Below are 225,523 nucleotides of genomic sequence, written 5' to 3'. Positions count from 1 at the left end.
ACGCAGGGGAGGCGGTTCTGCTCGGCGATCTCCTGGGCGCGCAGGTGCTTCTTCACCGTCATCGGATAGTAGGTGCCGCCCTTCACCGTCGCATCGTTGCAGACGATCATCACCTGCCGGCCGGAGACGCGGCCGATGCCGGCGATCATGCCGGCGCCGGGGACCTCGCCTTCGTACATGTCGCAGGCGGCGAGCTGGCCGATCTCGAGGAAGGGCGAGCCGGGATCGAGCAGCCGCTCGACGCGATCGCGGGGGAGGAGCTTGCCGCGCGCGGTGTGGCGTTCGCGGGCCTTGTCGCTGCCGCCGAGCGCGGCCTGGGCGACGTCGGCGCGCAGGCGCTCGACCAGCGCGCGATTGTGCGCGGCATTGGTGCGGAACTGCTCGCTGTCGGGGGAGAGGCGGGTGTCGAGGACGGGTGCGCTCATGGGCGGAGGTGCTAGCCGGGCCGGGGCGTTAAGGGAAGGCGGCTGGCGGTGTGTCTCGCGCGGGTGTAGCCAAGCGGCATCTGGAATTGCGGAGGGGACATCCTCAAATGAAACGTCTTGCCCTTGTCACCGCGCTGCTGCTCGCCAGCACCGCGTGCAACTCGTCCACCACCACCAACAACGCCAGCGTCGCCGCTGCCGGGACGCTCGCCGGCGTCGACCAGTCGGCGATCGACAAGAACGTGAAGCCCGGCGACGACTTCGACGCCTATGCCAACGGCGCATGGCGGGCGAAGGCGGAGATCCCGGCCGACCGATCGTCGACCGGCGCCTTCCTCGACGTGATCAAAGTGGCCGAGCAGCGCAACGCCGACCTCATCAAGAGCATCAGCGACGCCAATCCGGCGGCCGGCAGCAACGAGCGCAAGATCGCGGACTATTACGCCGCCTTCATGGACACGGCGGGGATCGAGAAGCGCGGCATCGCGCCGCTCAAGCCCGAGCTCGATGCGATCGCGGCGGTCGGCGACGTGAAGGCGCTGTCGTCGCTACTCGGCTCGCGGATGCGTGCGGACACCGATCCCCTCAACGCGACCAACTTCTCGACCGAGAACCTGTTCGGCCTGTTCGTGACGCAGGACCTCAACAACCCGACCCGCACCGTGCCCTATCTGATGCAGGGCGGGCTGGGGCTGCCGGACCGCGACTATTACCTGTCGCCGAAGCCCGAGATGGTTGAAATCCGCAACGCCTATAAGGGATATCTCGCCAGGATGCTGGGCCTGGCCGGCGTGCCCGACGCGGCGGCGAAGGCGGATCGCATCTTCGCGCTGGAGATGAAGATCGCAGCGGCGCACGCCGACATCCCGACCAGCCAGGACGCGCACAAGGCCAACAATCCCTGGAAGCGCGCCGACTTCGCCGGCAAGGCGCCGGGGATCGACTGGGATGCCTATTGGACGGCGGCGGGGCTGCCGGGCCAGCAGGACTTCATCGCCTGGCAGCCGGCGGCGATCGCCAAGCTGTCGGCACTGGTCAAGAGCGAGCCGCTCGACAGCTGGAAGGCCTGGCTGACCTTCCATTCGATCAACACCGCCGCGGCGACGCTGCCCAAGGCGTTCGACGACGCGCGTTTCGACTTCTACGGCAAGACGCTCTACGGCACGCCGCAGCAGCGCCCGCGCGACAAGCGCGCGATCACCGCGGTCAACAACGACCTCGGCGACGCGGTCGGCCAGCTCTACGTCGCCAAATATTTCCCCGCCTCGTCGCGGACCGAGATCGAGGGGATGGTGAAGAACATCGTCGCCGCCTTCGACAAGCGGGTGGCGGCGCTCGACTGGATGGCGGACAGCACCAAGGCCGAGGCGCGGCGCAAGCTCCAGGTGCTGAAGGTCGGCGTCGGCTATCCGGACAAATGGCGCGACTATTCGGCGCTGGAGATCCGTGCCGACGACCCGCTCGGCAACGCCCGTCGCGCCGAGCTCGCGGAGTATCGTCACCAGATCGCCAAGATCGGCAAGCCGGTCGACCGCGGCGAATGGTGGATGACGCCGCAGACGGTGAATGCGATCAACCTACCGCTGCAGAACGCGCTCAACTTCCCGGCCGCGATCCTGGAGCCGCCGTTCTTCGACCCCAGGTTCGACGCCGCCGCCAACTACGGCTCGATCGGTGCGACGATCGGGCACGAGATCAGCCACAGCTTCGACAATCTCGGCGCCGATTTCGATTCGAGCGGCAAGCTGCACAATTGGTGGACGCCGGCCGACCTCGCCCGGTTCGAGAAGGCGGGCGCGGCGCTGGCGGCGCAGTACGACGCCTATGAGGCGCTGCCGGGGCTGCACCTCAATGGCAAGCAGGAGCTGGGCGAGAATATCGCCGACGTCGCCGGGCTGACCGCTGCTTACGAGGCCTACCGTGCCTCGCTCGGCGGCAAGGAGGCGCCGGTGATCGACGGCCTGACCGGCGACCAGCGCTTCTTCCTCGCCTTCGCGCAGAGCTGGAAGACCAAGGTGCGCGAGAAGGCGCTGCGCGCCGCGATCGCTACCGACGTCCATGCGCCGGCGCAATGGCGCGTGCAGACGGTGCGGAACCTGGATGCCTGGTATCCGGCGTTCAACGTCCAAGCGGGGGAGAAGCTGTACCTGGCGCCGGACAAGCGTGTGAAGGTGTGGTAAGGCTTGCCGATCCTCCCCGGGCGTGCTCGGGGAGGATTGTTGTGACGGAGGGGGTGGTGCCGGTTGCAGGGATCGAACCCGCGACCTTCGGTTTACAAAACCGCTGCTCTACCAGCTGAGCTAAACCGGCGTCCGGCTCCCTTGCGTCATGTGATGCCGAAGGTCCAGCCCTCGGTGTGGGCGAGGGCGGGTACGAGGGCGGCCGGGCGCCAGAGTTCCTTGCGGCGGGCACAGGCGCGCAGCCAGGCGGCGGTGAGGAGGGCGTCGCTGCTGTGGTCGTCGATCGGGCCTGCACCGGGCACCGGAGCGCTGGCGATCGCCGGAGAGACGAGGGCCTGGTTGAGGGCTTCCATAGTCTTCATCTTAGTGCGGCCGCGCGGGCGGCCGGCGTCGCGGGCGGCGATGCTGGTGTAGATCTCGACGATGAGCGAGCCGGCGGCGGGGGCCGGATCGAAGGGCCAGATCGGCAGCGCATCCTTCAGCCGGTGGAGCAGGCGCATGCCGGTGAGGCTGGATTTGCCGACCTGGGCGGCGCCGACCAGATTGAGGTTGCTGTAGGGATTGAGGCCCTGCTCGCGCTGGGCGATCTCGGTGACGCGCAGGCGGCCGCGGCCCGGCTCGAACTGGTCGCCGGCGCGGCCCCCGTGGCGGCGGAAGTGGCGCGACGCCTCCGCATGATCGACGAAGCTGGAGGCGGCGAGGTGCGGGTCGGCCTCGCAGAGGTGGTCGACCAGCGCCCAGAGCGCGCGAGCGTCGGGCGGGCTTTCGCTCCAGCTAGGAAAGAAGGCGCCGCGGTCGGCGAAGGGCAGCGACATGCCGAGGTCGAGGCCGACCAGCGTGGCAGGCGGGAGGCCGTGCCTCAGCCAGTCGAGCACGTCGACGCGTGACCAGACATGGCCGGGGCGGACCAATGCGGGCGGACCGCCGTCGCGCGTGCACAGCGCAACCGCGATGCCGGGCTGGCGCGGGCCGACGGCGCCCGACCAGTCGATCGCGGCGAAATGGGTGAAATGATCAGGGACGTGGGCCAAAGGCGGTGCGTTGGGGCTTTTTCGCGCGGTCCCACCACGCGCGGCGGATGATGTTGGCGACGCGCTCGGGATCGGCCGAGCCGTAGCGGACGAGCAGGCCGGGCCAGTTCTCGTAATGGGGCGTCTGCCAGAAGGTGTCGGGGTCGGTTTCGAGCAGCACCGCCTTTTCCTCGTGCGGGCTCATCACATGAAAGCTGTCGGACTCCCGGCTGGGCGAGACAAAGGCCTTGGCGTTCACCTTGGGGCAGGGGGTGCCGTAGAAGGGCGCCAGTTCCACGTCGGGCAAGGCCAGGGCGAAGGCGGTGACGTCGTCCCAGCTGTCGAAGCGCTCAGCCATCGCGTTTCTCCCGGCGGAGCTGGTCCCAATAATCGAGCCGCTCGCGCAGACGCTTCTCGAAACCGCGGTCGGTGGGGGCGTAGAAGGTCTGCGGGCCCATCTCCTCGGGCCAATAGTCGGCGCCGGAGAAGCCCTCGTCGGTGTCGTGGTCGTAGGCGTAGCCCTTGCCGTAGCCGATGTCCTTCATCAGCCGCGTCGGCGCGTTGAGGATCGAGGCGGGCGGCATCAGCGAGCCGGTCTCCTTCGCCGACCGCCAGGCGGCCTTCTGCGCGACATAGGCGGCGTTCGACTTGGGCGCGGTGGCGCAATAGAGGCACGCCTGCGCGATCGCGAGCTCGCCCTCGGGCGAGCCGAGGAAGTCGTAGGCGTCCTTGGCAGCGAGGCATTGCACCAGCGCATTGGGATCGGCGAGCCCGATGTCCTCGCTGGCGAAGCGGGTGATGCGGCGCAGGACGTAGAGCGGCTCCTCGCCGGCGGTCAGCATGCGGGCGAGATAGTAGAGCGCGGCCTGCGGGTCCGAGCCGCGCATCGACTTATGGAGCGCGGAGATCAGGTTGTAATGGCCCTCGCGGTCCTTGTCGTAGACGGCGACGCGGCGCTGGAGGAAGCTGGAGAGGCCGGCGGGATCGAGCGGCTCGGCGATGTCGACCGAATAGAGCGTCTCGGCCTGGTTCAGGAGGAAGCGGCCGTCACCGTCCGCGCTCGCCACCAGCGCGTCGCGGGCGGCAGGAGTGAGCGGGAGCGGGCGCTCCATGATCGTCTCGGCGCGATCGAGCAGCTTCTCCAGCGCTGCGCGGTCGAGGCGGTGGAGGATGAGGACCTGGGCGCGGCTCAGCAGCGCGGCGTTGAGCTCGAACGAAGGGTTCTCGGTGGTGGCGCCGACCAGGGTGACGGTGCCGTCCTCGACATAGGGCAGGAAGCCGTCCTGCTGGGCGCGGTTGAAGCGGTGGATCTCGTCCACGAACAGCAGCGTGCGCTGGCCGGCGCGGGCGGCCTGGCGGGCCTCGGCGAAGGCTTTCTTGAGATCGGCCACCCCTGAGAACACTGCCGAGATGGCGACGAAGCGCAGCCCCACCGCGTTGGCGAGCAGGCGGGCGATGGTGGTCTTGCCGGTGCCGGGCGGGCCCCAGAGGATCATCGACGACAGGCGTCCTGCCGCGACCATGCGGCCGATCGCGCCCTCCGGGCCGGTCAGATGCTCCTGGCCCACCACGTCCTCGAGCCGCGCCGGGCGCAGCCGGTCGGCGAGCGGCGCGTCCGGCGAGGGCGCGTCGGCGGCGGGGGGCGGATCGAAGGCGGCGAAGAGGTCGGCCATGGCCTGCCAAGATAGGGGCGACGGGGGCGATGGGCCAGCGGCTGCTTTCGGGATGCCGCGCCCGAAAGTCACGAAAGTCGTACGTGCAATGGGGGTTGACTCATAAGACTCAAGATATATCTTAGAAGCATCATGAATCATCAGAGGAACATTTCAATGCATTTCGGACATCGTGGAGAAGGTCGCGGCTGCGGGCCGCGCGGATGGCATGGCGGCGGTCGCTGGGGCGGCCGGCGCGGGGGCGGCCCTTGGGGCCATGGCCCGTTCTTCGCCTTCGGCTGGGACATGGCGGGCGAGGGTGGCCGCGGCGGACGCGGCGGTCGCCGGCGCATGTTCGACGGCAACGAGCTGCGGCTCGTGCTGCTCCGCCTGATTGCCGACCAGCCGCGCCACGGCTACGACCTCATCAAGGAGATCGAGGAGCGCAGCGGCGGCGCCTATGCGCCGAGCCCGGGCGTGGTCTATCCGACGCTCACCATGCTCGCCGACATGGGCCTCACCGAGGAGCAGCAGTCGGAAGGCGCGCGCAAGCTGTTCGCGGCGACCGAGGCCGGCCACGCCGAGCTCGAGGCCAAGGCCGAGGAGGTGGCGGCGCTGCTGGCGCGGCTCACCGAGCTCGGCGAGGAGCGCGAGCGCACCAGCGGCGGCGTGATCCGCCGCGCGATGGGCAATTTGCGCTCGGCGCTCGGCGAGCGGCTGTCGCAGAGCGACGTCGACGACGAGACGCTGCACGCGATCGCCGACATCCTCGACGAGGCTACCCGTCGCATCGAGCGGCTGGAGCGTAAGTGAACTGTCTTCAACTTCTGTGCCGGTGGCTGGACTATACGCCACCGGCACAGCTTTTCAGGGAGGAACCGCGAATGACGATCAGCGCGATCGCCAAGGTGCCGACGGCGCAGGCGAGCAAATATCTCCAGCAGCTGTGCAAGCACTGGCAGCATAACCTCACTGTCGTGTTCAACGCCGAGCATGGGACGATCGTCTTCCCGCGCGACGCGCGCGGCGCCGACTGGCCGGGTGATGCGCTCGTGACGCTCGCCGCCGGGCCCGAGACGCTCGATGTGCGGATCGACGCCAGCATCGAGGGGCAGCTCGAGGCGCTGAAGGACGCGGTGGCGCGGCACGTCGACCGATTCGCTTTCCGCGAGGCGCCGCTGGCGTTCGCATGGGTTGAGAGCCTGGCTTAAGAAGCTAGCAGAATTAGCGGCCTACATTGTTTGCGATCGTCGCCTGGCTTTCGGATTGGGCCTTGGCCATGCTTTTGGCCAGGGCTATCGCCCTCTGCCGTTCGCTGATCTTTTGCTGAAGTTTGACCATCTCCAGCTCGGAGCTCGGCTGCGTGGCGGTTGCTGCGCGGGAGGTGGGTTGGGTTGCCCGGAGCTGTGGAGCCGCCACCGACGTCTTGGCGTGTGTCCCGGGGCGCGGCCGGCCGGTATCTCCCGGCGCCGCGTTTTGAGCTGGTGCGGAGGACGCCAGGGTAACCGCGAGAAAGCAGCCACCAATCAAGCGGCCCGGCATCAGTCCGTGATGTCCGATCGACATAAGAGCACTCCCCGTCAGTTATCGACACATCGACCAACGGCATGCATTCGCTGCATAGAAACACAGGCCGGCGAGGATTGCCAGCATGCAGTTTTCCTATCGCTGCAGCATTCCGGCCCTTCGACTGCCTGCCAAGGCAGGCGCTCAGGACAGGCTTCGCGGGAATGGCAGCGATCCAATCTCACCGGAAAGACCCTAGGTCCCAGCCGCTTGTAGACGCACGAAGGCTGAGGCGGCGTCGCGAGCCCGACGCCCGGCTTCCTCCGCCGACGGCGGTTCGACGAGGCGAAGGAGCAGACCGATCATGAGGTCGCCCCAGAGCAACGCCAGGAACCGGATCGCCATGTCAGCGGGGTCTCCTCCGCGCAAAAGGCCGTGTCCCTGCGCCTTTTCGAGCAGGGTCACCAACTCTCTCCGCGCCGCCGCTCGGCCGATCGCATCCAGCGCGCGCCCGATCTCCGGCGTCCGTTCGGCTTCGGCAATCGCCAGCCGGAAGACGCCGAGGACGATCGGGTCGCTGATCTCGCGCAGGAGCCGTTTCCCAAAGGTCGCCAACGCATCGAAGAGACTATCGTGATCGCGAGGCTCGGGAATGTCGGCCGGCGCGCGCAAGCGCCCCGCTCGTTCCGTGATGCAGGCGACCAGCATGTCGTGCTTGTTGCCGACCAAGGCATAGAGCTCGCGTTTGGAGACTTTCGCGCGGGTCGCGATCTCCAACATGCTCGTCTGCGAATAGCCGCGCGCGCTGAAGGTTTCGAACGCGGCATCGATGATGCGCATTCGGGCGGCGCCAGCCCCCCTATCCATCGGCGATGGCGGAGCTCCGGTTGTCATCCTCACATTTTGTCCCTTGACTATGGTACCCATCGGTACCATGCATAGCACGCGATACGCCCGAATCCATCATCGAGCCCGTGCGGGATAGTCCCGACAGGAGGTGCATATGGCGCCGTCGACCATTTTCGGAATCCAGATGATCCTTGGCTATGTGCCTTGGCTCCTCCTCGGCACCTATGTGCTGCCCAGGCTGAAGTCGATGGACCCTGTCGAGGCGCAGCGGGCGATTGCCACGCTGCACAGCTTCCGCTTCTTCGGCCTAGCCTTCATCCTTCCAGGCGTGGTCGGCCGGGAATTGCCCACGGGCTTCGCGGTGCCCGCCGCCTATGGCGATTTCGTCGCCGGGGTCCTCGCCATGCTGGCGCTGCTGACCGTCCGGGTGCGTCCGCTGTTCTGGCTGCTCGTCGTGGCCTTCAATGCGGTGGGAACGGCCGATCTTCTCATCAATTATTATCACGGCGCCCAGGTTCGCTTGCCGGAACTGGCAGGGGAATTGGCGGCGACCTACTGGATTCCGATCCTCTACGTGCCCGCGCTGATGATCACGCATGTCCTCGCATTCTATCTGCTGGTGCGGTCTCGGCCCAGGGCGGCGCAAACGCTCGCTGCCGGCGCGGCGTCTTGACGATCGCCGTCCTAGGACCGATCGACATTCAGATACCGGCGGCGCGGCGGCGTTGTCCCAAAATCCTCCCCTGCAAGGGGAGGGGGACCATTCGCCGTCAGGCGAATGGTGGAGGTGTGTGACAGGGGGGACACCCCTCCGTCAGCCGCTGCGCGGCCGCCACCTCCCCTTGTAGGGGAGGATTTGAATGTCGATCGGCCCTAGCCCCGGTGGTCCGTGCCGAGCGCCCGGGTCAGCACCGGCTGGCCCAGCGCGACGATCGACAGGGCCGTCACGGCGGCGCCCACCGATACCAGGAAGCCGCTGCGCGCGCCGAATTCGTCGACCACCCAGCCGGAGACGAACGCCCCCAGCGCCATGCCGATGCCGATGCCGGTCGTCACCCAGGTCACGCCTTCGGTGAGGACCGCGGACGGGACGCTGCGCTCGACCAGGCCGAAAGCGGTGATGAAGGTCGGCGAGACCGCGACGCCGCTGAGGAAGATGGTCAGCGCCAGCAGCGGGACGGAATCGGCCAGCAGCAGGGGGAGCGTCGTGATCAGCAGCACGGCGAGCGCGGCCAGCAGCTGGCGCTGCAGCGGCGCCTTGAGGTTGAGCGCGCCGACGATCACGCCGACGACGAACGATCCGGCAGCATAGACGCCGATCACCAGGCTGGCGGCGCCCGGCTGGCCGAGATCGCGGGTGAGGGCGACGGTGCTCACCTCCGCGGTCGCGAAGATGGCGCCGACGAACACCAGCGTCAGCGTGACGAGCTGGACTGGCCGCAGCAGGATTGCGGACTTGCCCGGCCCCGATCCGGTGCGGCGGACCGGCGGCTCGGTGCCGCGCTGCAGGACGAAGGCCGTGGTGCCCAGCGCGAGGAAGAGGGTCGAGGCGAGCACTCCTGCCTCCGGGAACAGGGCGACGCTCAGCCCGACCGACAGCGAGGCGCCGGCGATGTAGACCAGCTCGTCGGCGGCGGATTCGAAGGCGAAGGCGGTGTTGAGCTCAGGCCGGTCGCGGAACAACTCGGTCCAGCGGGCGCGGACCATCGCCGGGATGCTGGGCATCGCCGCCGCCGCCAGCGCCGCAGCGAACAGCGTCCAGGCCGGCCATTGCCGGTGGGTCGCGATCATCAGTACGGCGAAGGCCAGCACCGCGATCGTCGTGGCCGGGACCAGCAGCCGGAACTGCCCGAGGCGGTCGACCAGCCGCGAGATCTGCGGCGCGGCGACGGCGTTGGTGAGGGTGAATGTCGCCGCTACCGCGCCAGCCAGCCAATATTCGCCGCGGCTCTGCGAGAGCATGGTGACGATGCCGATCGGCGCCATCGCGATCGGCAGCCGGGCGACGAAGGCTGCGGCAGCGAAGCCCTTCGCACCCCGCGCCCGGAAGATCGCTGCATAGGGATTGGTCATGCTCGTGCCCTCTCGGCTTGGCCCCCTCGACTTGGCGACGTCGGTCGGATGGCTTACATACGCGTCGTATGTGAAATAGGTGGTGACATACGACGCGTATGTCAACTGCCTGGGCGGAGCGAATTACGATGGCGGCGAAATCCCGCGCGGAAACGGCGGCAGAGACCCGCGCCCGGCTGATCGCCGCGGCGCGCAAGGCGTTCGGCGAGAAGGGCTATGCAGAGGCGTCGATGGATGACTTCACCGCGGAGGCCGGGCTGACGCGCGGCGCGCTCTATCACCATTTCGGGGACAAGAAGGGGCTGTTCGAGGCGGTGCTGCTTGAGATCGACGCCGAGATCGCGGTGCGGCTGAACAAGGTTTCGGCAAAGGCCGCTTCCCCCTGGGAGGGCTTCGTCGCCGAGAATATCGCCTATGTCGAGCTGGCGCTGGAGCCGGAGATCCAGCGGATCATGCTGCGCGACGGACCGGCGGTGCTCGGCGATCCGTTCCGTTGGTCGAACACGGAAGGCTGCGTCGCCGCGCTGCGCGCCAGCCTGGAGCGGCTGCAGGCCGAGGGGCTGGTCGAGCCGGTCGATGCCGAAGCGACCGCGCGGCTCGTCTGCGGTGCCTCGACCTATGCGGCGCAGTGGATCGCCAATGCCGATGATCCTCGGGAGGCATCGCGGAGGGCGATTCCGGCGTTCCGTGCGTTGATGGAGGGCCTGCTGCGCCGTTCCGGGACAGCGTAGCGCCGATCGCCGATCGCGCGTCGATGGCCTTCCGCGCAAAAGGAGGGCAAGGAGGCGCCGATGCATCTCCAACCCCATGAAAATACAGGCGATCGACAGCGGCTCCACATGGGGTATGCGCTGATCCTGCTGCTCATCGCCTTTGCGTTGCGCTTTCCCCTGTTCGGCAATCCGGTGATCCACAGCGACGAGCAATTCTACCTGCTCGTCGGCGACCGGATGCTGCACGGAGCGCTGCCGTTCGTCGACATCTGGGACAGGAAGCCGATCGGACTGTTCCTGATCTTCGCCGCCGCCAGGTGGATCGGCGGCGGGAACGGGATCATCGCCTGCCAGGTCGCCGCGACCCTGTCGGCGGCGGCGACGGCGTGGCTGGTCGCTTGCATCACGTCGCGGCGAACCGGTGCCGTGCCGTCGGTCGTGGCGGGCGTGGTCTATCTCGTCTGGCTGCTGATCTTCGATGGAGCGGGCGCGCAGGCGCCGCTGTTCTTCAACCTCGCCATGGCCGGGGCGGCGCTGATCATGGTCGACGTAGTGAGCGACGCGAGCGGCGCATGCGCGCGCTGGCGTGGCGTGACGGCGATGGCGCTGGTGGGGATCGCCATCCAGATCAAATATACCGTGCTGTTCGAGGGGCTGCTCTTCGGTTTGGCGCTGGTCTGGCGGCGGCATCGCAGCGGGGCGACGCTGCCCGGCCTGGCGGGCGACGCGGCGCTGTGGGCGGGTACGGCGATGCTGCCGACGCTGGTCGCCTATGCCGGCTATGCCGTGGCGGGACACGGCGCCGCCTTTGCCTATGCCAATTTCGTTTCGATCTTCGACCAGGAGGCCGTCGATACGGCGGTCGAGAGGATCACCTATGTGGCGCTCGCCGTGGTCGGGCTGCTGCCGCTGCTCGCCTGCGCTGCAGTGAGCGTTCGGCGCCGACCGGCGACATCACCGGCGGAGCGGCGGGCGATGAGATTCGTGCTCCTGTGGCTGGGAGTCGCCATCCTGGCGGTGCTGCTGGGGAAATCGTTCAAGGCGCATTATTTCCTGCCGGTGCTGGTGCCGCTGAGCGTCGCCGCAGCGCCGATGTTCGCGCGGGCGGGGCAGGCGCGGCGGCTCGAGTGGCGGATCGTGGTGCCGCTGCTGCTGTTGGGGCTGGTGCTGGCGGGGCTTACCGTCCGTGATCATGTGAAGCGGCGCGGGAACGCGAAGGCGATCGCCTCGCTGGTGCGGATGATCGGCGATCGGCCGGCGGGGTGCATGTTCGGCTTCGGGGCGGAGCCGATCCTTTACCATCTCACGCGCTCGTGCACGCTGACGCCCTATCTGTTCCGCAGCCATCTGAGCCAGACCCGCGAGGCGCGGGCGATCGGGGTCGATCCGCTGATGGAGCTGCGGCGCGTGCTGGGCCGCTGTCCCGGCACGATCGTGGTGCGGGCGGCCAAGGACAACAGCAACCCCGCCGCGGTGCGCGAGGTGGAGCGGGTGCTGGCAGAACGCTATCGGGTGGTCGGGGCAGTGCGGATCGGCTCGCTGCCGCAGCGCGTGTACCGGCTGCGGCCGGAGATGGCGGGTTTTTGCCCCTTGCGGGGTGAGAGCGTCCTTCCGGCGGAGTGAGGGATCAGCCCCGCGTCCTGCGCGCCATCACCTCCAGATAGGCGTCGAGCACGACCTGGTTGACCGCATCCCACACATAGGCGGCCGCCTTGGCATGACCCGCTGCCCCGGCGGCGCGGCGGGCTTCGCCGTCACGGACGTAGTGGGCGATCGCGTCGGCATAGGCGCCGACGTCGCGAGGGGGGACGAGATGGCCGTTGACGCCCTCCTCGATGAGGTCGACCGCGCCGGTCGCGCGTGCGGCGATGACCGGGACGGCCGCCGCCATCGCCTCCAGCGTGACGTTGCCGAAGGTCTCGGTGACGCTGGGATTGAACAGCATGTCCATCGAGGCGACGGCGCGGCCGAGATCGTCGCCGCGCTGGAAGCCGGCAAAGGCCGCGTCGGGGACGCGCTCGGCGAACCAGTCGCGCGCCGGACCCTTGCCGACCACCAGCACGCGATGGGGGACGCCGCGCGATTTCAATTCGCGCGAGACGTCGGCGAAAATGTCGAGCCCCTTCTCCAGCACCAGCCGGCCGAGGAAGCCGATCGCCACCTCGTCGTCGGCGATGCCGAGCGAGCGGCGCCACTCGAGGCTGCGACGCGCGGGATTGAAACGGTCGTGATCGACGCCGCGGGACCAGATGCCGATCGGGGTGGTGACGCCCCACGACCGGATGATATCCGCGGTCGACTGGCCCGGGGTCAGCACCTGGTCGACGCGGTTGTAGAAGCGCGTCAGCGCGCGGATCGCCAGCGGCTCGAGGAAGCCGATGTGATAGTAGCGGAAATAGGTCTCGAACCGGGTGTGGAGCGAGGCGACGACGGGAATGCCGCGGCGTCGCGCCCAGCTGATCGCGCGATGGCCGAGGATATCCGGCGCGGAGACATGGACGAGATTGGGTGCGAAGGCGGCGAGGTCGCGCTGCGTCCGGGCGGGAAGGCCGCGCGCGACGCGATATTCCTTGCGGCCGCCCGGCATCGTCCAGCTCGGCACGCTGACGAGGTCGCCGGTCGGCGGAAAGGCGGGCGGATCGATCGTCGGCGAATAGACGCGCACCGCGGCGCCCCGCTCGAGCAGATGGCCGACCAGCAGGTTGAGGGCCTGGTTCGCTCCGTCGCGGGTATAGTTATAGTTGCCGCTGAACATGGCGACGCGAAGGTCGGAAGGGTGCATGGCGCGCGCCGATAGCGCCCGCGCCGCGCGAACTCCACCCCGAAGCGCGGGCAGGTGCCGCGCCGGCGAGAGGGTATCGGGTGGGGCGCGCCGCGCTATGTCGATGGTCCTGCGACCGATCGCCCTATCGCCGGGCGAGCTCGACCGGCTCTCCGCCGGGCCGAGGCCGGGCTGCGCCGGCCTGATCGGCGGGAACAAAGCCGTCGTCGGTCAGCGTCATCGCAGGCAGGTCGATCCCCATGCCGTGCGCGCCCTGCACCGCGGCCCGGCTCACCGCGTCCAGCTGCGCGCGGTTGCCCTTCGACTGCTCGACGGCGCCTGCCAGCAGCACCGCCTGGATGAGGAAGGATTCCGCCATTTCCTGCTTGGCGGCGTCGCCTGCGCCGCGGAATGCCGGCGTCGCGGCCATCGCCTCGGTCACCTGACGGCGCACCGAAGCGGTGGCGGCATCGCTCACGTCGCCGGACAGGCCGCGGCTCGCCTGCCAGGCGTTGATCCACCACACGGCATAGGCATCGGCGACGTCGTCGACGCTGAGGCCATGTTTCGCCAGCTCCGGCCGTATCCGCTCGATGATGTCGCCCTGGGCGAACAATTGCGCGAGCCCGTCCGCGCCCTTCGGATCGATCGCCCGGCTCCTTTCGACGAAGCGGGCGAGGTTGGCGGCGCGGCGCTCGCGCGAGGGCGCATAGCGGAAGGTCGCGACCGGTGCCTTGGCGACCGGGCGCCGCTCCTCGCGCTGCGCCGGGCCCGTGCGATCGGCGTGGTTCATCCTGTCGCGCAGGTGCAGCCCGAGCGTGTCGGTGCCGGTGTAGGACGGGACGAGCACGCTCCATCCCCAGACGTCCTGCGCGTTCGCCGCCGCCGGCGAGAGACATAGGGCAAAGGCCAGGATCGACCGCATGACGCTCTCCCTGAACGAGCGTGCGGTGCATAGCCTACCCCTGCCGGGCTGAGAAGGTGCCGCTTTGCCATGTTCCCTTATCGTTCCGGTTCGGCTAAGCCGCTCCGCATGGCCAAACCCCAGAAGCGCTACGTCTGCCAGCTGTGCGGATCGGTCTCGTCCAAATGGGCCGGGCAATGCGCGGATTGCGGAGAGTGGAACACGCTGGTCGAGGATGCAGGCGCGGTGGTGACGCCGTTCCAGGCGCGCCACAACCTGCAGTCGGGCGGGCGCGCGATCGAGATGAGCGGGCTCGACGCCGCGATTCCCTTGCCCGAGCGGATGGCAACCGGGATCGCCGAGCTCGACCGGGCGCTGGGCGGGGGCTTCGTCGAAGCGTCGGCGACGCTGATCGGCGGCGATCCGGGGATCGGCAAATCGACGCTGTTGTTGCAGGCGGCGGCGCGGCTGGCGCTCGCAGGGCGTGCGGTTGCCTATGTGTCGGGCGAGGAGGCGGCGGATCAGGTGCGCCTGAGGGCCCAGCGGCTGGGGCTCGGGCGCGCGCCGGTGCGGCTCGCGGCGGCGACGTCGGTGCGCGACATCCTGACGACGCTGGGAGAGGGCGCGGCGCCGGCGCTGCTGGTGATCGATTCGATCCAGACGATGCATTCCGACCTGATCGAAGGCGCGCCGGGGACGGTGAGCCAGGTGCGCGCCTCCGCCCAGGAGCTGATCCGCTTCGCCAAGGAGCGGGGGACGGCGCTGGTGCTGGTCGGGCATGTCACCAAGGACGGCACGATTGCGGGCCCGCGCGTGCTGGAGCACATGGTCGATACCGTGCTCGCCTTCGAAGGCGAGCGCAGCCACCAGTATCGCATCCTGCGTGCGACCAAGAACCGCTTCGGTGGCACTGACGAGATCGGCGTGTTCGCGATGGAAGCGGGCGGGCTCAGCGAGATCGCCAATCCCTCCAGCCTGTTCCTCACCGCGCGTGACGAGACGGTGGCGGGGACGGTGGTGTTTCCGGCGCTGGAGGGGACGCGGCCGGTGCTGGTCGAGGTGCAGGCGCTGACGGTACGGCTCGCCTCCGGCGCGACGCCGCGGCGGGCGGTGGTCGGCTGGGATTCGGGACGGCTGGCGATGATCCTGGCGGTGCTGGAGGCGCGGTGCGGGCTCAGCCTCTCGTCATGCGAGGTCTATCTCAACATCGCGGGCGGGTATCGCGTGCAGGACCCGGCGGCGGACCTGGCGGTGGCGGCGGCGCTGGTCTCCGCCTTGAGCGAGCGGCCGATCGAGGCCGACGCGGTGGCGTTCGGCGAGATCGCGTTGTCGGGCGAGGTGCGGCCGGTGGCGCATGGCGCGCTCAGGCTCAAGGAGGCCGCGAAGCTGGGATTCGGCCGGGCGCTGGTGCCGGCCAAGCAGGGAAGCGAAGGCGCGGCGGTGGAGGTCGCGAGCTTCGGCAACCTCGGGCGGTTCGTTGACCATCTGCTGGGGCGGGGATAGCGGACCGGGAAAGCCGGTTCGCGTGGCGCGGGCGGCGGGGGACGGGAATCGATCATATGGGCCTGACCGCACTCGACATCGTTGTGCTGATTGCCGTTGGCGGGGCAGCGGTGTTGGGACTGCTGCGCGGCTTCGTCACCGAAGTGCTGTCGCTGATGGCGTGGATCTTCGTCGTGTTCGCGCTGAAGCTGTTCCACACGCCCCTTTCCACGCTGTTCGCCGGGGTGGTGGGAACCGCGGCGGGGGCGGCGACGCTGGCGTTCGCGATCATCGCCGGCGTGACCTGGTTCGGCGGGCGGCTGGTGGCGAATGCGATCGGATCGCGGACGCGCAGCTCGGTCCTGGGGCCGGTCGACCGCGCGCTGGGGTTCGGCTTCGGGGCGCTCAAGGGCCTGATCCTGGCGAGCCTCGGCTTCCTGCTGGTGGTGCTGGTGATCGACACGATCGGCGGCGGCGCCAAGCGCCGGCCCGCGTGGATCACGACGTCGCGCACCTATCCGCTGCTCAACGCGACCAGCGCCAGCATCGCGGATTTCGTCGACAAGCGGCGGCGGGGCGAGCCGGTGTTCGAGGCGTCGGGCTTCAGCGCGTCGGAGAATGCGGGTGCGGCGAAGAATTCGGATTGAGAGGCGAGAAGTGTCCTGAGGTGCCGGCCATGCCGGTAAAGAGGGGGTGATGGGACTGCTGAATATCGCTTTGGCTTTAGCGGGTGTCGTATCGGCCGTGGGCGCGGACGCACAGGTGTTTTCGCCGTCCCCGATCGTCGCGCCGGCGCCGGTCGCGGCTGCGGCGCTCCAGCGCTGGACAGCAGGCGACGTGCGGTGCGGCGACCTCGCGATCCCGGCAGCGCAGTTGCGGCGGCCCTATTCAGCCCTGCTGTGGGGCGAGACCAAGCCGACGTCGCAGACGTATCGCTTCCGCATCGATGCGGATGGGCGGCCGTTGTCCATCACCCATGTCGGGAGCAGCTGGGCGCCCGGCGCGGAGGATCTGGCGCCGTCGCTCGCGGCGTCGCGGCTCGACATCGCCGGGGCGCAGGGCGCGTGCGAGGTCACCTATACCGCCGATGCGGTGCCGCTGGCCGAGGCGCCGGTCGGCGACCTCATTTCCTATTCGTTGGCGCCGCTCAACGGAAAGCTGCCGGAGGCCGGCTGGGACCGTATCCGTCCTGCGGGCGCGGACTGCGCCCGGGCGCCGCGGCCGCGTTGGCTGGTCGCGGTCTCGCCGGATTACGCGCGGCTGCCAGCAGCGCCCGGCGCGCGCGACTGGACGCTGCTGTCCTATGACTTGGATGCGCAGGGCAGGCCGAAGCGGATCGCCAAGATGAGCGGCAACGGCAACGCCGCGCTCGATCGCGCGGCCACGGAGGCGCTGTCGCAGTCCCGCCAGACGGAGGGTCCCCGCCGCGGCTGCCTCAGGCCCTATGTCCGCGCCGCCACGCGCCTGGCCGCGCCGGAAAGCCCGGGGCCTGAGACGTTGAGGCCGAAGGATGCGACCTGCCCCACGGACGGTGGGTGGGAGAGGAAACCCGTCCTCACCTATCCGCGGAACTGGCGCCGCCGTTCGATCGAAGGCTGGGCGATCGTCACCTTCGACGTGGCGCCGTGGGGGGAGACCGGCAATGCGAAGGCGGTCGCGAGTTAGCCCTCGGAGGACTTCGGCCGGGCGGCGACGGCGATCATCTCCATGGCGCGGAAGCCGGCGTCCTCCACCGGATATACGGGGTGCGTCGAGCGCGTGCGGTTCGTCATGGACGGCAATACCTTTGAGCCGGAACCGGCCGAGGAGTGAGCCTCGTCATCGAGGGCGTCCGAGGCGATGCCGTCGCGGACTACTCTGGGGAGACGCCGAGCGATGCCGGTCCGCCGCTCTCGAATCGGATCGGCGGTCCCGCCGCCTCCAGCTGGTGATTGACGATGCGGAAGACGTGGAGCGACTGGTCGCCGATGCTCTCGGCCACCAATGTCGTGCCGTTCTCGACGAACGCCACGCCCTGTGACCAGGCGCCGATGTCGGCCTCGGCACGGCGGATCAGGCGGCGGTTCTCGATCGAGAGGAGAAAGACTTTGCTGACCGGCGCGTAGCGGGGATTGCTGCTCGGGACGGTGCTCATGTTCTGGATCGCGGCGGCGACGCGGCGGCCGTCGGGTGAGCAGGCGACGCCCTCGGGCGCGGGGCCGACCGTCGCGGTGTCGATCACGCGCGGGCGGTCGCCGGTGAGGTCGATGAGGCTGACGGTGTCCGCATCGCCGCTCACCACGCCATAGTTGGCGACGACGGCAAGGCCGCTGGTCCCGCAGACCGCGAGCGCGGCTGGGTAAACGCCCGCGCTGAGTTCCGTGAGCGGTTCCGGCTTCAGGCGTCCGGCCTCCACCGCGAACAGGCGGGTGACGTTCTGGCCGGCGAAGGTCATCAGCACGCGATCTCCCGCGGGCACGAAAGCCGCGGAGAGCGGGCGCGCGCCCTTGGCGAAGCGAACCCGCTCCACGATCGCGGCGCGTCCGCCGGTCACGCGCAGGATGGTGGCGCTGTCGTCGTCTGCGTGCGGCACGACCAGCATCGAGCCGTTGGGGCTGAGGGCAAGCGATGCGGGGGAGGCGCCGAGATGCAGGGTCTGGACGACGCGCGGCTGGTTTCCGGCAAGATCGACGACGATGAGCAGGTCCGCCGGGCCGATCTTGTCCGGCTCGGCGGGCGTGCGGCCGGTCGCCGCGGTGACGAAGGCGGTTCGCCGGTCTTGCGTGAAGGCGATTGCCGAGGGTGGTCCCTGGAAGCTGATCGGTACCTCGACCTCACGGCGATTCAGGGCGCGGCCGTCACGGAACTCCAGGAAGACCACGCGATCCGGTGGAGGTGCCGGGGGCGGCACGACCTCTCCGTCCACCATCCGCGCATCAGCGTCCAGGCCCACAGCCACAAGCTGCGCCTGTGCGGGAAGCGGCGTGCACAGCAGCCCTGTCAGCAGCCAGCGCAATCTCATCGTCATCCGCTCCCTCGACCCTTCGTGCGCAAGAGGTAGATCGACGGGCAGGAGCGTCAATCTCCGTTTCATGATCGCAGCCGGATGAGGGGCTGGGCGGCGGCGGATTTGCCGCCTACATGGCGGATGTGAACGCGCCGCTCTACAACACCGAAATCCTTCGCCTCGCCGCCAGCGTACCCTTTCAGCAGCGGCTGGAGGTGCCGATGGGGTCGGCCGAGAAACGCTCGCCGATCTGCGGGAGCCGGGTGACGGTCGAGGTCGACATAGGCGGCGATGGCCGCGTCTCGGCGATCGGGATGGTGGTGAGGGCCTGCGCGCTGGGGCAAGCCTCCGCTTCGCTGATGGCGAGCCATGCGGTGGGGCGGTCGGTCGCGGAGCTGGAGGAGGCGCGCGATGCGCTGACCGCGTGGCTTGCCGGCGAGCGTGAGACGCCGCCGGACTGGCCGGGGCTCGACCTGCTCGCGCCGGCGCTGCCGCATAGCGCGCGGCATCCCTCGATCCGTCTGGCCTTCGAGGCCGTTGCCGAGGCCGCCCGCCAGGGCGCCGGCCGATGAGCGAAGGGGCGCACGCCACCGCCGGACTGCTGCGCGACATGGTGCCGATGTTCGGCTTCGCGCTGGTGTTCGTGCTGATCTTCCGCCGGCTCGGGCTGGGGGCGACCCTCGGCTATCTGGTCGCGGGCGCGGTCGTTGGGCCGCAGCTGCTCGGTCTCGTCGGCGGGGCCGAGACCAAGATGGAGTTTTCCGAGCTCGGCATCACCCTGCTGCTGTTCCTGGTCGGGCTCGAGCTCAACCCGTCGCGGCTGTGGCGGATGAAGCAGGACATATTGGGGCTCGGGCTGCTCCAGGTCGTGCTGTGCGGGCTGGCGATCGCCGCGATCATCGGATTCGGCGCGAAATTCTCGGTCGCGGCTGCGTTCGCGCTGGGCCTGCCGCTGGCGCTCAGCTCGACCGCGCAGGTGCTGCCGATGCTGCAGTCGGCGGGGCGGCTGCGCACGCCATTCGGGGAGCGTGCCTTCTCGATCCTGCTGTTCCAGGACCTGTCGATCGTGCCGATGATCACGATCATCGCCGCGATGAGCCGTAACCCGGCCGATGCCACCGGGCCGCCGGGGTGGGTGCTGTTCGTCTATACGGTCGCGGCGATCGTCGGGCTGGTGCTCGCCGGTCGCTTCCTGCTGCGTCCGTTGTTCCGGCTGATCGGCAATCTGGGCGAGCGCGAGATGTTCGTGTTCGCGGGGCTGTTCACGGTGATCGCGAGCTCGGCGATCATGCAGATGCTGGGACTGTCGACCGCGCTCGGCGCCTTCATCGCGGGCATGATGCTCGCCGATTCGCCCTATCGGCACGAGCTGGAGGCGGACGTCGAGCCGTTCCGGTCGATCCTGCTCGGCCTGTTCTTCGTGACCGTCGGCATGACGCTGGACCTCACCGCGATCGCCGAGCGGCCGCTGTTCGTCGCGGCGATGGCGCTGGCCCTGGTCGCGACCAAGGCGCTGGTGATCTTCCTGATCGGCATCGCCTTCCGCATGAGCTGGCGCGGGGCGCTCGCGCTGGGGCTGCTGCTGAGCCAGGGCGGCGAATTCGGTTTCGTGCTGTTCGCGCAGGCGCAGAACGCCTGGCTGATCGAGCCGCAGGCGGCGAGCCTGTTCGGCGCGATCGTGACGCTGTCGATGGCGACGACGCCGTTCCTGATGATGGCGACGCGGCGGATGCGCGCGGAGCCGATCGTGCAGGAGGAGCGCGAGGGCCCCACGGCCGACGGCTCCAACGCGATCATCGTCGGCTATGGCCGGTTCGGGCAGACGGTGGCGCAGATGCTGCTGGCGCAGGGGATCGCCGTCACGCTGGTCGATACCGACATCGAGATGATCGACGTCGCCGGCGAGTTCGGCGCCAAGGTCTATTATGGCGACGGCACGCGCGTCGACCTGCTGCGTCAGGCGGGCGCGGGCGAAGCGGAGCTGATCCTGTTCTGCATGGACGGCGACAGGGTCGATGCCGAGCTGGTCGAGGCGGTGCATGAGGCGTTTCCCAACGCCGCCATCTTTGTGCGTGCGTTCGATCGGCGGCAGCTGCTCAAGCTGCGAGGCTCGCCGACGCGGGGTGTGGTGCGCGAGTTGATCGAATCGGCGATCCGCATGGCGCGCGAGGCGATGGCGGCGGTCGGCGTCGACGAGGAGGAGATCCGGCGGACGGAGGACCTCTATCGCGCCCGCGACCGCGAGCGGCTCAAGATTCAGTTCGAATCGGGCGACATCCGCGCGGCGCGCGACACGATGATCGTCACGCCGCGCAACCTGCGCGACACGCTAGGGGAGGATTGCGGATGAACCTGGTCTCGGTTCTGGCGGCGCTGTCGGGCGCGCTGGCGGTGGCGGCCGGCGCGTTCGGTGCGCATGGCGCCGAGGGGCAGGCGGCGGAATGGCTCAGGACCGGCGGCCAGTATCAGCTTATCCACGCGGTCGCGGCACTGGTGGCGGCGCGGATGGCGGCATCGGGGCCGGCGTGGTGCTTCGTGCTGGGCGGGGCGGTGTTCGCGGGCACGCTCTATGCGATGGCGCTCGGCGCGCCGCGCTGGCTGGGCGCGGTGACGCCGATCGGCGGCGCGGCGATGATCGCCGGGTGGCTGTGGTTGGCGTGGAGCGCGGGGCGCGCCTAGGCTCAGATCATCAGCGAGATCGAGTTGCCGAAGTTGTGAAGCAGGACGGGAAGCAGCAGGCTTCCCGTGCGCAGGCGTAGCCATACGGCGATGAACGAGGGTAGTGCGGTCAGCGCCATCGTCAGCGGATCGAACGAGAAGCTGCCGTCGGAGAAGCCGAAGGCATGGGCGAGGCCGAACAGCGCGCACGACAGCACCGCGCCCCAGCCCCAATCCACCCCCAGCAGCCGCACTCGCCTGGTGAAGGCGCGATCGAGCGCGAGCAGGAGGATGCCGCGGTAGAAGGGTTCCTCCTCCAGCCCTGGCATGGTGAGCTGGAAGGCGACCGTCTCCCGCGATGCCGGACCGTCGGGGAAGGTGAGGGCGATGCCGACGAAGAACAGGCAGTAGACCAGCGCGACCGGTATGCTGGCGACGAGGCTCCCTCGTGCCTGGCGCAGCGTGAAACCTGATGCGCGCCACCCGAACGCCGGGAGCGCGGCGATCGCCAGCGTGGCGGCGAGCGCGAGAATCTTGCCCTGCCAGTTCCACTCGGCGGGGATGACGTCCGGCAGCAGCCCGTAGCAGCGGGTCAGCAGCGCGTCGTTGAGCAGCACCAGCACGGCGGCGACCAGCAGCCAGCGTGGCGAGAAATGCTTCCGATCGATGAGGCCGAGCACGCCGCCTGCCGCCAGCAGCAGCACGATCACGCCGACGATCCCGATCACTCCGTTCACCATGCCCCCCTTGTTGCGTCTGACGGAGATCAGGTGGCGCGGTGCGCGTCGAGGAACGTCGCTACCGCCGCCAGGTCTACCGTCTTGTCGAGGTAGGTCCGCCCGATCCCGCGCGCGAGCAGGAAGGGGAGGGTGCCCGCATCCATCTTCTTGTCGTGAAGCATGTGTGCGACCAGCGTCTCGCCGTCCGCATCGATGCCTGCCGCCGCCGGGCTGTCGGGGAGGCCGACCGCGCGCAGGTGCGCGGCGACGCGCTCGGCGTCCTGGCCAGGAGCGATGCCTTGGGCCGCGGAGAAGGCGAAGGCGAGCGCCATGCCCGCCGCCACGCCCTCGCCGTGGAGCAGGCGATCGGAGAAGCCGGTCTCCGCCTCCAGCGCATGGCCGAAAGTGTGGCCGAGATTGAGGAGCGCGCGCGTGCCGCTGGTCTCGCGTTCGTCGGCGGCGACGATGCGGGCCTTGGCGGCGACCGAATGGGCGATCGCATATTCGCGCGCCGCCGCGTCGCCGGCGAGCAGCTTCGGCGCGTTGGTCTCGCACCATTCGAAGAAGGCGAAATCGTCGATCAGGCCGTATTTGACGACCTCGGCATAGCCGGCGCGCAGTTGGCGGGCCGGGAGCGTGTCGAGCACGTCGGGATCGATCAGGACGAGGTTCGGCTGGTGGAAGGCGCCGATCAGATTCTTGCCGGCGCGGGCGTTGATCGCGGTCTTGCCGCCGACTGACGAATCGACCTGGGCCAGCAAGGTGGTCGGCACCTGGACGAAGCCGCAGCCGCGCTTGAGGATGGCGCAGGCGAAGCCGACGAGGTCGCCGATCACGCCGCCGCCGAGCGCGATGACATGATCGCCGCGCTCGACGCCCAGCTCCAGCAGGCGGTCGGTGAGCGATTCGAGGCTCGCCCAGCTCTTGGTCGATTCGCCCGGTGGGAGGACGATCGGCTCGCTGGCGACGCCGTGCGCCGCAAGGCTCGCCTGGAGCGTGGCGAGATGCGGGCGGATGTTCTCGTCGGTGACGATCGCCATCGGACGGCGGCGGGAGAGCGGGGCGAGGCGCTCGCCGGCGCGTCCCAACAGACCGCTTTCGATGACCACGTCATAGCTACGGTCGGCGAGGTCGACGCGGACGATCGTCACAGCCCCAGCGCCTTCAGGATCGCCGTGACGGTATGCTCGTGGGGGGCGTTGTTGCTGGGCACGCGGATGGGGGCCATGGCGTAATAAGGATTCCTCTTGGCGGCGAGGTCGGACAGCACGTCGTGCGGGTCGCGGCCCCGGAGCAGCGGACGCGTATCGCGGCGCGCGACGCGATCGGCAAGCACCTGCGGCTGCGCATCCAGCCACACCGCCAGCGCCTGATCGAGAATCAGCGCACGCGTGTCGTCGTTGATGAAGGCGCCGCCGCCGGTCGCGATCACCTTGGGCGTGCCGTCGATCAGGCGCGCGATCACCCGGCGCTCGCCGTCGCGGAAATAAGGCTCGCCGAAGGTGTCGAAAATCTCGGTGATCGTCATGCCGGCGGCAGTCTCGATCTCGCTGTCGGCATCGATGAAGGGCAGGCCGAGCCGCATCGCGAGGCGGCGGCCGACCGTCGACTTGCCGGCGCCCATCAGCCCTACCAGTACGATCGGCTTGCCCGTCCAGAGCGGTTTGCGAGGTGGGGAGTGCAACATCGTCGGCGGGGGCTATACAGCGAGGGTGCCGGTCGGGCAAAAGGCCCGTAACAAAAGTCCGCAAAGGTTGGTCATGTCGCGTTCCCTGGTCATTCTCCTCCTCATTCTCGTCGTGCTCGTAGGCGGCATGTTCTGGCTGGCGGGACGGAATAGCGAGAAGGCTCCGGTGAAGGTCGAGAAGGCGGTCGCGCTTGAAAACCTCAGCTAGCGTCGGGCTCGGCGCGCTCGCCCTGGCGCTTGCGGCGGGCGCGGGATTCGCCAGCAGCCGCCAGAACGCCCCCGAATCGATCCTGCCGCCCGGCTTCAACGAGCCGGCCGCGCCCGCGCCGACCCCGGCGCCGGGACCGGCACCCGCGTCGCGGCCCGCGCAGCCGGGTACGCCTGCGCCTGCTCCGGCGGTGGCACCGCCGCCGGTCGAGCTGCTGCCGCCGGGCGCCGTGCCGACACCTACGCCGACGCCCACCGCGACGCCGACGCCGGTCGACCTCTCTGCCTATGAGCTGCCGGCCTATGCCAAGCGGCCGCTGAACCAGCTCGGCGCGATCGGGCCGAACAGCGGCGGCGTGGATCTGAATGCCTTCGGGCGTGCGAATGGCCGCACGATCGAGCTGCTGATGCGGCGGCTCGACGCGCCGTTGCCGTCACGCTGGCTGTCGATCGCGCTGCGCCGCGCGCTGGCGTCGCGGCTGGCGCCGCCGCCGGGCGTCAACGGCGCCGACTTCGCCGCCGAACGCGCCTGGCTGCTGCTGCGCATGGGCGAGGCCGATGTGGCGCGCGCGGTGGTGCAGAGCGTCGATACCGAGGATTATACGCCCAAGCTGTTCCAGGTGGCGATGCAGGCGATGCTCGCCACCGGCGATCCGGCGGGTCTCTGCCCGCTGGCGGAGCCCGCGTCGGGCGTATCGAACGAACGCGGCTGGGCTTTCGCCAAGGCGATGTGCTCCGCGCTCGCCGGCAAGCCGCGCGAGGCGGGGCAGCAGCTCCAGTCCGCGCGGCGCGGCATGGGGCGCACCCTCGACGCGCTGCTGGCGGAGAAGGTGGTCGGCGCCGGCGGCGGCCGTTCGGTGACGATCGAGCCGACCGAATGGAACGGCGTCGACCGGTTGACGATCTGGCGCTACGGGCTCGCCACCGCGACCGGCGTGGAGATCCCGGCGGAGCTGTTCGGCACCGTGGGGGCGCAGGTCGCCTCGTGGCGCGCGACGTCGCCGATGATCGAGCCGGCGGATCGGGTCGGCGTCGCCGACATGGCGGCCGCGCAGGGCGTGCTCTCCAGCCTGGCGCTGGCTGATCTTTATGGCGAGATCGCTGCCGGCGGCGAAAGTACCTCGGCAGCGGGCGCGCGGGCGAACGATCTGCAGACCGCCTTCACCGGCGCGACGCCCGAGGAACGGATCGGCGCGCTGCGGCAGATCTGGGACAGCGGCGAGACGGTGCGCGAACGCTTCGCGCGGCTGATCCTGACCGCGCGAGCGGCGGCACGGGTCGCGCCGGCGCAGGACCTCGCGGGCGATTCCGATCGGCTCGTGGCCTCGATGCTGACCGGTGGGCTCGATACCATGGCGGCGCGCTGGCGCGGCGTGGCGCAGCGGGCGGGCGATGCCTGGGCGATGATCGCGCTCACCGATCCGCGCGGAGGCCGGGTACGGCCCGGCGACGTCGAGGATTATCGCAGCGGCGATCAGGATGCCGAGCGGCTGAAGGCACGGATGCTGCTCGCCGGGCTCGCCGGGCTCGGGCGGCTGTCCGAGGACGAGGCGCAGCGGCTCGGACGGTCGTTCGACGTGCGCTTCGGGCTGGAGAACAGCTGGACTCGCGCGATCGAGGCGGCGGCGGCGCGGGGCGAAGCGGGCACGGTGCTGCTGCTCGCCGGTGTGGGCATGCAGACGACGAGCTGGCGGGGGGTGCCGCCGGAAGTGCTGTTCCACAGCGTCGCGGCGCTGCGCGCGGTCGGCCTCGAAGGCGAGGCGCGGATGATCGCCGCGGAGGCGATCGCGCGGCTCTGATGCCTGCCGGTGAGGATCGGGCGCTGGTCGAGCGCTTCCTCGAGATGCTGGCGGCGGAGGCCGGGGCGGCGGGGAATACCATCGCCGCCTATCGCAGCGACCTGATGCTGGCATCGGAAGTGCTGGGCGGACGGCTCGGCTCCGCCGACGCGGAGGCGTTGCAGCGGCTCGCGGGCGGCTGGGCGGAGCTGGCGCGGTCGACCGTGGCGCGCAAGTCGGCGGCGCTCCGGCGCTTCTTCGCTTTCCTGGCCGATGAGGGCCTCAGGAGCGACGACCCCGGCGCCGCGCTGCCCCGCCCGGGAACCGCGCGGCCGCTGCCCAAGGTGCTGTCGACCGCCGATGTCGATGCGATGTTCGCCGCGGTCGAGGCACGGATCGCGCGGGTGCCGGCCGATCCCAACGACCTGAGGCTCGCCGCGCTGGTCGAGCTGCTCTACGGATCGGGGCTGCGCGCGAGCGAGCTGGTGTCGCTGCCGCGCAACGCGGTGCAGCCCGACCGGCCCTATCTAATCCTGCGCGGCAAGGGAGGACGCGAGCGGCTGGTGCCGATCTCCGATCGCGCGCGCGCCGCCGTGGCGGTGTGGCGGGACCATGTCGCGAGCGATCGCGCGTGGCTGTTCCCGTCGGGCAAAAAGCATCTCTCGCGGGTCAGGCTCTACCAGATCGTCAAGGGACTGGCGGCGGAGGCCGGCATTCCGCCCGAGCGGGTGAGCCCCCACGTGCTGCGCCACGCCTTCGCCACGCACCTGCTGGAGGGCGGCGCGGACCTGCGCGCGCTGCAGGCGATGCTGGGCCATGCGAGCATCGCCACCACCGAGATCTACACCCATGTCGACAGCCGGCGGCTCGTCGAGCTGGTCAACCAGCGCCATCCGCTCGTTGACGTGCCGCTCCGCCGGGCCTAACCGCAGGCGCGCTCATGGCAAACTTCCTGGACTTCGAGAAACCGATCGCCGAGCTGCAGGGCCGGATCGACGAGCTGCGCGAGAGCGCGGCGGACAGCAGCATCGACATCGATGCCGAGATCGCCAAGCTGCAGGCCAAGTCGGACAAGCTGCTGCGCGACACCTATGCGCGGCTGACGCCCTGGCAGAAGACGCAGGTCGCGCGCCATCCCGACCGGCCGCACTACAAGCATTACATCGCCGCGCTGGTCGATGATTTCATGCCGCTCGCCGGCGACCGTGCCTTTGCCGACGATCAGGCGATCATCGGCGGGCTCGGCATGTTCCGCGGCCGCAAGGTGATGGTGATCGGCCACGAAAAGGGCGACGACACCGCGAGCCGCCTCAAGCACAATTTCGGCATGGGCAAGCCCGAGGGCTATCGCAAGGCGATCCGGCTGATGAAGCTCGCCGACCGTTTCGGCCTACCGGTGCTGACCCTGGTCGATACCTCGGGCGCCTTCCCCGGCGTGCAGGCGGAGGAGCGCGGCCAGGCGGAAGCGATCGCGCGTTCGACCGAGGCGTGTCTCGAGCTGGGCGTGCCGCTGATCGCCGCGGTGGTGGGCGAGGGCGGCTCGGGCGGCGCAGTGGCGCTGGCGACGGGCAACAGCGTACTGATGTTCGAGCACGCGGTCTATTCGGTGATCTCACCGGAGGGCTGCGCGTCGATCCTATGGCGTACGGCGGACAAGGCGGCCGAGGCGGCGGAGGCGATGAAGGTCACGGCGCAGGACCTGAAGGCGCTGGGTGTGATCGACCGTATCGTCCCCGAGCCGCTTGGCGGCGCACACCGCGATCCGGCGGCGGCGATTGCCTCGTTGGGGGATGCGCTGTGGGAGGAACTGACGGCGCTCGACGGGCAGGAGCCGACGGCGGTGCGCGCGGCGCGGCGCACGAAGTTCCTTAAGATCGGCCGGTTTTAGGGTCGACCGCGATTATCTGTCGAATAGCAAAAGAAGGGCAGTGGAGCCGGAACTCCACTGCCCTTTTCCTTGGATGTAGGCCTTAGATTAGCCGGTCTTGGCGTTCATCTGACCCGAAACATTGTTGAAGGTCTTGCTGAGCGAGTTGCCCAGACCCTGCATCGCGGCGATCGCGGCAACGGCGATGAGCGCGGCGATCAGACCGTACTCGATGGCGGTCGCGCCCTTGCGATTCTTCAGGAAGTTGCGAATCTTCTGCATGTCGGTTTCCCCAATTGGAAGCTTCAGTCACCCGGCCGCCCCGGGTGACCCCTGGACAGCGGTCGCAGATTAGGGGGCGGGAGGTTGAGAAAGGTTTAAGGCGTCGGAGAGTTTTGCTGCGTCAGCCCATGACGGAGGAAACGGTATCCGATACCATGCCCCACATGCCGGTGGTCGCATCGGCCATGGCACGCAGGGCGACGATCATCGCGATGACGATGAACGCCAGGATCAGGCCATATTCGACGGCCGTCGCGGCCTTGCGGTCGCCGACGAGCCGGCGCAGGGCGGTCATGATGATGCGCATTCGCGATCGGTCTCCGGTCGATCGCCCGTGAAGCTAAAGGCGGAGGATTAACGAAGTGTCATTGGGGGGCGCGGAGTTGTTCCATGTCGCGGCGGCGGCGCTGATCGATGCCGACGGGCGCGTGCTGGTGCAGCAACGTCCACCGGGCAAGCCGATGGCGGGCCTGTGGGAATTCCCCGGCGGCAAGATCGAGCCGGGTGAGACGCCGGAAGGAGCGCTGATCCGCGAGCTCGCCGAGGAGCTGGGGATCGGCGTGGAAGCGGCCTGCCTGGCCCCGGCCGCCTTTGCCAGCGAGCCTCTCGGGGAAAAGCATCTCCTGCTGCTGCTCTACGTCTGCCGAAAATGGTCGGGCACGGCAGAGCCGCGACATGCCGCCGCACTCAAATGGGTCCGGCCGGTGGAGTTGCACCGGCTGGAGATGCCCCCCGCCGACAAGCCGCTGATCGGGCTGCTCGACGCGCTTGTCTGATCTGGCGTCTAGTTGGAACGAAGTGCTGCGGCGAGGCTGGCAGTTGCGCTGCCGCGGCGGGCGGGCTTGGGTTGCGAGGGATCGGGCGCCCAGCCGGTCAGGAACACGATTTCGAAGCGCTCGGGCGTGCGGCCGTCGGGATCGGCGCGGTCCATGAACACCTGAGCGGCGCGGGCAAGCGTCTCCCGGGTGAGGGGCGTGCGGTCGACGAGCAGGTTGGTGGAGGCCGTCGCGCGCAGGTCGGCGAACAGCTTGAAGATGCTGGCGTAGCGAACGTCGAGCCGCTCGGTATCGGCGACCGGCAGCGCGAAGCCGGCGCGGACGAGCAGGTCGCCGGCCGAGCGCACGTCGATCTGCGGGTGGAGCCGGGCGACGCCGGGCTCGGCCTCGCGCAGCACCGCGCGCAAGGTGGCGAGGCTGCCGGCGCCGGCGAAGGCGCCGAGGAACAGCCCGTCCGGCCGCAGCACGCGCCGGATCAGCGCGAGCGCGCCAGGCAGATCGTTGACCTGGTCGAGCACGCCGGCCGAGACGACGAGGTCGAAGCTCGCGTCGGCGAAGGGGAGGCGATCCTCGTCGGCCTGCACGCCGCCGCGGGCAAACAGCGCACCGGGATCGCAGCGGACGACGCGGGCGCCAGGCAGGGCGAAGCTGTGATCGGCCGCACCCAGGTCGAGCACTTCGCCGAAGCTGCGCGTCACCGCCCCCAGCCGGTCGACGATCCCCTCGAGCATGAAGTCGCGCAGGAAGCCGTCATAGCCCCGCGCAGCACGGTCGCGGCGCAGGCGGCGGAGGCGGCGGTCGAAGATTTCGGGCGTGTCCACGCCGGCGCTTGTGCGGCGGCGCGCGGGCGGCGACAAGGGGGCGTGATCGCGAATGTCGCCCGGCCGCTCGCCCTCGTCGCCGCGCTGGCGCTGCCGCCGCGTTGTCCAGGGTGTGGTGCCGTGGTCGAAGCGGACCACCGCTTCTGCGCCGCCTGCTGGGCGTCGTTCGATTTCCTGGGACCGCCGTGGTGCGCGGGCTGCGCGCTGCCGTTCGAGTTCGATCGCGGCGAGGAGGCGCTGTGCGGCGCCTGCCTGGCCGATCCGCCGCCTTATGCCGGCGCCCGCGCCGCGGTGGCTTATGGCGAGATCGCCAAGACGGTGGCGCTGCGGCTCAAATATGGCGGGCGCAGCGCCTTTGCCGAGACGGCGGCGCGGCAGATGGCGCGGCTGCTGCCCGGTGATGCGCAGCTGATCGTGCCGGTGCCGCTCCATCGCTGGCGGCTGTGGTCGCGCGGATACAACCAGGCGGCGCTGATCGCCGGCGGGCTGGCGAAGGGGAGCGGCATCCCGCATGAGCCACGGCTGCTGCTGCGCGCCAAGGCGACGCCGGTATTGCGCGGACTGGGGCCGCGCCAGCGGGCGAAGGCAGTCGCGGGAGCGTTCGCGCTGGCCGACGGGGCAGGGGAGCGGCTCAGCGAGAAGCATGTCGTGCTGGTCGATGACGTCTATACCACGGGCGCGACAGTGGCCGCCTGTACCCGCGTCCTGCTCAAGGGCGGTGCGGCGCGGGTGACGGTGCTCGCCTGGGCGCGGGTGATCGAGCGCCAAGCAAATGATTGACAAGACGGGCTTCCGCCCACACCTCTCCGCCATCATGGCGAAGGTCGAAATCTACACCAAGGCATTCTGTCCCTACTGCACGCGCGCCAAGCGGCTGCTCGGCGAGAAGGGCGTGGCGTACGAGGAGTTCGACATCACCATGGGCGGCCCCCGCCGCGCCGAGATGATCCAGCGCGCCGATGGGCGGACCACCGTGCCGCAGGTCTTCATCGACGGGCGCCATGTCGGCGGATCGGACGATCTGGCCGCGCTCGATCGCGAGGGATCGCTGGATCGGTTGCTCGCGGCATGAAGGCGGCCCTGCTCCAAATGACCAGCGGGATCGACCCCGCGGCGAACGCGCGCACCATCGTATCGGCAGTGGCCGAGGCGAAGGCGGCCGGCGCGGCGATGCTGTTCACGCCGGAGATGTCCAACCTGATCGATCGCGACCGCGATCGGGCGGCGGAGTCGGTCGTGCGCGCCGAGGACGATCCGGTGCTGGCGGCGGTGCGCGGCGCGGCGGCGGAGCAGGGGCTGTGGGTGCATCTCGGCTCGCTGGCGGTGCTGGCGGACGATGGGCGCTTCGCCAACCGCAGCTTCGTGATCGACGATACGGGCGCGATCCGCGCCACCTACGACAAGCTCCATCTGTTCGACGTCGATCTGCCCACCGGCGAGAGCTGGCGCGAGTCGGCCGCCTATGCGCCGGGCGAGCGTGCGGTGACGGCGGAGACGCCGCTCGGCACCTTGGGCCTGTCGATCTGCTACGACCTGCGCTTTCCCGCGCTCTTCCAGGCGCTGAGCGGGGCGGGGGCGACGATCCTGGCGGTGCCGGCGGCGTTCACGGTGCCGACGGGTATGGCGCACTGGCATACGCTGCTCCGAGCGCGCGCTATCGAATCTGCCGCTTTCGTGGTCGCCGCGGCGCAGGTCGGCAATCACGACGACGGCCGCGCCACCTATGGCCATTCGCTGGTGATCGATCCCTGGGGCGGTGTGTTGCTCGACATGGGGAGCGAGGCGGGACTGGGCTTTGCCGAGATCGATCCGGCGCGTGTGGCCGACACCCGCGCGCGCATCCCGGTGCTCGCGCATCGCCGCGCGATTCCTCCGGTGGAGGCGGCGCGATGATCGCGTTCGACCTCAAATGCGCCAGCGGCCATGTGTTCGAGGCGTGGTTCGCCTCCAGCACGGCCTATGAGGAGCAGCGCGCAGGATCGCTGATTGCCTGTCCGATGTGCGGCGTCAGCGACGTAGCGAAGGCGGTAATGGCGCCCAACGTCGCGTCCAAGGGCAATCGCCGCGACGCCCGGCCGACGCCGGAGGCGGTGAAGGCGGCGCTGGCGGCCATCGCGGCCGAGCAGGCGGAGGCGCTCAAGACCTCGCAATGGGTCGGCATGGCCTTCGCTGACAAGGCGCGCGCGATGCATCTCGGCGACGAGCCGGCCGGGCCGATCCACGGCCAGGCGACTCCCGACCAGGCGAGGGCGCTGGTAGAGGAAGGCGTGCCGGTGGCGCCGCTGCTGGTGCCGGTGGTCCCGCCCGAGACGCTCAACTGAGCGCATGCGATTGACCCTTGGCGGCGCGCCTACTACCAGCCTCTCCAGCGCCCTCGTAGCTCAGCAGGATAGAGCAACGGTTTCCTAAACCGCAGGTCGGAGGTTCGAATCCTCTCGAGGGCACCATCGCCCTTCAGCCATCCCGCCCGTACACGTCGTTGCGAAAGGCCAGGCCCGCGTCCGTCGCGGTCGCGGTGATGTAGGTCAGGTAAACCGGGGTCGGCACCGGAAGCGGCACCGCCTGTTCCGGCGTCTTCGCCGTCCCGAGCGGCTTCTGGAGCAGCCAGCGGCCGAGTTCCGCCGCATTCTCCAGCCGGATGCAGCCGTTGCTGAAATGGCGGTCGTCCTTGCGCAGCAGGTCGCGCTTGGGCGTGTCGTGCAGATAGATCCCCTCCTTGTTCGGGAAGAGGAACTTGACCTTCCCCATCGAATTGGCCGGGCCGGGCAGCTCGCGCAGGCGCACTTCCTCTTCGCCGGCCGCCACCGCGTGCCAGTCGATCGCCCTGGAATCGAGCGTGCGCGGCGAGGCGCTCCAGTCGGACAGCGCCTCCATCTTCATCGAGGCGAGCGAGCGGCCGCCCAGCACCTTGGGCGCGATGTCGTTGCGGGCGAGATAGGTCGGCACGTTCCAATAGGGATTGAGGATCGCCCATTGCAGCGTGCCGGCGAGCATCGGTGTCTGCGTCTCGCGTGCGCCGACAACGACGCGCATCGTCCCGACCTGCTTTCCCGCCTCATAATACCAGAGCCGGCCGGAGGAGGCATCGACGACGACATGGCGGGTCCAGGGACCCGGAAGCAGCCGTGCGCGATCGAGATTAAGGCGCAGGCGTTCCATTTCCTGCTCGGATGCGCCGACCTTGCGGGCCCGCGCCGCCAGTGCGCGCAGGCGGACGTACTGGTCGCTCATCCAGCCCATGTCGGCGACATAGTCGCCGAACGACTTGGGGAAGGCGGCGGCGCGTAGGACCGTCTCGGTGCGGAGCTTTTTCGGCTTCAGCTTGCGGTCCGCATAGATCATGCCGACGTCGCGCGGTCGGCGCTGGTCCTGGACGTAGCGCGCGAAGGCTTCCGAGAGCGCGAGCTCGGCGCGAGCGACCGCCCGCGGGTCGCCGCTGCGCGCCTGGCCGACGAGATCGCGGAGCTCACCGACATCGTAGGATGAAGGCTCGAGCCCGTCGAGCTCGGCCGAGTTCAGATAGCCGATCAGCGTGTCAGTGGCGCGTCCGAACCGGCCGTCCGGCGCCCATAGCGGCCGGAAGCCGCGGCTGGCGTAGAAGCGCTTGAGCGAGCCATTGGCTTCCTCCCGAATGGCTGACACGATCGCGTCGGATATGGCCGGGACGCGGGCGGAGCGCGCGGTCCTTTGTCCTGCCGGTGCCGCGGCGGTCGCCTGGCCGGCGAAGAAGGCAGCAATCGCGATGGCGAGGCAGAGGGGAGTGCGGCGCCGCCGCACTCCCGGAAGCATGGTGGTCAGCCCCGTTCTCCCAGACGGGTCGGTGCCGGCGGAGGCGGCGGCAGGGCCGGCGCGGCGTTGGGATGATAGATGCCGTCGGCGGTGTAATAGCCGTCGACGATGCCGTCGCCGTCGCGGTCCGCCGCGGTGCTGCCCGGAACCGCTCCGGGCGGTGGCGGCGGCGCCGACGCGACCTGTTCCTCCTTGGCGCAAGCCGCGAGCGTGAGCGCGCCCAGGCTCGCCAGCATGATGGGTCGGAAACGCATATGTCACATCCCTTCAAGCGCGTCCGGTCTCTGAGGCCGGTACGCATGGTCACCCCCAGCGGAAGAGGAACTCGCCGGGAGCTCGCCCGCCATCCCGGGAGCGACCAACGGTGCGCGATGCGCGACGACCTGCGACGGATGTGGCGGCGATGTCGGCGATCAGCTCTCGGCGATACGCCGCTCGTCGTCGCTCGCCACCGAGAGCTGCTTCCAGTCGAGCTCCTCCTGGAGCTGGAGATAGGCATCGGCGCCGACGCGGTTCTCGGCGCGCAGGCGGTCGAGCCGCTCGCGCTGGGCGAGCACTGCCGCGAGCGCTAGGCCTTGGCGGCGATCGAGCGACGGCGAACTGCGCCGGCCGTCGCGGAATTGCTCGTAGAGATCGCGCAACTGCCCAGCCTCTTCGCCGGGCTCGTCCTCGAGCCGTTCGAGCGCGGCGCCGGCGAGGGCGATGCGCGCCTGGACGATCTCGTTCTCGGCCTCGGCGGTGCGGCTGATGCCGAAGAAGCGGATGAAGGGCGCGAGGGTGGCTCCCTGCACGACCAGCGTCACCAGCACGACCGCGAAGGCGGCAAGGACGACGGTGTTGCGCTCGGGAAAGTCGGCCGGAAGCGCGAAGGCGGTGGCGAGGGTGACGAGACCTCGCATTCCCGTCCAGCCGAGCAGGAAGGTTTCGGCGCGGGAAAGACGCTCGGTCTCCTCGCCGTGGCGAGGGGTGACTGCCCAGCGATAGCCGAACGAGATCACCAGCCGCACCACGATCGCCGCCAGCACCACCGCGCCCGCGAACCAGGCGGCGCGGGCGAATTCGGCGGCGTCCATCGCCGCCACGATGCGCCGCGCCTGCAGGCCCATCAGCAGGAAGGCGAGGACGTTGAGCAGGAAAACCACGGTCGTCCACACCGCGAAGGAATGGACGCGCATCCGCGGGGAATCGCTCGCCCTGGCACGGGAAGCGATCGTCATCGCGCTCGCCACCACGGCGAGGACGGCGGACAGGTGCAGATGCTCGGCGATGATCCAGGTGAGGAAGGCGTGGACGAACTGGAGCAACGTCGCGCCCACGGTATTGCCGACCAGCGGCTGCAGCCGCGAGACGAGCCAGCCATAGGCGATGCCGAACAGGATGCCGCCCGGCGCGGCGAGGGCGAGCTGCGCGGCCGTGCCGCCATCGAGCCCGCCGCGCTGCTGCACGGTCAGCGCGGCGGTGAACAGCAGCAGCGCGGTCGCGTCGTTGAACAGGCTCTCGCCCTTGAGCAGCGCGTCGATGCGGCGCGCGACCGGCAGGTTGACGAGGACCGCCGTCGCCGCGGCGGCATCGGGCGGCGCGACGATCGCACCCAGGGTCAGCGCGGCGGCGAGCGGCAGGCCGAGCATCCCGACGCCGATGCCGGCGACCGCCAGCGCCGTCACGATCACCGCAACGACGGCATAGACGACAAGCGGCGCCAGCAGCTTGCGTGCGGCGCCGATCGGGTAGTCGTATGCGGCATCGATCAGCACCGGCGCGAGGAACAGCGCGAGCGCGGTTTCCGGCGCGATCAGGATCGACGGCGCGCCCGGGATCATGCCGACCGCGACTCCCGCGGCGGCGAGCAGCGTGGGGTAGGGGAGTCCGAGCCTGCGCGAGACCTGCAGCAGCAGGACCGCCACCAGCATCAGCGCGAGGAGGCTCTCGAAGAAGGTCACGCGCCGGAGCCTAGATCAAGACTCCGCTTTCGCAACTATCAACCCGGAGTGCCGTAGCTTGAGCGCGGCCTCCCTTCCACGTCATTCCCGCGAAGGCGGGAATCCATTCTGGCTGGCCGTCGTGAGTCTCACCAACTGCAGCGACAATGGATTCCCGCCTTCGCGGGAATGACAAAGGATAGGGTCGTCGCGGCGATCAGTTCAGCCCGCCGCCCAGCGAACGATAGAGCTCGACCAGGTTGCTCGCCTGGGTGAACCGCGTCGTCACGAGCTGCTGCTGGGTCGCATAGGCGGTGCGCTGCGCGTCGAGGGTGGTGAGGAAGGAATCGACGCCCGCCCGGAAGCGTGCATCGGACAGCCGCGCGGCGACCTGCGCCGCCTCGACCCGCGCGGTCTGCGCCGAGAGCTGGTCGCCGATCTTGCCGCGCTGGGCGAGCGCGTCGGAGACCTCGCGGAAGGCGGTCTGGATCGCCTTCTCATAGGTCGCGACCGCCACCTGCTGCGACGCCTTGGCATAGTCGAGGTTGCCCGCCCGGCGTCCGCCGTCGAACAGCGGCAGCGACGCGCTCGGCTGCGCATTGTAGGTGAAACTGCCGCCCGAGAAGAGGCTCGACAGCGCGGTGCCGATCGTGCCGATCGTCGTGGTCAGCGAGATCGTCGGGAAGAAGGCGGCGCGCGCCGCGCCGATATTGGCGTTCTCGGCGATCAGCTGATGCTCGGCGCGCAGCACGTCGGGACGGCGCAGCAGCACCTCCGACGACAGGTTGGCAGGCAATGCGTCGCGTGTGACCGGCTCCGCGCCGAGGCTGGTCGGGAGCTGCTCGGCGGGCACGGTAGTGCCGACCAGCAGGTTGAGCGCGTTCTGGTCCTGCGCGATGCGGGTCTCCAGCGTCGCGATGTCGTTGCGGGCGGACTGGTAGTTGGTCTCCGCCTGCCGCACCTCGAGCTCCGAACCGACGCCGACGCGGAACTGCTCGCGGGTGAGGCGGAACGTCTCCTCGAAGGTGCGCAGCGTGTCGCGCGAGAGGCGGAGCTGCTCCTGGTCGGAGGCGAGGGTGAGCCACGCGGTGGCGATCTCCGCGATCAGGCTGATCCGCGTCGAGCGCTGCGCCTCCTCGCTGGCGAACACCTGCTCCTGCGCCGCCCGCGTCAAGTTGCGGATGCGGCCGAACAGATCGAGCTCGAAGGCGGAGAAGCCGGCGTTCAGCGAGTAGAATTCGAGGTTCGACGAAGTCGCGCCGGCACCTGCGCCCGCGCCTGCTCCGGCACCCGCACCCTGGATGTTGTTCGTATAGGTGCCGCTGCCCGTCACCGTGGTCGTCGGCACCTGGTCGGCACGCTGCGTGCGCAGCTGCGCCCGCGCCTGCAGCACATTCGCCGCCGCCACGCGCAGGTCGCGGTTGTTGTCGAGGCCCGTCTCGATCACCTGCCGCAGCCGCGGGTCGAGGAAGAAGTCCCGCCAACCGATCGCGGTGACGTCCGGCGCGTCGGACGCGGCGCGCGGATAAACACCGCCCTCCGGCAGCGCCGGCGGGACCGGGCTGGCGGGACGGGCGTATTTGGGCGCGAGATTGCATCCGGTGAGCATCGTCGCGCCCATCAGGAGAGCGAGAAGCGGCTTGGTCATTGCAATCAGGCTCCCTGCGGCGCGACGCCGCCATCATTGGGCCGGGGCTCGCCTTCGGGCGGGCTGGTTCGCTTGTCGACTTGGCCGTGGCCGAACAGCCGGCTCACCACCACGAAGAACATCGGCACGAAGAAGATCGCCAGCACCGTCGCCGACAACATGCCGCCGACCACCGCACGGCCGATCGCGTTCTGGCCGCCGGCACCCGCGCCGGTGGTGATCGCGAGCGGCAGCACGCCGAACACGAAGGCGAAGCTGGTCATCAGGATCGGTCGCAAGCGCAGCCGTGCCGCCTCCATCGCCGCGTCGAACGCGGTCCAGCCGGCGCGCACGCGTTCCTCCGCGAACTCGACGATCAGGATCGCGTTCTTGGCCGAGACGCCGATCGTCGTGATCAGGCCGACCTGGAGGTAGATGTCGTTGTTGAGTCCCGTCAGCGTCGCCGCGAGCAGCGCGCCGAGCACGCCCAGCGGCACCACCAGCAGGACCGCGATCGGCACCGACCAGCTCTCGTAGAGCGCGGCGAGGCACAGGAACACGATCAGCAGCGACAGGCCATAGAGCGCGGGCGCTTGGCTTCCCGACAGCCGCTCCTCATAGGAGAGGCCGGTCCAGTCGAGCGCGGTGCCGGGCGGTAGCTTGGCATGGATGCCCTCCATCGCCGTCATCGCGTCGCCGGTGCTGACGCCGGGTGCCGCGCCGCCCTGAAGCTGGAGCGCGGGCTGGCCGTTGTAGCGGGTGAGCTGCACCGGCCCATTGACCCAGCTGAGATCGGAGAAGGCGGTGAACGGCGCCATCGTCCCGCTCGCCCCGCGCACATAGAGGTCGCCGATGCTCTCGGGCGACTGGCGATAGGGCTCGTCCGCCTGGAGGTAAACGCGCTTCACGCGGCCGCGGTCGATGAAGTCGTTGACATAGGCCCCGCCCCAGGCGGTTGCAATCGTCGTGTTGATCGCGGCGAGGTCGAGGCCGAGCGCGCCGGCCTTGTCCTGGTCGACGTTGACCTTGAGCTGCGGCGCGTCGTCCAGGCTCATCGGGCGCACCTGCGCCACGCGTTTCTCCTGCATCGACATCCCGAGCATCATGTTGCGCATCTGGGTGAGTTGCGCATGGCCGAGGTTTGAGCGGTCGACGAGCCATGTGTCGAAGCCGGTGGCGTTGCCGAGCTCCTGCACCGCGGGCGGCAGGAACGCGAACATCATCGCGTCCTTATATTGCATGAAGCTGCCCATCGCGCGCCCGGCGATCGCCTGCGCCGAGTTCTGCGCACCCTTGCGATCCTTCCAGTCCTTGAGCTGGATGAAGGCGATGCCGGCGTTCTGCCCCTGGCCGGCGAAGGAGAAGCCGGCGACCGTGAAGATGCCTGTGACGTTCGCCTTCTCGTCCTTGAGGAAATGGTCGCGCACCACGTCCAGCGCCTTTTCCGTGCGCGGCAGCGTCGCGCCCGACGGGCCCTGGACCATCGCCATCAGCCATCCCTGATCCTCTTCGGGCAGGAAGCTGGTCGGCAGCCGATAGAACAGCGTGCCCATGCCCACCACGATCAGCAGATAGACCAGCGCCGAGCGCTTCCAGCTGCGCGTGGTGCCGCGCACGCCCTTGTCGTACCTGTGGCGGCCGCGATCGAACCAGTCGTTGAACCAACGGAAGAAGCGGGCGAGGGGGCCGTTGCCCTCGTGCTTGTTGGGATCGTGCGGCTTCAGGATGGTGGCGCACAGCGCCGGGGTCAGGATCAGCGCGACCATTACCGACAGCGCCATCGCCGAGACGATGGTGATCGAGAACTGGCGGTAGATCACGCCGGTCGAGCCGCCGAAGAAGGCCATCGGCAGGAACACCGCGGACAGCACCGCGGCGATGCCGACCAGCGCGCCGGTGATCTCGTCCATCGACTTGCGCGCGGCGTCCTTGGGACTGAGCCCCTCGTCCTGGATCAGGCGTTCGACGTTCTCGACGACGACGATCGCGTCGTCGACCAGCAGGCCGATGGCGAGCACCATGCCGAACAAGGTCAGCGTGTTGATCGAATAGCCCGCGATCGACATCACCGCGAAGGTGCCGAGCAGCACCACCGGCACCGCGATCGTCGGGATCAGCGTCGCCCGCCAGTTCTGCAGGAACAGGAACATGACGAGGAAGACGAGGACCACCGCCTCGACCAGCGTCTCGACCACCTGCTCGATCGACAGCCGGATGAAGGGCGTGCTGTCGAGCGGGTAGACCACCTTGATGTCCGACGGGAACTGCTTGGCGATCTGCTCGACCTCGGCCTTCACCGCGTCGACCGTGTTGAGCGCGTTGGCGCCCGGCGCCAGCATCACCGCGAAACCCGACGCAGGCTTGCCGTTGTAGAGCGGAGCGAAACCGTAGACTTCCGCCCCGAGCTCGAGGCGCGCGACGTCGCGCAGCCGCACGACCGCGCCGTCGGACGAGGTCTTGAGGCGGATCGCACCGAACTGTTCGGGCGTCTGCAGGCGCGACTGGACCGAGACGGTCGCGTTCAGCATCTGCTCCTTGGGCGCGGGCGGCGCGCCGATCTGGCCGGCGGAAACCTGCGCATTCTGCGCCTGCAACGCGTTGCTGATGTCGCCGATGGTCAGGCTGTAGTTGGCCAGCTTGATCGGATCGACCCAGACGCGCATCGCATATTGGCCGCCGAAGGTCTGGAGCGAGCCGACGCCGTTGACGCGGCTGATCGGATCCTGAAAGCGCGAGATGACATAGTCGGCGAGGTCGACCGAGTTGTGCGAGCCGTCCTCGGAATAAAGGCCGACGATCAGCAGGAAGGCGGCCGACGACTTCTGCACCTGGACGCCCTGGCGCTGCACCTCCTGCGGCAGCAGCGAGGTCGCTGCCTGGATCTTGTTCTGCACTTGCACCTGAGCGATGTCGGGGTTGGTCCCCTGCTCGAAGGTGAGGGTGATCGTCGCGCTGCCGGACGAGGAGGACGACGACGAGAAGTAGCGCAGGTGATCGATGCCCTTGAGCTGCTGCTCGATGATCTGCGTCGTCGTTCGTTCCATCGTCTCCGCGTCGGCGCCGGGGTAGGTGGCGGTGATGGTCACCGCCGGCGCCGCGATCGTCGGGAACTGCTCGATCGGCAGGCTGCGCAGCGCGAGCACGCCGCCCAGCATCAGGATGATGGCGATGACCCACGCGAAGATGGGCCGGTCGATGAAATAGCGTGACATGGCCGGTTACTTCGCCTGTGTCTGGTTGCCTTGCGGCTGATTGGCCGGAGCCTGACCGTTCTGGGCCTGACCATTCTGAGCCTCGCCCGCCGGCGCGGCGCCCTGCGGCTGCTGGCCGCCCGGCGCCTGGTTGCCGGCGTTCTCCTGGAAGGGAACGGCCTTGACCGGCGTGCCGGGCTGGAGGTTCTGCGCGCCCTCGACGACCACGCGGTCGCCGGGCTTGAGGCCCGCAGTGACGAGCCAGTTCTGGCCGACCGTCCGCGGCGCGGTGAGCGTGCGCGGCTGGAGCTTGCCGTCGGCGCCGACCACCAGCGCGGTGGCATTGCCCTTTTCGTCGCGCGTCACGCCGCGCTGCGGCACCAGCATGCCGTTGGACTTGATGCCCTGGACCAGCTCGGCACGAACATACATCCCCGGCAGCAGCAGGCCGCGCGGGTTCGGGAAGACCGCGCGGATCACCTGGCTGCCGGTCGTCGGATCGACCGTCACGTCGGTGAACTTGAGCGTGCCCTCGACCGGATAGGTCGAGCCGTCCTCGAGCTTCAGCCGCACGCGTGCGTTGCCGCCGGAGGCGAGCTCACCCGACATGATCTGCTGGCGCAACTTGAGTAGGTCGGCGCTCGATTGCTGGATATCGACGTAGATCGGGTCGAGCCGCTGGATGACCGCGAGCGCATCGGCCTGCGCGGCCGAGACCAGCGCGCCGGTGGTGAAGGCGGAGCGGCCGATCCGGCCCGAGATCGGCGCGCGGATGGTGGTGCGGCCGAGATCGATCTCGGCGCTGCGCAATGCCGCCTGCTGCGCTGCGACATCGGCCTGCGCCTGCTGGGCGCTGGTGATCGCGTTTTCCGCATCCTGGCGGGAGATGGCGTTGATCTTGACCAGCTCGCCGTAGCGCCGCGCGAGCGCCTGCGACGAGGCGATCGCCGCCCGCGCCCGGGCGAGGCTAGCGCGCGCGTTGGCGACCTGCGCCTCATAGGGCTTGGGATCGATGCGGTAGAGCGGCTGCCCCGCACGCACATAGTCGCCTTCCTCGAACAGGCGGGCGAGGATGATGCCGTTGACCTGCGGACGCACGTCCGAGGTCTCATAGGCGCTGGTGCGGCCCGGCAGCTCGGTGCTGAGCGTCACCGGCTCCTCGCGCACCGTCACGACTCCGACCTGGGGCGGACCGGACGGCGGTTGCTGCGGTGCACCACCACAGCCTGCGAGCAGCAACGTGATTCCGATCGCGGAAGCGATATTTTTCATGGACTTACCTGCAGGCTGTGATTATATGTGAACGATCATTCACTTGTGTGTCGGCGCCGACTAGTCCGCCGGCAGGGTCGTTGTCAAGCCGGAGGGAAAGATACAGATGAACACGGCGCTCGTCGAGAATGCGGCGCGTGCGAGCCGGGCCGACGTGCGGCGCCGGCATGTGATCGAGACGGCACGGGCGCTTTTCATCGAGCATGGCTTTCACCGCACCGGCGTCGCGCAGATCGCCGCGGCGTCGGGAATCAAGGTCGGCCAGATCTACCGCGACTTCGAGAGCAAGGAGGACGTGATCGCCGCCATTTGCGAGGAAGGGGTCGCGGAATGGATCGAGGAGGATGTCCTCGCCCAGGCCGTCGCCAAGGGCGATCTCCCGGCGATCCGCAGCTGGATCAAGCGGTTCGGCTCGGTCGACGACACGGCCGAGAAGTGCCGGATGATGACCGAGATCCTGGCCGAGGCCGGCCGCAACGAGCGCGTCGCGGCGATCATGCGCACGATGGACGCGCGTATCCGCCGGAACCTGTCGGCCGCGCTTGCCGCGCTCGCTCCGGCGAAGGAGCGGACCGACAAATGCGCGACGCTGATCGACTTCATCCTGGCGCAGGGCTTCGGCGTGATGGCGCGCATGGTCGTTCATCCCGACATGAAGACGGAGCCGCTCGGCCATTACATTACCGCCGTTATTGAGCGTGAGATCGACGAGCTGGCGGGTTAGCCATCACTGTCCCTCTCCCGTTGGGAGAGGGAAGGAGCAGCGAAGCTGCGGGAGGGTGAGGGTGACTGCGGCCAGCGATGGTCGCCCTCACCCTCCCACTCCCGCTCCCAATGGGAGAGGGGATTCCGGGCAGAATCTGGACCGATCCGGATCAAATCGTCATCCCGGCGAAAGCCGGGATCTCAGGCGGCTGTCGTACTATAGCCTTGGGAGATCCCGGCTTTCGCCGGGATGACGGCAATCGAAAACAAAAAAGCGCCGGCCGCTCTTGGCGTCCGGCGCTTTCCCCCTTTCGGGATGCCCTAACCGGGCTCTGTGACGGTTCCGCGTCAGGCGTTGGCGGCCTCGATCGCCGAGGCCGGCACCGGCGCGTTACCCTGCTGCGCCTGCTTGGCGAACAGATCGCGCATCAGGCTCAGCGAGAAGAGATGGGCATAGACCAGCGGCAGCATCCCCGACTGCACCATCTTGCGCAGCTGGTCGCCGCGCAGCTCGGTGAGCTTCTTCTCGTCGACCATCTGGAAGCCGCGGTAGATGAACGGCTGCGCCGCGCCGTCGGGCTGGATCTGAACCTCGCCGTCGATCAGCAGCTCGAGCTGCTTGAGCTCGGCCATGAACTGCGACGTGCGCTGGCCGGCCTGCTCGAACTGCTCGGCAAAGCCCAGGATCGCCTTGGTCACTTCGGTCGGCTCGCCGTTCTCGAACAGCTTCTCGCCTTCATCGAACGCACCGATCGTGTCCGACGACGGGTCGAAGCACAGCGACAACTCGTCCGCATCCGGACGCAGGCGCGCCAGCATATAGGGATAGCGGCGGATATAGGCCGGGACGTAGGTCTCCTGATCGCGCAGCTTGCCCTCGCTGTCGATGAAGACGTTGACGCCTTCGTTGAGGCCCATGAGCGCGAGCGGGATCGGATCGTCGCCGACCGAGAACACGATCGGCATGCGGCGCTGGACCAGCGGGAACTCCTCGACCGTCAGCGGCACGGCGTGCTGGGCGGCGAGGAACGGCGCGGCATTGGTCTGGCGCACGCGCCAGTCGGCATGGGTCTGGCTCGAGAGCGGCTGAAGGTCGTTGTAGAACAACGGAAGCTGGGCGGCCGGATTGGTGGCCATCGAAGGTCTCTCCTGCGGGAGTTGGAATCTTTGCCGCCCGGCGCACGCTGCGTCTGACGATCACCGCTTACTAGGCGGAGCGCGGGGCGGCCGCAAGCTGTTGAGAGGGGCGGACTTGGCTTTGGAAGCCTTTGTGGCCGCGCCACGGCCTGGGACGGCCTAAATCGTCATGCCGGACTTGTTCCGGCATCCACGTCTCCACAAGGAATGGCGCTGCGGTTTCGGCTGGAACCGCGAAAGCTACGCTTGGTTGCCCGTGGACCCCGGAACAGGTCCGGGATGACGGTGGAGGGGGCGGACATGGTCCAGTCCCCTCAATTTGCCGGCGCCGCGCGCCCGGCAGGCGGTCCGGCGGCGAGGGTATCGCCGCCGGGCGCTTGGGCTCACGCCTTGACGTGGCCGCTGATGTGCTTGTTCATCTCGAACATCGTGGCCTTGTCCTTGCCGAAGATCTTCTTCAGCTTGTCGTCGGCCAGGATCTCGCGCTTGTTCGCCGGGTTCTGAAGGTTGTTCGCCTTGATGTGAGCCCAGATCTTGCTGACGATCTCGCTGCGCGGCAGCGGGCCGTTGCCGACGATCGCGGCGAGCTCCGGAGACGGAGTCACCGGCGCGGTGATCCCCCCACGAGCGCCGCCGGACTTCTTGGTGGCTTCCTTTGCCATGTTCTTCTCCCACTCATCGCGAGGGGCCTACCCCCGCGTTCATTCCTTGATAAGCGCCGACGGCCTGGCGCTGCCTCCCGCCGTTGTCGCTTCGCGTGATGTATTGCGGATTTTCGCCGGATGCACGCGTCTTGTGACGGTTATCCACGTATTTGGAGCCTGTTTCTTCGTCGATATCCCTTGCCATGTGCCGTCAAGGGATTTCCAGCGGACCCGGCCGCGCTTGTGAAGCGCTTTTGGTACAGTCGCCCGCTCCGGTGCGGTGAAGCGTCCGTCCGGTGCGGTCGACTGCATCGAGACGGCGAGAAAAAGGGGCGGGCGCCGTGCACCCGCCCCTTCTCCTCCCCTCCGCCGATCAGAAGCGGAAGCCGGCAGCGATGCCGTAGCGCCGCGGCTCGATCGTGAAGACGTTGGTGTAGAGACCCGACGCCTGATCGCCGGTATATTGGCCGGTGACCGCGTTGTTGTTGGTCAGGTTCTGCACGAAGCCGCGCAGATACCACCGGTCGTCGGCGCCGTTCAGCGTGATCTGCGCGTTGATCACCTCATAGGCGGGCAGGCGGTCCATCTGGCGGTTGAACACGCTGGCGTAGCTGTTGCCGGTGAAGTTGAGGTCGGCGCGCGGCACCAGCGACATGCCGTTGGCGAAGTCGATGGTGTACTGCGCGCCCACCGACGCCTTGTAGGTCGGCGCACCGGGCAGCTTGTTGCCGCGGATGTTCACGTCGACGCCGCTGCCGAGCATGGTGAAGGGCAGGGCGCCGGTCGGCACGCCGAACAGCGCGCGGAGCGGCGCCGACGGATTGGCCGCGGCCGCCTGCAGCGCCGAGCAGACGCTGAATGCGCCGGTGGTGTTGGTGCCCGGCACTGCCGTCGGTCCGCGGAGGCCGATGGCGGAATTGACCGCCGTGACGAAGGTGTTCACCGCCACGGCGCTGCCCGTGTTGGACAGGATCGCACAGTTCGCCGCGTTCGAGATGTCCTTGATGATCACCGCATCCGACCGGCCGCCCGAAGGGTCGCGTGGATCGGCGATGAACTTGTCGCTCGACACCTTCGAATGCAGGTAGCTGAAGTTCGCGTTGACCACGAACTTGCGGACCGGGCTGATGATCGCCTCCGCCTCGACGCCGTAGATGTCGGCGTTGACGTTGTCGTTGACCGCAGTGCGCGAGACGATGCGGCTGAGCTGCAAGCTGTTGTACTTGTAGTAGAAGCCGGTGACATTGAGCCGCAGCTTCCCGTTGCCGAAGGTGTTCTTCGACCCGATCTCGAACGCGTCGACCTTCTCCGGATCGAACGTAATCGGCACCGCAAACGACGGCGACAGCGGCGGGTTGATGCCGCCCGACTTATATCCGCGCGAGTAGGATGCGTAGAGCAGGTTGTCGGGCGTGATGCGATAGTCGAGCACCGCGCGGCCGGTCAGCCGGTTGAACTTGACCTTATTGATCGCGAAGTCTTGCGCGCCAGGCGTGTTCGCGTCGAAATCGAGATTGGCGTAGTTGACTGCGTCGGTGAAGGAATCGCTGCCATAAGGGATGAACACCCCTTGGCCGATCGCGTCCGAGAGCAGGGTGCTGCGCGCCCGCACATATTTCTCATCGTGGTTGTAGCGCAGGCCCAGCGTCAGTTTCACCTTATCGTTGAATTCGAAATAGGTCTCGCCGAACACGCCCCACGACTTCAGGTGGAAGAAGTCGGTGTTGTTCCGGAAGAACGGCGAGGCTCGGTAGACCGCGGGATAGGTGACGTTGCCCGCCGCCCGCTGGCCGATCGTCTGCCCGGCGCCGAGGATCGCTGCGGCATAATCCAGGCCGAAGCTGTTGACGTAATAGCTGTTGTTATAGGTCTTGCTGTCGAAATAGATGCCGCCGAGCAGGAAGTTGAACATCCCATCGAAATGGCTGTCGATGTGCGCTTCGGCGGAATATTGCTTCACCTTCTGGCTCGATTCGTCGAAATCGAGGCTGGTCGGATAGCAGCCGATCGACGCCCCACCGAACACGCCGAGGTTATTGGGATCGGGCGCCGACTGGCACAGGCCGCCGGTCGGACCATTGGGGATCAGCGTGTTGCGGATCGCCTGGAAGAGCGGTTGGTACGGCGACGGGTTGCTTGCATAGAGTTCCAGCGCCTGAAGCGCGGAGGTGGAGAAGCTGCTGACCGCCAGGTTGTAGTCGGTACGCGAGCGGACCTCGTTCTCCATGTAGCCGCCGGTCATGTTGAGCGAGACCGAACCGAAATCGTGGAAGAACTTGGCGGTGTACTGCTGCTCCTTGGCGAAATAGGTCGGCTCGAAATCGATGTCGACCGTGCGCATGCCGCGCGGGTTGACGACGCCGGCATAGGCGTCGTTGGGGTTGTAGAGGCTGCCGGTCGAAAGCGGCCGGAACAGCCCTGCCGCGGCGCCGAAGTTGAGGTTGATCACCTCGGTCGAGGTGAAGATCGTGTTGAGCAGCGAGTTGCCGTTGGTGGTCTCATTGGCCAGGCGGTCGGGCAGGCAGCCGAGCACGCCGGTCGGGTCGCGGTGGCAGAGCTGCTTCTGGATGCGGGAGCGGTCGTCCTTCTCGTGGAAATAATAGCCGATCAGGTCGAGCCGGGTATTGGGATCGGGTTCCCACGAGATGGTGCCGCGCACCGACCACAGGTCGCGGCCGTCGATGCGGTTGCCGGTGTGGAGGTTCTTCGTATAGCCGTCGCGGTTGAGCCACATGCCGGCGACGCGCACGCCCAGCGTGCTCGCAAGCGGCACGTTCAGCATCGCCTTCGCCTGCTTGGAGTCGTAATTGCCGTATTCGAACTCGCCCGCGGCATGGATACCCGAGAGGTCGGGCTTGGCGGTGATGAAGTTGACCACGCCCGACGTCGCGTTGCGGCCGAACAGCGTGCCCTGCGGCCCGCGCAGCACCTCGACGCGCTCGAGGTCGTAGAACTCGCTTTCGAACAGGCGGCTGCCGAGCAGGGGCATGTCGTTGACGTGGATCGCGGTCGCGCTGTCGCAGGTGACGCCCACGCACAGATCGCCGATGCCGCGGATGGTGAAGCTCGAGCTGGTGAAGTTGGTCTTGGTATAGGTGATGTTGGGCAGCGTCTGCTGCAGCGCGGTCGGGTTGACGATCTGCTGCTGCTGAAGGTTCTCGGCGGTGAAGGCCGACACCGCGATCGGCACGTCCTGGAGCCGTTCGGACTGGCGCTGCGCAGTGATGACGATGTCGGCGACGCCGCCCTGATCTTCGTCCGCCGTCTGCGTCGCCGCGGCTGGCGGCGCTTGCGTTGCGGCGGTATCCTGGGCGAAAGCGGGCGTGGCGGCGACCAAAGTCAACGCCGAAGCCGCAAGCAGCTCGAACTTCTTCATGGACATCCCCTCTCTTGTCCGCCGCCGGTCTTCGAGCCGGTCTAACGGGGTTGGAAAACCATACCGGAGATACTAACGCCCACGATTCTGAAGCGTCAATTGCATTTAACTCAGCTTTTCCGCGGTTTTTCCGGGCTGTGGCCAAGGTGAAACAGTTTCAATACAAGACCGATATTTGGAAAATCGCGACTGCCGTAACGGAAATCCGGCGGAAGCGACGCAGGAGACGAGAACGGACATGCATGGCGACGAACCCGACGACGGCGATCTGGTCGCTTCCGCCCCCAAGATTCCGGTGCCCGACGAGGTCGCGGAGGCGGTGCGGACGCTGATCCGCTGGGCCGGCGACGATCCGAATCGCGAAGGGCTGCTCGACACGCCGAAGCGCGTCGCGCGCGCGTGGAAGGAATATTGCCAGGGCTATGGCGAACACCCCTCGGAGCATCTGAGCCGCGTGTTCGAGGAAGTGGGCGGCTATGACGAGATCGTGCTGCTCAAGGACATTCCGTTCCAGTCGCATTGCGAGCATCATATGGCGCCGATCATCGGCAGGGCGCACATCGCCTATCTGCCGCAGGACCATGTCGTCGGCATCTCGAAGCTCGCGCGCGTGCTGCACGGCTTCGCGCGGCGGCTGCAGGTTCAGGAGCGGCTGACCGCCGAGGTCGCCGACTGCATCTGGGACAATCTCAAGCCGCGCGGCGTCGCGGTGGTGATCGAGGCGAGCCACGCCTGCATGACCGCGCGCGGCGTGCGCACGCCGGGCGTGGCGATGGTCACCAGCCGGATGATGGGCGTGTTCCGCGAGGACGATCGCAGCCGCAAGGAAGTGCTGGCGCTGATGGGGGTCAGGGACTGATGAACGGGACGGGACCGGCCGCCATGTGACAGCCGGTCCCGAACCTCTCCTCGCGTGGATCAGCGATAATAGCCGTAGCCGTTCCACCCGCCTCGGTCGTAATCGCGATAGTGGCGATGATGGCGCCGTTCCCGTGCCCAGCGGCGGCGCTGCTCCCAGCGATAGCGGTCCCACCGGCTCCACCGGTCGCGGCGATCCCAGCGATCGTGATGGCGATAGTCGCGGCGGCCGTCATAGCGGGGGCCGTCATAATAGCCGCGGCCGTAATATCCGCGGCCATGGTCATAATATTGCGCCGACGCGACACCGGGCACCGCGATCGCGGCGGCGGCGGTGAGGCCGAGCAACAAGGTCTTCAGGGTCATGTCCGATCTCCTGCGGGTCTTCGCATCATCGGCGAATAGTGCAGGCCGGCTGAGGCGGCGCTGAACCCGATCGGCAGCCGAGGTTCAGGATCGGTGAGCACGGGATGTAGAATACCCGCGCCCGGAGCAGTTGGCGGAGAACTGACCCATCCGTCACTCCGGATTGGCCCGGTGCGTCGTCACCGCTCCTTCGTAGTCGGCGATGATGCCTGGGCCGTTGACCCCCGTCCGATCGGCGGTCGAGGGCGGGTAGTTGTCGCGCAGCGACCGCGTCATCGCCTGGTCGATCGCCTCGCCGATGTCGGTGAGCTGTCCCATCGCGTCGCTGACGTCCTGTTCGGCGCCGGCTTCGGCGCTGCTGCCGAGATGATCCCAGAAGGCATCGACGAGCTGACCGCCGAACGCTTCGCCGAGCGGACCGGTCTTGCCGAGCACCTGATCGGTGAGGAGATCGGTGATGGTGCGGATCGATTCGATCTGCTGGTCGGCGCTATCACGGGTGCTCTTGACGTAGGACGCCGCGGCGCCCTGCATCGAGCCGAGCAGCGTGCCGAACTGCATCGCCGCCTCGGTGCGCTGCGCCTCGTTGGGAGCGCCCGCGCCGGGGCGCGCGCCGACGATGTTGCCGAGCCGCGCCATCTCGTCGCCGATCGCCTGCTGGGTGGCGGCCTTGCCGTCGAACTCGCTGTTGAGCATCACGTTGCGCATGAAGCGCTCGGTGAGCGAATGGTAGGGCGTCGGCGGCTTGGCATCACCGCCGCGGTCGTTCCAGCTTCCCGCGTAGGTGGTCTCCTGGTTCAGCCGGCTGAGGTTGCGGTCGAAGTAGGCGCCGAGGTCGTTGAGCCCCGCGGAGCGGTCGAGCACGTTCGATTCGCCACTGAGATCGACCATGGCGCTGAAGACCTTGTCGAACTTGGCTTGCGCGTAGAGGTTGTTGGTGCCGGCGAGCGCGGAGGCGACCGCGTCGAAGCCGCCGCGGCCCGACGGCGGGTTGCCGTAGGCGTTCATCGGCAGCCGATCCATCAGCTGGATCAACTCGCCGGGATTGGGCTGGTCGGCGATATGGGCCATGATGCCGTTGGCCGCGGCCGAATAGCCGTGTTTCGCCGCCATGCCGGCGATATCGGCGGCGGCGGTCAGCGCCTGGACGCCGCGCATCCCGTTCTGGGTGTTGATGTCATAGCCGTTGCGCCCGGCATCGGTGCGCAAGTCGTAGGCGACCTGCTGCAGCACTGCACCGTCGGTGGCAGTGCTGAGCAGCTGGCGCACCCCGTCCGACGCTGGATTGCGTGACGGATCGACCAGCGAATAAATCTGATCGGCGTCGAGCCGGCCCGAATCGATGTTGCGGCCCATCGCCGCGGTCACCTGCTCGCGCAGCTCGGGCGTGGCGGGATCGGTATAGGCGACGCCGATCTGCTCGAGCGCAGTCACCAGCTCGCCGCGTGCGCGATCGTCGAGCCCGCCCGCCTGGGTGCGGAAGCCGGAGTCGGAGCCACTCGCGAGATCGACCACGCGGGCGATATATTCGTCCTTCTGTGCCTGACTGAGATCGGGATCAGCCATGGTCTGCTGGATCACATAGGCCGGGTCGCCGTGATATTCCTGGGCAAAGCGTGCGGTCTGCTGGACTGCCTGCTCGACCTTCGGGTCACGGGCGCCGTTCTGGCTCGGCGCCAGCTGTTGCGCCTGCGTCGCGGAAACCGCACCCGAACCGCCTGCTGCATCCAACATCCGAACTTCTCCTGCGCGAAATGGTGCTTGGCGCAGGAGTCTTTCAGCAACGGCCGGAACCGTCACTAAACGATTCGATTAGATGCAGGCTCAGCCAGCCGCGTTCGCCGCCCCGATCGCCGCCCGGACCGAAGCCGTCGCCACGTCGCTGTCGATGCCGACGCCCCACACGGTGCGGCCGTCGGGCGTGCGACATTCGAGATAGGTCGCCGCCTGCACGTCCGTCCCATGGCCGATCGCGTGCTCGTTATAGTCGACCACCTCCAGCGCCTGGCCGGTCGCTTCCGCCAGCGCGGCGACCACGCCCGAGATCAGGCCGTTGCCGCGGCCGGAGATCGAGCGCTCGGCGCCGTCGACGCGTACCCGGCCTATGAAAAGCCGGTCGCCGGGCTGGCCGCTCTCCTCATAGTCGGTGAGGGTGATGCGATCGCCTGCGCCAGGCAGGTAGGTCGTCTCGAACAGCCGCCAGATGTCGGCGGCATCGAGCTCGCGGCTGGTCTGGTCGGCGAAGGCCTGGACGTGGCGGCTGAAATCGGCCTGCAGCCGCTTGGGGAGCTTGAGGCCCTTGTCCTGCTCCAGCACCCAGGCGACGCCGCCCTTGCCCGACTGCGAGTTGACGCGGATCACCGCCTCGTAGTCGCGGCCCAAGTCCTTGGGATCGATCGGCAGATAGGGCACGTCCCAGAGATCGTCGTTGCGCGCTTCCTGCGCCGCGAAGCCTTTCTTGATCGCGTCCTGGTGCGATCCCGAGAAGGCGGTGAAGACCAGGTCGCCCGCATAGGGGTGGCGCGGGTGGACGGGGATGTTGTTGCAATATTCGACCGTCTTGATGACCTCGTCGATGTCCGAGAAATCCAGGCCCGGGTCGATCCCCTGCGTGTACATGTTGAGCGCGACCGTCACCAGGTCGACGTTGCCGGTGCGCTCGCCGTTGCCGAACAGGCAGCCCTCGACGCGGTCAGCGCCGGCCATCAGCCCCAGCTCGGTCGCGGCGACGCCGGTGCCGCGGTCGTTGTGGGTGTGGAGGCTGATCACCACGCTGTCGCGGTCGCGGATGTGGCGGCCGAACCATTCGACCTGGTCGGCATAGACGTTGGGCGTCGCGCACTCGACCGTCGCCGGCAGGTTGAGGATCAGCGGCTTCTCCGGCGTCGGCTGCAGCACGTCCATCACCGCCTCGCACACCTCCAGGCTGAAATCGAGCTCGGCGGTGGAGAAGGTCTCGGGGCTGTATTCGAAGCGCCAGTCGGTGCCGGGATAGGCCGCGGCCTGGTCGCGCAGCACCTTCACGCCGTCGACCGCGATCTGCTTGATCTCCTCGCGGCTCATGCCGAACACGATGCGGCGCCACGACGGCGAGATGGCGTTGTAGAGGTGGACGATCGCGGTGGGCGCGCCCTCCAGGCTCCTGAAGCTGGTCTCGATGAGGTCGCGGCGCGATTGCGTCAGGACCTGGACCGTCACGTCCTCGGGAATGCGGTCCGAGCGGACCAGGCTCGAGATGAAGTCGAACTCGGTCGCGCCGGCGGCGGGGAAGCCGACCTCGATCTCCTTGAGGCCCACTTTGACCAGCAGGTCGAAAAATCGGGTCTTCTTCTCCGCGTCCATAGGATCGATCAGCGCCTGATTGCCGTCGCGCATGTCGGTGGAGAGCCAGCGCGGCGGCTTGGCGATGACCGCCGACGGCCAGCGCCGGTCGGGCAGGTCGATGGTGGGGAAGGGGCGGTACTTGGTCTCGGGATTGCGCAGCATGGGTCGTCTCGCGGGTCTTCGCGGTTGGCGGTCGGGTCGGTCTGGCCCTTAGGCGGGTCGCGGCGCCCGCGGGCGCACGGCGAGGGTCGCGCCTAAGGGCGCGTAAGTCGAAGAAGCAGCGAGAGGCGAAGCGCCTGCGTCATGCGCCCAGCGTTAGCCACAGCAGAGGGGTGCTGTCCAGCGTCTATCGCGCGAAGAGCCTGTCAAGCGGTCCGTACGGCAGGAACCACAGCACCGCGACCAGCGCGGCGGCGGCGACGCCGAACCAGGGCGAGACGAAGGTGAGCAGGGCGCCGGCAATATAGATCAGCGTCGCCACGATCGCCTTGCGGATGGTCTGGCGATGATAGGTTTCCGCGGCCTCGCCCTGCCGGCCGGTGACGCGGATCACCCGCTGGAGGAAGGTGTAGGCGATCGCTGGGAACAGCATCGTCGCCAGATAAACCCAGGTCGCCTCGCGGCTGAAATGATGCTCGCCGAGATAGCTGGTCGAGAACGGCACCAGGCTGAGCGTGAACAGCAGCAGCATGTTCCACCAGATCAGCCCGTTGGTGACCCGCGTCGCATGGCCGAACAGGCGATGGTGGTTGACCCAGTAGATCGCGACATAGGCATAGCTCAGCACATAGGCGAGGAACACCGGCCACAGCGTCCACAGCCGGTCCATACCCTCGGCGACGGGCGGGTGGAGCTCGAGCACCATGATGGTGACGATGATCGCGACCACACCGTCGGAAAAGGCCTCGACCCGGCCGACGCCGGGGCGGCCTTCCTCACCTTCCTCCGCCATGCCGTCTTACTTCGCGAAGGCGGCAGCGATGTCGAGCTTGACCTCGTCGGAGACGAGCGGGATGCCCATCGTCACGCCGAAATCGCTGCGCTTGATCGTGCCGGTGGCGGTGAAGCCGACGTTCTCCTTGCCGCCCATCTGCTCCGGCATCTTGCCTGCGCCGTAGAATTCGGCGGCGAGCGTCACCGGCTTGGTGACGCCGTTGAGCGTGAGGTTGCCGGCGATCGTCGCCGACTGGCCGTTGACCATCACGCTGGTGGAGACGAAGCGCGCATCGGCGGGCGAGGGGCCGAAGAAATCGGGCTTGCCGCCGTCCTTGCCGGGCCGGAGCAGATGCGCCGTCAGCGCTTCGTTCGCGGTCGTGACCTTGGCGACCGGGATGGTCACGTCGACCTTGGCCGCGCCGGGGTTCTTGGGATCGAGCGTCAGCGTGCCGGCGGCACTGCCGAAGATGCCGAAATAGGGCGTGAAGCCGAGGTGGTCGACCTGCCAACGCACCAGCGTATGGCCGGGATCGACCTGATAGGTGCCGCCGGTGATCGCGGCGGGGTTCTTCGATCCCGGCGCCTGCATCCCCTGCTGGGCGACGATCGGCGCGGCGACTGCAACGGTGGCGATGACGGAAGCGAGCACGATACGGCGCATGAGCGACTCCCCTGAAAGTCGATGCGCCATCCTCGCGTCGAAACGACGCGTCGTCAAACGCCTCGTGCCGGGGAATGAAATCTGCGTCGCTTTTCATCGTCATCCCGGCGAAAGCCGGGATCTCATGCCACAAACACCGGGCTCGTGGCTCAAGATCCCGGCCTGCGCCGGGATGACGACTGGCGTCCTGACGACGCCGATCGTCAGTTCTTGTCCTTGTCGACCAGCTTGTTGGCGCCGATCCACGGCATCATCGCGCGCAGCTCCGCGCCGACCTTCTCGATCGGATGCGCCGCGGCCAGCTTGCGCGCGGCCTTGAGCTCGGGCTGGCCCGCGCGGTTGTCGAGCACGAAGTCCTTCACGAACCGCCCGCCCTGGATGTCGGCGAGCACGCGCTTCATCTCCTTCTTGGTCTCCTCGGTGATGATGCGGGGACCGGTGGTGATGTCGCCGTACTCGGCGGTGTTCGAGATCGAGTAACGCATGTTGGCGATGCCGCCCTCGTACATCAGGTCGACGATCAGCTTCACCTCGTGGAGGCACTCGAAATAGGCCATCTCGGGGGCGTAGCCCGCCTCGACCAGCGTCTCGAACCCGGCCTGGATCAGATGGGTGAGGCCGCCGCACAGCACGACCTGCTCGCCGAACAGGTCGGTCTCGCACTCCTCGCGGAAATTCGTCTCGATGATGCCGGACCGACCGCCGCCGACGCCCGAGGCATAGGCGAGCGCGAGGTCATGGGCGTTGCCCGACGCGTCCTGATGCACCGCCATCAGGCAGGGCACGCCGCCGCCGCGGACATATTCGCTGCGGACGGTGTGGCCGGGGCCCTTGGGCGCGATCATGATCACGTCGATGTCGGCGCGCGGCTCGATCAGGCTGAAATGGACGTTGAGGCCGTGCGCGAAGGCGATCGCCGCGCCGGGACGGAGATTGGCGTGGAGATCGTCGGCATAGATTGCCGCCTGATGCTCGTCGGGCGCGAGCACCATCAGGATGTCGGCCCACTTCGCGGCGTCGGCGTTCGCCATCACCTTGAAGCCGGCATCCTCCGCCTTCTTCGCGCTCGCCGAGCCGGGACGAAGCGCGATCGCGACCTCCTTCACCCCCGAATCGCGCAGGTTCTGCGCATGGGCATGGCCCTGGCTGCCGTAGCCGAGGATGGCGATCTTCTTGGCCGTGATCAGGTTCAGGTCGGCATCGCGATCGTAATAGACACGCATTCGGTTGAAACTCCTATCGTTTAACTATTCCTCTGGCGCTATCGATCAGGGTGGCTAGGATACTGGGGATCATAAAGATCAGCCCAGGAGCCACGAAGAGTAATGCGCCATACCAAGGCCAATTCCAAACGTACATTGCTCCAAGAAAAGCAAAAATGGTGATTGGAAGCGAAAATCTAAGTAAGATGCACGCCGCCATCATTAGAATTGGCCAAAAATTTCCTGTATAATATTGCATCCCAATATATGCCGCCCATAGCTGGGCAATACCGATCGCGGCAGACACTAAGCAGCCAATAAATCCCATATCCCCCTCCCTAGAATTGGAGGTTTCGTATGGGCCGATCAATCATCTGTAAAGCTAGGCCGCCTCCGCCCCCCGCGCGATGGCGACGATGCCGGTGCGGGCGACCTCGACCAGGCCGAGCTCGTCCATCAGCTCGACGAACTTGTCGATCTTCTCGGTCGCGCCGGTCACCTCGAACACGAAGCTGGCGGTGGTCGCGTCGACCACGCGGGCGCGATAGACCTCGGCGAGGCGCAGCGCCTCGATGCGATGGTCGCCCGTGCCCTTCACCTTGACCAGCGCCAGCTCGCGCTCGACGTGGGGACCGAGGGCGGTCAGGTCCGTCACCTTGTGCACCGGCACCAGCCGCTCGAGCTGGGCGATGATCTGCTCCATCACCGGCGCCGAGGCGGAGGTGACGATGGTGATGCGGCTGATGAGATCGTCCTCGCTGATCTCCGACACCGTCAGGCTCTCGATATTGTAGCCGCGGGCGGTGAACAGGCCGGCGATCCGGGCGAGGATGCCCGGCTCGTTGTCGACGATCACGGCGAGCGTATGCCGCTCGCGCTGCTCTTCCTTGATGTGCATGGCTCTTCTCAGATCCTCCCCGGGACGGGGAGGGGGACCAAGGCGCGGAGCGGCTTGGTGGAGGGGGTGGGCGGCAGGCGGTGCAGCAGGTGGAGGGCCCCCTCCACCATCGCTCCGCGATGGTCCCCCTCCCCGTGCCGGGGAGGATTTATATGTGCCATCACACCAGCGCCTTGGCTTCGTCGTCCATTTCGCCGGACACCTCGGCGGCCTGGAGGAGCATCTCGGTATGGGCGGCGCCCGACGGGATCATCGGGAAGCAGTTGGCGAGCTTGGCCACGCGGCAGTCGACGATCACCGGCCCATCGTGCGCCAGCATCGCGGCGATGCCGTCGTCCAGCTCTGCGCGGCTCTCGATGCGGATGCCCTTCCAGCCATAGGCCTCGGCCAGCTTCACGAAGTCGGGCAGCGCGTCGGAATAGCTTTCCGAGTAGCGCGACTGATAGGTCAGCTCCTGCCACTGGCGGACCATGCCCATATATTCGTTGTTGAGGATGAAGATCTTGACCGGCAGGCGATACTGGGTCGCAGTCGCCAGTTCCTGGATATTCATCTGGATGGACGCCTCGCCGGCGATGTCGATCACCAGCGCGCCCGGGTTGCCGAGCTGCGCGCCGATCGCGGCGGGCAGGCCATAGCCCATCGTGCCGAGCCCGCCCGAGGTCAGCCACTTGTTCGGCGCCTCGAACCCGAAATGCTGCGCGGCCCACATCTGGTGCTGGCCGACCTCGGTCGAGATGATCGGCGCGCGATCCTTGGTCGCCTCGTAGAGCGCGCGGATCGCGCGCTGCGGCATGATCGTCTCGCCGCTCTCGGCGAAGTCGAGGCATCTGGCCGCGCGCCAGCCGTCGATCCGCGCCCACCATTCGGACAGGTCGGGCTTGGGATGCTGACGCGCCTTCCACAGCTTGACCATCGCTTCCAGCGCATGGCCGGCGTCGGCGATGATGGGGAGGTCGATCCGCACCGTCTTGTTCACCGAGGAACGGTCGATGTCGATATGGACCTTGCGGCTGTTCGGGCTGAATGCGTCGAGCCGGCCCGTCACGCGGTCGTCGAAGCGCGCGCCGATCGCGATGACGAGGTCGGCCTGGTTCATCGCCCAGTTCGCCTCGTAGGTGCCGTGCATGCCGAGCATGCCCAGCCATTGCGGCGACGAGGCGGGCAGGGCGCCGAGCCCCATCAGCGTCGAGGTGACCGGCGCGCCGGTGATCTTCGCCAGCTCGCGCAGCATCTGCGACGCCGCCGGACCCGCGTTGATCACGCCGCCGCCGGTGTAGAGCACCGGGCGCTCGGCGGCGGCGAGCATGTCGACCGCGGTCTCGATCGCGGGAAGGTCGGGCTTCACCTGCGGGCGATAGGTCTTGTGCTGGATCGGGCCCGGCCTTTCGTAGCGCGCGGTGGCGACCTGGACGTCCTTGGGGATGTCGACCACCACCGGGCCCGGACGGCCGGAGGTGGCGATGTGGAACGCCTCATGGATCGTCGCGCCGAGCGTCGACGGGTCCTTCACCAGATAATTATGCTTGGTGCAGTGCCGCGTGATGCCGACGGTGTCGGCCTCCTGGAAGGCGTCCGTGCCGATCAGCGCCGTCGGCACCTGGCCGGTGATCACCACCATCGGGATCGAATCCATCAACGCGTCGGTGATGCCGGTGACCGCGTTGGTCGCGCCCGGGCCCGAGGTGACCAGCACCACGCCCGGCTTGCCGGTCGATCGCGCATAGCCTTCGGCGGCGTGGGTCGCGGCCTGCTCGTGGCGCACCAGGATGTGGCGGATCTTCTTCTGCTTGAACAGCGCGTCGTAGATCGGAAGCACCGCCCCGCCCGGATAGCCGAACACGACCTCCACGCCGAGATCGCCGAGCGCCTCGACCAGGATATCGGCTCCGCTTTTCTCGGCCACGGTTCGGTCCTTTCTTCGCAGGTGCAACAGCACCGGGGGGAGGTGGCCTGCTAATCGCAGGAAAACTACGTGTCAACGCTTATTGTAGTAATCTTATTTCAAATTCACTCACTAGAGTGGATGTTTGTGTCTCGCTTGTGTGGCCCCAGTCGGCCGGCGGCTGATGGCGGAGCCAGGTATATTGCCGCTTGGCATATTGCCGCGTCGCCGCCTGGGCGCGAGCAACCGCTTCTTCGCGCGTCGAAAGCCCAGCCAGCCAGTCGCCGATCTCCCGCACCCCGATGGCGCGACGGACAGGCGCAGTTTCGGGAAGGTCGCGGGCGAGCAGCGCCTCCACCTCCTCGACGGCACCTTGGTCCATCATCGCCTCGAACCGCGCATCGCAGCGTGCCGTCAGCCAGGTACGGTCGGGCAGCAGGACGAGCGGGACGAGGCGATGATCGCCGGCGATCCCGCCGGCACGCTCCGCCTGCCATGCCGCGAGCGAGCGGCCGGTCGAGCGGATTACCTCGAGCGCGCGGGCGACGCGGGTGGTATCGGTGGGGCGAAGGCGCGCGGCGGCGGCGGGATCGGCGGCGGCGAGCGCGGCATGGGCCTCCGCGACCGGCAGCGCGCGGACCTCGGCGCGGATCTCCGGATCGATCTCGGGCACCGGCGCGATGCCGTCGAGCAGCGTGCGCAGATAAAGGCCGGTGCCGCCGATGAGGATCGGAAGCCGCCCTTCCGCAACCGTCTCGCCGATCGCCGCCTTCGCCTCCTCCGCCCAGCGCGCGGCGGAATAGCCGAGGTCGGCGCCGTCGACATGGCCGAACAGCCGGTGCGGCGCACGCGCCTCTTCCTCCGCGCTCGGGCGGGCGGAAAGGACGCGCAGGTCGGCATAGACCTGGCTCGCGTCGGCGTTGATCAGCGTGCCACGATGCCGCTCGGCCAGCGCCAGCGCGAGCGCCGACTTGCCGCTCGCGGTCGGTCCTGCGATGAGCGCCAGCAGCGGGAGGTCAGGCGTGTTCATTGCGACGTTGATAGCAGCCGGAAAGCTTTCGGCGGGAGATTTGTCGGAAGCCGCCGATCGGCTCGCCGCTGCCGGCTGCGCGCCGGGGGCACGGCGATGGCTCGACCAGGGCGACGCCGCCGACCTTCCGTTCGCCCACAATCCCGAAATCGCCCGCGGCGCGCTGGAAGGCGCCTTTGCCGCGACCGACATCGTCGTCCAGCCGGCGGAGGGCAGGGCCAAGGCACTGCTGGTCGCCGACATGGATTCGACGATGATCACCGTCGAGTGCATCGACGAGCTCGCCGACTATGCCGGCATCAAGCCCCGGATCGCCGAGGTGACCGAGCGGGCGATGCGCGGCGAGCTCGACTTCGCCGCGGCGCTCGATGCGCGGGTGGCGCTGCTCGAGGGGCTGGACGAGAGCGCGATCGACCGCTGCCTTGCCGAGCGGGTGCGGATCATGCCGGGCGCCAGGGCGCTGGTCCGCACGATGCGCGCGCGGGGCGCCCATACGGTGCTGGTGTCGGGCGGCTTCACCCGCTTCGCCGAGCCAGTGGCGGCGGAGATCGGCTTCGACCGCGCCATCGCCAACCGGCTCGTCATCGCCGAGGGCAGGCTGAGCGGCAAGGTGGAGAAGCCGATCGTCGATTCCTCGACCAAGGAAACGACGCTGCTCGGTGCGATCGCCGAGCACGGCCTGGCCCCGGAGGCGACCCTGGCGGTCGGCGACGGCGCCAACGATCTCGCGATGATCCGCCGGGCCGGCCTCGGCGTCGCCTATCACGCCAAGCCGATCGTCGCCGCCGCGGCGAGGGCCCGGATCGACCATGGCGACCTGACGGCGCTGCTGTGGGCACAGGGGATCGGCCGGCGGGATTGGGTAGAGGGTTAGGATTGTCGCCGGCGGCGCTTCACCCTAACCTTGGACGACAAGCGGAAGAGGGGCGCAATGGAAACCGATCGCAGGAGTGTTATGACGATGATCGCAGCTGGCGGCGCGGCCGTCGCAGCAGGCCCCGGCGTGGCGGCGGCAACGCCCATCTCCGCGACTCTGGTCCACCATGTTCTGTTCTGGCTGAAGAATCCCGATTCCGCCGAGGATCGCGATCAGCTGATCGCGGGCCTGCGGACGCTTGCCGGCATCGAGGCCATCCGCGGCCTCCATATCGGCGTACCCGCGCCGACCGAGGCGCGCGACGTGGTCGATGCCAGCTATGACGTGTCGGAGCTGATGTTCTTCGACAGCGTCGCCGATCAGAAGATCTATCAGGATCATCCCATCCATCAGCAATTCGTCGCCAAGTGCAGCCACCTGTGGCGCAAGGTGGTCGTCTACGACACGCTGAAGGCCTGAGCGGCGCGACCAGCCGCTATCTCCGCACCGGCACGCACTCGCTGCCGGCGCGCTTGATGGTGCTGCAGGCCTGGGTTGCGGCGGCGCTGCTGGGGAAGGGGCCGACCTGGAGCTTGGTCAGCTCGCCTGCCTTGACGAAATAGGGCGTGAGCCCGCCGACCGCGCCCTTGCGCTGGAGCGTGGCGAACAGGCCGTGCGCATTGCCGGTCTCGCGGAAGCTGCCGAGCTGTACCCGCCAGCCGCCGTCGACGCGCGGGGCAGGGGAGGGACGCGACGCATCCCGCCTGACCGGCGGCGCGGGGGGCGGACTCGGCCGCCGAGTGTCGTTCGCCGCGACGCGCTCCGGAGCCCGCGTCGCCGGCACCGGCGCGGCCTCGATCGGACGGACGGGCCGGTCCTCGCTCGCGGCAAGCGCGCTGGTCGTCTGCGCGCGCTGGGCCTGCGCTTCATATTGCCGCGCCAGCTCGGTGCCGCGCTGGCGGTCGGCGAGGCTGATGGCACTGTCCATCTGCGCCAGCGCGCTCGACGCCTGCGGCAGCCCGGCGGCGGAGGCGCGTGTCACCAGCGCATAGGCCTTCACCCAGTCGCGCCTCACCGTGTCGCCGTTGAAATACATGGTGCCGAGCACATACTGCGCCCGCGGCTCGCCGCGGCCGGCGGATTTCTCCAGCCACGGCAGCGCCTGGTCGCGCTTGTTGTTCTGGAACAGCGCGAGCCCGTAATTGTCCTCAGCCTGCGGATGGCCCTGCTGCGCGGCCTTGCGGTACCATTCCTCGGCCATCGCCAGATCGACCGGCACGCCGCGCCCGAGCTTGTAGGCCTGACCAAGATTGAACTGCGCATCGGGATCGCCGGCCAGCGCCGGGCCGCGCCATTCCTCGACCGCCTTCTTGTATTCGCCGCGCCCCCAGGCATCGACGCCCGCCTTCACGTCGGCGGCGGCCGGCACTGCCAGACCGGCGGCCAGCACCGCCGCACCCAACCATGCATGTCTCATCGCCTGCGTCTCCTGGCTCAAGGGATATGCCCTTTGGCCGGCAATTGGCAAAGCTTCCGTTAACCACGGGCCCGGCCGCCGGAAATCGCCTCCCGGCCCATTAACCAGTTCTTATTGGAAGGCATGGCACTGCCCGCATCCAGGAACAGATGGGCTCAGGGGTGGCAATGCGCGTACTCGCGATGGCATCGCAGAAGGGCGGGTCCGGAAAGACGACGCTTTCCGGGCATCTCGCCGTGCAGGCGCAGATGGCGGGCGCAGGCCCGGTCGTGCTGATCGACATCGACCCGCAGGGGTCGCTCTCCGACTGGTGGAACGAGCGGGACACGGATTTCCCGGCCTTCGCCCAGACCACGGTCGCACGGCTCGCCGCCGATCTCGAAGTGTTGCGCCAGCAGGGCTTCCGCCTTGCCGTCATCGATACGCCGCCGGCGATCACCATGGCGATCCAGAGCGTGATCGCGGTCGCCGAGCTGGTCGTGGTCCCGACCCGGCCGAGCCCGCACGACCTGCGCGCGGTCGGCGCCACCGTCGACCTGTGCGACCGCGCCGGCAAGCCGCTGATCTTCGTCGTCAACGGCGCCACGCCTAAGGCGCGCATCACCAGCGAAGCCGCGGTCGCGCTGTCGCAGCACGGCACCGTCGCGCCGGTGACGCTGCACCACCGCACCGATTTCGCCGCGTCGATGATCGACGGCCGCACGGTGATGGAGGTCGATCCCAACGGCCGCTCCGCCGCCGAGGTCGAGGCACTGTGGACCTATGTCTCCGACCGGCTCGAGAAGAATTTCCGCCGCACCGTCTTCGCCGCGCCGACCCAGGGCGTCGGCTTCCCCGCGGCGCGGCCTCAGGGTGGCTTCGGCCGCCGGGTGGTGAGCTGACATGGCCGCGATCGGAAACAGCAAGCCGCTGGCCTCGCTCTCCTCGGGGCTGCTCGCACGCAAGGGACAGGCACGGCCGGCGATGCGGCCGCAGGGCTTCCACGGCACGGGCCTCAGCCTGGAGGATCTCGGCTGGAACGACATGGGCGACGCGCCGGAGTTTGTCGCGCCCGCGCCGGTGCAGCCGCTGCTCTCCTCGATCGAGCCGCCCGCCGAGGCGCCGGTGCCGCCGGTGCTGGTCGAGCGCCGGGCGCTCCGCCGGGAGTTCGACGAACCGGTCGCCGAACCGGCTCCCGCCCCTGCCGCCCATGTCGAGGAGGAGGTCCGCCCCGTCTCGATCGCGACCGCCGCGCGCATCCAGCGCGAGGTCCGCGCCGGCAAGCCCAGGGCGGCATTCACGCTGCGCCTCGACCCCGAGCGCCACCTGCGCCTCCGCCTCGCCTCGGCGTGCCGCAACCGCTCCGCGCAGGCGCTGGTCACCGAGGCGCTCGACGCCTTCATCGCTTCGCTTCCGGAGGTCGAGCCGCTGGTCGGCCAGCTCTCCCGCCCCGACAATGCCTGAGGGGATAACATGACGTTCCGCACCACCATCGCCGCTGCCGCGCTCGTCGGGGTGACGCTCGCCGGCAGCATCGCCGCCACCGCCGCGAGCGACACCGGCGCCCCGCGCCGCGCCGCCGAGCAGGCTGGCATTGCCGCCAAGGCGCTGGCCAGGCACAAGGCCGGGCAGGCGGTGACGGCGGCGGAGGCCGCGGTGGCTCTGCAGCCGCGCGAGGCGAGCTATCGCACGCTGCTGGGGCAGGCCTATCTGATGGCCGGCCGCTTCGTCTCGGCCGGCGAGGCGCTCAAGGACGCGCTGACGCTCAATCCCGCCGACGGCGCCGCGGCGCTGCACCTCGCGCTCGCGCAGATCGGCACCGGCGACTGGGGCGGCGCGCGCGAGACGCTCGATGCGCACCGCGACAGCATTTCCGCGGCCGACCGCGGCCTTGCGATGGCGTTGGCCGGCGATCCGGTCGGCGCGGTCGAGCTCCTGATCCCGGCGGCACGCGCGCCCGAGGCGGATGCGAAGATCCGCCAGAATCTCGCGCTGAGCCTCGCGCTCGCCGGCCGCTGGAGCGATGCCAAGACCGTCGCCGCGCTCGACGTGTCGCCGGCAGAGGTCGACAAGCGCATCGTGCAATGGGCCGCCTTCGCGCGCCCGAGCTCCGCATCCGACCAGGTCGCCGCGCTGCTCGGCGTGACGCCGGTCAAGGACGCCGGCCAGCCGCAGCAGCTCGCCCTCAGCGTGACGACGCGCGCCGTGGCCGCCGTCGCGCAGGTGGTCGATCCGGTCGACGCCTTCATGCCCGGCACCGGTGAATCACCCAAGGCTGTTGCGGAAGCTCCGGCAGCCCCGTCGGTGAGCGAGGGTGCCATGCCCGCTCCGGCGCCGGCGCGGGTCGAAACGGTCGCCGAAGCCGCTCCCGCGGTCGGAGTTTCGTTCGCGCCGCGCCAGGAGATCGTCCAGCCGATCCCGGTCGCGCGGGCCGCCCAGGCGCGGCCCATCGCCACGCGGAAGCCGGCTGCCATCGTCAAGGCCCAGCCGCCCAAGGCTTTCGCGCCCGCCACGGGCAGCTACTTCGTCCAGCTCGGCGCCTATGAGAATGCCGCTATTGCCCAGGAGAAGTGGGGAGGCCTGAGCCGCCGCGTCGCCGCGCTCTCGTCGCTGCAGCCGCAGGGGATGCAGGCGACGGTGAACGGCGCCAGCTTCTACCGCCTGTCTGTCGGCGGTTTCACCCGCGCCGATGCGACGCGGCTCTGCGGCAACGTCAGGCGTATCGGCGGCCGCTGCTTCGTGCGCGGCGCGGTGGGCGAGACGATTGCGAGCTGGTCCAGGCCCCGCACCGGCGGCGGCGTCCAGCTGGCCGCGCGCTGACTTCAAGCCCCTCCCCTTCAGGGGAGGGGTTAGGGGTGGGGCAGTGCGGCAGGCGATATCGCTTGGGAGCCAGGCCCCACCCCAACCACTCCCTGAAGGGGAGGGGCTAGGTTGTGTCTCTAGCCCAGGATCTCCTTCCCGCCCTTGAACATCCGGAGCACGCGGCCCTGCACCGGCAGGCCGTCGAACGGCGTGTTGCCGAGCGCCTCGGCGTCGATCTGCCACGGCGTGTCCGGGTCGAACAGGATCAGGTCGGCGGGGCGGCCGGGCTCCAGCGTACCCGTCTCCAGCCCCAGCACCCTGGCCGGATTGGCGGCGAGCAGCGCGAACAGCCGGTCCGGCGGCATCTCCGCATCACGCGCGAGGCCGAGCGCCAGCGCGAGCAACGTGCGCGTGCCTGCCGCCCCCGGCGCCGAATCGGCGAAGGGCAACCGCTTCTCCTCGGGTCCGCGCGGATCGTCGCCGGAGGCGAGCACGTCGATCGTGCCGTCCCTGAGCGCGGCCAGGCAGGCCCGGCGATCCGCCTCGCTCCGCAGCGGCGGCGACAGGTGCGCATAGGTACGGAAATCGCTGACGGCGATGTCCGACAGCAGCAGGTGCGCCGGTGTGATCCCGCAGGTGACGGCGACGCCGCGCCGCTTGGCCGCGCGGACCAGGTCGAAGCCCGCTGCCGTGGTGACCTGCCGGAAATGGATTCGCGCGCCGGTCTCCTCCGCCAGCATCAGGTCGCGCGCGATCGCCAGCGCCTCGGCGATCGCGGGCGCGGAGGGAAGGCCGAGCAGGGTCGCGGTCAGCCCGTCGGTGGCGACCGCCTCGCCAGTGAGGCCGGTATCCTCGGCGTGGCTCACCACCGCCAGGCCGCAGTCGCGGGCATAGGCGAGCACTTTGCGCATCAGTCCCGAATCGGCGATCCAGCGCCGTCCCGTCGCCACCGCGCGCGCGCCGGCCGAGGCGTTGATCGCCATCTCGGCAAGGTCGGTGCCGGCCAGCCCCCTGGTTGCGGCACCGAGCGGATGGACCCACAGCTCCGGCTTGCCCATCGTCGCGGCGCGGCGGACGATGCCGGGATCGTCGAGCACCGGCGACTGGTCGGGCATCAGCGCGACGCGGACCACGCCGCCGTCGCGGCACGCCGCCTTGTCGACCGCGAAGGCGCCGAGATCGACGATGCCGGGCGCGAGCGTCTTGCCCGCGCAGTCGATCACTGTGGCATCGGCGGGCACATCCTCGCCGGCGGCGATCGTCTCGCCCTCGATCAGCAGCGTGCCGTGGCGGATGCCGTTCGCCGGGCAGACGATGCGGGCGTTGGTGAAGGCGATCCGGCTCATGCCCAGCCCTCCACGCCGCGCTCGGCTCGGGTCAGCACGTCGAGGCAGGCCATGCGCACCGCCACCCCCATCTCGACCTGCTCGGTGATCGCCGAGCGGCTCGGGTGATCGGCCACGCTCGAAGTGATCTCGACCCCCCGGTTCATCGGCCCCGGATGCATCACGAGCGCGTCGTCCTTGGCCCGCGCCAGCCGCTCGGGCGTGAGGCCGTAGCGTGCATGGAACTCGCGGGTCGAGGGGATGAAGCCGCCCGACATCCGCTCGTTCTGGACGCGCAGCATCATCACCACGTCGGCCCCCTCCAGCGCGGCGTCGAAATCGGTGAAGGGCGTGACGCCGAATGCCTCGATCGCCGGCGGCATCAGCGTCGAGGGCGCGCACACCCGCACCTCCGCCGCCAGCGCGGTCAGCGCCAGGATGTTCGACCGCGCGACGCGGCTGTGGAGCAGGTCGCCGCAGATCACCACCCGCTGCCCCTCCACGCGCCCGCGCCGCCGCCGGATCGTCAGCGCGTCGAGCAGCGCCTGCGTGGGGTGCTCGTGCCGCCCGTCGCCCGCGTTGAGCACCGGACAATCGACCTTGTCCGCGATGAGCTGCACCGCGCCCGAGCTCATGTGGCGGATCACGATCACGTCGGCGCGCATCGCGTTGAGCGTCACCGCGGTGTCGATCAGCGTCTCGCCCTTCTTCACGCTGGACTGGGCGGCGTGCATGTTGACGACGTCGGCGCCCAGCCTTTTGCCCGCGATCTCGAACGACAGCAGCGTGCGCGTCGAGTTCTCGAAGAAGGCGTTGATCTGCGTCAGCCCCGCCAGCCGCCCGTCGCCCTTGGCGCGGGTGCGGTTGGCGTCGATCCACTGCTCGGCCTCGTCGAGCAGGAACATGATCTCGTGCGGCTGGAGGCCGGCGATGCCGACCAGATGCCTGTGCGGGAACGCCTCGCGTCCCCTGAGGAGCGCGGCGGGTCGGTGATCGGATGCTGGCATTAAAGCCGACCGCTAGCGCGTGGGCCGGCGCCGGGCAAGCCTGGCGACGGCTCCCTTGCCGGCTCGTTGTTGTGACGGTACGAATCGGCGCGGGCAGCGGATTTCGATTCGCGCCTCGCGGATTAACCAATCGTTTACCATCGGCGCGGCACAGTCCCGGCAGGGAGGGAGGCGGCATGGCTTCCAAAGCGGTGCATATGGCGGATGAGGCGGCGCCGGTCGAACGGCGCGCGGCGCGGCGCGTGCCGACGCCGATCTCCTGCGTCAGCATCCATCGCGTGATGGGCGAGCCGCGCGAGGCGATCCTGCGCGATCTCTCGATCTACGGCTGCCGCATCGAGGGCGACCGTCCGCGCAAGCCCGGCGCCTCGGTCCAGCTCAGCCTCGACGGCAGCGATCCCGTCGCCGCGCGCGTGGTGTGGCGCGACGGTGCGATGATGGGCTGCCGCTTCGATACCCCGATCGACCGTTCGCTGCTCCGCGCGATCGTCCTCAAGCTCGTCTAGGTATCTGACTCTGTTCCCCGGCGAAGGCCGGGGCCCAGTTGCAAGACAACTCGGGTGGCGGGATACCACCTCCCCTTCACCGATACTGGACCCCGGCCTTCGCCGGGGAACGGCTTGCTTCAATCCGGCAGGATCACCTTCTAGACGTTCACCAAAGCATCGATCGCCGCCTGCAGGATGTGCGCGGCGGCGAGGCTGTCGACGCGCTCGGCCCGCTTGGCGCGGGAGAGATCCTGTTCGATCATCGTCCGCTCGACCGCCACGGTCGACCAGCGCTCGTCCCACAACAGGATGGGTAGCCCCCAATCCTCGACGTTCCGGGCAAAGGCGCGCGTCGATTGGGTGCGTGGGGAATCGCTGCCGTCGAGATTGAGCGGAAGCCCGATCACCACCCCCTTCACCGCCTGCGGCCCCAGCATCGCCGCGAGCGCCGCCTTGTCCGCGGTGAACTTGGTGCGCCGGACCAACGGGGCAGGGGAGGCGAAGCTCCAGCCCGCGTCGCACAGCGCCGTGCCGATCGTCTTCGTCCCGACATCGAGCCCGAGCAGGCGACCGCCGTCCGGTAGCGTCGCATGGAACTGTGTTGGATCGGTGGTGATCATATCCCTACCCGTCATGCCGGACTTGTTCCGGCATCCACGGTGCCGCCAATCCTTCGGCTGCGGAACTTGCTGCACAGTGGATGCCGGAACAAGTCCGGCATGACGGATAAGTTACTTCCGCGCCTGGAACGCCTTCAGCCGCCGCGCCGCATCCGCGCGCACGTTCGCCCAGAACAAGCTGTAGTCGAACACATGATAGTTATTCCCCGGCAGCACATAGGGCCCGACCTCCGGCCCGCTTCCGATCAGCAGGAACCCGCGCCCGTCGCACCGCGCCGGCACCCGGCCCGGCTGCAGCGTCGCGCCGCTGAGATCGGCATTGGGGAACAGCGTACCGAGGTTGGCGCTCGCCGGCGCCGTCGCGCCGGGCGTGCCGGTCAGTGGGTTGGTGCAGATCATCGGCGTTCCCTTGCGCGGCGCGCCCGTGAACCCCTTGGTCCCGTCGAAAGTGTCGACGATCAGCGACGGATCGGCCGGCTCGGCAAAGCTCTGCCAGGACAGGATGCAGCCGGCCTGGTCGGCCGCGGCGCACTCCGGCAGGCCGAGTGCCGGCAAGTCGGCGGTGCGCGACACCGGCCAGCCGACGACATAGGCCGCGACGATCCGCTTCGCGAGCGGCGTCCCGGCGATGCGGTCGTGCAGCAGCCGCGTCAGGTGCAGCGCCCCCTGGCTGTGGCCGGCCAGGATGATCGGCCGGTCGCCCGCTTCCTCCAGGAACCGGTCGAACGCGAGCGTCACGTCGCGATAGGCGAGGTCGAGCGCTTTCTGCGCATCCGCCTGGTTGGTCAGGAACGCCCCGAACGTCGCCTGGCGATAACGCGGCGCCCAGATGCCGCCGACGCCGTTGAATGCGCTCGCCTGCCCCCGCAGGAACAGCGCGGCGCGATCGTTCGCTTCCCTGTTGTCGAGCGGCGCGTTCCAGCGCGCCCGGTCGAGATAAGACGTCGGATGGATGAAAAACACCGCCGCCGGCAGATTTTTGGCAGGCGCCATGCCGGCCGGCGTCCACAGCGCGGGATTGCCCGGCAGGTCGGGCCGCGCGATCCACATGTCGCGCCGGGCATAGATGCCGCGCGCCATCGCCGGCTGCGCCTGGAACGACGTGCCCGGCACCATCGCCTGCCTGAGCAGCTGCACGCCGAACAGGCGGTAGGCAAAGGTGGCGGCGATGGCGAGCACGATCAGTCCTGCGATGACATAGAGGAATTTCCTGGCCACCCCGGCGACTCCATTGTGCAGTGCAGCATATTCGTAGCGGCTGCAATCGCAACCGCCGTGCCCCATGGTTGCTCATTGCGCAATCGCCCCATGCTTCTGTCAGTGCGCATCCGAGGTTGCGCTGCGGCGGGGCCGGGTGCTAGCCGCGCTCCCCATGTCCATCGACATTGCCACCGTGAAGAAGGTCGCGAGCCTGGCGCGCATCGCGATCACCGAGGAGGAGGCCGAACGCCTCGCTCCCGAGCTTGCCAACATTCTCGGCTGGATCGAGCAGCTGGGCGAGGTCGACACCTCGTCCGTGCAGCCGATGACCGCCGTGATCCCCAACCACCTGCGCCTGCGCGACGACGTCGTCACCGACGGCGGCGTGCGCGAACAGGTGCTGGCGAACGCGCCCCAGGCCGAGCATGGCTTCTTCACCGTGCCGAAGGTGATCGAATAATGGCCGAGCTCACCGATCTCGGCGTCGCAGCGATCCGCGACGGCGTCCGCGCGGGCGATTTCTCCGCACGCGAGGTGGCCGATGCCTTCATTACCCGCGTCGGCGCGGCCAAGGCGCTCAACGCCTTTCTGGTCGAGACTCCCGATCACGCGCTCGCCGCCGCCAAGGCCACCGACGACGCGCGTGCGGCAGGGGAGGAGCTCAAGCCCCTTGCCGGCGTGCCGATCGGCATGAAGGACCTGTTCTGCACCGCGGGCGTGCCAGCGACCGCGGCCAGCCACATCCTCGAAGGCTTCACGCCGACCTACGAATCGACCGTGTCGGGCAATCTCTGGCGCGCGGGCGCCGGGATGCTCGGCAAGCTCAACATGGACCAGTTCGCGATGGGCTCGTCCAACGAGACGAGCCATTTCGGCAACGTCATCTCGCCATGGCGTCGCAACGACGGCGGCAACGCTCCGCTCGCGCCGGGCGGGTCCTCGGGCGGAAGCTCGGCGGCGATCGCGGCGCGGCTGTGCCCGGGCGCGACCGGAACCGACACCGGCGGCTCGATCCGCCAGCCGGCCGCCTTCACCGGCATCTCGGGCATCAAGCCGACCTACGGCCGCTGCTCGCGCTGGGGCGTGATCGCCTTTGCCTCCTCGCTCGATCAGGCGGGGCCGATGGCGCGCGACGTGCGCGACTGCGCGATCCTGCTGGAGGCGATGGCGGGATTCGATCCCAAGGACGCGACCTCGCTCGACCTGCCGGTGCCGCAGTGGGAAGCGGGATTATCAAGCGATCTCAAGGGCAAGCGGATCGGTATTCCCAGGGAGTATCGGGTCGACGGCATGCCCGCCGAAATCGAGGCGCTGTGGCAGCAGGGCATTGACTGGCTGAAGGACGCCGGCGCCGAGGTCGTCGAGGTGTCGCTGCCGCATACCCGATACGCCCTTCCGGCCTATTACATCATCGCGCCGGCGGAGGCGTCGTCGAACCTCGCCCGCTACGACGGCGTGCGCTACGGCCAGCGCGAGCTGCCCGACGGCGCCGGCCTGCAGGACATGTATGCGGCGACGCGCGCGGCCGGCTTCGGCGACGAGGTCAAGCGCCGCATCATGATCGGCACCTATGTGCTCTCGGCCGGCTTCTACGATGCCTATTACACCCAGGCGCAGAAGGTCCGCACCCTGATCGCGCGCGATTTCGAGCAGGTGTGGGAGATCTGCGATCTGCTGCTGACCCCGACCGCGCCCTCGGCCGCCTTCGCCCTGGGCGAGAAGAGCGCCGATCCGATCGCGATGTACCTGAACGACGTCTTCACCGTGCCGTCGAGCCTCGCCGGCCTGCCGGCGATGAGCGTGCCGGGCGGCCTCGACGCGGGCGGCTTGCCGCTCGGCCTCCAGATCATCGGCAAGCCGCTCGACGAGCAGGGCGTCCTCGACGCCGGCCTGGCGATCGAGCAGCGTGCGGGCTTCACGGCCCGGCCGGATGCCTGGTGGTAGGATGATCCGGCCGATGCGCTCGGCCGGATCGTCAGGAGCCGTTCGTCCGGCAGCGTGACGGGAATCTGCGCTCCTCTCTCGCGCAGCGAGAAAAATATAATTCCTTGGTACTACCTCTATTGGAGTAGGCAGGTAGTTATCGCTGCTTTTCCTGAAGCAATGGATGCAAACCAGGCATTTATAGACTATAATCGCCGTACAGCGTGCCCAGTTGACGCGGGAAACGGGGAGCCGATGGATCGAGCGACGTATTCGACTGCTCGACGGATGCTACACAAGATCGCGGGCAGGACGATCGAATTTGCCTTGGCGAAGAACAAGGCCGGCGTGATCCGGATGCGTTACCTTGCAAGACAGATCTACGATCTGATGCCCTTTCAACAGGTACCTCGTATCACGCACCAACCGACCCGCTCCGCCCAGTCGAAGACGGCGCAGCGCACCGGGAAATCGCGTAAAAGGCGTTAGCTGTGCAAATCCGAGGCGTTCTGCAACGCGTGGCGTAGCAACATGCTCAGCTCAGCGACTGCGTCTTCATCATCATTCAATGACGAAATGCAGAGCTGTTCCAGGAGGGCCGCTACCGCGAACTCGGTCGCGTCATCAGCCTCGGCAGGCAATTCTTGGCGCCGCGCCTCGTTCCCGGTCATGCCTTCCGCCTCGTCAGGTCACTGGCCTGGGTAGCCATAATATCAACGGTGCCGGTCTCGGCGCAAGCACAATAATGCAATATCATCACTTCGCTCTCATCTGAAATTCGCCGATCTTCGCCTCTCCGGATCTGAATGACATGATCTTCGCCATGTGAATATTCGTGGTGCGACGCCAAACGCTCCCTAAAACTGCTCCATCCGCCGGATCAGCGTCGTGATCGGCCAGCGATAGTGCATGTCGTGCGTGCGCGGCAGCGGATTGTCGCGGAACGGCAGTTCGATCACCATCCGCCTGATCCTGCGCGCCAGGTCGAAGGGGATGCGCGCGGTGATCTCATGCTCCGATCCCTCGATGTCGATCTTGAGCAGATCGATCTCGCCATGCCGCTCGACGATCTCGGCCAGGACGCGGTTCGAATCGACCGCCGGCACCGTCATCTGCCGTGCCGAGGCATAGCCGATCCCGCCATAGCGTCCGGTCGGCTCCCATCCGAACTGCGCGGTACCGTCATGCTCGGCCACCGCGGCCTCGGACAGGTGGTAGCGATCCTCGAACCCGCGCAGATTCTGCCGCAGCCGCGCGACGTTTTGCGGCAGCGGCTCGTGGCAATAGAGGGTGGAATAGGGATTGCGCGTCAGGAAATAGAGGCTCGATATCCCGACGTTCGACCCGAAATCGACGACGATCCGGTCGGTGCGCGATTGCCCATAATCCTTCCAGAAGAAAATCTCGTTGATCGTCAGAATATCCTCCGGCGAAAAGGCAGTCACGCCGACCGGTCCGATCGGTGTCCTGAGGTCGATGGTCACGGGGTAGGATCCCTGGCCGGTAACGTAGCGCTTAAGGAAATTGATCGGGCTATAGCAATGGAGTAATACTTTCAGGGTACCGGAGTAACTTTGGTAACGCAGCGCCGCCTTCGCCGTCGAGGTGAAGGATCGTTTATGGTGGAAGCCATATTGCAGCCCCGCGGTCGACATCAATTCGACTCCGCTACTTTACTGCACAGTTGCACGGCCCTTCGGCCCTCGCAAGACCGCTGGACCGGGCTTTCCAACGATCCGTCGACGCCATATGGGGGCGGCATGTCTGCAGAATATCGCATCCAGGGCGCCACGGGTGAGTGGGAGGTCGTGATCGGCCTCGAGGTCCACGCCCAGGTCACCTCCAACGCCAAGCTGTTCTCGGGCGCCTCGACCGCTTTCGGCGCCGAGCCCAACACCCAGGTCAGCCTGGTCGACGCGGCGATGCCCGGCATGCTGCCGGTACCCAATAAGGAGTGCATCCGTCAGGCGGTGCGCACTGGCATGGCGATCGACGCGCAGATCAACAAATGGTCGCGGTTCGACCGCAAGAACTATTTCTACGCCGATCTGCCGCAGGGCTATCAGATCAGCCAGCTCTACCATCCGCTGGTCGGCGAGGGCGCGGTGGAGATTGAGGTCGACGACGCGACCAAGACGGTCGGTGTCGAGCGCATCCATGTCGAGCAGGACGCCGGCAAGCTGATGCACGACCAGCATCCGACCCGCAGCTACGTCGACCTCAACCGCTCGGGGGTGGCGCTGATGGAGATCGTCAGCCGCCCGGACATGCGCTCGCCAGCCGAGGCTGGAGCTTATCTCCGCAAGCTCAGATCGATTCTGAGATATGTCGGCAGCTGCGACGGCAACATGGAGGAGGGCTCCATGCGCGCCGACGTCAATGTGTCGGTCCGCAAGCCGGGCGAGCCGTTCGGCATCCGCACCGAGACCAAGAACGTCAACTCGGTCCGCTTCGTCATGCAGGCGATCGAGCATGAGGCGATGCGCCAGGTCGACGTGCTGGAGGCGGGCGGCCGCGTGGTGCAGGAGACGCGGCTGTTCAATCCGGACACCGGCACGACGCGGTCGATGCGCTCCAAGGAGGATGCGCACGACTATCGCTATTTCCCCGACCCGGACCTGCTCCCGCTCGAGCTCGACGACGCCTTCCTCGAGGAATGCCGCGCCAGCCTGCCCGAGCTGCCCGACGCCAAGCGCGCGCGCTACGAAGCGCTGGGGATCACCCCCTATAATGCCGGCGTGCTGACCGCCGAGGTCGAGACCGCGCGCTGGTTCGACGCGCTGCTCGAGGCCGGCGCCGCGCCCGTCCAGGCCTCCAACTGGGTCGCTTCCGAGCTGTTCGGGGCGCTGAACCGCCTCGGCAAGGACATCACCGAATCGCCGGTCTCGCCCAATCAGGCTGCCGAGCTGCTCGGCCTCGTCGCCGACGGCACGCTGTCGGGCAGCCTCGCCAAGCAGGTGTTCGAGGTGATGCTGGAGACCGGCGGCGACCCGGCGAAAATCGTCGAGGAGCGCGGCCTCAAGCAGACGTCCGACACCGGCGCGATCGAGAAGGTCATCGCCGATGTCCTCGCCGCCAATCCCGGCCAGCTCGAACAGTATCGCGCCGGCAAGCAGCAGCTGTTCGGCTTCTTCGTCGGCCAGACGATGAAGGCGATGGGCGGCAAGGCCAACCCAGGCGTCGTCAACGAGCTGCTCAGGAAGGCGCTGGGCGGTTAGAAGCCGCCTTCAGCTGCGCCGGATCGGAGACAATATCGTTGTCCGATCGCAACAAACTATCTTGCAACTAGCCGGACCGGAGTTACCCTCCAACCGCGCGCCGATGGGGGTTTGATTCGGCGCGCAAAGGGGGGACATAATGTTCAGGGGGATTGCGCTCGCCGTAGCGGCGGCGTTGTGCCTTGTCGTCGTTCCGGTGGCGGCACAGGAGAAGTCCGCTGTCCGACAGGACTTCGAGCTTGCCAGCAACAGCGGCAAGAAAATCCTGGTCTTCCACCCATCGGTGCGGGTCGGATCCCAATCGACCGGCGGGATATTCGAGCCGAACGCGGAATGGACGGATCGGGCCAGAACGAACATTCAGGCTGCGCTCGAGAAATATCAGAAGCAGCTCGGCAATGCGGTGATCACCGCACCCGAGGCCTATGGTGAGGATGCCCGGAATCTCGAGGAGCACATGCAGCTCTTCGGTGCGGTTTCCCAGGCGGTGATCGAATATCAGTTCTTCGTCGGCAATCGGCTGCCGACCAAGAAGCGCGACAATAAGGCGAATATTTTCGATTGGTCGTTGGGCGCCAGTGTCGCCGACCTTCCCGGCGCAAAGGATGCCGATTACGCGCTGTTCATCTACAACAAGGACGCCTTTGGATCGACCGGACGGAAAGTGCTGCAGATATTGGCGGCGGTCGGACCCGGGATCGCGGTCAAATCGGGCGAGCATCAGGGCTTTGCCGGGCTGGTCGACCTCAGGACCGGCAACCTTCTCTGGCTCAATGCGGACGGACAGATGGGCGGCGACCCCAGGGAAGTCGACGGCTCCGAGAAGCGCGTGCGCCAGCTGCTCGAGGATTTCCCGGGCAGCAATCTCGACAAGGATGCCGACAAGTGAGGCGCGCCGGCGCGATGGTCGCCGGCGCCCTGGCGGCAGTTCTCGCCGGGCCGGCGATGGCAGAGGTCGCTCCGCCGCCGCCGCCCTATGTCGGCGCCTACCAGCCGCAGGGCGTCGACGAGATCGGTCTGTGGCGGGAGTTTGACGAGTCCGAACGCAGGCTCGCCGCCTCCGAACTGGTCATTCGCGACGAAAAGCTGAACGCCTATGTCCGACATGTCCTGTGCGACACGGTCGGGACCGATCGCTGCAAGGCGGTGCGCGTGTACATCATGCGCGAACCCACGTTCAACGCCAACATGTCGTCCAACGGCACGATGCGGGTCTTCTCCGGCCTCCTGCTGCGGATGCGCAGCGAAGCCGAGCTGGGCGCCATCCTCGGCCATGAGTTCGGGCATTATGAGCAGCGCCATGGCTTGAAACTTTTCAAGGCCAGGCGGACGGGAACCGATCTGCTGGCATGGAGCGCGCTGCTCGCCAGCATGGCGCCGAGCTATAATGTGAGGCGGTCGTACGCTGATGTCCAACTCTCCGTCTACGGCAATTTGTTCCGGTACAGCCGGGACAATGAGCGCGAGGCCGATCGGCTGGGGGTCGGATATCTGAACACCAGCAAGTTGAGGCCGCAGGCCGCCTCCGCGGTCTGGCAGAATCTCATGGCGGAGATCGAGGCATCGTCCCGCAGCAAGGGGCTCAGCAAGCCGAGATTCAATGCGATCGCGTTCACGGCGTCGCATCCTCCCGAGGGCGAGCGGGCCTTGACGATGGCGGCGCTGGCGGACCCCGACGGTGCTTCCCGCGACGACGGCGCCGATCGTTACCGGGAGGCGATGGCCCACTGGTTGCCGATCTTCCTCGACGATCAGATCAAGCTGAACGATTTCGGGGCCAGCGACTATCTGATCCAATCGCTTGCCGCGTCGGGGTGGACGGCGCCGCTCTGGTTCGCGCGCGGCGAGCTGTATCGGCTGCGCGGTCAGCAACGTGACCTGGTCAACGCGGCCGAATTCTACGAATCGGCCATTCGGCTCGACACCGCGCTGGCCGATGCGCATCGCGGGCTCGGCCTTTCCCTGATCAAGACCGGCCGCCCGACGGATGGGCAGGCCGCCTTGCGCAAATATCTCGAGTTGAAACCCGAAGCATCGGACGCCGCCATGATCCGGATGATGCTTACCAAGGAAGGGGTGACCAATTGATGTCCCTGCACGCACGACCCGTGCTCGCCCTGGCCCTGCTGCCGGCGCTTTTGCTGACGACAACCGCCTATGCCCACAAGCTGCGCGAGAAGGGGGTGACGGTGACGGTGGCCGATTCAGCGGTTTCGGTGACGCCGTCCCGCGATTGGAACCGCCTTGGCGTGAGCGCCGGGAAGAATACCGAAACCTGGACGCTCGACGGCGATCAGCTCAACGACGTCACCTTCTACGGCGGAATCGCTGCCGGCAAGCCGCTTATCAAGGAGCGGAGCAAGAAGAAGGAGCCGCTTCCCAAATTCACGAAGGACACGCTGATCGTCGAGGTGCCGGAACTGCTGGAATCCACCTATCGCGCCTACAAGCAGATCGGGACGTTTTCAGTTGCGTCGACCGAGCCGGCGGAATTCCTGGGCCATGAAGGCGTGCGATTCACCTACACCTATACCGATTCGGACAATTTGCCCCGCAAGGGCGAAGCGAGCGCCGCGATCATCAAGGGCAGTCTTTACATGATGACGTTCGATGCGCCGCGGCTCTACTATTTCGATCAGGCGGTTGGCGATTTCCGCGCCTTGGTGAAGTCCGCCATTCTCACCTGACCTCTCGCTATCCGCGGAGCGCCCTTCACCTGGGCAGGAAGAAGCGCTGGAGGACAGCGCCCATGATTCCTGCAGAAGATGATGTTCGGGCACTACTGCCCTGCATCCTCCTGATTCTTCACCGTCCCGCCGGCACCACCGGCAGTGTCGACCGACACCGTTGGTTCTAGCGGCGAATCGGTATCGGCGCCGCGGCGCTTGAGCTCGTCGCTGCGGCTCTCGACCGCCTGCTCGATGTCGCTGCGCTCGTCGTGGTCATCCTCGGGCAGGCTGTCGGGATGTGGATCGCGATTCCGGTCGCTCATGACGTAATTCCTCTCAGGCAATCGGCTGGATAGGCGGCGTGCTCGGGTCGCTCCCCGGCGTCGGCACGTCGATGTCGGGTCCCGGCGGATCGACCTCCGGCGGCGGCGCGTCCGGCCGCCCCGGCGCCGGCTGCGGCGGGGTTTCGGGCGGCGGAGTGGTCGGCTGGCCCGGCTGCGGCGCCGGCGGCGGCCCGGGCGGGGGCGGGGCATCGGGGCCGGGGATCGGCGGTTCGACGGGCATTTCGGGCATCTCCTTCGCCCATCCAACGTTTGCCTGCCCGTCGCGGTTGCGCCCGCGCGCGCCTTTGCTATAGAGCCGCGCGCACACCGGCGGTGTCCCGTATGCGGGCGTGGCGGAACTGGTAGACGCGCTGGATTTAGGTTCCAGTATCGAAAGATGTGGGGGTTCGACTCCCTTCGCCCGCACCAGCCCCTTCCACGCACGCGCTGGCAGGACGCCGCCTGACGGATTCCGATTAGAGAACGAGAGCAACACCGACCCATGCAGACTGTCGAGACGCTGAACGAGGGCCTGAAGCGCGCCTATACGCTCAAGATCACTGCCAAGGACATCGACAAGAAGGTCGATGCCGAGGTCAAGCGCGTCGCGCCGCAGGTGCGCATGCCCGGCTTCCGCCCCGGCAAGGTGCCGGCGAACCTGGTCCGCAAGATGCACGGCGAGGCGCTGGCGCAGGACGCGCTCAACAGCTCGATCCAGGACGGCGTGCAGTCGCTGGTCAGCGAGTACAAGCTGCGCCCGGCGACCCAGCCTTCGGTCCGTCTCAACGACGATTATGAGGCCGGCAAGGACGCCGAGATCACCATCGAGCTCGAGGTGCTGCCCGACGTGCCGACCCCCTCGATCGACGGGCTGAAGCTCGAGCGGCTGACGGTGCCCGTCGACGAGGCGAAGATCGACGAGCGCCTGGCCGAGCTCGCCGGCCAGTCGAAGAGCTTCGACGAGGCGCCCAAAACCTACAAGGCCAAGACAGGCGACCTGGTGGTGATGGACTTCGCAGGCAAGGTCGACGGCGTCGCCTTCGACGGCGGCACCGGCACCGACATGTCGATCGAGATCGGCTCCGGCCGCCTGATCCCGGGCTTCGAGGACCAACTGGTCGGCGTCAAGGCGGGCGACGAGAAGACGGTCGAGGTCGCCTTCCCCGAGGACTACCCTGTCGAGAATCTGAAGGGCAAGCCGGCGACCTTCGACGTCAAGGTCACCGCGGTGAAGAAGCCCGGCGAGACCAAGATCGACGACGACCTCGCCAAGAACCTGGGCCTGGAGAGCCTCGAGCAGCTCCGCGGCATCCTCAAGGGCCAGGCCGAGCAGGAGCTCAACGGCCTCACCCGCACCTATATGAAGCGCAAACTGCTCGACCAGCTCGCGGCGGGCCACGATTTCCCGGTGCCGCCGACGATGGTCGAGCAGGAGTTCGACCAGATCTGGCACCAGCTCCAGCACGAGGCCGAGCATGAGGAGGACGTCGAGGCGGCCAAGGCCGAGCTCGAGGCCGAGAAGGACGATTACCGCGCGATCGCCGAGCGCCGCGTGCGCCTGGGCCTGCTGCTCTCGGAGATCGGCCAGGCCAACGGCGTCGAGGTGACGGCGCAGGAGATGAACATGCTGATCCAGCAGGCGGCGTCGCAGTACCGCCCGGAGGATCGCCAGCGCTTCGTCCAGTACATCCAGCAGGAGCCGCTCGCCGCCGCCCAGCTGCGTGCACCGCTCTATGAGGACAAGGTCGTCGACTTCCTGTTCGACAAGGCCGACATCACCGATCGCGAGGTGACCCGCGAGGAGCTGGAAGCCGCGATCGAGAGCGACGATGGCTTCGCCTCGGGCACCCACACCCACGACCACGACAACCACAAGCCGCGCAAGTCGTCGAAGAAGGCTGCTCCTGCCAAGGAGAAGGCTCCGGCGAAGAAGGCTGCCGCCAAGAAGGACGAGTCGCTGAGCGAAGCGGTCGCCGAGGCCGAACTGGTCGCCGAGGAGCCGGTCAAGAAGGCCGCGACCCGCAAGGCGCCGGCGAAGAAGGCCGAGGCCGCCGAGACGGAGGCCAAGCCCGCCGCCAAGAAGGCTCCGGCGAAGAAGAAGGCGGAAGCGTAACCTTTTCTTCCCTTTCCCCTTGTGGGAAAGGGTTGCGCAGCCCCGGATCAAGTCCGGGGCGGAGCTGGGTGAGGGGAAGGCGATCGCGCTTGCGACCGCGCGGCTTCTGGGAAGCCGCTTACCCCTCATCCAACCTCCGTTAAGCGGCTGGCGCCGCTAAGCTACGGTATCCTTCTCCCACAAGGGGAGAAGGTTTGGGGGGCTTCGCGATTTGAATCAGCCACGCATCGCCGTCCTGCTGCCCTGCTACAACGAGGAAGCCGCGATCGCGCAGACGATCGCGGGCTTCCGCGATGCGCTCCCCGGCGCCGCCATCTACGTCTACGACAACAATTCGCGCGACCGCACCGTCGAGGTGGCGAGGGCGGCCGGCGCGGTCGTCCGCTCGGAACGCATGCAGGGCAAGGGCAACGTCGTCCGCCGCATGTTCGCCGACGTCGACGCCGACGTCTATGTGATGGCCGACGGCGACGCGACCTACGATGCCAAGGCTGCGCCGAAGATGGTCGCGCGGCTGCTGGACGACGGCCTCGACATGGTGGTCGGCATCCGCGTCCACGAGGCGGTCGAGGCCTACCGGCGCGGCCATGTGCTCGGCAACCGGCTGATGACCGGCATTCTCGCCCGCCTGTTCGGCCGGACTTTCACCGATATCTTCTCGGGTTACCGCGCCTTTTCGCGGCGGTTCGTGAAGAGCTTCCCGGTCCTTTCCGGCGGGTTCGAGATCGAGACCGAGATCAGCGTCCACGCGCTGGAGCTCAAGATGCCGGTCGGCGAGGTCGAGACACCATACTTCGCCCGCCCCGAGGGCTCCGCGTCGAAGCTCAACACCTATCGCGACGGCCTGCGCATCCTCAGCACCATCATCACTCTCTACCGAATCGAGCGGCCGATGCTGTTCTTCGGCCTGATCGGCGGCCTGCTCGCGCTGATCGCGGTGCTGCTCGCGATTCCCCTGGCGATCACCTATGCCCAGACGGGCCTGGTCCCGCGCTTCCCGACCGCGATCCTGGCGACCGGCCTGACGATCCTCGCGTCGCTGAGCGGCACCGCGGGCCTGATCCTGGACACCGTCGTCCGCGGCCGTCGCGAGGTGCGTCGCCTCGCCTACCTCGCCGTGCCGGGACCTTCGACATAGCCCGCGACCGAAGTGGAAACGGGTGCCGCGCGATCCGTCCGCATGATGTTCACCTTGTTCTCCTCTTGCACCGGGAATGTCGAACGCCGATGTAAGGCGTCCACCTTTCAGAGCGGACTGTCATGCACGATCCTATGAGCGCCCTTGTCCCCATCGTCATCGAGCAGTCGAGCCGCGGCGAACGCAGCTTCGACATCTACTCGCGCCTCCTGCGCGAGCGGATCGTGTTCGTGACCGGCCCGGTCGAGGACCACATGGCCTCCCTCATCACCGCCCAGCTGCTGTTCCTCGAATCGGAGAATCCGAAGAAGGACATCTGGATGTACATCAACTCGCCGGGCGGCGTGGTGACCGCGGGCATGGCGATCCACGACACCATGCAGTACATCCGCCCGCGCGTCGGCACGGTGTGCATCGGCCAGGCGGCGTCGATGGGCAGCTTCCTGCTCGCCTCGGGCGAGCCCGGCATGCGCGTCGCGCTCACCAACGCCCGGATCATGGTCCACCAGCCCTCGGGCGGCGCCCAGGGCATGGCGTCGGACATCGAGATCCAGGCCAAGGAGATCCTGCGCATCCGCAAGCGGATGAACGATCTCTATGCCAAGTACACCGGCAAGGAGCTGACCGAGATCGAGCGGGCGATGGATCGCGACACCTTCCTCGAGGCCGAGGAGGCGAAGGCCTTCGGCATCGTCGACGAGGTGTTCGACAAGCGCCCGACTCCGGCCGAAGACGCCGCCCAGGCCGCTTGAGCCGGGTAGGTGGATCGGCCGGTGGGTAAGTATCTCGCTGCCACTGGCCGATCCCGCCGCTTCCGCCGATCGCGGCGGGGCTTCACGCGGTCAAGCCGGGCTTGTGCACCAGACCGCGGGTCTCCATCTCAAGAAGGAAGGAAGCGGTCGACGAAGTTGCGACGCCGCGATCCCCAGTTGAGATGACCCAACGGAATTTTCATTGTGGGTTTACGTGGGTGCGCTAGGATGCGTGCCCGAATGTTGGACGCGCCTGTATGAGCTGCGCGCAAGAGGTGATTGAATGACCAAGCTGAGCGGTGGCGACTCGAAGAGCACCCTCTATTGCTCCTTCTGCGGCAAATCGCAGCACGAGGTGCGCAAGCTGATCGCGGGCCCCACCGTCTTCATCTGCGACGAGTGCGTGGAGCTGTGCAACGACATCATCCGCGAGGAGACCAAGTCCGCGCTGGTGTCGAAGAAGGACGGCGGCGTCCCCACGCCGCAGGAGATCTGCGACGTCCTCGACGATTACGTGATCGGCCAGAGCCGCGCCAAGCGCGTGCTCTCGGTGGCGGTGCACAACCACTACAAGCGCCTCAACCACGGCGCCAAGGGTGCCGAGGTCGAGCTCTCCAAGTCGAACATCCTGCTCGTCGGCCCGACCGGCTGCGGCAAGACGCTGCTGGCGCAGACGCTGGCGCGCATCCTCGACGTGCCCTTCACCATGGCCGACGCGACCACGCTGACCGAGGCGGGCTATGTCGGCGAGGACGTCGAGAACATCATCCTCAAGCTGCTCCAGGCGTCCGACTACAATGTCGAGCGGGCGCAGCGCGGCATCGTCTACATCGACGAGATCGACAAGATCAGCCGCAAGGCCGAGAATCCGTCGATCACCCGCGACGTCTCGGGCGAGGGCGTGCAGCAGGCGCTGCTCAAGCTGATGGAGGGCACAACCGCCTCCGTTCCCCCGCAGGGCGGCCGCAAGCACCCGCAGCAGGAGTTCCTGCAGGTCGACACGACCAACATCCTGTTCATCTGCGGCGGTGCCTTCTCGGGCCTCGACAAGATCATCGGCGACCGCCTCCAGGGCAAGTCGATCGGCTTCGGCGCGCACGTCGCCGCGCCCGAGGAGCGGCGCACCGGCGAGGTGCTGAAGAACGTCGAGCCGGAGGACCTGCTCAAGTTCGGCCTGATCCCCGAGTTCGTCGGCCGCCTGCCGGTGATCGCGACGCTCGAGGATCTCGACACAGAGGCGCTGGTCAAGATCCTGACCGAGCCCAAGAACGCGCTGGTCAAACAGTATCAGAAGCTGTTCGACATGGAGGAGGTGAAGCTGGGCTTCACCGACGATGCGCTGGTGGCGACCGCCAAGAAGGCGATCGACCGCAAGACCGGCGCGCGCGGCCTGCGCTCGATCCTGGAAGGCATATTGCTCGACACCATGTTCGACCTGCCCAGCATGGACGGCGTCGACGAGGTGATGATCGACAAGGACGTCGTCGCCGGCACCAAGGAGCCGGTGCGCGTCTATGCCAAGAAAGAGAAGGAAAAGGCCGGCGACGCGGCCTGATTCGGCCGTTGGCTGGTTTGTCCGGATGAAATTGAACCGTGCTTCTGCGAAGGCAGGAGCCCTGGATCATGAGTACATCGCTTGCGGCCTGAGCTCCTGCCTTCGCAGGAGCACTGATACTGCTTTCTAAGTCCGCACCGTCAGGCCGAAGGTAAAGCGCGGCGGCAGGTTGGTCTCGCGCGCGACGAGCAGGTCGACGTCGATCCGGCCCGGCTTCGGCGTCCAGCGCAGCCCGCTCTGGACGCCGGTCGCCCCGCCGAGGCGATACGCCTCCACCATCACCGCCAGCGTCTCGTTGACCGCATGCTCGACCTGTGCGCCGTAGAATGCGGCGTCGCGCCGGCCGTTGCGCGTCCATCCGGCATTGAGGTTGAGCCGCGTCCGGCCTGACAGCGTGAACGTCACCGGCGCGATCACGGACGCAGTGGCAATAGCGCCGGAGCGGGTGTCGATCGCGGCGGTGCCGACCAGCGCAAGCGACGGCCCGTGAGACGGAGCGGCGAGCAGCAGCTTGATGCTGGGGCCTGCCAGCGTGCGCGCATCCTCGCCCCGCAGCCATTCGCGCTGGAGCGCACCGCCGAACTCGATGCGCGGCAGGATACGGAAGGTACATGCCGGCGCGCTGTTGACGAGGACCCCCTGCCGCCCAGTCCGGCTGACCCAGCTTTCCAGATGGCAGGTGCCGACGATCTCCACCGCCGCATCGTCGACCACATGCGCGCCGCCGCTCGCCGCCGCGGGCAACACCCAGACGGCGGCAACCACCAGGACACCTGCGCGGATCACAGCCACCCCCGGCGCGAGAAATAGGCGAAGGGGATCGCCGCCGACAGCACCATCAGCACGATCGCGAACGGATAGCCGAGGCTCCATTTGAGCTCCGGCATCATCTCGAAGTTCATGCCGTAGAGCGACGCGATCAGCGTCGGCGGCAGGAAAGCGACCGAAGCGACGGTGAAGATCTTGATGATCTGGTTCTGCTCGAGGTTGATGAGCCCCAGCGTCGCGTCGAGCAGGAAGTTGACCTTGGCCGACAGGAAGCCCGCATGATCGGTCAGCGACAGCACGTCGCGCTGGACGGTCTTGAGCCGCGCCCGCGCCTCGCGCGCCGGCTTCGAGGTGGCGGCATGGGCACCGTGGAAGCTGAGCAGGCGGTTGAGCCCGACCAGGCTCTCGCGCAGCCGGGTAAGCAGGTCGCCCGCGCGGCCGATCTGCTCGAGAATGGCCTGGAGGTCGCGGGTCTTCGCGGTCGGGTTGCTGGGACCGCCCGCGAACACCTCGCGCGACACCCCGTCGAGCGTCCCGCCGATCTGCTCCAGCGTATCGGCGATGCGGTCGACGATCGTCTCGACGAGGCCGGTCATCACCGTCTCGGCGCTCATCGCGGCATCGGCGGCGAGCGGCCGGTGCACAAAATTGCCGAACGGCGTGGGATCGGCATAGCGCACCGTCACCAGCACCTCGCGGCCGAGCGCGAAGGTGACGGGCGACTTGCCGTCGCCGCCGGTCGCCACGGTCACGGTCATGAACGCGACGCCGTCCTCGCGATAGAGGCGCGAGGACGGCTCGATGTCGTCCATGTCGGAGCGGCTCGGGACGGCGATGCCGAAGCGTTGCGCGACGAGCGCCGCCTCTTCGTCGGAGGGGGCGTCGAGGTCGATCCAGAGCGGCGCAGCGGCGCCGGGGGTGTCTATGTCGATGGGAACGAGCCGGTCGTGATGCCGGCCGAAGGCTGTCAGCATGGGTCTGTCCTTCCGGTTGCTGCGGCCGCAGCACCGGTCGGACCAGGAAGGTCAGCCGGTTGCTGCGCGGGAGTTCGGGCTAGGTTGACTGTCGGGGTCCATTGCGGTCTCCAGGGGCGGCGGCGTCACGCGGCCTTGTTCTCGAGGGTCAGCCGCATCACCGTCTCGGTGAGCGCGTCGATCTTCTCGTGCAGCGCCTCGATCTGCGCCTCGGCGCGCAAATTGGTCTCATAGTCGAGCCGCGCGTCGAACCGGTCCTTCGCCGCCTGGCGGTTCTGGCTCATCATGATGATCGGCGCCTGCAGCGCGGCGAGCATCGACAGCATCAGGTTGAGGAAGATGAAGGGGAAGGGGTCGAACGCCCGCATCCCGAGCAGGACGGTGTTGGTCACCGCCCACAGGCCGAGGAACAGGCCGAACCCGATGATGAAGCCCCAAGAACCGCCGATCGCGGCGACGCGGTCGGCCAGGCGCTCGCCGAAGGTCAGGCGCTCGGCGAACAGCTCATTGGCGTCGCGGCGCACGCCGTCGCGGCGCCAGGACTGGGTGAGGAAACGGATGGTGGTGTTCATGGCTCACCTCGCTTGCGACGGCCCGCTCGGACCGTCGCGGTGAGCCGACAGGATCAGCTCAACGGCGAGGCCCGGCGGGCAATCTCGATCGACTTTGGTCGTTGTTGGACATGATCCCCTCGGGGGTTCGGACTACGGACGCTGCTGTCCGCGGGTGGCCATGTAGGCGACGATGCTGCGCTGCGCAAATGACAAATGCGTCATGGTGCGCCGTGCGAGCGGCATCGGAGGAGCTAGGCGGGCCTATGTGCCTCAGGTTGGCCGAACCATCGCAAAGCGGCCCGAGCGGCGTCCTCATCGGCGGCGGCGGCCTCGCTGGCCCAGGCGACGAAACCGTCGGGGCGCACCAGCACGGCGCTCAGGCCGAGCCGATCCTTGGCGTCGGCCGCGATATAGGCGATCCGCCCCTTCCAGCGCCTTGCGAGGGCTTGAAGCGGCGCGCGAGGGTCGAAGTCCAGAAACAAGCCTTTCCCTTCGGTCAGCAGATCGCCGACCCTCGTCCCGTCGGCCAGTTCGAAATCGGGGACGCTGCGGCCCACCAGCGGATGGTTGCCGCCTAGGTCGTAGCGGAGGGAAACGCCCCACACGCGCTCGGCGAAGTAGGTCGCGCCGTCACGGGTCTCGATGAGATCGCGGATGATCGATTCGAGCGCACGGGTGCTCGGCGTCGGCCGCATGAGCGCGACCTGGGCCCGCGACCAGTCGAGGACCTGGGCCCCTACCGGGTGCCGCTCGGTCATATAGCTGTCGAGCAGGCCGGCCGGTGCGTCGCCGCGGATCGTGGCGGCGAGCTTCCATCCCAGGTTCATCGCGTCGCCGAGCCCCAGATTGAGCCCCTGGCCTCCGAGAGGAGAATGGATATGCGCGGCATCGCCCGCGAGCAGCACCCGTCCCCTGCGATAGGCCGTCGCCTGGCAGGCACGATCCGTCCAGGTGGTGGCGAGCCGGAGGGCCGTCAGGGTAATATCCGTGCCCGAAACGCGGCGCAGCACTGCCTGCACATGGTCAAGCGTGACCGGACGGGTTCGGTGGAAGGCGCCGCCGTCGAAGTCTACCATCGCGATCACCCCTGGCCGTGCATAGGTATACATGCCCGTCGGCGTATAGTGGCGCCCCGGGCGAAGCCCGTCCGGATCGGCCATCTCGACATCGATGGAATAGCCGGTGAACTCGGGATCGGTGCCGGCGAATCCGAAGCCGCCCGTTTTGCGCACCGTGCTGCGGCCGCCGTCACAGCCGACGAGCCAGCGTCCCCGGAAGGTCTGTCCGGCGGCGCGGACGGTCACCTCCTCGTCCGAAGGATCGAAGCCCTCGACGGCCATGCCGCGCCGGATCTCGACCCCCATCGCAATGGCTCGCGCGGCCAGAACGGATTCGAGTGTCTCCATCTCGACCGCCATGCCGGTGCCGGCCGGGCTCGGCAGGCGATATCGCCATGCCGAAGTATCGATGTCGTCGTGATAGAACTGGATGCCGGCGAAATGGCCTCCGGGACGGCGCGGCTGCTGCATCCAATGTGCCTCAGCCGGGGTGCGGCCCCCCGCGTCATCGTTCGCGCGCTGGGCTGTGACGATGTCGTCCAGCAATCCGCGACGGTAAAAGGCTTCGAGGGTGGGCGCAGAAAGGCCGCGCATCCCGAACGGAAGTCGCTTCAAGGGAGAGTGCGGGTCCTCGCCTTGCTCCAGAATCAGGACCGAGAGGCCGGAGAGGCGCAGCTCACAAGCGAGAAACAGGCCGACGGGGCCGGCTCCGGCGATTACGACATCATAGGGGTCGGGATAGGGATCGTGCATGAAACGCTCCTTCGTCGATGTTCGACCGGAGCGTTCCTCGGATGCGAGTCCCACACGGACGAACATGGGGGCGCCGGGCGGCGTCCGATGTTCGTCGTGGGGATCTCATGCACGAGGCCAGAGACCAGAGCTTTCGTTACCGAAAGGACTTGGGCTTACCAAACCAAGTCTGCCTTTTCCGACGCGGGCGATATAGCGGCGCAGCGATCGGGCCGCAACGGGAAGGGATGCGGCCCCCTGGATGAGGTGGAATCGTGCTCCTGCGAAGGCAGGAGCCCTGGATTGCCGGGCGTGCCGCTTGCGGCCTGAGCTCCTGCCTTCGCAGGAGCACCGACTCGGCCTCCATCCGAGCAGGATGGCTGCCAACGGCAGCTGATGGCGGCTCACCCAACCTTGAAGACTATTGCGCCTCCGCCTGCCGCTGCGCCTGCACGGCCTCGATCGCGAGCGAGCGGCGGAGGATCTTCGCGGCGGGATCGATGATGATGTGCTCGCCAGCGGGAACCGCCAGCGTGCCGCTGCCGCCGGTCATCGGCACGACCTTGACCGGTCCGTCCAGGCCGATCTGCACCTCGACCGGCATCGGGAAGGGGCGGTCGCCCGGCGTCTTCCAGGCGAGCGTCAGCGCGTCGCCACTGCGGCTCTCGACCAGATCGGGCAGCGCGGCCTCGCTCAGATAGACGTCGAAGAACCAGCCATAATCCTTTCCGGTCACCTCGTTGACGATCCGGCGGTATTCCGCGGTCGATCCGAACCGCGGCTTGAAGTTGCCCGGCCGGGGATCGGGGCGGCCATAGACGGCGCGGGTGGTCACTTCGAAGAAGGCCTTGTCGCCGATCAGGTCCCTCAGCGTGTGGAGCATCCACGCGCCCTTGTTGTAGATGTCGCCGCCGGGACCGCCCTTGTCCTCGTCATAGACCTGTTCCTCGGTGCGGATCTGGCCGGAGACGATCGGCGCCTTGTTGCGGATGCCGGTGCGCTGGGCCGCCATCATCGCGGCGTAGCGGGCCTGGCCTTCGCGCCACAGGCCGTAGAGCGGCTGCATGTACGCGCCATAGCCCTCGTGCAGCCAGTAATCGTCCCAGTTGCCGGCGGTGAGCTGGTTGCCGAACCATTCGTGGCTGAACTCGTGCTGGAACAGCCAGTCGAAGCCCTCCGCCGCCTTCTTGTAGCCGTTGCCATAGGCGTTGATCGTCTGGTGCTCCATGCCGAGATGCGGCGTCTCGACCACCCCCATCTTCTCGTCGCCGAACGGGTATGGGCCGATCAGCGTTTCGAAGAAATCGAGCGTCGGTGCGAACTCGGCGAACAGCCCTTTGGCCTGCGCCTCCTCGCCCGGCAGATACCAATATTGCATCCTGATCGTGTTGCCGAAACGGCTCTTGTAGTCGCCCTCGATCAGCTCATAGGGCGCGATGTTGAGCGCGATCGCATAGGTGTTGGGGTGCTTGGCGCTCCAGTTCCAGGTGGTGCGGCCGTCGGGCAGCGTGTCGACCCCTTTGAGCACGCCGTTGGAGGGCGCCTTGAGCCCCTTGGGCACGGTGATGTGGAGGTCCATCCGCTCCGGCTCGCCGCTCGGCATGTCGAGGCAGGGCCAGAACAGGTCGCAGCCCGACCCCTCGCTGGTGGTGGCGATCCACGGCTGGCCGTCCTTCGTCTTCGCCCAGACGATGCCGTCGTCCCAGGGCGCGCGGATCGCGACGTGCGGGGTGCCGCCATAGGTGAGCTTGGCCGTGACCTTGCCGCCGGCGGGAATCGGCGCCGGCAGGGTGACGAACAGGCGCCCTTCCGGGTTGGTCCAGGCGCCGGGCTTCAGCGGCGTGCCGTCGATCTCGATCGCGCTGACCGGCAGGTTGCGGTCGAGGTCGATCAGCAGCCGGATCAGCGGCGCCTTGGCGGTGAAGGCGAGGGTGGCGGTGCCGGCGATCGTCTCCTTGTCGGGAAACACCTCGATCGCGAGGTCGACCGTGTCGAGCTGCAGCTTCGCCTGCTCGGGATCGACCGGCCCGCCCGATCGCTGGGTCAGCGCGGTGACCTCGGGCTTGCCCTTCTCGGCCGCGGCGAGCTGCGGGGTCAGCGAGGTGGTGAGCAGCGCCAGCGCGGCGAAGGAGCGAAGATGCATGGAGAAGGCTTTCGGTTTCAACGATGGTGGGCGCGAAGGCGCGTCATAGTTCTAACGGCGGATTGATGCGATCCGCATCGGCACCATATAAAGCAGGAAATCGGCCCGGTTCTGGGCCACCCGGAGTTTCCATGAAACAGTCCTACCCCGTTCTTCCCCTGCGCGACATCGTCGTCTTCCCCCATATGATCGTGCCGCTGTTCGTTGGCCGCGACAAGTCGGTCGCGGCCCTCGAAGCCGCGATGGCGGGGGACAAGGAGATCCTGCTGATCGCCCAGCTCGATCCGTCCGAGGACGATCCGGGCCGCGACGACCTCTATGATGTCGGCGTCACCGCGGAGGTGATGCAGCTCCTCAAGCTGCCCGATGGCACCGTGCGCGTGCTGGTCGCGGGCAAGGAGCGCGCAAAGCTCGAGACGCTGGAGGCGGCCGAGGGCTACCTCACCGCGACGGTGAGCGCGGTCGAGAGCGACGACACGCTCGAGGTGGCCAGCGCAGAGCTCCAGGCGCTGATGCGCTCGGTGGTCGAGCAGTTCGAGAATTACGCCAAGCTCAACCGCAAGCTGCCGGCCGAGACCGCGGTGCAGCTGTCCGAGCTCGAGGAGCCGTCGCGCCTCGCCGACGCGGTCGCGGGCAACATCGCGGTCAAGGTCGCCGACAAGCAGGCGCTGCTGGTCGAGACCGACCCACAGAAGCGGCTGGAGATGGTGTTCGCCTTCATGGAGGGCGAGCTCGGCGTGCTGCAGGTCGAGAAGAAGATCCGCTCGCGCGTCAAGCGCCAGATGGAGAAGACCCAGCGCGAATATTACCTCAACGAGCAGCTGAAGGCGATCCAGCGCGAGCTCGGCAACGAGGGCGAGGACGGCGACGGCAACGAGGTCGCCGAGCTGACCCAGAAGATCGCGACGCTCAAGCTGTCGAAGGAGGCGCGGACCAAGGCGACCGCCGAGCTCAAGAAGCTCAAGACGATGGCGCCGATGAGCGCCGAGGCGACGGTGGTGCGCAACTACCTCGACGTGCTGCTGGGGCTGCCGTGGGGCAAGAAGTCCAAGATCAAGAAGGACATCGCCGCCGCACAGGCGATCCTCGACGAGGACCATTACGCGCTGGAGAAGGTCAAGGACCGGATCATCGAATATCTCGCGGTCCAGGCGCGCACCAACAAGCTCAAGGGGCCGATTCTGTGCCTCGTCGGCCCGCCCGGCGTCGGCAAGACGTCGCTCGGCAAGAGCATCGCCAAGGCCACCGGCCGCGAATTTATCCGTCAATCTTTAGGCGGTGTGCGCGATGAAGCAGAAATTCGGGGCCACCGCCGCACCTACATCGGCTCGCTGCCGGGCAAGATCGTGACCAACCTGCGCAAGGCCGGCACGTCGAACCCGCTGTTCCTGCTCGACGAGATCGACAAGCTCGGCCAGGATTTCCGCGGCGATCCCGCCTCGGCGCTGCTCGAGGTGCTGGACCCGGAGCAGAACAACAAGTTCAATGACCATTATCTGGAGATCGACATCGATCTTTCGGATGTGATGTTCGTGACGACGGCGAACACGCTCAACCTGCCGCAGCCGCTGCTCGACCGCATGGAGATCATCCGGCTCGAGGGCTATACCGAGGACGAGAAGGTCGAGATCGCCGAGCGTCACCTGATCGCCAAGCAGGTCGAGGCGCACGGGCTCAAGGAGGGTGAGTTCACGTTGACCCAGGAGGGCCTGCGCGCGCTCATCCAGCGCTACACCCGCGAGGCGGGCGTGCGCACGCTGGAGCGCGAGATCGCCAAGCTCGCCCGCAAAGCGCTGCGCCGCATCCTGGAAGGGAAGGCGGAGAGCGTGACGATCACGCCGGACAATCTCGCCGAGTTCGCGGGCGTCCAGAAGTTCCGCCACGGCCTCGGCGAGGAGGAGCATCAGATCGGTGCTGTCACCGGGCTCGCCTGGACCGAGGTCGGCGGCGAGTTGCTGACGATCGAGAGCGTGACCGTGCCCGGCAAGGGCGCGATCAAGACGACCGGCAAGCTCGGCGACGTGATGAAGGAATCGGTCGAGGCCGCCTTCAGCTTCGTCAAGGCGCGCTCGCCGAGCTACGGCATCAAGCCGAGCCTGTTCGGCCGCAAGGACATCCACGTCCATCTGCCCGAGGGCGCGGTGCCCAAGGACGGGCCGTCGGCGGGCATCGGCCTGGTCACCTCGATCGTGTCGACTTTGACCGGCATTCCGGTGCGCAAGGATGTGGCGATGACCGGCGAGGTGACGCTGCGCGGCCGCGTGCTGCCGATCGGCGGGCTCAAGGAAAAGCTGCTCGCGGCGCTGCGCGGCGGCATCAAGACGGTGCTGATCCCGGTCGAGAATGAGAAGGATTTGGCGGAGATCCCGAACAACATCCTCGAAGGGCTCGAGATCGTTCCGGTCAAGCATGTCGACGAGGTGTTGCGTCTGGCGCTGGTCGAACCCGTCACGCCGATCGACTGGAGCGAGGCTGACGAGCTTGCTACGCAACCGCCGCAGGGCGTGCCGCCGGCGGGCGAGGCTTTGCACCACTGAGGATTTCGGCATCGTTTCGGCTCCGTTCAGCCGGAAAGATGCCGAAAATCCTTTGACTCAGCCGATGGCGCGAGCCTTATTGGCCGTTCGGCCAGCGGCCGCGATTCTTTTCCGCGTACCAGGTAAGGGGGATTCCAGGGCATGAACAAGCAGGAACTGATCGGACAGGTCGCCGACGCATCGGGTCTGGGCAAGGGCGACGCCAGCCGCGCGGTGGAAGCGGTATTCGACGCGATCGCGAGCGCGCTCAAGAAGGGCGACGAAGTGCGCCTCGTCGGCTTCGGTACCTTCTCGGTCAGCAAGCGCAAGGCCTCGACCGGCCGCAACCCGCGCACCGGCGAGCCGATGACGATCAAGGCCTCGTCCCAGCCCAAGTTCAAGGCCGGCAAGGGCCTCAAGGACTCGGTGAACTGATTTAATCGACGGGCCGCGCGGGCTGGGGGCTGGACAGCCGGTCGCCCCCCGCCTAAAGGCCCGCTTCCCGTTTCGGGCGCGTAGCTCAGTGGTAGAGCACTGTGTTCACACCGCAGGGGTCGCTGGTTCAATCCCAGCCGCGCCCACCATTTCTTCCCCTCGGAGTTAAGCCACTATCGGTAGCTCCGAGGGAGATGCTCTCTCCCTATCAAAGCGCGGCAGACGCGCGGATAGTGCTCCTGCGAAGGCAGGAGCTCTGGCCGCAAGCAACACGCCCCTGATCCAGGGCTCCTGCTTTCGCAGGAGCCCGATTCGGTGAGTCAGCGGGCGGAGGATCAGGTCAGCGCCGAAGGCCACCCGTCGGCGCTCCAGCTGAGTTCGGCGATGCGCAGGGTCGGGGCGGAGCCATGCTCGGTGTCATAGGCATGGTAGACGATCAGGTCGCGGTTCCCGTCGTGATATAGGCCGCAATGGCCGGGGCCACGCCAGCGTGAGGAGGCCCACGGCCGCTCGACGATCACCGCAGTGCCGTAGCCATCCATCATCGCCTTGCCGTCGCGGCCGACATAGGGGCCGGTCACCTGCTTCGCCCGGCCGACGGCGACGTAATAGTTGCTCGCTTCCTTCCTGCAGCAATAGTCGTAGCTGGCGAACAGATAGTACCAGCCGTCGCGGCGGATGATGAAGGCGCCCTCGATGGGATTGTCGCCGCCGGTGGGCGCGGGGCGATAGGCGATCGAGTGGATCGTCCTGTCACCGGGGCGGGGCTTGCCCGTCGCCTTGTCGAGCGGGATCAGCTTGAGGCCGCTCCAGTAGCTGCCGAACGCAAGCCAGTGATTGCCCTCGGCGTCGATCACGAAATTGGCGTCGATCGCGTTGTAGGTGCCGCCTTCGAAGGTCTCGATCACCATGCCGTGATCGGTCCAGCCATAGTCCGGCGAATTCCGATCGAGCGTCTTCGTCGTGGCGAAGCCGATCACCGAGCGCATGCTGCCGCCGGTCGAGACGGCGTAATAGAGGCGGAACCGGCCATCGACATAGGAAATGTCGGGCGCCCACATGCTCTCGGCCTTGGGGATCGCCGCCTTTGCCCAGGCCGGCACGGCGTCGAACGGATCGCCGTTGTCGCGCCAGTTCGCCAGATCCTTCGATACGCGCCATGTCACCGACGGCCGCTTGCTCCATCCGCCGGAGCCGAAGACGTGATAGGTGTCGCCTTCACGGATGATGACCGGATCATGGATTGGCGTCAGATCGCCGGTGAGCTTCGCGTTGAGCGAATTGGGCGACATGCTCTGCGCAAAGGCGAGGCCGGCTCCGCCCGCACCGAGGGCGGCACTGGCTCCTCCGATCAGCAGGCTGCGACGATCGATGTGCATGGTGGGCTCCTTGAATAAGCGACGGAGCAATTGCCGCGGCTCACTCGATCAGCGCGGCGAATCCGCTCTGTCCGTCATTTTGACCGGCAGGATCGATCCGTCGCTTGCATAGCGGATGGACTCGATCGCGACCTGGCGTTCGCCGCGATAGGGACCTTCGCCGGGCGGCCGTTCCCAGCGGTGATAGACGATCAGCCATTCGCCGTTGCGCTGGACAAAGCTGTGGTGGCCCGGTCCCTGATGGCTCTTGTCGCCGGTCAGGATCGGGCCCCGATAGGTCCAAGGACCGGTCGGAGAGGGCGCGGTGGCATAATGGACCGAATAACTCGGCCCATTCCATTTGCCGTGGCTGTAGGAGAGATAATAGAGGCCGTTCCGTTCATGCATGAACGCCCCTTCGGTGAACTGGGGCGGCTGTTCGACCGCTATCTCGCGCGCGATCGTCACCATGTCTGGCTTGAGCTCGAACACGCGGAGCGTGGCGCCAGCGCTGCCGCCTGCATAAAGATAGGGCGTCTGCGTCCTGGGATCGACGAACACCATCGGGTCGATCGCCTCGAACCCGTTGCCGCCGGTCAGCAGCGGCCTTCCGCTGTCCTGATAAGGTCCTTCCGGACGATCGGCGACGGCGACGCCGATCCGGCTCGGCGTCGGGTTCTGTGGACCCACCGAATAATAGAGATACCATTTGCCGTTTCGTGTCGCGACGGCCGGCGCCCACAGGAAATGCTCCGCCGCGCCGTCGTCGCCGATCCACTTGATCGCGTCGCGGCGGATCAGCACGCCGCGGCTCTTCCAATGGACCAGGTCGGCGCTGGACCAGGCGCCGAACCGGTCGGCGCTCCAGCTCCCGCTGGGGCCGCCGGTCGGGAACACCCAGAGTTCGCTGCCGATGATGATCGCATGCGGATCGGCGCCGCGAAACTGCGGATTGTCCGCATGAGCCGGGGTGGCGGCAAGAACTGCCGCCACCGCCATGCCCCGCCATCGCATCAGAAGCGCGCCCGGAAGCCGACCGCGTAGATGCTGTCGTCGGTACGCGTGTCCCGGATGAAATAGCTGTTGTTGATGTAGCTTTGGTAGCGGGAGCGTAGGACGTTGGTCCCCTCGACCGTCAGGGTGAGGTTGCGGGTCACGTCGACGCCCAGGCTGAAGTCCAGGCGGCCGTTGGGGCGGACGTAGTTCAGCCAAGTCTCCGTGCCGACCGGGCGCACGTCGCCTGCGCCGCTGCGGTCCTCGTCGAAATATTTCGAGCGATAGGTGTAGACCACGCGGCCGGAGATGCCGTGACGATCGTACAGCAGGCCCAGGTTGAAGTTGTACTTCGACACGCCCTGGAGCGGGAAGCCCGACAGGTCGTCGCCCACGCCGATCTCGCTGTCGGCATAGGTGAAGTTGCCGAACGCGCCGAAGCCGGCGAGGTCGCCCGGCAGGAAATCGAAGAAGGTCTGGCCGCTGACCTCGATGCCCTTGAGCTTCGCCCGGCCGACGTTGCGCGGCCGCGAGATGTTATATTCGATTCCGTCGATCGTCTCGACATCGACGCCGTTCACGATGCGGTTCTTGATCTTGCGGTAATAGCCGCCGATCGCGAGATAGCCCGAAGACCAGTAATATTCGAGCGTGGCGTCGAAGCTGTCCGACATCTGCGGCAGCAGGTTGGGATTGCCGCCCGAGCCGCCGTTGCGGATGTTGGGGTTGGTCGAGACGATGTAGTTGAGGCCGGGGTTGAGCGACCCGAAGGGCGGCCGCGCCAGCGTCTTGGCGTAGGTGAAGCGTGCCTGGAGGCCGCCGCCGAGCTTGATGCGGGCGCTGGCATTGGGCAGCCAGTCGGTGTCGCTGGTGCTCGCAGTCGTGGTCACAGGATCGCCGTCGACCAGGCCGGTGCCCGTGATGTCGCGATCGGTGCGCGAGTAACGGACGCCGATCTTGCCGTCGACGCCGATGGCGCCGCCGAGCGGGATCTCGTATCCGACCTGCGCATAGGCGGCATAGGTCTTCTCGTTCGCCTCGAACCGTCGTGTCGGATCGAACGGCGGCTGGCCCTCCGGCGCGCCGAAATAGTCGCGCAGCAGGGCCTGTCCCTCGTCGGACAGCAGATAGGAGCGGCTGGGGATCAGGAACGGCGCTCCCCCGTTGATCTGGGGAATGCCCGGCGCGCGCACGAAGAAATCGCTTGGAACGCCTGCCGCGGTGACCGGCACATTGCCCGAGCCGCCGGGGGCACCGACGCCGAGCTGCACCTGCTGGAACAGCGCGCCGCGATCGGCATAGCGGCCGCCGAACTCGATCGTCTTGATGATCCCGCCGACATCGTAGCTGCCGTCCAGCTTGGCGGCGAACAGGTCACCCTTCGCGCGCAGATAGTCCTGGAACAGGCCGTTGAAGAAGGTGTAGCCCGTCGGATCGATCATCGGATTGCCGGGTGCGGTCACCACCGGCGAATGATCCGACCGATTGAGGTCGAGCGACACGGAATCTACCTTCTTGCCGGTGTCGACGATGAACGTCTCATTGTTGACGATCGATTCCTGATAGGAAAGATCGAGCGCCAGATGCACCCGGTCCGCGTCATACTTTGCGCCGAACGCCGCGAGATAGCTGTCGGTCTTGTGGTTCTTCGCCTGCGTGCTGGTGAAGGAGTTGGTGTTGTGGAACTGACCGGACGTCAGATTGCAGAGCTGCTGGTCGGTGTATTCGTTGTTCAGGATCTGGCCCGAATTGGCGTTGAACCCGTCGCCGTTCACCCGTGCGGTGAAGCAGTTGTCGTCGGTGCCGATATTGGAAACGCTATCCGAATTGAACAGCTGATACTCGTAGAAGGCCGTCGAGAATTTGCCGCGATAGGCCGAATAGAGACCGTCCACATAGAGCTGCAGCTCCGGCGATGCCTGCCACTGGATCGAACCGTTGGCCTGCGGGCGCGAGTAGCTGCCGAACTCGTTCAGGCCGCCCGTCGAGATCGGAATCGCGTACCCATCGCCGCCATTCAGATGGTCGCCTGAGCGCCGCTCCGCGACATAGTTGACCGGGCGATTGAACTTCATGTCGTACCACGACACGTTGAGCAGCACGCCGATCTCGCCGATGCCGGTGTCCCAGCGGTCGGTGGCGAGCGCGCTGATCTGCGGGCTCAGCTTCTCGGCGTTCGACGCATAGTTGAGCTTGCCGCTGACCGCGAAGGTCGGGTCCTTGTAATTGAACGGCTTGTTGAGCCGCAGGTCGATCGTGCCGGCGACGCCGCCCTCGATCAGGTTGGCGGTGTTCGACTTGTAGACGTCCACGCGCGCCAGCGCCTCGGCCGGCAGGTCCTGGAACGCGAAGCCGCGCCCTTCGGCGGTGAAGATCTCACGCCCGTCGAGCGTGGTCAGGATGTCGTCGAGGCCGCGGATCCGCGGATTGACGATTTCGTTATTGGAGCCGACGGTCACCTGGATGCCGGGCACGCGCTGGAGCGCCGCCGCCGTGGTCGGATCGGGGAACTTGCCGATGTCCTGCGCGACGATCGAATCGACCACCTGCGCGGCGTCGCGCTTGATCTCGGCGGCGCGAGCAAGGCTGGCGCGGATGCCGGTGACGACGATGTCCTCGGACGTGTCCGCCTGATCGCCGGTTGCGGCGGGGGCGGGCGGGGGTGTCTGCTCGGTCTGCGCGAGCGCAGGAGCGGCCAAAGCGCACAGCAGCACTGCGGCCGAGGACGCGCCGAGCAACGTGGATTTGCGGATCATAATACTCTCCTCCCTACGGGGCCCGTTCGGGCCATTATGGATTCTCACTATGTCTTAAATTGATTTATATGACAAGTATTATTTATGGTTGGATGCGGGAGCGTCCGATTGAAATCGCTAGGACATGCAAGCCCCTCCTCTTCAGGAAAGGAATTGGGGTGGGGCCTATCCACGGGCGATCTGCTTGCGGCGCTGCCCCACCCCAACCCCTCCCCTGAAGGGGAGGGGCTTAGAAAAGTCGTGCGTGGGGGCCTGATCGAACTCGAGTGCACCTATTTTCGGGACGGGGACGGCACCACGCCCTTGGGCGCCGCGCTGTAGGCGCGCAGCATGTCGGCCTCGGCCTGGCGATAGGGCGTGCCGTCGGCGCGCAGCACCTCGTGGAACCAGACGGTCGGCTCGTCGAAGGTGTAAGGCTTCTTCCAGCTGTCCCACGGCAGCCGCGTCTGGGTCTTGCCGTCGACGAAGCCCCAGTTGACCATGCCGATGTCGAGCCGCTTGGCGATCGGCAGCGAGCCGTCGAAGGTCGATCCCGCGCCGCGCGCCATATATTCGGTGCAGATGACGGGCCGGCCGTAGCTCAGCATCTGGCGCGCCCGCTGCTCGAACTTCTCCGGCCAGTTGTAGTCGTGGAAGCTCAGCACGTCGGAGCGGGCGATCTGGATCTTTTCGACGGCGTCGAGCGTCTCCGCGCGGTCCCAGCTGTCGCCGATCCACAGCCCCGATGTCAGCGGCTGGCTGGGATTGGCCGACTGCGCCCAGTCGAACACCTTGCCGAGCAGGCCGGCGACGAGCTGCTTCTTGTTCGGCGTCGGCTTGTAATTGCCGCCGCCCTCATTGTTCGGCTCGTTCCACACGTCCCAGGCGAGCACGCGCTTGTCGTTGGCGAAGCTGCCGACGATGTCCTTCACATAGGCTTCGAGCTTGCCGTACTGGGCGGTGTCCGCGAGCCGCGCCGCGCCCGGGCCCTGCACCCAGCCCGAATTGTGGACGCCGGGGATCGGCGGATGCTGCTTGCCGGCGACCGGGTTCGGATCCCAGCAGCTGTCGAACAGCACGAACATCGGCTTGATCTTGTGCTTGGCCGCGATCGTCAGGAAGGTGTCGATGCGCTTCTTGAGGCCCTCCGGATCATTCTCCCACAGGAGGTTGTGGAGGAAGACGCGCATCGTCGTCATGCCCAGGCCTTCGGCCCAGCCGAGCTCCTTGTCGATCGTCGCGGGGTCGAAGGTATCGGCCTGCCACATCTCGAGCTGGTTGATCGCGGTCGCGGGTGCGTAGTTGGCACCGAGCAGCCAGGGCTGGGCGTCGTACCAGCGCTTCGCCTCGGCCTTGGTCCAAAGATCACGCGCGGCGGCGGGCGTGGCGGCGCCGAGCGCGAGCGCGGCGGTCGCGGCGGCGGCAAGCAAACGGATCGTCATCGGGCGGAACGCGGTCATCCTCTTGTCCTCTTTTCTGGTCAGTGGCTGTCGCGGGGCAGGCCGCGGGTCTGGGCAATGCGCTGATATTTGACGGCGCTCTCGATCACCGCGCCGGTGTCGAACTGGCCGACGATGTCGCGGTGGATTTCCTGCCATGGCGTCTGCGATTCGGGGATCAGGCGAGCCTCGACATCCGTCATCTCCGCGCGGCGGCGGATGAGTTCGGCCTCGTCGACCAGCATGTCGGCGCGGCGGTGCCTGAGGTCGATGCGGATGCGGTCGCCGGTGCGCACCAGCGCGAGCCCACCGCCGACGGCCGCCTCGGGCGCGGCGTTGAGGATCGACGGGCTGCCGCTCGTCCCCGACTGGCGGCCGTCGCCGATGCAGGGCAGGGCATGGACGCCGGCGCGGATCAGCGCGGCGGGCGGGCGCATGTTCACGACCTCGGCGCCGCCGGGGTAGCCGATCGGGCCGGCGCCGCGCATGATCAGGATGGTGCGCTCGTCGATGCCGAGCGCGGGATCGTCGATGCGCGCGTGATAGTCCTCGGGCCCGTCGAACACGACGGCGCGGCCCTCGAATGCCTCGGGGTCGGCGGGGTCGGAGAGATAGCGCGCGCGGAACTCGTCCGAGATCACCGACAGCTTCATCACCGCGCCGTCGAACAGATTGCCCGACAGCACCGTAAGGCCGGCCGCGGGCTTGAGCGGCGCCGCGAGCGGGCGGATCACCGCCTCATCCTCGATCCGCGCGTCCGCCACGTTATCCGCGACGGTGCGGCCGTTGGCGGTGAGCGCGGTGCCGTCGATGAGATCGGCGCGAAGGAGCTCGCCCATCACCGCGGGGACGCCGCCGGCCCGATAGTAATCCTCGCCGAGATATTCACCGGCCGGCTGGAGGTTGACGAGCAGCGGCACGTCGGCGCCATGCTCCTCCCAGTCGGCCAGCGTCAGCTCGACGCCGATGTGGCGGGCGATCGCGTTGAGATGGATCGGCGCGTTGGTCGAGCCGCCGATCGCCGAGTTCACCCGGATCGCGTTGAGGAAGGCGGTGCGGGTGAGGATGTCGGAGGGCTTGCGGTCGGCGTGAACCATCTCGACGACCCGGCGCCCGGTCTCCCACGCGCATTGCTGGCGGTCGCGATAGGGGGCGGGGATCGCCGCCGAGCCGGGCAGGGACATGCCGAGCGCCTCGGTCAGCGAGTTCATCGTCGTCGCCGTGCCCATCGTGTTGCAGAAGCCGGTCGAGGGGGCGGAGGAGGCGACCAGCTCGATGAAGCCCTTGTAGTCGATCTCGCCGGCCGCGAGCAGCTCGCGCGCCTTCCATACGATCGTGCCCGATCCGGTGCGCTCGCCCTTGTACCAGCCGTTGAGCATCGGCCCGACCGACAACGCGATCGCCGGGATGTTCATCGTCGCGGCAGCCATCAGGCAGGCCGGCGTGGTCTTGTCGCAGCCGATCGTCAGCACCACGCCGTCGATCGGATAGCCGTGGAGCGTCTCGACCAGGCTCAGATAGGCGAGATTGCGGTCGATGCCGGCAGTGGGCCGCTTGCCGGTTTCCTGGATCGGATGGGTCGGGAATTCGAGCGGGATGCCGCCGGCCTCGCGGATTCCTTCCTTCACCCGCTCCGCCAGCACCAGATGATGGCGATTGCACGGTGCCAGGTCGCTGCCGGTCTGGGCGATGCCGATGATCGGCTTGCCCGACTGCAGCTCGGCAAGGCTGAGGCCGTAGTTGAGGTAACGCTCGACGTAGAGCGCGGTCATGTCCGGATTGTGAGGGTTGTCGAACCAGGCACGGGACCTGAGCTTCGTGCCGCTCCCATTGCTGCCGTCGCTCATCACCTCTCCGTTACATCGATTCAACACCACGATTGCTCATTAAAAGCATATATATCTTATAAAAACAACCGACATAAGGATGCCCCTGGGGCCGTCACCCCGCGCAGGCCGGGGTCCACCGCGCAAGCGACGAGTTAGAGGATCGGGTCCAGAGCGTGCGGCTCGGTGGACCCCGGCCTGCGCCGGGGTGACGAGGGGTTGTAAATGCGCCGGCTCAGGACAGCTGTGCGCTCATCAGGAAGCGGGCGCGGCTTGCCTCGGACTTGCGGCGCAGTTCCTGGAGCTCGCGCTGCTCGGTCGCGTCGATCATCGCCTCGAGTAGCCGGCTGAAATGCTGGCGCATCGCGACGCGCGCCGCCTGTGGGTCGCGTGCGCGCAGCGCCTCGACGATCGCGACATGCTCGCGGTGCCGGGTCGGCCCGTCGTGGTGGCAGACGGTGGCGTAGGTGTTGCGCACCTCCGCGATCTCGGTGCGCATCCGCCACAGGGTGCTGATCACATGGATGATCGCCTGATTGTCGGACGCCGAGGCGATCGTCAGGTGGAAATCGCGGTCGGCATCGGTGGCGCGGCCGCTGTCCTCCTCGTCGTCCTCGGACATCTCGGCGAGCAGCCGCTCCAGCCGCGCGATCTGCTCGTCGGTGATGATCGGCGCCGCCAGGGCGGCTGCCTCCGCCTCGAACAGCGAGCGCGCCTCGGTGAGTTCGAACGCGGTGATTGGCGGGAACTCGCTCGTCCGCGTGGTGGCGGCGTCGGTGATGTAGACGCCCGAGCCGGTCTTGATGCGGACGAGGCCGGTCGCCTGCAGCGCGATCTCGGCCTCGCGGATGGTGACACGGCTGACGCCGAAGCGCTCGGCCAGCTCGCGCTCGCCGGGCAGGCGCGAGCCGGGCGGGAACTCGCCGCGATCGACCAGATCCGCGATGCGCTGCGCGATTTCCTGAAAGAGCCGGCGCTCCGCCATGCCTGTGATCGTCCTCCTATGCCTGGGCGCCTATGCCTGGGCGATTGTCATACCGGTGCGGGATCAAACATCAAGCAGGTGACAGACCAATTCCGCTCTCCCTCACAGGCGGACGCGGAGGCCGATGAAATATTTCGACCCGTAATAGTGATATTGGCGGCTGCTGCCGAGCACCGGCATGTCGGTGACCTTGGGCTCGTCGAACAGGTTGAGCGCCTCGAACCGCAGCGAGACGTTGCGGTTGATGTTGTACGAGGCGCGCAGGTCCAGCGTCTCGGACGACCGGACGAAGCGGAGCTGCGAGTTGCCGCCGACGAAGTCCTGGTAATAGCCCGAGCGGTAGTTGCCGATCGCCTGCAGCGACAGGCCGCCGATCTGGTAGTAGAGCTGCGCCGACAGCACGTCCCTGGAATAGCCGTTGAGGTTGGCGGCCGGGATCATGCCGGGCGTCACCGCGCCGGTCGCCGGATCGAGCAGGTCGCCGAGCCGGATGTCGTAGTTCTTGAAGTTCGACAGCGCGTGATCGTAGCTGATCTTGGTGCCGAGCCCGTCGAACGGCGCCGGCAGCCAGGAGAAGCGGTTGGCGAGCGTGATCTCGAGACCGTAGACGGTGCTCTTCGCGTCGCTGTTGGTGCGCTGGGTGACCGGCACCGTCACCGTCTCGCCGCCGATCTCGAAATCCTCGTCGATCGCGACCGGCAGGAAGCCGCCGGCGAAGCGCTTGTAGTAGACCGTGCCTGCCAGCATCGTATCCTTGTTCGGATACCATTCGAGCGCGAGGTCGCCGTTCCACGACATGATCGGCTTGAGGCCGGGGCTGCCCTCCGCGAGGATGTTGTCGATCGCGTCGGCGATATTGTCGAAGTCGGTGCCGTCCTCGAGCGTGATCGAGCGGCCGGCGGCGAGGTCGCTCGGCGCCGGACGCGACATCGCGCGATAGACGGCCGCGCGCAGGATGACGTCGCGGGCGAGGTCGAAGTTGGCGTTGATGCTCGGCAGCGCGCGGAAATAATGGTTGGTGAGGCGGACGCTGTCGAAGTCGCCGTTCTCCTCGAGGCGGATCGAGCCGTCGGGGTTCTGGATCACGTCGAGGCCGGCGCGCAGGCCGATCGAGGTGACGCGGGTGTCGATCAGGCGCACGCCGAAGTTGCCGCGCACGGGCAGGCTGCCGAGCGAGCCCTTGTACGAGGCCATGACATAGCCGGCCCAGACGTTCTCGCGCACGTCGGCGTTGGTGACCGAGCGGAGGTCGGCATTAGGGCCGGGATCCTCGGTGCCGAGATAGTTCCGGAACTGGCAGAGCGTGTCGTAGGTCGCCCAGCTGGTGATCGACTGGACGGGCGCGCCGGAGAGGTAGTCGCGCTGGGGGAACGGCCGGCGGCAGGCGAGGCTGACCGCGCGGTCGACGGCGCGGTCGTCCTGGGTCAGCTCGACGCGATCGTCATAGGCGGTGTAGCGGCGGTGCGAGAAGCGCAGACCCGCCTCGATCTTGCTGAGGAAGCCGTCGAGGTCGTAGCCAGCATCGAAGCGCGCGGCGATGATGTCGTCGGTCTTCTCCTCGTCGTCGCGACGGAAGCGGGCGTCGTCGCTGAACAGCGACCAATCGTTGGGGTTGAAGCGCGGATCGAAGCTGATCGCGGTCGCGAAGCCGCCGCGCGCGTCATAGACCCAGGGGATGCGCTGGTTGTTGATCGCCGTGCGCCGGCCGTCGAGGTCGAGCGGGTCGGTGCGCAGGCGCGTCGAGCGCTCGACCGTGCCGCGCTCGGTGCGCGACCAGGAGACATCGCCGTTCAACGTCAGCCGGTCGGTCGCCCGCCAGGTCACGCTGCCGCCGATGCCGATATATTTCTCGTCGCGCGTCAGATAATTGCCGTTCGCCTCCACCGACGAGGTGCCCTCGGCATAGAGCAGCCGGTGCTGGTCGTCGTACTGGACGTTGCGCAGGTTGTAGGTCGCCTCCGAGATGTTCAGGTCGTGGCGGTCCTCGGTGTAGTCGCGCTTCGAATATTGGAAGTCGAGGTTGATATCGAGCCGGCTCGACGGCTTCCACTGGACCGAGCCCATGACGGCGTCGCGCTTGTCCGCCTCGGTGATCTGGCGGAAGGTCGCCGAGTTCGGCGCGAGGTAGAAGTCCCGGCCCGCCGCCGCCTGCTCGCGGCTCACCTGGTTGCAGGCGCTGGTGCTGGGGCGCGTCGGATCGCAGGCGACCCAGGTCGAGCTCGCCGCATAGGTCTCCTCGGGATTGTTGACCTGGTTGCGCTGGACGCCGATCGCGATGCCGATGTCGCCGAGCGCGCCGGCGTGGAACTGGTCGACGTAGCTCAGCGTGCCGCGCCAGCCCCAGCCGCTCGCGCCGGTGATGCGGTCCTCATAGGGATTGTAGTTGGCCTTGACCTCGGCCTGGATCAGCCGCTTGCCATAGTCGAGCGGGCGCAGCGTGCCGAGCTCGATCGTGCCGGCGACGCCGCCCTCGATCAGGTTCGCCTGCTGCGACTTGTAGATCTTGATCCCGTTGATCAGCTCGGACGGGAACTGGTTGAAGTTGACCGAGCGGTCGCCGCTGCCGTTGGTCGCCTCGCGGCCGTTGAAGGTGGTGTTGCTAAGGAAGGAGCCGAGGCCGCGCAGCGCGATCTCGGTCGCGCCGCCCTTCTCGCGGTGGGTGGTGGCGCCAGTGATCGTCTGGATCGCCTCGCCGATCGACAGCGCCGGCAGGTCGCCGATATCCTCGGCGCTCAAGGCGTCGACGATCGCGGTCTCGGTGCGCTTGACGTTGATCGAGGTCTGGATGGTCTCGCGGATGCCGCGGACGACGATGTCCTGCTGCTGTTCCTCGGTGGGCTGATCGGCCGGGACCTGGCTTCCTGCAGGCGGAGCATCCTGCGCCAGCGCGGGCTGCGCCATAGCGAGGCAAGCGCCGGCAACCCCGGCCAGCAGCAACGCTCCAGACGAAATGCCGTCGTGCCGCACGATCCCGATCATCCATCCCTCCCGATTATGGTTATGCCTTCCGATGCGCCTGTGGCCGGCCAATTGTCAAGGTACTTATCAATACCTGTATATATACCAATTATGCTGGGTATGGCCGGCCAGTCGAGAAAAGGCCGGACCCGCCCCGGGGAGAGAACGGGTCCGGCAGGGGAGGAGATCAGGGAACGAGCTGGCCCCGCAGCTCCGGCACGACAGCGGCGAGGTCGTTGGCGACCATCGCCGAGAAGACGCGCGCGCCGGCATCGCCGACATGGGTGTAGTCGAACTTGCGCCCATAGCTGCCGCGCGGACCGTTGGGTGTCGGCGCCGGATCGGGGACGCGCGCTTCCTCCGCCGTGCGCGGCTTGAGCGTGGTGCCCGCTTTGGCGGCGGCAAGTTCCTCGGGCAGCGGCTCGGCCATCGCGAGCTTGGTCGCCTCGACCGGTCCGAGCTTCTGCACCAGCGCGGCGCTGTGCGCATTGAGATCGACGAGCGGCACCTGCATGGCCGCCGCGACCTTGCGCACCTCCGCCGCCCATGGCTCGAGCGTGTTGTCGAGCTTGCCGGCGCGGAATGCGCGGCGCGACAGCGGCGTGAGCAGCACCGGCTCGGCGCCGGCCGCGCGGACCTCCTCGACCATGCGCTTGAGGTTGGCGGGGAACTCCGTGGCCATGTCGGTCCAGCGCTCGGGCTTGTCCGACTGGTCGTTGTGGCCGAACTGGATCAGCACCCAGGTCTTGCGATAGCCGGGCAGCTTCGCCTCGGCGATCGCGAGATCCCATGATCCTTCCGCACGGTAGCTGCGTGTCGAGCGGCCACCGCGGCCGAGGTTGAGGCAGGCGATCGAGGATTTGACATGCTCGGCGCAGAACATCGACGCCCAGCCGCTGCCCGGCGCCATCGTCGAATCGCCGACCAGGATGACCTTATAGGCGCTGATCGGCGGCGCGTCGGTACGCTCGCGGGGCTGGGTCTGAGCTGCCGCGGTTCCTGCCACCAGCGAGAGAACCGCCGCCGTTGCCAGCATCGTCCTCATGCCGAACCTCCTCACGAGAAGAACAGACCGCCGTTGATGTCCAGGTTGACACCGGTCAGGAACGACGCGTCGTCGGAGGCGAGATAGGCCACCGCCGCCGCCACCTCGTCCGGATGCCCTTCACGTCGCAGCGGCGTGTTGCCGGCGACGGCGGCGCGGCCCTCGGGCTTGGAGAAGATGTCGTGGAAGCTGGTGCCGATCAGCCCGGGGCAGAGCGCGTTGACGCGGATGCCCTGCGGCCCGAGCTCCTTGGCGAGGCCGCGGGTGAAGCTCATCAGCGCGCCCTTGGCGGTGGCATAGATGGTCGCGCCCGGCCCGCCGCCGTCGCGTCCGGCGAGCGACGACAGGTTCACGATCGCGCCGCCCTGGCCCATGTGCGGCAGCACCGCCTTGGTCACCAGGAAGGCCGAACGCAGGTTGAGATCCATCACCGTGTCGAAGAAGGCGGCGTCCATCTCGGCCAGCGTCTTGCGCGCGACCATGCCGCCAGCGACGTTGACCAGCACGTCGATGCGATCGCCGAACGCCTTGGTCGTCGCACCGACCAGCGATGCCACCGCATTGGCATCGGTCACGTCGCCCTGGACGAGCAGCGCGGTGCCGCCGGCCGCCTCGATCTCCTGGACGGTCGCGGCCGCGGCGGCCTCGTCGCGGCGATAGTTGACGACGACGCGCGCGCCCTCTGCCGCCAGCCGCAGCGACACCGAGCGGCCGATGTCCCGCCCGCCGCCGGTGACGATCGCGACCTTGTCCTTGAGCTTCATGCGTCGAACCCTTTCGATGATGGTGAGATGGAAATGGGGGCAGGGCGGCTACGCCCGAGCAGCCACACCGCGAGCACGCCCAGCGGCACGATCGCCGCGCCCAGCGCGAAGATCGGCGCGTAGCCCTGCCGTGTCATGACCGGCACCAGCCAGGTGGTGATGAGCGTGCCCGCGACCGCGGCGGTGCCGCCGATCCCAGCGAGCGTGCCGACCGCGCCGCCGGCGAAATAGTCGCTCGGCAGCGTCTGGATGTTGTTGATCGCGATCTGGAAGCCGAACAGGATCACCGCGATCAGCAGCACCGCGTAGAGCGGGCTCGCCGCCGTCATCGTCAGCAGCAGCGCCGGCAGCATGATCGCGCCGCCGAGCGCGATCGCGACGAGCCGCGCGCGCAGCACCGGCCAGCCGCGCCGGATCAGCGCCCCCGACAGCCAGCCGCCGCCGAGGCTCCCCAGCATCGCGCCGACGAACGGCACCCAGCCGAACAGGCCGATCTGCTTCACGTCGAAATGGAAAGTCTCGGACAGGTAGATCGGCAGCCAGGAGACGAACAGCCACCACACGGGATCGAGGAAGAAGCGCGACAGCAGGATCGCCCAGCTCTGCCGGTAACGGAGCAGGCCGATGATGCCCGGCGAGCCGGCATCCTCGCTCGTCTCGCGGGGCGCGTCGCCGGCGATGTGGGCACGTTCGGCCTCGCTCAGCCAGGGGTGCGCATCGGGATCGCCGCGATAGAGCCACAGCCACGGCAGCAGCCAGGCGAAGCCGAGCAGGCCGACGACGAGGAAGGTCGCCTGCCATCCGAACAGCGAATAGAGCCAGGCGACCAGCGGCGCCGCGACGATCGCGCCGATCGCCGCGCCGGAGTTGAAGATGCCCTGCGCCAGCGCCCGCTCGCGCTGCGGGAACCAGAGGGCGTTGGCCTTGACCGCGCCGGGCCAGGTGCCCGCCTCGCTGACGCCGAGCGTCAGGCGCAGCGCCGTCAGCGCGCCGATCGAGCGCACCAGCGCGTGGGCGGCGATCGAGGCGGACCAGACGAAGATCGAGACGACGAAGCCCAGCCGCGTGCCGATCACGTCGAGCAGCCGCCCGAACAGCGACTGGCCGACCGCATAGGCGATCATGAACGCGGTCACGAGCAGCGCGTAATCGGCCTTGTCGGCGCCGATGTCCTTCGACACCGCCGGCCACATCACCGCCAGCGCGTTGCGGTCGATGTAGTTGATGACGGTCGCCAGCGCGATCAGGCCGATCACGAACCAGCGCAGGCCCTGGATCGGGCGCGTCATTTGGCGGTTCCGTCGAAGCGGGCGAAGTGTCCCTTCCACTCGACCGTGCGGCCGTCGATCGTCGCGCGGTGCATCGCCGCGGGATCGGCGGAGTCGGCGATGGCTAACGTGATCGTGCCGCCGCCGGCCAGGTCGATCGCGATCAGGTCGCCGTCGTCCCCCCGGGCATGGCGGAGCGCCGCGATCCGGCTGCTGCTGCCGACCGTGGTCTCGGCCGAGGGATCGTAGACGCCGTGCGGCTCGAGCAGGTTGACGAACTGCACGTCCTTGCCCGTCACCCGCTCGATCAGCAGCGGCTCGCGGCGCAGGTTGAAGTTGGGATCGTTGGCGCCGCTCTCGCCCAGGATCACCTGCGCGCCGGCGGGCGGCAACATGCGATAGGTGTAGAAGCGGTCGTCCGTCATCCAGGTGAGCGCTCCGCCGCCCGCGGGCAGCGTGCCGGTCGCATCGACCCAGATGTGCTGATAGCCGGCCTGCTTGCCGAGCACCGGCCGCTCCGCGACGTTGGACCGGATCGGGAAGCCGACGTCGGTGATGTGCCCGTTGTAGTGGAGCGGCAGGTCGTAGGTGGCCTGGCCGCCGCCCTTCACGCTCATCAGGTCGACGACGAGCGGGCTCGCCATGCCGGCGACGGGAAGCTGCACCAGCGTGCGGCGGAAGGTGACGCCCGGCCAGGCACCGGCGATCTCCCCGGTGCTGACCTTGGTCGGGCCGTCGCCCGAGAAGAAGACCTGCCTGGGCGCCAGCGTCTGGCCGACCTTCCACTTGCCGGCGAACTGGCTGGTCTCGTTCACCACCAGCGTGTTGTGGGCGACGCTCTGCTTCGCCCAGCTCTCGTTCTCCTTGAGGTAGCGGCCGCCGTCCTTGCTCTCGACGTTGAGGAAGCGCGCGGCGCCATAGTCGACGACGATCGGATGGCCGTTGTCGTAGAGGAGCCAGTTGAGCTTGTCGAAATGGCCGTGGCCCATGCCCATCGCGCTGTTCTTGGCGAGCAGCGTCTGGTCCTTGTCGCGCATCACGGCGAGCCCTCCCTGACCGCCGTCCGGCCCGTCGCGGAACAGCGCGGAGGCGAAGGCGAAGGGCTTGGCCTTGCCCGCGGCGACATCGCGCGCCACCGCGAGGCCGTCGGGGCTGAGCACGGTCCGCCCCTGCCACTCGGCGATCGAGAGCAGCGCCGGATCGTGCGTCACGCCGTAGCCGATCGCGACCGCCTGATAGAGCTCGTCGGTTTTGAGGCTCTTGTCGGGCATCGCATCGTTGATCGGGAAGAAATAGCCGTCCTGCGTCAGCTGGATCGCGGTGGTGATCGCCTTGACCAGCACGCCGTCGCGGTACTGGAAGATTTTGAGGCTTGGGTCATTCTCCGAGATCACCCGCGCGAACAGCACGAACGGGAGCAGGGCGTAGCGCTGGTAATAGGGGCCTTCGGTGTAATAGCCGTCGGGCGAGAACAGGAGATCGACCTGGCGCAGGAAGCCGGCCTTGCCGCTGAGGTCGCTGCCCTTCAGCGCCTTGTCGACCAGCGCGTGGTCGCGCAGCACATAGCCGATCATGCCGACCGCCGCGCACGACCAGGTCGCGTGGTTGTGGATCAGGTCGAAGACGCGGACCTGCTCCTCCGACAGGAACTTCGCCATCGGGCGGAAGACCTGGTCGTCGATCGCCTTGCGGTCGGCCGGCGTCAGCGTGTCGCGGATCGCGTCATAGCCCTGCACGGCATAAACCACCCACACGCTGTCGTTGAGGCTCTGCCAGAACAGCTTGCCATATTCCTCGTTCGAGGCGGCGGGGTGCTTGCCGAGCGTGGGATAGAGCCTGGCATAGGCGAGCAGCATGGTGCGGGCATAGTCGGCATAGGCGCGCTCGCCGGTGATGCGGTAGAGCAGCCCGGCGCCGTAGATCAGCGTGTAGTTGCGCTTGTGCTGCTCGTGGGTGAAGCCGCCGCCGGGGTCCTTCGGCACCGGCACGTCGATCGGCCGGCGCATCGCGGCATCGACCTCGGTGCGGACGCGGCGCAGCTCGGCGGCGAACAGCGGGTAGCGGGCGCCTTCTCCAGCCATCGCCGCCATGCCCTGCGCGTCGAGCAGCACCGGAGCGGCAGCCGTATTGGTTTGGCCCGTGGCTGTGGACATCGCCGTCGCCGGCACTGCCGTCGCGAGCAGCGCCAACATGATCGCCGGCCTCATCATGCGCATCAACTCTCCTCCCTTGTCGTCCCGGTCGTCGCCGGTTTCGGATACCAGTCCACCCCCACCGCCTCGCGGTCGAACGGGGCGAGGTCGCGCGGTGCGCCGATCGCCGCCAGTGCCGGGTCGGTGGGGTACAGAAGCCCATTGGCCTCGCGCTCGAGATGGACAGGGCGCGGAGCGATGCCGACCTCGAGCGGCCCACGCCGGCCTGCCTGCTGGACGTTGCCTTCGAAGCGGATACCGTCGATCGGCCCCTCCGCGCGGAAGGGGTCGTCGCCGTGGTTGACGATCAGGTTGGCGACGAAGCGCGTCGACCGCGGCGCCACGGTGCGCTCGCGGTCGGCGCCCATCGCCAGCGTGATCCGCGCCGCTTCGATCACGCTGTTGTTGGCGATCAGCGCGTCCTCGACCGGCGCGTAGCGGTTGAGCGGCGAGTTGGGCACGCCGTTCATCACCGCGATCGCGCTGGTGAAGCCGGTGCCGGCGAGCCCCTCCATGTAATTGCCGCGCACGGTCTGGCGGGCATTGATGACGCGCACGCCGCCGGTCCTTTCGACCCCGCGGCCGAGGAAGATGTTGCGCTCGACCAGGTTGCCGTGGCCGTGGCGGAGGACCACCGCGCCCTGCGATGCGACGAACATGTTGCGGCGGACGACGTTGCCGCCCGACTTGATCGAGACGATCTCGGCCTCGCCGTCGCAGCGTTCGAAATAATTGTCCTCGACGATCGTGCCGGAATCGCTCTGCGATTGCGTGCTGGTGCCGATGCGGATCGTCTCGCCGCCGTTGCGGCCGAGCGGCGGGCGCGGGCCGAAGTAATTGTGGTCGATGCGATGGCGGTTGGCGAGTGGCCATCCCGTGTCGCGCACCACCACCATCATCGCGCCGGCGTTGGCCTTGCCGACGAAATGGCTGTGGTCGACGCGGTTGTCGCTGCCGAACAGCGAAACCCAATGGTCGGCGCGGTCGCGGCGGGGCGGGTTGAAGCGGTCGATCACGATCCCGGTCAGCCGCACATGCTCCGCCCACCGCTTGCCGTCGCGCAGCTCGATCACCGACTCGCCGCGGGCATGGCCGTCGCGGAACACCAGTCCCGACACGACGAGATGCCGGCCCGCGATGCTGAGGCTCGACCGGCCGCTGAGCACGACCTTCCCCGGCGTCTGCGCGGCGAGCGTGATCGGCCGGTCGGCCGTGCCGGTGGCGGTGAAGCGGATGACGAAATCGCGCCATTCGCCGTCGGCGAGCAGGAGCCGATCGCCGGGGCTCAGGCGCGCGGCGGCCTCAGCATAGCCCTGGCGGTCACGCACCACCCAATCGCGAGCGGCCGCGGGAGGCGCCATGACACACGCTGCGATGCCCAGCCAAGTCGCCTTCATGTCCTCCGCCTACGATCTCGTTGAGCACTGGCCTAACAGTGACGTGCGGCATAGGCAAGGTGGTGTGTATGCCAATTTCAATATTTGGTCTAGAAATTGGTCTGTAACATCTCGGGTCGACCGCCGGGAGGGCGCGCGAGTTACCACGGAAGAATAGTTGAACGGGCCGGAGCGATCGATCAGGGTCGCCGACAATATCCGGCCGGATCGACGTACCGCGATCCTAGAAGGGTGGGGTGATGGCAGCAGATGATCGCGCCTTTTGTCGCCACTGCGGCAAGCAAATGGAGCTCGTTCTCGCCGACCTGGGGGATATTCCGGTCGCGAATGACTTCGTCGAAATGGCGGTTGCGGTCGAGGATGACCCGAAGGTTGCCCTCAAGGTGATGGTGTGCGGCGACTGCCGCCTTGCCCAGACCGTCGACTTGAAGGCCGCCGACGATCTGTTCCGCAACGACTATGCCTATTTCTCATCGGCGTCGACGAGCTGGCTCGATCACGCCGAGCGTTATGTCGATCGCATGATCGAGCGCTTTGGGCTGGCTCCCGGCGCCAGGCACGTCGAGATCGCGAGCAACGACGGCTATCTGCTGCAGTTCTCGATGCAGCGGCAGCTCGATACGTTGGGGATCGAGCCGTGCCGCTCGGTCGCCGATGCCGCGATCGCGAAGGGCATTCCGACGCGCGTCGACTTCTTCGGCCGCGCCTATGCGGATGGGTTGGTCGCCGAGGGCTGGCAGGCCGACCTCGTCACCGCGAACAACGTCTTCGCCCACGTGCCCGACGTGAACGACTTCGCCGCCGGCATCCGCACCCTGCTCAAGCCGGAGGGGGTGGCGACGGTCGAGGTGCAGCACCTGCTCCGGCTGATGCAGCGCAACCAGTTCGATACCATCTACCACGAGCATTTCTCCTATTACTCGCTGCTCGCCGCCAAGCGCGTGTTCGAAGCCGCGGGGCTGCGCGTGTTCGACGTCGAGGAATTGCCGACGCACGGCGGATCGCTGCGCTACTTCGTCTGTCGCCAGGAAGCGGGGCACCCGACCGGACCGGCGGTGGCACGGGTGCTGGCCGAGGAGATCGAGTACGGCCTCGATCGCGACGAGATCTATCACGGCTTCGCCGAGAATGTGGACCGGCTGAGGCTGGCGTTCCGCAGCCTGCTCCTCGACCTCAAGGCCGACGGCAAGCGGATCGCCGCCTATGGCGCCCCGGCCAAGGGGACGACGCTGCTCAACTATTGCGGGGTCGATCGCAGCGTGATCGAGTTCACCGTCGACCGCGCAGCGTCGAAGCAGGGCAAGTCGATCCCCGGCGTGCGCATCCCGATCGTCGCCCCGGAGATGATCGCCGCCGCCAAGCCCGATTACCTCGTGATCCTTCCGTGGAACCTGAAGGACGAGATCATGCAGCAGATGGCCGGAACGTCGGGCTGGGGCCTCCGGTTCATCACGGCGATTCCCTGGCCGAGTGTCGTCTGAACACCGCTAAACGGGGCAGCGGTGTCGGAAATGGGGGCAATATGGGCGCAGTCTGCGCGGTCGTCCTGACCTATAATCGCAAGGAGATGTTGACGCGCTGCCTGCTCGCGCTCTCGGCGCAGACGCGGCCTTGCGAGCGGATCCTGGTGATCGACAACGCCAGCAGCGACGGCACTCGCGAGATGCTGGCCGGCGTCTGGGCGGGGCGGGTGCAGACGCATTCGCTGACTACCAACCTGGGCGCGGCGGGCGGCTTCAACCTGGGGATGCGGCTCGCCTATGAGGGCGGCAGCGATTTCATCTGGGTGATGGACGACGACGTCATCCCCGAGCCGGAGGCGCTGGAGCGACTGCTCGACGCCCATGCCAAGCTGACGCTGCGCGGCATCGACCCGCCCTATCTGGTGTCGATGGCCCGCTCCACCAGCGGGTTGCTGACCGAGGTGCCGGATATCGACCGGACGCGCAACGCGCTCGGCTTCCCGAACTGGGGTGAGCTGCTGGAAGAGACGATCGTGCCGACCCTGGCCGCGACTTTCGCCTCCATCCTGCTGCCGCGAGCCACGCTCGGCCGCCATGGCCTGCCGATCGCGTCGATGTTCATCTTCGGCGAGGACCGCGAGTTCACCTTGCGTGTGACGCAGGACGGCCCGGGCTATGCGGTCGGGACCAGTCGGGTGCTCCACGCGCGCAAGCTCGAAGGCGCGCTCGATATCCGCACGGAGAAGGACCGGCGGCGGCTCGGCTATCACTATTATCTACACCGCAACACGACCTACTCGCTGCTCAAATATGACCGCCCGATATTGATCGCGCTACACCTGTGGCGTCAGGCCAAGACCTTCGCCGTGCTGACCGTGCGCGGACGCTGGCGCAGGGCAGCGATCGTTGCCCGAGGTACCGTTTCCGGCTTTGTCTATCGGCCGAAGATCGAGATGCTTGATGACAAGCTGGATCGTCCTGCCGTCACCCAGGACAGGGTCGCGGCGCCGTCCAGTCAAGCAGCTTGAACGCGGGCAGGGCGTCCGCCTCAGCCTGCCAGGTCCAGCTTGCGCGCGACCAGTTCCGCTATGGCAAGCGATGCGGTGAGGCCGGGCGACTCGATCCCGAAGAGGGTGACGAGATCGGGCGCGCCGTGATCGGCGGGTCCGCGGATCGCGAAATCGGCGGCCGGCTCGCCGGCACGGCTGAGCTTGGGGCGGATGCCGCAATAGCCTGGCGCGAGCCGCTCCGGGTCCAGTGCCGGCCAGATGCGCCGCGCTGCAGCCGCGAACTGATGGGCCCGGCCGGGATCGACGCTGTGATCGATCTCGTCGATCCACTCGACATCCGGCCCGAAGCGTGCCGCACCGGCAAGGTCGAGCGTCAGATGGGTACCCAGCCCGCCCGGAACGGGAACGGGATAGATCAGCCGGGTGAACGGCACTTTGCCCTGGTAGGTGAAATAATTGCCCCGGGCATAATGGACGTCCGGCACCCGATTCGCGTCGAGTCCCTCGGTGTTCAGCGCAAGCGCCCGCGCGCCGTGGCCCGCGGCGTTGACCACGCGGCGCGCCGACAGCACCGGCCGTGGCTCGCCCTCGATGTGAATCGCCCAGTTTCCCGCCGGCGTGCGCGTCAGCCGATCCACGCGCGTATGCGGTACGAGCGCCGCGCCGGCCGTCTCGGCATCGGCGAGCAGCGTCAGCATATAGGCATGGCTGTCGATGATCCCGGTCGAGGGGGAGAGCAGGGCGCTCGAGCAGTGCAGCGCGGGCTCCAGCGCCCGGACCTCGGCAGCGGACAGCCATTTGAGATCGGTGACGCCGGCGTTGCGCGCGCTCGCCGCGATCCGCTCAAGCGCGATTTCCTCCCGGGGTTCGAAGGCGACGATCAGCTTGCCGATCCGCCGGTGCGGGACGTGGCGCTGCTCGGCATAGCGGTAGAGCAGGCCGCGGCCGGCGACGCACAGCTCCGCCTTCAGCGGCGTGCCGTCATAGTAGAGGCCGGCGTGGATCACCTCGCTGTTGCGTGAGCTGGTCACGGTGCCGAAGCTCGACTCGCGCTCGGCGACGATCGTGCTGAGGCCGGCCGAGGCGAGCCTTCGCGCGATCGCGAGGCCGATCACGCCGGCGCCGACGACGAGGACGTCGATGTCAGCCACGACGTCCCGGCCTCCGCAGGAACGGCAGGATCACAGGGCGGGCGGCGCGTGCGGGTGGATCAGCGGCCATGCGAGGTCCCGCGGCGAGATGGCCGCCACCGGCAGCGGCCACTCGATCCCGAGCTCGGGATCGTCGTAGCGCAGCCCGCCCTGCGCGTCGGGCGTGTAAGGCGCCGAGATGAGATAGGTGACCTCGACATCGTCGACCAGCGTCTGGAAGCTGTGGGCGAAGCCCGGCGGCACGTAGAGCTGGTGTCCGTTCTCCGCATCCAGCCTGAATCCCTCCGATCGCAGATAGGTAGGGGAATCCTGGCGCAGGTCGAGGATGATGTCCTGGATCGCGCCGCGGACGCAGCGGACCAGCTTGGCCTCGCCATAGGGCGGGTATTGGAAATGCAGGCCGCGGACCGTTCCCGCCTTGGCGGTCACCGACAGGCTCTGCTGCACGAAGTCGCTGACGAGCCCGCGCTCAGCGAACTCGTCGTAGCACATGGTGCGCGCGAAATAGCCGCGATCGTCCACCCGCCGGTCGGGCCGGATCAGATAGGCATCCGCCAGCGATGTCGGCGCGAAAAACATGGTGCCGTCACGCCGCCAATGTGTTGTGCCCGAAGCGGCGAGACTGCTGCGCGTAGAGATTGTCGATCAGGCGATCCTTGGGCAGCGAGACGTCGGCGTAGGTGAGGACATGGTCCTTCGGCACCGGCCGGATCAACGTGGCATCCAGCGCGATGCCCATCGGCAGCAGCCGGTCGCGCTCGATCACGTCGTAATTCTCGGCGACGCCATAGGCTTCGAAGCCGCCGAACTCGGTGATCGTGTCGCCGGGGCGAAGATCCTTCTTCGCCGCCGCGACGACGCCGACGCGCGGGCCCGCGGTCGGCGCCAGCACCGAATCCCCGAACAGGCAGACGCGGGCGATCGAGTTCGGCACCTCGAAATGGCAGAGATGATAGGGCGTCTGGAAACAATAATAAGGCCCTGGCCCCAGCTTGTAGAGATTGAGGAAATGGCGCTGGCGCGGATCGTCGTGCCGGCCGATCACGAACACGCCGGGCGCCGGGCGGCAGCCGACGACATAGTCGACCAGCCCCTCGCCATGCTCCTCGATGATCTCGACGAGCTGCGGCAATGCCTCGTCGAGCGGGAACAGCGGCGCGGTCGGATCGCCGCCCGAGAAGTCCAGGCCGACCATGCCGCGCTGGGCGACGCGAAAGCCGGTGCCGTTGGCGACGATCGCCTGTTCGTAGGAAATCTTGCACCCGTCGGCGAAGGACGAGACCATCACCGGCTTCTGTCCCCATTTCTCGGCGAAGGCGCGCTGGGTTTCCGGAGTGCGGTGGGGATCGTGCAGTCCCTTGATGTTGCCGCACATCACCGGCGTGACGCCGATTCCCTGGACGAAGCGCAGCAGGTTCATCTGCACGCCCGGCTGGTCGCCGTCGCTGAAGGTGTAGGTGACGCCGGCCGAGCGCGCCTTGGCATAGAGGATCGGACCGACGGTGCCGTCGAGCTCGGCGTTCATCTGGACGACGTGCTTGCCGGCCGAGATCGCCGCCAGCACCACGCCCGCGGCATAGTCGATCGACCCGGTCACCTCGACCACGACGTCGATGCCGTCGGCGCTCGCCAGCGCCTCGCCGTCGCGGGTGACGGCGACATAGCCGGACGAGATCACGCGGCTGATCGCCTGCGCGCTGTCGCACAGCAAAGGCTCGATGCCGACATCCTGCACCGCCTGGATCGCGGTGGCGATGTGGCGGTTGGCGACCGCCACGATCCGCATGCCCTTCGTCGCCGTGACGATCTGCCGGACGATGCCCGCGCCCATGAAGCCGGTGCCGACCAGCCCGACGCGGATCGGCTTCCCTTCGGCCTCGCGTCTCGCGAGCGCCTGGTCGATGATGATCATGCCGACCGCCTCCACAATGCGATGTTGGATTCGGGTTCGTCGGACCACACTTTCCACGGCGGCGTGCCGCTCTGCCAGAGCTCCTCCAGCAGGTATTTGTCGCGCAGCGTATCCATGCTCTGCCAGAAGCCGGTGTGGACGTGCGAACCGAGCCTGCCCTGCGCGATCATGCGGTCCATCGGCGCGCCTTCGAAGACGGTGCCGTCCTCGTCGATGAAGTCGACCACCTCGGGCTCGCACACGAAGAAGCCGCCATTGATCATGCCGCCGTCGCTCGCCCCCTTCTCGCGAAAGCCCTGGACGGTGGCGCCGTTGTCCGCGAGCCGCAGCGCGCCGTAGCGGCCGGGCTGGGAGACGGCGGTGAGAGTGCACACCGCCTTTGACGCGCGGTGCCTGGCGATCAGCGCCGGGATGTCGACGTTGCTGACGCCGTCGCCGTAGGTCAGGCAGAAGGTGCCGTCGAGCAGGTGCCGTGCCCGGCGCAGGCGCCCCCCCGTCATCGTGTTGAGCCCGGTATCGAGGATGGTGACCTGCCAGTCCTCGGTGCTGCAATCGAGCCATTCGACCGCGCCGGATCTGAGGTTGATCGACAGGTCGCAGGTCCGTGCCATGTAGTTCAGGAAATAGGAGCGGATATACTCGACCTTGTAACCGCCGAGGATCACGAACTCGCGGATGCCGTAATGGGCATAGATCTTCATGATGTGCCAGAGCAGCGGACGCCCGCCGACCTCGACCATCGGCTTCGGCGTGACGGTCGTCTCTTCGCTGAGGCGCGTGCCGAAACCGCCTGCGAGCAGAACTGCTTTCATGCCTCGACCTCCTCGCGCCGGATCGCGATGCTTCGCGGTGCCCCTCTCGTCCATGTCAGGTCCTCGGACAGCTGGCCCTCGGCGATCAGCTGCTTCAGCGTCTGAAGCCGGATCAGTCCTGAGCTGCGGAAGTCGCGATCGGCGAAGCCGAGGTTGGAGAGGCCGGCGATCAGCTCCTGGACCGACGTCGCCAGGCTGACCTGTGGCAGGTGATCCGGCGCCAGCTCGGCGTAGCGGCTGAAGTCGACGCGATAGGACCGCGAGTCGACCGGCGCCTCCCGGTTCAGCGACACGGTGCAGCCCGGCACCGCCGCCGCCACCGCTTCCGCAAGGTCGCGGACACGGTAATTGGCTTCGTTCGCGCCGACGTTGACGATCAGATAGCGCCCGCCGTTCTCAGCCGGCCGCGTCGCCGCCCAATCGATGGCGCGGGCCATGTCCGCGGTGTCGATCATCGGGCGCCAGGGCGTGCCGTCCGAAAGGATCTCGATCCGGCCCTTGCTGAGCGCGGAGGCGACGAAGTCGTTGAGGACCAGGTCGAGGCGCAGCCGGTCGGACATGCCGCAGGCGGTGGCGAAGCGCAGGCAGGTGATCGTCATGTCGCCGTCGAGTGCGCTGAGCGCCTGCTCGGTGCCGACCTTGGACGCGGCATAGGCGGTGCGGGGATCGACCGGATCCTCCTCGCGGCGCGGCGGCCCGTCGGCGACGCCATAGACGCTGCAGCTCGACGCGAAGACGAGGTTGCGGACGCCTGCGGCGCTCGCGGCCCGGGCGATCGACACGGCGGCGTCCTGGTTGACGGCGCGCGTCACGGCGCTGAAGCGTTCGCCCATCGGGTCGTTGGAAATCGCGGCGAGCAGGATCACCGCGTCATAACCGTCGAGGTCGCTTCGCCGCACGTTCCGCACGTCGTCGAAGATCTGACAGTCGAGGCGCCGCTCGGGCATGCCCTCCTGCGTCGTCAGGCAGTGCGCGAAGAAGCCGCTGTCGTATCCGTGGATGACGGCGTCCGGATATCGCGCGCGCAGGCGGCGGACGACGGCAGGTCCGACATATCCCATGTTTCCCGTGACGAGGATCTTCATCGGCGCCCCCTTTCCTGCAAATGCAAGTGCGACCGGATTTCCTTGTCCCGAACTCCCACAATTGGCGGCGTTCTGTCGTGCTTTCTTTGGGTCATCATACTTCGTAGGCAGCGCGATCAGGCCGGGCGCCAACCGCAACCCATCCTGGATTGTAGTCGGATCTGTGTCCCGAAAAGGGACTTGCCCGATCATGCGGGTGGATGATGTCGAGCCCGCTCTTGGCCTCATCGCTCTCGGGCGAACGATGCGCAGGCTAGCGAATGACTGCAGGGCAAAAGCAAGTTATCGCCCACGTAATAGGGTTAAAGAACTAGGAGAAAAATTTGATCCATGTTAGAGCCGATCAGACTAGTATGTGACAATCTTGTGTACCGGGGGACTTAAGCTATCACATTGGGTTACCACAGAGTCGCCTTTGCGGAATCAAGGGGGAAGTTGATAGGTAATCTTGGTTACCGGAAAATCGGTTCGTCGATAAAAGGGCAGCACTGAAGAGGATGTTTCTGAGGGCTGCTAATCGGACTGGGGAGACCGATGATGAAATCGCCCGTAACCGTTGCACTGTTGGGCCGTAATCCAATCACGCGTGAAGGCATGGTACGCATCCTTGCCGAGCATGATTTCAAGGTCGTCGAAACCGCGGATGATCCAGCGCAGTTGGAAAGTTCGCGCCAGGCGACCGAGAGCGACACCCACCTCATCCTGGTGGAAAACTTCATCGACACGCATGGCGCCGAGTTCGTCGAGAAGCTGCGACGGGAGTTCCCCGCCGCGAAGCTGGTGCTGCTCGCCGACGAGTTCGATTTTGAGACAATGGCGGCCTCGTTCCGCGCGGGAGCGCAGGCCTATATCGTCAAGAACATCTCGGTCGAGCCGCTGATCGCCTCGTTGCGTCTGGTGGCGATGGGGGAGAAGGTGATGCCCTCCTCGCTGGCCGAGGTGCTTCCGGACATCGCCTCCGCCTCGGCACCGATGCATACGAGCCAGTCGATCGAAGGCGCGGGGCTTTCCAGCCGAGAGGTCGAGATTCTGCAGTGCCTGATCGCAGGCCAGCCGAACAAGGTCATCTCACGCCAGCTGAGCATCAGCGAAGCGACCGTGAAGGTCCATGTGAAGGCGATCCTGCGCAAGGTCGGCGTACAGAACCGAACGCAGGCCGCGATCTGGGCGGTGGGGGAGAAGTGGCCGGACACGGCGCTGCGCAGGATAACCGGCGCCATCAAGCGTCCGCCGTTCAAATATGGCGAGGTGGCGGCGGTCTGACACCGCGTCCCAGGCCGCCGCACCAGCCAGCAAAGGACGCGCGCCGGCGTCGATCGGAACGTACCAGCCAGGAAGCCCGGATGAAGTGGCCGGCTTCCCTTTGGGGGACGGTAGGTGCTGTTCAATTCGGACGAGTTCCTGCTCGTATTCCTGCCGATCGTCTTCGTCGGCTTCCTGGTGCTGGCAAAATTCCGGCAGCGGCGGCTGGCGGCGCTGTGGCTGACGCTCGCCTCGCTCGCCTTCTACAGCTGGTGGCGGCCGGCCAACCTGCCGCTGCTGCTGCTCAGCATCGCGGTGAATTACATGCTCGGCGGCGTGCTGATCCGCCGGCCGGACAAGTGGATCCTCGCCGGCGGCATCCTCTTCAACGTGGCGCTGCTCGGCTATTTCAAATACACAGTGTTCTTCATGACGACGCTGAGCGGGGCGCTCAGCCTCGACTGGCATATTCCGCACGTCATCCTGCCGCTGGCGATCTCCTTCTTCACCTTCCAGCAGATCGCCTACCTGGTCGACGCATTCGGCGGGAAGGTGAGCGAGCGCGATCCGCTCAACTATTGCCTGTTCATCACCTTCTTCCCGCACCTGATCGCCGGGCCGATCACGCACCATCGCGAGATGCTGTCGCAGTTCGGCAGCCCCGAGCGGTTCCGCCCGCGCTGGGACCTGATCGGCATCGGCGTCACGCTGTTCCTGATCGGGCTGTTCAAGAAGGTGATGGTCGCCGACCCGTTCGGCGCGATCGCATCGCCGATCTTCACCTTCTCCGCCGAGACCGGCGGCGTGCAACTCGTCCACGCCTGGACGGCGGCGCTGTCCTACGCCCTCCAGATCTATTTCGACTTCTCCGGCTACACCGACATGGCGGTCGGCCTGGGGCTGCTGTTCGGCATCGCGCTGCCGCCCAACTTCAACAGCCCGTACAAGGCGCGCAACGTGATCGAATATTGGTCGCGCTGGCACATGACCCTGACGCGGTTCCTGACCGCCTATGTCTATAACCCCATCGTCGTGACCCTCACCCGCCGGCGCGCGGCGAAGGGACTGCCGCTGCCGAGACGCGGGCGGATGACGCCGGGCACCTTCGTCGCGCTCGTCGCGCTGCCGACGGTGTTCACCATGTTCGTCTCCGGCGTCTGGCACGGCGCCGGCTGGCAGTTCGTGATCTTCGGTCTGCTGCACGGCCTCTACCTGGTCGTCGCGCATGGCTGGCGCGCGTGGAAGGTCCACCGGGGCCGCCCGCTCGATGCCGGCGGGCCGCTGGCGGTCGCGACATCGGTGTTGCTCACTTTCCTGTGTGTGGTCGTGGCGCTGGTGTTCTTCCGCGCGCCGAGCGTCGGCGCTGCGCTCGACCTGCTCGCCGGCATGGCGGGCCTCAACGGCATCACCCTGCCGCGTCCGCTCGCCGGCGTGCCGGGAGCGGAAGTCTTCGCGCAGCTGCTCGGCCTGCACTTCGCCTCGCTCGAGAATTTCGAGCTCAGCTATCCGCTCAGGATCGCCGTCTTCCTCGCGGTCGTGTGGACCCTGCCCAACGCCTATCAATGGCTGCGCGACTATCCCACGGCGCTGGACTTCCAGGCGCGGGCGAGTTGGTTTGGGCGGTGGCTGCCGGCATTGCACTGGCGTCCCTCGGCTGCGCTGGGGGTGGTGATGGGGGCGGTGTGCGCCGTGACCTTGCTCTATGCCCTGTCGGCCGCGCCGACAGAGTTCCTCTACTTCCAGTTCTGATGGGGGTGGCGCCGATGCAGATGCTCCCCTGGCTCCCGCAAGACCCCGATCTCTCCGGCGCGATCAAGGCGGCTCGCGGCATCGCCGATCCGCTCGCGCGGCTTCATGCTGCGATCGGGCTGGCCGGTCATGATCGGGACACGGTAGCGACGCAGCGGATCGACCGGCTGGCGGAAGGGTGCCTCGCCGAGCTCGGCGATGGCGGACTGACGCCGCTTCGCCTCGCGATCCTGGCGTCGCACAGCGTCGATCATCTCGTTCCCGCCATCCGCGTGGCCGGTCTGTCCCATGGCATCGCCGCATCGGTGCATGTCGACGGCTATGCCCAGTTCCGGCAGACTCTGTTGACCGGAGACGCCGCGCTGGAACGTTTCGATCCGCAGCTCGTCCTGCTGGCGCTCGATACCGCGGCGCTGCTGCCCGCCTTGCCTCTCAGCACCGACGAAAGCGAGGCGGATGAGCTCGTGCGGGCGACGGCGGCGGACGTGCGGCAGCTCTGGCGGCAGGCGCGCAATCGCTTCGGGGCACAGCCGGTGCACCAGACGCTGATCGGCCAGGCGCCGCCGGTGATCGGCTCCAACGAGCTGTTGCTGCCGGCGTCGCCCGCCAGCCTGTGCCGCCGGCTCGACCAGGCCCTGCGCGAGGCGGCGGTGGAGGACGGCGTGCCCGTCGTCGACATCGCGGACCAGCTGCCCGAGGCGATCGGCGACGACCGCCGCTACGACCCGGTCCGTTGGCATCAGGCCAAGCAGCTCATCAATCCCATATTCGCGCCGCTCTACGGCGATCTCGTCGCGCGCGTGCTCGCCGCTGCGGGCGGCCGATCGCGCAAGTGCCTGGTGCTGGACCTCGACAACACCCTGTGGGGCGGCGTGATCGGCGACGACGGCATCGACGGCGTCAAGCTGGGGCAGGGCAGCGCGGAAGGGGAGGCGTATCTCGCCTTCCAGCACCAGGTCGTCCGCCTCGCCGAGCGCGGCGTGATCATCGCCGTGTGCAGCAAGAACGATCATGCGGTTGCCGCGGCGATGTTCGAGCAGCATCCGGAGATGCACCTCCGGCAAAGCCACGTCGCCTGCTTCGTCGCCAACTGGCAGGACAAGGCCACCAACCTGCGCGAGATCGCCCGGCGGCTGAACATCGGCCTCGACAGCCTGGTGTTCGTCGACGACAACCCCGCCGAGCGGGCGATCATCCGCCGCGAGCTGCCGCAGGTGGCGGTGCCGGAGCTTCCCGACGACGTCGCCTATTATCCCGAGCGGCTGGCCGCCGCCGGCTATTTCGAGGCGGTCGCCGTGACCCACGACGATTTCGCTCGCGGGCAAAACTATGCCGCCAATGCCGAACGCGCCGCTGCGGTCGAGGCGTCGACCGACATGGACGGGTTCCTGGAGAGCCTCGACATGACGCTGACGGTCGGGCCGATCTCACCGGTGGACCGGCCGCGTGCGGCGCAGCTCATCAACAAGAGCAACCAGTTCAACCTGACCACCGTGCGCCGCGGCGAGCAGGAACTGGCGGCCCTGCTCGGCGATCCGGCGAACGTCGGCCTGTGCTTCCGGCTGCGCGACCGGTTCGGCGACAACGGCCTGATCAGCGTGATCCTCGCGCGGCCGGACCCGCAATGGGGCGAGGGCTCGCTGCTGATCGATACCTGGCTGATGAGCTGCCGCGTGCTCGGCCGCGGGGTCGAGGCGGCGGCGCTGCAGGTGCTCGCCGATGCGGCGCGCAGGTCGGGCGCGATCCGGCTGGTCGGCGAGTACCGGCCGTCCGGCCGCAACGCGATGGTCGAGGAACATTATGAGCGGCTCGGCTTCGTTCCGGTGGAACCGCCCGAGACGTGCAACGGTGCCGCACGCTTCTGGCACTTGCCGCTCGCCGATGCCGCGCCGCCGGCCCATCACATGAAACTGGAGATCCGCGCATGACGCAGCAGGACATCTACGCCGGTCTGACCGAGGTCATGCGCGACGTCTTCGAGGACGATGATCTCCAGATCGGCTCGACCACCACCGCGCAGGACGTGCCCGGCTGGGACAGCCAGGCGCACGTCCTGCTGATCGTCGCGACCGAGCAGCGGTTCGGCATCCGCTTCACCACCGCCGAGTTCGAATCGCTCAAGAACGTCGGCGAGTTCGCCACGCTGATCGGCGACAAGCTGGCGAGGCGGGGGTGATGGCCAGCCACGCGCCCGCCGACGCCCCGCGGGAAACCGCGCGGATGCAGCGCTATCTCGCCGGCTTCGCGTTCGGTGCCATCCTTACCGTCCTGTCGCTGGTGGGTGCGCTGGTGGGGCTGCGGGCCGCCGACAGGTTGCCGCCGCCGCAGATCGCGAACAGCCTGTGCATCGACGAGAAGCTCAACGGCATGCGCGCCCACCCGCCGCAGGAGCCCAATCTGCTGATTGTCGGATCATCGGTCGCCTGGCGCCATTTCAACAGCCCGGTGGCGATCGCGACCGATCCGGCGATACGCCCGTACAATGCCGGCTTCTGCGGCGCCCAGATCAGCCAGAGCGCGCGGATCACCGCCTGGCTGACGCAGCGCCTGCCGAGCGTGCGCCATATCGTGCTGATCGCCTCGCCGTTCGATTTCGAAGCGTGCGGGTTTGGCGAGGCCTCGCGTTTCGACACCGGTGAGGCGGATCGTTTCGTGTTCGGCCATGCCTCGCCCGCCTGGTTCTACGCCCGCTATTTCGATCCGCTGACGCTGGCGAACAATGCGCGCGGCATTCGTGAGGACCGCGCCAGCGCGGCGTCGACCAGCACGCTGGTGCAGAACCGGTGGGGCGACGGGCCGGCGGAGCCGCCGGTCTCGCGCGGCCTCCATTACGGCGACGTGCGCAAGCTCGACGCCGCCTGCTTCGCGTCGCTGCGCGGGATGGCGCGAGCGTTGGAGAAGCGTAACATCGCCTTCGACGTCGTGCTGATGCCGATGCAGTCGGAATGGAGCCGTCGCTATGGCGAACCCACGCTGAGGGCACTCGAGCACGACGCGCGCGCTGCCCTGGCCGGCACGCGCGGGGGGTTGCATGTCTCTCTGATCCGGCTGCCGTCGACCGCCTATTTCGATGCGATGCACCTGCGCTGGTCGAGCACCGGGCCGTTCACCCGCGCCCTGCTGCGCGAAACGGATGCATCTTCCCATCTGCATCCCGCGAGCGCCACCTGACCCGCGCCCAGGGTCCATCGGGGGTAAGCCGAACGCACCGGCCGGAGCCCCGCGTGCCGGTGATACAGGGGCGCACGATCCGTTCGGGGAAGCGCCATGATCATGCCTCACGTCTTTCCCGGCCCCAGCCGGACGCGTTGCGTCCCGGGACGGACGGCCCGGTGAGCGCACAGAGGCAGCTCGGCCGCAACGCGCTGTGGATCGTGCTGGGCCAGGGAGCGGGGCAGGGGCTGTCGCTGCTCGTCTTCCTGTTCATCGCCCGCTACGTCTCGCAGAGCAGCTTCGGCCTGATCGCGGTCAGCATCACCGTCGTCGAGTTCGTGCGGCGCCTGCTGATCGATTCGGTCACGATCGCGGTCTATTCCAACCCCGATGTCAGGGATGAGGACTACGACGTCTGCTTCACCATCGTCGCGGTCACCGGATCGGTGACGACGGCTGCGATGGTCCTGCTCGCCCAGCCCGTCGCCGACCTGATCGGCTCGCCCGAGGCGGGGGCGGCGCTTCGGATGATCGCGTTTCTGCTGCTCGGCTACGGCCTGTCGGGAACGCCCGCGGCGTGGCTCGCCCGGCGCATGGAGTTCCGTGCGCTCGCCGTCCGTTCGACGCTGTCGGTGGTCTTCGGCGGCGTGGTCGGGCTGTCGATGGCGGTGAACGGCTATGACCTGTGGAGCCTGGTGGGGCAGCAGTTCACCATCGCCGTGGTCAACGTCGTGACGCTCTGGATCAGCGCGGGCTGGCGGCCGCGGCTGGTGCGGTCATGGACGCGGGTGCGCGAGATACTGCGGCGCGCGCGGCACGTCTCGCTCGGGGCGCTGTGGACGGCGATCGCGAACGATTCCGACCTGATCTTCGTCAGCGGCTATTTCGGTCCTGCCGTCACCGGTCTCTACAACGCGGCGAAGCGGATCATGCTCGCCGCCAACCTGATGCTGGTGAACAGCGTGTCGACGCTGACCTTGCCCGCGCTCGCCAATCTCGAGACCGACGACCAGCGCCGGCTGGCGTTCCGCAGCGGCATGATGCTGACGAGTGCGTTGTGCGCCCCGGCCTTCGCCGGCCTGGCGATCGTCGCGCCCGAGCTGATCCGGGTGATGCTGGGGCCGAGCTGGCACGCCTCCGCGCCGATCCTGACCGCGCTGGCGGCGAGCGGCTATTTCCTGTCGCTCAGCCAATTCTCGAGCTCGGTGCTGGTGGTGGCGCAGCGCGCGCATATCGATTCGCTGTGCTCGGCGGTGCTCGCGGTCACCAACATCTGCGTCTACCTGGTCGCGGTCGCATTCGGACCGGTGGCGCTTGCCGCCGCTTTCTCCTGCACCACGATGCTGCTGTTCCCGCTGCGCCTGGGACTGGCGCTTCGCGAGGTGGGGCTGGGGTGGCGCACGATGCTGGCGGCGCTGTTGCCGTCGCAGGCGGCCACGGTCGTGATGATCGTGCTGTTGTCGACGATCCACAGGCTGCTTTCGGACGAGCTGCCTGCGCTTGCCGGCCTGGCATTGACCGTCGTCGGCGGCATCGTGATCTACGCCGTCGCGCTCCGTATCTGCGCGCCGAGGCTGTTCGGGCAGATCGTCCAGATCGCCACGGCAGTGGTCGGCCGCGAAAGGATCCGCGGGGACATCGCGCTTGCCCGCGGCGGCGACGCCTAGAAGCTGTAGCGGACCCCGGCGCGGACGCGGAACTCGTCGAAGCTCGCGGCGAACGGATCGCCCTTCACGTCGCGATTGACGTAGCTGGCATCCACGTCGAGCGCGAGTGCGCGGTTCGCCTGATAGCGGGCACCCGCTCCGACATCGACGATGCGGTCGAGCCGCGGCGAGGAGCGGAAGTCGTTGTGCTGGTAGGACGCCCGCACGTTGATCAGCAGCGATCGCAGCAGCTCATAGTCGGCGCGCACGCTCGCGCTGTCGCTGACGTAGCCGCGGGCGCTCTGCAGCACCGCCTCCTCGACCGTGCGCGCGGCCTGGGCGGAGATCGTCACCAATGGCGTCAGATAGTAGCGGACGTCGGCGTTGAGCGCGAAGCCGTTGATCGAACGGAGGCTGACGGCATCATAGCTGCGCCACACATAGCCGGCGCCGATCGATCCCACGAACAGGCTGCTGGGTCGAAATGCGACGCCGCCGAGCAGCGTGTATTCGGAGCCGCCGGGATTGGGGACTCCGGGCGCGACCTCGTCCTTGCGATAGTCGATCGACGAGCCGATGCCCTGGACGAACAACCCGATCGCCGGCGTCACCTCGAACTCGCCGCGCAGGCTGCCGCGGAGCGTGTGCTGGTCGCGCACGTCCTGGTCGATGCGGCCGACCACCGTGCCGTCCGCCGCCAGCGCGTCGGTGTCGCGATAGTTGAACGTCGTATAGTCCACCGTCGCCAGCCCGCCGAACTTGCCCGTCTGATAGCGGAAGGTCGTATAGAGACGCGTGCGCAGGAAGATCGAGGGCGCCACGCGGCCTCCCGGAAACTCGCTCGACTCGCGCCGCTCGACGAGTTGCTCGAAGTCGACGCCGCCTTCGATCGAGCTCAGCGACGACAGCTCGCGGCGCGCGAAGCCGGCGAGGCGGTAGGCATTCTCCTTCGCATGCGGCTGATCGGCGAAGCGGGCGAACCGGCCGCTGGCGTCCAGCGTCACGTCGAGCTGCGAGGAACTGAGCACAGCCGCCACCGCCGGCTCGAGCTGGAGGAAGCCGGCCGAGACGCGATCATCCTCGGAGCCGAACAGGTTGCTGTCCCAACCGGCGCTCAATGTTGCCGACGGATAGATCCGCCAGGCGCCCAGGGCGTGGCCGACGGGGTCGAGCTCCGGCCGGTGGCGTTCACGCACGTCGAGATCGACGCCGTCCTCGACGGTCACCGTCTCGATGTTCGCGAGGCGCGGCAGCTGGGCTTCCTGCGCGAAGGCAGGGGAGCAGGTCCCGCAAAGAATGGTCGAGGCCAGCAGCCATCTCGGCAACGGGCGGAACAGGGAGGACGATGCGATCATGCGAAGGCTCCTGCTGGAGGAGGGCGCGACGGCCGCGCTCAGGCCATTACGCTTTCGCCATCGAAGCGCCGGATCAGCTCGACCGTGTTGCGGATGTTCCGCTCGCTGGAGGCACCGAACAGGATGGACTGGACATAAGGTTCGTTCACGACCCACTCGATCGCTTCGGAAGCTGGAATTGCACCGGAAGCGAGTACCGACATGGCGATGACGCGCGCGGGCCGGCTGGCGAGCGCATCGCGATAGGCAGGGATTCCGCCGGACATGCGGAAGCCGATCTTGTTGACGTTCGCGCAGACGATCGGGTTGCGGATGCCGACCGACTCCAGCGCGGGCAGCAGTGCCGGCAGGTTCATGGTGATGAAGCCCGCCTCCGCCCCATAGCGGCGCTCGACATGATCGGCGAAGATGCGGAACGCCTCGAAGAAGCCGAGCCCGAGCAACAGGTCGGTGACGACATTCTGGAGGAAGACGATCGGCGTCTCCAGTCCCTCGAACGGCTTCATCTCGGCGTCGATCAGCAGCGTCGCCGCACTCCTGACGTCGCGGGTCAGCAGCGCCTTGCCGCCGCGCATCGCCGCATCGAGCATGTTGCCGCTCGGCATGAACTTTCGGAGCGCGTCGACATAGCCGAGCTCGGTGACGGCGTTCGCGTATTTGTGCGCGTACGGCATGCACGGGTAGAATTTCATGCCCTGCCAATCCCCCCGATTGGCGCGGACGATGTCCGCCACTTCAGCGACGCGATCGTGCGTCGTGCACATGAACACGTCAATCCCGGCCTTGTGCGCTGCCCGGAGGGTATCGACGATCGCGCTCACGTCGCGAAAGGCGATCGCCTGCTGCCGCGCCTTTTCCTCCGACATATGGTTGATGCCGAAGAACTGGTTGTCGCCGAACAGGATGCGGTCCATCGTCGTCGTCTCCTCAGCGCGGTGCGCGCAGATAGTCGCGGATCTTCGCGATCATTTCGGGCGGAGCATAAGGGGGCAGGGCGGCCCCGCCGCTGAGCGGGGCGGCGAGCAGCGTGCTCATCTCCGCCTTCAGCGCGTCGGTATCGCCGGCGACCCTCAGCCCGGGCGTGTCGCGGAAGCGCTCGATCGTATGGAGCTGATGGTCGGTGGTGTGCTCGCCGAGCCTCGCCAGCCGCGGCAGCATCAGGATCTGCTTGCCGATCTCCAGCGCCTGCACGATCGACCCGATCCCGGCGTGGGCGACGAACAGCCGGCACTGCGCCAGCCGCGCGGCATAGTCCTGATGCGGCAGGATGCGTGCACTCTCCGCATGGCGAGGTCGATAGGCGCCGTCGCCGATCTGGAGGAATACCGGGACGCCGGGGTTCGCCGCCGCCCACTCGTCCACCGCCCGCACGAAACGGTCGAACGGCAGCATCGAGCCTACCGATGCGAAGATCATGGCACTGCCTTCAGCGTCCCGCCGCGCCGGTCAGCGCAGCCCCAGCGTGCGGCTGAGCAAGGTTCGCCGCGGTGGAAAGGCGGTGGCGGTGCCGTTGACCGCCGCGGCGGGAGCAGGCTTATCCTCCGGTCTATCGGCGAGCCGGATCAGCTCCAGCGTGAAATCGGTATCGGCGGCGCTGGCGAAATCGTTGATCTGCTCCGCACCGGGCGAGGCCATCGCCATGGCGAACGCCTCGAGCTGAGCGGAATATTCCTCGCCGCGAAGGTAGAAGGCCGGGTGGGGCGTGAGCTCGGTGATGTACTTGACGTTCCAGCCGTGGAAGTATCCGGCCGGCGGCTGGCCGCGCGCGCCGATGAACACCGTCAGCTCCTGCCGGTCCGCGACGATCTTGCCGCCGTCGCCCATCACTGTGATCCGCGTCGTCATCTTGCGCGCGGTCTCGTCGGACCAGTTCACCGACACCTGGCCGGTGACGCCCTGCGCGAAGCTCAGATTGGCGTAGACCGCATCGTCGACCTCGGTCGACCACTGGCGGGTGAGCTGTCCGCCCGAGCAGGCGTCCGGGCGTCCGACGAACCAGTTCATCAGGTTGATGGGATGCGCGGCATAGTCATAGAGGCAGCCGCCGCCTTCGCCGGCCTTGCTCCGCCACGTCTTGGAGGCGGGCTTGAGGACGACCGGGCCATAGGCCTCGGCATGGACGTGACGGACGCGGCCGATCGCGCCGGCGTCGATCAGCCGCCTGGCCTCGCGAAACGTCCCGACGAAGCGGTTGTGATAGCCGACCTGCCCGACCAGCCCGCGTACCGCCGCCTCCTCGGCAAGATCGCTGCTGACGCGGTGCGACAGGGTCATCGGCTTCTCGCAGAAGACGTGGAGTCCGCGCGCCAGGGCGGCCCGGATCATGTCGGCATGGAGCCGCGTCGGTGCCGCGATGATCAGGCCGTCGATACCGGGAAGCTCGATCAGCTGATCGAATTTCGGGAGCACCGGGATTCGGCAGTATTTCTCGACCATGCTGCCGACCAGCGTGGAGCTGTCGCAGGCGGCGACGACCCTGAGGCCGGGCGTCGCGTTGGCGATTGCCAGGTGCGAGATACCCATCTTGCCCAGGCCGACGACGGCTATCTTTCTGTCGCTGCTCACTGGCGTCACCCCCTTGTGTCCGGCCAGGTTGCGGGCAGGGCGATGCCCGCGCCGGTGCGCATTGCGCAGCCGGCGGACCAACGCCCCCTCGCACTCGCCATGGTCCCCCGCCGCCTGCCTTGAGGCAGGTGCGGCGCGGGTAGGGATTGTCTCGCACAAAGCAAAACGGCGGAAAATTGTATCTAAGTATTATCCACAGTTAATGGGGGTTAATACTCGTAAGCAAGTTTGGCTCGGCCAAACCAATGATAAGCAAGGATGGCAACGGCTGACTGGCGTTTTTTCGTCGCCCGCGTGCGCAACACACTTGGATGATAACACCAAGGAGCTCGGGGAACTCTAAAAGTGGGTAGCCAGCCGCTCCAAAGGACATTGCACGATTGGATGATCGCTTTCCTGCTGGTCGGGGCGATCTCCTACAATGCCGTGCTCGCCTTCGTGAATGCGCATGGGCGGACGCTGTCGATGACCGAAGTCGCAGCCGCCGAATTCATCATCCTCGCGACCGCGGCCGCTGCCGTCCTGTCGCGTGGCCTGTCGCCGCGGGACGAGCCACCGGTCATCCTCGGCGTGGCGTTCCTGATGGGCGCGCTGTTCCTCTCCTTCATCAACGGCGCGCTGGTGGTGGAGGCGCTGCGCAACGTCGCCATCATCGTGCTGTTCACGATGCTGGGCCTTCGTTCGAGCGAGCGCGGCATCCGCCTGGCGTTCGCGCTCGCCATCGGCATCGTGCTGGCGGGGCTGCTGTTCGAGCTCAGCTCGCGCCAAGGCTATGCGACGTTCTTCCAGCCGTTCAACTACTACCAGAACACGCGCGGTCTCGGCGAATTCGACTATGAGGACACCGGCCTGTTCGGCAACGCGCTCGGCTTCGAGGGGCGGTTCAGTTTCGGCGTGTTCATGACGCCGCGAACCTCCTCGATCTTCATCGAGCAGACCTCGCTCGCCAATTTCGCCGGCGTGATCCTGATCTACCTCGTTGCGATGTGGAGGTCGCTGGGGCGGCTGGAGAAATGGCTCGGCGTCACCTTCGTGGTGCTGGCGCTCCTTTCCAACAACACGCGCATGTCGTCGGGCTTCGCGCTGCTCTCCGTCGTCGGCTATTTCGTCTACCCACGCCTCCCGCGCTATGCGACGCTGCTGCTGCCGCTCGTCATGCTGGGGCTGGCGATCGTGGTGGCAACCTTCCTTGGTCCGTCGAACGAGGACGACCTGGCAGGGCGGCTCGGCCAGACGATCTATCTCCTGTCGCTGACGGACCTGCCGGCTTCGCTGGGCGCGCGCGTCTTCGAGTCCGGTCAGTTTCCCGACAGCGGCTACTCCTATGTGCTCTATTCGAGCTCGATCGTCGGCGCGATCGCGCTGTGGATCTATGTCGCGCTGATCGTGCCGTTCGAATCCGATGCGCAGAGGCGCTGCGCATGGGGGATCGGCATCTTCTTCTTCATGAACCTGCTGGTGGCGGGGAATGCCATCTTCAGCATGAAGGTCGCCGCGCCGATGTGGCTGCTGGCCGGATTCATGCGCTCGCTTTCGGCGGTGCGGGACCGGATGGCCGCGGATCGCGCGCTCGGGCGGTTGCGGCCCGTGCACGCCCCTGCCGCAGCCGGCCGTCGGCCGATCGCCGGCCCCATTCGTCCCGGAGCATGGAGAGTTCGATGAAGAAGGATTCTCGCGGATGATCGCCGAGCAGACAGCGGACGCCATGTCCCTCGCCCCTGTCGAAACCCGCCGCGACAGCCTGTGGCGCCGCGCGCTGAGATGGCTGCTCGGCAAGCCGGAGGAGCGCACGGTGCAGACTGTCGCCGCGATCGCCCCGGAACCGCTAAAGCGGACGGCCGCCGGCGCCGGGCTCGGCAGCGGACGTCCCGCGGTCAATACCCGGCTCGCACCGGTCAGCGCGGCTGCGCGGATCATCGCGGCCTTCGATGCCGCGCATCCGGTCCGCCAGCGCCAGAATCTGTACGGCCGCGACGACAAGCTGGAGACGCTGTTCGAAGCGGTGCTGGTCGGGCGGCAGCACGCGATCATCCACGGGTCGCGCGGGTCGGGAAAGACGTCGCTCGCGCAGGTGTTCGGCGACTATGCCGATCAGGAGGGCGCGGTCGTCATCTACACGGCGTGCGAGGCATCGACCTCCTTCGCCGACCTGATCCGCCCCTATCTCGGCTTCATTCCCGATTCCTGCATCCCGTTCGTCGAGAAGCACGGTTTCCGCATCGAACGCGATGCGCTGCTCGCCGGCGATTTCGGGCCGCGGATGGTGGTGGATCTCTTCTCCCGCCTGACGCCGGACTGCCAGATCATCCTGATCCTCGACGAGTTCGACCGCGTCGAGGACGGCGAGGTGAACAGCCAGGTCGCGACGCTGATGAAGCTGCTGTCGGATGCACGGCTGCCGGTGCAGATGCTGCTGGTCGGCATCGCGCAGACGGTCGAGGAGCTGATCCTCTGCCATCCGTCGCTCAGGCGGCATCTGGTGCCGATCCCGATCGGCCGGATCTCGCGCGACGACACCTTTGCGCTGATCACCACGGGCGCGCAGCGCGCCGGCGTCACCTTCGACGAGGCGAGCCAGGGCGAGATCGCCGATCTCGCCTGCGGCTCGCCCTACCATGTGCAGCTGTTCTGCTATCTCGCCGCATTGGAGGCGGTGCGGCGCGATTGTGCCGCGGTCGACCTGGTCATCACCCGCGTCGCGATGCGGCGGGCGTTCGACACATGGGCGCTGCTCAATCCGGGCGATGCCGAGCTGTTCCAGCGGCTGGCGGCGGCCGACCTCGACAAGCGCACGCGGATCCAGCGCGCGGCGCGGGAGGCGGCGATGCGCGACAGCCTGAGTGCGGACGAAGAGATCGAGGGGCTGCTCGGCCCGGCGCTGCGCCGCGACACCGGGCGGAGCGAGCGGGCCTATTTCCGTGACGGCGCGGCGCCGCAGTTTCTGCTGACGATCCTCGCCCTGCATCAGGGCGCGCGGCTGAAGGCGGTTTCCGAGGCGGGCAACTGACGCAACGAAGGGGAGTCGAAGCGATGCTCCAATCAAACATGGCCCTGGCGCTGAAATCGCGCTGGCGACTGATCCTCGCGGTGTTCGCCGCAACCGTCGCGCTGGCTGCCGGCTGGCTCATGCTGGTGGAGCGCACCTATGTCGCGCGCGCGTCGCTGCTGTTCGACGATCGCGGCCCTGATCCCGAGCTGCGCAACTCGCAGCCGGTGCAGAACGAGAAGTCGATGCTCGGCACCCAGGCCGACCTCATCCGCAGCGATGCGGTCGCGCGGCGGGTGATCCGCGCGGAGGGGCTCGCCGCCGATCCGGACATGCAGCGCAAGTGGCGCAAGGCCGGCGAGCCGGGACGCTCGTTCGACACCTGGCTCGTGTCGGACGTGCTGCAGCATGTCCAGGTGGCGCCGGAGAGGGACACCAACGTGCTCGCCGTGCGCTATACGGCGAACGACCCGCGCACGGCGGCGCGGCTCGCCAACAGCTTCGCGCGCAACTTCGTGGCGCTGCGCATGGAGATCAGCACCAACACCGCCAAGCAATATGCCCGCTGGTTCCAGCAGCAGACCACGGAGGTCCGCGGCAATCTGGAGCGCGCGCAGGCCGCGGTCACCGATTTCCAGCGCAGCCACGGCATGGTCGACGGCAATGCCCTGGCGCTCGAGGCCGACCGGCTGAGCGCGCTGTCCTCGCAGCTGGCGTCGGCCGAGGGCGCCGCCGCCGACATGCGCGCGCGCGCCGGCAACCGCGTCTCGCAGTCGCCCGACGTGCAGTCGAGCGCGGTGATCGAGTCGCTGCGCCAGCAGGTCGCCGTGAGCGAGGCGAAACTCTCCGAGCTGGCGTCGACGCATGGCGACGCGCACCCGGATCTGGTCGCCGCAAGGGCGGAGCGTGACACGCTCCGTGCCAAGCTCCGCGCCGAGACAGGGGCCGCCAGCCAGACGGTCCGCGTCGCGAGCTCGGCTGCATCCTCGCGGGAGTCGCAGCTGCAGCGACTCGTAAATGCTCAGCGGGGACGGATGCTGGCGGTGACCGCCAATCAGGCGCAGCTCGAAGCGCTCCAGAACGAGGTCACCAGCGCGCAGAAGGCCTATGAGGCGGTCACGCAGCGGCTCAACATGATGCGGCTGCAGAGCGGATTGCCGACCACCAACGCCCAGCAGGTCGACCGCGCCACGCCGCCGCTGCTGCCGGCCACCCCGAACGTGCCGCTGCTGCTGCTGCTGGCCGCGCTCGGCGGTCTCGGCCTCGGCATCATCGCCGCGGTGGCGATGGAACTGCGCCGGCCGATCATCCGGACGGTCAGCAGCCTGTTCGAGAATACCGGCGTGCCGGTGCTCGGGACCTTCGATTTCAAGGCGCTCCCGCAGCTTAGGGAGCTCAAGGCGGGAGGGGTTTGATGCGGATACGATCCACCGAGCATGCGGTGCTCGTCCACGATGCGGATGCGGTCGACGAGGCGCCGCGAAACGAGGGCACGGCAGGGGAGGCCCTGCTGGCGCCGGAGGACGGGCGGCTGAGTCCGCTCGCCGTCGCGGCGTACGATCCGGACAACGCCATCGCCCGGCTCGCGCGCAGCCTGCGCCTGTCGATCTCGGCGCTGCCGCTGCCCGACGAGCCGCCGATCCGCTCGGTCGCGGTGCTCGGTGCGGGGGCCGGGCTGGAGGCATCGGTGCTCGCCGCCAATCTGGCGATCACCTATGCGCAGGGCGGAACGCCGACGGTTCTGGTCGACGCCAATCTCGAGCAGCCGTCGCAGCACCTGTTCTTCGGGCTGCACGAGTCGGCCGGGCTGGTGGCGGCGCTGTCGGGCGAAGCCGACGTGCGGACGCTCGTGCAGCCGTCGCCGGTTGCCGATCTCGTCGTTCTGCCCGGTGGCAAGACGGCCGCGAACGCGCCGGTGCTGCTCGACGGCCAGCACTTCCATCACGGCGCGATGCGGCTGCTGGAAAGCTACGGAATGATGATCGTCGACGCCGGGGTGCCGTTCGGCGAGCCTGCGGCCGTGTGCGAGGCCATCGACGCTGCGGTTGTGGTCGTCAGGAACAATACCACTTCAGTAGAAGAGATTGCGCACGTCATAAACCGTTTGAATGATATGAAGACCAGAGTGGTTGGTACAATCATGGCCACATAACTCACGATATTTTATAAGATAAATTTGTCATCTTTAGAGTTATACGCAGCGATATACCAATGATCCTGTTCGTAAACTTCTGATTAATTTCGACCACCTCCGGCGTCCTGTACCTCTAGTTCTCGAAAAGATCGAGCGAGGGCCTGGTCATGAGCGGGTACGGGACGGCGGTCGAGAGCGCTCCGGCGAACTTCTCTGAGGCTGCGCCGGTCCCGGTTCCTACGAACAGCCCTGTCCCGGTGCGGCCTGCGGCCTCGGCGCCTTCTGTCTCGACCATCGTCATCTCGCTGCCGACGGAAACGATACAGGCCTTCGCGACGCCGGCGGCGACGTCCTGGGCCAAGCGGGCGATGGACGTGAGCGTCGCGCTCCTCCTGCTGATCCTGCTGCTGCCGTCGTTGATGCTGATTGCATTGGCGGTGCGGGTGACGAGCCCGGGTCCGATCCTCTTCCGACAGAGCCGTACCGGGTTGAACGGACGCGTCTTCGCCGTCTGGAAATTCCGGACGATGCGCGTGCTGGAGGACGGCGACGGCATTGCCCATGCGACGCGCAACGACGCGCGCGTGACGCCGATCGGTGCACTGCTCCGGAGCACGAGCCTCGACGAGCTGCCGCAGCTGTTCAATGTGCTCGCGGGCGACATGTCGCTGGTCGGGCCGCGGCCGCATGCGGTCGCGCATGACCGCCGCTACGGCCTGCTGATCGGCGATTATGCCCGGCGCTTCCGCGCGAAACCCGGCATGACGGGCCTCGCGCAGATTCGCGGGTTGCGCGGCGAAATCCATGATCTCTCCTGCATGGAGGCACGGGTTCGCGCCGATTGCGAATATATCGAGCGCTGGTCGCTGTTCTTCGATCTCGCCATCCTGCTGCAGACCATCCCGCTGATGGTCCGCGACCGGAACGCGTACTGAGATGCGCACGCGTCTCGCCTCGCGCTGGGGAGCGGCGGCATGAGGATCGTTCATGCCGTCCGGCAGTACCCGCCCGGCGTCGGCGGGGTCGAGGCGACGGTATCGTCGCTGGCCGAGCGCCAGGCACGCGAAGGACATCAGGTACGCGTGGTGACGCTCAACCGCATCTTCTACAGCGATGGCCGGCGGTTGGCGTCCAGCGAGTGGCGCAACGGGGTCGAGATCGTCCGCGTGCCGTACCGCGGCTCGCCCAAATATCCCTTCGCGCCGGGGGTGTTGCGTCACATCGGTAATGCCGAGATCGTGCATGTCCATGGCGTGGACTTCTTCGCCGACTTTCTCGGCTGGCTGCGGCCGCTGCACGGCAAGCCGCTGATCCTGTCGACACACGGCGGCTTCTTCCACACCCCGTTTGCCCGCACGATCAAGCGGCTGTGGTTCCACGGGATCACGCGGGCGACGCTGCGCAATTATGCCTTCGTCGCCGCTTCCGGCATCGCGGATGCGGCGATCTTCGAGCGGATCGCCGGCAGCAAGGTGGTGGCGGTCGAGAATGCGGTCGATACCGCCAAGTTCGCCGGCCTGGCGGCACCGGGCGCCAGGACGATGATCTATTTCGGCCGGCTCGCGCCCAACAAGGGGCTCGACCGGCTGATCGCCTGGTTCGCAGGGCTGCGCGAGCGCGATCCCGCGTGGCGGCTGATCGTCGCTGGCAAGGAAATGGGCGTCTCGCTGGACCAGCTCCGCTCCTGGGCCCGGGCGGAAGGCGTCGAGGATGCCGTCGAGCTCCACGCGCTGCCGAGCGACGACGACCTGCGGCGCCTGATCGCGCGCAGCAGCGTCTATGCGTGCGCCTCCGCCTTCGAGGGGTTCGGTGTCGCGGCGGTGGAGGGGGTGGGGGCGGGTCTCTACCCGCTGCTCAGCGACATCGCGCCCTTTCGCCGGACCATTGCCCGCGTCGGATGCGGGACCGCGATCGCGTTCGAGCGGGGTAGGGACGTCGATCGCTTTCTCGCCGATCTCGCCGCCTATGAGGCGATCGAAGCCCGGGATGCGGCATTGGCGCCGCGTCTGGCCGGCTTCGGATGGCGCGGCGTGCTCGATCAGATCGAGGCGCTCTATGCCCGCGCGCTGAAGGCGGACCGCCGCCCCGTGCCCGAGACGATCACTCAAATCATGCAAAGCCAGGGTCAGGGAGGATCAGCATGAAGACGTGGACGAGAATTCGCATCATCTGCCTGGCGGCGGCCACCGCCGCTGCCGCCGGATGCAGCAACACGCATCTGCCCGACGGGCCGCCGCTCGCGGCGACGAGCGCCTATACGCTGGGGCCGGGTGATCGGCTGCGCGTGACCACTTTCGGCTTCAAGGATCTCAGCGGCGAATATGAGGTTGCGACCGACGGCACCATCTCGCTGTCGCTGATCGAGCCATTCTCGGTGCGCGGCATGACGCCGGCGGAGCTCGAAAAGGAGATCGCCGGCCGGCTGCTCGCCGCCAACATGGTCCGCAAGCCGCAGGTCAGCTGCGAGGTGCTCAAATACCGGCCCTATTATATTCTCGGCGAGGTGCGGAAGCCGGGCCAATATCCCTTCTCGAACGGGCTGACCGCGCTCAAGGCGGTCGCGACCGCCGAGGGCTTCACCTATCGCGCCAACGCCAAGACGATCTACATCACCCGCGACAATGCCAGCACCGAGATGCCGATACGTCTCACCGCCTCGACGCCGATCAATCCGGGCGACACGATCCGCGTGGGAGAGCGCTATTTCTGAGCCGGGGAGGAAGCCGCCGCAGGGCGGCATCAGCGTCGCCGGGCGTTCGCGTGGGGCCAAAGCGAACCAGCCGAGAATGCTGGTCGGGGCGTCCGGCGGCGGCCATTGGATCGAGTTGCAGCGCCTGCGGCCGGCCTTCGACGGCTTCGAGGTCGCCTATGTCTCGACCTTCCCCAGCTATGCTGAGCTCGTGCCCGAGCACCGCTATTACTGGGTGCCGGACGCCTCTCGCTTCAGCCTCAAAGGATTCGTGCCGATCTTCTGGCGCGCGATCCGCATCCTCCTCAGCGAACGGCCGCACGCCATTGTGACGACCGGATCGGCGCCGATGCTGCCGTTCGTGCTGCTCGGCCGCCTCATCGGCGCCAGGACGCTGTGGATCGACAGCATCGCCAATTCCGAGCATCTCTCCACATCCGGCCGTATTGCCAAGCGGCTGGCGCATCGCTGCGTGCCGCAATGGCCGGACGTCGCCAAAGCCGAAGGGCTCGAATGTTGGGGCAGAATCGTCTGAGAGAATCCGCCGGCCCAAGGTGCTACCGCGGGTGAAGTAATACTTTTGGATTATATAACATTTGTTATGAATCGACGTTGTGAAGCCTCAACGCGACAGGGCGTTGACTTACACATGTTGTTAAGCCGACTCCATCGGCTATAGGGGAATACGTCCAACGAGCTACTCCAGTGGAGGTCCCCTACCTAATTCGAACCATCCGTTTCGATAATTCCCTTCCCCGTCTTGTTCCTGTTCCTTCGAAAACTGCTGTCTGCGGTGAGGCTGCGCTTCTCCGCGTGATGCCCTGCAACTGAAGTCCCGGCGCTCCTGCGCGCGGGGTCAGAACAATAAACGCCAATCGAGAGGATGCGTGGAGCCTGATGGTTTCGCGATCGGCGAAATGCGTGCCTGCTGACGGGGTGGCTCTCCTGGATTTTGTTCAATAATACCAAGGTAGTATCAGTGAAGAATAGTGACACCGATTACCAAATATTAGCTGATGGCGGCTTTGATAATGGGGTGCATGACGATTCATCTCATATCCCGCTGCTTCGCGAGCTCGATCCGGTGAACCGGCGCCGGGCGATCCGCTGGCTGGTCGCCGGCGCGGGCGCGATCGTCGCCGGCTGCGGAGGCGGGGGTTCGTCGGCCGAGACCGGCGGGTCGATCATCACGCCGACGCCCTCGCCGACACCGACACCAACTCCCGCTCCGACTCCGGCGCCCACTCCCACGCCGACCCCTACACCGGCGCCATCGGGACAGGACTTCAGATACGGTGTCAATTTCGCCAGCCTGGAAGGCACGCCCGACACGCTGCCCGGCCGCCTGAACGGCGAGGTCTTCGTCACCCCGGACAGCCATTTCTCCTATTACAAGTCGAAGGGGATGGACCACATCCGCCTCCAGGGCGCCTGGGAGCGGCTCCAGCCGCGCACCTTCGGCGAGCTGGGCGAGCAGCTGCTGGATCACTATGCCGACCCGAACAACCCGCTGCGCAATACCGTCAACCTCGTCCGCCATTATCTCGATCGCGCCCAGGCGAACGGGCTCAAGGTGTTCCTCGACCTCTGCCATAACTACGGCTCGCGCTGGGTCGGCTACAACGGCAGCTGGTCGGCGAAGTCGAAGGCGCAGCTCGGTTCCTCCCAGGTGCCGATCTCGGCGTTCGTCGATTATTGCACGAAGCTGGTGCAGACGTTCGGCAGCCATCCCGCGGTCGTCGGCATCGAGCTGATGAACGAACCGCACGACCTGGCGATCGGCGAGGCCGGCTGGCGCGATGCGTGCCAGCAGTCGATCAACGCGATCCGCAAGATCAACAGCTCGCTCTGGATCCTGATCGACGGTTATGGCTGGGCCAGCGCGCAGATGTGGCCGCAGAACAACCCGACGATCCACACGCTGTCCGATCCGGCCAACCGCATCATGTGGTCGGCGCACCAGTATTTCGATGCGAACTCGAGCGGCGTCTACGGCGGCGGCAGCGAGAGCGCGCCGACCAACGCCAACATCGGCGTCCAGCGGCTCGCGCCGTTCATCGAATGGCTGAAGGCGCATGGCTTCCAGGATCGCGGTCACATCGGCGAGTTCGGTGCCCCCGATCGCACCGAATGGCAGACGATCGTGCGCAATTTCGTTCAGTCAGCCGATGCCGCCGGTCTCAGGCTGACGGCGCACCAGGACATCCCCTATCTGAACGATACCTACACGATGAACCTGTTCCCGCAGACGGACAGCTCCGGAAAGATCGTCGGGGCCGACCGCGGCGTCATGCAGGTTCTGCAGCAAGTGGCGCAATGATGCGCAGCCGCATTCGATAAAGAAGGGTGAAGGGCCGCCAGGGGGTGGGGGAGGCGGCCCTTCGTTCGTCCGGCGGGGGCCGGAACAACGGAAGCGAGGAATCGATCTCTCGGTACCGGTGGCTAGCAAGTCCGACGGCCGAATCGATCCCTGAAAGGGGATTAGCTCCGAAGAGCCTTCAGTGTTCCGATCAGGTGAGCCCGCGCAAAAACGGGTTCGATCAAGATGTTCTTTGATTCCCGCAGCGCGGCGGGATTAGCCTGTCCGTCATTCCAGCAGCAGGCCCGGGAATGCGTCATTGCCGTTATGGAACATAGATTTCTCCTCGGCCCTGGAGAACAGGACGGGTAAATACTTCATCGGGCGCGACATCATCTCCGATCACCGCGCGATGATCGGGAACGTATATTACTGGCGGAGCCGGCGTGGCGAGACGCCGAAGGGGGTGCGTGCCCGGACCCTCAAACTCGGTCTCAAGATCGAGATGCGTCTGGCGAGTCTGCTGGACGGAAATCCGCTGCCTCCTCGCCGCGGCCGCAATCCTACGCTCCATCTCGATCCCTATTCGGTGCTGCACAGCCGGATAGGGCCACAGGACATGGTGCTGGTGCACGACATGGGCCCGATCACCCATCCCGATCTGTTCCAACCCTGGCTTCATCGCCTGTACCGCAACGCCTTTCGCAAGATCGTCGCCGCGCGTGCACGGACGGTGTTCGTCAGTGCGGCGTCGCGCGACGCCTTTGCCGGCCTTTATGGGCCGGGCCCAGGGATGGCGGTGGTCTATCCCCAGATGCGGGAGGGCATCCGCCATCCGTGGCAGCAGCCGATCCCGGGCATCCAAGGCCCCTTCCTGCTGACCGTCGGCAGCCTCGGCCGGCGGAAGAACCAGCTCGCGACCATCCGCGCCTTCGCATGCTCGGGTCTTGCCGATCAGGGGTTCAGCTACGTGCTCTGCGGTGCGCGGGAACCCGGAGCGGACGCGGTGGAGCAGGCTGCCGCCCGGACGCCCGGCGTGCATCTGCTGCCCTATGTCTCCGATGCCGAGCTCACCTGGCTCTATGCCAATGCCGTCGGCTTCGTCCTCGTCAGCCGGCTGGAGGGCTTCGGCATGCCGGTGGCCGAGGCGATCAGCCATGGCGCGATCCCGCTGGTGACGGCGGCGAGCGTGCTGGAGGAGGTCGCCGGTCCCGGAGCGCTCACCGCCCGAGCCGACGATGAGGCCGGGATCGCGGAAACCATGATCCGACTCGCGACGATGACACCCGCCGAACGCTCCAGCCGCGCCGACGCGATGCGGCAATCGCTGGGCCGCTTCACCCGCGAGCGGTTCGCCGAGAGCTGGCGACAGGAACTGGAATGTTGACCGGGACTATTCCGGCCGCGCGTATCCGAAGGCGGCGCTGAGGTCGATCGCGGTCGACCCCACCGGCCCGGCGATCTCCGCGGTGACCTCGTCGGTCAGGTAATGCGCGGCGCTGGCGATGCTGATCGCCATGATGATCTGACCCTTCGCATTGCGCACCGGCGACGCCACCGAGCGGACGCCGTCGTCCAGCTCGCTCTCGTGCATCACCAGCTGGCGCCCGCGATGCACTTCCATCGCGGACAGGAACGCCTTCAGCTGCGCTTCGCTGGCATGCGGCTTCCCCTCGTAGAAAAGCCGTGTCAGCGACGAAGCGTCCTCGTCGAGCAGCAGCGCCTTGCCGAGGCCGGTCTCCGTGATGAAGCGCCGGTCGCCGGGCGCGGTGGAGACCCGGAGTCGCTGGCGGCCGGTAACGCGGTCGAGATGGCGCGACCAGTCGCCTTCGCGCTTGCCGATGAACACGCAGAAGCCGGTCTGCTCCGAAAGCTGCTCCATATGGGTCCGCGCGATCCGCAGGAAATCGGTCTGCTCGAGCGCCAGCGAGCCGAGCTGGAGCAGCTTCGGCCCGAGCGAATAGCCGTCCCGCGTCGGCGACAGATAGTCGCGCGACCGCAGCGCCTGCGCGAGGCGATAGGTGGTGGCGCGGCTGAGGCTCAGCTTCTGGGCGAGATCGGTGACCTTGGCCGGGCCCTCGATGATCTCGTCGAGGATATCGAGCGCGCGCATCAGGGTCTGCGCGCCCTTCGCGGCAGGGGCGCCCTTCTCGAGCGTCTCGTCTTGCATGGAATTCATCTCCTGGGATCCGGCGGCGTTTGTGATTGGGTCTTAGCGTATCGCGATGCGCCTCAATATGTGAATTATTCCGAGGATAGCCAGCCCGCCGCCTCGATCCGCTCAGCCCATGCCGTGCCGCCGCGACCAGGCGATGAACAGCTCGGGCCAGGGCGAGGTGGTGCCGTCCGGCAATTGCAGGGCGAAGCCGTGTCCGCCCGTCTCGAACAGGTGCATCTCCCGCGGCACCTTCTGCGCCTGCAGCGCGGAGAACAGCGCAAGGCTGTTCTCGACCGGCACGGTCGTGTCGTCGACAGCGTGGGCGAGGAAGGTCGGCGGCATCGCGCCGGTCACCAGCCGATCGGTCGAATAGGCGGCGATCCGTTGCTCGCTGGGCTGACGGCCGAGCAATTCGTTGCGCGATCCCATATGCGCGATCCCGTCCGCCATCGAGGCGACCGGGTAGAGCAGGCCGGCGATCGTCGGCCGTGCCGGCAGCGCGTCGGCGGCGTCGACCGCGGCATAGGTGGCGAGGTCCGGCTGCGCGGCGAGGCGCGCGGCAAGATGGCCGCCGGCCGAGAAACCGAGCACCCCGATACGCTCCCCGTCGAATCCGTCCCGCTTCGCGCGCGCGCGGATCAGCCGTATCGCGCGCTGCGCGTCCTGCAGCGGCGCGTCGGGGCCGGCGGCCCAGGCGTCGCCGGGCAGGCGGTAGAGTAGTATGAAGCAGGTGTAGCCCGCATCGGCGAAGCGCCGGGCGATGGCATGGCCTCCACGACCGATCGCGACGCGCCGGTAGCCTCCGCCCGGCACCAGCAGCAGCGCCGCGCCATTGGACTTCGCCGGCCTCACCACGGTGAGGGTCGGACGGGTGACGTGGGTGAAGGCGGTGTCGTCCGGCGGGCCGTCCGGCGAGCGGGGGCGTTCCTCCTCCACCGCCGTCATCTTTTCGCCGCCGGGTGCCGGTCCGGGCCAGATCGCGAAACGCTCGAAGCCGGGTGGGAGTGTCGACTGCGCTCCGGCGACAGAAGCGGCACCCAGCATGACGCCCCCGGCGAGCAGTGTCCGGCGGTCGATGTTTGAACTCATTGCGTGATCCTCGCGACGGGATTGCGGCCCCAGAGCTGCTCGTAGCGCCAGCCCGACAGGTCTTCGACGACTGCCCGGCTTTCCTCGCTTTCCGGGGCGGTGGCGCCGGCGCGCAGTCGCTCGATCTCGTGCATCAGCACGGCGTGGGTCTTCGGGTCGAGCCGGAAGCGCAGCGACACGAGGACGCCGAGCACGAGCACCGACAGCGTGCCGATCCCCAGCACCCAGGCGATCGTCTGGACTGCCTCAAGCGTCTGCACCGCCGCCTTGGACTGGAAGCCGCCCAGCTCCATGATGACGCCGACACCCGCGACCGCCGCCGCCTGGGTCGCCTTGCGCACGAAGGTCATCACACCGGCGAAGCTGCCCTCGCGGCGCTGGCCGGTGACGATCTCGTCGACATCCGCCATGTAGTTGTAGGTCGCCCACGGGATGTAATTGAGCGCACCGCGGCCGAGCCCGGCGAAGACGATCGGCACCCACAGCAGCCAGCTGTGCGCGGTGATCCCGGCCCACCAGCAGCCGAGCAGCAGCAGCACGCCGATTCCGAAGCTGAGCGCGGCGATGCGATAGGCGAGGCTGGGCGCTGCCCGCAGCGCGACGTTGATCGCCAGCATCACCGCGACTAGCTGAACGATGTAGAGCGGCCCCAGCAGGCCGGAGGTGAGCGCGGTCGAGCCGGCCAGCGCGAAGATCACGAAGAAGGTGAAGGCCGCGTTGAAGATGTCCTGGCTGATATAGCCGCCGAGATACATGCCGAGATGCAGGCGGAACGCCCGGATCCGCATCGTCGACAGGAGATTGCGATAGAGTCCGCGCAGCGATTCCCAGGCCGAACCGCCGGACTGCGATGCCGCCGCCGCAGGCCGCTGCCGTTCCCAGCTGAACAGGTAGAGCATCGTCGCCGTGGTCATGAACAGTGCGGTGAAGATCAGGCCCATGTAGAAGAAGGTATTCGGGCTCTCGCGGCCGAGGTAGTTGATGATCCACAGCGGCAGGAAGCCTGCCAGGATCGCCGAACATTGGCCGAGCAGGATACGCGCGCCGGCGAACTTCGCCTTCACCTTATAGTCGTTGGACATCTCGGCGGCGAGCGTCTCGTACGGGATGATCTCCATCGCGTAGACCATCTCGAACAGGACGTAAGTGACGAGGTAGTAGAGGAAGCCCTGCCCCGGCAGCCACATCAGTGCGAAGGCGGGCATCAGCGGGATGGCGGCGAGGATGAAGAAGCGCCGCCGCCCGAACTTCCTGCCGAGCCAGGTGCCGCCGAAATGGTCCGAGATGTGGCCGATCAGCGGGGAGGTGATCGCGTCGAGGATTCGCGCCACCGCGAAGATCGTCGCCGCCTGGCCGGCGCTGAGGCCGCAGACGGTGGTGTAGAAGATCAGCACCCAGCCCGAGATGACCGCCATCGAGCCCGCGCCGAGGAAGTCGTTCGAGCCATAGGCCAGATAGTTGATGAACCGGACGGGGCGCGCCGCGCCAGCCGATGGTTGTGCCTGCGGCTGCGCCATGATCCTCTCCCTCCCGCCGTCAGATATAGGTGCGGAGGAACTCCGCGAGCGCACAGATCGCCAGGCTCTGGCCATAGGGCATCGAGGTGAGCGGGATGTCCTTGTAGAACTGGAGCGTGTCGCCCATCGCGGTGCCGAAGCTCACCTGCTTGAGCTCGCCGTGCTCGTCGATGTTGGCGAGCACGCCCTCGATCGCCTTGATCCCCACCGCCTCATAGTCGGCGGAGATGTAGCGCTTTCTCACCGCCTTCAGGATGCCGTAAGCGAAGCCGGCGGTGGCGGAGGCCTCGAGATAGCTGGTCGGATCGGTGATCAGCGTGTGCCACAGGCCGCTCTCGTGCTGGTGCTCGGCCAGCGTCTTCACCTGCGTCGTCAGCGCGTCGATCAGGAAGGTGCGGAAGGCGTCGCCCTCCGGCAGGTCGAGCATCTCGATGATCTCGGGGATGGCGATCGTCACCCAGCAATTGCCGCGCGCCCACAGCGCCTCGGCGAAATTGTGGCGGCCGTCGAAGGTCCAGCCGTGATACCACAGGCCCGTCTTGCGGTCGGCGAGATATTTGACGTGGACGAGGAACTGGCGCTTCGCCTCCTCGACATAATGCGGCCGCCCCAGCAGCAGGCCGATGCGCGCGAGCGGCAGCACCGACATCATCAGCGTGTCGTCCCACAGCTCGCCGGGATTCTCGTCGTTGAAGACGATGTGCTGGAAGCCGCCCTCCTCGGTCTTGGGGAGGCCGTTCGGGGCCATCAGCCATTCGGCCCAGGTGTCGAGATAGGGGAGGTAGGTCTGGTCGCCGGTCTGCTCGTAGAGATTGGCGAGCGTCAGGAACGGCGCCATGGTGTTGATGTTCTTGGTCGGCGTGCCCGCGGCGAAGCGGTCACGGAACCAGTCGAGCATCACGTCGAGCGCTCGGTCGCTCCCGGTCTGCTCCCAGTAGCGGTAGAGGCCGAACAGGCCGACGCCGTGGGTCCATTCCCAGTCGTTCCATCCCTTGGTGTCGATGACGCGGCCGTCGTCGAGGCGCAGCAGGAACTCGCCGGTCTCGTCATGCAAGTTGACGAGATTGTCGATCAGCCGGTCGATCGCATCGATCACCTGGGATCGCGGGATCGAATGGGTCAAGGCTGCCATAAACTGTCTTTCACTCCTGAAGCTGTGCGGGGGCGCGGGCAAGGCCGCGGTCAATCCAAGTGGAACATCGGCACCAGCGGCCATTCGACCGGCCGGTTGTCGGGCTGAACCTCCATCAGCGGCGCCATGTGATCCCACCAGCGGCGCATCACCGGATGGTCGGGCAGGGCGTCGCGGCGGTTGTCGTCGGCGAGCTTGAGAACGGCGAACAGCGCCAGCGTCTGCTCGTCGAGGAAGATCGAATAGTCGTAGATGCCGGATTCGTGCAGTAGCTCGGCGAGCTCCGGCCAGATTTCGTCGTGGCGGCGGCGATACTCCTCGACCGTGCCGGGCTTAAGCTGCATGCGGAAGGCGTGGATGGTCATGGCTGTCCTCAAGCGGGATCGAGATGTACGGCGCCCGGCCAGAGCGGCGTGCGGGTGACGGTGAGGCGTGCGGCGTCCTGCGTCACGATCGCCGGGCGCGCGTCCGGGACGGCTGTCTCCATCGACAGCCGGTCTATCGTGATGCCCTCTGCATGACGCATCCATAGCCCCCAGGCGGGGAGGGGGCCGAACATGCTTGGTTCAGGATAGGCTTCCGCCTGATCCTCGGGTCGTGTCGCGGCCTCTGCGGCGGTGCCGCCGCCTGGAAAGGCGAGATGAATGTTACGAAGCGCGACGTCCCGCACCGGATGCCCCGGCAACCCCGCGACGATCGCCGGATAGCGGTGTTCGGACATGGCCGCATCGATATCCGCGATGACGATGCCGCGCGTCGATCCAACGCGAGTACCGGCTGGCCCCCTGCGGCGATCGCCGAGCCGCACGAAGATCGGCGCAGTGGTGACCTCGCGCATGGTGAGATCGCGCGCGATCACATCCTCCATCGCGCCGCCGTCGACCGTCTCCAGCGCCAGCCCCCGCGACCGCTCGAACCGGCAGCGCTCGATCAGAATGTGGCGATAGCCGCCGTTGCTCTCGGTGCCGAGCTTGATGCGCCCGGTCGGTCCGTCGCGGTCGGGCGCGAGCAGGGTAGTGCGCCCGCGCGTGCCGTCGATCATCGTGCCGACGTCGTAACCGGAGACGGTGCAGTCGCGCACGAGGACATGCTCGGTCGGCACGGCGCGGCCGAGCGCGAAGCTGCTCTTGAGCACGATCGCGTCGTCATTGGGCGTGTTGACGCGGCAGTTGGTGACGGTGGCGTTCCGCACGCAATCGAGGTCGATCCCGTCGCGCTGGGTGTCGATCGTCAGCCGATCGATCGTCAGCCCCTCGACGCCGGTGGCGAGGATGGCGAAATGCCCACCGAGCAGCAGCGTGAAACCGGAGAGACGGACGTTGCGAGCGTTCTTGAGCGCGATCGCCTTGTTGCCGAGGCCGCGCATCGCCTCGAATGCCGGTTCCAGCCGCGATATCTCGGTGGCGGACATGCCGGCCATCGAGTTCGGCCGCTCGCCCGCGCCGCGCGTCCAGCGGGCGCCGGGGCCGTTGCGGGTGAGACCCTTGCCGTGGATCATTCCGGGGCCGAGGATCGCGATGTCCTCGACGCCATCGCCCCAGATCAGGCTGTTGCGCCAGTGGCTGTGGCCGAAATCCTGGTAAAGGCCGTCCGAACCCTGCTCGGGATCGTCGTAGCGGCCGGGGTGGACGGCCGGATCGGCGCCCTCGATCACCGCGCCGGCGTCGAGCTGCAGCGTGACGCGGCTTTGAAGGCGGATCGAGAAGCACAGGTACCGTCCCGCCGGAAACACAACCGTCCCACCGCCGCCGCGGGACGCCGCAGCGATCGCGCGGTTCACGGCATCGGTGTCGAGCGTGACGCCGTCGCCCCGCGCGCCGAAGTCGCGGACGTCGTAGCGCTGGCCGGCGCGCGCAGGGAGCGGCAGGGCGGCAAGTCCCGCCGCGAGCGCACCGCTCACGTCCCGACGCGACAGCAGGGACGTCAACACCACGCCGTCCGGCCGTGTCGGCGCATCCTGCCACGCATCGCTTTCCCCTCTACGGACGACTATCCTGAGCGCGGTCGGTTGCGCCGGTATCCCACAATATGCTTTTATAATTCATATTATGCAAGAAAGATGCGCTCGGATGATTGCACTCCCGCGTCGCTCGCTGATCGGAGCGTTGGCTCTTGTACCCATACTCGCCGCCGCGCGGGATAGTGGGCGGGTGTTGCGCGATGATTTCCGCCGCGATCTCAGTCAATGGGCCGTCGAAGCCGAGCGCCCCGCCAAGGTGAGCGTCCGCGACGGAATCCTCGACATCGATGCGCCGGCGGGGATCACCTTGTGGTTCCGGCCGGAGCTGCAGGCGCCGGTGACGATCGACTATCGGGTGCTGGCGGTCGCCGAGGACGGCCCCAATGATGCGGTAAGCGACGTCAACGCCTTCTGGATGGCGACCGACCCGGCGGCGCCGGACGAATCGGTGCTCGATCGCCCGCGCAGCGGCGCCTTCGCCGAATATGATACGCTCCGCACCTATTATGTCGGGATCGGCGGCAATCGGAACACCACCACGCGCCTGCGCCGCTACGTCGGCCGCGCCGGTGACCGGCCGATCCTGCCGCAGCACGACCGCTCCGACCGGGCGGCGCTGCTCGAGCCCAATCGTTGGACGCATGTCCGCCTGATCGCCGACGGCCGGCATATTGCCGTCGAGCGCGACGGAAAGCTGCTGTTCGCACTCGACGATGCCGAGCCCTATCTGCATGGGCATTTCGGACTCCGCACGACCAAAAGTCATCTTCGGATCCGCGACTTCACCGTGCGGACCGCCTAGCCGCACGCGGCATTGCCGCGCGCGACCGCTGCGCCCGGATCGTTCGGGTGGATATGGCGCGAGATCGGCAGCCGCAGCTTTGCCAGCGCATTCGCGACGATGCGTGCCGTCGCCCGCGCGCCGAGCTCGTTGAGGTGGGTGGTGTCGTTGTGCCCTTCCGGAAAGCGCGCGACGTGATCGTCGGGGGCGTAGATCATGAAATAATGCGCCGATGCCGCCTCGCCCTGCTTGTCGAGGAAGGCACGGCTGTCGGCGTCGAGGTCGATCAGCGGCGTGCGAGTCGCGCGGGCGACAGCGATCACCGCCTTGGCATAGTCGCCGTGAGTCGGCTGGATATGCCCGTCGCGGAATTCGTGCCGGGCGACCGGAGTCACCAGGACCGGCCGGCCCTGTTTCGCTCGCACGTCGCGCACGAAGCGCTCGAGGTTCTCGCGATATTCGCCGTTCGCCTCGGTGTGGCGCTGGGGCTTCTTCAGGTCCTCGTCGTTATGGCCGAACTGGATCAGCACCGTGTCGCCGGGACGGATATCATCGAGCAGCGCCGACCATAGCCCTTCCGACAGGAACGTCCGTGTGCTGCGGCCGCCGCGCGCCCGATTGATCACCTCGCTGCCCGGATCGAGCGAGCAGCCGAGGAACATGCCCCAGCCCATCTGCGGGAACTGGTCGGATGCGTAGTTCGCCGCGGTCGAATCGCTCGCGATCAGGATGCGCGGAGGAGCGGAAGCGGCTGCCGTTGCCAGCATCAGCAATATCGCCGGAGCAGCCTTTCGCATGATCCCCTCCCGAAAGCCTAGAACTTGTACCGTGCGCCGAAGAAGAACTGCCGGCCCGTCGAGCTGTAGACCTGCTGATCGCGCCGGTCCTCGCCGTCCCAGTAGCTGGTGGGCTGGTTGGTGAGGTTGATCGCGTCGACGGTCAGCGTGAGCCTGTCGGTGAGCTTGTAGCTCGCCGAGGCGTCGATGTTGGTGCTGCTGTAGGCGCCGGCGGTGTCCGCGAGGCCGGCGCGCACTGGGATGATCCTCAGATACTCGTCGCGATAGGCGAGCGAGCCGCGGATCGAGAATTTGTCGTCCTCGTAATAGAGCGTCGCGTTCGCCGAGTTGGGCGAGACGTTGATCAGCGGAGCCTGCATCGTCGGACCCGAGGCGCTGGTCGTCAGCACGTAGGAGATGTTCGACTTGATGTGCGTGTAGTTCAGGATCGCGCCGAAATGCTTGAGGAAGCCGGGCAGGAAGGTGAACGGCTGCTGGTAGGAGATCTCGAAGCCGTCGATCTTGCCGCCCGCGGTGTTGCGGTAGGTGGTAATGTTGGTCGGCGTGTTGGGATCCTGCGTCGGCGAGAGCAGCGAGAGCGGCAGGCCGGCATCGGAATAGCCCATCGTCGTCGTGATCTGCTGGACGAAGTTGCTGATGTCCTTGTGGAAATAGGCGGCCGACAGCACCGCGCCCTGCTGGAAGTACCACTCGACGCTGACGTCGTAATTGTCCGCGAGATAGGGCTTGAGATAGGGATTGCCGACGGTCGCGGTGAACGGGATCTGCGCGGTGCCGATCGCGCCGCCCGGCGTCAGGAAGCCGAGCGAGGGCCGCGACATCGCCTTGGCATAGGCCAGGCGTGCGGTCAGCTTGGGCGTGACGTCGACCGCCAGGTTCACCGCCGGCAGCCAGTTGTCGTAGCTGCGGTTGACGCGCGTCAGCACGCCGGCGCCGACATAGCCGGTCGAGCTCTGGTCGGTATGGGCATAGCGCACGCCGGCATTGCCGCGCACGATCATGCCGTTGGCGAGGTCGAACTTATAGTCGAGCTGCGCATAGGGGCTGACGTCCTGCTCGATCACCGAGCGGTTGTCGCCCTGCGATCCCGTGCCGACGCTGCCCATGCGGAAGTCGCCGAACTGGTTCACGCATTCGCAGTCGACGTTGAAGGTCTGCATGATCTTGAAGATGTCGGGCACCACGAACGAGTTGGTCGACCCGTCGGGGATGCTGATGCCGTCGACCGTCACCACCTTGCTGATGTCGGCCATGGTCATGCCGGCGGGCAGCGGCGGGATCAGGTTCTGCGAGGCGATGCGCTGCTCGCGGGTCGAGGCGAACTTGAAGCGCTTGCCGGCGATGCCGGTCTTGAAGGTCAGCGCGTCATTGAGCTCGTACTGGAAATCGACCTTCAGCGTCTTGAATTGGTTGTCGACGGTCGCGCGGAACTGGCGGATGTTGTCGTAGCCGTTGGCATATTGCCAGTTGGCGGGATCGGTCGCGTCGAAGCCATAGTCGAGGATCGGCGTCTTCCGATTGTCCCGCGCATCATAGACGAAGCCGTCCCCGTCGAAGCGGCTGAAGGTGACGAGGCGGGAGTAGGGGTTGTCGAAGTACGAGCGCGACTGGCCGTAGAGGATGCTGAGCTTGCCCTTCTCGCCGACATCCTGGTCGATCCGGCCATTGGCCTGCCAGAAATAAGTCGAGGAGACGTCGTAGCTGTTGGTGACGCCGAAGTCGGTGTCGTCGAACAGGCCGTAGACGACTTCGCCCGCGTCGTTGATCTCGACGTCGCGGATCTTCATGTTCGGGCGCCCGGCGAGCTGTGCGGGCGTCCAAGGCGTGCCGGCGGGCGGCGAGCCGAGGCCGCGGTTGAGGCTGATCGGGTTGGTGGCGAGATCGGTCTTCTTCTGATCGAACCGCGAATAGGCGAGATCGATCGTGATCTGCATGTGATCGGTCGGCTTGAGCTGGATCGAGCCGGTCAGGCCGAGGCGCTCCTGATCGTTGAGGAAGCGGCCATAACCCGGCAGGCGGGCCATGAAGACGTTCGGCTGGTTGATCGCGTTGTAGGCGTCGGGCGTCGAGCCCGGATTGGGTCCCGAGGCGGGAATGCACTGCGAGGCGCGCGGCGCGGTGCCGACCAGCGGGTTGACGGGCGTCGTCGGCGTGCCCGGCACGATCGGGCAGAAGCCGTTGTTGATGTCGGTGAAGTCGGACAGGCTGGTGTTGGAATAGGCGTCCTCCTGCACGCTGCGCTTGTTCCAGGCGAAGGAGAACAGCACGCCGATCCGGTCGTCGGCGAAGGTGTCGCTGATCAGGCCGGCGATGCGCGGCGCCCATTTGTCGTTGATCGTGTAATAGGCCGCCTGCGCGGACAGCGCCGCCTGGAAGCCTGGCTTGTCGAACGGCCGGCCAGTGGTGAGATCGACGGTCGCGCCGAGCGAGCCTTCGTCGACCTCGGCGGACTGGGTCTTGTTGACCACCACCTGACTGAACAGCTCCGACGCGAACACGCTGTAGTCGAAGGTGCGGCCGCGGTTGATGCCGGCGCCGAGCGTCGAGCCGGTGGTCGCCGAGATCGCCTCCAACCCGTTGAAGCGGGTGCGGCTGAAGTCGCCGCCGAGCCCGCGCACCGTGATCGCGCGCCCCTCGCCGCCGTCGCGCTCGATCGAGATGCCGGGGACACGCTGGAGCGAGTCGGCGAGGTTGGCGTCGGGGAAGTCGGCGATGTCCTGCGCACTGATCGCGTCCACGACACCCGCCGAGCTCTGCTTGATGCGCAGTGCGTTCTCCAGCGAGCCGCGGAAGCCGGTGACGACGATGTCCGGGCTGGTGTCCTGCTGATCGGGGGCGGGAGCGGTCGCCTCCTGCGCACCGTCCTGACCGGCGGGAGCGGGGGGTGTTTCCTGTGCGAAGGCGGATGCGCTCGTCAGTCCGAGCACCAATGCCCCGATCGAGGCCGTGAACCGCAGTGCGCTGCCGCGGGCGGGTACGCTTTCACTCATCCCAAACCTCCCATTCACGCTCGCTCCGGCGTGTTCCTACCGGATCGCCTTAGTCCCACGATGTGGAATATAATATCACTAATTGGAGCGATGCGCCTTTGGGGCTAGCGGTGTCAAGCCCGTTAAAAAACATTGCCCCGGCCGTGCGCCGGACCGTGGCGGCAAGGCCACGCATTGCGGTCGGCCGCTTGCTGCCGGCCCGTCGCCATCATCGTCCGATAGAGCGCATCGCCGGCGCCAACCGCGCCTATTGCTGCGCCTTGGCGAGCTCGACCGCGTAGACCTGAGTCGGTCCGAACATGTTCGATCGGAACACCAGCCATTTGCCGTCCGGCGTGAAGTTCACGTTCGGCTCGAGCCGGTAATCGTGGTTCTTCATGTTCACGAGCCGCTCGGAGGTGAAATAGCCGGGGTGGATCAGCGAGCCCGAATTCGGTGCCCGGATGCCGGCGACATCGGGAATGCCGTTCGGCTTGAACAGGTAGAGCCACTTCCCGTCGGGCGCGTGCGCGACCATCTCGCTGTCGCCGCCGTCGCCGGCGAACATCGTGCCGTCGGGCGAGCTGTTGAAGTGCACCGACCATTCGTTGCGCTGGAGGTGGTACCAGTTGCGCTTGCCCGTCGCGATCTCAAAGCCCGCGACCCAGAAATCCTCGCCGCGCGGCGTCTGCAGGTCGTACCACACGGTCTTGCCGTCGTGGCTGAACCATTCGTGGCCGGCGATCTCCATGTTCATCGTGCGCTCGTGCAGCTTGAGCGGCTTGGCGTCGGGCTGGTCGACGCGGATCAGCCACAGCCGGTCGACCTTATGCCACGGCCCTTCGTGGCAATACATGAGCAGGCCCGGATCGGTCGGGGAGAACTGGAGGTGGTTGAGCCAATCGGTCGAGCCGTAGACCGTGCGCTGCTTGCCCGTCCGCGTGTCGATGACGAACATCGTCATCGGGATCTTCGACTCGAGCCGCTCGTTCATGCGGACTTCCTTCGATTCCGCATAGGTCATCGGCCGGCCGTCGGGCCACGAGGCGCGATAGTCCGCCTGGTCGTAGCGGGCGTCGCGCTGACGGAAATATTTGAGCGCCTCGGCGCTGGAATTGGGGTCGGTCTCGACCCCGCCGAGCAGCGTCTCGTCGGCGTTGATCGTCTGGATTTCGCCGTTCGGCACCTCGGCGATCTTGCGCACCTTGCCGGTGTCGACGTCCGCCGCATAGATCGTCTTGGGACCCGGTCGGCTCCCGTCAGGCACGACCTGGTAATAGACCGAGCGCGTCCTGTGGCCGGTGAAGAGCAGCCGGAACGGCCCCTTGATCGTCACCACGGTCGAGAGCTTGCGCGCCTTGAGATCGTAGGCGGCGATCCCGGTCGGGGTCGAGATCAGCAGCTTGTCGCCCTGCGGCGTATAGCCGTTGTAGTTGAAATAGAGGCTGGAGCTGCCCGGCTGGTCCGAGATACGGATCACGCGATGGCCGGTGTCGGGATCGATCCACTCGCGCGGCGGGTCCTGCGCCGGCGCCGCCCCGCCGCTGGTGACCAATATCAGCGCTGCGAGAAGCCCGGCGACACGCGAGCCAGCATAGCGACGTATCATCCGCACCTTTCCATCCTCCAGTGGGACCCAGATGTCCCATATTTTGGATATCGATACTGGAGAGTGAGATTTAACGTCAATCGCCCATGCGGTGAGCCGAGGACGCTTCCCGTCACCTGATTAAACAGATGTCCGGTTTGTTGAGTGATGCGGCGTCGATCTGGACCGCTGCCACCACGCTATCCTGCGCCGTCCGATAGCCGGCTAGTCGCGCAGGTGGCGATATGCGGCGAGACAGCTGCCGATCGTGAACGGCTAATATCCTGATAATAAGTCATTTTGCCGAAGGGATATGAGGTCAATTAAACATTAACATCAGTGTTATTTCATGTTGACATCAATGTACATAAGGGGAAGGCTCCATTCACCAGTCGCGACTCGACGGGTGGTGAAAAAGCGGCCGTCCGACAGAGCGAAGCCGTAACAGGGAGGGGTTGGAGGGAATGAAATCTAGGGGATTTCGTGCGCATCTGATCGTGGGCGCTTCGCTGGTGGCCATGACCTGTTCGGCGACGGCGCATGCGCAGGCGCAGACAGAAGGCGTTGCCGCCGCGACCCAGCAGGCACCGCAGCCGCCGGCCGACGAATATGATTCCGCCAACGACATCGTCGTCACCGCACAGAAGACGGAGCAGCGGCTCCAGGATGTTCCGATCGCGATCTCCGCCTTTTCGGCGCAGTCGCTCGCCGATCACAAGATCGAAGCCGGCTCGGAGCTGCTGCGCGCCGTTCCCAACGTCAGCTTCTCCAAGAGCAATTTCAGCATGTACAATTTCTCGATCCGCGGGATCGGGACCAAGGCGATCTCGGCGTCGACCGATCCGGCGGTCGCCGTGAGCTTCAACAACACGCCGATGATCCGCAATCGGCTGTTCGAATCCGAATTCTTCGACATGCAGCGCGTGGAGGTGCTGCGCGGCCCGCAGGGCACGCTCTACGGCCGCAATGCGACCGGCGGCGTGGTCAACCTGATCCCCGCGCTTCCGAGCGCCGAGTTCGAGGCCGAGGTGAAGGCGGAGGTGGGCAATTACGACAGCCGCCGTTTGTGGGGCATGATCAACGTGCCGGTCACCGACACGCTGGGTTTCCGCCTCGCCGGGCAGATGACCAAGCGCGACGGCTTCGACTACAACAGCTTCACGAAGAACCGCGTGAACGGCCGCGATCTCTGGTCGACGCGCGCCTCGGTGCAATGGGAGCCGAGCCACAATTTCCGCGTCAACGCGATCTGGCAGCATTTCGAGGAGGACGACGACCGCTCACGCACAGGCAAGCAGCTCTGCACGCGCGATCCGGGGCCGGAGCGGGTAGGGAATGTCAACGTCACCAGTCCGGTGACGCGCGGGCGCCTCAGCCAGGGGTGCCTGCCGGGATCGCTCTATGACGATGCAGCCTATAGTGCGCCCAATGGCAACAGCCTGGTATTCCTGGGGGTCGCCGGCGGTATCAACCTGGGCTATGTGCCGGGGCCCAATCCTCGCAAGGCCGTATATGCGGTCACTGCTGGCGATCCGTTTGCGGACGTGGTGCAATCGCGCAACCTGCGCGAGATATCCACCAGCTACGATCCGGTGTTTCGTGCGAAGAACGACATCTTCCAGTTCAACATGGAGTTCGAGCCGGCCAACGGGCTGAAGATGGTGTCGCAGACCGCCTATACGCGCGATCGCTATTACTCCTCGCAGGATTACAACCGCTTCGTTTCGGCACCGCTGTTCAACAGTTCCACGCAGCCACTCGTGGACGCTCTGAACCGGCCGATCGACACCACCGCTTTTCCGGGGCCGACGCCGGGCGGCCAATTCTGCGATCCGCAGCTGGGGTGCTCGGATAGGATGGTGTCCATCGACATCAGCCGCTCGCGCAATCGTCAATGGACGCAGGAATTGCGGCTGCAATCGTCCTATGACGGGCCGATCAACTTCAACATCGGAGCCAATTACCTCGATTTCAAATCGCAGGACGATTATTACGTATTCAACAATATCTTCACGCTGCTGTCGCAGTGGTTCTATAATAGGAATGGAAATGCCAACTCACTGCGCCCCTGCGAGCTCGGGTTCGAGGGGAGGGAGTGCGTCTACGTCGATCCCAATCCACTGAACGCGCTCAACGATCAGGGGCATAATTATTTCCTGAGCCGGAACCTGATCAGGACCAAATCATGGGCCGGTTTCGGCGAGCTCTACTGGAACGTCGCGCGGAACGTGAAGCTCACCGCGGGATTGCGATATACCCAGGACAAGAAGACCTCCTCCCAGATCCCCAGCCAGCTGCTGCTCGGCGGCGGAACCGAGACCGCCTTTCCGGGCGGGACCACGGGCGGTCGCGTGAACAGCGGCTATCCGGCCCTGCCCGATATCGAGCAGAAGTGGGACAAGTTCACGGGCCGGCTGGTGCTCGACTGGAAGCCGGAGCTCGGCTTCACCGATGATACGTTGGTCTATTTCTCCGCCGCGCGGGGATACAAGGGCGGTGGCACCAATCCGCCTCGCGTCGATTTCAACCCGTCCGTCGTCCAGTACTTGCCCCTGCCGCAAACCTTCCGGCCCGAATATGTCAACGCCTTCGAGATCGGAACCAAGAACAGCTTCGCCGGCGGGAAGTTCACGCTGAACGCCACCGGCTTCTTCTATGATTACAAGGATTACCAGATCTCCCAGATCGTCGATCGGATCGCCTATAACGAGAATTTCAACGCGACGAGCTGGGGCCTGGAGTTCGAAGCGGCATGGCGTCCGTCGCGCGCGTTCCGGATGGATGCCACGCTCGGCTATCTCCGGACGCGGCTGAAGGACGGCGCTCAATCGATCGACGTCATGGACCGCACCCAAGGCGATCCAAATTGGGTGGTGCTCCGCCCGTGGATCCAGGTGCCGTCCAATTGCATCGCGCCACGCGTCTTCGTCGAGCGGATCCTGGCCTCGCCGCTTCCGACCAGGGATGTCGCACTTGCCGCGCTGTGTCCGGGATCATCCCGCGTCGGAACCTTCAATCCCGCCGTGCCAGGGACGGTGCCCTTCGACAGGCTCTACGGCTTCACCTACAATCCTTTCGCGCCGTACAATCCCGATACGATCGGCCTGAACATCGCCCAAGGCGGCAGCGGCGCGCCGAATAGCGGACGCGGCTTCTATGCTGATCTGGGAGGCAACGAGCTGCCCAACTCGCCGCGCCTGACCTTCAATGTCGGCGCGCAGTACACGCTCTTCATCGACGATTGGGAGCTGACTCTCCGCGGCGACTATTATCGCCAGTCGAAGAGCTACGCGCGCATCTACAACACCGAATATGATCGTCTCAGGGCTTGGGACAACGCCAACCTGGCGGTGACGCTGAACCAGCCGAAATGGGACCTTTCCCTGCAGTTCTATGTGAAGAACGTCTTCAACAAGACCCCAATCACAGACTTCTTCACGAACAGCGATGATACTGGCCTGACGACCAACGTATTCACTCTCGATCCACGTATATTCGGATTTAGCGTTGCGAAGAGATTCTAGTATAAGTCGGTAACTACAAGGTCGATACAGAAATAATTCAGAGAACAATGTTTTCTGAAAAGGTGATTCGTGCACAGTAATTTTATATATCAAAAAACTTTCTTGACATCAGTGTAAATTTCAATGATTTTGTATTTGCCCTATTAGTGCAGGGGCGTTCTCCAATAATAACCTATGGTATTTAGGAGAGGAAACCATGAAGAAGATCGTGGCATTGTGCATGAGCCCGCTGGCGCTGTTGGGCGCGCAGGCTGCTTATGCCGACACCTACAGCCCGGATGGCACGGCCTATCCCAGCCCCTGGATCCTGCAGGGGACGGTGAACGTGAACAAGGGCATCGCATTGACTTGCGATCTCACGCTCGAGGTGACTGTCGCACCGGATGGACACAGCGCCACCGCCACGCCCAGCCTTTCCGGCGGGACGTTCGGTCTGTGCAGCACCATTACCTTCAACAACACGCCGTATCCGGTCACTTTCGACGGTGCGAGCAGCACGCTGTCGATCAGCAACGTCGATGTTTCCACGATCACGCCAGGCGGATGCTCCGGAACTATCGGCGGCATATGGAACAATGGGACCAAGGTCCTGTCGGTCAATGCGTCCCTGCCGGGTGGCGGCGGCTCGGCACCATGCACGGTGATCGGCGATGTCCATCTGATCTCGCCGTCGAACGGAAGCGTCGTCGATCCCTGATAGGCTTCCGCGACAGACTGGATTTTGCAACGGTACTCCCCGTGACTTGGGCGCCCATTGGGCGCCCAAATTTTTCAACGGAGCCGGTTGAAAGTGCTGATCTAAGGACATTGCGACAACAGCCTTGCCGTCGTCGCAATTGGTTAGAGAAATGCGAGCCTTATGCTCGAAGTGACCGAGTATCATTCGTCTAACCTGTCGACCGGTCGACATTGGCCGTGTGCCGATCGAAGGGCACAGATCGCGCGATGGTCGCGACGACCGATTGGCGCGCAACGGTGAGTTGGGCTCATTTGGCTGGACTGGTGATTCTAACCGTCGTCGTTGATCGTGCTTGTGCGCAAACGACGTTGCAAACCGGCGCAGCTCCGGATTCCGCGGATCAGGCGCAGGGAAGGGGGCAATCCGCTACCGTCTCCGGCGCGGCGGACGATATCGTGGTGACCGCCCGCTATGGCGACGCGAGCGTCGCACCGGAAACCGAGTTGAGCGAAAGCGACATCGAAATCTACGGCGCCGACAGCATCGGCGAGCTGATCCAGAACATCAAACCCCTGATCAACGACCAGCAGCCGGTCCTTCTCGTGAACGGGAAGCGGATCGGCACGGCGGCCGGCATCGCAGGCTTTCCTCCGGAAGCGCTCGCCCGTCTCGCGATCCTGCCCCCCGAGGCCGCTGCGCGATACGGCTATCCGTCCGACCAGCGTGTCGTGAACCTGGTGCTCAAGAAACAATTCGTCAGCTGGCACGCCGAAACAGGCGTGACTTTGCCGACGGCCGGCGGGCGCGACAGCGAACGATTGTCGGTCGGGCGGGTGGTGATTGATGGGCAGACGCAGTGGAATGCGCAGGCACAGGTCTCGCGCGACAGCAGTCTGCTCAAGAGCGAACGGCGGTCCCCACGTCGTACGCCGGTCGATCTCGCCGGTCACATCGAAGGCGTGAACGGAGGTGAGATCGATCCCGAGCTCAGCCAGCTGACGGGGCGGCCGGTCACCATCGCAGGCATTCCGCCAAGCGCCGTGTTCCAGCCGCCCGTGCTGGGCGATTTCGCCGCGACTGCGGATGCGGTCCGGTGGGGCGACCCGAACGACTATGAAACCCTGCTGCCATCGACGCGCTCATTGTCGTTCAACGCCGGCGTCACGCGGCCATTGGGATCGTTTTCGGGCTCGCTCAACATCAATGCGACCACCGGCAACAGCGCGCAGCTTCATGGGCTCGCGACGACTGCGGTCACATTGCCGGCGGGCAGTCCCTGGTCTCCCTTCGCCGATGATGTCGTGCTCGTACGCGGCCTCGAAGGCGCGCGGGCGCTACGCAACACGCAGCGGACCCAGACGCTGGGGATGTCGTTGTCGCTTTCCGGGGCGATCGGCGACTGGCAGACCACCGTCATCGCCAACTATATGCGCAGCCGATCCAACGGCATTTTCGAGCGCGGAATCGATGGCGCCGAAATTCAGGATCTGATCGACGGGAACGATCCTTCGTTCGACCCCTATGGACCTTGGCAAAAGGACCGTCTGCTCATCGACCGGAACCGTTCGAGGAGCGAGAGCCTGAATGTGCAGCTCAATGTTTCGAAGGCGATTTTCTCGCTTCCGGCCGGACAGGTGAGCTCCAATTTCTCGGCGGTCGCGAGCCGCAGCAATGCGGTGAACAGCCGCATCGACGATGCCACCGGCATGACTTCACGCAATGCTGCGCAGCGCGATCGGCTCAACATTCAGGAGCTGATCAGCATTCCGATCGCCAGCCGAAGCACCGGCGTGCTCGCACCGCTGGGGGACCTTTCGGCCGAACTGTCCGGCAGCGTCGAGACGGGTACGAACGTCAGGCCGCAGCCGCAATTCACGGGAAGGTTGATCTGGTCGCCATTCCCCATTCTCCAGCTCCGCGGGTCGTTCAGCTACGAGGAAATGGCCCCGAGCGTCGATCTGCTCGACGGACCGCGGGTCGAGACCGTCACCCAGATCTATGATTTCGTTCGTCAGGAGGTCGCCGATCCGGTCCTGATCACGGGAGGCAATCCGGACCTTCAGCGTGGAAGCCGCCGCAACCTTTCGTTCAACGGCATGTTGCGCCCGTTCGGCAGCCAGGTCGCGACGATCAACCTGGGGTATCAGCGGCAGGTCGCCGATGGCGGCGTCGCTTCATTCCCGACATTTACGCCGGCGGTCGAGGCCGTATTCCCGGAGCGGGTCACGCGCGATGCATCGGGCCGGCTCGTCGCCATCGACGCGCGCCCGATCAACATAATACGGGACCTGAGCGAGCAGCTCACCACATCGCTCGTGCTGCGCCTGTCGACAAAGGGCCGGGCGAACGGCGGGCGCCCCGGAACGGGCACGCTGCCGGCCAGGATAGCGGACCCGATCCAGCTGACCTTCTCGCTCAACCATCGTTGGCAGCTGCGAAGCGAGCTGCTGATCCGGCCGGGGCTTCCCGTGTTCGACCGGCTGGGCGGCGATGGCGCGCAACCGCGGCACACTGTCTCGATCCAGATGGTTGCGGGCAAGCGCGGCATCGGCGCGACTCTGAGCGGAAGCTGGCAAAGCGCCGCCTATGTCCGCGGTGCCGCATCGTCGAGCGGACAGCTCGATTTCCGTTATCCGACGATGACGCAGTTCAATCTGGGAATGTTCGTCGAGCCTGAACGTCTCCTGGGGCAGGCGCGCAAGGACTCGCTGCTCTCAAATCTGCGCATCACGCTGGACGTTCAGAATCTCTTCGACAGCTATCGGCGCGTCACGCTGAGCGACGGAAGTGTCCCTCCCGGTTTCAGCCGAGCCGAGATAGATCCTCTCGGCCGCACCATCCGGCTGGGCATCCGCAAGCGATTCTGACCGGCTCTTGCGCCTTTAGGCCCGCAGCCGCGTCTCGACCGCATCGTGGAAGATGCGGATGCCGCGTTCGAGACCGCCCAGCGTGATCCGCTCGACCGCGCCCGAGGCGAGGCCCTGCTGACCGAGCTCGGCCGCACGGAAATCCTCTGCGCCGAACACGCGGCCGTCGAGCAACGCCCAGCTCCGCTCCCAATGATCGCGGGCCTGATCCGTGACGGGGGCTTCGGGGATCAGCATGAAATCCTCGACCAGCACGCGGCCTTCGGACTGCGGCATCAGCACCATGAGGTTGATGTAGTCCGGGCTGGCGACGAGCACCGCGCCCGGGAACATCTGGTAGGTGAAGGTGATCGCGCGGCGCAGCTCCGCCCAGTCGCGGGAAGAGAGCGTTGCCTCGTCGGCATCGCGGCCGACCGCGGAGCGCTGGTGCGGCCCGATCGTGTCGGCAGTGGAGACGCCGTCCTTGAAGAACTTGCCGATCGTCTCCGAATGGAGACGGGCGACGTGGTAGCTCTCCAGGAACGCGTCCATGATCAGCTTCCAGTTGGCGGCGACGTCATGGGTGCGGCGGCGGAACAGGTGCTGGCCGGCAAGGTCGAATGCCTCGAAATCCTGCGCGAGCGCGCGCGGTTCGGCAAAGTCCGCGTCGTCGGCGAAGGAAAACCAGATCAGGCCACCGCCTTCGTAGGTCGGCAGGCGTCTCAATCCATATTCGGCCTTGTCGAGTCCGGGGAAGGTCTCAGGCCGCGGTACGCCGACCAGGCGGCCGTCGGTGGCGTAGGTCCAGGCGTGATAGGGACAGACGAGGCGTGGCGCCTTCACGCACTCCTGTCCCTCCACTAGTCTCGTGCCGCGATGGCGGCAGACGTTGAGGAAGACGTGCGCCTCGCCGTTGCCGTCGCGGGTGACGAGCAGCGGCTTGCCGAGGCCGTCATGCGGTACGGCCATGTTGCGGTCGGGCAGCAGGACCGAAGGCGCGATCACCAGTGGCACGCGGGCGAAAATGCGTGCGCGCTCCGCGGCGAACACTTCCGGCGAGGTATAGACGCTCGCCTCGACGTAGCTGATCGCATCGGCGGCGCGGCTGCCGCCTTCAGCGAGACGGGCGGCGAGCGCGAGCTGGCCGCTGGTGGGCGCGTTCATCCTTCCTCTCCCGATCTTTTGCGTTAGTGTCGTACGGTTACGGGTGGGGAGCAAGTGGATGGCGGCACGGGTCGACGGAAGTGCGGAAGGCGGGTGGCTGACGGCGATTGCGCCCTATGTTCGTCCCCGGCCGATCGCGGCCTTGCTGCTGGGCATAACGAGCGGGTTCCCGCTGGCGCTGCTGCTCGGCACGATGACCTTCTGGCTGGCGAAGGTCGGCATCGACAAGAAGACGATCGGCTTCGCCGTCGGCCTGACGACACCCTACACGCTCAAGTTCCTATGGGCGCCGCTCATCGACCGTGTGCGCCTGCCGCTTCTCTCGGCGCTGTTCGGGCAGCGGCGCGCCTGGCTGTTCCTGATCATGGCGCTGCTGTTCGGCGCCGTCTGGATGCTGGGAGCGAGCGCGCCTGAAAAGCATCTCGGCGTGTTCGCCTTCTGGGCGATCGTCACCGCCTTCCTTGGGGCGACCCAGGACATCGTCATCGATGCCTATCGCATCGAGATCCTTTCGGACGAGGAGCTTCCCTACGGCACCGCCAACAACCAGTTCGGCTATCGCCTCGGCGCGTTCTTCGCGGGGGTGGGGACGATCGCGATCGCCTCGCCCGAGGGCCTGGGGCTCGGTTGGGCGATGGCTTATGGATTGACCGGCCTTTGCGTGATTCCGGGGCTTCTAGCTGCGCTTTGGGCTGGACCGGGGCTGCATGAACGCGCGGTCGAGGCCGAGTCGCGCCGATCCTTCGCCCGGTGGCTGGAAGAGACCATCGTCGGCCCGTTCCGCGAATTCTTCGCCCGCCGCGGCGCCGTGCTGATCCTGCTGTTCGTGCTGATCTACAAGCTCGGTGATGCGATGGGGCAGGCGATGCTGAACCCGATGATCGTCGAGCTCGGCTTCACCGACACCGAGTTCGTGGCGATCAACAAGCTCGTCGGCTTCTGGGGGCTGATCGTGGGTGTCGCGCTGGCGCCACCGTTTATGGCCCGGCTCGGCATGGGGCGTGCCCTGTTTGCGTCCGGCGTACTCATGATGCTGAGCAACCTGACCTTTGCGATCCTGGCATCTCAAGGGCATTCGACCACCTGGCTTACCATCGCGGTCGCGACGGAGCAGGTGACGAGCGGCATGGGGCTCGCGGTATTCGTGACCTACCTGTCGGGGCTGTCGAACCTCGCCTATACCGCCACGCAGTTCGCGCTGCTGTCCTCGTTCGCATCCGTAGGGCGGACGTGGCTGTCGACGCCGGCCGGCTATGCCGCCGATACGCTCGGCTGGGTGGGCTTCTGGATCATGACCACGCTGGTGGCGGTGCCCGGCATGGTGCTGCTGTGGCTCCTGTGGAAGCGCGGCTTCGTGGTCGACAGCATTCGCCAGGTCGAGGCCGAGCCGCCGCCCGCATCCCGCGAAAGCGCCGGCGAAGCGCGAGAGGGGGCGCCGGCGTGATCCTCTGTCGAAGCGCGTCTCGCCGCGTGCACGAGGGCCTCAGGACAGGAGCCGGAAACCCGCGGAAAACCGTCGAAGGTCACGAAAGTCATAGGTAAAGCGGCCCCCGTCCGGATGGCGTCTTCCGGTATCGGGCATCCGAAAATGTTGACTAAGTTGACTCAGGTCGTGTGGCTGCGAGCCGGTCCGCCTTGAACGCTGCACGGACGCGACGGCGGCGCGTCAGGGACGCTACGGCAACGCGGCACAGGCGCTACGGCGACGCGACACGGACGCGGCAGGGGCGCGACATGGATGAGATCGACGGGATCAAAGAGCGGACCGGCGCTCGCGCGGCTAGGACCGGGCGAGCTCAGCAGGCGAAATCCTACATTGCAAGATGTCCAATGCCCCTGCGAAGACAGACACCCAGGCCGTAAGCGCCGCCTTCGCAGGAGCACGGGTTCGTTTCTCAGGACCGATCCTAGCCTCCGAGCGGCAGGCCCAAATCGGCGAAGGCGATCGCAAGGGCCGTCGCGGTGGCGAGCGGGCCGGCCGCATCGCGCGTGCCGAGCAGATCGGCGAGCAGCAGGCCTGCAGCGCGCTCATTGGTGAGGCAGGTCTGCAGCACGCTGAGGATGCCCGCTTCGGCCGGAGTCAGCCGGGCACAGCACCAGGGAGCGATCTGGATCGGTCCGGTCGTGGCGGACGACAGCTCCATCATCAGCGTGCGCAGCAGAACGAGCGGGCGGCGGAAATCCTTGCCGAACGCGGTCATGAAGCTGTGCGCGACGCAGGCGTCGTCCAGCCCGCGCGCGCCCATCTGGCGAAAGCCGAACAGGATCAGCCGCGCGGCGGGATCATCGGGCGGGAGCGGCTGGAACAACGCTTGGAAGGATTGGGTGGTCGTCATGGAATCGGCTCCGCTGATGGCGCCGATCCAATGTCTCTTGTCTGCTATTGCAAGTCAATCGCAATTAAACGGGTCACATGGGCGGCTCGTCGTTGAGTGCCAGAACGATGCCGGCGAGATAGAGCGAGCCGAGGATCAGCGTGGTGCCGGCGGGCGCCGCATCGAGTGCGGCGGGGACGTCCGGCGCGGTATCGGCAGGAATGCCGAACTCGCCGGCGAGTTCGGCGAGGACCTCCGGCGCATGATGTTCGTGGCCAGGAACCGGCACCGCCGTCAGCGAGGCGACCAGCGGCGCGAAGGGGGCGAGCAGGCCGGCGGCGTCCTTGTTGACGAGCATGCCGAGGATCAGGTGGACCTGGCCGTCGCCGAGCTGGTCGGCGAGCGCCGCGGCAACCGCGTCGGCGGCGGCGGGATTATGGCCGCCGTCGAGCCAGACCGGGCCCTTCGCCCGGCGGGTGAGCGGACCGTCGGCAAGGCGCTGCATCCGCGCTGGCCAGCGCGCGGCGAGCGGGGCGGCGCGCAGCGATTCCTCCGCGACGGGCACGCGATCCTGGTTGCGGATCATCTCGATCGCGAGGGCCAGATTGGCGTGCTGGTGCGTGCCGATCAGCGCAGGGCCTGGCGTGCGGATACTGCCGCGGCCGTCCTGGATCGAGAGGCTGGCGTCATCCTCGATGCGGAACGACCAGTCTTCCCCTTCGGCAACGATCTTCGCCTCGCCGGCGCCGTGCGCGATCGCGGCACGGATATTGAAGCTCTGGGAGTGGATCACCAGCGGACGGCCCGGCTTGCCGATGCCGGCCTTTTCATAGGCGATGCTCTCGATCGTGTCGCCGAGAAAGGCCTGGTGATCGATACCGAGTTGGGCGATGCCGCAGACGGCCGGGTCGGCGATGACGTTGGTGGCATCGAGCCGGCCGCCGAGGCCCACCTCGATCACGCAGGCGTCGGCCGGAGTCTCGGCGAAGGCGAGGAAGGCGGCGGCGGTGGTGACCTCGAAGAAGCTCGCGCCGATCCCTTCGGCATGGTCGAGCACGCGTTCGAGCAGCGCGGCGAGCGCGGCGTCGTCGATCAGCTTGCCGGCAAGGCGGATGCGCTCGTTGAAGCGGACGAGATGGGGCGAGGTGTAGACGTGGACCAGCTTATCGTCCGCCTCCAGCGCGGCGCGGAGGAAGGCGCAGGTCGAGCCCTTGCCGTTGGTGCCGGCGACATGGAACACCGGCGGCAGCGCGAAATGCGGGTCGCCGAGGCGCGCGAGCAGCTCCGTGACGCGGGAAAGGCCGAGGATGTCGGCGCCGGGGGACAATGCCCACAGGCGATCGAGCTGAGCCTGGACGGCGGGGTCTGTGGAGACGGCGAAATCCATCTATCTAACTCCCTCTCCCCGCCGGGGAGAGGGCCGGGGAGAGGGGCAGTGCGACAGGCAGGCGGTCTCGGTGAGACACCTTCCCCTCTCCCAACCCTCTCCCCAAAGGGGAGAGGGCTTTTGATTGTTCATGCCGCTTTCCGCTCCGCGCTGAGATAACCGACCAACCGCGCGAGAGACGCCTTAAGCTCCTTGCGCGCCACGACCATGTCGATGAGGCCATGGTCGAGATAATATTCCGACGTCTGGAAATCGTCGGGCAGCTTCTCGCGGATGGTGTTCTCGATCACGCGGCGGCCGGTGAAGGCGAGCGTCGCCTTGGGCTCGGCGATCTGGACGTCGCCGAGCATCGCATAGGCGGCCATCACGCCGCCCGAGGTCGGGTCGGTCAGCACGACGATGTAGGGCAGGCCTGCGTCGTGCAGCATCTCGATGGCGACGGTCGAGCGCGGCATCTGCATGAGGCTGAGGATGCCCTCCTGCATGCGCGCGCCGCCCGAGGCGGTGAAGACGATGAAGGGGGCATCGTTCGCGATCGCGGCCTCGCAGCCGGCGACGAAGGCCTCGCCCACCGCCTGGCCCATCGACCCGCCCATGAAGGCGAAATCCTGCACGCCGATCACCGCCTTGCGGCCGTCGATCATGCCGAGCGCGTTGACGAAGGCGTCCTGCTCGTTGGTCGCTGCCCGCGCGGCCTTGAGACGGTCGGTGTAGCGCTTCGAATCGCGGAAGCGGAGCGGATCCTCCGCGACTTTGGGGCTGGGCAGCACCTGCCAGCTTCCCTCGTCGAAATGATATTGGAAACGCAGCTGCGGCCCGATGCGCTCGTGATGCTCGCAATGCGGGCAGACGTAGAGGTTCTCCTCCAGCTCCTTGACGAACACCATCTGACCGCAGCCCTTGCACTTGTGCCAGAGGTTGTCGGTGGTCTGCGCGCCGCGGGTGACGACGGCGGAAATGGCGTTGCGGACGCGGCTGAGCCAGCTCATGCGGGTTCCTTCCTTGCGGCGCGGATCGCGGCCGCGAGCGACGCGATATAATCGCGGACCGGGCCGGATGCATCTGCGCCGTGCTTGGCGACGAGATCGACGATCGCCGAGCCGACGACGACGCCGTCCGCCACCGCGGCCACTGCGGCCGCCTGTTCGGGCGTGCGGATGCCGAAACCGACTGCAACGGGCAGGTCGGTGGCGGACTTGAGCCGGCCGACCGCCTCGGCGATCGAGGCTTGCGCGGCCTGCTGGAGACCGGTGATGCCCGCGACCGAGACGTAGTAGAGGAAGCCGCCGGCGTCGCCCAGCACCGCGGGCAGACGCGCGGCGTCGGTGGTCGGCGTGGCGAGGCGGATCAGCGCGACGTCCTTCGCCCGGAGCGCGGGGCCGAGCGCATCGTCCTCCTCGGGGGGCACGTCGACGCAGATCACGCCGTCGACGCCGGCCGCCGCGCAGGCGTCGGCGAACCATTCGGCGCCGCGGCGGAGCATCGGGTTGGCGTAACCCATCAGCACCAGCGGCGTGTCCGGGTGCCGCTCGCGGAAGCCTTTGGCGAGCGCGAGGATGTCGGCGGTGGTGGTGCCCGCCGCGAGGCTGCGCAGGTTCGCCGCCTGGATCGCCGGGCCGTCGGCCATCGGATCGGTGAAGGGCATCCCCAGCTCGATCACGTCGGCACCGCCCTCGACCAGCGCGTCGAGGATCGCCGGGGTGGCGGCGGGAGAGGGATCACCGGCGGTGACGAAGGTCACGAGCGCGGGACAGCCCTTGGCGAAGGCGGCGGAGAGGCGGGTCGCCGCTCCATGGGAAAGGGTCATATCCCCGCCCCCAGCGCTTCGGCGACGGTGAAGATATCCTTGTCGCCGCGGCCGGAGACATTGACGACGATGATCTGATCTTCGCGCATTTCCCGTGCCTTGGCTTCGAGAGCTGCCAGCGCGTGCGAGCTTTCGAGGGCGGGAATGATGCCTTCTGCGCGGCAGCAGAGCTGGAACGCGTCCAGCGCCTGCCGGTCGGTGATCGGAAGATACTCGACGCGGCCGCTCTCGTGCAGCCAGCTGTGCTCGGGGCCGATGCCCGGGTAGTCGAGCCCGGCCGAGATCGAATGCGCCTCGGTGATCTGGCCGTCCTCGTCCTGGAGCAGATAGGTCTTGTTGCCGTGGAGAATGCCGGGCGCACCGCCGGTGAGGCTGGCGGCGTGCTGGCCGGTCTCGATGCCGTGCCCCGCCGCCTCGACGCCGAGCATCGCCACGTCGGGATCGTCGAGGAAGGGGTGGAACAGCCCGATCGCGTTCGATCCGCCGCCGACCGCCGCGATCAGCAGGTCCGGAAGGCGCCCCTCCGCCTTCAGCATCTGCGCGCGCGTCTCCTTGCCGATCACGGCCTGGAAATCGCGGACGAGCTCGGGATAGGGGTGCGGGCCGGCGGCGGTGCCGATGATGTAGAAGGTGTCGTGGACGTTCGCGACCCAGTGGCGCAGCGCCTCGTTCATCGCGTCCTTGAGCGTCTGCGCGCCCGAGGTGACCGGCTCCACCTCGGCGCCGAGCAGCTTCATGCGGAACACGTTGGGCTTCTGCCGCTCGACGTCCTTGGCGCCCATGAAGATCGTGCAGGGCAGGCCGAAGCGCGCGGCGACGGTCGCGGTGGCGACGCCGTGCTGGCCGGCGCCGGTCTCGGCGATGATCCGCGTCTTGCCCATGCGGCGGGCGAGCAGGATCTGGCCGATGCAGTTGTTGATCTTGTGCGCGCCGGTGTGGTTGAGCTCCTCGCGCTTGAAGTAGATCTTGGCGCCCAGGCCGGCCGGCGCGCCCTCGCGGTAATGCGCGGTCAGGCGCTCGGCGTAATAGAGCGGGCTCGGGCGGCCGACATAATGCTCGAGCAGTCCGTCGAACTCCGCCTGGAAGGCGGGATCGTCCTTGGCCGCGCGATATTCCCGCTCGAGATCGAGGATCAGCGGCATCAGCGTCTCGGCGACGTAGCGGCCGCCGAACCGGCCGAAATGCCCGCGTTCGTCCGGTTGATTGCGCAGGGAATTGGGCAGGGAAGCAGTGTCGGTCATGTCTCTCTCACGGATTCAGGATGGCGTTCGCTGGCTCGGGGCAAGCGATCAGCGCCATCGAGAACCGATGCGGACGGGAACGGACAGCCTCAACATTGCGCCACCGCTTTAAGGAAAGCGGCGATCTTGTCCACATCCTTGACGCCCGGCGCGCTCTCGACACCCGAGGAGACGTCGACCAGCCGCGCGCCGGTGCGCCCGATCGCCTCGCCGACGTTGCCTACGTCGAGCCCGCCGGAGAGCGCCCAGGGCAGCGGATGCGCGAAGCCGTCGAGCAGTGTCCAATCGAAGCGCAAGCCCATGCCGCCGGGCAGCGCGGCGGTGTCGGGGGTCTTGGCGTCATAGAGGATTAGGTCGGCCGCGCCGCGATAGCCGCGTGCCGCATCGAGGTCGGCACCGGCCTTGACCGGAACCGCGACCCAGGTCTCGCGGCCATGGCGGGCGCGGATTGCGGCGGCACGCTCGGGCGCGACCTTGTGGAGCTGGAGCGCGTCGAGCCATGGGACGACGCTGTCGAGCAGCGCGTCGTCGGGGTCGACGAACACGCCGACCCGGGTCACGCGTGCCGGTACGCGCCCGGCCAGCGCCGCCAACCGTTCCGGCGGAACGTGGCGCGGACTCGGTGGGAACACCACGAAGCCGACATGGCTCGCCCCTCCGTCGACGGCGGCGGCGAGCGTTTCGGGCGTCGAGAGGCCGCAGATCTTGGCGCTGGCAGGCATCAGGCAAGCGGCTTTTCGAGAACCACCATGAACATCGGCGGATCGAGCGGAATGGGAAAATCGCGCCGCTCCCCGGTGAGTGCGTAGCCGCGGCGCTCATAATAGGCGATCAGCTCGGCGCGCGTGTCGATCACTGTCATCTCGATGCGATCGGCGCCGAATTCGCTGCGGGCGCAATCCTCGGCAGCGGTCAGCAGCAGCTTGCCGATGCCGCCGGCCTGGAGGCGCGGTTCGACGCAGAGCTGGCCGAGATAGGCGAGGCCGCCGCCGAGCCCCGTCACCGAGACGCAGCCGAGCAGCGTGCCGTCGCCGCGTTCGGCGACCAGCAGGCGCTGCTCCGGGCTGGCGATGATGCCCTCCAGCACGTCGAGGCTGGTGCGCGGGTCCTCGAGCAGGTCCGCCTCGTGCGTCCATCCCTCGCGCGCGCTGTCGCCGCGGTAGGCGCGCTCGATCACCGGATGCAGGCCGGGCAGGTCCCCGCGCGTCGCGAGGCGAATCATGAGGTCGGATGACATCGCGGCGGGATAGCTCGCGCGTTCGCCGCCGCAACGATGATTTTCCTGAGGCGTGGCAGATGCTAGGTTCTGGGTCATGGATATCGATCAGATCGTGCGCTTCTTCGAGCAGCGCAAGCGCCTGACGAACGCGCTGCTGGTGCTGGCGTCGGCCGTCGCCATCTTCCTCGCGGGAATGGAATTCGGCGAGTTCCTGGCGATCGTGACCGGCGCCGCCTGAACCGCGCTACAGCGTCGCCTCGATCGCCCGGGCCGCCTGGTCGGGGTCTTCGGCCTGGGTGATCGGGCGGCCGACCACCAGGATCGAGGCGCCCGAATCGAGCGCCTGACGGGGCGAGACCACGCGCTTCTGATCGGCGGCGTGGCTGTTGAGCGGACGCACCCCCGGCACCACGAAGAAACCGTCGTGCCAGAGCTTGCGTGCCGCGGCGACTTCCTCGCCCGAGCAGACGATGCCGTCGATGCCCGCCGAGCGCGCGAGCTCGGTCAGCCGCAGCACCTGTTCGTGCGGATCGGGCTTGAGGCCGATCGAGGTCAGGTCGTCGCCGTCGAGGCTGGTCAGCATCGTCACCGCGACGACCTTGGTGTCGAGCGGCGCGGCGGCCTTGGCATCCTCCATCATCGCGCGGCCGCCGGCGGCATGGACGGTGAGGATCGCCGGCTCCAGCGGGCGGAGCGCCTGGATCGCCTTGGCGACGGTGTTGGGAATGTCGTGGAGCTTGAGGTCGAGGAACACCGGCAGGCCGATGTCGGCCATCTCGCGCACTCCCGTGCGACCATTGGCCAGGAAGAACTCGAGGCCGAGCTTGATCCCGCCGACGTGGTTGCGCACCCGCATCGCCAATGCCTTGGCGCGGTCGAGGTCCGGCGTATCGAGGGCGACGAACAGCGGGCTCACAGCAGCGTCCCCGGAAGCGGCGAGGCGCTCTCCTCAGCCACGGGGGGTGGCGGTGGCGGCGTGGCGGTGGCCTGGCGCAGGTCGGCGACGGTGCGCTCGGTGGTGGCGAGGCGGTTGCGCAGCCGCCAGCGGGTGGTGAGCCAGGCGAGCCACATCGGGACCAGCCCGGCGAGGAAGCACACCAGCATCAGCAGCGGCAGGTTCACGTCGGCGACGAGGCCGCCCCACAGCGCCAGCGGCACCGTCGTCCAATTGTTGATCGCGAAGGCGACCCCGAGACCGACCATGAGGACGATCAGCAATGTCTTGAGGAATTGCATGAGCGTGGACCTTATGTGCGTCTGCGGCAAATGGCCACCCCGATCAGCCGATCTCCTGCCGCAGCTGTTCGAAAAGGCCCGGAATCGCGGTGAGGCGCGATTCCTCCGCGTCGAGGATGGCGAGGAAGGCAGCGCGCTTGATCGCGGCGATCCGTCCCGGTTTCAGGCTGACGTTGAGGGGCAGGGTGGAAACGACGATGTCGACCAGCCGGTCGGCGCCGTGGAGACGTCCCCACAGATAGTCGTTCTCGCGATAGGCACGGCTGAAGAAGGCGCCGAAATTGTTGAACTGGATGCCCTTCAGCGTCGCCGCGGCGCCGCCGGCGCGGATCGCCTTGGCATCATCCGGGGAGATGCGGTCGACCTTTACGGGATCGAACTCGTCGAGCCCCTCGCCCTGGAGCAGCGGCAAGGTGGCGATGTCGAAGAAGGGGAAGCCCAGATAGGCGAGCAGCAGCGGCCGGCGCAGCTCCTTGGGCAGCGCGGAAAAGCCCTCGGACAGGCGGCGATCGGTCTCGGCGTCGATGCCGGGGAGGTCCATCGCGGCGGCGAGCGCATCGAGCAGCGGGCCGGCGTCGTCGCCGAGATGGCGGACCTGGTCGCGCAGCGCCTTGTGCCGGTCGCTGTCCTGGAGATCGAGATAGCGGGCGAGGCTTTCGTAGAGCGCGTCGCGGAACGGCTGGAGCCGCTGGTCGTCGCCGCCCGTATCCATCTCGGTCAGCCGCCGCGCCAGCAGCCGCAGCCGACGGATGCGGAAGCCGAGGTCGTGCGCGCGCAGGAAATGGACGATCGCCGAGTTCACGGAGAGCTCGCCCGCGGTGGCCGGCGTAACGCCCCGAGCAGCGATCGCGGCGCCGACGCGATCACGCAGATGCTGCCGGCGATCCGGACTGGTTTCCCCCCCGGCGCGTTCGAGCAGGTCCGCCGTGAGTGCGGTCACATCGACCAGCTTGAGCCGGGCATAGGCCGAATAGGACAGGCCGGCATTCTTGGCCGCGGCGATCTGGGCGCGCCGTCGCCAAGCCGCGAGCCGCGACGTCGTCGGATAGTCTAGGAACAGCGTATAGCCGAAGATGCCCATTACCGCGCCCTCGACCTCGGCGCGTAGCCCCTCCAGGATCGCGTGCATCCGCTCGATCCGCTCGGTCCGCGCCGCGATCGCGTCGAGATTGTCGCGGATCGGCTGTTGGCGGGGGAGCTCGGAAAGTGCGCCGATGATGGTCTGGAAGAAACCGGGCTGCTCGGCGGCGGTCGAGCCCAGTGAGAAATGGAAGCCTGGTACCGGATCGACATAGACGAAGCGGCGGTCGATCTGGCGCTTGGCGGGACGATCGCGCAGCGCGTCGATCGCGGGGCGGAAAGGGGCATTGGCGAGCACCGATCCGTCGATCAGCACAGCGCTCTCGGCGGCGTTGGCGGCGGAATGGCGCGGCAATACGCGCTCTACGAAGGCCTGGCGCGTCGGCCATTCGAGTTTGCGCTCAGCCACCACCTCATCGATCTCGGCGAGGCGGAGCGGCGGGAAGGCTCCGGGGAAGCTCGAGGTCGCGCGTGCGGCGAAGGCGAGCTCGATCGGCTCGCCACAGCTTCCCTCGCCGTCGTCGGAGAAGGGGAAGATCAGCCGGTGCTCGGTCTCGACCACCTCCGGCGGCGAATTGAGCCGGAGCCGTTCGGGATGGCCGCGGAAATCGGTGACGGTGACGAACAGGTCGAGCGGCTGCCCCTCCGGCAACAGGCGCGGTCCCTTGGGGCCGGCGGCCATCGCGTCGAGCGCGTCGAACATCATGTGGGTGAAGCGCTTGCCGCCGAATGGCGGCTCGAACCAGCGGGCGCGGACGAAGCGCTGGAGCTTGCGGCCGACCTCTTCGCGGGTCGCCGGCTCGACCGTTTCGGCGATCGCATCGCGGCTGGCCGCCATCCAGGCGATCGGCGCCGCCCACAGCTTCGAGAAGGGATTGGGCGCGGCATCCGGATCGAGCAGCGCCTCGACATCGGCATAGTCGAACCACATCTGGGTGAGCGGATCGAGCGACTGGCCGGCGGCGATCGCTTGCGCCAGGAAGATGCCGTTGATCCCGCCAGCGCTGGCGCCGGCGATGATGTCCACCAGCACGCGCAGCCGCAGTTCGGCACTGTCGGCGATCTCCTCCAGCAGCGCATGATAGACGCCCTGGCTGCCGCCGGCGCGTTCGGATCCTTCATGAAAGGCATGGCTGGCGCGGATGAGGCGCCAGATCTCTCCGGTGATGCCATGCATGTAGACGGCGAGGCTGATGCCGCCATAGCAGACCAGCGCCAGCCTCAGTTCCTTCTCCCGCATGGCTTCCGGTTAGCCGTTCAAGGGCATCGAAGCCAGCATGGGATCAGGCGAGCTCGAGCTCGGCCCAGACGGGCAGATGATCGGAGGCGGTCCGCGACGCGGCGCTGGAATGCACGCCGCAGCCCGTCACCGTGAGGTCATGCGACACCATGATCCGATCGAGCCGGGCGACCGGCCGCCGGGCGTGGAAGCTGGGGCCGGTCTCCGCCGCGGTGAAGTCCCGGCTGAAGTCGCGCAGGCAACCGGATTGACGGCTCCATTCGTTGAGGTCGCCCATCAGTACCGTCGGGTGCTGCGTGGCGGCCGTGGCGACATGGGTGAGGATCGCATGCGCCTGCCGCCGCCGCCACAGGCCGGAAAGATCGAGGTGCATGCCGACCACGCGGAGCATGATCCCGTTCACCCTGACGTCGGCCATCACCGCGCCGCGCGGCTCCAGCGCGGGCAGGTGGATCGCCTCACAATCGGCGACGGTCGCGTCCTTGCGCACCAGCAGCGCGTTGCCGTGCCAGCCCATGCTGTGCGCGCGCATCCCGAACGGGACCGCCTTCCAGGGGCTGTGCTCCTCCAGGAGATGGAGCGAGATGACACCCTCGCGCCGGCCGAAGCGGCGGTCGGCCTCCTGCAAAGCGATCACGTCCGCATCGATCTCGCGCAGAACCTCCAGCGTGCGCTCGGGAAGGCGGCGGCGATCGGTGCCGATCGCCTTGCGCATATTGTAGCTCGCGACCTTGATCATCGCGGGCCGATGTAACGCAATCGGATCAGCGTTGCATCTCGCGCTGGCGCCGCGCTTCCTCGGCCGCCTGTTCGAGGTTACGGGCGGTCTGCTCCGCCGCCTCGGGAGTCATGGTGATCGCGACGCCGTCCGGTCCGTCCAGCACCACTATCCCTTCCTCGGCGACGGCATGACCCGCCTGCTGTGCCAATCTGTTCCCGTCGGGCATCTGCGTCCTCCACGGATCGTCGCGCGGGAACGGTCGAACGGCGCCGGAGTTGCGTCCGCGCCGCATTCATTTGCGGCGAAGCTCGATCGTGGCGACGAGGCCGCCGCCGTCGCGATTGGCGAGCGCGATCGTGCCGCCGGCCTCCTCGACGATCGCCCGCGCGAGCGCGAGGCCGAGGCCGATGCCGCCCGTCTCCCGGTTGCGCGAGCTTTCGAGCCGGGTGAAGGGAGCGAACACCGCGGCGAGCTTGTCCGGAGGAACGCCGGGCCCGCGGTCGAGCACCTCGATTCGTGCCCCCTTCGGCGTCGGGTTAAGTGTCACCTCTACGTCGGCGGCATATTTGACCGCATTTTCGATGAGGTTGCGCACCGCGCGCCGCATCAGTGCGGGCCTGAGCCGCATCGGCAGGCGCGGGAATTCCTCTGCCGTGACGTCATGACCGAGGTCGCGGAAATCCTCGACCACCGCGTCGACCAGCGCGGCAAGGTCGACCTCGACCGGCGGCTCGCTCGGACGGCCGAGCCGGGCGAGCGAGAGGATGTCGTCGAGCGTGCGGTTCATCTCGTCGATCGTGTCGGCCATCTTCGCGCGATCGGTGTCGTCCTCGACCGATTCGATCCTGACGCGCAGCGCTGCCAGCGGCGTGCGCAGGTCGTGGCCGATCGCGCCGAGCATCCGGTCCTTCTCGTCGAGCATCGCCGTCACGCGTTTGCTGAGCGCATTATAGGCCGCGATCACGGCGCGGACGTCGCTCGGACCCTGCTCCTCGACCGGCGGCGCGTTGTCGCCGGGATGGAAATCATGCGCGGCGGCGGCAAGGGCGCGGAGCGGGCGGGCGATGCGGTGCCCGATCCACAGCACCGCAAGCAGGACGATGCCGTAGAGGATCAGCGTCTGCGCGGCGAGCTGCGCGACCAGCCCGCGCTCGGTGCGCGGCCATGGGACGGAGAGCGTCAGCCAGCCCCGCTTCGGTGCCTCGACCGCCACGACCAGCTCGGCGCCGCTGTGAAGGAATCGGCGCGCCTGGTCCGGTCGCATACGCATAATACGCGGGTCGTTGGGAGAAACCGGCCTGACGCCGGTGACGATGCGGCCCGGTGAAACGCCGGCCTCGGCGAGGCCGGAGCGAATCGCGGACTCTATATCCTCGACGCGCGGCAATTCCCGGGGGATCGGATTGCCCGGAACGAGGCGGACGCGTCCGCGCGGGCGGTCGGAGAGGGGGCGTCCGCTGCCGAGCCGCTCGAAAGCGTCGATCAGACGGGTCACGGTCGGACCGGTGGTGCCGGCCAGCCGCAACTTGCTACGCTCGCGCAGCAGCAGGCCGAAGTTGATCGCCTGCGCGAGGAACAACGCGATCGCGACGAGCAGCGCGAGCTGGCCGGGCAGGCTGCGCGGGCCGAACCTCACAATTTGGTGACTTCGGCCGCGAGGGTGTAGCCGCCGCCCCACACGGTCTTGATGAGGGTCGGGGTCTTCGGATCGGTCTCGATCTTTTTCCTGAGGCGGCTGACCTGATTGTCGATCGAGCGGTCGAACGCGGCCGCCTCGCGGCCTTGAGTGAGATCGAGGAGCTGGTCGCGCGTCAGCACCTGGCGCGGGCGCGTGACCAGCGCGAGCAGCAGGTTGTACTCACCGGTCGAGAGCGGGACGGCGACGCCCTCCCGATCGATCAGCGTGCGCTCCGCGGTCTTCAGCACCCAGCCGGAGAAGGCGTAGGAGCCCGCCTCCGGCCCATGCTGGCGCACCCCGCCTGCGGCCACGCGCCGCAGCACTACGCGGATGCGCGCGGCAAGCTCGCGGGGGGAGAAGGGTTTCACCACATAGTCGTCGGCGCCCATCTCGAGCCCGATGATCCGGTCGGTCTCCTCACTGCGGGCGGTGAGCAGGATCACCGGCGTGTCGCTGGTCGCGCGGATGTGGCGGCACAGCGACAGCCCGTCCTCGCCCGGCATCATGATGTCGAGCACGATCAGGTCGATCGCATAGGCGTTGAGCCGCGCGCGGGCGCTCTCGGCGTCGCCCGACTGGGTCACGCGGAAGCCCTGTTTGGTCAGATATTGCGCGAGCGGCTCGCGGATCGAGCGCTCGTCGTCGACGAGCAGCAGATGGGGAAGTTCGGCGGACATCTCCATGGCAGTTACCATATCATCGCGTCATGGCCAGCGCCGGGCCGGACGAGGAGGGTGACCGGCCCGGCGCTGGCGTCCGCGCTCAGTTGCCCTCGGGGGCCGGCGGCGGAGGGGGAGGCGTGTCACCGCCGGGGCGGCCGCGGCCCATGCGCGACATCATCGCCTGACGCTCGGCCGCATCGATGAACCCGTCGCCGTTGGTGTCGAGCCGGGCGAAGCGCTGGTCGCTCTGGGCGTCATACTCGGCGCGGGTGATCACGCCGTCGCCGTCGGGATCCATCCGGCTCATGCCGCGCCCGCCGCGCCGGCCGCCTTCTGCGGCTGCGGAACGCTCCGCGGCATCGATCTTGCCGTCGCCGTTGGCGTCCAAGCGCGCGAACCGCTCGCCGGACTGGGCGGCGAACTCGGCCTTGCTGATCTTGCCATCCTTGTCGGTGTCGAGGCGGTCCAGCATCCGTCCGCCCATCCCGCGGCCCATCGGCGGGGGCGAATCCTGCGGCATCAGCCCAGGTGCCCCGCCGAAACGATGGCCGAACTTGCCGTGGCCGGCGTGCATCTCGTCGGGCGTGAGCACGCCATCCTTGTTGGTATCGAGCTTGGCGAAGCGCGCCTCGGCACCGGCGAGGAACTCGGCACGGGTCAGCTTGCCGTCCTTGTCGGTATCGCCCTTGAGCGGCTTGACGATGGTAGCGGCGGGTGCGGTCTGGGTGGCGAAGGCGGCGACGCCGGTCAGCATCGTGACGCCGAGCGCGGCCAGAAGCGGGAAGGGTTTCATTGCGGGCAATCCTTTCGCTGACGGGCCGGATCGGTCCCGCTGTCGGCGATATGGAAGGCCGGTGTCGCTGGCGTGTGTCACTGGCCGGCGAGATTGTCGCAACATGTCGCAGCTTCGCTAGCCGAACACCGCGACGCCCTGCATCGCCTCGACTACGGGCACGCCGTCGGCGTTCCACATCGTCATGCGCTGGCTCGAATAACCCCCGACCGCGCGATCGCTGCGGGTGTGGAGCAGCCACCAGCCGTCAATGGTGACAGGGCGGGGCTGGAGCAGGTTCACGATCCAGGTCATCGAGCTCATCGTCACCTGGTTGTCGCGGATCAGCGCGAAGGCGGCGGGCGGCAGCGCGTCGGCGACGGCGATCAGGTGCGTCTCGGGATCGAGCCCCTCGCGCTCGCGCAGCCGGCCCCAGCGCAGCCATTCGGGGCCCGAGACATGCGCCTTCATGTCGTAGAAGTTGAAGTTGCCGGTGAAGAACCCGGGCGGCCCGGTGTAGAGCTCGGCGTCGGCTGGAGGCGGGGCGTGCGGCGTCCGGCCGGTCTCGTCGTGGGCGATGCTGGAGGGCAGGTCGGCCATGAACACGAAGGTCGCGCGATAGCCCAATCCGGCTTCGGAGCGGATCGTCGCCTCGACGAAGGCGGCATTGCGGCCGCGACGGAGGCGTTCGGCGGTGACGGTCACCGTACCGGACAGCGGCCCGACGAAGGCGATCAGCGCCGAGCGCAGCGGCGGCAGATCGGTGTCGCTGAGCTTCGCCGCGTGCAGCGCCAGCGCGGAGGAGAGGCCGCCATAGGCGGTGCGGCCCTGGAGCCAGCTCGGCGGGACTTCGACGCGGAATCCGCCTTGAACCGGTTCTGCACCGGCCAGCAGCTCGGCGAGGGCGGTCATGCCGCTTCCCTGGCCGCCTGATAGCGATCGCGCAGCTCGCGCTTCAGCACCTTGCCGATCGCGCTGCGCGGCAGCTCGTCGAGCATTTCGATACCCCGCAGCCGCTGCGTCCTGCCGACGCGGGCGTTGACCCAGTCCATCACCGCCTGGCGGTCGGGCCGCGCGCCGGGCTTGGGCACGAAGAAGGCGACCGGCGTCTCGCCCCATTCCTCCGACGGCACGCCGGCGACGGTGCAGTCGGCGACGTCGGGATGCTCCGCCATCACCGCCTCGATGTCCGAGGGGTAGATGTTGAAGCCGCCGGAGATGATCACGTCCTTCTTGCGGTCGAGCAGCGTCAGGAAACCGTCCTCGTCGAACCGACCGACGTCGCCGTGGCGGATGAAGCGGTTGCCCTCCGCGTCGAACCATTCGACGGCGCTGGTCGCCCCGCTGCGTCCGTGATAGCCGGTCATCATTGCCGGCGAGCGGCCGACCACCTCGCCCATCTCGCCGACCGGCACCTCGCGGCCGTCGTCGTCGATCAGGCGGATGTCGTGACCCTCGATCGGGCGGCCGACGGTGTGGAGCTTGTCCGGGAATATGTTGGCGATCAGCACTGAGGTGCCGCCGCCCTCGGTCATGCCGTAATATTCGACGAGCAGCCCCGGCCAGCGCGCGAGGATGTCGGCCTTGAGTGCGGCGGAGAAGGGAGCGGAGGTGCAGGTCTTGAGCCGGAAGCTGGAAAGGTCGAAGCGGTCGAACTCCGGCAGCGCCATGATCCGGGCGTACTGGACCGGCACCAGCATGGCGTGGGTGGCACGGTGCCTTTCCGCCGCCTGGACGAACTTCAGTGCGTCGAACTTGCCGAGCAGCACGCAGGTGCCGCCCCAGCCGAGCGTCGGCAGGAAACTGACCAGCGTGGTGTTGGAATAGAGCGGCGTCGCGATCATCGTCACCGCCTCGCCGAACCCCGCCGCCGCATTGTGCGCGATATGCGCCCAGCGCATCCGGTGCGGCTGGACGATGCCCTTGGGCGTGCCGGTGGTGCCGGAGGAGTAGATGATGTTGAACGGATCGTCCGGCAGGATCTCGACCGGCTGCGGCTTGCTGCCTTCCGGCGCGATGAAATCCTCATGCGCCGCGCCGGCATCGCTGTCGTCGAGCGCGACGCGCTTGGCGGCTGTCGGCCTGTCGCCGAGCGTCCTGGCGGCATCGGCGTCGAGGTAGAGGATCGAGGCGCCGCTGTCAGCGATCATCGCTGCCATCTGTTCGCCGGTCGAGGAGGGAGCGATCGGCGCCGGCACCGCTCCGGCCCGCACGGCACCGAGGAACGCGCAGGCATATTCGATCGACATCGCCGCCACGATCGCGACCGCCTGGCGTTGCCGGACGCCTTCCCGCTGCAGCGCCGCGGCGACCCGGTCCATCACCTCGTCGAGCTCGGCGTAACTCAGGCTGCGGTCGCCCTGGATCAGCGCCGGCTTGTCGCCATGCTCGCGGGCATGGGCGGCGATCAGATCGGGCAGGGTGGCGAAATTGCTCCCTAGAATGTCCACGGCGGTCGGCATGGGCTCTCCATGGTCTTTTCGGTCGACAGCTAGGCGGAAGTGGTGGGGAATGCCATACGCGATCTTCGAAAATGGAGGATGGCATGACGGGAGAGGTTGCGGTGGTTACCGGTGGGGGCACCGGGATCGGGGCGGCGGTGGTGCGGGTGCTGGCGGCGCGAGGTGTTCGCTGCGTCGTCAATTATGCTTCGAGTCGTGAGGCGGCCGAGGCTTTGGCGGCAGAGGTGGGCAATGGGGCGATCGCGGTGCGGGCCGATGTCGTCGATGACGGCCAGTGCCGGGCGCTGGCGCAGGCGGCGGTCGAGGCGTTCGGGCGGATCGACTATCTCGTCAACAACGCCGGCAAGACCAAGTTCGCCGCACACGAGGATCTGGAGGCGCTCGACGCCGAGGATTTCATCGACATCTACCGGCTCAACCTGATCGGCGCCTTCCAGATGATCCGCGCCTGCGCCCCCGCGATGCGCGAGGGGCCGCACAGCGCGGTGGTCAACGTCGCCTCGGTCGCGGGCGTGCACGGGATCGGGTCGTCGGTCGCCTATGCTGCGTCGAAGGGTGCGCTGATTACCATGACCAAAAGCCTCGCGCGCGTGCTGGCGCCGAGGATTCGCATGAATGCGGTGGCGCCGAGCTACGTCGGCACCGGCTGGTTCGCCAACCGGCTGGGCGAGGAGGGGCTCAAGGCGCTCAATGAGCGGATCGCGGCGAGCGTGCCCATGGCGATGGCCGCGACGGCGGAGGATATCGCCGGCCCGATCGCGATGCTGCTCGATCCGGCGAGCCGCGTGATCACCGGCGAGGTGATCGAGCTCGACGCCGGCGCGCACCTCGACGTCGGGCTGTCGCGGCGGCCGGGGAAGGAGATTTAGCCCTCCCCCCGGCGGATCACGCGGCCGCGGGCGCCTCCTTCGGCGGCACGTGCCCCAGCACCTTCCACACGACCAGCGCGGTTGCGGTGAGGGTCAGCACCGCCGCCAGCGCGAAGGCCGCGCCGGGGAAGCTGTGGTCGATTCCGAACGCGAGCGCCTGCGTCAGCATCAGCGGGCCGAGGATCAGCGAGACGCTGCCCATGCTGCCCATGCCGCCCTGGAGCTGGCCCTGCCGGGTCGCGTCGACCAGGCGCGAGAGCAGGCCCTGGACCGACGGCATGACGAAGCCCTGGAGCGAGCTCACCACGAACAGCGCATAGGCCTGCCAGCCGGCGGTGATGAGGGTGTAGCCGATGAACGCGATCGCCGAGCTCGCCATGCCGATCAGCAAGGTGCGCCGCTCGCCGAGCGCCTTGACCGCGCGGCCGGTGAGCCCGGCCTGGACGATCACGCTCATGAAGCCGACGAAGGCGAGGCTCCAGCCGATCTCGCGCGGGCTCCAGCCGAAGCGTGCGGTGGCCCAGAAGCTCCAGGTCGAGGGATAGACCATGTGCGCGAGCTGGAAGATGAAGGTCGCCAGCAGCAGCGGCCCGGCGACGCCGGCATGGAACAGCGGGCGGAAGGCGCCGACGATGTGCGCGTCGGCCAGGCTGAACGGGCGGCGGTTCTCGGGCTTGAGCGTCTCGGGCATCGCGACCGCCATCACCAGCGCGTTCAAGAGCGCGAGCAGCCCCGCGACGATGAACGGCGCGCGCACGCCCCAGCCAGAGACCAAGCCGCCGAGCGCTGGGCCGAGGATGAAGCCGAGCCCGAAGGCGGCGCCGATCAGCGCGAAGGTGCCGGCGCGCTTCTCGGGCGGAGTCACGTCGGCGATCACCGACCCGGCCGGGCCGTAGACTGCGCCCGCCGCGCCTGCGATCGCGCGGCCTAGGAACAGCCAGCCGATCGTCGGCGCCCAGGCCATCAGTGCATAGTCGACGCCGAACGACAGCATCGAATAGATCAGCACCGGCCGCCGCCCGAACCGGTCGGAGAGATTGCCGAGCACCGGTCCGGCGAAGAACTGCACGCCCGCGAAGGCGACGAGCATGTAGCCGGCGACGCGGGTTGCGTGCTCGATGTCGGTATGGCCGAGCTGCATCAGCAGCGTCGGCAGCACCGGCATGACGATGCCGAAGCCGATCGTGTCGATCAGCACCGCCGCCAATGCGATCGGTACCGCGCGATGTTCGAAGCGCATGTGAAGTCTCTCCCTGGGGCCGCGTTCATGGCCGATTTGGCGCTGTGCGCCAACTATAAGGTTGAGTCCCTTCCCTGACGGGGAGGGGTCGGGGCGGATCGAAATTTGGGTTGCAGGTCTTCCGTAGCCCGATTCCCAACCGTCACCCCGGACTTGTTCCGGGGTCCACTGAGCCTCACGGGCGGGCCTGAACCCTCTTGTCCAGTCCCTGCCTCCCGGTGGACCCCGGAACAAGTCCGGGGTGACGCTGGGGAGAGTTGAGATGTCAGTCATCCTCTCGGATGTCGATCGGTTCTTAGAGACGGACCGGTGAGTGCGCTCTTGACGATGTGCTTTCCGTACCGCAGTTTCTAAACTTGATCCCGGTCGCGGTTGAGGCGGCAGGCGAAAGTAGAACATGTCGACGCCGAAGTTGTCACATGCACCGTTCGGCGGTTCCAAGGATGGGAGAGGCAATGGCGACCCTGGCTGAACCGGAGACGGCGAGTGCGTTGGACGAGTTCCGCGCGAGTGTCCGCGCATGGCTCGCGGAGAATTTCCCGCCGGCGCTCAAGGGCAAGGACAATGCGATGTCGGCGGTCGAGGGGCCGGCCGAGCTGTCGCCCGAGGAGGCCGCCTGGAAGAAGGCGATGGGCGAGAAGGGATGGGGCGTCCCGACCTGGCCCAGCGAATATGGCGGCGGCGGCCTGGGCCGGGCCGAAGCGAAGGTGCTCGCCGAGGAGATGGCGCGGATCGGCGCCTGGAACCCGATCGGCGGCATGGGCGTGATGATGTTCGGCCCGACGCTGCTCGAATATGGCAGCGAAGAGCAGAAGCGCGAGCATATCCCGGCGATCGCCCGGGGCGAGGTGCGCTGGTGCCAGGGCTATTCGGAACCCAATGCCGGGTCGGACCTCGCCAACCTGCAGACCTTCGCCGAGGACATGGGGGATCATTACCTCGTCAACGGGCAGAAGACCTGGACCAGCGGCGGGCAATGGGCGGACAAATGCTTCTGCCTGGTGCGCACCGACAAGAGCCAGAAGCAGGGCGGCATCAGCTTCCTGCTGATCGACATGAACGCGCCCGGCGTCGAGGTGAAGCCGATCCGGATGATCAGCGGCATGTCGCCGTTCTGCGAGACCTTCTTCACCGACGTGAAGGTGCCGAAGAGCGACCGCGTCGGCGAGGAGGGGCAGGGCTGGACGATCGGCAAGCGGCTGCTCCAGCACGAGCGCACCAACCTGTCGGGCGCGGGCGCGCGGCTGATGCCGGGCGGGCCGTCGCTGGCGGACCTCGCGAAGACATATGTCGGGACGGACAAGGACGGGCTGATCGCCGATCGCGAGCTGCGCGCGCGGATCACCCGGTTCGAGATGGACTGGCGCGCCTTCCTGCTCACCGCGATGCGGGTGCAGGCGGAATCGAAGGCGGCGGGCGGGGTGTCCGAGGTGTCTTCGATCCTCAAGACGATCGGCACCAAGCTGGGGCAGGAGCGCTCGGAATTGATCATCGAGATCGCGGGGCTGCAGGGGCTCGGCTGGGAAGGCGAAGGCTTCACGCGCGAGGAGATCACCGCCACCCGGGCGTGGCTGTTCGGCAAGGCGACCACGATCTACGGCGGATCGACCGAAATCCAGAACAACGTGATCGCCAAGCGCATCCTGGGGATGCTGGACCATCAGTGATTTGCGCCCTCTCCCCATCGGGGAGAGGGCAGACGAGCGTAGCGAAGTCGGGAGAGGGGCTGGGTCGAGAGGGTGGTGGGACACACTGCCCCTCTCCCCAACCAGTTTCAGGTAAACCGTGCCCCGCACGGTTTAGGATTGTCCGGGGGACAATCCGACCTGAAACTCCCCGGTGGGGAGAGGGAGTTTCGGTATGGCCGTTCTCAGCGAAGAGCAGACGATGCTGCGCGACATGGCGCGCGAGTGGACCAGCAACGAGAGCCCCGTCGGCGCCTGGCGCAAGGTGCGCGACGCGGACGAGGCGGCGGGGTACGACCCGTCGGTCTATGGTGAGATGGCCGGTATGGGCTGGACCGGGATCATCATTCCCGAGGCCTATGGCGGCAGCGATTTCGGCTGGCTGAGCCTGGGGCTGGTGATCGAGGAGACGGCGAAGACGCTCACCGCCAGCCCGCTCGCCGCGTCGGCGGTGGCGGCATCGGCGATCATCCTCGGCGGCAGCGAGGCGCAGAAGGCGCGGTTCCTGCCCCGGATCGCGAGCGGCGAGCTGGTGGCGACGCTCGCGGTCGACGAGGGGCCGCGGCATGACCCGGCGGCGATTGCCGCGCGGGTCGAGGGCGGCAGGCTGAGCGGCGTCAAGGCGTTCGTGGCTGAGGGCGATACCGCGGGGCTGTTCGTCGTCGCGGCGGTCGATGGGCTCTATCTGGTCGAGGAGGGGGAAGGGGTTGCCCGCTCGCGACGGCACCTCGCCGACTTCCGCAGCCATGCCGAGGTGCGTTTCACCGGCGCGGCGGCCGAGAAGCTGACGGAGGGCGGGGATGGCCTGCTCGATGCGGCGCTCGACCGCGCGGCGATCCTCGCCTCCGCCGAGATGCTTGGCATGGCAGGGCAGGCGTTCGAGACCACGCTCGCGTACCTCAAGCAGCGCGTGCAGTTCGGGCAGGTGCTGGCGACCTTCCAGGCGCTGCAGCATCGCATGGCCGGGCTCTATGGCGATATCGAGGTCATGCGCTCGGCGGTCGAGGCGGGGCTCCAGGCGCTCGACGGCGGTGGCGACACGCGCCAGGCGGCTTCGCTCGCCAAGGCCAAGGCCAATGAGGTGGGCAACCTGATGAGCCGCGAGCTGATCCAGCTCCATGGCGGCATCGGGATGACGGATGAATATGACGCGGGCTTCTATCTGAAACGGATGAGGGTGCTGGAGCAGATGTGGGGGACGGCGGCGTGGCACCGTGACCGGTTCGCGCGGTTGGGTGGGTATTAGAGAGAAGGCCCTCTCCCATTGGGAGAGGGAGGGGCCCGCTCGGCGTAGCCGAGTGGGAGGGTGAGGGTGCCCTCGCCGGCCGTAGTCACCCTCACCCTCCCGCGCCTTCGGCGCTCCTTCCCTCTCCCAATGGGAGAGGGACGGTAAGGGCTACCCCGCCGCCCTGTCGTCGAACAGGCCGAATGCCAGCGTCGATGCGTACATCGCCACCGCGCGCTCGCGGCTCATGGTGCCGGCCCATTTGCGCATGTCGAAGGCGGCGTTCTGCAGCGACATCAGCAGCTGGCTCGCGACCAGCGGGTCGACCGGGCGGATCGAGCCCTCGGCGATGCCGTCGGAGATCATGCCGGCGAAGCGGCGCGCGATGCGGTTCGAGCGGTCGATCATCGTCTGCCGCTCGCGCGGCGGCAGGCCCGACAGCGCGGTGGTGCGCAGGAGCGGGCCGTGCTCCGAGAACTGCACGTCGAGCAACGTCGCGATCACGTCCTGCAGCATCTGCCACAAGCTGCCGCCGCGCTCGTGCGCGAGGCGCTGGGCGTCGGCGATGGTGTCGAAGCTGCGCTTGTAGCAGGCGGTGACCAGCTCGTCCTTGGCGTCGAGATGGTGGTAGAAGCTGCCCTTGGTGACGTTGAGCTCGCTCGCGATCCTGTGCACCGAGGCGCCGCGGTAGCCGAGCTCGTTGATGAGGCGCGTCGCCGCGGTCAGGAAGGCGGCGCGGCCGGGCTCGCTTTCGTCGTGCGTCAGGTCGAGCAGCGCCGGCGCCCAGGCCGCGTCCTGGCGGGCGAGGCCGGTGCGGAACACGTCCATGATACGCTGCTCGACGCGCGGATATTCGTCGAGTTCGTAGCGGGTGAGCCAGGCCGACAGCCAGAAGCTGTTCTCGAGCAGCACGTGCGCGCGGGCGCCGTTGAGGTCCTTGATCGCGCGGGTCGCCGGCTCGCCCCACAGCAGGCGGGTGCGGCTGAACACCTCGCGCCAGCCGGCGAGGAGCTGCTCGCGCGCCGGCCCCTCCAGCGCGCGCAGGTCCGACAGCACCGCCAGCGGCTTCTCCTCCTCGCGGCGGATCGCGGCGAGGCGGGTCATGTTGATCTCGAGGAATTTGGCGACGCGCCGCTCCGGCGTCGGTTCCGCCATCGAGGCTGCCAGCATGTCCTGCAGCCGCTCGAGCGTATGCTCGAAGCAGGCGGTGGCGAGGTCCTCCTTGCGGCGGAAATAATAGGTGACGCTGGTGGTGTTGAGCCCGACGCGCGCGGCGACGTCGGCGAAGGTCATGCCCTTCGCGCTCTGTTCGTTGATGGCTTCGGCGGCTGCGGCGAGGATGGCGTCACGCTTCGCGCGGAACCGCTTCGTTCCCCCCTCCTCGGCCGCGCGGATCGGGTCCGGGGCGTTCATCTCCTCAATCTAGCAGGGGATTTTTGAAACCAAAGCGTCTTTTTTTGCGGGAGTGTTCGGCACGCTTGACAGGCCTTACCGAAAATCGGGTATGGCCGGAGCGGCAGAATGACGCGAGATTGAGGAGAGGCGGCCATGGACTTCACGCTGAGCGAGCGCGAGACCTATTTCCGCGACCGCGTGAGGGCCTTCATCGACCAGCACATCCGCACGCGGCAGGACGAGTATCGCCGCCAGCATGACGAGGGCGATCGCTGGAAGGTGCTTCCCGTCGTCGAGGAGGTGAAGGCAATCGCCAGGGCGCAGGGGCTGTGGAACTTCTTCATGCCGCCGCATTCGGGGCAGGCCCATGTCGACGACAGCTTCGAGTTCGAGGGCACGCAGCTCACCAATCTCGAATATGCGTTATGTGCCGAGGAGATGGGCCGGATCGGCTGGGCGAGCGAGTGCTTCAACTGCTCGGCGCCCGATACCGGCAACATGGAGGTGCTGCATCGCTACGGCACCCGCGAGCAGAAGGAGCGGTGGCTGCGGCCGCTGATGGATGGGGAAATCCGTTCGGCTTTTCTGATGACCGAGCCGGCGGTGGCGTCGTCGGACGCGACCAACATCGAGACTTCGATGGTCCGGGATGGTGATCATTATGTCATCAACGGGCGGAAATGGTGGTCGTCTGGCGTCGGCGATCCGCGCTGCAAGATCGCGATCGTGATGGGCAAGACCGACACGCAGGCCAAGCGCCATGCCCAGCAGAGCCAGATCCTGGTGCCGCTCGACGCGCCGGGTGTCCGGATCGAGCGGATGCTGTCGGTGTTCGGCTATGACCATGCGCCGCACGGGCATGGCGAGGTGGTGCTGGAGAATGTCCGCGTGCCGGTCGAGAACGTCCTCCTCGGCGAGGGGCGGGGGTTCGAGATCGCGCAGGGGCGGCTGGGGCCGGGGCGCATCCACCACTGCATGCGCACGATCGGGGTGGCCGAGGTGGCGATCGAGGCGATGGCGAAGCGGCTCTTGTCGCGCATCGCCTTCGGCAAGCGCATCGCCGACCATTCGATCTGGGAGCAGCGCATCGCGCGGGCGCGGATCGACATCGAGATGACGCGGCTGCTCTGCCTCAAGGCGGCGGACATGATGGACAAGGCGGGCAACAAGTCGGCACAGCTCGAGATCGCGATGATCAAGGTGCAGGCGCCGTCGATGGCGCTGCAGATCCTGGACGATGCCATCCAGGCGCATGGCGGGGGCGGGGTGTCGGGCGATTTCGAGCTGGCGGGTGCCTGGGCGAACGTACGGACGTTGCGCTTCGCCGACGGGCCGGACGAGGTGCACAACCGGGCGATCGCGCGGCACGAGTTTGGGAAATATGGGGAATATCGGGCGGATACGGCGTCGAGCGGGGATGTCGGGGTGTCGCGTTAGGCCCCAACCGTCATGCCGGACTTGTTCCGGCATCCACGGCTCAACAATTCATGCCGTCGCGGGTGGCGCGGTGGACCCCGGCACAAGGCCGGGGTGACGAAGGGAGAGGATGAAAGTGAAAGCAGCCGTCCTGTTCGAGCCGAAGCAGCCCCTCCGCATCGAGGAGGTGATCGTCGCCGATCCCGGCCCGCGCGAGGTGCTGGTGCAGACGGCGGCGTGCGGGGTGTGCCGGTCGGACCTGCATTTCGTCGACGGCGTCTATCCGCACGCGATGCCGACGGTGCCGGGGCATGAGGCGGCCGGCGTGGTGCTGGCGGTCGGCAGCGACGTCGCGCGGCTGAAGCCGGGGGATCATGTCATCAGTTTCTTCACCGCTTTCTGCGGCTCATGCGAGTTCTGCGTCTCGGGCCGTCCGTCGCTGTGCGTCGACGCGTCGGTGCGCCGGCCCGAGGGCGCCGAGCCGCGGCTGAAGCTGACCGACGGGACGCCGATCGCGCATTACCTCAACCTGTCCGCCTTCGCGGAGCGGATGCTGATCCACGAGAACGCCTGCGTCGCGATCGACAAGGCGATGCCGCTCGACCGGGCGGCGCTACTCGGCTGCGCGGTGATGACCGGTGCCGGTGCGATCTTCCACGACAGCGACGTGCGGCCCGGCGACAGCGTCGCGGTAGTGGGGGCGGGGGGCATCGGCCTCAGCGCGGTCAATGCCGCCAAGATCGCGGGCGCGCAGACGATCATCGCGATCGATCCGGTGCCGGAGAAGCGCGAAATCGCATTGAAGATGGGGGCGACCCATGCGCTCGACGCCAATGCCGACGACCTGGTCAAGCAGGTGCTGAAGCTGACCGACGGCGGGGTCAACTACGCAATCGAGGCGGTCGGGCGGGGGAACACCGCCGAACTGGCCTGGACGATCCTGCGCCGTGGGGGCACCGCGACGATCCTCGGCATGATCGCGCCGGGGGTGACGGTGAACCTGCCGGGGCCGACCTTCCTCAGCGCCAAGAAGATCCAGGGTTCGCTGGCCGGATCGACGCGCTTCCCGATCGACATGCCGCGGCTGGTGCGGCTCTACCTCGACGGCAAGCTCGACCTCGACACGATGGTCGCCGAGCGGATCAGGCTGGAGGATGTGAATGACGCGTTCGACAAGCTGCGCCAGGGCGACAGCGTCCGGTCGGTGATCGAGTTCGCATGATGGCGGAGCGGCGGACCGAACTGGAGCAGGTCGACGACCTTGATACCGGCCAACTGACCGCGTGGATGGAGGCGAACGTCGCCGGCTTCCGCGGACCGCTCCGCTACGCCAAGTTCCCGGGCGGCCAGAGCAATCCGACCTATCGTATTGATTCGCCGAGTGGTCCCTATGTGCTGCGGCGCAAGCCATTCGGACCGCTGCTGCCGTCCGCCCACGCGGTCGACCGTGAATATCGCTTGATCTCCGGCCTGCATCCGACCGGCTTTCCGGTCGCTCGGCCCTACGGACTGTGCGAGGACGAGAGCGTCATCGGCTCCGCCTTCTATGTGATGGAGCTGGTGGAGGGCGTCACCTATTGGAACGGCGCCTTGCCTGATCACACGCCCGAGCAGCGCACCGCGATCTATCACGAAATCGTCGACCGTCTCGCCCAGCTTCATAATATCGACTATGATAAAGTTGGCTTAAACGATTACGGAAAGCCGGGAAGTTACTTCGAGAGGCAGGTCGGGCGCTGGACCAAGCAGTACCGGCTCGCGCAAACCGACGACATTCCGGAGGCCGAGCGGCTGATCGAGTGGCTGCCGCGCACCCTGCCCGAGCAGAAACGCACCGCGATCGTCCACGGCGACTATCGCATCGACAACATGATCTTCGCCGATGGAGAGGCGCGGGTGAGGGCGGTGCTCGACTGGGAGCTGTCGACGCTCGGCGACCCGATGGCGGACTTCAGCTATCTGCTGATCAACTGGGCGATGCCAGCGAATGGGGCCGCCACCGTGGGCGGCCTTGCGGGGCGCGACAGCGGCATTCCGACGATCGAGGAGATGGTCGAGCGCTATTGCACTGCGACCGGGCTGGACGGGGTGCCGGATCTCAACTGGTATTTCGCCTTCTGCCAGTTCCGGCTGATGGGAATCGTGCAGGGGATCAAGAAGCGCGTGCTGACGGGCAATGCGTCGAATGCGCAGGCCGAGGAAGCGGGGGCGCGCGTGCCGATGCTGGCGAGGAGCGCATGGGCATTCGCGGAGAAGGCGGGAGGCATCTGATGGCGCGCTTTTCGGGCAAATCGATCATCGTCACCGGTGCGGGATCGGGCATCGGCCGCGCCTCGGCCCGGTTGTTCGCAGAGGAGGGTGGCCGGGTGATCGCCGCCGACCGGACCGAAGCGGTGCACGAGACGGTCGAGCTCATCGCCGCCGCGGGCGGGACGGCAACCGCGATCCAGATGGATGCCGGCAGCGAGGAGGGTGTCGTGCGCACCGTCGCGCTGGCGGTCGAGCGGTACGGCGGCCTTGACGTGATCTACGCCAATGCCGGCATCTCCGGCGGCATGGCCGGCATCTTCGAGTCCTCGGTCGAACTGTGGACGGAGGTGCTGCGCGTCAACCTGATCGGACCGTTCCTGGCGATCAAGCATGGCGCCCCGGAGATCATCAAACGGGGCAAGGGTGCGATCGTCTGCACCGCCAGCGTCGCCGGCATCCGCTCGGGCGCAGGTGGACCGGCCTATTCGGCATCAAAGGCGGGCGTGATCAACCTCGTCCAGACCGCGGCGCAGCAGCTCACCGGGACCGGCGTGCGCGTCAATGCGATCTGTCCCGGCTTGATCGAGACGGGCATGACGCAGCGCGTGTTCGACTATGCGCGCGAGGCCGGCAAGCTCGACAAGGTCGGCCGGCTCAATCCGCTCGGGCGCTATGGCGTGCCCGAGGAGATCGCGCGCACCGCGCTGTTCCTCGCGTCCGACGACGCCAGCTATATCAACGGTCAGGCGATCGCGGTCGATGGCGGCCTGTCGTCGAGCCATCCGGTGACGCGCCAGGAATTCGGCAAGCCGGCGGTGTAGCCGATCCCAGGCGATGGATCCGATCCGGTGCAGATTGTTAACGGACAGTAACAATCGGTGTCCATTCTTTGCCGAATGCTGTCAAAGCACGTCTCGACACCAGATACGATTCCGCATGGGCCGGCATTTTCGCGACCGGGCGTGTCGAATTCGGGATTTCGATCCGTAGCAAGCTTGTGGTGGAAGCTGCTTTGCGTTAAGCGAACCCCCGTCGTCTGGCTTGGGCTGGGCGTCGTTGCGACGGTCCGGCAGGGCCCGAGCCTGTAACTGCGTAAGCGATTTCATCCGAGTTATCACTCTCGAAAGGGGCTGTTTTTTATGCGCGCCAGACTTCTGACGTCAGCCGCCATTGCCATGTCTCTCATCGCCACCCCGGCGCTCGCGAATCCGGCGGCTCGCCTGTCGGTTGCCAAGGCGTCGCAGGTTCGCGCCTCGTCGCCCGCCGACAAGGCGTCGCACATCGGGTCGGGCGTGCTGATCGGCCTCGCGGCTGTGGCAATCATCGCCGGCATCATCATCATCGCCGATGACGACGATAAGTCGGACAGCAACTGATCTGACAGTTGCATGACATTGGCCGCGTTCACAGGCGCGGCCTGAGGGATCGTCCGGTGGGTGAAGGTTATCCTTCGGTCGCCGGGCGATTTTCTTTTGTCCAGTTAAGCTTGCGTTGGTATCTTAGTTGGGATATTTTGTGCGGTGCAGAAGATGACTGCACAGTGAGGCTCGCCCGGTTCCGTGGAACTCGAGTGGGCGAGTTGCGTTACGAATCGCCTTGAGGGTTCAACCGCCGAAGGGGTTACTTTATTATGCGTATCAGGCTTATGACATCCGCTGCGATCGCGCTGTCCTTGATGGCGACGCCGGCGCTTGCCAATCCGGCTGCGAAGCTTTCGGTCGCCAACGCGCCGCAGGTTCGCGCGTCGTCGCAGACCGACGGCAAGTCGCGGCTTGCTCCCGGAGCCTGGGCCGCTGTCGTCGGCGCCCTTGCGATCGGCGCCGGTGCGATCATCATCGCGGTCGATGACGACGACGATTCCGACAGCAACTGAGAATTCCGGTCATTGACCGATTGAGGCCGCCGGTTGTTCCGGCGGCCTTTTTCTTTTGATGGTCAGGGGCCGTCCTGTCCGAATGGAAATACTGCCAGTGCTCCTACGAAGGCAGGAGCTCAGGCCGCAAGCGAACGCTCCGAGATCCAAGGCTCCTGCTTTCACGGGAGCACAAGCTTCAGCCCGATGGAATTTTATCCGCGCAGGCGGATGAGGCCTTCCTGGGCGGTGCTTGCAACAAGGCGGCCACCGCGATCGTAGATCTTGCCGCGGTTGAAGCCACGGGCGTGGCCGGACCAGGGGCTGTCGGTGACATAGAGCAGCCATTCATCCGCGCGGGCCGGTTCGTGCAGCCACACGGCATGGTCGAGGCTGGCGGTCTGCATATTGTGCGTCATCCAGGTGACGCCGTGCGGCAGCATCGCCGTGCCGAGCAGCATCATGTCGGAGGCATAGGAAATCACCGCGCGATGCAGCGCGGGATCATCGGGAAGCGGTGCGATCGCGCGGAACCAGCTTTGATGGGCGGGTTCCGACTTTTCCGGTTTGTGCCAGGACCGGGGCGCCACCGGGCGGATCTCGATCGGGCGGCGGCGGAGGAAGAAGGGACGCAGCTTTTCCGGGATTTCGTCGATCGCCTCGCGGCGAAGCTCCTGCTCGGTCCTTAGCTCCTCGGGCGGTGGGACATCCGGCATCGCGTCCTGGTGGTGGAGCCCTTCCTCGGGAAGCTGGAACGAGGCAGCCATGTTGAGGATCGGCTGGCCGCGCTGCATGGCGATGATGCGGCGCGTGGCGAAGCTTCGTCCTTCGAAGTCGCGGACGACGCGGTAGATGATCGGATAGTCCTCGTCGCCCGGTCGCATGAAATAGGCGTGGAGCGAATGGGCGATCTTGCCCTCGCTGACCGAGCGCTGCGCGGATTGCAGCGCCTGTGCGATCACCTGACCGCCGAACACGCGGCCGCGTCCGCCGGGCTGGCGCGAGCCGCGGTAGAGGTCGGTGTCGAGTTCTTCGACCTCGAGCAGGGTCACCAGCTCGGCGACGATCTCCGCATCGGTGCGGCGGGGTTTGGGGAGTTCGTCGTCGGCCATTGTTACTTCCGTTCGTGCTGAGCTTGTCGAAGCACCGTTCTCTCTTCTCCCCTTCGATAGAAAGAAGGGCGGCCGTTGAGCAAGCTCGCCCTCCGGGTCGACAAGCTCAGGGCGAAGGGGGAAGGGTCAGTAGCCGGCATTCTTTGCCAGAATGTCGGCGTGGAAGTTTGCGTCGCCGAACATCTCCGCAAGCACGCGCGCCCGCTTCATGTAGAAGCCGATGTCGAACTCGTCGGTCATGCCGATGCCGCCGTGCATCTGGATGCCTTCCTGCACCGCGAGCGTGGTGGCGAGGCCCGTCATCGCCTTGGCGACCGACACCGCCTCCGCCGCCTTGTCGTCGCCGGCATCGAGTAGCTGCTGGGCCTTGAGCGTGGCGGCGCGGGCGACCTCCATTTCCGAATAGAGATGGGCGGCGCGGTGCTGGAGGGCCTGGAAGCTGCCGATCGGCAGGCCGAACTGCTTGCGTTCCTTCAGATAGCCGATCGTCATGTCCATCGCGCCGCCGCCGACGCCCAGCAGCTCGGCCGAGGCGCCGGCGCGTGCGGCGTGCATCAGGCGGCGCAGCGGATCGCGGCCGGCATCGACCTCGCCGATCACCGCGTCGGCATCGAGCTCGACGCCGTCGAAGTCCAGGCGGGCGGCGAGGCTGGAGTCGGCCAGGCGCTCGGGTGTCGCGGTGAGGCCGGCGGCGCCCTTCGGCACGGCGAACAGGGTGAGGCCGTCCTTGTCCGCAGGCGTGCCGGCGGTACGGGCGGCGACGATGATGAGGTCGGCGACGTGGCCGTGGGTGACGAATTGCTTCTTGCCGCTGAGCTTGAAACCGTTGCCGGAACGCTCCGCCTTCACGGCGAAATGATTGCGATGCTTTGGGCCTTCGTCGATCGCGAGAGCGGCGACGGTGTCGCCGGTAAGGATGCCGGGGAACCAGCGAGCGGCGTGGGCGGTGCCGTTTAGCACCTCGACCGCGGCGACGGCGGTGGTGAGGAAGGGGGATGGGGAAAGGTTGCGGCCGACCTCCTCCAGCACCACGCCGGCTTCGACATGGCCGAGGCCCAGGCCGCTGTCCGTCTCCGGGATCAGGATGCCCGTGAAGCCCATCTCGGCGAACTGCTTCCACAGGTCGCGGCTGAAGCCGGTGGGGTCGTTCGCGTCGCGCAGGGCGCGGAGGTGGCTGACCGGGGCGTGCTCGGCGACGAAATCCTTTGCGGTGTCGCGGAGCATCGTCTGTTCGTCGTTGAGGTAGAGGGGCATTGCTATCTCCTGCTCCCTCTCCCCTTTGGGGAGAGGGTTGGGGAGAGGGGCGGTGCCGCGGGCGCTGGTCTCGGTGAGACCCCAACCCCTCTCCCAACCCTCTCCCCAAGGGGGAGAGGGCTTGTATATGTCACGCTCCGGGCAGCTCCAGGATCCGCTTGGCGACGATGTTGAGCTGGATCTCGCTGGTGCCGCCTTCGATCGAATTGGCCTTGGTCCTGAGCCACGCCCGGGCTGCAGCGCCGTGGTGCGAGGCATCGCTTTCCCATTCGAGCGCGTCGGAGCCGCCCGCGGCCATCATCAGCTCGTGGCGCGTCTTGTTGAGCTCGGTGCCGTAGTATTTCATCATCGAGGGCTGGGCGGGATGCGCCTTGCCCGCCTTGAGCTCGTCGATGAACCGCTCGGACATCGCGGCGAACGCCTTCGCCCGCACCTCGAACAGCGCGATCTGGGCGCGCAGCAGCGGGTCGGCGAGGCGGCCGTCGGCGTCGAGGCCGATCGTCGCGATCGCGCCCTCGATCAGCGGATTGCCACTGCCGGAGCCGAGACCCATGCCCGAGATCATCTCGCGCTCGTGGCCGAGCAGGTATTTGGCGACGTCCCATCCCTTGTTCTCGTCATGGACGCGGTTCGCCTTGGGCACCTTCACATTGTCGAAGAAGGTCTCGCAGAAGGGCGAATAGCCGGAGATCAGCAGGATCGGCCTGGTCGAGACGCCGGGGCTCTCCATGTCGAACAGGAGGAAGCTGATGCCGCCCTGCTTCGATTCCTTCGAGGTGCGGACTAGGCAGAAGATCCAGTCGGCCTTGTCGGCGTAGCTGGTCCAGACCTTCTGGCCGTTGACGACATAATGGTCGCCTGCGTCCTCGGCCCAGGTCTGGAGGCCGGCGAGATCGGAGCCGGCGTTGGGCTCCGAATAGCCCTGGCACCAGCGGATTTCGCCGCGGGCGATCTTCGGCAGGTGCTCGAGCTTCTGGTCCTCGGTACCGTATTTGAGCAGCGCCGGGCCGAGCATCGAGATGCCGAAGCTGTTGAGCGGGTTGCGGCACTTGAGACGGGCCATCTCCTCGCGCAGGATCTTGGTCTCGGCCGGGGAAAGGCCGCCGCCCCCGTACGCTTTCGGCCAGTCGGGCACCGTCCAGCCGCGCTCGGCCATGCGGTCCATCCACAGCTTCTGATCGGGGTTCTTCGAGTAATCCGCCTTGCGGCCGCCCCAGTTGATGTCGGCTTCGCCATGCGCCGGCTCACGCATCGACGGCGGGCAGTTCGCCTCCAGCCAGGCGCGGGTCTCCGTGCGGAAGGTGTCGAGGTCGGTCATCTCTCAGTCCTCATCAGGTCGTGCGCGGCCTTGGCCACGGCGATCGCGGTGTGGTCGGCGAGCGTGTCGGCGATCACCTGAACGCCAATCGGCAGGCCGTCGGGATCGACGGCGATCGGCACGCTGGTCGCGGGCAGCATCGGGAAGGTGGCGAGGCCGGGGAAGGCGAACTGCGCGCCGAACGGCGTGGGCTCGCCGTCGATCACCAGCTGGCGTTCGGCGAGCGGGGTCGGGTCGTGCGGGAAGGCGGTGATGCCGAGCGTTGGCGTGATCACCGCGTCATAGTCGGCGAACAGGCGGTTCCAGCGGCGGCGGTTGCGGGCCTGGTGGTCGTTGAGGCCGAACCATTCGGCCAGCGTCGGCGCCGGCTTTCCCTCGGGCGGGATGCCGCGGGTGATCGCGATGTTCAGCATGTGCATGTAGTGGCGGTGCTGCTCGGCGAGGTCGGGGAGCAGCGGGCTGTCGCGGTCGATACGCGCGCCGACGCGCTCGAAGGCGCGGGCAAGGGCATCGAGCGCGTCGCGGATCGGGGCGGCGACCTTGGCGGAAGGGTGGCCGTCAAGGATCAGCACGCGCCATTCGCCAGGCTCGCGCGGAGCGGGTCTGGGGAGCGGCTGGCTGGCCAGGATGTCGAGCGCGAGGGCGAGATCGTCCGGATCGCGCGCCAGCGGGCCGATCACCGCCATCGCCGCGCGGGCGCCGTCGGTACGGGGGAAATGATGGCCTTCGGAGGAGAGGGCGGCATAGGTCGGCTTGTGGCCCCAGACGCCGTTGAAGGCGGCGGGGACGCGGATCGAGCCGCCGATGTCGGAGCCCAGTTCCAGCGCGACGTAGCCGGCTGCCAGCGCGGCCGCCGAGCCGCCGGAGGAGCCGCCCGCGACCCGCTCGGGATCGTGGGGGTTGTTGGTGCGGCCGTAGACAGGGTTGTCGGCCTGGAGGTCGGCGAGCGCGGGGGGCACGTTGGTCTTGCCGAGGATGATCGCGCCGGCGTTCCTGAGGCGCTTCACCGCCTCCGCATCGGCCGTGGGCACATAGTCGCGATGCTCGACGAATCCCCAGCTCGTGGGGAGACCGGCGACGTCGAAGCTTTCCTTCACCGTCATCGGCAGGCCGAGCAGCGGGGTGCGCTCGCCCTCCATGATGCGGCGGTCGGCCGCGTCGGCGGCGGCGCGAGCGCGGTCGAAATCGCGGACGACGACGGCGTTGATCGCGGCGTCGCCGGATTCGATGCGGGCGATGGCGGATTCAACCTCGGCGCGGGCGGAGGTTTCGCCAGCGGCGATGGCGGCGACGGTTTCGCGGGCGGTTTTCATCACTTAGCCCTCTCCCCTTTGGGGAGAGGGTTGGGAGAGGGGTGGGGGTCTCGCAGAGACCATCGCCTGCCGCACTGCCCCTCTCCCAACCCTCTCCCCGGAGGGGAGAGGGCTAACCGTGACACCTCCATCAGAACCGTTCCCCCTTCTCCGCCTTCTCGCGCAGCAGCGGGGCCACGTCGAAGCCGTGCTTCTCCAGCCCGTCGACGATCGCCTTGAGCCCCACCGTGTTCGCCCAGAACATCGGCCCGCCGCGATAGACCGGCCAGCCGTAGCCGTAGATCCACACCACATCGATGTCCGACGCGCGCTGGGCCATCCCTTCGGCAAGGATCTTCGCGCCCTCGTTGACCATCGGGTAGAGCGTGCGCTCGACGATCTCCTCGTCGGTCACCGCGTGTTGGGGCGTGCCGGTCTTCTTGCGGAACTCCTCGATGATCTCGGCGACGCGCGGGGACGGCGTCGGATTGCGCTTCTCGTCATAGTCGTAGAAGCCCGCGCCCTTCTTCTGGCCCCAGCGGCCCTCGGCGCAGAGCGCGTCGCGGATGCTTTCGATGCGGGTCGGGTCGCGGTGCCAGCCGATGTCGACGCCGGCGAGGTCGCTCATCTGGAAGGGGCCCATCGGCATGCCGAACTCGACATGGACCTTGTCGATCTGCTCGGGGCTGGCGCCCTCCATCAGGAGCTTGTTGGCCTCGATCTGACGCGGCATCAGCATGCGGTTGCCGATGAAGCCGAAGCAGACGCCGGCGACCACCGCGACCTTGCGGATCGTCTTGGCGAGCGCCATCACCGTCGCCAGCACGTCGGGTGCGGTTTTCGCCCCGCGCACGACCTCGAGCAGCTTCATCACGTTGGCGGGCGAGAAGAAGTGCATCCCCAGCACATCCTCAGGCCGTGAGATGGCCGCGGCGATCTCGTCGATGTTGAGGTAGCTGGTGTTGGAGGCGAGGATCGCACCGGGCTTGGCTACATGATCGAGCTTGCCGAACACCTCCTTCTTGACGTCCATGCTCTCATAGACCGCCTCGATGACGAGGTCGCAGTTGGCGAGGGCGTCGAAGTCGAGCGTGGGAGTGAGCAGGCCCATCGCCTTTTCGACCTGCGCGGCGGTGATGCGGCCCTTGGCGGCCGTGGCCTCGTAGTTCTTGCGGATCGTGGCCGTGCCGCGATCGAGCGCCTCCTGCGCCATCTCGACGATCGTCACCGGGATGCCGGCGGACAGGAAGTTCATGCTGATGCCGCCGCCCATCGTGCCGGCGCCGATCACGCCGACCTTGCGGATGTCGCGCAGCTTGGTGTCCTCGGGCACGTCGTCGATCTTCGAGGCCTTGCGCTCGGCGAAGAAGATATGGCGCTGGGCGGCCGATTGGGTGCCCATCATCAGCTTCATGAATTCCTGCCGCTCGAAGGCGATGCCGTCGGCGAAGCTCGCGCCGGACGCCGCCTTCTCGACGCAGGCGATGTTGGCGAACGGCGCCTCGAAGCCGCGGAAGCGGCGGGCGTTGGCTTGTCTGAATGCCTCGACCGCCTCGGGATCGGGCGTCACGCTCTTTTCCGAGGCGCGGGGCAGGGGGCGCCAGTCGGCGACTTCGCGGGCGAAGGTGACCGCATCGGGCTCCAGGCTGTCCTCGCCGGCGAGGCGGTCGATGAGACCTGCGTCGAGTGCCCGTTCGGCGGAGATCGGGTCGCCGAGCGCGGTCATCTCCAGCGCCAGCTTGACGCCGGCGATACGCGGAATGCGCTGGGTGCCGCCCGCGCCGGGGAGCAGGCCGAGCTTGACCTCGGGCGTGCCGAGCTTCGCCGAGGGCACGGCGATGCGGTAATGGCAACCGAGCGCCACCTCGCAGCCGCCGCCGAACGCGGTGCCGTGGATCGCCGCCACCACCGGCTTGTCGAGCGCCTCGATCGCGTCGACCACGGCGGGCAGCCAGGGCTCGACCGGGGGCTTGCCGAACTCGGTGATGTCGGCGCCGGCGAAGAAAGTGCGGCCGTCGCAGCGGATCACTACCGCCTTGATCGCCGGATCGGCGGCGGCTTCCTTGATGCCGGCGTCCAATCCCTGGCGCACCCCGGCGCCGAGCGCGTTCACCGGCGGGTTGTCGGAGATGATGACGAGGACGTCGTCGTGGCGTTCGGTGCGGACGGGGGTAGCGGCCAAGGTGGTGGACATCTTCTTCTCCTCTGGTGCTCCTGCGGAAGCAGGAGCTGTGGCCGCACGCGTCGGCCCGGTAACTCAGGGCTCCTGCTTCCGCAGGAGCGTGGGAATTAGGTCAACGCCGAGTAGATCAGCGTCTTGAGCTCGCGCCGGATCGGATAGGTATTGGAGGGCGACATCTGGGTCATGAAGACCATGGTGACGCGCTCGACCGGATCGATGAAGAAGGCGGTTGAGAACATGCCGCCCCAATAATATTCGCCGACGCTGCCCGGGATCATCGACTTCGCGACATCCTGCGTCACCGCGAAGCCGAGGCCGAAGCCGGTGCCGGCGTTCTGGGTCTCGCTGAACAATGAGCGCGACATGGTGGCGAGGTCGGATTTGCCGGGCAGGTGGTTGAGCGTCATCAGCTCGATCGTCTTGCGCGAGACCAGCCGCACGCCGTCCAGCTCGCCGCCGTTCAGGCACATGCGGCAGAAGCGGTGATAATCGAGCGCGCTCGACACCAGCCCGCCGCCGCCCGAGGTCAGCGTCTGGGGCCTGGCCCAGGCCGACTCCTCGCCGCGATCGTACATGATGCGGCCCTTGTCGGGCACGAAGGTGTAGCAGTCGGTCAGCCGGTGGAGCTTGTCCGCCGGCACCTGGAAGAAGGTGTCGTCCATGCCGAGCGGGGCAAAGATGCGTTCGCGGAAGACCTCCGGCAGCGGCTTGCCGGCGATGCGCTGGACGACGGCGCCGAGCACGTCGGTCGACACCGAATAGTTCCATGCCTCGCCCGGGGAGAATTCGAGCGGCAGCTTAGCCAGCGCGGCGACGAAGCCGTCGAGATCGAGGTTGTCGTACCATGCCTCGAGCTTGCTCGCGCGATAAGCGGCATCGACGTTGGAGCGGTTCTGGAAGCCATAGGTGAGGCCGGAGGTGTGGCGGAGCAGGTCGACCATCCGCATCGGCTCGGCGGTCGGTTTGGTGACAAAGGGCACGCCGCCACCGCCGCCGTCGTAGACGCCGATGCCCTTGAACTCGGGCAGGATGTGGTGGACCGGCGTGTCGAGCGCGACCTTGCCCTCCTCGACCAGCATCATGAAGGCGATCGAGGTGATCGGCTTGGTCATGCTGGCGATGCGGAACAGGCTGGTCTCGTCGACCGGCGCGCCGCCCTCGCGCGCGGCGCCGAGGCTGGCGAAATGGACGATCTCGCCATCGCGGGCGATCAGGATCTGGGCGTGGGGAAGCTTGCCGGAAGCGACGTAGCGCTCGTCGAGCAGCGCATCGATTCGCGCGAGGCGGGCGCGGTCGAAACCGTGATCCTCGGGCCGCGCCAGCTCCATCTCTCCTCCATACCACTGTTTCAAATCGTTGCTCCGGCCGTGTCCGGCAGGCGAGGCGCTTCTATTGCCTTGAGCGTCGCGTGAATCAACACTAACCTTTGTGAAAAGAGGCGGTCACGCACAAACCCGAGTTTCGAGTGACCCGGATTTCGAGTGGAGAGAGATGTGTCGACCGAACCCCTGATCGCGCTTCCCGCCGACTGGCCGAAGATGAGCATCGCGCAGGCCGACGCGCTGCTCACTGCTCCGGGCACCAAGTTCGAGATGGAGGCGGTCGACATCCGCGGCGTGCCGACGCGGGTGTGGAAACAGACGCCGCCGACGCTGGCGCTGCTGATCATGGCGTCGCAGCTGCACGGCGACCGGGTCTTCACGGTGTATGAAGGCGAGCGGGTCACCTACGCCGCCAATTTCAAGGCGGTCGCGCATCTCGCCGCGAAGCTGCAGGACATGGGCGTGCAGAAGGGCGACCGGGTGGCGCTGGCGGCGCGCAACCTGCCCGAGTGGCCGACGATCTTCTTCGCGATCACCAGCATCGGCGCGATCTGCGTGCCGCTCAACGCGTGGTGGACAGGCGGCGAGCTCGAATATGGCCTGGCCGACTCGGGCTCGAAGATCCTGTTCGTCGATGGGGAGCGGCACGAGAGGCTCAAAGATTGTTACGAGCGGCTGCCCGACCTGGAGCGCGTGATCGTCACCCGGGCGCGCGGGCCGCTCGACGGCGTCGCCTCGTCGCTCGACGAGCTGATCGGCCCGACTTCGGCGTGGCCGGACCTGCCGCAGGCGACGCTGCCGCAGGTCGAGCTGGCGCCCGACGATGACGCCACCATCTTCTACACCAGCGGCACCACGGGACATCCCAAGGGTGCACTCGGCACCCACCGCAACATCTGCACCAACATCCTGTCGAGCGGCTATTCGACCGCACGCTCGGCGCTGAGGCGCGGCGAGATGCCGGCGCAGCCCGAGCCGCGCACGGTGCTGACGGTGATCCCGCTGTTCCACGTCACCGCGTGCAGCGCGGCGCTGATGGGCTGCGTCGCCGTCGGCAACACGCTGATCTTCATGCGCAAATGGGATCCGGTCCTGGCGATGGAGCTGATCGAGCGCGAGAAGGTCCACCTGACCGGCGGCGTGCCGACGATCGCCTGGCAGCTGCTGGAGCATCCCGATCGCCACAAGTACGACCTCTCCTCGCTCGAATCGATCGCCTATGGCGGCGCGCCCTCGGCGCCGGAGCTGGTGAAGCGCATCTACACCGAGTTCGGCGCGCTGCCGGGCAACGGCTGGGGCATGACCGAGACGATGGCGACCGTCACCGGCCATGGCGCCGAGGACTATCTCAACCGCCCGACGAGCTGCGGCCCGGCCGTACCGGTCGCCGACCTCAGGATCATGACCGCCGACGACGAGGCTCCCCGCGAGCTGCCGGTCGGCGAGGTCGGCGAGCTCTGGGCCAAGGGACCGATGGTGGTGAAGGGCTATTGGAACAAGCCGGAGGCGACCGCGGCGACCTTCATCGACGGCTGGGTGCGCACGGGCGACCTCGCGCGGCTCGACGAGGAAGGCTTCTGCTATATCGTCGACCGCGCCAAGGACATCATCATCCGCGGCGGCGAGAACATCTATTCATCCGAGGTGGAGGATGTGCTCTACGCGCATCCGGCAGTGACCGATGCGGCGCTGATCGGCGTGCCGCACCGCACGCTCGGCGAGGAGCCGGTGGCGGTGGTGCATCTGGCGCCGGGCACGCAGGCGACCGAGGCCGAGCTCCAGCAATGGGTCCGCGACCGGCTGGCCGCGTTCAAGGTGCCGGTCGCTGTCCGCTTCGTGAAGGACACGCTGCCGAGGAACGCCAACGGCAAGATCCTGAAGAAGGAGTTGAAGGCGATGTTCGCGGGGCAGGAAGCGGCATAGGGTCGCTCAGCGCGCTCCCTCGATCACGCTTCGCACCGCACGCGCCCATCCGTCGAGCCGCGCTCGCCGCTCATCCTCGGCCAGCCGGGGCGTGAAGGTCTCGACCCTGCCGCGCATCGCCGCCGCCTCCTCGAGGCTCGCGAACAGGCCGCAGCCGACGCCCGCCAGCATCGCCGCGCCGAGCCCGGTGGTCTCGGCGAACGCGGGCCGCTCGACCTCGATCCCCAGCATGTCGGCCATGTCCTGCGCCATCCAGTCGTTGGCGACCATGCCGCCGTCGATGCGAAGGCACGACCAGTCGGCGCCGTCGGCGGCGAAGGCGGTCTTGAGGTCGTGCGCCTGGTGCGCCATCGCCTCCAGCGCCGCCCGGACGATGTGCGCACGCGTCGCGGTGAAGGACAGGCCGGACAGGCTGCCGCGCGCCTCCGGCTCCCACCAGGGTGCGCCGAGGCCGGAGAGAGCGGGGACGCAATAGACGCCGGCATTGTCCGCGACGCTCGCGGCCAGCGCCGCCGTCTCCTCCGCGGTGGCGATCAGGCCCAGGCTGTCGCGCAGCCATTTGATCAGGCTGCCGGCGACGAACACCGATCCCTCCAGCGCATAGGCGCGCCGCCCGCCGAGCTGCCAGGCGACCGTGGCGAGCAGCCGGTTGCGCGAGACGGGCACGCGCGCGCCATATTGGGTGAGCACGAAGGCGCCGGTGCCGAACGTGCCCTTGCTGTCGCCGGGCGCGAGGCAGGACTGGCCGATCGTCGCCGCCTGCTGGTCGCCGGCGAGGCCTGAGACCGGAATCTCGCCGCCGAACAGCGCTGTGGTGCCGAAGCGGCCGGCACAGTCGACGATCTCCGGCAAGGCCCGGCGCGGCACGTCGAACAGTTCGGTGAGCCCGTCGTCCCATTGCCCGCTGCCGAGCCCCATCAGCAGCGTGCGCGAGGCATTGGTGGCGTCGGTGACGTGGAGGCCGCCGCGAGTCTCGTTGGCGGTCAGCTTCCAGACCAGCCAGCTCTCGACCGTCCCGACCGCGAGCCGATCGCCGGCCTCGCGCAGCTGCGGCCATTGATCATAGGCCCAGGCGATCTTGGTGCCCGAGAAATAGGGATCGAGCAGCAGGCCGGTGCGCGCCTGCACGCCCGGTTCCTCGCCGCGCTCCTTGAGCCGGCGGCAGAGCCCGGCGGTGCGCCGGTCCTGCCACACGATCGCGGGCGCGAGCGGCTCGCCAGTGCGCTTGTCCCAGAACACGACCGTCTCGCGCTGGTTGGTGATGCCGATCGCGGCGATGCACTCGGCCCCGCCGGCGCGCTCGACCATCGCCGCGGCGCAGCGGGCGCTCTTGGCCCAGATCTCCGCTGCGTCATGCTCGACCCATCCGGGGCGGGGGTAATGCTGCTCCAGTTCCTCCTGCGCCATGGCGAGGCAGCGGCCGTCGGCGGCGAACAACATCGCGCGGGTGGAGGTGGTGCCTTCGTCGATGACGAGCAGGTGGTCGGTCATGAGAGGGAGGCTAAAGCATTTCCGGCTGATCCATAAATCCGAGGGGGAGCCAATCCCCGAGCCCGCTTTTCTCCGACGGGGAATTGCCGCTACAGTCCGCCGGAAAGGTGTGTTGCGTGAACGAGAAGCCGGCGAAGATCAGCAAAGCCGACGCCGACGCGATCGTCGAGGCGACTGCAGCGGCGGCGCCGCCTCCGTCACACGGCAAGGGAGACGCCGAGGAGGTCGAGGTCCTGCGGCGCGATCGCCTGCTCGCCGGACTCACGCTGATCGCCGGCGTCGGGCTCGTCGTCGCCTTGCCTTTCGCGCTCCAGGCGGGATCGTCGTTCTTCCTGCCCACCACCGCCGCGATCGTCGTCGCGATCGCGCTGGTGCCGTTGCTCGAATGGCTGGAGGAACATCATGTCCCCTCCGGCCTCGCAGCGCTGATCTGCGTGCTGCTGTTCCTGATCGCGGCCAATATCGCGCTCGCCTCGATCGTGGTGCCGGCGTGGCAATGGGTGCGGGTGCTTCCCGAGCGGATCGACAAGATCCAGACCAACATCGCGCCGGTGATCGATTTCTACTCGAACCTTGAGAAGCTGGTGAACAAGACGCTGCGCCAGATGGCGGAGGTCCCGGCCCGCCAGCCGGTGGTGGCGCCGACCGCGCCGCCGCGCTCGGTGGTCGAGCTGTTCGCGACCTCGGCGCCGTCGGCGTTCATCGAGATGTTCTACGGCGTGCTGGTGGTCTACTTCTTCCTGGCGGGCTGGACGCGGACGCGGCGCAAGTGGATCACCAGCCGCACCAGCTTCGGCGGCGCGCTCGCCACCGCGCGCGTGATCCAGGACGTGGTCGACGATACCTCCGCCTATCTCGGCACGATCACCGCGATCAACGTGTCGCTGGGGCTGATCGTCGCCGCGGCGCTCTATCTGATCGGGATGCCGACGCCGCTGATGTGGGGCGGCGTGGTCGCGCTGCTCAATTATATCCCCTATTTCGGGCCGATCCTGGCGGCGGCGCTGCTCGCGCTCGGCGGCCTGATGACCTTCGACGATCTGTGGCTGGCGCTGCTGCCGGCGGCGGTCATGGTCGGCTGCCACCTGCTCGAGGCGAATGCGGTGACGCCGTTCATCGTCGGGCACCGGCTGACCATCAACCCGATCCTGATCCTGATCTCGCTGAGCTTCTGGGGCTGGGTGTGGGGGACGCCGGGCGCGCTGCTCGCGGTCCCGCTGCTCATCATCATCCAGACGATCCTGAACGCCGCCGGCAAGCCCGACATCGCCGGATTCCTGTTCGAGCACGGTACGCTGGTGCACGGCGAGAGCGAGGGGCCGCGGCTGCGCGTGAAAAAAGGCGGCGAAACACCGGTTGACAGGGGGTAGGGCGGGCTCTAGGTGCCGCGCTCTCGCAGCGATACGCGGGTGTAGCTCAGTTGGTTAGAGCGCCGGCCTGTCACGCCGGAGGTCGCGGGTTCGAGCCCCGTCACTCGCGCCATTCCTGGTAATCGATACCGGGAATCAGGCGCGCCAGCGGCCCGTTTCCATCCAACGCAGCAACGGCTTCAGCGGCGCGATCCAGGCGATCCCGGCGACGAGGTAAATGACCAGCTGCAGCGGCCAGGCGAGCGCGCCGATCACGCCCGAGAAGCTGGCGACCAGCACCACCCAGACGGCGATATAGGCGAGCAGGGCGAACATGCCGGCGGGCTTGCGCCAGCTCGGCTTGGTTTCGGGAGTCACGGCAGCAGTCCTTGTTCGGTGACGACCGCGTGGAGCGGCACGTCCCAGGGATCGGTGTCGATCGCGAGCAGGCGCTGCACCGACCAGGCGATGCCGAGCCGCCACGCGTCGGGATAGCGGGCGAAGGCGCGGTCATAGTGGCCGGCGCCCTGGCCCAGTCGGTTGAGCGAATCGTCGAAGGCGACCAGCGGGGTCAGGATGATCGCGGGCGCCAGCTCCTCGCCGTTGCAGGCGGGCTGGCGCAGGCCGAACGGGCCGGGGTGGAGCGGGTCGCCGTCCCGCCAGGGGAAGAAACGCAGCTCGCCCCGCCGGTCGACGACATGCGGCAGCGCCAGCGTGGCGCCGGCGGCTCGGGCGGCGGCGGCGAGCGGGCTTGGGTCCGCTTCGCTGCCCATCGGGACGTAGGATGCGACGATCACGCCCGGTGCCAGCCGCGCGAGATATTCGGGCGGCGGCGCGATCACCGCGTCGCTCGCCATCGCGAAGGCGTCGCGCTCGGCGCGCATCCGGGCGCGCAGGGCGCGCTTCTCGTCGCTCATCGGACAGGCTCGGGGAAAGAGGTGGCGGGACCGCCGTGGCCGTATGCCACGATATCCTCTGACGCACAGTACGTCAGGTGGGGACCATGTACGACAGACCAGGATCTGCGCAGGGACAGCCCCCATGGATGATGAATAGCCTCAGGGATATTTGGAGGCTCGTACCGGGCAGTGCCCGCCGTTGCCCTATCTAGAGCTGCACGGGCCCGTTCTCAAGGGCTGTCGCGACCGATTCGAGCCGCCTGGCGATATGCTGCAGCACGGCGGCCACGTTTCCGTCTCCGTCGCCGCGCGTCCGCTCGGTCTCGGCGAGCTCGTCGGCGAGCATCAGCGCGATGAACAGCATCATCCGTTCGCCGCCCGCCGATCCGGCCGCACGGGCGGCGGCGTCGGCGTGGCGGTCGAGCCGGCGGCCTAGTGCCTCCAGTTCGGCCTCTTCGCCGTCGCGGCAGGCGACGGTGTGGCTGCGGCCGCCGATGATGAGCTGGACCTCGGCCATCAGCCTTCATCTTCCCGTGCGATGATCTCGTCGAGCGCGGCGATCGCGGCCTCGACGCGTTCGCGCAACCGCTCATGTCGACGTTCGAGGCCGGGGGTTCCGGTGCGCAGCCGCGCGGCGGCCGTTTCGATCCGCGCCAGCGCGTCCTCGATCCTGCGCAGTGCAATTTCAGGCGCTTGGTCCGCCATTCCGAAGATGTAGCCCCAACATTGCGGCGCGGCAAGTTCGCCCCGCGGTTGACGCGGCGGGGTTTGCTCGCGAAAGGCAGCGCGGCCGGTGAGTCGCCGGCATCACCCATTGCCAGGATCGCGCATGGATCAGATTTTCACCGCCCAGGCCAATGCCATCCGCGCCCTTTCGATGGATGCGGTCGAGGCGGCCAACTCCGGCCATCCCGGCATGCCGATGGGCATGGCCGACGTCGCGACGGTGCTGTTCACCCGCTATCTCAAGTTCGATCCCGCCGATCCCAAATGGCCGGACCGCGACCGTTTCGTGCTGTCGGCGGGGCATGGATCGATGCTGATCTATTCGCTGCTGTACCTGACCGGCTATGCGCGTCCCACCATCGAGGATATCCGCAATTTCCGGCAGCTCGGCAGCCCTTGCGCCGGCCATCCGGAGAATTTCGAGCTGCCGGGCGTCGAATGCACCACCGGGCCGCTGGGGCAGGGGCTGGCGATGGCCGTCGGCATGGCGATCGCCGAGCGGCACCTCAATGCCGGGTTCGGCGACGATCTGGTCGACCATCGCACATGGGTGATCGCTGGCGACGGATGCCTGATGGAGGGCGTCAACCATGAGGCGATCGGGCTTGCCGGGCATCTGAAGCTCGGCCGGCTGATCGTGCTGTGGGACGACAACAAGATCACCATCGACGGCCCGACCTCGCTGTCGACCGACGAGGACATCCCGGCGCGCTATGCCGCGACCGGCTGGCACACGGTCGAGTGCGACGGGCATGATCCGGCGAGCATCGCCGCCGCCTTCGACGCGGCGATCGCCGATCCGCGGCCGTCGCTGGTCCGCTGCCGCACGATCATCGGCAAGGGCGCGCCCAACAAGCAGGGCACCTCCAAGACCCATGGCTCGCCGCTGGGTAAGGACGAGGTCGCCGCGGCGCGGGTCGAGCTCGGCTGGACCGCGGCACCGTTCGAGGTGCCGGAGGACGTGCGCGAAGCCTGGCTCGCTGCCGGCAAGCGTGGTGCCGAGCCTCGCGCTGAATGGGAGAATCGGCTCGCAAGCTCCGACAAACGCGCGGAATTCGAGCGCCGGGTCGCGGGCGATCTTCCCGCCGATACCGGCATCGCCGGCCATATCGCCAAGCTGTTCGCCGAGCCGCAGAAGGTCGCGACGCGCAAGGCCTCCGAGCTGGCGCTGGACGCGCTCACCGTGGCGGTGCCCGAGCTGGTCGGCGGTTCGGCCGACCTCACCGGCTCCAACAACACCAAGACCGCCGCCACCGGTCCGCTGACCCGCGACGATTATGCCGGGCGCTATGTCTATTACGGCATCCGCGAGTTCGGCATGGGCGCGGCGATGAACGGCATGGCGCTGCACGGGGGCGTGATCCCCTATGGTGGCACCTTCCTGGTCTTCTCCGACTATGCCCGGCCGGCGATCCGCCTGTCGGCGCTCCAGCGGGCGCGCGTCGTCTATGTGATGACGCACGACTCGATCGGCCTCGGCGAGGACGGGCCGACGCACCAGCCGATCGAGCATCTCATGTCGCTGCGCACGATCCCGAACCTGGAGGTGTGGCGCCCCTGCGACGTGGTCGAGACCGCCGAGGCCTGGGCGGCGAGCCTGGAGAACGAGGGCGGCCCGTCGCTGCTCGCGCTCACCCGGCAGAACCTGCCGCAGCTTCGCCACGACGGCGAGATGCTGGCGGCGAAGGGCGCCTATCGCCTGAAAGCCGCCGAGGCGGAGCGCAGGGTGGTGCTGATCGCCACCGGCTCGGAGGTCGAGATCGCCGTCGCGGTCGCCGCCAGGCTTGAAGAGGCGGGCGTGGGTGCCGATGTGGTGTCCATGCCCTGCTGGTCGCGCTTCGACGCGCAATCGCCCGACTATCGTGCCGACATCCTGCCCCAAGGCCCGCTCCGCGTGTCGATCGAGGCTGGAACGACGATGGGATGGGAACGCTATACCGGCCTCGATGGGCTGCGTTTCGGCATCGACCGCTTCGGTGCCTCGGCGCCGGCGGAGGCGCTCTACGATTATTTCGGACTGACGGCGGACAAGATCGCGCCCCAGGTCCTCGCCAAAGTGAAGGAGTGGACGGCATGACGGTGAAGGTTGCGATCAACGGTTTCGGACGCATTGGCCGCCTCGTCGCGCGCGCGATGCTGGAGCGCGGCGACACGGGGCTGGAGCTGGTCTCGATCAACGACCTCGCCGACGCCAAGTCGAACGCCTGGCTGTTCAGCCGCGATTCGGTCCACGGCAAGTATCCGGGCGAGGTCGCGGCCGACGGCAACGACCTGATCATCGACGGCAAGCGCATCCACGTCACCGCCGAGCGCGATCCCGCCAAGCTGCCGCACGCGGCCAACGGCATCGACCTGGTGCTGGAGTGCACCGGCTTCTTCACCGACCGCGAGAGCGCGCAGAAGCACATCGACGCGGGCGCCAAGAAGGTGCTGATCTCGGCGCCGGCCAAGGGCGCGGACCTGACCGTCGTCTATGGCGTCAACCACGACAAGCTCACGGCCGAGCACACGATCGTCTCCAACGCCTCGTGCACCACCAACTGCCTGGCGCCGGTCGCCAAGGTGATGAACGATTCGATCGGCATCGAGCGTGGCCTGATGACCACGGTCCATGCCTATACCAACGACCAGAAGATCCTCGACCAGATCCACAAGGACCTGCGCCGCGCCCGCGCCGCCGCCATGTCGATCATCCCCACCACCACCGGCGCCGCCCGCGCGGTGGGCGAGGTGCTGCCGGAGCTGAAGGGCAAGCTCGACGGATCGTCGGTGCGCGTGCCGGTGCCGGACGGCAGCCTGATCGACCTCACCTTCACCCCCAAGCGCGACACGACCAAGGAAGAGGTCAACGCGATCCTCAAGGCCGCGGCGGAGAGCGGGCCGCTCAAGGGCGTGCTGGTCTATTCGGAGGACCCGCTGGTCTCGGTCGACATCGTCCATACGCCGGCGTCGTCGACCGTCGACAGCCTGGAGACGGCGGTGATCGAGGGCAAGCTCGTCCGCGTCGTCAGCTGGTACGACAATGAATGGGGCTTCTCCAACCGCATGGTCGACACCGCGGGCGCGATGGCGAAGCTGATGTAATGACCGGCGTGCTCGCCGGCATCGCCCGCCACGCGGCACCCAAGGCGCCGATGGAGACGCTCGACCGCACCGATGTGTCGATCGAGGGCGGCATCGCCGGCGACTTCCGCGGCGGCAGGAAGGGCGGTCCGTACAAGCGCCAGGTGACGCTGATCGAGCGCGGCGACTGGCACGCGGCGATCGCCGAGGTCGGCGCGAGCGTTCCGTGGCAGGAGCGGCGCGCCAACCTGCTGGTGGACGGCCTCGACCTGCCGCAGGCCGGCGGCACGCGGCTGCGCATCGGCGCCGACGTGGTGCTTGAGGTCACCGCCGAGACCGAGCCGTGCGAGCGGATGAACGCGCTCGCGCCCGGACTTCGCGAGGCGCTGACGCCCGGCTGGCGCGGCGGCGTCTGTGCCTTTGTCGTCGCCGGCGGCGCGATCGCCGTCGGTGACCCGATCAGGATCGAACCATGACCCGACCTTTCAAGACCCTCGACGATCTCGGCGACGTCACGGCCAAGCGCGTGCTGGTGCGCGAGGATCTGAACGTGCCGATGGACGGCGGCACGGTGACCGACGACACGCGGCTGCGCGCCACCATCCCGACCGTCACGGAGCTCGCCGACAAGGGCGCGATCGTGATCGTGCTCGCGCACTTCGGCCGGCCCAAGGGGCAGCGCAATCCCGAGATGTCTCTGGCGCTGGTCACCAAGCCCTATGAGCAGGTGCTGGGCCGCCCGGTGCGTTTCATCGACGACCAGGACGCGGCCGAGGCGATCGCGACGATGCAGCCCGGCGACATCGGCGTGCTCGAGAACACCCGTTTCGATCCCGGCGAGGAGAAGAACGCGCCCGAGACGATCGACCGCCTGGCAGCGCTCGGCGACATCTACGTCAACGACGCCTTCTCCGCCGCCCATCGTGCCCATGCCTCGACCGAAGGGCTGGCGCACAAGCTGCCCGCCTATGCCGGCCGGCAGATGGAGGCCGAGCTCGATGCGCTCGACAAGGCGCTCGGCAACCCTGAGCATCCGGTTGCGGCGGTGGTCGGCGGGGCGAAGGTCTCGACCAAGCTCGACGTGCTCAAGCATTTGGTGGCCAGGGTCGATCATCTCATCATCGGCGGCGGCATGGCCAACACCTTCCTCGCCGCGCGCGGCGTCGACGTCGGCAAGTCGCTGGCCGAGCACGACCTCACCGGCACCGCCGAGGAGATCATGGAGGCGGCCGACCGCGCCGGCTGCACCGTGCACCTGCCCTATGACGTGGTGGTGGCGAAGGAGTTCAAGCCTAACCCGCCGACCCGCACCGTCAACGTCCATGAGGTCGCCGCCGACGAGATGATCCTCGACATCGGCCCCGCCGCGACCGAGGCGTTGGCCGACGTGCTCAAGACCTGCCGCACCTTGGTGTGGAACGGCCCTCTCGGCGCGTTCGAGACGCCGCCGTTCGACACGGCGACCGTCACCCTGGCCAAGACCGCGGCGGCGCTCACCAAGGAAGGCTCGCTGGTCTCGGTCGCGGGCGGCGGCGATACTGTGGCTGCGCTCAACCAGGCCGGCGTCGCCGGCCAGTTCAGCTTCGTCTCGACCGCCGGCGGCGCGTTCCTCGAGTGGATGGAAGGGAAAGAGCTGCCCGGTGTGGCGGCGCTGGCGCGATGATCACGATCCAGGCCATCGACCACGTCGTGTTCCGCGTGGTCGACCTGGAGAGGGTGGCAGCCTTCTACATCGACGTGCTCGGCGCGCGCTGGGAGAAGAAGCAGGAGGCGGTCGGCCTCTATCAGCTGCGCGTCGGCACCGCGCTGATCGATCTGGTTCCGATCGACGGCAAGCTCGGCAGCCAGGGCGGCGCGGCTCCCGGCAGGGAGGGGCGCAACGTCGACCATGTCTGCTTCCGCGTGCTGCCGTGGGATGGAGAGGCGATCCTGGCGGAGCTCGCCGGGCATGGCATCAAGGCGGAGATCGTGTCGCGCTACGGCGCGGAAGGCGAGGGGCCGTCGATCTACCTCACCGACCCGGAAGGCAACAATCTCGAGCTCAAGGGACCGCCCTGGGCGCCGGTGCCGCGCTGAACCGTCAGCTCGCCGGCACCGGCTCCTTGAGCAGCGGCACCAGGATCGCGTTGAGCGCATCCAGGTTGAAGGCCCCGGCCTTGGCATAGCGCACGCGGCCGTCGCGGCCGATCACGAAGTTGGTCGGCACGCCGCCGAGCGAGCCGTAGGGGCCCTTGATGCCGCGCGCCGAAGGGATCGTCATCTTCGCGAACAAAGGCTTGAGCTTGTAGAGCGGCACCGATCCTTCGGTGGTGATCGCGAACACCTTGAGGCCGTGCGAGCGCTGGAGATCGTAATAGCGGTCGAGCAGCGGCAGCTCTTCTCGGCACGGCACGCACCAGGTCGCCCAGAAGTTGAGCACGATGACGTTGCCGCGCAGCTCGTCGAGCGTCACCTTGCTGCCGTCGATCAGCTTGAGCTCGAAGTTCGGTGCGAGCATCCCGACCTTCGGTTGCGAAGGCACGCGTTCCGGCGATGCCGCCGTGGCGAACAGGATGGCAGGCAGCGCTAGCCCGAGCATCGACAATGTCTTCATTGAGGCCCCCCTCGGCCGCCGATTGTGAGCGGGGGTCGGGCGGCCGTCAAGCGTCGGCGCGGCGGTCGAACGTCAGGAACAGCGCCAGCAGCACGGCGCCGATCCCGGCACCGATCAGCGCCGACAGGCCCCAGCCTCCGCGCTCGTAGCTCGCGGAGCCGATCAGCGAGCCCATCGCGCCGATCAGGAACATCACCGTCATGTAGGCGGCATTGATCCGTCCGCGCGCCTCGGGCGCGAGGCCGAAGATGATGCGCTGGCCGGTGATCTGGTTGAGCTGCACCGCCGCGTCGATCAGCACCGCCGTCACGGCGAAGGCGATGACGCTGCCCGCCGCCACGACCAGGTCCGCGGCGAGGAAGGAGAGGGTGAGCAGCAGCAGCGCCGCGAAGGTGGTCGCTTTGAGCTTGCCCTGGTCGGCGAGGTGTCCGGCGATCGGGGCCGCCAGCGCGCCGCCGGCGCCGGCGAGGGCGAACAATGCCACCTCGGCGTGGCTCGCGCCGAACTCCCGGTAGAGGGTGAGTGGCGCGGCGGTCCAGAACAGGTTGAAGGCCAGGAACAGCAGCGACTGATAGGCGGTGCGCAGCCTCAGCTGGCGATAGCGGCCGAAGGTCCCGAAGCTCGAGGCCAGGATCGCGCCATAGCTCATCCGCACCGCCGGCCGGCGCTGCGGCAGCTTCGCCGCCAGCACCGCGCCGATCGCCGCCATCGCGATCGCCGAGACGACGAACACCGCGCGCCAGCCCGCGACCGCGGCGATGAAGCCCGCCACCGGCCGCGCCAGCATGATGCCGGTCAAGAGGCCGCTCATCACCATGCCGATCGTGCGCCCCTGCCGCTCATGGCTGCTGAGGTGCGCGGCGAACGGGATCAGCACCTGCACGCCGACCGAGCAGGTGCCGACGATCAGCGATGCCAGCAGGAACAGCCCGGCATTCCCCGCGGCGGCCACGCCGATGCTTCCCAGCACGGCGCCGACGGTGGCGACGATCACCAGCCGCTTGTTCTCGACGATGTCCGACAGCGGCACGATCAGCGCCAGCCCGAGCCCGTAGCCGAGCTGCGTCAGCGTGACGATGCCGCCCGCGACCGCCGGCGACAGGCCGACATCGGGCGCGATCATCTCGATCAGCGTCTGGGCATAATAGAGATTGGCGACCATCACGCCGCAGCCGACCGCCATCAGCAGGGTGAGGGCGGGCGAGAGCTGATGTTGTTGCGGCGTGTGCATCCGCCGCAGATGCGCTGCGTCGCAGCAAAATCAAGCCGAAGCTTGCCGGTAGCGCGGAATTTCCGGTTTCGGCGCGTTGCGGACGGGCGAGGGGCTGACTATCAGCCGCGGCAAGGAACATAGAAGGGGAGACAATGATGACGCCGACCGTAAAGGCCATTCTCGCCAATTACGAATCCGACAACCCGGGCGTGAAGGCCAATCTGGCCCGCATCCTGATGCAGGGGCGCCTCGGCGGCACCGGCAAGCTCATCATCCTGCCGGTCGACCAGGGCTTCGAGCATGGGCCGGCGCGCAGCTTCGCGGTCAACGAGCCGGCCTATGACCCGCATTACCATTACCAGCTCGCGATCGACGCGGGCCTCTCCGCCTATGCCGCCCCGCTCGGGATGCTGGAGGCCGGCGCCGACACCTTCGCCGGGCAGATCCCGACGATCCTCAAGGTCAATTCGTCGAATTCATGGGCTACCGGTATCAACCAGGCGGTGACCGGCGGCGTCGACGATGCGCTGCGGCTCGGCTGCTCGGCGATCGGCTTCACCATCTATCCGGGCGCCGACGAGGTGTTCGATATGATGGAGGAGATCAAGGAACTGTCCGCCGAGGCCAAGTCGGTCGGCATCGCCACCGTGATCTGGTCCTATCCGCGCGGCGGCAAGCTCACCAAGGACGGCGAGCTGGCGCTCGACGTCGGCGCCTATGCCGCGCACATGGCGGCGCTGCTCGGCGCGCACATCATCAAGGTCAAGCTGCCGAGCGCGCACATCGAGCAGAAAGATGCGCAGAAGGTTTACGAGGGCACCGACTGGTCGAAGCAGTCGGACCGCGTGAAGCATGTCGTGAAGGCCTGCTTCAACGGCCGTCGCATCGTGGTGTTCTCGGGCGGCGCCGCCAAGGGCGAGGACGCGGTCTACCAGGACGCGCGCGACATCCGCGACGGCGGCGGCAACGGCTCGATCATCGGCCGCAACACCTTCCAGCGCGAGCGCGGCGACGCGTTGGCGATGCTCGACAAGCTGGTGCGCATCTACAAGGGCGAGGAGTGACCGCGGCATGACCGAAGACCGCTGGCGCGACGTCGACGACTATATCGCCGGGCAGCTGCTCGGTCCCGATCCGGTCCTCGACGCCACGCTGGCGGCGAACCAGGCGGGCGGGCTCCCGGCGATCGACGTTGCGCCGGTGCAGGGCAAGTTCCTCCACCTGCTCGCGCGGATGGCGGGTGCGAAGCGCATCCTGGAGGTGGGTACGCTGGGCGGCTATTCGACGATCTGGCTAGCCCGCGCGCTGCCGGAGGACGGGCGGCTGACCACGCTGGAGGTCGATGCGCATCACGCCGACGTCGCCCGCGCGAACATCGCCACCGCGGGCCTTGCGGACAAGGTCGAAGTGATCGTCGGCCCGGCGCTCGACAGCCTGAAGGGACTTATCGGCCCGTTCGATTTCGTCTTCATCGACGCCGACAAGCAGAACAACGCCGCCTATGTGCGGGCGGCGATCGACCTGTCGCGGCCGGGTACGACGATCGTGGTCGACAATGTCGTGCGCGAGGGTGGGCTGCTCGATGCGGACAGCCGTGACGAAAGGATTGTCGGCACGCGCAGATTATTTGAGACAGTCGCGGCCGAGCCGCGCCTTTCCGCGACTGCGATCCAAACCGTGGGCGTGAAGAAGTGGGACGGCTTTCTGATCGCGGTGGTCGACTAAACACCTCCGTCACCCCGGCGAAGGCCGGGGTCCACCGGGAGGCAAGCACAGAGCAAGCGGACCAAAGGACGGTATTGGAGGCTTGGTGGACCCCGGCCTTCGCCGGGGTGACGGATAGGGCAGGTTAGTGCAAAGCCTGTCGCGTCATCGCCTTCAGCGTCTGCGCGTCATGGATGGCGTCGGCGTGGGCGTCGTTGTTGAAATAGGCCCAGACGCTGCGGCCCTCGCGCGTCTGCATTATCATCCAGTCGGTCCAGTCGAGCAGTGCCTCGTCGGAATAGCGTCCCCAATATTTGCCGCCGCCGCCGTGGAAGCGGACATAGGCGATCGGCCCCGCCGCCCAGCGCGGCGTCGCGAGGTCGGGCATGTCGTGCGCGCAGAAGGAGGCGCCGTAGCGCTCCAGCAGCGCCAGCGTCTCGTCGGTGAGCCAGCTCTTGTCGCGGAACTCGAACGCGTGGGTGAGATCGCGCGGGAGCAGCTTCAGGAAGTCCTCCAGCCGCTCGAGGTTGAGCCGGAAACGCGGCGGGAGCTGGTAGAGGATCGGGCCGAGCCGGTCGCCGAGCCTGCGCGTCGGCGCCATCATCCGCGCGAGCGGTTCGGCGCAGTCCCTCAGCCGCTTGGCCTGGGTGATGTAGCGGTTGGCCTTCACCGCATAGCGGAAATCCCTTGGTGCCTGGTCCTTCCATTTGGCGAAGGTCTCGGCCGCGGGGAGGCGGTAGAAGCTGTTGTTGATCTCGACCGTGTCGAAATGTTCGGCATAGAAGCCGAACCAGCGGTTGACGGCGAGCCTCTCGGGATAGAAGGCGCCCCGCCAGTGCCGGTACATCCAGCCGGAGCAGCCGATACGGATTTCGGAGCGCGACATGCAGGCCCTTGGCGAAGACGACGACGGTTTCGACAACGCACTCGACCCGGATTTCGCCGCGCGCTTCGAACGCGACGACAAGAAGCCGCCGTGCCAACTTTACCTGATCTCGCCGCTCGACGTGGCGGGTGCCTTTCCCGACCGCCTCCTCCGTGCGCTGGAGGCGGGATCGGTCGCCGCCTTCCAGTTCCGGGTGAAGGACGTCGATCAGCATGAGGCTGCTCGGCTCGCCGAGCCGCTCCAGCGCATCTGCGCGGACCATGACGTCGCTTTCATCGTCAACGACAGCATCAGCCTCGCCAAGCGCCTCGGCGCCGATGGGGTGCATCTAGGGCAGGAGGACGGCGACCCGCGCGAGGCACGCCAGATCCTCGGGCCGTCGGCGCAGATCGGCGTGACCTGCCACGACAGCCGCCATCTCGCCATGGAAGCAGGGGAGGCCGGGGCGGACTATGTCGCGTTCGGCGCCTTCTACCCGACCGCGACCAAGGAGACGCGGCACCGGCCCGATCCGTCGATCCTGTCGTGGTGGTCGACCCTGTTCGAAATCCCCTGCGTCGCGATCGGCGGGATCACGCCGGCTAATGCCGTGCCGCTGATCGCGGCCGGCGCCGATTTCCTCGCGGTCTCGCATGCGGTGTGGGACGGTGACGAAGTCGCGGCGATACGAGCTTTTGCCGAGATACTTGGTTCGACCTGACGCAACGCCACTTGGTTTCGGGCGTTCAACGACTCGCTATTTAGGAGTGGAGTCAATTGGATGCGGGCGTTTGCGGTGATCCTTGCGCTATTGTGCGCCACGCCCGCCGCCGCCCAGACGCCATCGCTCGACCGCAGCATCCTCCATGTCCAGGTGATCCTCGACCACCTCGGTTTCTCGCCGGGCATCGTCGACGGGCGGGACGGGCAGTCGCTCAAGGCGGCATTGCGTGGCTTCCAGCAATCGCGCGGGCTCAAGGTCAGCGGCAGGATCGATCGACCGACCCTCCGGGCGCTCTATCCCCATCGAGCGATCCGGCCGGAGACGCGTATCGCGCTCACCGCGGAGATGCTCGCCGGGCCGTTCATCAATCCGACGCCGAAGGACTATGGCGAGCAGGCGAAGATGCCCTCGCTCGCCTATCGCTCGCCGATGGAGAAGCTGGCGGAGATGTTCCACACCTCGCCCGCGGTGCTGCTCGAGCTCAATAGCCCGGAGACGATGCTGCGGCCGGGGACGCCGATCGTCGTGCCGAACGTGCTGCCGACGTCCCGCGACTATCCCGCCGACCTCAAGCCCGAATGGCGCCGGACGCTCGGCGACCTCAACGTCGACGCACGCCAGCCGGGCGCGGCGAGGATCGTCGTCGACAAGTCGGAGGGCGTGCTCAAGGTGTTCGGCAGCGGCGACCGCCTCGTCGCCCAGTTCAGCGCCACCATGGGATCGGAGCATGATCCGCTGCCGATCGGCCGGTGGAAGATCAACGGCGCCGACACCAATCCCCGATTTCACTATAATCCCAAGCTGTTCTGGGACGCGAAGAAGGGTGATGACGCCGAGATGCTGCCCCCGGGGCCGAACGGGCCGGTGGGGGTAGTGTGGCTCGACCTGTCGAAGCCGCATTACGGCATCCACGGCACGCCCGAGCCGCAGAACATCGGCCGGACCGAAAGCCATGGCTGCATCCGCCTGACCAACTGGGATGCCGCACGGCTGGCGCTGATGGTGAAGCCGGGCACGCCGGTGGAGTTCCGGCCATGACCGCGACGCCGCTCTCGGACCGGGATCGGCTGGGGACTCGACGCAAGGCGGCGCTGCGCCTCATCCTGGCGTTCGTGCTGATGCTGGGACTTGCGCTGGCGCTGATGGTGAACTTCACCGACGGAACGATCGCGCCCGCGCCGCCGGCACCGGTTCGGTCGGAGGACGCGCCGGCGCTCGTCGTGCCGGTCGTCGGCGTCTCTATGACGCAGATCACCGACACCTGGGGTCAGTCGCGCGACAGCGGCGCTCGGCCGCATCAGGGAACGGACATCATCGCCCCTGCCGGGACGCCGGTGCTCGCCGCGGCTGCAGGGACGGTCGAGAAGCTGTTCGACAGCAGGGCGGGCGGCCATACCCTCTACATCCGCTCGGCGGACGGACGCTGGAGCTATTACTACGCTCATCTCGCCGGCTACGCGCCCGGCATTGCCGAAGGGAAGCAGGTGCGCGCAGGCGAGCCGATCGCCTTCGTCGGCGACACCGGCAACGCGGGGGCCGGCAACTACCACCTCCATTTCGGCATCTCGCGGATGAGTCCCGAGGATGGCTGGTGGCAGGGCGAGCCGGTCAATCCCTATCCGCTGCTTGTCGGAAACCGGCCGGGACGCTAAGGGGCGCCTCCACGGGCGCTTGCGGGCGCCCCTCGCTCTTTCCAGCAGGTAGATCCCCATGAAGATCAGCGGCGTGGACATCCGTCCCGGCAACATCATCGAATATGAAGGCGGCATCTGGCGCGCCGTGAAGATCCAGCACACTCAGCCCGGCAAGGGCGGCGCCTATATGCAGGTCGAGCTCAAGAACCTGCGCGACGGCCGCAAGAACAACGTCCGCTTCCGCTCGGCCGAGACGGTGGAGCGCGTGCGGCTGGACACCAAGGACTTCCAGTTCCTGTTCGCAGACGGCGAGCAGCTGGTGTTCATGGACAAGGACACCTACGACCAGATCACCCTGCCCAAGGACTTGCTCGGCGATGCCGCCGCCTTCCTGCAGGACGGCATGGACGTGGTGATGGAGCTCTACGACGAGGAGCCGATCAACGTCCAGCTTCCCGACACGATCGAGGCGACGATCGTCGAGGCCGACGCGGTGGTGAAGGGCCAGACGGCCTCGTCCAGCTACAAGCCGGCGCTGCTCGACAACGGCGTGCGCGTGATGGTGCCGCCGCATATCACCTCGGGCACGCGTATCGTCGTCGACGTGTACGAGCAGACCTACGTCCGCCGGGCGGACTAAAAGCCCTCTCCGTTCGGGAGAAGGTTGGGTGAGGGCGACGGGACGGTCCGCACTCACCCTCACCCTCCCAAAGCTGACGCTTTGGGCCCCTCCCTCTCCCGGTGGGAGAGGGGTTTTGGAGCATCGTTTTGGTTAGTCACTCCGGCCTCATCACGATCATGGAGCGCGCGGTCCGCAAGGCGGCACCGCGGCTTCGTCGTGACTTCAACGAGGTCCAGCACCTCCAGGTGAGCCGCAAGGGGCCCGCCGACTTCGTCAGCATGGCCGACAAGCGCGCCGAGGAGACGATCCTCGAGGAGCTCCACAAGGCGCGGCCCGACTGGGGCATCCTCGCGGAGGAGGGCGGCTCGATCGAGGGCGATCCCGACAAGCCGCGCTGGATCGTCGACCCGCTCGACGGCACCTCGAACTTCCTCCACGGCATCCCGCATTTCGCGATCTCCATCGCGGTCGAGGATCCACGGGGGGCGGGCGGCAAGCCCGAGATAACCCACGGCATGGTCTATCAGCCGCTCACCGACGAGGGCTTCTGGGCCGAGAAGGGGCGCGGCGCCTGGCTGCAGGGCCAGCGGCTGCGCGTGTCGGCGCGGCGGGATATGTCCGAGGCGCTGATCGCGACCGGCATTCCTTTCCTGGGGCATGGCGACTTCGCCGAATGGAGCCGCATCTTCGGCGCGATCGCGCCCGAGGTGGCCGGCATCCGGCGTTTCGGCTCGGCGGCGCTCGACCTCGCCTGGGTGGCGGCGGGGCGTTACGACGGCTTCTGGGAAAGCGGACTGCAGCCGTGGGACATCGCGGCAGGGGTGATCCTGATCAAGGAGGCCGGCGGCTTCATCACCGACTTCCGCGGCCAGGACCGCGTGCTCGAGCGCGGCCAGGTGCTCGCCGGCAACGACGCGCTCCATTCGCGGCTCCATAAGCTGCTCGGCGGCGCGCTGCGCTAAACTCCCTCTCCCGTTGGGAGAGGGAAGGGGCCCGCTGCCGAAGGCAGTGGGAAGGGTGAGGGTGACCTCACCTGGCGCAGTTACCCTCACCCTTCCGCCGCTTCGCGGCTCCCTCCCTCTCCCAACGGTGAGAGGGAACAAAGCGATCTAATTGCGAGTCATTCTCACGCCTCAAACCCTTGCCCGGCTAGGGGTCAGGGTCTAGGAGCCCCCCATTCCATTTCGCACCTGCGAGCAACGCCCTTGGTCGACCTGTCGCAATATCTTCCGATCCTCCTGTTCCTGGGAGTGGCGATCCTGCTGTCCGGCGCCTTTGTGGTCCTGCCGATGCTGGTCGCCCGCCTGACCGGCACGCACCAGCCGACGCCGGAGAAGCTCAGCGAATATGAATGCGGCTTCCCCGCGTTCGAGGATTCGCGCAGCCAGTTCGACGTGCGTTTCTACCTGGTCGCGATCCTGTTCATCGTCTTCGATCTCGAGGCGGCGTTCCTCTATCCCTGGGCGGTCACCGTGTTCGACCTGGGCTGGGTCGCCTGGGGGTCGATGATGGTCTTCATCGCCGAGCTCGCGCTTGGTCTCGTCTATGCCTGGAAGAAGGGAGCGCTCGAATGGGAGTGATCCTGTCGCCGTCGGAGAACGCTTTCCCGACCGAGAACGTCGCGCCGGATCAGGCGTTCTTCGACGACATCAACACCGAGCTCACCGACAAGGGCTTCCTGGTCACCTCGACCGAGGAGCTGTTCCAGTGGGCGCGCACCGGCTCGCTGTGGTGGATGACCTTCGGCCTTGCCTGCTGCGCGGTCGAGATGATCCACGTCAACATGCCCCGCTACGACATGGAGCGCTTCGGCGCGGCGCCGCGCGCGAGCCCGCGTCAGTCGGACGTGATGATCGTCGCCGGCACGCTCTGCAACAAGATGGCGCCGGCGCTCCGCAAGGTCTACGACCAGATGTCGGAGCCCAAGTACGTCATCTCGATGGGCTCCTGCGCCAATGGCGGCGGCTATTACCACTATAGCTACAGCGTCGTGCGCGGCTGCGACCGCATCGTGCCGGTCGACATCTATGTCCCCGGCTGCCCGCCGACCGCCGAGGCATTGCTCTACGGCGTGATGCAGCTCCAGCGGAAGATCCGCCGCATCGGGAGCCTGGAGCGGTGAGGGCGCCGGCACCCCGTTACCTGACCAACGACGGCGTGATCGAGGCGGCGACGGCCGCGCTCGGCGACAAGCTGCTGCACGCGCAGGACCGGGTCGGCGAGGTCGCGCTCTATGTCGATCGCGAGGCGCTGGTGCCCGCGATGACCGCGCTGCGCGACACGCCCGGTCTCGAGTACCAGCAGTGCATGGAGATCGCCGGCGTCGACTATCCAAGCCGCCCGGAGCGGTTCGAGGTGGTCTACTGCCTGCTGAGCCTCACCCGCAACCACCGCATCCAGGTCCGTGTCACCACCGACGAGGCGAAGCCGGTGCCGTCGGTCACCTCGCTGTGGCCCAACGCCGGCTGGCTCGAGCGCGAGGTGTACGACATGTACGGCGTGCTGTTCTCGGGCAATCCGGACCTCAGGCGCATCCTCACCGACTATGGTTTCCGTGGCCATCCGCAGCGCAAGGATTTTCCGCTGAGCGGTTATGTCGAGCTGCGCTATTCGGAAGAGGCGAAGCGCGTCGTCTACCAGCCGGTCAGCCTGGCGCAGGACTTCCGCAACTTCGACTTCATGAGCCCGTGGGAAGGCGCGGCCTACGTCCTGCCGGGCGACGAGAAGGCGACCGGCCCCGGCCCCGGCGACACGCCCCAGGGCAAGCCCGCGCCGACTCCGCCGCCGCCTCCCGCGCCTGCAGTGCCGCAGGAGAAGGGTGCGCCTTCGCCGGTGACCGCCGACGAGATTCAGAAGGCCGGCGCGAAGGCTTCCAAGCCCGCTACGCCCAAGGCCAAGCGCGCCAAGACCAAGGACAGCACCGCCGACACCGGCGCCGGCAAGCCCGAGGCCGATGCCAAGCCGAAGCCCCGCAAGCGCGCCGTCGTGCCGACCAAGGGCAAGGGGCAGAACCAGTGAGCGTAGCCCATGGCTGATACCGTCGACCAGATGATGGAGCAGACCGCCGATTCCGTGCGCGAGCCGGAGAGCGAAGGCGACGTCGCCATCCAGAACTACACGATCAACTTCGGCCCGCAGCATCCGGCGGCGCACGGCGTGCTGCGGCTGGTGCTGGAGCTCGACGGCGAGATCGTCGAGCGTGTCGACCCGCACGTCGGCTTACTCCACCGCGGCACCGAGAAGCTGATCGAGTACAAGACCTACGCCCAGGCGCTGCCGTACTTCGACCGGCTCGATTACTGTTCGCCGATGTGCATGGAGCACAGCTTCGTGCTGGCGGTCGAGAAGCTGCTCGACCTCGAGGTACCGATCCGCGCGCAGTATCTCCGCGTGTTCTTCGCCGAGCTGACCCGCATCTCGAACCACATGCTGAACCTCGGGTCGCACGTCATGGACGTCGGCGCGATGACGCCGAACCTGTGGCTGTTCGAGCTGCGCGAGGACTGCCTCAACTTCTTCGAGCGCGCGTCGGGCGCGCGGATGCACCACAATTACCTGCGCCCGGGCGGCGTCCACCAGGACGTGCCGCTGAAGCTCTTGACCGACATCGCCGACTGGCTCGACACCCGCCTGCCGCGCCTGTTCGAGGACGCGATCAGCCTGGTCGCCGAGAACCGCATCTTCAAGCAGCGCAACGTCGACATCGCGGTAGTGAGCCGCGAGGATGCGGTGCGCTGGGGCTTCTCAGGCCCGATGATCCGCGGCTCGGGCATCCCGTGGGACCTGCGCAAGTCGCAGCCCTACGACGTCTACGACCGGATGAACTTCGACGTGCCGGTCGGCACGCGCGGCGACTGCTACGACCGCTTCATGGTGCGCGTCGAGGAGGTCCGCCAGTCCGCGCGGATCATGAAGCAGTGCCTGAGCGAGATGCCGGAAGGTCCGATCGCCAGCACCGACCGCAAGGTGGTGCCGCCCAAGCGCGGCGAGATGAAGCGCTCGATGGAAGCGCTCATCCACCACTTCAAGCTCTACACCGAGGGCTATCACGTGCCCGCCGGCGAGGTGTACGTCGCGACGGAGAGCCCCAAGGGCGAGTTCGGCGTCTACCTGGTCGCCGACGGCTCGAATAAGCCCTACCGCTGCAAGATCCGCCCCACCGCGTTCAGCCACCTCCAGGCGATGGACTTCATGTCGAAGGGCCACATGCTCGCGGACACCACCGCGATCCTGGGCGCGATCGACGTGGTGTTCGGGGAGTGCGACCGGTGATCGGTCTCGTCGCCTTCGCCGCGTTCGCCATCGCGCAGCAGCAGGCCGCCCCGCCTGCGCCTCCACCCGCGCCGCCGCCGTCGGTGTCGATGGACGTCGCCCGCGCGCGCGTCGCCAAGGTCAAGACGCTGCTCGCGGTCGCCGCCAACGGCAACGGCGCCGCGCTCACGCCGATCGTCGCGCCGGGGGCCACCACCGACATCAACGGCATCATGGGCCTGCTCAAGCCCGACACGATCGCGCCGCTCAAGGGCTGCACGCGCGTCAAGCCGTTCGAGGTGAACGAGGATGCGGTGGTGCTCACCATGCGCTGCACTGGCGGCCTTCCGGCCGATACCACCACCGAGATCGATTTCGACGGCGAGCTGATCGCGAAGGTCAGCGCCGCCCAGACTGTCTATCGACCGGCGACGCCGCCCGCGCCGCCGGCCGCTCCCACGGAACCGCGTTGATGGCTGAAGCTGCCCATATTCCCGACGAGGCCGAGACCCGCGCGCGCTGGGGCGCGTTCGCGTGGACCGAGGAGAACCGGAAGAAGGCCGCCGAGATCGTCGGCCGCTATCCGCCGGGCCGCCAGCAGTCCGCCTCGATCCCATTCCTCGACCTCGCCCAGCGCCAGGTCGGCGCCGAGACCAATACCCAGGGCTGGCTGCCGGTCCCGGTGATCGAGTTCGTCGCGCGCGAGCTCGGCATGCCCTACATCCGCGTGTTCGAGGTCGCGACCTTCTACACCATGTTCAACCTGGCGCCGGTCGGCCGCTTCCACGTCCAGGTGTGCGGCACCACGCCGTGCATGCTGCGCGGGTCGGACGACGTGCTCGCCGCGTGCCGCAACTACGGCCTCGCCAAGGGCAAGACGACGCCGGACGGGCTGTTCACGCTCACCGAGGTCGAGTGCATGGGCAATTGCTCGTCGGCGCCGATGGTGCAGATCAACGACGACAACTACGAGGACCTCGACTACGACCGCATGACCGCGATCCTCGACGCGCTGGCGCGGGGCGAGCAGCCCAAGACCGGCACGCAGGAGCCGGGCCGCCACACCGTCGAGCCGCTCGGCGGTCCGACCACGCTCAAGGCGATGGTCACCGAGAACCATGATTATCGGGGGGAATGGTGATGGGTGCGATCATCGCGATCATCATCGGCATCATCGTGGTCGTGTTCGCGATCAAGGTGATCGGCGCCATCCTCGGCATCGTCGTCGGCCTCGCGGTCGCGGTGATCGCCTATTTCCTCGCCGAGAAGCTGGTGGGGCAGGGACGCTAGGCCATGCTGGCAGACAAGGACCGCATCTTCACCAACCTCTACGGCTACCAGCCGTGGAATGTGGACGCCGCCATCAAGCGCGGCGACTGGGACAACACCAAGGCGCTGCTCGCGCTCGGGCAGGACACGATCATCGACCGCATCAAGGCCTCGGGCCTGCGCGGGCGGGGCGGGGCGGGCTTCCCGACCGGCACCAAATGGTCGTTCATGCCCAAGGAGCCGCGCCCCGACCGGCCCAGCTTCCTGGTCATCAACGCCGACGAATCCGAGCCGGGATCGTGCAAGGACCGCGAGATCATCCGCCACGATCCGCACAAGCTGATCGAGGGCGCGCTGGTCGCCGGCTTCGCGATGCGCGCGCGGGCGGCCTACATCTACATCCGCGGCGAATATATCCGCGAGGCGGAGACCTTGTTCGCCGCGGTCGCCGAGGCCTATGACCGCGGCTTCATCGGCAAGAACGCGTGCGGGTCGGGCTACGACTTCGACGTGTTCGTCCACCGCGGCGCCGGCGCCTACATCTGCGGCGAAGAGACCGCGATGCTGGAGAGCCTGGAGGGCAAGAAGGGCCAGCCGCGCCTCAAGCCCCCGTTCCCGGCAGGTGCCGGCCTCTACGGCTGTCCGACCACGGTCAACAACGTCGAATCGATCGCGGTCGCGCCGACCATCCTTCGCCGCGGCCCCGAATGGTTCGCGAGCTTCGGCGCCGAGAACAACAAGGGCACCAAGCTCTTCCAGATCAGCGGCCATGTGAACAAGCCGTGCGTGGTCGAGGACGCGATGTCGATCCCGTTCCGCCAGCTCATCGAGGAGCATTGCGGCGGCATCCGTGGCGGCTGGGACAATCTGCTGGCGGTGATCCCGGGCGGATCGTCGGTGCCGCTGGTGCCGGCCGAGCAGATCATGGACTGCCCGATGGACTTCGACGGGCTGCGCGGCGTCGGCTCGGGCCTCGGCACCGCGGCCGTGATCGTCATGGACAAATCGACCGACATCGTCCGCGCGATCAGCCGCATCAGCTATTTCTACAAGCACGAGAGCTGCGGCCAATGCACCCCGTGCCGCGAGGGCACCGGCTGGATGTGGCGCGTGATGGAGCGCCTCAGGACGGGCGACGCCGACGTCAGCGAGATCGACACGCTCCAGCAGGTCACCAAGCAGGTCGAGGGCCACACCATCTGCGCGCTCGGCGACGCGGCGGCCTGGCCGATCCAGGGCCTGATCCGCCATTTCCGCCCCGAGCTGGAGCGCCGCATCGCCGAGCGTCAGGGCGCCGGCGCTGCCCCGATGCAAGAGGCTGCCGAGTAATGCCCAAGCTCAAAGTAGACGGTATCGAAGTCGAGGTGCCTGCCGGCGCCACCGTGCTCCAGGCCTGCGAGGCCGCCGGGAAGGAGATCCCGCGCTTCTGCTACCATGAGCGGCTGTCGATCGCCGGCAATTGCCGCATGTGCCTGGTCGAGGTGAAGCCCGGGCCGCCGAAGCCGCAGGCGTCGTGCGCGCTGCCCGCCGCCGACAATCAGGAGGTGTTCACCACCTCGCCGATGGTCAAGGCCGCGCGCGAAGGGGTGATGGAGTTCCTGCTCATCAACCACCCGCTCGACTGCCCGATCTGCGACCAGGGCGGCGAGTGCGACCTGCAGGACCAGTCGATCGCCTATGGCCGCGGCCATTCGCGCTACGACGAGAACAAGCGCGCGGTCACCGAGAAGTACATGGGCCCGATCGTCAAGACGGTCATGACCCGCTGC

The 225,523-nt window shown here is 67.5% G+C and carries 210 protein-coding genes and 5 tRNA genes (2 of these 215 cut by a window edge); 101 read left to right on the top strand and 114 right to left on the bottom strand.

Annotation, left to right across the window (positions count from 1 at the left end):
* Positions 1–425 carry the start of a carboxyl transferase domain-containing protein gene (locus LZK98_RS13590; protein WP_233782908.1) on the bottom strand. The gene continues 1,177 nt to the left of window position 1, outside the view, so 425 of the gene's 1,602 nt are visible here — the first part of the coding sequence; its start codon is at positions 423–425; the stop codon falls past the left edge of the window.
* Positions 426–532: 107 nt separating this feature from the next.
* On the opposite strand from LZK98_RS13590, the gene LZK98_RS13585 reads away from it, so the two are divergent.
* Positions 533–2,605 (top strand): M13 family metallopeptidase, encoded by a 2,073-nt coding sequence (locus tag LZK98_RS13585; RefSeq protein ID WP_233782907.1) that lies wholly within the window; start codon positions 533–535, stop codon positions 2,603–2,605.
* A gap of 54 nt (positions 2,606–2,659) precedes the next feature.
* Here LZK98_RS13585 and LZK98_RS13580 read toward each other — a convergent pair.
* From LZK98_RS13580 to LZK98_RS13565, 4 genes are all read right to left on the bottom strand, one after another.
* A tRNA-Thr gene (locus tag LZK98_RS13580) sits at positions 2,660–2,735 on the bottom strand.
* A 16-nt stretch (positions 2,736–2,751) separates the two neighbouring features.
* Positions 2,752–3,636 (bottom strand): hypothetical protein, encoded by an 885-nt coding sequence (locus LZK98_RS13575; protein ID WP_233782906.1) that lies wholly within the window; start codon positions 3,634–3,636, stop codon positions 2,752–2,754.
* Positions 3,620–3,973, bottom strand: coding sequence for an MmcQ/YjbR family DNA-binding protein (locus tag LZK98_RS13570; protein ID WP_233782905.1), 354 nt, complete (start codon positions 3,971–3,973; stop codon positions 3,620–3,622). The genes LZK98_RS13575 and LZK98_RS13570 overlap by 17 nt, the downstream gene beginning before the upstream one ends.
* Positions 3,966–5,288, bottom strand: a complete 1,323-nt coding sequence (locus tag LZK98_RS13565) for a replication-associated recombination protein A (RefSeq protein WP_233782904.1) — start codon at positions 5,286–5,288, stop codon at positions 3,966–3,968. The genes LZK98_RS13570 and LZK98_RS13565 overlap by 8 nt, the downstream gene beginning before the upstream one ends.
* A 156-nt stretch (positions 5,289–5,444) precedes the next feature.
* Between LZK98_RS13565 and LZK98_RS13560 the strand changes: the two genes are divergently transcribed.
* Positions 5,445–6,080 (top strand): PadR family transcriptional regulator, encoded by a 636-nt coding sequence (locus tag LZK98_RS13560; protein ID WP_233782903.1) that lies wholly within the window; start codon positions 5,445–5,447, stop codon positions 6,078–6,080.
* 71 nt (positions 6,081–6,151) lie between these two features.
* On the top strand, positions 6,152–6,478 hold the full coding sequence (locus tag LZK98_RS13555; RefSeq protein WP_233782902.1) for a DUF2218 domain-containing protein: 327 nt from the start codon (positions 6,152–6,154) through the stop codon (positions 6,476–6,478).
* 13 nt (positions 6,479–6,491) lie between these two features.
* On the opposite strand, the gene LZK98_RS13550 is transcribed toward LZK98_RS13555, so the two are convergent.
* Together LZK98_RS13550 and LZK98_RS13545 are read right to left on the bottom strand one after the other, a co-directional pair.
* Complete coding sequence (locus LZK98_RS13550) at positions 6,492–6,833, bottom strand: hypothetical protein (protein ID WP_233782901.1); 342 nt, start codon at positions 6,831–6,833, stop codon at positions 6,492–6,494.
* A gap of 195 nt (positions 6,834–7,028) precedes the next feature.
* Complete coding sequence (locus tag LZK98_RS13545) at positions 7,029–7,613, bottom strand: TetR/AcrR family transcriptional regulator (protein WP_233782900.1); 585 nt, start codon at positions 7,611–7,613, stop codon at positions 7,029–7,031.
* A 163-nt stretch (positions 7,614–7,776) separates the two neighbouring features.
* On the opposite strand from LZK98_RS13545, the gene LZK98_RS13540 reads away from it, so the two are divergent.
* Positions 7,777–8,295, top strand: coding sequence for a hypothetical protein (locus tag LZK98_RS13540; protein WP_233782899.1), 519 nt, complete (start codon positions 7,777–7,779; stop codon positions 8,293–8,295).
* Positions 8,296–8,495: 200 nt separating this feature from the next.
* Here the strand turns inward: LZK98_RS13540 and LZK98_RS13535 are convergent, their stop codons facing one another.
* Positions 8,496–9,695, bottom strand: a complete 1,200-nt coding sequence (locus LZK98_RS13535) for an MFS transporter (protein ID WP_233782898.1) — start codon at positions 9,693–9,695, stop codon at positions 8,496–8,498.
* A gap of 128 nt (positions 9,696–9,823) precedes the next feature.
* Here LZK98_RS13535 and LZK98_RS13530 point away from each other — a divergent pair, with 128 nt between their 5' ends.
* Both LZK98_RS13530 and LZK98_RS13525 read left to right on the top strand, forming a co-directional pair.
* On the top strand, positions 9,824–10,426 hold the full coding sequence (locus LZK98_RS13530; protein WP_233782897.1) for a TetR/AcrR family transcriptional regulator: 603 nt from the start codon (positions 9,824–9,826) through the stop codon (positions 10,424–10,426).
* A 108-nt stretch (positions 10,427–10,534) separates the two neighbouring features.
* Positions 10,535–12,031, top strand: coding sequence for a hypothetical protein (locus LZK98_RS13525; protein ID WP_233782896.1), 1,497 nt, complete (start codon positions 10,535–10,537; stop codon positions 12,029–12,031).
* 4 nt (positions 12,032–12,035) lie between these two features.
* Here LZK98_RS13525 and LZK98_RS13520 read toward each other — a convergent pair whose 3' ends face one another.
* Both LZK98_RS13520 and LZK98_RS13515 read right to left on the bottom strand, forming a co-directional pair.
* Positions 12,036–13,190, bottom strand: coding sequence for a glycosyltransferase family 4 protein (locus tag LZK98_RS13520; protein ID WP_233782895.1), 1,155 nt, complete (start codon positions 13,188–13,190; stop codon positions 12,036–12,038).
* Positions 13,191–13,314: 124 nt separating this feature from the next.
* On the bottom strand, positions 13,315–14,094 hold the full coding sequence (locus LZK98_RS13515; RefSeq protein ID WP_233782894.1) for a DUF6683 family protein: 780 nt from the start codon (positions 14,092–14,094) through the stop codon (positions 13,315–13,317).
* Between the two features lie 108 nt (positions 14,095–14,202).
* On the opposite strand from LZK98_RS13515, the gene radA reads away from it, so the two are divergent.
* From radA to LZK98_RS13500, 3 genes are all read left to right on the top strand, one after another.
* Entirely contained in the window at positions 14,203–15,576 is a 1,374-nt protein-coding gene (gene radA / locus LZK98_RS13510) for a DNA repair protein RadA (RefSeq protein ID WP_233782893.1), read from the top strand.
* Between the two features lie 56 nt (positions 15,577–15,632).
* A complete protein-coding gene (locus tag LZK98_RS13505) occupies positions 15,633–16,202 on the top strand; it encodes a CvpA family protein (RefSeq protein WP_233782892.1) in 570 nt (189 codons plus the stop codon).
* A gap of 115 nt (positions 16,203–16,317) precedes the next feature.
* Positions 16,318–17,220: an energy transducer TonB gene (locus LZK98_RS13500; protein ID WP_233782891.1), complete on the top strand. Its 903-nt coding sequence runs from the start codon at positions 16,318–16,320 to the stop codon at positions 17,218–17,220.
* A gap of 187 nt (positions 17,221–17,407) precedes the next feature.
* Here the strand turns inward: LZK98_RS13500 and LZK98_RS13495 are convergent, their stop codons facing one another.
* The gene (locus tag LZK98_RS13495) at positions 17,408–18,562 is read right to left on the bottom strand and encodes a YncE family protein (protein ID WP_233782890.1); all 1,155 of its coding nucleotides are present in this window, start codon (positions 18,560–18,562) and stop codon (positions 17,408–17,410) included.
* 122 nt (positions 18,563–18,684) lie between these two features.
* Between LZK98_RS13495 and LZK98_RS13490 the strand changes: the two genes are divergently transcribed.
* Genes LZK98_RS13490 through LZK98_RS13480 form a run of 3 tightly spaced genes read left to right on the top strand, consistent with a single transcriptional unit; the run spans position 18,685 to position 21,220 of the window.
* Positions 18,685–19,113, top strand: coding sequence for an iron-sulfur cluster assembly scaffold protein (locus tag LZK98_RS13490; RefSeq protein WP_233786587.1), 429 nt, complete (start codon positions 18,685–18,687; stop codon positions 19,111–19,113).
* Positions 19,110–20,891, top strand: coding sequence for a cation:proton antiporter domain-containing protein (locus LZK98_RS13485; RefSeq protein ID WP_233782889.1), 1,782 nt, complete (start codon positions 19,110–19,112; stop codon positions 20,889–20,891). The genes LZK98_RS13490 and LZK98_RS13485 overlap by 4 nt, the downstream gene beginning before the upstream one ends.
* Entirely contained in the window at positions 20,888–21,220 is a 333-nt protein-coding gene (locus tag LZK98_RS13480; RefSeq protein ID WP_233782888.1) for a DUF423 domain-containing protein, read from the top strand. The genes LZK98_RS13485 and LZK98_RS13480 overlap by 4 nt, the downstream gene beginning before the upstream one ends.
* 2 nt (positions 21,221–21,222) lie before the next feature.
* On the opposite strand, the gene LZK98_RS13475 is transcribed toward LZK98_RS13480, so the two are convergent.
* From LZK98_RS13475 to LZK98_RS13465, 3 genes are read right to left on the bottom strand one after another with little or no spacing between them, the layout of a single operon-like run.
* Positions 21,223–21,939 carry a CPBP family intramembrane glutamic endopeptidase, BDIM_20840 family gene (locus LZK98_RS13475; protein WP_233782887.1) on the bottom strand — a complete coding sequence of 239 codons (717 nt, stop codon included), beginning with the start codon at positions 21,937–21,939 and terminating at the stop codon, positions 21,223–21,225.
* 26 nt (positions 21,940–21,965) lie between these two features.
* Positions 21,966–23,069 (bottom strand): 3-dehydroquinate synthase, encoded by a 1,104-nt coding sequence (gene aroB / locus LZK98_RS13470; RefSeq protein ID WP_233782886.1) that lies wholly within the window; start codon positions 23,067–23,069, stop codon positions 21,966–21,968.
* Complete coding sequence (locus LZK98_RS13465; protein ID WP_233782885.1) at positions 23,066–23,542, bottom strand: shikimate kinase; 477 nt, start codon at positions 23,540–23,542, stop codon at positions 23,066–23,068. The genes aroB and LZK98_RS13465 overlap by 4 nt, the downstream gene beginning before the upstream one ends.
* A 136-nt stretch (positions 23,543–23,678) precedes the next feature.
* On the opposite strand from LZK98_RS13465, the gene LZK98_RS20540 reads away from it, so the two are divergent.
* Genes LZK98_RS20540 through LZK98_RS13450 form a run of 4 tightly spaced genes read left to right on the top strand, consistent with a single transcriptional unit; the run spans position 23,679 to position 27,478 of the window.
* Complete coding sequence (locus LZK98_RS20540) at positions 23,679–23,813, top strand: hypothetical protein (RefSeq protein WP_264757851.1); 135 nt, start codon at positions 23,679–23,681, stop codon at positions 23,811–23,813.
* Positions 23,797–25,611, top strand: coding sequence for a hypothetical protein (locus LZK98_RS13460; RefSeq protein ID WP_233782884.1), 1,815 nt, complete (start codon positions 23,797–23,799; stop codon positions 25,609–25,611). The genes LZK98_RS20540 and LZK98_RS13460 overlap by 17 nt, the downstream gene beginning before the upstream one ends.
* On the top strand, positions 25,611–26,516 hold the full coding sequence (locus LZK98_RS13455) for a tyrosine recombinase (protein ID WP_233782883.1): 906 nt from the start codon (positions 25,611–25,613) through the stop codon (positions 26,514–26,516). Before LZK98_RS13460 ends, LZK98_RS13455 begins: the two co-directional genes overlap by 1 nt.
* A gap of 14 nt (positions 26,517–26,530) precedes the next feature.
* Positions 26,531–27,478: an acetyl-CoA carboxylase carboxyltransferase subunit alpha gene (locus LZK98_RS13450; RefSeq protein WP_233782882.1), complete on the top strand. Its 948-nt coding sequence runs from the start codon at positions 26,531–26,533 to the stop codon at positions 27,476–27,478.
* An 87-nt stretch (positions 27,479–27,565) separates the two neighbouring features.
* Here the strand turns inward: LZK98_RS13450 and LZK98_RS13445 are convergent, their stop codons facing one another.
* Together LZK98_RS13445 and LZK98_RS13440 are read right to left on the bottom strand one after the other, a co-directional pair.
* Positions 27,566–27,739 carry a Flp family type IVb pilin gene (locus tag LZK98_RS13445; RefSeq protein ID WP_233782881.1) on the bottom strand — a complete coding sequence of 58 codons (174 nt, stop codon included), beginning with the start codon at positions 27,737–27,739 and terminating at the stop codon, positions 27,566–27,568.
* A gap of 121 nt (positions 27,740–27,860) precedes the next feature.
* A complete protein-coding gene (locus tag LZK98_RS13440) occupies positions 27,861–28,034 on the bottom strand; it encodes a Flp family type IVb pilin (protein ID WP_233782880.1) in 174 nt (57 codons plus the stop codon).
* 73 nt (positions 28,035–28,107) lie between these two features.
* Between LZK98_RS13440 and LZK98_RS13435 the strand changes: the two genes are divergently transcribed.
* Positions 28,108–28,515, top strand: a complete 408-nt coding sequence (locus LZK98_RS13435; protein WP_233786586.1) for a (deoxy)nucleoside triphosphate pyrophosphohydrolase — start codon at positions 28,108–28,110, stop codon at positions 28,513–28,515.
* Positions 28,516–28,523: 8 nt separating this feature from the next.
* Here the strand turns inward: LZK98_RS13435 and LZK98_RS13430 are convergent, their stop codons facing one another.
* A complete protein-coding gene (locus tag LZK98_RS13430; RefSeq protein WP_233782879.1) occupies positions 28,524–29,336 on the bottom strand; it encodes a class I SAM-dependent methyltransferase in 813 nt (270 codons plus the stop codon).
* 42 nt (positions 29,337–29,378) lie between these two features.
* Between LZK98_RS13430 and LZK98_RS13425 the strand changes: the two genes are divergently transcribed.
* The 5 genes from LZK98_RS13425 (at position 29,379) to LZK98_RS13405 (ending at position 31,783) form a co-directional block, all read left to right on the top strand.
* The gene (locus tag LZK98_RS13425) at positions 29,379–30,116 is read left to right on the top strand and encodes a ComF family protein (protein ID WP_233782878.1); all 738 of its coding nucleotides are present in this window, start codon (positions 29,379–29,381) and stop codon (positions 30,114–30,116) included.
* A gap of 34 nt (positions 30,117–30,150) precedes the next feature.
* On the top strand, positions 30,151–30,408 hold the full coding sequence (gene grxC / locus LZK98_RS13420; protein ID WP_233786585.1) for a glutaredoxin 3: 258 nt from the start codon (positions 30,151–30,153) through the stop codon (positions 30,406–30,408).
* Positions 30,405–31,229, top strand: coding sequence for a carbon-nitrogen hydrolase family protein (locus LZK98_RS13415; RefSeq protein ID WP_233782877.1), 825 nt, complete (start codon positions 30,405–30,407; stop codon positions 31,227–31,229). Before grxC ends, LZK98_RS13415 begins: the two co-directional genes overlap by 4 nt.
* Positions 31,226–31,657: a DUF1178 family protein gene (locus tag LZK98_RS13410; protein WP_233782876.1), complete on the top strand. Its 432-nt coding sequence runs from the start codon at positions 31,226–31,228 to the stop codon at positions 31,655–31,657. The genes LZK98_RS13415 and LZK98_RS13410 overlap by 4 nt, the downstream gene beginning before the upstream one ends.
* Before the next feature lie 49 nt (positions 31,658–31,706).
* A tRNA-Arg gene (locus LZK98_RS13405) sits at positions 31,707–31,783 on the top strand.
* Positions 31,784–31,790: 7 nt separating this feature from the next.
* On the opposite strand, the gene LZK98_RS13400 is transcribed toward LZK98_RS13405, so the two are convergent.
* From LZK98_RS13400 to LZK98_RS13375, 6 genes are all read right to left on the bottom strand, one after another.
* Positions 31,791–33,125, bottom strand: coding sequence for a L,D-transpeptidase scaffold domain-containing protein (locus tag LZK98_RS13400; RefSeq protein WP_233782875.1), 1,335 nt, complete (start codon positions 33,123–33,125; stop codon positions 31,791–31,793).
* A 5-nt stretch (positions 33,126–33,130) separates the two neighbouring features.
* On the bottom strand, positions 33,131–33,379 hold the full coding sequence (locus LZK98_RS13395; RefSeq protein WP_233782874.1) for a hypothetical protein: 249 nt from the start codon (positions 33,377–33,379) through the stop codon (positions 33,131–33,133).
* A 159-nt stretch (positions 33,380–33,538) separates the two neighbouring features.
* Complete coding sequence (locus LZK98_RS13390) at positions 33,539–35,065, bottom strand: cation:proton antiporter (RefSeq protein WP_233782873.1); 1,527 nt, start codon at positions 35,063–35,065, stop codon at positions 33,539–33,541.
* A gap of 196 nt (positions 35,066–35,261) precedes the next feature.
* Positions 35,262–36,692, bottom strand: coding sequence for an efflux transporter outer membrane subunit (locus LZK98_RS13385; RefSeq protein WP_233782872.1), 1,431 nt, complete (start codon positions 36,690–36,692; stop codon positions 35,262–35,264).
* 5 nt (positions 36,693–36,697) lie between these two features.
* Positions 36,698–39,883, bottom strand: coding sequence for an efflux RND transporter permease subunit (locus LZK98_RS13380; RefSeq protein WP_233782871.1), 3,186 nt, complete (start codon positions 39,881–39,883; stop codon positions 36,698–36,700).
* A gap of 6 nt (positions 39,884–39,889) precedes the next feature.
* Positions 39,890–41,134, bottom strand: coding sequence for an efflux RND transporter periplasmic adaptor subunit (locus LZK98_RS13375; RefSeq protein ID WP_233782870.1), 1,245 nt, complete (start codon positions 41,132–41,134; stop codon positions 39,890–39,892).
* Between the two features lie 106 nt (positions 41,135–41,240).
* Here LZK98_RS13375 and LZK98_RS13370 point away from each other — a divergent pair, with 106 nt between their 5' ends.
* Positions 41,241–41,858: a TetR/AcrR family transcriptional regulator gene (locus LZK98_RS13370; RefSeq protein WP_233782869.1), complete on the top strand. Its 618-nt coding sequence runs from the start codon at positions 41,241–41,243 to the stop codon at positions 41,856–41,858.
* A gap of 329 nt (positions 41,859–42,187) precedes the next feature.
* Here LZK98_RS13370 and LZK98_RS13365 read toward each other — a convergent pair whose 3' ends face one another.
* The 3 genes from LZK98_RS13365 to LZK98_RS13355 all read right to left on the bottom strand — a co-directional run bounded on the left by LZK98_RS13365 (position 42,188) and on the right by LZK98_RS13355 (position 46,996).
* Positions 42,188–42,976 carry a SapC family protein gene (locus LZK98_RS13365; RefSeq protein WP_233782868.1) on the bottom strand — a complete coding sequence of 263 codons (789 nt, stop codon included), beginning with the start codon at positions 42,974–42,976 and terminating at the stop codon, positions 42,188–42,190.
* A gap of 383 nt (positions 42,977–43,359) precedes the next feature.
* Positions 43,360–43,638 (bottom strand): SWIB/MDM2 domain-containing protein, encoded by a 279-nt coding sequence (locus LZK98_RS13360; protein WP_233782867.1) that lies wholly within the window; start codon positions 43,636–43,638, stop codon positions 43,360–43,362.
* Between the two features lie 355 nt (positions 43,639–43,993).
* Complete coding sequence (locus tag LZK98_RS13355) at positions 43,994–46,996, bottom strand: TonB-dependent receptor (RefSeq protein WP_233782866.1); 3,003 nt, start codon at positions 46,994–46,996, stop codon at positions 43,994–43,996.
* Positions 46,997–47,234: 238 nt separating this feature from the next.
* On the opposite strand from LZK98_RS13355, the gene folE reads away from it, so the two are divergent.
* Positions 47,235–47,855: a GTP cyclohydrolase I FolE gene (folE, locus tag LZK98_RS13350; RefSeq protein WP_233782865.1), complete on the top strand. Its 621-nt coding sequence runs from the start codon at positions 47,235–47,237 to the stop codon at positions 47,853–47,855.
* Between the two features lie 59 nt (positions 47,856–47,914).
* Here folE and LZK98_RS13345 read toward each other — a convergent pair whose 3' ends face one another.
* From LZK98_RS13345 to miaA, 9 genes are all read right to left on the bottom strand, one after another.
* Complete coding sequence (locus tag LZK98_RS13345; RefSeq protein WP_233782864.1) at positions 47,915–48,220, bottom strand: hypothetical protein; 306 nt, start codon at positions 48,218–48,220, stop codon at positions 47,915–47,917.
* A 153-nt stretch (positions 48,221–48,373) separates the two neighbouring features.
* Positions 48,374–49,954 carry a hypothetical protein gene (locus tag LZK98_RS13340; RefSeq protein WP_233782863.1) on the bottom strand — a complete coding sequence of 527 codons (1,581 nt, stop codon included), beginning with the start codon at positions 49,952–49,954 and terminating at the stop codon, positions 48,374–48,376.
* Positions 49,955–50,044: 90 nt separating this feature from the next.
* Positions 50,045–51,706: a 2-isopropylmalate synthase gene (gene leuA / locus LZK98_RS13335; RefSeq protein ID WP_233782862.1), complete on the bottom strand. Its 1,662-nt coding sequence runs from the start codon at positions 51,704–51,706 to the stop codon at positions 50,045–50,047.
* Positions 51,707–51,890: 184 nt separating this feature from the next.
* Positions 51,891–52,496 carry a TMEM175 family protein gene (locus LZK98_RS13330; protein WP_233782861.1) on the bottom strand — a complete coding sequence of 202 codons (606 nt, stop codon included), beginning with the start codon at positions 52,494–52,496 and terminating at the stop codon, positions 51,891–51,893.
* A 6-nt stretch (positions 52,497–52,502) separates the two neighbouring features.
* Positions 52,503–53,141 (bottom strand): YceI family protein, encoded by a 639-nt coding sequence (locus LZK98_RS13325; protein WP_233782860.1) that lies wholly within the window; start codon positions 53,139–53,141, stop codon positions 52,503–52,505.
* Positions 53,142–53,344: 203 nt separating this feature from the next.
* Positions 53,345–54,364 carry a ketol-acid reductoisomerase gene (gene ilvC, locus LZK98_RS13320; RefSeq protein ID WP_233782859.1) on the bottom strand — a complete coding sequence of 340 codons (1,020 nt, stop codon included), beginning with the start codon at positions 54,362–54,364 and terminating at the stop codon, positions 53,345–53,347.
* A gap of 361 nt (positions 54,365–54,725) precedes the next feature.
* The gene (gene ilvN / locus LZK98_RS13315; RefSeq protein WP_233782858.1) at positions 54,726–55,241 is read right to left on the bottom strand and encodes an acetolactate synthase small subunit; all 516 of its coding nucleotides are present in this window, start codon (positions 55,239–55,241) and stop codon (positions 54,726–54,728) included.
* A gap of 160 nt (positions 55,242–55,401) precedes the next feature.
* Positions 55,402–57,147, bottom strand: a complete 1,746-nt coding sequence (locus tag LZK98_RS13310; RefSeq protein WP_233782857.1) for an acetolactate synthase 3 large subunit — start codon at positions 57,145–57,147, stop codon at positions 55,402–55,404.
* 79 nt (positions 57,148–57,226) lie between these two features.
* Positions 57,227–58,156 (bottom strand): tRNA (adenosine(37)-N6)-dimethylallyltransferase MiaA, encoded by a 930-nt coding sequence (miaA, locus tag LZK98_RS13305; protein ID WP_233782856.1) that lies wholly within the window; start codon positions 58,154–58,156, stop codon positions 57,227–57,229.
* Here miaA and serB point away from each other — a divergent pair.
* Both serB and LZK98_RS13295 read left to right on the top strand, forming a co-directional pair.
* Positions 58,149–59,030, top strand: a complete 882-nt coding sequence (gene serB, locus LZK98_RS13300) for a phosphoserine phosphatase SerB (protein WP_233782855.1) — start codon at positions 58,149–58,151, stop codon at positions 59,028–59,030. The genes miaA and serB overlap by 8 nt on opposite strands.
* 81 nt (positions 59,031–59,111) lie before the next feature.
* Complete coding sequence (locus LZK98_RS13295; RefSeq protein WP_233782854.1) at positions 59,112–59,492, top strand: Dabb family protein; 381 nt, start codon at positions 59,112–59,114, stop codon at positions 59,490–59,492.
* A gap of 16 nt (positions 59,493–59,508) precedes the next feature.
* Here LZK98_RS13295 and LZK98_RS13290 read toward each other — a convergent pair whose 3' ends face one another.
* Positions 59,509–60,489 (bottom strand): SPOR domain-containing protein, encoded by a 981-nt coding sequence (locus LZK98_RS13290; RefSeq protein ID WP_233782853.1) that lies wholly within the window; start codon positions 60,487–60,489, stop codon positions 59,509–59,511.
* Positions 60,490–60,656: 167 nt separating this feature from the next.
* On the opposite strand from LZK98_RS13290, the gene LZK98_RS13285 reads away from it, so the two are divergent.
* Genes LZK98_RS13285 through LZK98_RS13275 form a run of 3 tightly spaced genes read left to right on the top strand, consistent with a single transcriptional unit; the run spans position 60,657 to position 63,288 of the window.
* On the top strand, positions 60,657–61,370 hold the full coding sequence (locus LZK98_RS13285; RefSeq protein ID WP_233782852.1) for a ParA family protein: 714 nt from the start codon (positions 60,657–60,659) through the stop codon (positions 61,368–61,370).
* 1 nt (position 61,371) lies between these two features.
* A complete protein-coding gene (locus LZK98_RS13280) occupies positions 61,372–61,932 on the top strand; it encodes a hypothetical protein (RefSeq protein ID WP_233782851.1) in 561 nt (186 codons plus the stop codon).
* Between the two features lie 9 nt (positions 61,933–61,941).
* Positions 61,942–63,288: an SPOR domain-containing protein gene (locus LZK98_RS13275; RefSeq protein WP_233782850.1), complete on the top strand. Its 1,347-nt coding sequence runs from the start codon at positions 61,942–61,944 to the stop codon at positions 63,286–63,288.
* A gap of 119 nt (positions 63,289–63,407) precedes the next feature.
* Here the strand turns inward: LZK98_RS13275 and LZK98_RS13270 are convergent, their stop codons facing one another.
* Both LZK98_RS13270 and LZK98_RS13265 read right to left on the bottom strand, forming a co-directional pair.
* Positions 63,408–64,616: a dihydroorotase gene (locus tag LZK98_RS13270; protein ID WP_233782849.1), complete on the bottom strand. Its 1,209-nt coding sequence runs from the start codon at positions 64,614–64,616 to the stop codon at positions 63,408–63,410.
* Complete coding sequence (locus LZK98_RS13265) at positions 64,613–65,602, bottom strand: aspartate carbamoyltransferase catalytic subunit (protein ID WP_233782848.1); 990 nt, start codon at positions 65,600–65,602, stop codon at positions 64,613–64,615. The genes LZK98_RS13270 and LZK98_RS13265 overlap by 4 nt, the downstream gene beginning before the upstream one ends.
* Before the next feature lie 176 nt (positions 65,603–65,778).
* Between LZK98_RS13265 and LZK98_RS13260 the strand changes: the two genes are divergently transcribed.
* A complete protein-coding gene (locus LZK98_RS13260; protein WP_233782847.1) occupies positions 65,779–66,108 on the top strand; it encodes a PilZ domain-containing protein in 330 nt (109 codons plus the stop codon).
* 140 nt (positions 66,109–66,248) lie between these two features.
* On the opposite strand, the gene ruvX is transcribed toward LZK98_RS13260, so the two are convergent.
* Both ruvX and LZK98_RS13250 read right to left on the bottom strand, forming a co-directional pair.
* On the bottom strand, positions 66,249–66,710 hold the full coding sequence (ruvX, locus tag LZK98_RS13255; RefSeq protein ID WP_233786584.1) for a Holliday junction resolvase RuvX: 462 nt from the start codon (positions 66,708–66,710) through the stop codon (positions 66,249–66,251).
* Between the two features lie 111 nt (positions 66,711–66,821).
* Positions 66,822–67,928 carry a DUF3089 domain-containing protein gene (locus tag LZK98_RS13250; protein WP_233782846.1) on the bottom strand — a complete coding sequence of 369 codons (1,107 nt, stop codon included), beginning with the start codon at positions 67,926–67,928 and terminating at the stop codon, positions 66,822–66,824.
* Between the two features lie 154 nt (positions 67,929–68,082).
* Here LZK98_RS13250 and gatC point away from each other — a divergent pair, with 154 nt between their 5' ends.
* Together gatC and gatA are read left to right on the top strand one after the other, a co-directional pair.
* Positions 68,083–68,370 (top strand): Asp-tRNA(Asn)/Glu-tRNA(Gln) amidotransferase subunit GatC, encoded by a 288-nt coding sequence (gene gatC, locus LZK98_RS13245; RefSeq protein ID WP_233782845.1) that lies wholly within the window; start codon positions 68,083–68,085, stop codon positions 68,368–68,370.
* The gene (gene gatA / locus LZK98_RS13240) at positions 68,370–69,854 is read left to right on the top strand and encodes an Asp-tRNA(Asn)/Glu-tRNA(Gln) amidotransferase subunit GatA (RefSeq protein WP_233782844.1); all 1,485 of its coding nucleotides are present in this window, start codon (positions 68,370–68,372) and stop codon (positions 69,852–69,854) included. Before gatC ends, gatA begins: the two co-directional genes overlap by 1 nt.
* 464 nt (positions 69,855–70,318) lie before the next feature.
* Here gatA and LZK98_RS13235 read toward each other — a convergent pair whose 3' ends face one another.
* Entirely contained in the window at positions 70,319–70,504 is a 186-nt protein-coding gene (locus LZK98_RS13235; RefSeq protein WP_233782843.1) for a hypothetical protein, read from the bottom strand.
* A gap of 186 nt (positions 70,505–70,690) precedes the next feature.
* A complete protein-coding gene (locus LZK98_RS13230; RefSeq protein WP_233782842.1) occupies positions 70,691–71,317 on the bottom strand; it encodes an FkbM family methyltransferase in 627 nt (208 codons plus the stop codon).
* 276 nt (positions 71,318–71,593) lie between these two features.
* Between LZK98_RS13230 and gatB the strand changes: the two genes are divergently transcribed.
* From gatB to LZK98_RS13210, 4 genes are all read left to right on the top strand, one after another.
* Complete coding sequence (gene gatB / locus LZK98_RS13225; protein WP_233782841.1) at positions 71,594–73,051, top strand: Asp-tRNA(Asn)/Glu-tRNA(Gln) amidotransferase subunit GatB; 1,458 nt, start codon at positions 71,594–71,596, stop codon at positions 73,049–73,051.
* Between the two features lie 139 nt (positions 73,052–73,190).
* Positions 73,191–73,940 carry a hypothetical protein gene (locus LZK98_RS13220; protein ID WP_233782840.1) on the top strand — a complete coding sequence of 250 codons (750 nt, stop codon included), beginning with the start codon at positions 73,191–73,193 and terminating at the stop codon, positions 73,938–73,940.
* The gene (locus LZK98_RS13215) at positions 73,937–75,139 is read left to right on the top strand and encodes a M48 family metallopeptidase (protein WP_233782839.1); all 1,203 of its coding nucleotides are present in this window, start codon (positions 73,937–73,939) and stop codon (positions 75,137–75,139) included. Before LZK98_RS13220 ends, LZK98_RS13215 begins: the two co-directional genes overlap by 4 nt.
* A gap of 101 nt (positions 75,140–75,240) precedes the next feature.
* Positions 75,241–75,738: a hypothetical protein gene (locus tag LZK98_RS13210; protein ID WP_233782838.1), complete on the top strand. Its 498-nt coding sequence runs from the start codon at positions 75,241–75,243 to the stop codon at positions 75,736–75,738.
* Between the two features lie 92 nt (positions 75,739–75,830).
* Here the strand turns inward: LZK98_RS13210 and LZK98_RS13205 are convergent, their stop codons facing one another.
* Positions 75,831–76,043 (bottom strand): hypothetical protein, encoded by a 213-nt coding sequence (locus LZK98_RS13205; RefSeq protein ID WP_233782837.1) that lies wholly within the window; start codon positions 76,041–76,043, stop codon positions 75,831–75,833.
* 13 nt (positions 76,044–76,056) lie between these two features.
* Entirely contained in the window at positions 76,057–76,284 is a 228-nt protein-coding gene (locus LZK98_RS13200; RefSeq protein WP_233782836.1) for a hypothetical protein, read from the bottom strand.
* 103 nt (positions 76,285–76,387) lie between these two features.
* Here LZK98_RS13200 and LZK98_RS13195 point away from each other — a divergent pair.
* From LZK98_RS13195 to clpX, 5 genes are all read left to right on the top strand, one after another.
* Positions 76,388–76,472, top strand: a tRNA-Leu gene (locus tag LZK98_RS13195).
* A 73-nt stretch (positions 76,473–76,545) separates the two neighbouring features.
* Entirely contained in the window at positions 76,546–78,156 is a 1,611-nt protein-coding gene (gene tig / locus LZK98_RS13190; protein WP_233782835.1) for a trigger factor, read from the top strand.
* A gap of 211 nt (positions 78,157–78,367) precedes the next feature.
* Positions 78,368–79,294: a glycosyltransferase gene (locus LZK98_RS13185; RefSeq protein ID WP_233782834.1), complete on the top strand. Its 927-nt coding sequence runs from the start codon at positions 78,368–78,370 to the stop codon at positions 79,292–79,294.
* Between the two features lie 134 nt (positions 79,295–79,428).
* Positions 79,429–80,046, top strand: coding sequence for an ATP-dependent Clp protease proteolytic subunit (locus LZK98_RS13180; protein ID WP_233782833.1), 618 nt, complete (start codon positions 79,429–79,431; stop codon positions 80,044–80,046).
* A gap of 283 nt (positions 80,047–80,329) precedes the next feature.
* Positions 80,330–81,601, top strand: a complete 1,272-nt coding sequence (gene clpX, locus LZK98_RS13175; protein WP_233782832.1) for an ATP-dependent Clp protease ATP-binding subunit ClpX — start codon at positions 80,330–80,332, stop codon at positions 81,599–81,601.
* Between the two features lie 126 nt (positions 81,602–81,727).
* Here clpX and LZK98_RS13170 read toward each other — a convergent pair whose 3' ends face one another.
* The 5 genes from LZK98_RS13170 to LZK98_RS13150 all read right to left on the bottom strand — a co-directional run bounded on the left by LZK98_RS13170 (position 81,728) and on the right by LZK98_RS13150 (position 87,830).
* On the bottom strand, positions 81,728–82,387 hold the full coding sequence (locus LZK98_RS13170; protein ID WP_233782831.1) for a hypothetical protein: 660 nt from the start codon (positions 82,385–82,387) through the stop codon (positions 81,728–81,730).
* Positions 82,384–83,343 carry a magnesium transporter CorA family protein gene (locus LZK98_RS13165; RefSeq protein WP_233782830.1) on the bottom strand — a complete coding sequence of 320 codons (960 nt, stop codon included), beginning with the start codon at positions 83,341–83,343 and terminating at the stop codon, positions 82,384–82,386. The genes LZK98_RS13170 and LZK98_RS13165 overlap by 4 nt, the downstream gene beginning before the upstream one ends.
* A gap of 125 nt (positions 83,344–83,468) precedes the next feature.
* On the bottom strand, positions 83,469–83,915 hold the full coding sequence (locus tag LZK98_RS13160) for a DUF1003 domain-containing protein (RefSeq protein WP_233782829.1): 447 nt from the start codon (positions 83,913–83,915) through the stop codon (positions 83,469–83,471).
* Positions 83,916–84,148: 233 nt separating this feature from the next.
* Positions 84,149–85,708: an FAD-dependent monooxygenase gene (locus LZK98_RS13155; RefSeq protein ID WP_233782828.1), complete on the bottom strand. Its 1,560-nt coding sequence runs from the start codon at positions 85,706–85,708 to the stop codon at positions 84,149–84,151.
* A gap of 400 nt (positions 85,709–86,108) precedes the next feature.
* A complete protein-coding gene (locus LZK98_RS13150; RefSeq protein ID WP_233782827.1) occupies positions 86,109–87,830 on the bottom strand; it encodes a M1 family metallopeptidase in 1,722 nt (573 codons plus the stop codon).
* 131 nt (positions 87,831–87,961) lie between these two features.
* Between LZK98_RS13150 and lon the strand changes: the two genes are divergently transcribed.
* From lon to LZK98_RS13135, 3 genes are all read left to right on the top strand, one after another.
* Positions 87,962–90,367: an endopeptidase La gene (gene lon, locus LZK98_RS13145; RefSeq protein WP_233782826.1), complete on the top strand. Its 2,406-nt coding sequence runs from the start codon at positions 87,962–87,964 to the stop codon at positions 90,365–90,367.
* 141 nt (positions 90,368–90,508) lie between these two features.
* Entirely contained in the window at positions 90,509–90,781 is a 273-nt protein-coding gene (locus tag LZK98_RS13140) for an HU family DNA-binding protein (RefSeq protein WP_233782825.1), read from the top strand.
* A 74-nt stretch (positions 90,782–90,855) separates the two neighbouring features.
* Positions 90,856–90,930: transfer RNA gene (locus tag LZK98_RS13135), tRNA-Val, on the top strand.
* A 186-nt stretch (positions 90,931–91,116) separates the two neighbouring features.
* On the opposite strand, the gene LZK98_RS13130 is transcribed toward LZK98_RS13135, so the two are convergent.
* The 12 genes from LZK98_RS13130 to LZK98_RS13075 form a co-directional block, all read right to left on the bottom strand.
* Complete coding sequence (locus LZK98_RS13130; protein ID WP_233782824.1) at positions 91,117–92,160, bottom strand: arabinan endo-1,5-alpha-L-arabinosidase; 1,044 nt, start codon at positions 92,158–92,160, stop codon at positions 91,117–91,119.
* Positions 92,161–92,208: 48 nt separating this feature from the next.
* Entirely contained in the window at positions 92,209–93,153 is a 945-nt protein-coding gene (locus LZK98_RS13125) for a family 43 glycosylhydrolase (RefSeq protein ID WP_233782823.1), read from the bottom strand.
* A complete protein-coding gene (locus LZK98_RS13120; RefSeq protein ID WP_233782822.1) occupies positions 93,153–95,888 on the bottom strand; it encodes a TonB-dependent receptor in 2,736 nt (911 codons plus the stop codon). The genes LZK98_RS13125 and LZK98_RS13120 overlap by 1 nt, the downstream gene beginning before the upstream one ends.
* Before the next feature lie 272 nt (positions 95,889–96,160).
* The gene (locus LZK98_RS13115; protein WP_233782821.1) at positions 96,161–97,327 is read right to left on the bottom strand and encodes a cellulase family glycosylhydrolase; all 1,167 of its coding nucleotides are present in this window, start codon (positions 97,325–97,327) and stop codon (positions 96,161–96,163) included.
* 20 nt (positions 97,328–97,347) lie between these two features.
* Positions 97,348–99,153, bottom strand: a complete 1,806-nt coding sequence (locus tag LZK98_RS13110; RefSeq protein WP_233782820.1) for an IlvD/Edd family dehydratase — start codon at positions 99,151–99,153, stop codon at positions 97,348–97,350.
* Positions 99,154–99,367: 214 nt separating this feature from the next.
* Complete coding sequence (locus LZK98_RS13105; RefSeq protein WP_233782819.1) at positions 99,368–100,117, bottom strand: FadR/GntR family transcriptional regulator; 750 nt, start codon at positions 100,115–100,117, stop codon at positions 99,368–99,370.
* 102 nt (positions 100,118–100,219) lie between these two features.
* Positions 100,220–103,096: a TonB-dependent receptor gene (locus LZK98_RS13100; RefSeq protein WP_233782818.1), complete on the bottom strand. Its 2,877-nt coding sequence runs from the start codon at positions 103,094–103,096 to the stop codon at positions 100,220–100,222.
* Positions 103,097–103,262: 166 nt separating this feature from the next.
* The gene (locus LZK98_RS13095; RefSeq protein WP_233782817.1) at positions 103,263–104,120 is read right to left on the bottom strand and encodes a rhamnogalacturonan acetylesterase; all 858 of its coding nucleotides are present in this window, start codon (positions 104,118–104,120) and stop codon (positions 103,263–103,265) included.
* An 11-nt stretch (positions 104,121–104,131) separates the two neighbouring features.
* Positions 104,132–104,884 carry an SDR family NAD(P)-dependent oxidoreductase gene (locus LZK98_RS13090; protein WP_233782816.1) on the bottom strand — a complete coding sequence of 251 codons (753 nt, stop codon included), beginning with the start codon at positions 104,882–104,884 and terminating at the stop codon, positions 104,132–104,134.
* Positions 104,881–106,173, bottom strand: a complete 1,293-nt coding sequence (locus tag LZK98_RS13085) for an MFS transporter (RefSeq protein WP_233782815.1) — start codon at positions 106,171–106,173, stop codon at positions 104,881–104,883. Before LZK98_RS13085 ends, LZK98_RS13090 begins: the two co-directional genes overlap by 4 nt.
* Entirely contained in the window at positions 106,170–108,368 is a 2,199-nt protein-coding gene (locus LZK98_RS13080) for an alginate lyase family protein (RefSeq protein ID WP_233782814.1), read from the bottom strand. The genes LZK98_RS13085 and LZK98_RS13080 overlap by 4 nt, the downstream gene beginning before the upstream one ends.
* Positions 108,368–109,741: a polysaccharide lyase 6 family protein gene (locus LZK98_RS13075; RefSeq protein ID WP_233782813.1), complete on the bottom strand. Its 1,374-nt coding sequence runs from the start codon at positions 109,739–109,741 to the stop codon at positions 108,368–108,370. Before LZK98_RS13075 ends, LZK98_RS13080 begins: the two co-directional genes overlap by 1 nt.
* A gap of 284 nt (positions 109,742–110,025) precedes the next feature.
* On the opposite strand from LZK98_RS13075, the gene LZK98_RS13070 reads away from it, so the two are divergent.
* Together LZK98_RS13070 and LZK98_RS13065 are read left to right on the top strand one after the other, a co-directional pair.
* Positions 110,026–111,222: a class I SAM-dependent methyltransferase gene (locus LZK98_RS13070; protein WP_233782812.1), complete on the top strand. Its 1,197-nt coding sequence runs from the start codon at positions 110,026–110,028 to the stop codon at positions 111,220–111,222.
* Positions 111,223–111,263: 41 nt separating this feature from the next.
* Positions 111,264–112,232, top strand: a complete 969-nt coding sequence (locus tag LZK98_RS13065) for a glycosyltransferase family 2 protein (protein ID WP_233782811.1) — start codon at positions 111,264–111,266, stop codon at positions 112,230–112,232.
* Positions 112,233–112,252: 20 nt separating this feature from the next.
* Here the strand turns inward: LZK98_RS13065 and LZK98_RS13060 are convergent, their stop codons facing one another.
* From LZK98_RS13060 to LZK98_RS13040, 5 genes are read right to left on the bottom strand one after another with little or no spacing between them, the layout of a single operon-like run.
* The gene (locus tag LZK98_RS13060) at positions 112,253–113,365 is read right to left on the bottom strand and encodes an NAD(P)/FAD-dependent oxidoreductase (protein ID WP_233782810.1); all 1,113 of its coding nucleotides are present in this window, start codon (positions 113,363–113,365) and stop codon (positions 112,253–112,255) included.
* A gap of 30 nt (positions 113,366–113,395) precedes the next feature.
* Positions 113,396–113,944, bottom strand: coding sequence for a dTDP-4-dehydrorhamnose 3,5-epimerase family protein (locus LZK98_RS13055; protein WP_233782809.1), 549 nt, complete (start codon positions 113,942–113,944; stop codon positions 113,396–113,398).
* A 7-nt stretch (positions 113,945–113,951) separates the two neighbouring features.
* The gene (locus LZK98_RS13050; protein ID WP_233782808.1) at positions 113,952–115,277 is read right to left on the bottom strand and encodes an NAD(P)H-dependent oxidoreductase; all 1,326 of its coding nucleotides are present in this window, start codon (positions 115,275–115,277) and stop codon (positions 113,952–113,954) included.
* Complete coding sequence (gene rfbF / locus LZK98_RS13045) at positions 115,274–116,089, bottom strand: glucose-1-phosphate cytidylyltransferase (protein ID WP_233782807.1); 816 nt, start codon at positions 116,087–116,089, stop codon at positions 115,274–115,276. Before rfbF ends, LZK98_RS13050 begins: the two co-directional genes overlap by 4 nt.
* On the bottom strand, positions 116,086–117,174 hold the full coding sequence (locus LZK98_RS13040) for an NAD-dependent epimerase/dehydratase family protein (RefSeq protein WP_233782806.1): 1,089 nt from the start codon (positions 117,172–117,174) through the stop codon (positions 116,086–116,088). The genes rfbF and LZK98_RS13040 overlap by 4 nt, the downstream gene beginning before the upstream one ends.
* Positions 117,175–117,711: 537 nt before the next feature.
* On the opposite strand from LZK98_RS13040, the gene LZK98_RS13035 reads away from it, so the two are divergent.
* The 6 genes from LZK98_RS13035 to LZK98_RS13010 all read left to right on the top strand — a co-directional run bounded on the left by LZK98_RS13035 (position 117,712) and on the right by LZK98_RS13010 (position 124,985).
* Positions 117,712–118,437: a LuxR C-terminal-related transcriptional regulator gene (locus LZK98_RS13035; protein WP_233782805.1), complete on the top strand. Its 726-nt coding sequence runs from the start codon at positions 117,712–117,714 to the stop codon at positions 118,435–118,437.
* Positions 118,438–118,551: 114 nt separating this feature from the next.
* Complete coding sequence (locus LZK98_RS13030) at positions 118,552–120,165, top strand: MBOAT family O-acyltransferase (RefSeq protein WP_233782804.1); 1,614 nt, start codon at positions 118,552–118,554, stop codon at positions 120,163–120,165.
* 14 nt (positions 120,166–120,179) lie between these two features.
* Complete coding sequence (locus LZK98_RS13025) at positions 120,180–122,093, top strand: HAD-IIIC family phosphatase (RefSeq protein ID WP_233782803.1); 1,914 nt, start codon at positions 120,180–120,182, stop codon at positions 122,091–122,093.
* Positions 122,090–122,341, top strand: a complete 252-nt coding sequence (locus LZK98_RS13020; RefSeq protein ID WP_233782802.1) for an acyl carrier protein — start codon at positions 122,090–122,092, stop codon at positions 122,339–122,341. Before LZK98_RS13025 ends, LZK98_RS13020 begins: the two co-directional genes overlap by 4 nt.
* Positions 122,341–123,336, top strand: a complete 996-nt coding sequence (locus tag LZK98_RS13015) for a hypothetical protein (protein ID WP_233782801.1) — start codon at positions 122,341–122,343, stop codon at positions 123,334–123,336. The genes LZK98_RS13020 and LZK98_RS13015 overlap by 1 nt, the downstream gene beginning before the upstream one ends.
* 161 nt (positions 123,337–123,497) lie before the next feature.
* Positions 123,498–124,985, top strand: a complete 1,488-nt coding sequence (locus LZK98_RS13010; protein ID WP_233782800.1) for an oligosaccharide flippase family protein — start codon at positions 123,498–123,500, stop codon at positions 124,983–124,985.
* On the opposite strand, the gene LZK98_RS13005 is transcribed toward LZK98_RS13010, so the two are convergent.
* The 4 genes from LZK98_RS13005 to LZK98_RS12990 are packed head-to-tail and all read right to left on the bottom strand — an operon-like array spanning position 124,982 to position 128,884.
* Complete coding sequence (locus LZK98_RS13005; protein ID WP_233782799.1) at positions 124,982–126,319, bottom strand: outer membrane beta-barrel protein; 1,338 nt, start codon at positions 126,317–126,319, stop codon at positions 124,982–124,984. The genes LZK98_RS13010 and LZK98_RS13005 overlap by 4 nt on opposite strands.
* Before the next feature lie 38 nt (positions 126,320–126,357).
* Positions 126,358–127,233, bottom strand: a complete 876-nt coding sequence (locus tag LZK98_RS13000) for a hypothetical protein (protein ID WP_233782798.1) — start codon at positions 127,231–127,233, stop codon at positions 126,358–126,360.
* A 13-nt stretch (positions 127,234–127,246) separates the two neighbouring features.
* Positions 127,247–127,735 (bottom strand): glycosyltransferase, encoded by a 489-nt coding sequence (locus tag LZK98_RS12995; RefSeq protein ID WP_233782797.1) that lies wholly within the window; start codon positions 127,733–127,735, stop codon positions 127,247–127,249.
* Positions 127,736–127,765: 30 nt separating this feature from the next.
* Positions 127,766–128,884, bottom strand: a complete 1,119-nt coding sequence (locus LZK98_RS12990) for a Gfo/Idh/MocA family protein (RefSeq protein ID WP_233782796.1) — start codon at positions 128,882–128,884, stop codon at positions 127,766–127,768.
* A 384-nt stretch (positions 128,885–129,268) separates the two neighbouring features.
* On the opposite strand from LZK98_RS12990, the gene LZK98_RS12985 reads away from it, so the two are divergent.
* The 4 genes from LZK98_RS12985 to LZK98_RS12970 are packed head-to-tail and all read left to right on the top strand — an operon-like array spanning position 129,269 to position 134,022.
* Positions 129,269–130,546 (top strand): hypothetical protein, encoded by a 1,278-nt coding sequence (locus LZK98_RS12985; RefSeq protein WP_233782795.1) that lies wholly within the window; start codon positions 129,269–129,271, stop codon positions 130,544–130,546.
* A 16-nt stretch (positions 130,547–130,562) separates the two neighbouring features.
* On the top strand, positions 130,563–131,891 hold the full coding sequence (locus tag LZK98_RS12980; RefSeq protein ID WP_233782794.1) for an ATP-binding protein: 1,329 nt from the start codon (positions 130,563–130,565) through the stop codon (positions 131,889–131,891).
* A gap of 23 nt (positions 131,892–131,914) precedes the next feature.
* Entirely contained in the window at positions 131,915–133,285 is a 1,371-nt protein-coding gene (locus tag LZK98_RS12975) for a Wzz/FepE/Etk N-terminal domain-containing protein (protein ID WP_233782793.1), read from the top strand.
* Positions 133,285–134,022 carry a CpsD/CapB family tyrosine-protein kinase gene (locus LZK98_RS12970; RefSeq protein WP_233782792.1) on the top strand — a complete coding sequence of 246 codons (738 nt, stop codon included), beginning with the start codon at positions 133,285–133,287 and terminating at the stop codon, positions 134,020–134,022. The genes LZK98_RS12975 and LZK98_RS12970 overlap by 1 nt, the downstream gene beginning before the upstream one ends.
* A gap of 115 nt (positions 134,023–134,137) precedes the next feature.
* Here LZK98_RS12970 and LZK98_RS12965 read toward each other — a convergent pair whose 3' ends face one another.
* A complete protein-coding gene (locus LZK98_RS12965; RefSeq protein ID WP_233786676.1) occupies positions 134,138–134,365 on the bottom strand; it encodes a hypothetical protein in 228 nt (75 codons plus the stop codon).
* On the opposite strand from LZK98_RS12965, the gene LZK98_RS12960 reads away from it, so the two are divergent.
* The 6 genes from LZK98_RS12960 (at position 134,262) to LZK98_RS12935 (ending at position 140,379) form a co-directional block, all read left to right on the top strand.
* Positions 134,262–134,939 carry an exopolysaccharide biosynthesis polyprenyl glycosylphosphotransferase gene (locus tag LZK98_RS12960; protein WP_233786583.1) on the top strand — a complete coding sequence of 226 codons (678 nt, stop codon included), beginning with the start codon at positions 134,262–134,264 and terminating at the stop codon, positions 134,937–134,939. The genes LZK98_RS12965 and LZK98_RS12960 overlap by 104 nt on opposite strands.
* Positions 134,940–134,978: 39 nt before the next feature.
* Complete coding sequence (locus LZK98_RS12955; protein ID WP_233782791.1) at positions 134,979–136,148, top strand: glycosyltransferase family 4 protein; 1,170 nt, start codon at positions 134,979–134,981, stop codon at positions 136,146–136,148.
* Positions 136,145–136,714: a polysaccharide biosynthesis/export family protein gene (locus tag LZK98_RS12950; protein ID WP_233782790.1), complete on the top strand. Its 570-nt coding sequence runs from the start codon at positions 136,145–136,147 to the stop codon at positions 136,712–136,714. The genes LZK98_RS12955 and LZK98_RS12950 overlap by 4 nt, the downstream gene beginning before the upstream one ends.
* Before the next feature lie 76 nt (positions 136,715–136,790).
* Complete coding sequence (locus LZK98_RS12945; protein WP_233782789.1) at positions 136,791–137,228, top strand: glycosyltransferase family protein; 438 nt, start codon at positions 136,791–136,793, stop codon at positions 137,226–137,228.
* A gap of 444 nt (positions 137,229–137,672) precedes the next feature.
* The gene (locus LZK98_RS12940) at positions 137,673–139,013 is read left to right on the top strand and encodes a glycoside hydrolase family 5 protein (RefSeq protein ID WP_233782788.1); all 1,341 of its coding nucleotides are present in this window, start codon (positions 137,673–137,675) and stop codon (positions 139,011–139,013) included.
* 391 nt (positions 139,014–139,404) lie between these two features.
* A complete protein-coding gene (locus LZK98_RS12935; protein ID WP_233782787.1) occupies positions 139,405–140,379 on the top strand; it encodes a glycosyltransferase family 4 protein in 975 nt (324 codons plus the stop codon).
* 6 nt (positions 140,380–140,385) lie between these two features.
* On the opposite strand, the gene LZK98_RS12930 is transcribed toward LZK98_RS12935, so the two are convergent.
* From LZK98_RS12930 to LZK98_RS12905, 6 genes are all read right to left on the bottom strand, one after another.
* Positions 140,386–141,162 (bottom strand): IclR family transcriptional regulator, encoded by a 777-nt coding sequence (locus LZK98_RS12930; protein ID WP_233782786.1) that lies wholly within the window; start codon positions 141,160–141,162, stop codon positions 140,386–140,388.
* A gap of 111 nt (positions 141,163–141,273) precedes the next feature.
* Positions 141,274–142,239: an alpha/beta hydrolase gene (locus LZK98_RS12925; protein WP_233782785.1), complete on the bottom strand. Its 966-nt coding sequence runs from the start codon at positions 142,237–142,239 to the stop codon at positions 141,274–141,276.
* A complete protein-coding gene (locus LZK98_RS12920; protein WP_233782784.1) occupies positions 142,236–143,756 on the bottom strand; it encodes an MFS transporter in 1,521 nt (506 codons plus the stop codon). The genes LZK98_RS12925 and LZK98_RS12920 overlap by 4 nt, the downstream gene beginning before the upstream one ends.
* Positions 143,757–143,775: 19 nt before the next feature.
* Positions 143,776–144,888, bottom strand: a complete 1,113-nt coding sequence (gene bglB / locus LZK98_RS12915) for a beta-galactosidase BglB (RefSeq protein ID WP_233782783.1) — start codon at positions 144,886–144,888, stop codon at positions 143,776–143,778.
* A 50-nt stretch (positions 144,889–144,938) separates the two neighbouring features.
* Entirely contained in the window at positions 144,939–145,253 is a 315-nt protein-coding gene (gene rhaM, locus LZK98_RS12910) for an L-rhamnose mutarotase (protein WP_233782782.1), read from the bottom strand.
* Positions 145,254–145,261: 8 nt separating this feature from the next.
* A complete protein-coding gene (locus LZK98_RS12905; RefSeq protein ID WP_233782781.1) occupies positions 145,262–146,818 on the bottom strand; it encodes a rhamnogalacturonidase in 1,557 nt (518 codons plus the stop codon).
* A gap of 220 nt (positions 146,819–147,038) precedes the next feature.
* Here LZK98_RS12905 and LZK98_RS12900 point away from each other — a divergent pair, with 220 nt between their 5' ends.
* Positions 147,039–147,650, top strand: a complete 612-nt coding sequence (locus LZK98_RS12900) for a DUF6250 domain-containing protein (RefSeq protein WP_319937488.1) — start codon at positions 147,039–147,041, stop codon at positions 147,648–147,650.
* On the opposite strand, the gene LZK98_RS12895 is transcribed toward LZK98_RS12900, so the two are convergent.
* From LZK98_RS12895 to LZK98_RS12885, 3 genes are all read right to left on the bottom strand, one after another.
* Complete coding sequence (locus LZK98_RS12895) at positions 147,647–148,426, bottom strand: rhamnogalacturonan acetylesterase (protein ID WP_233782779.1); 780 nt, start codon at positions 148,424–148,426, stop codon at positions 147,647–147,649. The two genes, LZK98_RS12900 and LZK98_RS12895, sit on opposite strands and share 4 nt — an antisense overlap.
* Positions 148,427–148,443: 17 nt before the next feature.
* Positions 148,444–151,416 (bottom strand): TonB-dependent receptor, encoded by a 2,973-nt coding sequence (locus tag LZK98_RS12890; RefSeq protein WP_233782778.1) that lies wholly within the window; start codon positions 151,414–151,416, stop codon positions 148,444–148,446.
* 247 nt (positions 151,417–151,663) lie between these two features.
* Positions 151,664–153,004, bottom strand: coding sequence for an oligogalacturonate lyase family protein (locus LZK98_RS12885; RefSeq protein ID WP_233786582.1), 1,341 nt, complete (start codon positions 153,002–153,004; stop codon positions 151,664–151,666).
* Between the two features lie 497 nt (positions 153,005–153,501).
* Here LZK98_RS12885 and LZK98_RS12880 point away from each other — a divergent pair, with 497 nt between their 5' ends.
* From LZK98_RS12880 to LZK98_RS12870, 3 genes are all read left to right on the top strand, one after another.
* Positions 153,502–156,507 (top strand): TonB-dependent receptor, encoded by a 3,006-nt coding sequence (locus LZK98_RS12880; RefSeq protein WP_233786581.1) that lies wholly within the window; start codon positions 153,502–153,504, stop codon positions 156,505–156,507.
* Between the two features lie 196 nt (positions 156,508–156,703).
* On the top strand, positions 156,704–157,204 hold the full coding sequence (locus LZK98_RS12875) for a hypothetical protein (RefSeq protein WP_233782777.1): 501 nt from the start codon (positions 156,704–156,706) through the stop codon (positions 157,202–157,204).
* Positions 157,205–157,452: 248 nt separating this feature from the next.
* Entirely contained in the window at positions 157,453–160,053 is a 2,601-nt protein-coding gene (locus LZK98_RS12870; RefSeq protein WP_233782776.1) for a TonB-dependent receptor, read from the top strand.
* A gap of 15 nt (positions 160,054–160,068) precedes the next feature.
* Here the strand turns inward: LZK98_RS12870 and LZK98_RS12865 are convergent, their stop codons facing one another.
* Positions 160,069–161,196 carry an aromatic ring-hydroxylating oxygenase subunit alpha gene (locus tag LZK98_RS12865; RefSeq protein ID WP_233782775.1) on the bottom strand — a complete coding sequence of 376 codons (1,128 nt, stop codon included), beginning with the start codon at positions 161,194–161,196 and terminating at the stop codon, positions 160,069–160,071.
* A 58-nt stretch (positions 161,197–161,254) separates the two neighbouring features.
* Between LZK98_RS12865 and LZK98_RS12860 the strand changes: the two genes are divergently transcribed.
* On the top strand, positions 161,255–162,640 hold the full coding sequence (locus tag LZK98_RS12860; protein ID WP_233782774.1) for an AmpG family muropeptide MFS transporter: 1,386 nt from the start codon (positions 161,255–161,257) through the stop codon (positions 162,638–162,640).
* Positions 162,641–163,103: 463 nt separating this feature from the next.
* On the opposite strand, the gene LZK98_RS12855 is transcribed toward LZK98_RS12860, so the two are convergent.
* From LZK98_RS12855 to LZK98_RS12825, 7 genes are all read right to left on the bottom strand, one after another.
* The gene (locus LZK98_RS12855) at positions 163,104–163,532 is read right to left on the bottom strand and encodes a DUF6628 family protein (RefSeq protein WP_233782773.1); all 429 of its coding nucleotides are present in this window, start codon (positions 163,530–163,532) and stop codon (positions 163,104–163,106) included.
* Positions 163,533–163,605: 73 nt separating this feature from the next.
* Positions 163,606–164,898 (bottom strand): bifunctional folylpolyglutamate synthase/dihydrofolate synthase, encoded by a 1,293-nt coding sequence (locus LZK98_RS12850; RefSeq protein WP_233782772.1) that lies wholly within the window; start codon positions 164,896–164,898, stop codon positions 163,606–163,608.
* Between the two features lie 128 nt (positions 164,899–165,026).
* The gene (gene accD / locus LZK98_RS12845; protein WP_233782771.1) at positions 165,027–165,887 is read right to left on the bottom strand and encodes an acetyl-CoA carboxylase, carboxyltransferase subunit beta; all 861 of its coding nucleotides are present in this window, start codon (positions 165,885–165,887) and stop codon (positions 165,027–165,029) included.
* Positions 165,884–166,705: a tryptophan synthase subunit alpha gene (trpA, locus tag LZK98_RS12840; protein ID WP_233782770.1), complete on the bottom strand. Its 822-nt coding sequence runs from the start codon at positions 166,703–166,705 to the stop codon at positions 165,884–165,886. Before trpA ends, accD begins: the two co-directional genes overlap by 4 nt.
* Positions 166,702–167,946: a tryptophan synthase subunit beta gene (gene trpB, locus LZK98_RS12835; RefSeq protein ID WP_233782769.1), complete on the bottom strand. Its 1,245-nt coding sequence runs from the start codon at positions 167,944–167,946 to the stop codon at positions 166,702–166,704. Before trpB ends, trpA begins: the two co-directional genes overlap by 4 nt.
* An 89-nt stretch (positions 167,947–168,035) precedes the next feature.
* The gene (locus tag LZK98_RS12830) at positions 168,036–168,668 is read right to left on the bottom strand and encodes a phosphoribosylanthranilate isomerase (RefSeq protein WP_233782768.1); all 633 of its coding nucleotides are present in this window, start codon (positions 168,666–168,668) and stop codon (positions 168,036–168,038) included.
* Positions 168,668–169,183, bottom strand: a complete 516-nt coding sequence (locus LZK98_RS12825; protein WP_233782767.1) for a GNAT family N-acetyltransferase — start codon at positions 169,181–169,183, stop codon at positions 168,668–168,670. The genes LZK98_RS12830 and LZK98_RS12825 overlap by 1 nt, the downstream gene beginning before the upstream one ends.
* Before the next feature lie 76 nt (positions 169,184–169,259).
* Between LZK98_RS12825 and LZK98_RS12820 the strand changes: the two genes are divergently transcribed.
* Complete coding sequence (locus LZK98_RS12820; RefSeq protein ID WP_233782766.1) at positions 169,260–169,403, top strand: hypothetical protein; 144 nt, start codon at positions 169,260–169,262, stop codon at positions 169,401–169,403.
* A 6-nt stretch (positions 169,404–169,409) separates the two neighbouring features.
* On the opposite strand, the gene pyrF is transcribed toward LZK98_RS12820, so the two are convergent.
* From pyrF to LZK98_RS12770, 10 genes are all read right to left on the bottom strand, one after another.
* On the bottom strand, positions 169,410–170,021 hold the full coding sequence (gene pyrF, locus LZK98_RS12815) for an orotidine-5'-phosphate decarboxylase (protein ID WP_233786580.1): 612 nt from the start codon (positions 170,019–170,021) through the stop codon (positions 169,410–169,412).
* Positions 170,022–170,077: 56 nt separating this feature from the next.
* Positions 170,078–170,401, bottom strand: a complete 324-nt coding sequence (locus tag LZK98_RS12810) for a LapA family protein (protein ID WP_233782765.1) — start codon at positions 170,399–170,401, stop codon at positions 170,078–170,080.
* A 43-nt stretch (positions 170,402–170,444) separates the two neighbouring features.
* The gene (locus LZK98_RS12805; RefSeq protein ID WP_233782764.1) at positions 170,445–172,721 is read right to left on the bottom strand and encodes a patatin-like protein; all 2,277 of its coding nucleotides are present in this window, start codon (positions 172,719–172,721) and stop codon (positions 170,445–170,447) included.
* 43 nt (positions 172,722–172,764) lie between these two features.
* On the bottom strand, positions 172,765–173,460 hold the full coding sequence (locus LZK98_RS12800) for an endonuclease/exonuclease/phosphatase family protein (RefSeq protein WP_233782763.1): 696 nt from the start codon (positions 173,458–173,460) through the stop codon (positions 172,765–172,767).
* 25 nt (positions 173,461–173,485) lie between these two features.
* Positions 173,486–173,668, bottom strand: coding sequence for a hypothetical protein (locus tag LZK98_RS12795; RefSeq protein WP_233782762.1), 183 nt, complete (start codon positions 173,666–173,668; stop codon positions 173,486–173,488).
* Between the two features lie 66 nt (positions 173,669–173,734).
* Positions 173,735–175,081, bottom strand: coding sequence for a sensor histidine kinase (locus tag LZK98_RS12790; protein WP_233786579.1), 1,347 nt, complete (start codon positions 175,079–175,081; stop codon positions 173,735–173,737).
* Complete coding sequence (locus LZK98_RS12785; protein WP_319937487.1) at positions 175,075–175,815, bottom strand: response regulator; 741 nt, start codon at positions 175,813–175,815, stop codon at positions 175,075–175,077. Before LZK98_RS12785 ends, LZK98_RS12790 begins: the two co-directional genes overlap by 7 nt.
* A gap of 67 nt (positions 175,816–175,882) precedes the next feature.
* Positions 175,883–176,575, bottom strand: coding sequence for an EF-hand domain-containing protein (locus LZK98_RS12780; RefSeq protein ID WP_233782761.1), 693 nt, complete (start codon positions 176,573–176,575; stop codon positions 175,883–175,885).
* Positions 176,576–176,692: 117 nt separating this feature from the next.
* Complete coding sequence (locus tag LZK98_RS12775) at positions 176,693–177,466, bottom strand: thioesterase family protein (RefSeq protein ID WP_233782760.1); 774 nt, start codon at positions 177,464–177,466, stop codon at positions 176,693–176,695.
* On the bottom strand, positions 177,463–179,016 hold the full coding sequence (locus tag LZK98_RS12770; protein WP_233782759.1) for a class I adenylate-forming enzyme family protein: 1,554 nt from the start codon (positions 179,014–179,016) through the stop codon (positions 177,463–177,465). The genes LZK98_RS12775 and LZK98_RS12770 overlap by 4 nt, the downstream gene beginning before the upstream one ends.
* 83 nt (positions 179,017–179,099) lie before the next feature.
* Here LZK98_RS12770 and LZK98_RS12765 point away from each other — a divergent pair, with 83 nt between their 5' ends.
* Positions 179,100–179,885: an SDR family NAD(P)-dependent oxidoreductase gene (locus tag LZK98_RS12765; protein ID WP_233782758.1), complete on the top strand. Its 786-nt coding sequence runs from the start codon at positions 179,100–179,102 to the stop codon at positions 179,883–179,885.
* Positions 179,886–179,901: 16 nt separating this feature from the next.
* Here the strand turns inward: LZK98_RS12765 and LZK98_RS12760 are convergent, their stop codons facing one another.
* Entirely contained in the window at positions 179,902–181,125 is a 1,224-nt protein-coding gene (locus tag LZK98_RS12760) for an MFS transporter (RefSeq protein ID WP_233782757.1), read from the bottom strand.
* A 455-nt stretch (positions 181,126–181,580) separates the two neighbouring features.
* On the opposite strand from LZK98_RS12760, the gene LZK98_RS12755 reads away from it, so the two are divergent.
* Both LZK98_RS12755 and LZK98_RS12750 read left to right on the top strand, forming a co-directional pair.
* Complete coding sequence (locus tag LZK98_RS12755; protein WP_233782756.1) at positions 181,581–182,792, top strand: acyl-CoA dehydrogenase family protein; 1,212 nt, start codon at positions 181,581–181,583, stop codon at positions 182,790–182,792.
* Between the two features lie 193 nt (positions 182,793–182,985).
* Entirely contained in the window at positions 182,986–184,056 is a 1,071-nt protein-coding gene (locus LZK98_RS12750; protein ID WP_233782755.1) for an acyl-CoA dehydrogenase family protein, read from the top strand.
* A 150-nt stretch (positions 184,057–184,206) separates the two neighbouring features.
* Here LZK98_RS12750 and LZK98_RS12745 read toward each other — a convergent pair whose 3' ends face one another.
* Positions 184,207–185,448 (bottom strand): TetR/AcrR family transcriptional regulator, encoded by a 1,242-nt coding sequence (locus LZK98_RS12745; RefSeq protein ID WP_233782754.1) that lies wholly within the window; start codon positions 185,446–185,448, stop codon positions 184,207–184,209.
* A 135-nt stretch (positions 185,449–185,583) separates the two neighbouring features.
* Between LZK98_RS12745 and LZK98_RS12740 the strand changes: the two genes are divergently transcribed.
* From LZK98_RS12740 to LZK98_RS12715, 6 genes are all read left to right on the top strand, one after another.
* The gene (locus LZK98_RS12740; protein WP_233782753.1) at positions 185,584–186,867 is read left to right on the top strand and encodes an acyl-CoA dehydrogenase family protein; all 1,284 of its coding nucleotides are present in this window, start codon (positions 185,584–185,586) and stop codon (positions 186,865–186,867) included.
* A 115-nt stretch (positions 186,868–186,982) separates the two neighbouring features.
* Complete coding sequence (locus LZK98_RS12735) at positions 186,983–188,068, top strand: Zn-dependent alcohol dehydrogenase (protein WP_233782752.1); 1,086 nt, start codon at positions 186,983–186,985, stop codon at positions 188,066–188,068.
* Entirely contained in the window at positions 188,068–189,117 is a 1,050-nt protein-coding gene (locus tag LZK98_RS12730; protein WP_233782751.1) for a phosphotransferase family protein, read from the top strand. The genes LZK98_RS12735 and LZK98_RS12730 overlap by 1 nt, the downstream gene beginning before the upstream one ends.
* A complete protein-coding gene (locus tag LZK98_RS12725) occupies positions 189,117–189,917 on the top strand; it encodes an SDR family NAD(P)-dependent oxidoreductase (RefSeq protein ID WP_233782750.1) in 801 nt (266 codons plus the stop codon). The genes LZK98_RS12730 and LZK98_RS12725 overlap by 1 nt, the downstream gene beginning before the upstream one ends.
* Before the next feature lie 318 nt (positions 189,918–190,235).
* Complete coding sequence (locus LZK98_RS12720) at positions 190,236–190,472, top strand: hypothetical protein (RefSeq protein ID WP_233782749.1); 237 nt, start codon at positions 190,236–190,238, stop codon at positions 190,470–190,472.
* 254 nt (positions 190,473–190,726) lie between these two features.
* On the top strand, positions 190,727–190,969 hold the full coding sequence (locus tag LZK98_RS12715; protein ID WP_233782748.1) for a hypothetical protein: 243 nt from the start codon (positions 190,727–190,729) through the stop codon (positions 190,967–190,969).
* Positions 190,970–191,163: 194 nt separating this feature from the next.
* Here LZK98_RS12715 and LZK98_RS12710 read toward each other — a convergent pair whose 3' ends face one another.
* The 6 genes from LZK98_RS12710 to LZK98_RS12685 all read right to left on the bottom strand — a co-directional run bounded on the left by LZK98_RS12710 (position 191,164) and on the right by LZK98_RS12685 (position 199,434).
* Complete coding sequence (locus tag LZK98_RS12710; protein ID WP_233782747.1) at positions 191,164–192,060, bottom strand: acyl-CoA thioesterase; 897 nt, start codon at positions 192,058–192,060, stop codon at positions 191,164–191,166.
* 126 nt (positions 192,061–192,186) lie between these two features.
* The gene (locus tag LZK98_RS12705) at positions 192,187–193,314 is read right to left on the bottom strand and encodes an acyl-CoA dehydrogenase family protein (protein ID WP_233782746.1); all 1,128 of its coding nucleotides are present in this window, start codon (positions 193,312–193,314) and stop codon (positions 192,187–192,189) included.
* Between the two features lie 130 nt (positions 193,315–193,444).
* Positions 193,445–194,632 carry an acyl-CoA dehydrogenase family protein gene (locus tag LZK98_RS12700; RefSeq protein WP_233782745.1) on the bottom strand — a complete coding sequence of 396 codons (1,188 nt, stop codon included), beginning with the start codon at positions 194,630–194,632 and terminating at the stop codon, positions 193,445–193,447.
* Positions 194,629–195,945 carry an amidase family protein gene (locus LZK98_RS12695; protein ID WP_233782744.1) on the bottom strand — a complete coding sequence of 439 codons (1,317 nt, stop codon included), beginning with the start codon at positions 195,943–195,945 and terminating at the stop codon, positions 194,629–194,631. Before LZK98_RS12695 ends, LZK98_RS12700 begins: the two co-directional genes overlap by 4 nt.
* A gap of 130 nt (positions 195,946–196,075) precedes the next feature.
* Complete coding sequence (locus LZK98_RS12690) at positions 196,076–198,118, bottom strand: 3-hydroxyacyl-CoA dehydrogenase NAD-binding domain-containing protein (RefSeq protein ID WP_233782743.1); 2,043 nt, start codon at positions 198,116–198,118, stop codon at positions 196,076–196,078.
* A gap of 95 nt (positions 198,119–198,213) precedes the next feature.
* Positions 198,214–199,434 (bottom strand): serine hydrolase domain-containing protein, encoded by a 1,221-nt coding sequence (locus LZK98_RS12685; RefSeq protein ID WP_233786577.1) that lies wholly within the window; start codon positions 199,432–199,434, stop codon positions 198,214–198,216.
* A gap of 210 nt (positions 199,435–199,644) precedes the next feature.
* Here LZK98_RS12685 and LZK98_RS12680 point away from each other — a divergent pair, with 210 nt between their 5' ends.
* Positions 199,645–201,351 (top strand): class I adenylate-forming enzyme family protein, encoded by a 1,707-nt coding sequence (locus LZK98_RS12680; RefSeq protein WP_233786576.1) that lies wholly within the window; start codon positions 199,645–199,647, stop codon positions 201,349–201,351.
* A 6-nt stretch (positions 201,352–201,357) separates the two neighbouring features.
* Here LZK98_RS12680 and LZK98_RS12675 read toward each other — a convergent pair whose 3' ends face one another.
* Positions 201,358–202,842 carry an FGGY family carbohydrate kinase gene (locus LZK98_RS12675; RefSeq protein WP_233782742.1) on the bottom strand — a complete coding sequence of 495 codons (1,485 nt, stop codon included), beginning with the start codon at positions 202,840–202,842 and terminating at the stop codon, positions 201,358–201,360.
* 233 nt (positions 202,843–203,075) lie between these two features.
* On the opposite strand from LZK98_RS12675, the gene LZK98_RS12670 reads away from it, so the two are divergent.
* Positions 203,076–204,212, top strand: a complete 1,137-nt coding sequence (locus tag LZK98_RS12670; RefSeq protein WP_233786575.1) for an AI-2E family transporter — start codon at positions 203,076–203,078, stop codon at positions 204,210–204,212.
* Between the two features lie 35 nt (positions 204,213–204,247).
* Positions 204,248–204,324: transfer RNA gene (locus tag LZK98_RS12665), tRNA-Asp, on the top strand.
* A 23-nt stretch (positions 204,325–204,347) separates the two neighbouring features.
* On the opposite strand, the gene LZK98_RS12660 is transcribed toward LZK98_RS12665, so the two are convergent.
* From LZK98_RS12660 to LZK98_RS12645, 4 genes are all read right to left on the bottom strand, one after another.
* On the bottom strand, positions 204,348–204,527 hold the full coding sequence (locus LZK98_RS12660) for a DUF2842 domain-containing protein (protein WP_233786574.1): 180 nt from the start codon (positions 204,525–204,527) through the stop codon (positions 204,348–204,350).
* 38 nt (positions 204,528–204,565) lie between these two features.
* Positions 204,566–205,108 (bottom strand): 5-formyltetrahydrofolate cyclo-ligase, encoded by a 543-nt coding sequence (locus LZK98_RS12655; RefSeq protein WP_233782741.1) that lies wholly within the window; start codon positions 205,106–205,108, stop codon positions 204,566–204,568.
* Positions 205,109–205,298: 190 nt separating this feature from the next.
* Positions 205,299–205,607: a cell division protein ZapA gene (locus LZK98_RS12650; protein ID WP_233782740.1), complete on the bottom strand. Its 309-nt coding sequence runs from the start codon at positions 205,605–205,607 to the stop codon at positions 205,299–205,301.
* Positions 205,607–205,795, bottom strand: coding sequence for a hypothetical protein (locus LZK98_RS12645; RefSeq protein ID WP_233782739.1), 189 nt, complete (start codon positions 205,793–205,795; stop codon positions 205,607–205,609). Before LZK98_RS12645 ends, LZK98_RS12650 begins: the two co-directional genes overlap by 1 nt.
* A gap of 124 nt (positions 205,796–205,919) precedes the next feature.
* Between LZK98_RS12645 and tkt the strand changes: the two genes are divergently transcribed.
* The 5 genes from tkt to LZK98_RS12620 are packed head-to-tail and all read left to right on the top strand — an operon-like array spanning position 205,920 to position 210,955.
* Entirely contained in the window at positions 205,920–207,893 is a 1,974-nt protein-coding gene (tkt, locus tag LZK98_RS12640; RefSeq protein WP_233782738.1) for a transketolase, read from the top strand.
* Positions 207,890–208,900 carry a type I glyceraldehyde-3-phosphate dehydrogenase gene (gene gap, locus LZK98_RS12635; RefSeq protein WP_233782737.1) on the top strand — a complete coding sequence of 337 codons (1,011 nt, stop codon included), beginning with the start codon at positions 207,890–207,892 and terminating at the stop codon, positions 208,898–208,900. The genes tkt and gap overlap by 4 nt, the downstream gene beginning before the upstream one ends.
* Positions 208,900–209,355: an MOSC domain-containing protein gene (locus tag LZK98_RS12630; RefSeq protein ID WP_233782736.1), complete on the top strand. Its 456-nt coding sequence runs from the start codon at positions 208,900–208,902 to the stop codon at positions 209,353–209,355. The genes gap and LZK98_RS12630 overlap by 1 nt, the downstream gene beginning before the upstream one ends.
* Entirely contained in the window at positions 209,352–210,542 is a 1,191-nt protein-coding gene (locus tag LZK98_RS12625; protein ID WP_233782735.1) for a phosphoglycerate kinase, read from the top strand. Before LZK98_RS12630 ends, LZK98_RS12625 begins: the two co-directional genes overlap by 4 nt.
* The gene (locus tag LZK98_RS12620; RefSeq protein ID WP_233782734.1) at positions 210,539–210,955 is read left to right on the top strand and encodes a VOC family protein; all 417 of its coding nucleotides are present in this window, start codon (positions 210,539–210,541) and stop codon (positions 210,953–210,955) included. Before LZK98_RS12625 ends, LZK98_RS12620 begins: the two co-directional genes overlap by 4 nt.
* 4 nt (positions 210,956–210,959) lie before the next feature.
* On the opposite strand, the gene LZK98_RS12615 is transcribed toward LZK98_RS12620, so the two are convergent.
* Together LZK98_RS12615 and LZK98_RS12610 are read right to left on the bottom strand one after the other, a co-directional pair.
* A complete protein-coding gene (locus LZK98_RS12615) occupies positions 210,960–211,376 on the bottom strand; it encodes a TlpA family protein disulfide reductase (protein WP_233786573.1) in 417 nt (138 codons plus the stop codon).
* A 142-nt stretch (positions 211,377–211,518) separates the two neighbouring features.
* A complete protein-coding gene (locus LZK98_RS12610; protein WP_233782733.1) occupies positions 211,519–212,703 on the bottom strand; it encodes an MFS transporter in 1,185 nt (394 codons plus the stop codon).
* 137 nt (positions 212,704–212,840) lie between these two features.
* On the opposite strand from LZK98_RS12610, the gene LZK98_RS12605 reads away from it, so the two are divergent.
* Together LZK98_RS12605 and LZK98_RS12600 are read left to right on the top strand one after the other, a co-directional pair.
* Positions 212,841–213,749, top strand: a complete 909-nt coding sequence (locus LZK98_RS12605) for a class I fructose-bisphosphate aldolase (protein WP_233782732.1) — start codon at positions 212,841–212,843, stop codon at positions 213,747–213,749.
* Positions 213,750–213,756: 7 nt separating this feature from the next.
* Positions 213,757–214,410: an O-methyltransferase gene (locus LZK98_RS12600; protein ID WP_233782731.1), complete on the top strand. Its 654-nt coding sequence runs from the start codon at positions 213,757–213,759 to the stop codon at positions 214,408–214,410.
* 124 nt (positions 214,411–214,534) lie between these two features.
* On the opposite strand, the gene LZK98_RS12595 is transcribed toward LZK98_RS12600, so the two are convergent.
* Entirely contained in the window at positions 214,535–215,275 is a 741-nt protein-coding gene (locus LZK98_RS12595) for a DUF72 domain-containing protein (RefSeq protein ID WP_233782730.1), read from the bottom strand.
* On the opposite strand from LZK98_RS12595, the gene thiE reads away from it, so the two are divergent.
* From thiE to nuoG, 14 genes are all read left to right on the top strand, one after another.
* Complete coding sequence (gene thiE, locus LZK98_RS12590; RefSeq protein ID WP_233782729.1) at positions 215,274–215,975, top strand: thiamine phosphate synthase; 702 nt, start codon at positions 215,274–215,276, stop codon at positions 215,973–215,975. The two genes, LZK98_RS12595 and thiE, sit on opposite strands and share 2 nt — an antisense overlap.
* Before the next feature lie 60 nt (positions 215,976–216,035).
* Complete coding sequence (locus LZK98_RS12585; RefSeq protein ID WP_233782728.1) at positions 216,036–217,016, top strand: L,D-transpeptidase family protein; 981 nt, start codon at positions 216,036–216,038, stop codon at positions 217,014–217,016.
* Positions 217,013–217,630: a M23 family metallopeptidase gene (locus LZK98_RS12580; RefSeq protein ID WP_233782727.1), complete on the top strand. Its 618-nt coding sequence runs from the start codon at positions 217,013–217,015 to the stop codon at positions 217,628–217,630. The genes LZK98_RS12585 and LZK98_RS12580 overlap by 4 nt, the downstream gene beginning before the upstream one ends.
* Before the next feature lie 58 nt (positions 217,631–217,688).
* Entirely contained in the window at positions 217,689–218,252 is a 564-nt protein-coding gene (efp, locus tag LZK98_RS12575) for an elongation factor P (protein WP_233782726.1), read from the top strand.
* 128 nt (positions 218,253–218,380) lie between these two features.
* On the top strand, positions 218,381–219,196 hold the full coding sequence (locus LZK98_RS12570; protein WP_233782725.1) for an inositol monophosphatase family protein: 816 nt from the start codon (positions 218,381–218,383) through the stop codon (positions 219,194–219,196).
* 243 nt (positions 219,197–219,439) lie between these two features.
* Complete coding sequence (locus LZK98_RS12565) at positions 219,440–219,814, top strand: NADH-quinone oxidoreductase subunit A (RefSeq protein ID WP_233782724.1); 375 nt, start codon at positions 219,440–219,442, stop codon at positions 219,812–219,814.
* Positions 219,805–220,356, top strand: coding sequence for a NuoB/complex I 20 kDa subunit family protein (locus LZK98_RS12560; protein WP_233782723.1), 552 nt, complete (start codon positions 219,805–219,807; stop codon positions 220,354–220,356). Before LZK98_RS12565 ends, LZK98_RS12560 begins: the two co-directional genes overlap by 10 nt.
* Positions 220,353–221,252 carry an NADH-quinone oxidoreductase subunit C gene (locus LZK98_RS12555; RefSeq protein ID WP_233782722.1) on the top strand — a complete coding sequence of 300 codons (900 nt, stop codon included), beginning with the start codon at positions 220,353–220,355 and terminating at the stop codon, positions 221,250–221,252. The genes LZK98_RS12560 and LZK98_RS12555 overlap by 4 nt, the downstream gene beginning before the upstream one ends.
* Before the next feature lie 33 nt (positions 221,253–221,285).
* Positions 221,286–222,506: an NADH-quinone oxidoreductase subunit D gene (locus tag LZK98_RS12550; RefSeq protein ID WP_233786572.1), complete on the top strand. Its 1,221-nt coding sequence runs from the start codon at positions 221,286–221,288 to the stop codon at positions 222,504–222,506.
* On the top strand, positions 222,503–222,958 hold the full coding sequence (locus LZK98_RS12545) for a hypothetical protein (RefSeq protein ID WP_233782721.1): 456 nt from the start codon (positions 222,503–222,505) through the stop codon (positions 222,956–222,958). The genes LZK98_RS12550 and LZK98_RS12545 overlap by 4 nt, the downstream gene beginning before the upstream one ends.
* Complete coding sequence (locus LZK98_RS12540) at positions 222,958–223,626, top strand: complex I 24 kDa subunit family protein (RefSeq protein WP_233782720.1); 669 nt, start codon at positions 222,958–222,960, stop codon at positions 223,624–223,626. The genes LZK98_RS12545 and LZK98_RS12540 overlap by 1 nt, the downstream gene beginning before the upstream one ends.
* A complete protein-coding gene (locus tag LZK98_RS12535; protein ID WP_233782719.1) occupies positions 223,626–223,775 on the top strand; it encodes a hypothetical protein in 150 nt (49 codons plus the stop codon). Before LZK98_RS12540 ends, LZK98_RS12535 begins: the two co-directional genes overlap by 1 nt.
* Positions 223,776–223,778: 3 nt before the next feature.
* Complete coding sequence (nuoF, locus tag LZK98_RS12530; RefSeq protein WP_233782718.1) at positions 223,779–225,083, top strand: NADH-quinone oxidoreductase subunit NuoF; 1,305 nt, start codon at positions 223,779–223,781, stop codon at positions 225,081–225,083.
* Positions 225,083–225,523, top strand: the 5' portion of a protein-coding gene (nuoG, locus tag LZK98_RS12525; RefSeq protein WP_233782717.1) for an NADH-quinone oxidoreductase subunit NuoG. 1,575 nt of this gene lie beyond the right edge of the window; 441 of the gene's 2,016 nt are visible here — the first part of the coding sequence; it begins with the start codon at positions 225,083–225,085; the stop codon falls past the right edge of the window. The genes nuoF and nuoG overlap by 1 nt, the downstream gene beginning before the upstream one ends.

It is taken from the genome of Sphingomonas cannabina (assembly GCF_021391395.1).
GTDB classification, from domain to species: Bacteria; Pseudomonadota; Alphaproteobacteria; order Sphingomonadales; family Sphingomonadaceae; genus Sphingomonas; species Sphingomonas cannabina.
Note: the sequence above shows the minus strand (reverse complement) of the source record. Positions and strands in the feature narration are given on the sequence as shown.

Excerpts from the sequence above, each read along its gene's own strand:
- LZK98_RS13585 (WP_233782907.1), top strand. The coding sequence starts at position 533 with ATGAAACGTCTTGCCCTTGTCACCGCGCTGCTGCTCGCCAGCACCGCG.
- LZK98_RS13570 (WP_233782905.1), bottom strand. The coding sequence starts at position 3,973 with ATGGCTGAGCGCTTCGACAGCTGGGACGACGTCACCGCCTTCGCCCTG.
- LZK98_RS13565 (WP_233782904.1), bottom strand. The coding sequence starts at position 5,288 with ATGGCCGACCTCTTCGCCGCCTTCGATCCGCCCCCCGCCGCCGACGCG.
- LZK98_RS13560 (WP_233782903.1), top strand. The coding sequence starts at position 5,445 with ATGCATTTCGGACATCGTGGAGAAGGTCGCGGCTGCGGGCCGCGCGGA.
- LZK98_RS13555 (WP_233782902.1), top strand. The coding sequence starts at position 6,152 with ATGACGATCAGCGCGATCGCCAAGGTGCCGACGGCGCAGGCGAGCAAA.
- LZK98_RS13550 (WP_233782901.1), bottom strand. The coding sequence starts at position 6,833 with ATGTCGATCGGACATCACGGACTGATGCCGGGCCGCTTGATTGGTGGC.
- LZK98_RS13545 (WP_233782900.1), bottom strand. The coding sequence starts at position 7,613 with ATGCGCATCATCGATGCCGCGTTCGAAACCTTCAGCGCGCGCGGCTAT.
- LZK98_RS13540 (WP_233782899.1), top strand. The coding sequence starts at position 7,777 with ATGGCGCCGTCGACCATTTTCGGAATCCAGATGATCCTTGGCTATGTG.
- LZK98_RS13535 (WP_233782898.1), bottom strand. The coding sequence starts at position 9,695 with ATGACCAATCCCTATGCAGCGATCTTCCGGGCGCGGGGTGCGAAGGGC.
- LZK98_RS13530 (WP_233782897.1), top strand. The coding sequence starts at position 9,824 with ATGGCGGCGAAATCCCGCGCGGAAACGGCGGCAGAGACCCGCGCCCGG.
- LZK98_RS13525 (WP_233782896.1), top strand. The coding sequence starts at position 10,535 with ATGGGGTATGCGCTGATCCTGCTGCTCATCGCCTTTGCGTTGCGCTTT.
- LZK98_RS13520 (WP_233782895.1), bottom strand. The coding sequence starts at position 13,190 with ATGCACCCTTCCGACCTTCGCGTCGCCATGTTCAGCGGCAACTATAAC.
- LZK98_RS13515 (WP_233782894.1), bottom strand. The coding sequence starts at position 14,094 with ATGCGGTCGATCCTGGCCTTTGCCCTATGTCTCTCGCCGGCGGCGGCG.
- radA (WP_233782893.1), top strand. The coding sequence starts at position 14,203 with ATGGCCAAACCCCAGAAGCGCTACGTCTGCCAGCTGTGCGGATCGGTC.
- LZK98_RS13505 (WP_233782892.1), top strand. The coding sequence starts at position 15,633 with ATGGGCCTGACCGCACTCGACATCGTTGTGCTGATTGCCGTTGGCGGG.
- LZK98_RS13495 (WP_233782890.1), bottom strand. The coding sequence starts at position 18,562 with ATGACGATGAGATTGCGCTGGCTGCTGACAGGGCTGCTGTGCACGCCG.
- LZK98_RS13485 (WP_233782889.1), top strand. The coding sequence starts at position 19,110 with ATGAGCGAAGGGGCGCACGCCACCGCCGGACTGCTGCGCGACATGGTG.
- LZK98_RS13480 (WP_233782888.1), top strand. The coding sequence starts at position 20,888 with ATGAACCTGGTCTCGGTTCTGGCGGCGCTGTCGGGCGCGCTGGCGGTG.
- LZK98_RS13475 (WP_233782887.1), bottom strand. The coding sequence starts at position 21,939 with ATGGTGAACGGAGTGATCGGGATCGTCGGCGTGATCGTGCTGCTGCTG.
- LZK98_RS13465 (WP_233782885.1), bottom strand. The coding sequence starts at position 23,542 with ATGGGCGCCGGCAAGTCGACGGTCGGCCGCCGCCTCGCGATGCGGCTC.
- LZK98_RS20540 (WP_264757851.1), top strand. The coding sequence starts at position 23,679 with ATGTCGCGTTCCCTGGTCATTCTCCTCCTCATTCTCGTCGTGCTCGTA.
- LZK98_RS13455 (WP_233782883.1), top strand. The coding sequence starts at position 25,611 with ATGCCTGCCGGTGAGGATCGGGCGCTGGTCGAGCGCTTCCTCGAGATG.
- LZK98_RS13450 (WP_233782882.1), top strand. The coding sequence starts at position 26,531 with ATGGCAAACTTCCTGGACTTCGAGAAACCGATCGCCGAGCTGCAGGGC.
- LZK98_RS13445 (WP_233782881.1), bottom strand. The coding sequence starts at position 27,739 with ATGCAGAAGATTCGCAACTTCCTGAAGAATCGCAAGGGCGCGACCGCC.
- LZK98_RS13440 (WP_233782880.1), bottom strand. The coding sequence starts at position 28,034 with ATGACCGCCCTGCGCCGGCTCGTCGGCGACCGCAAGGCCGCGACGGCC.
- grxC (WP_233786585.1), top strand. The coding sequence starts at position 30,151 with ATGGCGAAGGTCGAAATCTACACCAAGGCATTCTGTCCCTACTGCACG.
- LZK98_RS13415 (WP_233782877.1), top strand. The coding sequence starts at position 30,405 with ATGAAGGCGGCCCTGCTCCAAATGACCAGCGGGATCGACCCCGCGGCG.
- LZK98_RS13410 (WP_233782876.1), top strand. The coding sequence starts at position 31,226 with ATGATCGCGTTCGACCTCAAATGCGCCAGCGGCCATGTGTTCGAGGCG.
- LZK98_RS13400 (WP_233782875.1), bottom strand. The coding sequence starts at position 33,125 with ATGCTTCCGGGAGTGCGGCGGCGCCGCACTCCCCTCTGCCTCGCCATC.
- LZK98_RS13395 (WP_233782874.1), bottom strand. The coding sequence starts at position 33,379 with ATGCGTTTCCGACCCATCATGCTGGCGAGCCTGGGCGCGCTCACGCTC.
- LZK98_RS13385 (WP_233782872.1), bottom strand. The coding sequence starts at position 36,692 with ATGACCAAGCCGCTTCTCGCTCTCCTGATGGGCGCGACGATGCTCACC.
- LZK98_RS13380 (WP_233782871.1), bottom strand. The coding sequence starts at position 39,883 with ATGTCACGCTATTTCATCGACCGGCCCATCTTCGCGTGGGTCATCGCC.
- LZK98_RS13375 (WP_233782870.1), bottom strand. The coding sequence starts at position 41,134 with ATGAAAAATATCGCTTCCGCGATCGGAATCACGTTGCTGCTCGCAGGC.
- LZK98_RS13370 (WP_233782869.1), top strand. The coding sequence starts at position 41,241 with ATGAACACGGCGCTCGTCGAGAATGCGGCGCGTGCGAGCCGGGCCGAC.
- LZK98_RS13365 (WP_233782868.1), bottom strand. The coding sequence starts at position 42,976 with ATGGCCACCAATCCGGCCGCCCAGCTTCCGTTGTTCTACAACGACCTT.
- LZK98_RS13360 (WP_233782867.1), bottom strand. The coding sequence starts at position 43,638 with ATGGCAAAGGAAGCCACCAAGAAGTCCGGCGGCGCTCGTGGGGGGATC.
- LZK98_RS13355 (WP_233782866.1), bottom strand. The coding sequence starts at position 46,996 with ATGAAGAAGTTCGAGCTGCTTGCGGCTTCGGCGTTGACTTTGGTCGCC.
- folE (WP_233782865.1), top strand. The coding sequence starts at position 47,235 with ATGCATGGCGACGAACCCGACGACGGCGATCTGGTCGCTTCCGCCCCC.
- LZK98_RS13345 (WP_233782864.1), bottom strand. The coding sequence starts at position 48,220 with ATGACCCTGAAGACCTTGTTGCTCGGCCTCACCGCCGCCGCCGCGATC.
- LZK98_RS13340 (WP_233782863.1), bottom strand. The coding sequence starts at position 49,954 with ATGTTGGATGCAGCAGGCGGTTCGGGTGCGGTTTCCGCGACGCAGGCG.
- leuA (WP_233782862.1), bottom strand. The coding sequence starts at position 51,706 with ATGCTGCGCAATCCCGAGACCAAGTACCGCCCCTTCCCCACCATCGAC.
- LZK98_RS13330 (WP_233782861.1), bottom strand. The coding sequence starts at position 52,496 with ATGGCGGAGGAAGGTGAGGAAGGCCGCCCCGGCGTCGGCCGGGTCGAG.
- LZK98_RS13325 (WP_233782860.1), bottom strand. The coding sequence starts at position 53,141 with ATGCGCCGTATCGTGCTCGCTTCCGTCATCGCCACCGTTGCAGTCGCC.
- ilvC (WP_233782859.1), bottom strand. The coding sequence starts at position 54,364 with ATGCGTGTCTATTACGATCGCGATGCCGACCTGAACCTGATCACGGCC.
- ilvN (WP_233782858.1), bottom strand. The coding sequence starts at position 55,241 with ATGCACATCAAGGAAGAGCAGCGCGAGCGGCATACGCTCGCCGTGATC.
- miaA (WP_233782856.1), bottom strand. The coding sequence starts at position 58,156 with ATGAACACGCCTGACCTCCCGCTGCTGGCGCTCATCGCAGGACCGACC.
- LZK98_RS13295 (WP_233782854.1), top strand. The coding sequence starts at position 59,112 with ATGACGATGATCGCAGCTGGCGGCGCGGCCGTCGCAGCAGGCCCCGGC.
- LZK98_RS13290 (WP_233782853.1), bottom strand. The coding sequence starts at position 60,489 with ATGAGACATGCATGGTTGGGTGCGGCGGTGCTGGCCGCCGGTCTGGCA.
- LZK98_RS13285 (WP_233782852.1), top strand. The coding sequence starts at position 60,657 with ATGCGCGTACTCGCGATGGCATCGCAGAAGGGCGGGTCCGGAAAGACG.
- LZK98_RS13280 (WP_233782851.1), top strand. The coding sequence starts at position 61,372 with ATGGCCGCGATCGGAAACAGCAAGCCGCTGGCCTCGCTCTCCTCGGGG.
- LZK98_RS13275 (WP_233782850.1), top strand. The coding sequence starts at position 61,942 with ATGACGTTCCGCACCACCATCGCCGCTGCCGCGCTCGTCGGGGTGACG.
- LZK98_RS13270 (WP_233782849.1), bottom strand. The coding sequence starts at position 64,616 with ATGAGCCGGATCGCCTTCACCAACGCCCGCATCGTCTGCCCGGCGAAC.
- LZK98_RS13265 (WP_233782848.1), bottom strand. The coding sequence starts at position 65,602 with ATGCCAGCATCCGATCACCGACCCGCCGCGCTCCTCAGGGGACGCGAG.
- LZK98_RS13260 (WP_233782847.1), top strand. The coding sequence starts at position 65,779 with ATGGCTTCCAAAGCGGTGCATATGGCGGATGAGGCGGCGCCGGTCGAA.
- ruvX (WP_233786584.1), bottom strand. The coding sequence starts at position 66,710 with ATGATCACCACCGATCCAACACAGTTCCATGCGACGCTACCGGACGGC.
- gatC (WP_233782845.1), top strand. The coding sequence starts at position 68,083 with ATGTCCATCGACATTGCCACCGTGAAGAAGGTCGCGAGCCTGGCGCGC.
- gatA (WP_233782844.1), top strand. The coding sequence starts at position 68,370 with ATGGCCGAGCTCACCGATCTCGGCGTCGCAGCGATCCGCGACGGCGTC.
- LZK98_RS13235 (WP_233782843.1), bottom strand. The coding sequence starts at position 70,504 with ATGACCGGGAACGAGGCGCGGCGCCAAGAATTGCCTGCCGAGGCTGAT.
- gatB (WP_233782841.1), top strand. The coding sequence starts at position 71,594 with ATGTCTGCAGAATATCGCATCCAGGGCGCCACGGGTGAGTGGGAGGTC.
- LZK98_RS13220 (WP_233782840.1), top strand. The coding sequence starts at position 73,191 with ATGTTCAGGGGGATTGCGCTCGCCGTAGCGGCGGCGTTGTGCCTTGTC.
- LZK98_RS13205 (WP_233782837.1), bottom strand. The coding sequence starts at position 76,043 with ATGAGCGACCGGAATCGCGATCCACATCCCGACAGCCTGCCCGAGGAT.
- LZK98_RS13200 (WP_233782836.1), bottom strand. The coding sequence starts at position 76,284 with ATGCCCGTCGAACCGCCGATCCCCGGCCCCGATGCCCCGCCCCCGCCC.
- tig (WP_233782835.1), top strand. The coding sequence starts at position 76,546 with ATGCAGACTGTCGAGACGCTGAACGAGGGCCTGAAGCGCGCCTATACG.
- LZK98_RS13180 (WP_233782833.1), top strand. The coding sequence starts at position 79,429 with ATGAGCGCCCTTGTCCCCATCGTCATCGAGCAGTCGAGCCGCGGCGAA.
- clpX (WP_233782832.1), top strand. The coding sequence starts at position 80,330 with ATGACCAAGCTGAGCGGTGGCGACTCGAAGAGCACCCTCTATTGCTCC.
- LZK98_RS13165 (WP_233782830.1), bottom strand. The coding sequence starts at position 83,343 with ATGCTGACAGCCTTCGGCCGGCATCACGACCGGCTCGTTCCCATCGAC.
- LZK98_RS13160 (WP_233782829.1), bottom strand. The coding sequence starts at position 83,915 with ATGAACACCACCATCCGTTTCCTCACCCAGTCCTGGCGCCGCGACGGC.
- LZK98_RS13155 (WP_233782828.1), bottom strand. The coding sequence starts at position 85,708 with ATGCACGATCCCTATCCCGACCCCTATGATGTCGTAATCGCCGGAGCC.
- LZK98_RS13150 (WP_233782827.1), bottom strand. The coding sequence starts at position 87,830 with ATGCATCTTCGCTCCTTCGCCGCGCTGGCGCTGCTCACCACCTCGCTG.
- lon (WP_233782826.1), top strand. The coding sequence starts at position 87,962 with ATGAAACAGTCCTACCCCGTTCTTCCCCTGCGCGACATCGTCGTCTTC.
- LZK98_RS13140 (WP_233782825.1), top strand. The coding sequence starts at position 90,509 with ATGAACAAGCAGGAACTGATCGGACAGGTCGCCGACGCATCGGGTCTG.
- LZK98_RS13130 (WP_233782824.1), bottom strand. The coding sequence starts at position 92,160 with ATGCACATCGATCGTCGCAGCCTGCTGATCGGAGGAGCCAGTGCCGCC.
- LZK98_RS13125 (WP_233782823.1), bottom strand. The coding sequence starts at position 93,153 with ATGCGATGGCGGGGCATGGCGGTGGCGGCAGTTCTTGCCGCCACCCCG.
- LZK98_RS13120 (WP_233782822.1), bottom strand. The coding sequence starts at position 95,888 with ATGATCCGCAAATCCACGTTGCTCGGCGCGTCCTCGGCCGCAGTGCTG.
- LZK98_RS13115 (WP_233782821.1), bottom strand. The coding sequence starts at position 97,327 with ATGACCGCGTTCCGCCCGATGACGATCCGTTTGCTTGCCGCCGCCGCG.
- LZK98_RS13110 (WP_233782820.1), bottom strand. The coding sequence starts at position 99,153 with ATGAGCGACGGCAGCAATGGGAGCGGCACGAAGCTCAGGTCCCGTGCC.
- LZK98_RS13105 (WP_233782819.1), bottom strand. The coding sequence starts at position 100,117 with ATGGCGGAGCGCCGGCTCTTTCAGGAAATCGCGCAGCGCATCGCGGAT.
- LZK98_RS13100 (WP_233782818.1), bottom strand. The coding sequence starts at position 103,096 with ATGATCGGGATCGTGCGGCACGACGGCATTTCGTCTGGAGCGTTGCTG.
- LZK98_RS13095 (WP_233782817.1), bottom strand. The coding sequence starts at position 104,120 with ATGAGGACGATGCTGGCAACGGCGGCGGTTCTCTCGCTGGTGGCAGGA.
- LZK98_RS13090 (WP_233782816.1), bottom strand. The coding sequence starts at position 104,884 with ATGAAGCTCAAGGACAAGGTCGCGATCGTCACCGGCGGCGGGCGGGAC.
- LZK98_RS13085 (WP_233782815.1), bottom strand. The coding sequence starts at position 106,173 with ATGACGCGCCCGATCCAGGGCCTGCGCTGGTTCGTGATCGGCCTGATC.
- LZK98_RS13080 (WP_233782814.1), bottom strand. The coding sequence starts at position 108,368 with ATGCGCATGATGAGGCCGGCGATCATGTTGGCGCTGCTCGCGACGGCA.
- LZK98_RS13075 (WP_233782813.1), bottom strand. The coding sequence starts at position 109,741 with ATGAAGGCGACTTGGCTGGGCATCGCAGCGTGTGTCATGGCGCCTCCC.
- LZK98_RS13070 (WP_233782812.1), top strand. The coding sequence starts at position 110,026 with ATGGAGCTCGTTCTCGCCGACCTGGGGGATATTCCGGTCGCGAATGAC.
- LZK98_RS13065 (WP_233782811.1), top strand. The coding sequence starts at position 111,264 with ATGGGCGCAGTCTGCGCGGTCGTCCTGACCTATAATCGCAAGGAGATG.
- LZK98_RS13055 (WP_233782809.1), bottom strand. The coding sequence starts at position 113,944 with ATGTTTTTCGCGCCGACATCGCTGGCGGATGCCTATCTGATCCGGCCC.
- LZK98_RS13050 (WP_233782808.1), bottom strand. The coding sequence starts at position 115,277 with ATGATCATCATCGACCAGGCGCTCGCGAGACGCGAGGCCGAAGGGAAG.
- rfbF (WP_233782807.1), bottom strand. The coding sequence starts at position 116,089 with ATGAAAGCAGTTCTGCTCGCAGGCGGTTTCGGCACGCGCCTCAGCGAA.
- LZK98_RS13040 (WP_233782806.1), bottom strand. The coding sequence starts at position 117,174 with ATGAAGATCCTCGTCACGGGAAACATGGGATATGTCGGACCTGCCGTC.
- LZK98_RS13035 (WP_233782805.1), top strand. The coding sequence starts at position 117,712 with ATGAAATCGCCCGTAACCGTTGCACTGTTGGGCCGTAATCCAATCACG.
- LZK98_RS13025 (WP_233782803.1), top strand. The coding sequence starts at position 120,180 with ATGCAGATGCTCCCCTGGCTCCCGCAAGACCCCGATCTCTCCGGCGCG.
- LZK98_RS13020 (WP_233782802.1), top strand. The coding sequence starts at position 122,090 with ATGACGCAGCAGGACATCTACGCCGGTCTGACCGAGGTCATGCGCGAC.
- LZK98_RS13015 (WP_233782801.1), top strand. The coding sequence starts at position 122,341 with ATGGCCAGCCACGCGCCCGCCGACGCCCCGCGGGAAACCGCGCGGATG.
- LZK98_RS13005 (WP_233782799.1), bottom strand. The coding sequence starts at position 126,319 with ATGATCGCATCGTCCTCCCTGTTCCGCCCGTTGCCGAGATGGCTGCTG.
- LZK98_RS13000 (WP_233782798.1), bottom strand. The coding sequence starts at position 127,233 with ATGGACCGCATCCTGTTCGGCGACAACCAGTTCTTCGGCATCAACCAT.
- LZK98_RS12995 (WP_233782797.1), bottom strand. The coding sequence starts at position 127,735 with ATGATCTTCGCATCGGTAGGCTCGATGCTGCCGTTCGACCGTTTCGTG.
- LZK98_RS12985 (WP_233782795.1), top strand. The coding sequence starts at position 129,269 with ATGATCGCTTTCCTGCTGGTCGGGGCGATCTCCTACAATGCCGTGCTC.
- LZK98_RS12980 (WP_233782794.1), top strand. The coding sequence starts at position 130,563 with ATGATCGCCGAGCAGACAGCGGACGCCATGTCCCTCGCCCCTGTCGAA.
- LZK98_RS12975 (WP_233782793.1), top strand. The coding sequence starts at position 131,915 with ATGCTCCAATCAAACATGGCCCTGGCGCTGAAATCGCGCTGGCGACTG.
- LZK98_RS12970 (WP_233782792.1), top strand. The coding sequence starts at position 133,285 with ATGCGGATACGATCCACCGAGCATGCGGTGCTCGTCCACGATGCGGAT.
- LZK98_RS12955 (WP_233782791.1), top strand. The coding sequence starts at position 134,979 with ATGAGGATCGTTCATGCCGTCCGGCAGTACCCGCCCGGCGTCGGCGGG.
- LZK98_RS12950 (WP_233782790.1), top strand. The coding sequence starts at position 136,145 with ATGAAGACGTGGACGAGAATTCGCATCATCTGCCTGGCGGCGGCCACC.
- LZK98_RS12945 (WP_233782789.1), top strand. The coding sequence starts at position 136,791 with ATGCTGGTCGGGGCGTCCGGCGGCGGCCATTGGATCGAGTTGCAGCGC.
- LZK98_RS12935 (WP_233782787.1), top strand. The coding sequence starts at position 139,405 with ATGATCGGGAACGTATATTACTGGCGGAGCCGGCGTGGCGAGACGCCG.
- LZK98_RS12930 (WP_233782786.1), bottom strand. The coding sequence starts at position 141,162 with ATGCAAGACGAGACGCTCGAGAAGGGCGCCCCTGCCGCGAAGGGCGCG.
- LZK98_RS12925 (WP_233782785.1), bottom strand. The coding sequence starts at position 142,239 with ATGAGTTCAAACATCGACCGCCGGACACTGCTCGCCGGGGGCGTCATG.
- LZK98_RS12920 (WP_233782784.1), bottom strand. The coding sequence starts at position 143,756 with ATGGCGCAGCCGCAGGCACAACCATCGGCTGGCGCGGCGCGCCCCGTC.
- bglB (WP_233782783.1), bottom strand. The coding sequence starts at position 144,888 with ATGGCAGCCTTGACCCATTCGATCCCGCGATCCCAGGTGATCGATGCG.
- rhaM (WP_233782782.1), bottom strand. The coding sequence starts at position 145,253 with ATGACCATCCACGCCTTCCGCATGCAGCTTAAGCCCGGCACGGTCGAG.
- LZK98_RS12895 (WP_233782779.1), bottom strand. The coding sequence starts at position 148,426 with ATGCGAAAGGCTGCTCCGGCGATATTGCTGATGCTGGCAACGGCAGCC.
- LZK98_RS12890 (WP_233782778.1), bottom strand. The coding sequence starts at position 151,416 with ATGAGTGAAAGCGTACCCGCCCGCGGCAGCGCACTGCGGTTCACGGCC.
- LZK98_RS12885 (WP_233786582.1), bottom strand. The coding sequence starts at position 153,004 with ATGATACGTCGCTATGCTGGCTCGCGTGTCGCCGGGCTTCTCGCAGCG.
- LZK98_RS12880 (WP_233786581.1), top strand. The coding sequence starts at position 153,502 with ATGACCTGTTCGGCGACGGCGCATGCGCAGGCGCAGACAGAAGGCGTT.
- LZK98_RS12875 (WP_233782777.1), top strand. The coding sequence starts at position 156,704 with ATGAAGAAGATCGTGGCATTGTGCATGAGCCCGCTGGCGCTGTTGGGC.
- LZK98_RS12870 (WP_233782776.1), top strand. The coding sequence starts at position 157,453 with ATGGTCGCGACGACCGATTGGCGCGCAACGGTGAGTTGGGCTCATTTG.
- LZK98_RS12865 (WP_233782775.1), bottom strand. The coding sequence starts at position 161,196 with ATGAACGCGCCCACCAGCGGCCAGCTCGCGCTCGCCGCCCGTCTCGCT.
- LZK98_RS12860 (WP_233782774.1), top strand. The coding sequence starts at position 161,255 with ATGGCGGCACGGGTCGACGGAAGTGCGGAAGGCGGGTGGCTGACGGCG.
- LZK98_RS12855 (WP_233782773.1), bottom strand. The coding sequence starts at position 163,532 with ATGACGACCACCCAATCCTTCCAAGCGTTGTTCCAGCCGCTCCCGCCC.
- LZK98_RS12850 (WP_233782772.1), bottom strand. The coding sequence starts at position 164,898 with ATGGATTTCGCCGTCTCCACAGACCCCGCCGTCCAGGCTCAGCTCGAT.
- accD (WP_233782771.1), bottom strand. The coding sequence starts at position 165,887 with ATGAGCTGGCTCAGCCGCGTCCGCAACGCCATTTCCGCCGTCGTCACC.
- trpA (WP_233782770.1), bottom strand. The coding sequence starts at position 166,705 with ATGACCCTTTCCCATGGAGCGGCGACCCGCCTCTCCGCCGCCTTCGCC.
- trpB (WP_233782769.1), bottom strand. The coding sequence starts at position 167,946 with ATGACCGACACTGCTTCCCTGCCCAATTCCCTGCGCAATCAACCGGAC.
- LZK98_RS12830 (WP_233782768.1), bottom strand. The coding sequence starts at position 168,668 with ATGCCTGCCAGCGCCAAGATCTGCGGCCTCTCGACGCCCGAAACGCTC.
- LZK98_RS12825 (WP_233782767.1), bottom strand. The coding sequence starts at position 169,183 with ATGTCATCCGACCTCATGATTCGCCTCGCGACGCGCGGGGACCTGCCC.
- LZK98_RS12820 (WP_233782766.1), top strand. The coding sequence starts at position 169,260 with ATGGATATCGATCAGATCGTGCGCTTCTTCGAGCAGCGCAAGCGCCTG.
- pyrF (WP_233786580.1), bottom strand. The coding sequence starts at position 170,021 with ATGCGGGTGCGCAACCACGTCGGCGGGATCAAGCTCGGCCTCGAGTTC.
- LZK98_RS12810 (WP_233782765.1), bottom strand. The coding sequence starts at position 170,401 with ATGCAATTCCTCAAGACATTGCTGATCGTCCTCATGGTCGGTCTCGGG.
- LZK98_RS12805 (WP_233782764.1), bottom strand. The coding sequence starts at position 172,721 with ATGCGGGAGAAGGAACTGAGGCTGGCGCTGGTCTGCTATGGCGGCATC.
- LZK98_RS12800 (WP_233782763.1), bottom strand. The coding sequence starts at position 173,460 with ATGATCAAGGTCGCGAGCTACAATATGCGCAAGGCGATCGGCACCGAT.
- LZK98_RS12795 (WP_233782762.1), bottom strand. The coding sequence starts at position 173,668 with ATGCCCGACGGGAACAGATTGGCACAGCAGGCGGGTCATGCCGTCGCC.
- LZK98_RS12785 (WP_319937487.1), bottom strand. The coding sequence starts at position 175,815 with ATGGTAACTGCCATGGAGATGTCCGCCGAACTTCCCCATCTGCTGCTC.
- LZK98_RS12780 (WP_233782761.1), bottom strand. The coding sequence starts at position 176,575 with ATGAAACCCTTCCCGCTTCTGGCCGCGCTCGGCGTCACGATGCTGACC.
- LZK98_RS12775 (WP_233782760.1), bottom strand. The coding sequence starts at position 177,466 with ATGACCGCCCTCGCCGAGCTGCTGGCCGGTGCAGAACCGGTTCAAGGC.
- LZK98_RS12770 (WP_233782759.1), bottom strand. The coding sequence starts at position 179,016 with ATGCCGACCGCCGTGGACATTCTAGGGAGCAATTTCGCCACCCTGCCC.
- LZK98_RS12765 (WP_233782758.1), top strand. The coding sequence starts at position 179,100 with ATGACGGGAGAGGTTGCGGTGGTTACCGGTGGGGGCACCGGGATCGGG.
- LZK98_RS12760 (WP_233782757.1), bottom strand. The coding sequence starts at position 181,125 with ATGCGCTTCGAACATCGCGCGGTACCGATCGCATTGGCGGCGGTGCTG.
- LZK98_RS12755 (WP_233782756.1), top strand. The coding sequence starts at position 181,581 with ATGGCGACCCTGGCTGAACCGGAGACGGCGAGTGCGTTGGACGAGTTC.
- LZK98_RS12750 (WP_233782755.1), top strand. The coding sequence starts at position 182,986 with ATGGCCGTTCTCAGCGAAGAGCAGACGATGCTGCGCGACATGGCGCGC.
- LZK98_RS12745 (WP_233782754.1), bottom strand. The coding sequence starts at position 185,448 with ATGAACGCCCCGGACCCGATCCGCGCGGCCGAGGAGGGGGGAACGAAG.
- LZK98_RS12740 (WP_233782753.1), top strand. The coding sequence starts at position 185,584 with ATGGACTTCACGCTGAGCGAGCGCGAGACCTATTTCCGCGACCGCGTG.
- LZK98_RS12730 (WP_233782751.1), top strand. The coding sequence starts at position 188,068 with ATGGCGGAGCGGCGGACCGAACTGGAGCAGGTCGACGACCTTGATACC.
- LZK98_RS12725 (WP_233782750.1), top strand. The coding sequence starts at position 189,117 with ATGGCGCGCTTTTCGGGCAAATCGATCATCGTCACCGGTGCGGGATCG.
- LZK98_RS12720 (WP_233782749.1), top strand. The coding sequence starts at position 190,236 with ATGCGCGCCAGACTTCTGACGTCAGCCGCCATTGCCATGTCTCTCATC.
- LZK98_RS12715 (WP_233782748.1), top strand. The coding sequence starts at position 190,727 with ATGCGTATCAGGCTTATGACATCCGCTGCGATCGCGCTGTCCTTGATG.
- LZK98_RS12710 (WP_233782747.1), bottom strand. The coding sequence starts at position 192,060 with ATGGCCGACGACGAACTCCCCAAACCCCGCCGCACCGATGCGGAGATC.
- LZK98_RS12705 (WP_233782746.1), bottom strand. The coding sequence starts at position 193,314 with ATGCCCCTCTACCTCAACGACGAACAGACGATGCTCCGCGACACCGCA.
- LZK98_RS12700 (WP_233782745.1), bottom strand. The coding sequence starts at position 194,632 with ATGACCGACCTCGACACCTTCCGCACGGAGACCCGCGCCTGGCTGGAG.
- LZK98_RS12695 (WP_233782744.1), bottom strand. The coding sequence starts at position 195,945 with ATGAAAACCGCCCGCGAAACCGTCGCCGCCATCGCCGCTGGCGAAACC.
- LZK98_RS12690 (WP_233782743.1), bottom strand. The coding sequence starts at position 198,118 with ATGTCCACCACCTTGGCCGCTACCCCCGTCCGCACCGAACGCCACGAC.
- LZK98_RS12685 (WP_233786577.1), bottom strand. The coding sequence starts at position 199,434 with ATGGAGCTGGCGCGGCCCGAGGATCACGGTTTCGACCGCGCCCGCCTC.
- LZK98_RS12680 (WP_233786576.1), top strand. The coding sequence starts at position 199,645 with ATGAGCATCGCGCAGGCCGACGCGCTGCTCACTGCTCCGGGCACCAAG.
- LZK98_RS12675 (WP_233782742.1), bottom strand. The coding sequence starts at position 202,842 with ATGACCGACCACCTGCTCGTCATCGACGAAGGCACCACCTCCACCCGC.
- LZK98_RS12660 (WP_233786574.1), bottom strand. The coding sequence starts at position 204,527 with ATGTTCGCCCTGCTCGCCTATATCGCCGTCTGGGTGGTGCTGGTCGCC.
- LZK98_RS12655 (WP_233782741.1), bottom strand. The coding sequence starts at position 205,108 with ATGAGCGACGAGAAGCGCGCCCTGCGCGCCCGGATGCGCGCCGAGCGC.
- LZK98_RS12650 (WP_233782740.1), bottom strand. The coding sequence starts at position 205,607 with ATGGCCGAGGTCCAGCTCATCATCGGCGGCCGCAGCCACACCGTCGCC.
- LZK98_RS12645 (WP_233782739.1), bottom strand. The coding sequence starts at position 205,795 with ATGGCGGACCAAGCGCCTGAAATTGCACTGCGCAGGATCGAGGACGCG.
- tkt (WP_233782738.1), top strand. The coding sequence starts at position 205,920 with ATGGATCAGATTTTCACCGCCCAGGCCAATGCCATCCGCGCCCTTTCG.
- gap (WP_233782737.1), top strand. The coding sequence starts at position 207,890 with ATGACGGTGAAGGTTGCGATCAACGGTTTCGGACGCATTGGCCGCCTC.
- LZK98_RS12630 (WP_233782736.1), top strand. The coding sequence starts at position 208,900 with ATGACCGGCGTGCTCGCCGGCATCGCCCGCCACGCGGCACCCAAGGCG.
- LZK98_RS12625 (WP_233782735.1), top strand. The coding sequence starts at position 209,352 with ATGACCCGACCTTTCAAGACCCTCGACGATCTCGGCGACGTCACGGCC.
- LZK98_RS12620 (WP_233782734.1), top strand. The coding sequence starts at position 210,539 with ATGATCACGATCCAGGCCATCGACCACGTCGTGTTCCGCGTGGTCGAC.
- LZK98_RS12615 (WP_233786573.1), bottom strand. The coding sequence starts at position 211,376 with ATGCTCGCACCGAACTTCGAGCTCAAGCTGATCGACGGCAGCAAGGTG.
- LZK98_RS12610 (WP_233782733.1), bottom strand. The coding sequence starts at position 212,703 with ATGCACACGCCGCAACAACATCAGCTCTCGCCCGCCCTCACCCTGCTG.
- LZK98_RS12605 (WP_233782732.1), top strand. The coding sequence starts at position 212,841 with ATGACGCCGACCGTAAAGGCCATTCTCGCCAATTACGAATCCGACAAC.
- LZK98_RS12600 (WP_233782731.1), top strand. The coding sequence starts at position 213,757 with ATGACCGAAGACCGCTGGCGCGACGTCGACGACTATATCGCCGGGCAG.
- thiE (WP_233782729.1), top strand. The coding sequence starts at position 215,274 with ATGCAGGCCCTTGGCGAAGACGACGACGGTTTCGACAACGCACTCGAC.
- LZK98_RS12595 (WP_233782730.1), bottom strand. The coding sequence starts at position 215,275 with ATGTCGCGCTCCGAAATCCGTATCGGCTGCTCCGGCTGGATGTACCGG.
- LZK98_RS12585 (WP_233782728.1), top strand. The coding sequence starts at position 216,036 with ATGCGGGCGTTTGCGGTGATCCTTGCGCTATTGTGCGCCACGCCCGCC.
- LZK98_RS12580 (WP_233782727.1), top strand. The coding sequence starts at position 217,013 with ATGACCGCGACGCCGCTCTCGGACCGGGATCGGCTGGGGACTCGACGC.
- efp (WP_233782726.1), top strand. The coding sequence starts at position 217,689 with ATGAAGATCAGCGGCGTGGACATCCGTCCCGGCAACATCATCGAATAT.
- LZK98_RS12560 (WP_233782723.1), top strand. The coding sequence starts at position 219,805 with ATGGGAGTGATCCTGTCGCCGTCGGAGAACGCTTTCCCGACCGAGAAC.
- LZK98_RS12550 (WP_233786572.1), top strand. The coding sequence starts at position 221,286 with ATGGAGCAGACCGCCGATTCCGTGCGCGAGCCGGAGAGCGAAGGCGAC.
- LZK98_RS12540 (WP_233782720.1), top strand. The coding sequence starts at position 222,958 with ATGGCTGAAGCTGCCCATATTCCCGACGAGGCCGAGACCCGCGCGCGC.
- LZK98_RS12535 (WP_233782719.1), top strand. The coding sequence starts at position 223,626 with ATGGGTGCGATCATCGCGATCATCATCGGCATCATCGTGGTCGTGTTC.
- nuoF (WP_233782718.1), top strand. The coding sequence starts at position 223,779 with ATGCTGGCAGACAAGGACCGCATCTTCACCAACCTCTACGGCTACCAG.